At 73.0% G+C, this 230,686-nt stretch carries 190 protein-coding genes and 1 riboswitch (2 of these 191 running past the window's edge); of the genes, 100 read left to right on the forward strand and 90 right to left on the reverse strand.

Features of this window, described 5'->3' with window-relative positions; all coding sequences use genetic code 11:
- Positions 1-249, forward strand: the 3' portion of a protein-coding gene (locus ACN265_RS09505; protein WP_421406875.1) for a hypothetical protein. It extends 96 nt beyond the left edge of the window; only the last 249 of its 345 coding nucleotides appear in the window; the start codon falls outside the window, past its left edge; its stop codon occupies positions 247-249.
- Between the two features lie 124 nt (positions 250-373).
- Here ACN265_RS09505 and ACN265_RS09510 read toward each other — a convergent pair whose 3' ends face one another.
- Complete coding sequence (locus ACN265_RS09510) at positions 374-673, reverse strand: GNAT family N-acetyltransferase (protein WP_421406877.1); 300 nt, start codon at positions 671-673, stop codon at positions 374-376.
- 355 nt (positions 674-1,028) lie between these two features.
- Here ACN265_RS09510 and ACN265_RS09515 point away from each other — a divergent pair, with 355 nt between their 5' ends.
- Positions 1,029-2,888, forward strand: coding sequence for a hypothetical protein (locus tag ACN265_RS09515; RefSeq protein ID WP_421406879.1), 1,860 nt, complete (start codon positions 1,029-1,031; stop codon positions 2,886-2,888).
- A gap of 144 nt (positions 2,889-3,032) precedes the next feature.
- On the opposite strand, the gene ACN265_RS09520 is transcribed toward ACN265_RS09515, so the two are convergent.
- Positions 3,033-5,462, reverse strand: a complete 2,430-nt coding sequence (locus tag ACN265_RS09520; RefSeq protein WP_421406880.1) for a tetratricopeptide repeat protein — start codon at positions 5,460-5,462, stop codon at positions 3,033-3,035.
- A gap of 150 nt (positions 5,463-5,612) precedes the next feature.
- Here ACN265_RS09520 and ACN265_RS09525 point away from each other — a divergent pair, with 150 nt between their 5' ends.
- Positions 5,613-6,053 carry a hypothetical protein gene (locus ACN265_RS09525; protein ID WP_421406881.1) on the forward strand — a complete coding sequence of 147 codons (441 nt, stop codon included), beginning with the start codon at positions 5,613-5,615 and terminating at the stop codon, positions 6,051-6,053.
- 140 nt (positions 6,054-6,193) lie between these two features.
- Here ACN265_RS09525 and ACN265_RS09530 read toward each other — a convergent pair whose 3' ends face one another.
- Positions 6,194-6,787, reverse strand: a complete 594-nt coding sequence (locus ACN265_RS09530; protein ID WP_421406883.1) for a TetR/AcrR family transcriptional regulator — start codon at positions 6,785-6,787, stop codon at positions 6,194-6,196.
- A 102-nt stretch (positions 6,788-6,889) separates the two neighbouring features.
- Here ACN265_RS09530 and ACN265_RS09535 point away from each other — a divergent pair, with 102 nt between their 5' ends.
- Positions 6,890-7,969: a hypothetical protein gene (locus ACN265_RS09535; RefSeq protein WP_421406885.1), complete on the forward strand. Its 1,080-nt coding sequence runs from the start codon at positions 6,890-6,892 to the stop codon at positions 7,967-7,969.
- 174 nt (positions 7,970-8,143) lie between these two features.
- Here the strand turns inward: ACN265_RS09535 and ACN265_RS09540 are convergent, their stop codons facing one another.
- Together ACN265_RS09540 and ACN265_RS09545 are read right to left on the reverse strand one after the other, a co-directional pair.
- Entirely contained in the window at positions 8,144-10,015 is a 1,872-nt protein-coding gene (locus ACN265_RS09540) for a sensor histidine kinase (protein ID WP_421406887.1), read from the reverse strand.
- Complete coding sequence (locus ACN265_RS09545; RefSeq protein WP_421406889.1) at positions 10,008-10,697, reverse strand: response regulator transcription factor; 690 nt, start codon at positions 10,695-10,697, stop codon at positions 10,008-10,010. The genes ACN265_RS09540 and ACN265_RS09545 overlap by 8 nt, the downstream gene beginning before the upstream one ends.
- Positions 10,698-10,832: 135 nt before the next feature.
- Between ACN265_RS09545 and ACN265_RS09550 the strand changes: the two genes are divergently transcribed.
- Entirely contained in the window at positions 10,833-12,134 is a 1,302-nt protein-coding gene (locus ACN265_RS09550; RefSeq protein ID WP_421406891.1) for a hypothetical protein, read from the forward strand.
- Positions 12,135-12,286: 152 nt separating this feature from the next.
- Here ACN265_RS09550 and ACN265_RS09555 read toward each other — a convergent pair whose 3' ends face one another.
- From ACN265_RS09555 to ACN265_RS09565, 3 genes are read right to left on the reverse strand one after another with little or no spacing between them, the layout of a single operon-like run.
- Positions 12,287-13,111 (reverse strand): ABC transporter ATP-binding protein, encoded by an 825-nt coding sequence (locus ACN265_RS09555; RefSeq protein WP_377683066.1) that lies wholly within the window; start codon positions 13,109-13,111, stop codon positions 12,287-12,289.
- 44 nt (positions 13,112-13,155) lie between these two features.
- The gene (locus ACN265_RS09560; RefSeq protein ID WP_421406893.1) at positions 13,156-14,178 is read right to left on the reverse strand and encodes a FecCD family ABC transporter permease; all 1,023 of its coding nucleotides are present in this window, start codon (positions 14,176-14,178) and stop codon (positions 13,156-13,158) included.
- Complete coding sequence (locus ACN265_RS09565; RefSeq protein ID WP_421406895.1) at positions 14,175-15,200, reverse strand: FecCD family ABC transporter permease; 1,026 nt, start codon at positions 15,198-15,200, stop codon at positions 14,175-14,177. Before ACN265_RS09565 ends, ACN265_RS09560 begins: the two co-directional genes overlap by 4 nt.
- A gap of 103 nt (positions 15,201-15,303) precedes the next feature.
- On the opposite strand from ACN265_RS09565, the gene ACN265_RS09570 reads away from it, so the two are divergent.
- Together ACN265_RS09570 and ACN265_RS09575 are read left to right on the forward strand one after the other, a co-directional pair.
- Positions 15,304-16,353 (forward strand): iron-siderophore ABC transporter substrate-binding protein, encoded by a 1,050-nt coding sequence (locus ACN265_RS09570; RefSeq protein ID WP_421406897.1) that lies wholly within the window; start codon positions 15,304-15,306, stop codon positions 16,351-16,353.
- Entirely contained in the window at positions 16,350-17,261 is a 912-nt protein-coding gene (locus tag ACN265_RS09575) for a siderophore-interacting protein (protein ID WP_421406900.1), read from the forward strand. The genes ACN265_RS09570 and ACN265_RS09575 overlap by 4 nt, the downstream gene beginning before the upstream one ends.
- Here the strand turns inward: ACN265_RS09575 and ACN265_RS09580 are convergent.
- Positions 17,203-18,234 (reverse strand): LacI family DNA-binding transcriptional regulator, encoded by a 1,032-nt coding sequence (locus tag ACN265_RS09580; protein ID WP_420116286.1) that lies wholly within the window; start codon positions 18,232-18,234, stop codon positions 17,203-17,205. The genes ACN265_RS09575 and ACN265_RS09580 overlap by 59 nt on opposite strands.
- A gap of 74 nt (positions 18,235-18,308) precedes the next feature.
- On the opposite strand from ACN265_RS09580, the gene ACN265_RS09585 reads away from it, so the two are divergent.
- On the forward strand, positions 18,309-19,301 hold the full coding sequence (locus ACN265_RS09585) for a P1 family peptidase (protein ID WP_421406902.1): 993 nt from the start codon (positions 18,309-18,311) through the stop codon (positions 19,299-19,301).
- Between the two features lie 40 nt (positions 19,302-19,341).
- Here the strand turns inward: ACN265_RS09585 and ACN265_RS09590 are convergent, their stop codons facing one another.
- A complete protein-coding gene (locus ACN265_RS09590) occupies positions 19,342-19,980 on the reverse strand; it encodes a trypsin-like serine protease (protein ID WP_421406904.1) in 639 nt (212 codons plus the stop codon).
- A gap of 377 nt (positions 19,981-20,357) precedes the next feature.
- Between ACN265_RS09590 and ACN265_RS09595 the strand changes: the two genes are divergently transcribed.
- Complete coding sequence (locus tag ACN265_RS09595; protein ID WP_421406906.1) at positions 20,358-21,314, forward strand: aminoglycoside phosphotransferase family protein; 957 nt, start codon at positions 20,358-20,360, stop codon at positions 21,312-21,314.
- Here the strand turns inward: ACN265_RS09595 and ACN265_RS09600 are convergent.
- Positions 21,290-22,159, reverse strand: coding sequence for an NAD(P)-dependent oxidoreductase (locus ACN265_RS09600; protein ID WP_421406908.1), 870 nt, complete (start codon positions 22,157-22,159; stop codon positions 21,290-21,292). The genes ACN265_RS09595 and ACN265_RS09600 overlap by 25 nt on opposite strands.
- A 67-nt stretch (positions 22,160-22,226) precedes the next feature.
- A complete protein-coding gene (locus tag ACN265_RS09605; protein ID WP_420116282.1) occupies positions 22,227-23,432 on the reverse strand; it encodes a pyridoxal phosphate-dependent aminotransferase in 1,206 nt (401 codons plus the stop codon).
- Positions 23,433-24,255: 823 nt separating this feature from the next.
- Between ACN265_RS09605 and ACN265_RS09610 the strand changes: the two genes are divergently transcribed.
- Both ACN265_RS09610 and ACN265_RS09615 read left to right on the forward strand, forming a co-directional pair.
- Positions 24,256-24,561: a MerR family transcriptional regulator gene (locus ACN265_RS09610; RefSeq protein ID WP_420116890.1), complete on the forward strand. Its 306-nt coding sequence runs from the start codon at positions 24,256-24,258 to the stop codon at positions 24,559-24,561.
- 577 nt (positions 24,562-25,138) lie between these two features.
- Entirely contained in the window at positions 25,139-26,545 is a 1,407-nt protein-coding gene (locus ACN265_RS09615; protein WP_421406911.1) for an NAD(P)/FAD-dependent oxidoreductase, read from the forward strand.
- Between the two features lie 103 nt (positions 26,546-26,648).
- Here ACN265_RS09615 and ACN265_RS09620 read toward each other — a convergent pair whose 3' ends face one another.
- The 6 genes from ACN265_RS09620 to ACN265_RS09645 form a co-directional block, all read right to left on the reverse strand.
- Positions 26,649-28,049, reverse strand: a complete 1,401-nt coding sequence (locus tag ACN265_RS09620; RefSeq protein ID WP_420116892.1) for a GH1 family beta-glucosidase — start codon at positions 28,047-28,049, stop codon at positions 26,649-26,651.
- Positions 28,046-30,286: an alpha-xylosidase gene (gene yicI / locus ACN265_RS09625; protein WP_421406914.1), complete on the reverse strand. Its 2,241-nt coding sequence runs from the start codon at positions 30,284-30,286 to the stop codon at positions 28,046-28,048. Before yicI ends, ACN265_RS09620 begins: the two co-directional genes overlap by 4 nt.
- Positions 30,283-31,161, reverse strand: a complete 879-nt coding sequence (locus ACN265_RS09630) for a carbohydrate ABC transporter permease (RefSeq protein ID WP_357933230.1) — start codon at positions 31,159-31,161, stop codon at positions 30,283-30,285. Before ACN265_RS09630 ends, yicI begins: the two co-directional genes overlap by 4 nt.
- Position 31,162: 1 nt before the next feature.
- The gene (locus ACN265_RS09635; protein WP_421406916.1) at positions 31,163-32,140 is read right to left on the reverse strand and encodes a carbohydrate ABC transporter permease; all 978 of its coding nucleotides are present in this window, start codon (positions 32,138-32,140) and stop codon (positions 31,163-31,165) included.
- A 67-nt stretch (positions 32,141-32,207) separates the two neighbouring features.
- Entirely contained in the window at positions 32,208-33,512 is a 1,305-nt protein-coding gene (locus ACN265_RS09640) for an ABC transporter substrate-binding protein (RefSeq protein ID WP_421406918.1), read from the reverse strand.
- 86 nt (positions 33,513-33,598) lie between these two features.
- Complete coding sequence (locus ACN265_RS09645) at positions 33,599-34,636, reverse strand: LacI family DNA-binding transcriptional regulator (protein ID WP_421406920.1); 1,038 nt, start codon at positions 34,634-34,636, stop codon at positions 33,599-33,601.
- A 369-nt stretch (positions 34,637-35,005) separates the two neighbouring features.
- Here ACN265_RS09645 and ACN265_RS09650 point away from each other — a divergent pair, with 369 nt between their 5' ends.
- On the forward strand, positions 35,006-35,467 hold the full coding sequence (locus ACN265_RS09650) for a VOC family protein (protein WP_421406923.1): 462 nt from the start codon (positions 35,006-35,008) through the stop codon (positions 35,465-35,467).
- A gap of 90 nt (positions 35,468-35,557) precedes the next feature.
- On the opposite strand, the gene ACN265_RS09655 is transcribed toward ACN265_RS09650, so the two are convergent.
- Complete coding sequence (locus ACN265_RS09655; protein WP_421406925.1) at positions 35,558-36,226, reverse strand: response regulator transcription factor; 669 nt, start codon at positions 36,224-36,226, stop codon at positions 35,558-35,560.
- 249 nt (positions 36,227-36,475) lie between these two features.
- Between ACN265_RS09655 and ACN265_RS09660 the strand changes: the two genes are divergently transcribed.
- From ACN265_RS09660 to ACN265_RS09725, 14 genes are all read left to right on the forward strand, one after another.
- Entirely contained in the window at positions 36,476-38,239 is a 1,764-nt protein-coding gene (locus ACN265_RS09660; RefSeq protein ID WP_421411437.1) for an acetyl/propionyl/methylcrotonyl-CoA carboxylase subunit alpha, read from the forward strand.
- A 156-nt stretch (positions 38,240-38,395) separates the two neighbouring features.
- Positions 38,396-39,859 (forward strand): FAD-dependent monooxygenase, encoded by a 1,464-nt coding sequence (locus tag ACN265_RS09665; protein ID WP_421406927.1) that lies wholly within the window; start codon positions 38,396-38,398, stop codon positions 39,857-39,859.
- A 47-nt stretch (positions 39,860-39,906) separates the two neighbouring features.
- Positions 39,907-40,236, forward strand: a complete 330-nt coding sequence (locus ACN265_RS09670) for a TcmI family type II polyketide cyclase (protein ID WP_421406929.1) — start codon at positions 39,907-39,909, stop codon at positions 40,234-40,236.
- Complete coding sequence (locus tag ACN265_RS09675; RefSeq protein WP_421406931.1) at positions 40,233-41,504, forward strand: beta-ketoacyl-[acyl-carrier-protein] synthase family protein; 1,272 nt, start codon at positions 40,233-40,235, stop codon at positions 41,502-41,504. Before ACN265_RS09670 ends, ACN265_RS09675 begins: the two co-directional genes overlap by 4 nt.
- Complete coding sequence (locus tag ACN265_RS09680) at positions 41,501-42,718, forward strand: ketosynthase chain-length factor (RefSeq protein ID WP_421406933.1); 1,218 nt, start codon at positions 41,501-41,503, stop codon at positions 42,716-42,718. The genes ACN265_RS09675 and ACN265_RS09680 overlap by 4 nt, the downstream gene beginning before the upstream one ends.
- A 59-nt stretch (positions 42,719-42,777) precedes the next feature.
- On the forward strand, positions 42,778-43,023 hold the full coding sequence (locus tag ACN265_RS09685; RefSeq protein ID WP_421406935.1) for an acyl carrier protein: 246 nt from the start codon (positions 42,778-42,780) through the stop codon (positions 43,021-43,023).
- A 36-nt stretch (positions 43,024-43,059) separates the two neighbouring features.
- On the forward strand, positions 43,060-43,842 hold the full coding sequence (gene fabG, locus ACN265_RS09690) for a 3-oxoacyl-ACP reductase FabG (RefSeq protein ID WP_421406938.1): 783 nt from the start codon (positions 43,060-43,062) through the stop codon (positions 43,840-43,842).
- A gap of 21 nt (positions 43,843-43,863) precedes the next feature.
- Complete coding sequence (locus ACN265_RS09695) at positions 43,864-44,799, forward strand: aromatase/cyclase (protein WP_421406940.1); 936 nt, start codon at positions 43,864-43,866, stop codon at positions 44,797-44,799.
- A 2-nt stretch (positions 44,800-44,801) separates the two neighbouring features.
- On the forward strand, positions 44,802-47,057 hold the full coding sequence (locus ACN265_RS09700) for an SDR family oxidoreductase (protein WP_421406942.1): 2,256 nt from the start codon (positions 44,802-44,804) through the stop codon (positions 47,055-47,057).
- A gap of 50 nt (positions 47,058-47,107) precedes the next feature.
- On the forward strand, positions 47,108-48,313 hold the full coding sequence (locus tag ACN265_RS09705; protein WP_421406944.1) for an MFS transporter: 1,206 nt from the start codon (positions 47,108-47,110) through the stop codon (positions 48,311-48,313).
- Between the two features lie 2 nt (positions 48,314-48,315).
- Positions 48,316-49,881, forward strand: coding sequence for an acyl-CoA carboxylase subunit beta (locus tag ACN265_RS09710; RefSeq protein ID WP_421406946.1), 1,566 nt, complete (start codon positions 48,316-48,318; stop codon positions 49,879-49,881).
- On the forward strand, positions 49,878-50,099 hold the full coding sequence (locus ACN265_RS09715; protein WP_421406948.1) for an acyl-CoA carboxylase subunit epsilon: 222 nt from the start codon (positions 49,878-49,880) through the stop codon (positions 50,097-50,099). Before ACN265_RS09710 ends, ACN265_RS09715 begins: the two co-directional genes overlap by 4 nt.
- Entirely contained in the window at positions 50,096-50,962 is an 867-nt protein-coding gene (locus ACN265_RS09720; protein ID WP_421406950.1) for an NAD(P)H-binding protein, read from the forward strand. Before ACN265_RS09715 ends, ACN265_RS09720 begins: the two co-directional genes overlap by 4 nt.
- A gap of 10 nt (positions 50,963-50,972) precedes the next feature.
- Positions 50,973-51,611, forward strand: a complete 639-nt coding sequence (locus tag ACN265_RS09725) for an antibiotic biosynthesis monooxygenase (RefSeq protein ID WP_421406952.1) — start codon at positions 50,973-50,975, stop codon at positions 51,609-51,611.
- Between the two features lie 74 nt (positions 51,612-51,685).
- Here ACN265_RS09725 and soxR read toward each other — a convergent pair whose 3' ends face one another.
- Positions 51,686-52,132 carry a redox-sensitive transcriptional activator SoxR gene (soxR, locus tag ACN265_RS09730; protein WP_421411439.1) on the reverse strand — a complete coding sequence of 149 codons (447 nt, stop codon included), beginning with the start codon at positions 52,130-52,132 and terminating at the stop codon, positions 51,686-51,688.
- A 141-nt stretch (positions 52,133-52,273) separates the two neighbouring features.
- On the opposite strand from soxR, the gene ACN265_RS09735 reads away from it, so the two are divergent.
- From ACN265_RS09735 to ACN265_RS09760, 6 genes are read left to right on the forward strand one after another with little or no spacing between them, the layout of a single operon-like run.
- Positions 52,274-53,485: a cytochrome P450 family protein gene (locus tag ACN265_RS09735; protein WP_421406954.1), complete on the forward strand. Its 1,212-nt coding sequence runs from the start codon at positions 52,274-52,276 to the stop codon at positions 53,483-53,485.
- On the forward strand, positions 53,482-53,739 hold the full coding sequence (locus ACN265_RS09740) for a ferredoxin (RefSeq protein WP_421406956.1): 258 nt from the start codon (positions 53,482-53,484) through the stop codon (positions 53,737-53,739). The genes ACN265_RS09735 and ACN265_RS09740 overlap by 4 nt, the downstream gene beginning before the upstream one ends.
- Before the next feature lie 3 nt (positions 53,740-53,742).
- The gene (locus tag ACN265_RS09745; protein ID WP_421406959.1) at positions 53,743-54,513 is read left to right on the forward strand and encodes a class I SAM-dependent methyltransferase; all 771 of its coding nucleotides are present in this window, start codon (positions 53,743-53,745) and stop codon (positions 54,511-54,513) included.
- A 41-nt stretch (positions 54,514-54,554) separates the two neighbouring features.
- Positions 54,555-55,874 (forward strand): MFS transporter, encoded by a 1,320-nt coding sequence (locus tag ACN265_RS09750; RefSeq protein ID WP_421406961.1) that lies wholly within the window; start codon positions 54,555-54,557, stop codon positions 55,872-55,874.
- Entirely contained in the window at positions 55,864-56,496 is a 633-nt protein-coding gene (locus ACN265_RS09755; RefSeq protein WP_421406963.1) for a DsbA family oxidoreductase, read from the forward strand. The genes ACN265_RS09750 and ACN265_RS09755 overlap by 11 nt, the downstream gene beginning before the upstream one ends.
- A 50-nt stretch (positions 56,497-56,546) precedes the next feature.
- Complete coding sequence (locus tag ACN265_RS09760) at positions 56,547-57,125, forward strand: NADPH-dependent FMN reductase (RefSeq protein WP_421406965.1); 579 nt, start codon at positions 56,547-56,549, stop codon at positions 57,123-57,125.
- A gap of 3 nt (positions 57,126-57,128) precedes the next feature.
- On the opposite strand, the gene ACN265_RS09765 is transcribed toward ACN265_RS09760, so the two are convergent.
- Positions 57,129-57,800, reverse strand: coding sequence for a response regulator transcription factor (locus ACN265_RS09765; protein ID WP_421406967.1), 672 nt, complete (start codon positions 57,798-57,800; stop codon positions 57,129-57,131).
- A 281-nt stretch (positions 57,801-58,081) separates the two neighbouring features.
- Between ACN265_RS09765 and ACN265_RS09770 the strand changes: the two genes are divergently transcribed.
- The 4 genes from ACN265_RS09770 to ACN265_RS09785 are packed head-to-tail and all read left to right on the forward strand — an operon-like array spanning position 58,082 to position 62,796.
- Positions 58,082-59,419, forward strand: coding sequence for a polysaccharide biosynthesis protein (locus tag ACN265_RS09770; protein WP_421406969.1), 1,338 nt, complete (start codon positions 58,082-58,084; stop codon positions 59,417-59,419).
- Positions 59,416-60,612: an MFS transporter gene (locus ACN265_RS09775; RefSeq protein WP_421406970.1), complete on the forward strand. Its 1,197-nt coding sequence runs from the start codon at positions 59,416-59,418 to the stop codon at positions 60,610-60,612. The genes ACN265_RS09770 and ACN265_RS09775 overlap by 4 nt, the downstream gene beginning before the upstream one ends.
- Positions 60,609-61,292 (forward strand): HAD family hydrolase, encoded by a 684-nt coding sequence (locus ACN265_RS09780; RefSeq protein ID WP_421406972.1) that lies wholly within the window; start codon positions 60,609-60,611, stop codon positions 61,290-61,292. Before ACN265_RS09775 ends, ACN265_RS09780 begins: the two co-directional genes overlap by 4 nt.
- A 7-nt stretch (positions 61,293-61,299) precedes the next feature.
- Positions 61,300-62,796, forward strand: coding sequence for an alpha,alpha-trehalose-phosphate synthase (UDP-forming) (locus ACN265_RS09785; protein ID WP_421406974.1), 1,497 nt, complete (start codon positions 61,300-61,302; stop codon positions 62,794-62,796).
- Between the two features lie 99 nt (positions 62,797-62,895).
- Here the strand turns inward: ACN265_RS09785 and ACN265_RS09790 are convergent, their stop codons facing one another.
- Positions 62,896-63,528 (reverse strand): NAD(P)-dependent oxidoreductase, encoded by a 633-nt coding sequence (locus ACN265_RS09790; RefSeq protein ID WP_421406976.1) that lies wholly within the window; start codon positions 63,526-63,528, stop codon positions 62,896-62,898.
- A gap of 22 nt (positions 63,529-63,550) precedes the next feature.
- A complete protein-coding gene (locus ACN265_RS09795) occupies positions 63,551-64,501 on the reverse strand; it encodes an NAD-dependent epimerase/dehydratase family protein (RefSeq protein ID WP_421406978.1) in 951 nt (316 codons plus the stop codon).
- Positions 64,502-64,589: 88 nt separating this feature from the next.
- Between ACN265_RS09795 and ACN265_RS09800 the strand changes: the two genes are divergently transcribed.
- Complete coding sequence (locus tag ACN265_RS09800; RefSeq protein ID WP_421406979.1) at positions 64,590-65,234, forward strand: ScbR family autoregulator-binding transcription factor; 645 nt, start codon at positions 64,590-64,592, stop codon at positions 65,232-65,234.
- Here the strand turns inward: ACN265_RS09800 and ACN265_RS09805 are convergent.
- Positions 65,221-66,126: a ScbA/BarX family gamma-butyrolactone biosynthesis protein gene (locus tag ACN265_RS09805; protein WP_421406981.1), complete on the reverse strand. Its 906-nt coding sequence runs from the start codon at positions 66,124-66,126 to the stop codon at positions 65,221-65,223. The genes ACN265_RS09800 and ACN265_RS09805 overlap by 14 nt on opposite strands.
- Before the next feature lie 405 nt (positions 66,127-66,531).
- On the opposite strand from ACN265_RS09805, the gene ACN265_RS09810 reads away from it, so the two are divergent.
- Positions 66,532-67,227: a response regulator transcription factor gene (locus tag ACN265_RS09810; protein ID WP_421406983.1), complete on the forward strand. Its 696-nt coding sequence runs from the start codon at positions 66,532-66,534 to the stop codon at positions 67,225-67,227.
- A 124-nt stretch (positions 67,228-67,351) separates the two neighbouring features.
- Here the strand turns inward: ACN265_RS09810 and ACN265_RS09815 are convergent, their stop codons facing one another.
- Positions 67,352-68,212, reverse strand: a complete 861-nt coding sequence (locus tag ACN265_RS09815) for an NADP-dependent oxidoreductase (protein WP_421411441.1) — start codon at positions 68,210-68,212, stop codon at positions 67,352-67,354.
- A gap of 162 nt (positions 68,213-68,374) precedes the next feature.
- Positions 68,375-69,652, reverse strand: a complete 1,278-nt coding sequence (locus tag ACN265_RS09820; protein ID WP_421406985.1) for a LacI family DNA-binding transcriptional regulator — start codon at positions 69,650-69,652, stop codon at positions 68,375-68,377.
- 224 nt (positions 69,653-69,876) lie between these two features.
- Here ACN265_RS09820 and ACN265_RS09825 point away from each other — a divergent pair, with 224 nt between their 5' ends.
- The 6 genes from ACN265_RS09825 (at position 69,877) to ACN265_RS09850 (ending at position 77,352) form a co-directional block, all read left to right on the forward strand.
- A complete protein-coding gene (locus tag ACN265_RS09825) occupies positions 69,877-71,919 on the forward strand; it encodes a cellulose binding domain-containing protein (protein WP_421406987.1) in 2,043 nt (680 codons plus the stop codon).
- A 320-nt stretch (positions 71,920-72,239) separates the two neighbouring features.
- Positions 72,240-73,094 (forward strand): ABC transporter permease, encoded by an 855-nt coding sequence (locus ACN265_RS09830; RefSeq protein ID WP_420116450.1) that lies wholly within the window; start codon positions 72,240-72,242, stop codon positions 73,092-73,094.
- The gene (locus ACN265_RS09835; protein ID WP_421406989.1) at positions 73,091-73,813 is read left to right on the forward strand and encodes an ABC transporter ATP-binding protein; all 723 of its coding nucleotides are present in this window, start codon (positions 73,091-73,093) and stop codon (positions 73,811-73,813) included. The genes ACN265_RS09830 and ACN265_RS09835 overlap by 4 nt, the downstream gene beginning before the upstream one ends.
- A gap of 87 nt (positions 73,814-73,900) precedes the next feature.
- Positions 73,901-74,917: an ABC transporter substrate-binding protein gene (locus tag ACN265_RS09840; RefSeq protein ID WP_421406991.1), complete on the forward strand. Its 1,017-nt coding sequence runs from the start codon at positions 73,901-73,903 to the stop codon at positions 74,915-74,917.
- A gap of 7 nt (positions 74,918-74,924) precedes the next feature.
- Positions 74,925-76,412: an MFS transporter gene (locus ACN265_RS09845; protein ID WP_421406993.1), complete on the forward strand. Its 1,488-nt coding sequence runs from the start codon at positions 74,925-74,927 to the stop codon at positions 76,410-76,412.
- A 37-nt stretch (positions 76,413-76,449) separates the two neighbouring features.
- Positions 76,450-77,352, forward strand: a complete 903-nt coding sequence (locus tag ACN265_RS09850; protein ID WP_421406996.1) for an ABC transporter substrate-binding protein — start codon at positions 76,450-76,452, stop codon at positions 77,350-77,352.
- A gap of 87 nt (positions 77,353-77,439) precedes the next feature.
- On the opposite strand, the gene ACN265_RS09855 is transcribed toward ACN265_RS09850, so the two are convergent.
- Positions 77,440-77,898 (reverse strand): MarR family winged helix-turn-helix transcriptional regulator, encoded by a 459-nt coding sequence (locus ACN265_RS09855; protein ID WP_421406998.1) that lies wholly within the window; start codon positions 77,896-77,898, stop codon positions 77,440-77,442.
- Positions 77,899-77,976: 78 nt separating this feature from the next.
- On the opposite strand from ACN265_RS09855, the gene ACN265_RS09860 reads away from it, so the two are divergent.
- Together ACN265_RS09860 and ACN265_RS09865 are read left to right on the forward strand one after the other, a co-directional pair.
- On the forward strand, positions 77,977-79,431 hold the full coding sequence (locus tag ACN265_RS09860) for a DHA2 family efflux MFS transporter permease subunit (protein WP_421407001.1): 1,455 nt from the start codon (positions 77,977-77,979) through the stop codon (positions 79,429-79,431).
- Positions 79,432-79,475: 44 nt separating this feature from the next.
- Positions 79,476-80,039: an NADPH-dependent FMN reductase gene (locus ACN265_RS09865; RefSeq protein ID WP_421407003.1), complete on the forward strand. Its 564-nt coding sequence runs from the start codon at positions 79,476-79,478 to the stop codon at positions 80,037-80,039.
- A 40-nt stretch (positions 80,040-80,079) separates the two neighbouring features.
- On the opposite strand, the gene ACN265_RS09870 is transcribed toward ACN265_RS09865, so the two are convergent.
- Positions 80,080-82,458: a HelD family protein gene (locus ACN265_RS09870; RefSeq protein ID WP_421407005.1), complete on the reverse strand. Its 2,379-nt coding sequence runs from the start codon at positions 82,456-82,458 to the stop codon at positions 80,080-80,082.
- 218 nt (positions 82,459-82,676) lie between these two features.
- Between ACN265_RS09870 and ACN265_RS09875 the strand changes: the two genes are divergently transcribed.
- Positions 82,677-83,720 carry an arabinan endo-1,5-alpha-L-arabinosidase gene (locus ACN265_RS09875; RefSeq protein ID WP_421407007.1) on the forward strand — a complete coding sequence of 348 codons (1,044 nt, stop codon included), beginning with the start codon at positions 82,677-82,679 and terminating at the stop codon, positions 83,718-83,720.
- On the opposite strand, the gene ACN265_RS09880 is transcribed toward ACN265_RS09875, so the two are convergent.
- Positions 83,714-84,718 carry a helix-turn-helix transcriptional regulator gene (locus ACN265_RS09880; RefSeq protein WP_421407009.1) on the reverse strand — a complete coding sequence of 335 codons (1,005 nt, stop codon included), beginning with the start codon at positions 84,716-84,718 and terminating at the stop codon, positions 83,714-83,716. The genes ACN265_RS09875 and ACN265_RS09880 overlap by 7 nt on opposite strands.
- A 54-nt stretch (positions 84,719-84,772) precedes the next feature.
- Here ACN265_RS09880 and ACN265_RS09885 point away from each other — a divergent pair, with 54 nt between their 5' ends.
- A complete protein-coding gene (locus tag ACN265_RS09885; RefSeq protein WP_421407011.1) occupies positions 84,773-85,456 on the forward strand; it encodes an alpha/beta fold hydrolase in 684 nt (227 codons plus the stop codon).
- Positions 85,457-85,672: 216 nt separating this feature from the next.
- On the opposite strand, the gene ACN265_RS09890 is transcribed toward ACN265_RS09885, so the two are convergent.
- The gene (locus tag ACN265_RS09890; protein ID WP_421407013.1) at positions 85,673-86,407 is read right to left on the reverse strand and encodes an alpha/beta fold hydrolase; all 735 of its coding nucleotides are present in this window, start codon (positions 86,405-86,407) and stop codon (positions 85,673-85,675) included.
- A gap of 164 nt (positions 86,408-86,571) precedes the next feature.
- Here ACN265_RS09890 and ACN265_RS09895 point away from each other — a divergent pair, with 164 nt between their 5' ends.
- On the forward strand, positions 86,572-86,946 hold the full coding sequence (locus tag ACN265_RS09895; RefSeq protein ID WP_377684442.1) for a UBP-type zinc finger domain-containing protein: 375 nt from the start codon (positions 86,572-86,574) through the stop codon (positions 86,944-86,946).
- A 58-nt stretch (positions 86,947-87,004) separates the two neighbouring features.
- Positions 87,005-87,541 (forward strand): hypothetical protein, encoded by a 537-nt coding sequence (locus ACN265_RS09900; RefSeq protein ID WP_421407015.1) that lies wholly within the window; start codon positions 87,005-87,007, stop codon positions 87,539-87,541.
- Positions 87,542-87,657: 116 nt separating this feature from the next.
- Here ACN265_RS09900 and ACN265_RS09905 read toward each other — a convergent pair whose 3' ends face one another.
- The 6 genes from ACN265_RS09905 to ACN265_RS09930 form a co-directional block, all read right to left on the reverse strand.
- Complete coding sequence (locus tag ACN265_RS09905) at positions 87,658-89,187, reverse strand: RICIN domain-containing protein (protein WP_421407016.1); 1,530 nt, start codon at positions 89,185-89,187, stop codon at positions 87,658-87,660.
- 187 nt (positions 89,188-89,374) lie between these two features.
- Positions 89,375-89,857 (reverse strand): hypothetical protein, encoded by a 483-nt coding sequence (locus ACN265_RS09910; protein ID WP_420118339.1) that lies wholly within the window; start codon positions 89,855-89,857, stop codon positions 89,375-89,377.
- Positions 89,854-91,023, reverse strand: a complete 1,170-nt coding sequence (locus ACN265_RS09915) for a molybdopterin-dependent oxidoreductase (protein ID WP_421407018.1) — start codon at positions 91,021-91,023, stop codon at positions 89,854-89,856. Before ACN265_RS09915 ends, ACN265_RS09910 begins: the two co-directional genes overlap by 4 nt.
- Positions 91,020-91,661 (reverse strand): methyltransferase domain-containing protein, encoded by a 642-nt coding sequence (locus tag ACN265_RS09920; RefSeq protein WP_421407020.1) that lies wholly within the window; start codon positions 91,659-91,661, stop codon positions 91,020-91,022. Before ACN265_RS09920 ends, ACN265_RS09915 begins: the two co-directional genes overlap by 4 nt.
- Positions 91,658-92,335: a TIGR04282 family arsenosugar biosynthesis glycosyltransferase gene (locus ACN265_RS09925; protein ID WP_421407022.1), complete on the reverse strand. Its 678-nt coding sequence runs from the start codon at positions 92,333-92,335 to the stop codon at positions 91,658-91,660. The genes ACN265_RS09920 and ACN265_RS09925 overlap by 4 nt, the downstream gene beginning before the upstream one ends.
- A complete protein-coding gene (locus tag ACN265_RS09930; protein WP_204923415.1) occupies positions 92,332-92,991 on the reverse strand; it encodes a glycosyltransferase family 2 protein in 660 nt (219 codons plus the stop codon). The genes ACN265_RS09925 and ACN265_RS09930 overlap by 4 nt, the downstream gene beginning before the upstream one ends.
- A 143-nt stretch (positions 92,992-93,134) precedes the next feature.
- On the opposite strand from ACN265_RS09930, the gene ACN265_RS09935 reads away from it, so the two are divergent.
- The 3 genes from ACN265_RS09935 to ACN265_RS09945 all read left to right on the forward strand — a co-directional run bounded on the left by ACN265_RS09935 (position 93,135) and on the right by ACN265_RS09945 (position 97,615).
- The gene (locus tag ACN265_RS09935; protein WP_421407023.1) at positions 93,135-94,187 is read left to right on the forward strand and encodes an NAD-dependent epimerase/dehydratase family protein; all 1,053 of its coding nucleotides are present in this window, start codon (positions 93,135-93,137) and stop codon (positions 94,185-94,187) included.
- Positions 94,188-94,309: 122 nt separating this feature from the next.
- Positions 94,310-95,617, forward strand: a complete 1,308-nt coding sequence (locus ACN265_RS09940) for a hypothetical protein (RefSeq protein ID WP_421411443.1) — start codon at positions 94,310-94,312, stop codon at positions 95,615-95,617.
- A 216-nt stretch (positions 95,618-95,833) separates the two neighbouring features.
- Positions 95,834-97,615: a DUF1996 domain-containing protein gene (locus ACN265_RS09945; protein WP_421407025.1), complete on the forward strand. Its 1,782-nt coding sequence runs from the start codon at positions 95,834-95,836 to the stop codon at positions 97,613-97,615.
- A 106-nt stretch (positions 97,616-97,721) separates the two neighbouring features.
- Here the strand turns inward: ACN265_RS09945 and ACN265_RS09950 are convergent, their stop codons facing one another.
- From ACN265_RS09950 to ACN265_RS09975, 6 genes are all read right to left on the reverse strand, one after another.
- Positions 97,722-99,278 carry a cellulase family glycosylhydrolase gene (locus ACN265_RS09950; RefSeq protein WP_421407026.1) on the reverse strand — a complete coding sequence of 519 codons (1,557 nt, stop codon included), beginning with the start codon at positions 99,276-99,278 and terminating at the stop codon, positions 97,722-97,724.
- 126 nt (positions 99,279-99,404) lie between these two features.
- Positions 99,405-100,247 carry a LacI family DNA-binding transcriptional regulator gene (locus ACN265_RS09955; protein ID WP_420119572.1) on the reverse strand — a complete coding sequence of 281 codons (843 nt, stop codon included), beginning with the start codon at positions 100,245-100,247 and terminating at the stop codon, positions 99,405-99,407.
- 18 nt (positions 100,248-100,265) lie between these two features.
- Positions 100,266-101,522, reverse strand: a complete 1,257-nt coding sequence (locus ACN265_RS09960) for an ROK family transcriptional regulator (protein WP_307826038.1) — start codon at positions 101,520-101,522, stop codon at positions 100,266-100,268.
- Between the two features lie 151 nt (positions 101,523-101,673).
- Positions 101,674-102,474, reverse strand: a complete 801-nt coding sequence (locus ACN265_RS09965) for a hypothetical protein (RefSeq protein WP_421407027.1) — start codon at positions 102,472-102,474, stop codon at positions 101,674-101,676.
- Between the two features lie 25 nt (positions 102,475-102,499).
- Entirely contained in the window at positions 102,500-103,525 is a 1,026-nt protein-coding gene (locus ACN265_RS09970) for a zinc-dependent alcohol dehydrogenase (RefSeq protein WP_421407028.1), read from the reverse strand.
- Positions 103,522-103,935 (reverse strand): L-rhamnose mutarotase, encoded by a 414-nt coding sequence (locus ACN265_RS09975; protein WP_420117079.1) that lies wholly within the window; start codon positions 103,933-103,935, stop codon positions 103,522-103,524. Before ACN265_RS09975 ends, ACN265_RS09970 begins: the two co-directional genes overlap by 4 nt.
- Before the next feature lie 91 nt (positions 103,936-104,026).
- Between ACN265_RS09975 and ACN265_RS09980 the strand changes: the two genes are divergently transcribed.
- Entirely contained in the window at positions 104,027-104,722 is a 696-nt protein-coding gene (locus tag ACN265_RS09980) for a FadR/GntR family transcriptional regulator (protein ID WP_204923403.1), read from the forward strand.
- An 11-nt stretch (positions 104,723-104,733) separates the two neighbouring features.
- Here the strand turns inward: ACN265_RS09980 and ACN265_RS09985 are convergent, their stop codons facing one another.
- The 5 genes from ACN265_RS09985 to ACN265_RS10005 all read right to left on the reverse strand — a co-directional run bounded on the left by ACN265_RS09985 (position 104,734) and on the right by ACN265_RS10005 (position 110,644).
- A complete protein-coding gene (locus ACN265_RS09985; RefSeq protein ID WP_421407029.1) occupies positions 104,734-105,615 on the reverse strand; it encodes an amidohydrolase family protein in 882 nt (293 codons plus the stop codon).
- A complete protein-coding gene (locus ACN265_RS09990) occupies positions 105,612-106,937 on the reverse strand; it encodes an enolase C-terminal domain-like protein (protein WP_420117077.1) in 1,326 nt (441 codons plus the stop codon). The genes ACN265_RS09985 and ACN265_RS09990 overlap by 4 nt, the downstream gene beginning before the upstream one ends.
- 83 nt (positions 106,938-107,020) lie before the next feature.
- Positions 107,021-108,058: an ABC transporter permease gene (locus ACN265_RS09995; protein WP_204923400.1), complete on the reverse strand. Its 1,038-nt coding sequence runs from the start codon at positions 108,056-108,058 to the stop codon at positions 107,021-107,023.
- Positions 108,051-109,580 (reverse strand): sugar ABC transporter ATP-binding protein, encoded by a 1,530-nt coding sequence (locus ACN265_RS10000; protein ID WP_421407030.1) that lies wholly within the window; start codon positions 109,578-109,580, stop codon positions 108,051-108,053. Before ACN265_RS10000 ends, ACN265_RS09995 begins: the two co-directional genes overlap by 8 nt.
- Complete coding sequence (locus ACN265_RS10005; protein ID WP_421407032.1) at positions 109,577-110,644, reverse strand: sugar ABC transporter substrate-binding protein; 1,068 nt, start codon at positions 110,642-110,644, stop codon at positions 109,577-109,579. Before ACN265_RS10005 ends, ACN265_RS10000 begins: the two co-directional genes overlap by 4 nt.
- Positions 110,645-111,300: 656 nt before the next feature.
- Between ACN265_RS10005 and ACN265_RS10010 the strand changes: the two genes are divergently transcribed.
- The 3 genes from ACN265_RS10010 to ACN265_RS10020 are packed head-to-tail and all read left to right on the forward strand — an operon-like array spanning position 111,301 to position 115,062.
- Positions 111,301-112,947, forward strand: a complete 1,647-nt coding sequence (locus ACN265_RS10010; RefSeq protein WP_421407033.1) for an amino acid adenylation domain-containing protein — start codon at positions 111,301-111,303, stop codon at positions 112,945-112,947.
- Complete coding sequence (locus ACN265_RS10015; RefSeq protein ID WP_421407034.1) at positions 112,944-114,281, forward strand: hypothetical protein; 1,338 nt, start codon at positions 112,944-112,946, stop codon at positions 114,279-114,281. The genes ACN265_RS10010 and ACN265_RS10015 overlap by 4 nt, the downstream gene beginning before the upstream one ends.
- Positions 114,282-114,297: 16 nt before the next feature.
- Entirely contained in the window at positions 114,298-115,062 is a 765-nt protein-coding gene (locus tag ACN265_RS10020) for an enoyl-CoA hydratase-related protein (protein ID WP_421407035.1), read from the forward strand.
- A 43-nt stretch (positions 115,063-115,105) separates the two neighbouring features.
- On the opposite strand, the gene ACN265_RS10025 is transcribed toward ACN265_RS10020, so the two are convergent.
- Both ACN265_RS10025 and ACN265_RS10030 read right to left on the reverse strand, forming a co-directional pair.
- On the reverse strand, positions 115,106-115,786 hold the full coding sequence (locus tag ACN265_RS10025) for a response regulator transcription factor (RefSeq protein ID WP_204923395.1): 681 nt from the start codon (positions 115,784-115,786) through the stop codon (positions 115,106-115,108).
- 55 nt (positions 115,787-115,841) lie between these two features.
- Positions 115,842-117,206 carry a sensor histidine kinase gene (locus ACN265_RS10030; RefSeq protein ID WP_421407037.1) on the reverse strand — a complete coding sequence of 455 codons (1,365 nt, stop codon included), beginning with the start codon at positions 117,204-117,206 and terminating at the stop codon, positions 115,842-115,844.
- A 498-nt stretch (positions 117,207-117,704) separates the two neighbouring features.
- On the opposite strand from ACN265_RS10030, the gene ACN265_RS10035 reads away from it, so the two are divergent.
- Positions 117,705-119,234: a non-reducing end alpha-L-arabinofuranosidase family hydrolase gene (locus tag ACN265_RS10035; RefSeq protein ID WP_204923393.1), complete on the forward strand. Its 1,530-nt coding sequence runs from the start codon at positions 117,705-117,707 to the stop codon at positions 119,232-119,234.
- Positions 119,235-119,619: 385 nt separating this feature from the next.
- Here the strand turns inward: ACN265_RS10035 and ACN265_RS10040 are convergent, their stop codons facing one another.
- Positions 119,620-123,174, reverse strand: a complete 3,555-nt coding sequence (locus ACN265_RS10040; RefSeq protein WP_421407039.1) for a ThuA domain-containing protein — start codon at positions 123,172-123,174, stop codon at positions 119,620-119,622.
- A 523-nt stretch (positions 123,175-123,697) separates the two neighbouring features.
- Between ACN265_RS10040 and ACN265_RS10045 the strand changes: the two genes are divergently transcribed.
- The 7 genes from ACN265_RS10045 (at position 123,698) to ACN265_RS10075 (ending at position 131,282) form a co-directional block, all read left to right on the forward strand.
- Positions 123,698-125,221 carry a sugar ABC transporter ATP-binding protein gene (locus tag ACN265_RS10045; protein ID WP_421407041.1) on the forward strand — a complete coding sequence of 508 codons (1,524 nt, stop codon included), beginning with the start codon at positions 123,698-123,700 and terminating at the stop codon, positions 125,219-125,221.
- A gap of 116 nt (positions 125,222-125,337) precedes the next feature.
- Entirely contained in the window at positions 125,338-126,312 is a 975-nt protein-coding gene (locus ACN265_RS10050; RefSeq protein ID WP_421407042.1) for an ABC transporter permease, read from the forward strand.
- Between the two features lie 2 nt (positions 126,313-126,314).
- On the forward strand, positions 126,315-127,298 hold the full coding sequence (locus ACN265_RS10055) for an ABC transporter permease (RefSeq protein WP_421407043.1): 984 nt from the start codon (positions 126,315-126,317) through the stop codon (positions 127,296-127,298).
- A gap of 11 nt (positions 127,299-127,309) precedes the next feature.
- The gene (locus ACN265_RS10060; protein ID WP_307826036.1) at positions 127,310-128,494 is read left to right on the forward strand and encodes a substrate-binding domain-containing protein; all 1,185 of its coding nucleotides are present in this window, start codon (positions 127,310-127,312) and stop codon (positions 128,492-128,494) included.
- A 20-nt stretch (positions 128,495-128,514) separates the two neighbouring features.
- Positions 128,515-129,369 (forward strand): sugar phosphate isomerase/epimerase family protein, encoded by an 855-nt coding sequence (locus ACN265_RS10065; protein ID WP_421407044.1) that lies wholly within the window; start codon positions 128,515-128,517, stop codon positions 129,367-129,369.
- 170 nt (positions 129,370-129,539) lie between these two features.
- Positions 129,540-130,619 carry a cellulose binding domain-containing protein gene (locus ACN265_RS10070; protein WP_420119293.1) on the forward strand — a complete coding sequence of 360 codons (1,080 nt, stop codon included), beginning with the start codon at positions 129,540-129,542 and terminating at the stop codon, positions 130,617-130,619.
- A 225-nt stretch (positions 130,620-130,844) separates the two neighbouring features.
- A complete protein-coding gene (locus ACN265_RS10075; protein ID WP_307826034.1) occupies positions 130,845-131,282 on the forward strand; it encodes a cold shock domain-containing protein in 438 nt (145 codons plus the stop codon).
- A gap of 45 nt (positions 131,283-131,327) precedes the next feature.
- On the opposite strand, the gene ACN265_RS10080 is transcribed toward ACN265_RS10075, so the two are convergent.
- From ACN265_RS10080 to ACN265_RS10105, 6 genes are read right to left on the reverse strand one after another with little or no spacing between them, the layout of a single operon-like run.
- Entirely contained in the window at positions 131,328-132,908 is a 1,581-nt protein-coding gene (locus ACN265_RS10080) for a hypothetical protein (protein WP_421407046.1), read from the reverse strand.
- Positions 132,908-133,231 (reverse strand): YciI family protein, encoded by a 324-nt coding sequence (locus ACN265_RS10085; protein ID WP_421407047.1) that lies wholly within the window; start codon positions 133,229-133,231, stop codon positions 132,908-132,910. Before ACN265_RS10085 ends, ACN265_RS10080 begins: the two co-directional genes overlap by 1 nt.
- Positions 133,228-134,550, reverse strand: a complete 1,323-nt coding sequence (locus ACN265_RS10090; RefSeq protein ID WP_421407048.1) for a hypothetical protein — start codon at positions 134,548-134,550, stop codon at positions 133,228-133,230. The genes ACN265_RS10085 and ACN265_RS10090 overlap by 4 nt, the downstream gene beginning before the upstream one ends.
- A gap of 43 nt (positions 134,551-134,593) precedes the next feature.
- Positions 134,594-135,418 (reverse strand): SDR family NAD(P)-dependent oxidoreductase, encoded by an 825-nt coding sequence (locus ACN265_RS10095; RefSeq protein WP_421407049.1) that lies wholly within the window; start codon positions 135,416-135,418, stop codon positions 134,594-134,596.
- Complete coding sequence (locus ACN265_RS10100; RefSeq protein ID WP_420116840.1) at positions 135,415-136,395, reverse strand: alpha-ketoacid dehydrogenase subunit beta; 981 nt, start codon at positions 136,393-136,395, stop codon at positions 135,415-135,417. Before ACN265_RS10100 ends, ACN265_RS10095 begins: the two co-directional genes overlap by 4 nt.
- The gene (locus tag ACN265_RS10105) at positions 136,388-137,323 is read right to left on the reverse strand and encodes a thiamine pyrophosphate-dependent dehydrogenase E1 component subunit alpha (protein ID WP_420116841.1); all 936 of its coding nucleotides are present in this window, start codon (positions 137,321-137,323) and stop codon (positions 136,388-136,390) included. Before ACN265_RS10105 ends, ACN265_RS10100 begins: the two co-directional genes overlap by 8 nt.
- Before the next feature lie 131 nt (positions 137,324-137,454).
- Between ACN265_RS10105 and ACN265_RS10110 the strand changes: the two genes are divergently transcribed.
- Positions 137,455-138,585, forward strand: coding sequence for a mandelate racemase/muconate lactonizing enzyme family protein (locus tag ACN265_RS10110; protein WP_421407051.1), 1,131 nt, complete (start codon positions 137,455-137,457; stop codon positions 138,583-138,585).
- Between the two features lie 65 nt (positions 138,586-138,650).
- Here the strand turns inward: ACN265_RS10110 and ACN265_RS10115 are convergent, their stop codons facing one another.
- From ACN265_RS10115 to ACN265_RS10140, 6 genes are all read right to left on the reverse strand, one after another.
- Complete coding sequence (locus tag ACN265_RS10115) at positions 138,651-139,001, reverse strand: L-rhamnose mutarotase (RefSeq protein WP_421407052.1); 351 nt, start codon at positions 138,999-139,001, stop codon at positions 138,651-138,653.
- 151 nt (positions 139,002-139,152) lie between these two features.
- Positions 139,153-139,986 carry a carbohydrate ABC transporter permease gene (locus ACN265_RS10120; protein ID WP_088644292.1) on the reverse strand — a complete coding sequence of 278 codons (834 nt, stop codon included), beginning with the start codon at positions 139,984-139,986 and terminating at the stop codon, positions 139,153-139,155.
- Positions 139,983-140,942 carry a carbohydrate ABC transporter permease gene (locus ACN265_RS10125; RefSeq protein WP_204923378.1) on the reverse strand — a complete coding sequence of 320 codons (960 nt, stop codon included), beginning with the start codon at positions 140,940-140,942 and terminating at the stop codon, positions 139,983-139,985. The genes ACN265_RS10120 and ACN265_RS10125 overlap by 4 nt, the downstream gene beginning before the upstream one ends.
- Positions 140,943-141,004: 62 nt before the next feature.
- The gene (locus tag ACN265_RS10130; protein WP_363658522.1) at positions 141,005-142,300 is read right to left on the reverse strand and encodes an ABC transporter substrate-binding protein; all 1,296 of its coding nucleotides are present in this window, start codon (positions 142,298-142,300) and stop codon (positions 141,005-141,007) included.
- Positions 142,301-142,328: 28 nt separating this feature from the next.
- On the reverse strand, positions 142,329-143,315 hold the full coding sequence (locus ACN265_RS10135) for a Gfo/Idh/MocA family protein (protein WP_357929490.1): 987 nt from the start codon (positions 143,313-143,315) through the stop codon (positions 142,329-142,331).
- Positions 143,312-144,559: a M20 metallopeptidase family protein gene (locus ACN265_RS10140; protein WP_421407054.1), complete on the reverse strand. Its 1,248-nt coding sequence runs from the start codon at positions 144,557-144,559 to the stop codon at positions 143,312-143,314. Before ACN265_RS10140 ends, ACN265_RS10135 begins: the two co-directional genes overlap by 4 nt.
- Before the next feature lie 111 nt (positions 144,560-144,670).
- Between ACN265_RS10140 and ACN265_RS10145 the strand changes: the two genes are divergently transcribed.
- The 3 genes from ACN265_RS10145 to ACN265_RS10155 all read left to right on the forward strand — a co-directional run bounded on the left by ACN265_RS10145 (position 144,671) and on the right by ACN265_RS10155 (position 148,042).
- On the forward strand, positions 144,671-145,495 hold the full coding sequence (locus ACN265_RS10145; RefSeq protein ID WP_421407055.1) for an amidohydrolase family protein: 825 nt from the start codon (positions 144,671-144,673) through the stop codon (positions 145,493-145,495).
- Positions 145,496-145,640: 145 nt separating this feature from the next.
- Positions 145,641-147,014 carry a glycoside hydrolase family 43 protein gene (locus tag ACN265_RS10150; protein ID WP_421407056.1) on the forward strand — a complete coding sequence of 458 codons (1,374 nt, stop codon included), beginning with the start codon at positions 145,641-145,643 and terminating at the stop codon, positions 147,012-147,014.
- An 83-nt stretch (positions 147,015-147,097) separates the two neighbouring features.
- Positions 147,098-148,042 carry a hypothetical protein gene (locus tag ACN265_RS10155; protein ID WP_421407057.1) on the forward strand — a complete coding sequence of 315 codons (945 nt, stop codon included), beginning with the start codon at positions 147,098-147,100 and terminating at the stop codon, positions 148,040-148,042.
- Between the two features lie 35 nt (positions 148,043-148,077).
- On the opposite strand, the gene ACN265_RS10160 is transcribed toward ACN265_RS10155, so the two are convergent.
- Positions 148,078-148,467, reverse strand: coding sequence for a winged helix-turn-helix transcriptional regulator (locus ACN265_RS10160; RefSeq protein WP_421407058.1), 390 nt, complete (start codon positions 148,465-148,467; stop codon positions 148,078-148,080).
- A 125-nt stretch (positions 148,468-148,592) separates the two neighbouring features.
- Here ACN265_RS10160 and ACN265_RS10165 point away from each other — a divergent pair, with 125 nt between their 5' ends.
- Positions 148,593-149,246, forward strand: a complete 654-nt coding sequence (locus tag ACN265_RS10165; RefSeq protein WP_421407059.1) for an NAD(P)-dependent oxidoreductase — start codon at positions 148,593-148,595, stop codon at positions 149,244-149,246.
- 70 nt (positions 149,247-149,316) lie between these two features.
- On the opposite strand, the gene ACN265_RS10170 is transcribed toward ACN265_RS10165, so the two are convergent.
- The gene (locus ACN265_RS10170; RefSeq protein WP_421407060.1) at positions 149,317-150,702 is read right to left on the reverse strand and encodes a short-chain fatty acyl-CoA regulator family protein; all 1,386 of its coding nucleotides are present in this window, start codon (positions 150,700-150,702) and stop codon (positions 149,317-149,319) included.
- Between the two features lie 239 nt (positions 150,703-150,941).
- Here ACN265_RS10170 and aceA point away from each other — a divergent pair, with 239 nt between their 5' ends.
- The 5 genes from aceA to ACN265_RS10195 all read left to right on the forward strand — a co-directional run bounded on the left by aceA (position 150,942) and on the right by ACN265_RS10195 (position 158,845).
- On the forward strand, positions 150,942-152,213 hold the full coding sequence (aceA, locus tag ACN265_RS10175; protein WP_421407061.1) for an isocitrate lyase: 1,272 nt from the start codon (positions 150,942-150,944) through the stop codon (positions 152,211-152,213).
- Positions 152,210-153,817 carry a malate synthase A gene (aceB, locus tag ACN265_RS10180; RefSeq protein WP_421407062.1) on the forward strand — a complete coding sequence of 536 codons (1,608 nt, stop codon included), beginning with the start codon at positions 152,210-152,212 and terminating at the stop codon, positions 153,815-153,817. The genes aceA and aceB overlap by 4 nt, the downstream gene beginning before the upstream one ends.
- Positions 153,818-153,968: 151 nt before the next feature.
- Positions 153,969-155,510, forward strand: a complete 1,542-nt coding sequence (locus ACN265_RS10185; RefSeq protein WP_421407063.1) for a glycoside hydrolase family 43 protein — start codon at positions 153,969-153,971, stop codon at positions 155,508-155,510.
- Between the two features lie 274 nt (positions 155,511-155,784).
- Positions 155,785-157,416, forward strand: coding sequence for an ABC-F family ATP-binding cassette domain-containing protein (locus ACN265_RS10190; protein WP_421407065.1), 1,632 nt, complete (start codon positions 155,785-155,787; stop codon positions 157,414-157,416).
- A gap of 94 nt (positions 157,417-157,510) precedes the next feature.
- A complete protein-coding gene (locus tag ACN265_RS10195; RefSeq protein ID WP_421407066.1) occupies positions 157,511-158,845 on the forward strand; it encodes a PIG-L family deacetylase in 1,335 nt (444 codons plus the stop codon).
- Positions 158,846-158,909: 64 nt separating this feature from the next.
- On the opposite strand, the gene ACN265_RS10200 is transcribed toward ACN265_RS10195, so the two are convergent.
- From ACN265_RS10200 to ACN265_RS10210, 3 genes are all read right to left on the reverse strand, one after another.
- On the reverse strand, positions 158,910-159,887 hold the full coding sequence (locus tag ACN265_RS10200) for a ribonucleotide-diphosphate reductase subunit beta (protein WP_421411445.1): 978 nt from the start codon (positions 159,885-159,887) through the stop codon (positions 158,910-158,912).
- A gap of 53 nt (positions 159,888-159,940) precedes the next feature.
- Entirely contained in the window at positions 159,941-162,316 is a 2,376-nt protein-coding gene (locus tag ACN265_RS10205; protein WP_421407067.1) for a ribonucleoside-diphosphate reductase subunit alpha, read from the reverse strand.
- Positions 162,317-162,437: 121 nt separating this feature from the next.
- Positions 162,438-162,651: riboswitch (cobalamin riboswitch) on the reverse strand.
- Between the two features lie 27 nt (positions 162,652-162,678).
- On the reverse strand, positions 162,679-163,566 hold the full coding sequence (locus ACN265_RS10210) for a helix-turn-helix transcriptional regulator (RefSeq protein ID WP_377684912.1): 888 nt from the start codon (positions 163,564-163,566) through the stop codon (positions 162,679-162,681).
- 127 nt (positions 163,567-163,693) lie between these two features.
- Between ACN265_RS10210 and ACN265_RS10215 the strand changes: the two genes are divergently transcribed.
- The gene (locus ACN265_RS10215; protein ID WP_421407069.1) at positions 163,694-164,596 is read left to right on the forward strand and encodes an oxidoreductase; all 903 of its coding nucleotides are present in this window, start codon (positions 163,694-163,696) and stop codon (positions 164,594-164,596) included.
- Positions 164,597-164,651: 55 nt separating this feature from the next.
- Positions 164,652-165,371, forward strand: coding sequence for a hypothetical protein (locus ACN265_RS10220; protein WP_421407071.1), 720 nt, complete (start codon positions 164,652-164,654; stop codon positions 165,369-165,371).
- A 142-nt stretch (positions 165,372-165,513) separates the two neighbouring features.
- On the opposite strand, the gene ACN265_RS10225 is transcribed toward ACN265_RS10220, so the two are convergent.
- The 6 genes from ACN265_RS10225 to ACN265_RS10250 all read right to left on the reverse strand — a co-directional run bounded on the left by ACN265_RS10225 (position 165,514) and on the right by ACN265_RS10250 (position 172,328).
- Positions 165,514-165,900 (reverse strand): hypothetical protein, encoded by a 387-nt coding sequence (locus ACN265_RS10225; protein WP_420117378.1) that lies wholly within the window; start codon positions 165,898-165,900, stop codon positions 165,514-165,516.
- A 118-nt stretch (positions 165,901-166,018) separates the two neighbouring features.
- On the reverse strand, positions 166,019-166,585 hold the full coding sequence (locus tag ACN265_RS10230; protein WP_420117377.1) for a TetR/AcrR family transcriptional regulator: 567 nt from the start codon (positions 166,583-166,585) through the stop codon (positions 166,019-166,021).
- 6 nt (positions 166,586-166,591) lie between these two features.
- Entirely contained in the window at positions 166,592-168,940 is a 2,349-nt protein-coding gene (locus ACN265_RS10235; RefSeq protein ID WP_421411447.1) for a PEP/pyruvate-binding domain-containing protein, read from the reverse strand.
- Between the two features lie 135 nt (positions 168,941-169,075).
- Entirely contained in the window at positions 169,076-170,866 is a 1,791-nt protein-coding gene (locus ACN265_RS10240; protein WP_421407073.1) for a sensor histidine kinase, read from the reverse strand.
- On the reverse strand, positions 170,863-171,552 hold the full coding sequence (locus ACN265_RS10245) for a response regulator transcription factor (protein ID WP_421407074.1): 690 nt from the start codon (positions 171,550-171,552) through the stop codon (positions 170,863-170,865). The genes ACN265_RS10240 and ACN265_RS10245 overlap by 4 nt, the downstream gene beginning before the upstream one ends.
- A gap of 218 nt (positions 171,553-171,770) precedes the next feature.
- Positions 171,771-172,328, reverse strand: a complete 558-nt coding sequence (locus ACN265_RS10250) for a hypothetical protein (RefSeq protein WP_421407075.1) — start codon at positions 172,326-172,328, stop codon at positions 171,771-171,773.
- Between the two features lie 127 nt (positions 172,329-172,455).
- On the opposite strand from ACN265_RS10250, the gene ACN265_RS10255 reads away from it, so the two are divergent.
- Entirely contained in the window at positions 172,456-173,046 is a 591-nt protein-coding gene (locus tag ACN265_RS10255; protein WP_421407076.1) for a DinB family protein, read from the forward strand.
- Here the strand turns inward: ACN265_RS10255 and ACN265_RS10260 are convergent.
- The 3 genes from ACN265_RS10260 to ACN265_RS10270 all read right to left on the reverse strand — a co-directional run bounded on the left by ACN265_RS10260 (position 173,043) and on the right by ACN265_RS10270 (position 175,684).
- Positions 173,043-173,738 (reverse strand): DedA family protein, encoded by a 696-nt coding sequence (locus ACN265_RS10260; protein WP_421407077.1) that lies wholly within the window; start codon positions 173,736-173,738, stop codon positions 173,043-173,045. The genes ACN265_RS10255 and ACN265_RS10260 overlap by 4 nt on opposite strands.
- A gap of 153 nt (positions 173,739-173,891) precedes the next feature.
- Positions 173,892-174,542: a response regulator gene (locus ACN265_RS10265; protein WP_421407078.1), complete on the reverse strand. Its 651-nt coding sequence runs from the start codon at positions 174,540-174,542 to the stop codon at positions 173,892-173,894.
- Positions 174,539-175,684 carry a sensor histidine kinase gene (locus ACN265_RS10270; RefSeq protein WP_421407079.1) on the reverse strand — a complete coding sequence of 382 codons (1,146 nt, stop codon included), beginning with the start codon at positions 175,682-175,684 and terminating at the stop codon, positions 174,539-174,541. Before ACN265_RS10270 ends, ACN265_RS10265 begins: the two co-directional genes overlap by 4 nt.
- 134 nt (positions 175,685-175,818) lie before the next feature.
- Between ACN265_RS10270 and ACN265_RS10275 the strand changes: the two genes are divergently transcribed.
- Complete coding sequence (locus ACN265_RS10275; protein WP_421407080.1) at positions 175,819-176,472, forward strand: class I SAM-dependent methyltransferase; 654 nt, start codon at positions 175,819-175,821, stop codon at positions 176,470-176,472.
- Positions 176,473-176,502: 30 nt separating this feature from the next.
- Here the strand turns inward: ACN265_RS10275 and ACN265_RS10280 are convergent, their stop codons facing one another.
- From ACN265_RS10280 to ACN265_RS10295, 4 genes are all read right to left on the reverse strand, one after another.
- Entirely contained in the window at positions 176,503-177,171 is a 669-nt protein-coding gene (locus ACN265_RS10280; RefSeq protein ID WP_421407081.1) for a DUF2306 domain-containing protein, read from the reverse strand.
- Positions 177,172-177,313: 142 nt separating this feature from the next.
- Positions 177,314-177,916, reverse strand: coding sequence for a response regulator (locus ACN265_RS10285; protein ID WP_204923596.1), 603 nt, complete (start codon positions 177,914-177,916; stop codon positions 177,314-177,316).
- A gap of 65 nt (positions 177,917-177,981) precedes the next feature.
- Positions 177,982-179,112, reverse strand: coding sequence for a sensor histidine kinase (locus ACN265_RS10290; protein ID WP_421407084.1), 1,131 nt, complete (start codon positions 179,110-179,112; stop codon positions 177,982-177,984).
- A gap of 82 nt (positions 179,113-179,194) precedes the next feature.
- Positions 179,195-180,304 (reverse strand): FAD-dependent monooxygenase, encoded by a 1,110-nt coding sequence (locus tag ACN265_RS10295; RefSeq protein WP_421407086.1) that lies wholly within the window; start codon positions 180,302-180,304, stop codon positions 179,195-179,197.
- A gap of 74 nt (positions 180,305-180,378) precedes the next feature.
- Between ACN265_RS10295 and ACN265_RS10300 the strand changes: the two genes are divergently transcribed.
- The 4 genes from ACN265_RS10300 (at position 180,379) to ACN265_RS10315 (ending at position 183,691) form a co-directional block, all read left to right on the forward strand.
- Positions 180,379-180,981, forward strand: a complete 603-nt coding sequence (locus tag ACN265_RS10300; protein ID WP_420117366.1) for a TetR/AcrR family transcriptional regulator — start codon at positions 180,379-180,381, stop codon at positions 180,979-180,981.
- A 159-nt stretch (positions 180,982-181,140) separates the two neighbouring features.
- The gene (locus tag ACN265_RS10305) at positions 181,141-181,851 is read left to right on the forward strand and encodes a ThuA domain-containing protein (RefSeq protein WP_421407087.1); all 711 of its coding nucleotides are present in this window, start codon (positions 181,141-181,143) and stop codon (positions 181,849-181,851) included.
- Positions 181,821-182,924, forward strand: coding sequence for a Gfo/Idh/MocA family protein (locus ACN265_RS10310; RefSeq protein ID WP_421407088.1), 1,104 nt, complete (start codon positions 181,821-181,823; stop codon positions 182,922-182,924). The genes ACN265_RS10305 and ACN265_RS10310 overlap by 31 nt, the downstream gene beginning before the upstream one ends.
- 101 nt (positions 182,925-183,025) lie before the next feature.
- Positions 183,026-183,691, forward strand: a complete 666-nt coding sequence (locus tag ACN265_RS10315; RefSeq protein ID WP_204923341.1) for a GntR family transcriptional regulator — start codon at positions 183,026-183,028, stop codon at positions 183,689-183,691.
- A gap of 86 nt (positions 183,692-183,777) precedes the next feature.
- Here the strand turns inward: ACN265_RS10315 and ACN265_RS10320 are convergent, their stop codons facing one another.
- From ACN265_RS10320 to ACN265_RS10330, 3 genes are all read right to left on the reverse strand, one after another.
- Positions 183,778-184,866 (reverse strand): alpha/beta hydrolase family protein, encoded by a 1,089-nt coding sequence (locus ACN265_RS10320; RefSeq protein WP_421407090.1) that lies wholly within the window; start codon positions 184,864-184,866, stop codon positions 183,778-183,780.
- Complete coding sequence (locus tag ACN265_RS10325; RefSeq protein WP_204923338.1) at positions 184,863-185,216, reverse strand: hypothetical protein; 354 nt, start codon at positions 185,214-185,216, stop codon at positions 184,863-184,865. The genes ACN265_RS10320 and ACN265_RS10325 overlap by 4 nt, the downstream gene beginning before the upstream one ends.
- A gap of 89 nt (positions 185,217-185,305) precedes the next feature.
- A complete protein-coding gene (locus tag ACN265_RS10330) occupies positions 185,306-185,770 on the reverse strand; it encodes a TetR/AcrR family transcriptional regulator (protein ID WP_421407092.1) in 465 nt (154 codons plus the stop codon).
- Between the two features lie 209 nt (positions 185,771-185,979).
- Here ACN265_RS10330 and atzF point away from each other — a divergent pair, with 209 nt between their 5' ends.
- The 5 genes from atzF to ACN265_RS10355 all read left to right on the forward strand — a co-directional run bounded on the left by atzF (position 185,980) and on the right by ACN265_RS10355 (position 191,419).
- Complete coding sequence (gene atzF / locus ACN265_RS10335; RefSeq protein ID WP_421407093.1) at positions 185,980-187,824, forward strand: allophanate hydrolase; 1,845 nt, start codon at positions 185,980-185,982, stop codon at positions 187,822-187,824.
- 31 nt (positions 187,825-187,855) lie between these two features.
- Positions 187,856-188,545: a cysteine hydrolase family protein gene (locus ACN265_RS10340; RefSeq protein ID WP_363655795.1), complete on the forward strand. Its 690-nt coding sequence runs from the start codon at positions 187,856-187,858 to the stop codon at positions 188,543-188,545.
- Positions 188,546-188,548: 3 nt separating this feature from the next.
- Positions 188,549-189,247: a cysteine hydrolase family protein gene (locus ACN265_RS10345; protein ID WP_363655797.1), complete on the forward strand. Its 699-nt coding sequence runs from the start codon at positions 188,549-188,551 to the stop codon at positions 189,245-189,247.
- Between the two features lie 12 nt (positions 189,248-189,259).
- Positions 189,260-190,921 (forward strand): regulator, encoded by a 1,662-nt coding sequence (locus tag ACN265_RS10350; protein WP_421407096.1) that lies wholly within the window; start codon positions 189,260-189,262, stop codon positions 190,919-190,921.
- Between the two features lie 93 nt (positions 190,922-191,014).
- Complete coding sequence (locus ACN265_RS10355) at positions 191,015-191,419, forward strand: AtzH-like domain-containing protein (protein WP_204923329.1); 405 nt, start codon at positions 191,015-191,017, stop codon at positions 191,417-191,419.
- 54 nt (positions 191,420-191,473) lie between these two features.
- Here the strand turns inward: ACN265_RS10355 and ACN265_RS10360 are convergent, their stop codons facing one another.
- Positions 191,474-192,544: a GNAT family N-acetyltransferase gene (locus tag ACN265_RS10360; protein WP_420117359.1), complete on the reverse strand. Its 1,071-nt coding sequence runs from the start codon at positions 192,542-192,544 to the stop codon at positions 191,474-191,476.
- 31 nt (positions 192,545-192,575) lie between these two features.
- On the opposite strand from ACN265_RS10360, the gene ACN265_RS10365 reads away from it, so the two are divergent.
- A complete protein-coding gene (locus tag ACN265_RS10365) occupies positions 192,576-193,082 on the forward strand; it encodes a MarR family winged helix-turn-helix transcriptional regulator (protein ID WP_420117358.1) in 507 nt (168 codons plus the stop codon).
- Here the strand turns inward: ACN265_RS10365 and ACN265_RS10370 are convergent.
- The 5 genes from ACN265_RS10370 to ACN265_RS10390 all read right to left on the reverse strand — a co-directional run bounded on the left by ACN265_RS10370 (position 193,079) and on the right by ACN265_RS10390 (position 198,929).
- Positions 193,079-194,023, reverse strand: a complete 945-nt coding sequence (locus ACN265_RS10370; RefSeq protein WP_420117357.1) for an acyltransferase domain-containing protein — start codon at positions 194,021-194,023, stop codon at positions 193,079-193,081. The two genes, ACN265_RS10365 and ACN265_RS10370, sit on opposite strands and share 4 nt — an antisense overlap.
- Before the next feature lie 47 nt (positions 194,024-194,070).
- A complete protein-coding gene (locus ACN265_RS10375; RefSeq protein ID WP_421407099.1) occupies positions 194,071-194,283 on the reverse strand; it encodes a type II CAAX prenyl endopeptidase Rce1 family protein in 213 nt (70 codons plus the stop codon).
- Positions 194,284-194,351: 68 nt separating this feature from the next.
- Positions 194,352-195,569, reverse strand: a complete 1,218-nt coding sequence (locus ACN265_RS10380) for a S8 family serine peptidase (protein WP_421407101.1) — start codon at positions 195,567-195,569, stop codon at positions 194,352-194,354.
- The gene (locus tag ACN265_RS10385; protein WP_421407102.1) at positions 195,566-197,257 is read right to left on the reverse strand and encodes a S8 family serine peptidase; all 1,692 of its coding nucleotides are present in this window, start codon (positions 197,255-197,257) and stop codon (positions 195,566-195,568) included. Before ACN265_RS10385 ends, ACN265_RS10380 begins: the two co-directional genes overlap by 4 nt.
- A gap of 139 nt (positions 197,258-197,396) precedes the next feature.
- Complete coding sequence (locus tag ACN265_RS10390; protein WP_421407103.1) at positions 197,397-198,929, reverse strand: hypothetical protein; 1,533 nt, start codon at positions 198,927-198,929, stop codon at positions 197,397-197,399.
- A 215-nt stretch (positions 198,930-199,144) separates the two neighbouring features.
- Between ACN265_RS10390 and ACN265_RS10395 the strand changes: the two genes are divergently transcribed.
- The gene (locus tag ACN265_RS10395) at positions 199,145-200,596 is read left to right on the forward strand and encodes a S8 family serine peptidase (RefSeq protein WP_421407104.1); all 1,452 of its coding nucleotides are present in this window, start codon (positions 199,145-199,147) and stop codon (positions 200,594-200,596) included.
- 116 nt (positions 200,597-200,712) lie between these two features.
- Here the strand turns inward: ACN265_RS10395 and eccCa are convergent, their stop codons facing one another.
- Positions 200,713-204,759, reverse strand: a complete 4,047-nt coding sequence (eccCa, locus tag ACN265_RS10400) for a type VII secretion protein EccCa (RefSeq protein ID WP_421407105.1) — start codon at positions 204,757-204,759, stop codon at positions 200,713-200,715.
- 160 nt (positions 204,760-204,919) lie between these two features.
- On the opposite strand from eccCa, the gene eccD reads away from it, so the two are divergent.
- From eccD to ACN265_RS10450, 10 genes are all read left to right on the forward strand, one after another.
- Positions 204,920-206,311 carry a type VII secretion integral membrane protein EccD gene (eccD, locus tag ACN265_RS10405; RefSeq protein ID WP_204923314.1) on the forward strand — a complete coding sequence of 464 codons (1,392 nt, stop codon included), beginning with the start codon at positions 204,920-204,922 and terminating at the stop codon, positions 206,309-206,311.
- Between the two features lie 4 nt (positions 206,312-206,315).
- The gene (eccB, locus tag ACN265_RS10410) at positions 206,316-207,710 is read left to right on the forward strand and encodes a type VII secretion protein EccB (protein ID WP_421407107.1); all 1,395 of its coding nucleotides are present in this window, start codon (positions 206,316-206,318) and stop codon (positions 207,708-207,710) included.
- 66 nt (positions 207,711-207,776) lie between these two features.
- Positions 207,777-208,073 carry a WXG100 family type VII secretion target gene (locus ACN265_RS10415; protein WP_204923310.1) on the forward strand — a complete coding sequence of 99 codons (297 nt, stop codon included), beginning with the start codon at positions 207,777-207,779 and terminating at the stop codon, positions 208,071-208,073.
- Positions 208,074-208,104: 31 nt separating this feature from the next.
- The gene (locus ACN265_RS10420; protein WP_204923302.1) at positions 208,105-208,401 is read left to right on the forward strand and encodes a WXG100 family type VII secretion target; all 297 of its coding nucleotides are present in this window, start codon (positions 208,105-208,107) and stop codon (positions 208,399-208,401) included.
- A 61-nt stretch (positions 208,402-208,462) separates the two neighbouring features.
- Complete coding sequence (locus ACN265_RS10425) at positions 208,463-208,861, forward strand: hypothetical protein (protein WP_204923300.1); 399 nt, start codon at positions 208,463-208,465, stop codon at positions 208,859-208,861.
- A gap of 4 nt (positions 208,862-208,865) precedes the next feature.
- Positions 208,866-211,019 carry a hypothetical protein gene (locus tag ACN265_RS10430; RefSeq protein ID WP_421407109.1) on the forward strand — a complete coding sequence of 718 codons (2,154 nt, stop codon included), beginning with the start codon at positions 208,866-208,868 and terminating at the stop codon, positions 211,017-211,019.
- Positions 211,020-211,043: 24 nt separating this feature from the next.
- Positions 211,044-213,107: a hypothetical protein gene (locus ACN265_RS10435; RefSeq protein WP_421407110.1), complete on the forward strand. Its 2,064-nt coding sequence runs from the start codon at positions 211,044-211,046 to the stop codon at positions 213,105-213,107.
- Between the two features lie 83 nt (positions 213,108-213,190).
- Complete coding sequence (locus ACN265_RS10440) at positions 213,191-213,637, forward strand: YbaB/EbfC family nucleoid-associated protein (RefSeq protein WP_204923295.1); 447 nt, start codon at positions 213,191-213,193, stop codon at positions 213,635-213,637.
- Positions 213,637-213,969, forward strand: a complete 333-nt coding sequence (locus ACN265_RS10445; protein ID WP_208567479.1) for a hypothetical protein — start codon at positions 213,637-213,639, stop codon at positions 213,967-213,969. The genes ACN265_RS10440 and ACN265_RS10445 overlap by 1 nt, the downstream gene beginning before the upstream one ends.
- 105 nt (positions 213,970-214,074) lie before the next feature.
- Positions 214,075-230,686: the 5' portion of a hypothetical protein gene (locus ACN265_RS10450; RefSeq protein ID WP_421407111.1), read on the forward strand. The gene runs 8,771 nt beyond the window's last position; only the first 16,612 of its 25,383 coding nucleotides appear in the window; its start codon is at positions 214,075-214,077; its stop codon lies off the right edge, out of view.

A 230,686-nucleotide genomic window follows, 5' to 3' on the forward strand; every position in this document is an offset into this window, starting at 1 on the left:
CCCTTCTGCGAGTCCGGCGCGTCGCAGTTCTACTGCGACGCCAGCAGCACCGGCACGACGACCTGGAGCATCACCTGGTACTCCGGCAGTGTCGGCACCTTCACGACCGCCGGGCCGACTCTCTTCGCCACCTGCCCGGCCAGCAACCTCGGCCACCCCGTGCGGGCCAGCTACAGCTACGTCGACGGCGGCACCACCCAGTACAGCGGCACCACCCAGTTCATCTGCCGCAGCGGCTCCTGGCAGTAGGGCCGTCCGGCGTCCGGCGTACGCGCGGGTGACGCGCGTACGCCGGACGGGCTCTGGTGTGACCACCACCCGGGCGTCGACGCCGGACTTTCCGGGACCACCGGCACCGACGACCGGACGCCGGTCACGTCGTGGTGATGGCCGCAGCTCGTGAGTAGCTGTACAGGATGTATCCCCGGTAGACGGCGGCGTGGAACAGGTAATGCGCGATGCCCACCATCTCACCGTCGCGCCGTGCGCAGATGCCCCGGATCTGTTCGCCGTCCACCAGGCGCTGCCACGTGCGTTCGTAGCCCTCGTCGTCGACCTCGGTCGCGGGTCGATCCGGCCGGCCCGCCCAGTGCGCGGGGAAACGCCGGGTCAAACCCTCCCACTCTTCGCGGTCACGTCCAGTCAACGAGTCGATGCTCACCACGGCCGTCATCCTCGCATCACCTCCCGCACTGCGGAGGGCGTCGGACGCGGTGTCCGGCGGACCGGACGCCACCTCGGTGCACCAACACTGCCGGGTGGGCAGGTATGGGTTTGTATGGGGATCCCCCGCACGGCCCGACGTCACGCGACGCTCGTCGGCGAGGCCCGCCCCGAGGGCGGGCGCCGAGCTATTCCACCTGCGGTGGGAGGGAACGATGATGAGATTGCTACCGCGAGGACACCGGTCACCATCCGGGCTGGTGGGCATCACGATCGCGGCGGTACTGCTGGGGATGGGGGTACATGCCAGCGGGGAGGGGAGACCCCCGGCTGCCCAGGGGGATCTTCAGGACTGGCATTCGACGATGGTGAAGGTGCCGCGGCCGTCGGCGCAGGGGTGCTTCACCGCAGCCTATCCCGAACTGGTGTGGCAGAAGACCGGGTGCGTGGCCCCGCCGTCGGCTCCGATGGCCCCGAACCTCGAACAGGCTCCCCGGCGGGACGTCGGGGGCGGGATCGGGATCGTGACGGGAAGGCCGACGGGTGCCGGTCCGATCACCCGCGCGTCCGGCAGTTTCGAGAAGGTCAACCAGCAGAACCTGAGCGTGACCAGCGTCCCGACCGACGGGCCGACCATGCCGGGCAGCTACTCGTTCCAGCTCAACACCAACCACCTCCGGGTCCAGGAGTGCAACGGTTCACCGACCGCCGGCCTGTGCCGGGGCTGGAAGCAGTTCGTGTTCGCCAACGACGGCACCAGGGGCGGCAATCCCAACCCGGATCCCAGCCCCAGCCGCCTCTACGTCGAGTACTGGCTGCTGCACTACAACCCGGACCCGGGCCAGCCGTGCCCACCGGGGTGGACCGAGGCACCGGACGACTCAGAGACCCACTGCTCGCGCAAGACCGACGCGATCCAGCTGCCCTACCTGCCGATCCAGAGCATGGCGAAGCCGGCCCTGCGACTGGACGGCTCGGTCGCGAAGACGGCCGATGGGCAGGAGACCGACACCGTCACCTTCAACGACGGGTCGGGGCGGATCTACTCGTCCACGGGAGCGGGCATCCTCCACGCTCTGCCACCGGATCCCCAGGAACCCGCCTCGGAGTGGACGCAGGTCGAGTTCAACGTGTTCGGCTACGGCCACGGCTCAACGGCGAAGTTCAATCCCGAGGCGAGCTTCAACGTCCGCACGACCGTCGAGGACGGCAGCCCGGTCAGGCCCGACTGTCAGAACTTCGGCTTCAGCAGTGAGCGGAACAACCTCAACTTCGGCCCCCCGGGTCCGGTCCCGTCGAGCCCGGCGCCGGCCGTCGTCATCAACGAGTCGGTCCAGGGTCCGGCGGCGGCGTCGGCCTGTCGCATCGCCGCGGTCATCGGCGACACCCACCAGTACACGTTCGGCGGTCTGTTCTACGACTTCCAGGCCACGGGCGACTTCGTCGAGGCCCAGGCCGGTTCGACGTTCGAGGTGCAGACCCGCAAGGCGCCCGGTGGCTCGACCTGGCCCAACACCTCGGTCAACCGGTCGGTCGCGCTGAGGATGGGCAACGCGAGGCTGGCACTGTGCGACGGGACACGGCTGGTGGTGAACGGCACCACCACCAGCCTGCCGACCGGCGGGTCACTGCTGCTGCCCAACGGGGTGGCGATCGACCGCGTCAACAACGTGTACACGTTCAAGGACCCGTCGGGTAACAGCGTCCGCGCCACCGCCAACACGGGGTACCTCGACCTGGGCATCGGCGTCGGACCCGGGACGCCGACGGTGCGCGGCCTCCTGGGCAACCCCGATGACGATCCGCACTACCTCGAGGTCAAGGGCGGCGGCGCCCTGCGCGTGCCGCTCTCCCATGCCGACCTCTACGACAGGTTCGGCAACAGTTGGCGGGTCAGCCCTTCCGCCACCCTGCTGCAACCCTGCACCGCCGTCGCCGTGGGTAACCCGACGGCACCGTTCTACGCCGGCAACCTCAACCAGAACACCAGGCTGTGGGCGCAGGAGCTCTGCCGCACCCGGCAGGTCGCCACGCTGTGGCTGGACACGTGCGCCCTGGACGTCGGCGTGCTCGGCGCGTCCGCCGCCACCGTCTACGTCGGACTGCAACGACCGGACGTCGACGCCAATCCCGTGCAGCCACCGGTCTGCGTACCCGGCACCACCCATCCGACCTGCCCCACCCCGACGTGTTCCCCGGCGGGATGTCGACGGGCCGGCGGGTGACCCCAGCCGCCACGCGTGCGGTCTCCGGAGATCAGGGCAGCTCCGGGGACCGCACGGTCAGCTCCGGGGGACCTGCGTCGTCGAGGGCGGCGAGGCAGGCGCGGATCTGGTCGGCTTCGGGGGTGCCGAGGTCCGTGTAGATGGTCAGGGCCTGCCGGTAGTGGTCGCGGGCCCGATCGTGCCGGTCGAGGGCGCGGTGGGCGCCGGCGAGCCCGGCCTGGGCACGGGCCCGCTGGTCCCGGGCGCCGATCTCGGCGGCGATGGTGTGGGCGGCACCCCGGTCGTCTGCAGGATCGTCAGGGCCTGCCGATGATGTCGGGCGGCCTCGGTGGCCTGTCCGAGGTGGCGGTGGAGGGTGCCGAGCCCGTCCAGGGCCCAGGCCTCGCCGTTGCGGTGACCGGCCTGACGGAACAGGACGAGCGCCCGGTCCAGGTTCTCCGCAGCCGCCCCGTACCGCCCCGACCGGGTGTCGACCTCCGCGAGGTTGGCCAGCGACACCGCCTCACCGGCGTGGTCTCCGCTCCGTCGGTACAGGGCGAGTGCCTGTCGGAGGTGCCGGGCGGCTCTGCGGTAGTGGCCCAGGCGCTGTTCGACGTCACCGAGGTTGCTCAACGCGCGGGCCTGGCCGGTCTGGTCGCCGGCCCGCAGGTGCGCGGTCCGGGCCTGCGCGAAGTGGGCGGCGGCCCTGCGGTAGTGGCCGAGCCGCTGTTCGGCGACGCCCAGGTTGGTGTGGGTCCGGGCCTGCCCGAACCCGTGTCCGGTCTGGCCGAACAGGTGCAGGGCCGTGGTGAGGTGCTCGACGGCGGACTCGTACCGGGCGACCCAGAGATAGGCGACGCCGAGATCGGTCAGGGCGTGGGCCTGTTCGGTGACGTCGCCGGTGTGCCGGGCCGCGTGGTGCGCGTGCTGGTGGACGGTGACGGCGTCGCTGCCGTGACCGCCGGCGAAGTAGCGGTACAGGATGCGCGAGAGGCGCGTCGTGTGGCTGGGCCAGCCGTGGCCGGCGGTGTGGGCCGCGACGGTGACCAGGGTGGGCCGTTCGATGTCGAGCCAGGCCAGAGCGCTGTCCGGGTTGGCCAGGTCGGGGGCGGGTGTGCCGGTCGGCGGAACGTGGGGACGAAGGTGCGCCTGGGCGGGGTGCAGGGCGTTCATCGCGGTGGCCGCCGTGGCGAGATAGTGGTCGAAAAGGCGGGTGAGGGCTTCCCGACGGTCGGCGGGACGTACCTCGTCGTGTGCGCGGGTGACGGCGAAGGCCCGGACGAGGTCGTGCAACGTGTAGCGGCCCGAGGCGGACTGCTGGAGGAGATGGTCGCGGCACAGGTGGTCCAGGTGCTTACGGGTGGTGTCCAGGCCGGTGCCGGTCAGGGCGGCGGCAGCGTAGGCGTCACTGTCCTGCCCGGGGTGCAGCGCCAGCAGCCGCAGCAGCCGTCGCTGGTCGGTGGGCAGATGGTGGTAGGAGAGGTCGAGGGCGAGTTCGACGCCGGTTTCCAGGCGTCGCTGGAGGTGGCGTTCGTCGAGCCGGTCGGCGTGGTCGGTGAGGGTCCAGCCGGGGGTGGCCCGCATGTGTCCGGCGGTCAGGTCGAGAGCCAGGGGGAGATGGCCGCATCGTCGGGTGATACGCGCCGCCGCGTCCGGGTCGTCACCCCTGGGGATCCGGCCGACGACCCGGGCGAGATAGTCGACGGCCTCGTCCTCGGTGAACACGTCGACCACCAGGCGCGTGGCCGGCCGCAGGTCGGACAGGATCCGCCGGCTGGTGATCAGGGCGAGACAGTCGGGAACCTCGGGGAGGAGCGGCCGGACCTGGTCGACGTCGGCAGCATTGTCCAGCACGATCAGGGTACGGGTGCCGGTGAGCCGGTCGCGGTAGGCCGCCGTGCGGGCGGACAGGTCGTGGGGGATCTGGTGGGCCGGTACGCCGAGCAGCCGCAGGAACCCGTCCAGGACGGCGGCCGGGTCCGCGGGAGGCCGGGCGGGGTCGGGGAAGAACCCGCGCAGATTGACGAAGAGCGTCCGGTCGAAGCGGGACTCCCGGATCAGGAGGTGTCCGGCGTGGACGGCGAGCTGGGTTTTGCCGACCCCGGCCATGCCCTCGATCGCCGCGACCGCCATCGCCCCGGTGGTGTCTCGGTGGTGGCCGAGGGTGTGCCGGAGCTGGTCGAGTTCGCTGGCGCGACCGGTGAACCCGGCGAGGTCGGGCGGCAGCCGGTCCTGGACCCGTACCACGGTGGCGGCCTGGGCCTCCCCGCCGAGCACCCGGAGCGCCTGACGCCACTGGTGTACGTATCCCTCGTCCGGGTGCAGGGCCCGCACGATCGCGGTGACGAGGTCGGCGTTCAGTCGTCGCCGGCCGGGCTTGAAACAGTCCACGACCGTGGGACGTTTGGTCCACTCGCCGGCCGGGCGGCCGGCGGCCCGCCAGGCGTGGTTGACCTGGTTGGTGATCCGTTCGTAGGACGGGCTTCCGGCCCAGAGCTTCAGGGACCTCAGCGCCGCGGTGAGCTCGTCGAGTGTGCGGGCCCGACCCGGGTCCGGCAGCAGGGCGGACGCGCCGTCCGCTCGGGTAGCGGTCATCGGTCGATCTCAAGCATTCATAGATGTGCGCGGATGTAGCTCATCGTATCGGAAAGGGCGCTTCCCGTGTCTCTGGCCGGTGGTGCCGGTCGTGTGCGGCGGGTGGTAGTTTTCGCTCCCGCGTGAGCAGTGTCGAGAAAGGACGTCCGGGTGACTGACGACCACTCCCGGGTCGGGCCCACCGCCGAGGTGCCGCGACGACGGCATCGATGGGTCATCCCGTCGGTGGCGGCCCTCGCGGTGCTCGCCCTGGGTGGCGGCGCGGTGGCGTACTGGCAGCTCGCTGACCGGGGGGACGAGGATCCGGGGGTGACGGCCTGCCGGTCGGCCGGGTTCGTGGTGCGGGCCGGGGAGGGCGAGGTCGCCCCTGACGACGAGGTGCAGCGGGTGGGGGAGTTGTTCCAACGCTCCGCGCACGAGGATCTGCGGTCTGCCGGGGTCTTCGCGGTGGGCATGGTGCAGCGGGTGCAACGGGCGCAGGATCCGCGCGATGCGCCGGAGACGGTGAAGCTACGGCAGGGCAACCTGGCCGCCGCAGTCCCCAGGTTGATCGCTGCCTGTGCGAAACACCAGGTCACCGTCAAGGGGTAGCCGTGGATGTGGGCGTGATAGCGGCCAGCAGCCCGGTCGCAGCGATGCCCGACCGATGAGCGGCACCCGGGCGGAGTCGGGTCGGTGACCGGCGTGCGGCCGTGCGGTGGGGCCGCCCGCCGGTGCCGCTCGCGCCGGTCTCACCCCTGCGAAGCACCCTGACCGTTCGGCAGCCCTTCCAGTTCGGCCCGCAGCGTCGCGAGTGCGGCGTCGATGATGTCGCCGAGCCGGCGACCGTCGTCGGTTTCGAGCCATGCGGCGACGGACACGTACATCAGGGTTCCCGCTGTCTCGGCGAGCAGGTCGGCCCGGAGCGGGTCGAGGCCGCGGGCGCGGAAGCCGTCCCGCATCACCTGGGCCAGCATCGCGCGCTTGTGCTGGTCGCGTTCGCCCAGCCCCGGGTCGGACGCCACGATGGCGCGCCGTTGCCGCAGGTCGTCCTTGCGGCCTTCGAAGTAGGTCTCGGCGACCGTGCGCAGGCCCGCGACGATGAACGTCAGCGGTTCGTCGGTGGGCGCCGTGGCCATGAGTTCCGTGGCGAAGGCGCTGATCTCGGCCTCGTCCGCGAAGAGCACCTCGCGCTTGTCGGCGAAGTGTCGGAAGAACGTGCGCGTCGTCAGGCCGGCCCGCGCGGTGATCGCCGGCACCGTGGTAGCGGCGAAGCCCTGCTCGGCGAAGAGTTCGAGCGCCGCCTGCCGCAGCCGCTCGCGGGCATCCGGTCGCCATCGGGCCATGATCCCAGTGTAGCCGTGATGACATGACGTGTCGTCGACGGTATGGTGATGACACGGCGTGTCGTCACTGGGGCGGCTGCCGCACCAGGGCGGAGCTGTGCCATGACCGACGTATGGATCCTCGGCGGCACCGGACGCAGCGGGCGCGCCATCGCGGCCGAACTGCGCCGACGGGGCATCGAGCCGGTGCTGGTCGGCCGGGACGCCGGACGGCTGAAGGCCGCCGCCGACGGGCTGCCGACGATCGTGGCCGGTTCGGTCCGCGAAACCGCGGCCGCGATCCGCCGGGAGCGGCCGGCCGTGGTGGTCAACACCGTCGGACCGTTCGTCGAGACGGCCCTGCCGCTGCTGGACGCGTGCCTCCCGGCCGGCCACTACCTCGACCTCGCCAACGATCTGGCCTCGGTGACGGCGATCCTCGGCCGGCACGGGGAGCTGACGGCCGCGGGGTGCACGGCCGTCACGGGAGCCGGGTTCGGCGTGACCGCCACCGAGAGCGTCGTGGTGAAGCTCTGCGAGGGACGGCCGACACCTCGGCGGGTCCGGGTCGACATGGTGCCCTCGTTGGCCGCCGAGGACGGTGTCGTCGGCGACGCCCTGGCCGCCACGATCGTGGAGGGCATCCCCGGGGTCGAGGGCGGCGGCCGGTTCCAGGGCCGCCGGTACCGCGACGGACGACTCACCCCGACCCCGCTCGCCGGCGACCCGATGAAACTGGTCCTGCCCGACGGTTCCACGGTGACCACCGCCAGCATGCCGCTGGGCGAACTGGTGGCCGCCCAACGGGCCAGCGGCGCCGCGGACGTGCTCGCCGCATCGAGCGAGGCCCCGTCCTCCCCGGTCGTGCGCGCGGTGCTGCCCGTCGCGACTGCCCTGCTCGCGATCGGCCCGGTGCGCGCCCTGCTGCGGCGACGGCTCGCCGCGGTACCGACCAGGGCCCGCCCGAAGCCCCGCGAGCACTCCTGGGGCCACGCGGTCGTCCAGTGGCCGGACGGCAGCATCCGGGAGGGCTGGCTACGGGTCGGCGAGGCCCAGTCCTGGACGGCGACGGTGCCTGCCGAGCTGGTTCGGCGGCTGCTGGCCGGGCAGGGGAAACCCGGCGCGTACACGCCTGCGGCGCTGTTCGGGTCGACCCTCGCCGAGGCGTGCGGCGGCGTGTACCAGGTGGCAGTGCACCGCTGACGGTCCCCGTGACCGGCCAGCCGCCGGCCGCGACGAGCCGCCGACCGGGCACGTGTTCGGCCGGAACGCTGCCGGGGCGAGGCCACGCCTGAGCGTGGCCGGCGGAAGGGGCGCGGCCCTGATGGGAAAACCGACACCGCCCCGACCACCCGCCGGTCCCACGGCGGTGCGGGGTCAGGGTCGGTCGGGAGGCGGGGCAGACCGGTGCGGCGGGTCGGCCTGACCGCCTGCGGCCGGCAGGCGAAGGGTGAACACCGCTCCCGTTCCGGCAGCGCCGGCGACCGCCGAGGTGCCACCGTGTGACTCGGCGATCTTGCGGACGATGGCGAGCCCGAGACCGCTGCCGCCCGTTCGCCGGCTGCGGGACTTCTCGGCCCGCCAGAACCGTTCGAAGACGAGCTCACGCTGCTCCTGCGGAATCCCCGGCCCGGTATCGGCCACGGCGATCTCGACGTACGCTGCCCGGTGCCGGGCGGAGAGCGTGACCTGGCCGTCGGCGGGGGTGTGCCGGATCGCGTTGGTGATCAGGTTGCCGATGGCCTGCCGGAGCCGGATCGGATCGGCATCGAGGGTGCCGGGTGCGGCATCGACGACCAGCGCGACCCCGGCGGACTCGGCGGCGGGAGCGAAGGCGTCCGCGATCTCGCGGAGCAGTTTGGGCAGCTCGACCTGTTGCCGGTGCAGTGTCAGCTCGCCCGCGTCGGCTGCGGCGAGATCCTGAAGGTCGTCGATGACGTGCTGGAGTAGCAGCGCCTCGTCCAGCAACGAGCTGACCAGGTCCACATCGAGTTCGACCACCCCGTCCTCGGCTGCCTCCAACCAGCCGCGGATGTTCGTCACCGGCGTACGCATCTCGTGGGCGATGTCGCCGACCATGTCGCGGCGCAGTTGCTCGACCCGGCACCGCTGTTCGGCCATCTCGTTGAACGCGGTGCCGAGCCGGGCGATCTCATCGCGTCCGGCGACCCGGACCCGTGCCGTGGTGTCGCCGTTGCGCATCCGCCCGGCCGCAGCGGTCAACGCGTGCAGTGGTCGGACCAGGCGTACCCCCACCAGCACCGTGACGCCGACCGCGACGAGCAGCACCACCCCGGCCACCCCGAAGATCCGCAACCGGTTGGCCGGGGTGAGGTCGAAGGCACCGACCGGCACCGGGGTACCCGGGTCGGTGACGAACAGCAGCACGGGCGGCGCGACGTGGTCGGCGATCTGGGTGCGTCGTGCCGTGGCGACACAACCGTCGACGTCGTCGCGTCGTTCGGTGGTGATCGGGCCGGACCCGGCCGGGGTCCACTGTCCGTCGAGGTCGGTTCGCACCGCCGGAATCCGCTGGCGGCCCAGGCAGGTGTTGACGAGGTCGTCGAGCTGGTCCAGCGCCTGTCGCTCGGTGGCGGTCGGCTCGGCCAACGCGTCGAACTCCCCGACGCACCGGGTGTCGGTGGTGACGATGGTGCCTCGGGACGCGATGCGGGGCCGTCCGCTGGGGGTGACGACGATCTCCGCATCGGTACGGACCGGAAGCAACCCTTCCGCCGCCGTCATCGGGGCCGGGTCGACCGGACCGTGCAGACAGTCCAGCGCCCTCACCGCCATTCTGCGTAGCGCGGTCCGTTCGGCGTCCGGTAGCTGGTACGGGCCGGTGGCCCGCGCGTCGATCCCGCCGGCTCCCGCCGTGCCCGCCAGATCGGTGTTGACGTCGAGCGGATCGACGGTGGCGGAGGCCCGTTGCGGCAGGGCCCCCGCACCGGACGCGGCGAGGGGGGTGCGGTTGCGGTCGGTCAGGACGATCCGTCGCTCGGTGTCCGCCGCGAGGGACCGCACCAGTGGCGAAACGCCCGTCCAGTCGTGGTGCGTCGCGGCGTGCCCGAGCAGGGCGTTGTAGATCCGCGCGTCGTCGGCGAGCGCCCGGCCGCGCTCCTGTTGCAGTGCCCGGGTCGTGTCGCGTACGGCGAGCCAGGCGGTCGCCGAGATCGAGAGTACGGAGATGACCACGCTGAGGGCGAGCAGCCGGACCAGGAGGCTGCCGCGTCCGCACCGCTCAGCCATCGGCGAGTTTGTATCCGATGCCGTACACGGTGAGCAGCCGTGCCGGGCGTCGCGGGTTCGTCTCGATCTTTCGGCGCAGGTTCATCACGTGCACGTCGACCGTGCGGGCGGTGACGTACGAGTCGAGCCCGTGCAGCCGGCGGAGCAGTTGGTCGCGGCTGAACGCTCTACCCGGCTCCGTCGCGAACGCACTCAACAGGGCGAACTCGCCCGGGGTGCACACCACCGGGGTGCCGGCGACGGTGACCTCGTGGCGTACCGGATCAAGGAGAAGGTCGCCCACCCGCAGGGGCGGCGCGACGGGCCGCGCAGCCGTGGACCGGGTCCGACGGAGCAGCGTGCGCACCCGCGCCGCCAGTTCCCGCGGGCTGTACGGCTTCGTCAGGTAGTCGTCGGCGCCCAGGTCCAGGCCCAACAGAAGGTCATCCTCGGTGCTGCGTGCGGTGACCATCAGCACCGGCACCTCGGAGTCCCGACGCAGGATGCGGCACACGTCGAGGCCGTCGACGCGCGGCATCATGACGTCCAGCACCAGCAGGTCCGGCGGGCGGTGGCGGATCTCGTCCAGCGCTGCCCGGCCATCGTGGACCACCGACACCCGGTGGCCCTCGTGCTCCAGATACCGCCGGAGCAGTTCGGCCTGCTTGGGGTCGTCCTCGGCGACGAGCACGTTCGCGTTCACGGCGGCGAGTCTAGGAGGCGTCAGAACATCGAAACAGGTAGAGAACGGGACCACTACCGGATCACCACAGGTTCCTGACAAGGGTTCGCCAGGATGTGGCACGTACCAGCCCCGGTCCCCGTGAAGGAGAAAAGGTTGTCATTGCTGAAGGGCCTGGCCGCAGTGGCGCTGGTCGCCGCCGGCCTCGTGCCTGCGTCACCCGCCCAGGCCAGGGACCGCACCTATCCGGTCAGGTCGCTCGACTACACCCTCGGCGACCGTGCGTTCACCGTCGCCGGCTTCCACACCGACGGCCCGGACTCGTCGACCCTGGCACCGATCGAGCTGACCGGCAACGTGCACTACCCGGCCGCCGGCAACGGGCCGTTTCCCCTGGTGGTGCTCTCGCACGGCTACTGGTCCACCTGCGCCGACCGGGCTGCCGACGCCGAGGCGGCCCGGATCGAGAAGGAGTCGCCGGACGACTACTACGACGACCCGCGCTGGTTGGACGCCATCCACCGGCTCTGGCAGTGGCCGTGCGCGCCCGGTGTCGCCGCACTACCCAGCTACCGGGGCTACGACTATCTTGCCCGACAGCTCGCCGCCCAGGGAATGGTCGTCGTCTCGATCAGCGCCAACGGAATCAACGCCGGTCAGATCGGCACCGAGGCCGACAACGCCCGCGCGAAGCTCATCAACAAGCATCTCTCGCTCTGGACCGAACTGGGCCGCACGGGCGGTGGCGCGCTGGCCGGCCACTTCAGCGGCCCGACCCCGAACCTCAAAGGCAGGATCGACTTCTCTCGTACGGGGACACTCGGCCACTCACGCGGCGGCCGTGCGGTGGCCTGGCACGCCGCGGACGTCCACCGCGTCGACCTTCCGGCAGGCGTACGCGTGGCCGGCGTCCTCGCCCTCGCCGCCGCCGGCTCGGGCACCGCCACCAATCCCGGTTCCCCGGATGCCAAGCTCTACCGGGTGACCTCGGCACCGCTCGCGGTGTGGGTCGGCGGCTGCGACAGCGAGCAGGGTCTCGACTATGCGAAGTTGGCAACCGGTCACACGCGTGAGCCGGTCTACACCTGGCATGTTCGTGGCGCGAACCACAACTTCCTCAACACCCAGTGGTCTCCCGGGAGCGGGCAGGTCGGCGCCATCGACGACCAGGGCTTCGGTCCGGCACCGGGCTGGTGCGGCACCCCGACGTTCCCGGACTGGGACCCGGACAGCGGCACCCCCGAACCGCCGATCGAGTGGTCGCACGTGACCCGCAAACTGACCGAGACCGAACAGCGCCAGGTCAGCGCCGGATATGTCACCGCATTCTTCCGTTCGGTGCTCCTGGGCGACCGGCAGGCCGAGGCGGTCGTCAGCGGTGGCGTCCACCCGTACGCCTCGTTCACCGTGGTCGACGCCGAGAAGATCGTTCCCCGACCCCGACGGGGCCTGCGGTAGCACCGTACGGCGGTGAAGCCCTCGTCGTCCACGGTCGGGCCGTGGCTGGCCGGTAGCGATGTCCGGGGCCTCCGTAGCCGATCGGCGCGGCTGTCAGGGTCGGACAGGTTCCGTCCGCCCCTGACAGGCCGGCCGTCGGCAGGACGGTCCGCTCATCCACCGGGCGCCACCGCTGGGCTGGTCGGGTGGGGGCGGGCGGACTCGGGGAACACCGCGGGAGTGCCCGTCACCGGATCGGGCACGATCCGGCAGCGCAACCCGAACACGTCGGCGACGAGGTCCGGGGTGAGCGCCGTCGACGGGTGACCGGTCGTGGCGACCTGGCCGTCGCGCAGCACCACCAGGTCGGTGGCGTAGCGGGCCGCCTGGTTGAGGTCGTGCAGGACGGCGACCACGGTCCGGCCGCCGGCGTGCAGGTCGGCGAGCAGGTCGAGGACCTCGTACTGGTGGGCGATGTCGAGGTAGGTGGTCGGTTCGTCGAGCAGCAGGATCGGGGTGTCCTGCGCCAGCAGCATGGCCAACCAGGCGCGTTGCCGTTGGCCTCCGGAGAGTTCCGCCAGTACCCGGTCGCCGAGGTCGGTGGTGCCGGTGGCGGCCAGCGCCGCGGTGACCGCCCGTTCGTCGTGCGACGTCCAGCGGCTCAGCGCCGAGCGGTGCGGGTGCCGCCCCCGCAGCACCAGATCGGTGACGGTCATCCCCGCCGGTGCCTCGATGCCCTGGGGGAGCAGCCCCACGGTGCGGGCGTACTGCCGCCGGCGGTAGCCGTGCACGTCGCGGCCGAGGACGGCCACCCGGCCCGCGCTGGGCCGCAACACCCGGGCGATGGTGCGCAGCAGGGTCGACTTGCCGCACCCGTTCGGCCCGATGAAGACGGTGAAGCTCCCCTCGGCGATCCGCAGGGAGACGTCCCGGCAGACGGTCCGACGGTCGTAGCCGACGGTGACCGAGTCCAGTTCGATCGCGGGCGGGGCGGTCATGGTTGCCTCCGGGGTGGGCGGTGCGGTGCGGGACGGGCGGCGGCTCACCCGGGCCTCCCTCGCCAGATCCAGGCCAGGACGAGAGCGAGGTAGCCGCCGCCGACGACGCCGGTGACCGCGCCGACGGGCAGTTGCTGCCCGGGGACGAGCCGTTGGGCGAGCTGGTCGGCGGCGAGCAGCAGCACGGCGCCGAACACCGCGCTCGTGGTCACCAGGGGAGCGGCGACGCGGGTGAGCCGGCGGGCCAGGTGGGGGGCGGCCAGGGCGACGAAGCCGACAGGTCCGGCGCCGGCGACCCCGACGGCGGTGAGCGCGACCGCCAGGGCCGTCGCGGTGAGGCGTTGCCGGCGTACGGGTACGCCGAGGCTCAGTGCCTTGTCCTCGCCGTTCTCGATGAGTCGCAGCCCCCGGGCCGCCAGCACGGCGGGTGGCAGCAGCGCGGCGAGCGCGCCGAGCAGCAGCGGCAGGTGCGGGCCGCTGCCGTTGAGGCTGCCGACGAGCCAGACGGCGGCGTTCTGCGCGTCGGTCACCTCGGCGCGGGTCAGCAGGTACGCGTTGACGGAGGTGAGCAGGGCGGACAGGCCGATCCCGACGAGGATGAGGCGTTGCCCGGTTCCGCCGAGCAGCAGGGCCGCCCCGGCGACGGCGGCACCGCCGAGCACCGCACCCACGGCGGGGGTGAGTCGGGTGTCGTGGAGAACCAGCAGGACGACGAGTGCGCCGGTGGCGGCACCGACGGTGAAGCCGACGATGTCGGGGCTGCCGAGGGGATTACGGCTGGCGCTCTGGAAGAGTGCGCCGGCCGCGCCGAGGGCGGCCCCGACGGCGAGTGCGGTGCCGATCCGGGGCAGCCGCAGCTCGAACAGGACGAACCGCAGGCCGGGGTCGCCGCCCCCGGTCAGCGCCGGCCACAGGTCGTGCGGCGGGGTGGCGTACCGGCCGCTGGCCAGGGCGACGACGGCCAGCCCGACGCCGAGGGCCAGGGCGAGGAGGCAGGCCAGGGTGGCGCGGCGGGTGTGCCGGCGGCGGGTGCGGCGGCCCGGACCGCTGGTCGCGGTGGTGGTCATGGGCGGGGAATCCTCCGGGCGCGGACCAGGGCGATGAACACGGGCGCGCCGATCGCGCCCATGATGATCGCGACCTCGATCTCTCCGGGTCGGGCCAGCAGCCGGCCGATCACGTCGGCGGTGATCAGCAGGATCGGGCCGAGCAGGCAGGCGTAGGCGACGATCCACCCGAGCCGGGGGCCGCAGATCGCCCGGGCGGCGTGGGGGACGGCGAGCCCGAGGAAGCCGATGGGGCCGGCCACGGCGGTCGCGCCGCCGCAGAGCAGGGTGGTGGCGACCAGCGCGAGCAGCCGGGTGCGGCCGGGGCTGACCCCCAGCGCGGTGCCGCCCTCGTCGCCGAAGCGCAGCACGTCCAGCGGTCGGATCACGCCGACGGTGACGACCAGGCCGGCGAGCAGCGCCGGTGCCGCCGTGAGCAGGGCGGACGGCGGCTGGTCGGCGAGGCTGCCGACGGCCCAGAAGCGGTATCTGTCGAATGCGGTCTGGTCGATCAGGGTGACACCGGCGACGGCCCCGGTCAGGCAGGCGCCGACGGCCGCGCCGGCCAGGACCAGCCGGCCGTCCTCGGCCCTGCCCGGCCCCCGGGTGCCGCCGATGATGGTGACCAGGCCGGCGGCGAGGCCCGCGCCGAGCAGGGCGAGCAGCAGGTGTCCGCGTTGGCTGCCCACCCCGGCGAGGATGCCGGCGACCACCGCGGCGGCGGCTCCGGCGTTGACGCCCAGCAGCCCGGGGTCGGCGAGGGGGTTGCGGGTGAGGGCCTGCATCAGGGTGCCGGCCAGCGCCAGGGCCGCGCCGACGCAGATCGCGATCACGGTACGGGGCAGCCGGACCTCCCAGACGATCAGGCCCGCCTCGCTGTCGCCGTGGGCGAGGAGTTCCCGCAGCACGACGCCGGTCGTCAGTGGCAGCGCGCCGACGGCGAGGCTGGCGGTGATGGCGGCCAGCAGAGCGAGCGCGCAGGCGAGCAGCCCGGCGGCGAGCAGGCGGGGGCGGCGTAAGCCGGTGGGGGTGGCGACCGACACTGTGACTCACTTCATGGTGGAACGTTCCATCACTGGCTAAGGTAAACCTACCCTAAGCCACTGGGAACGTCGTTCTCGCTGCCCCTCCTGAGGATCGAATGCCATGTCACACACCCGCCCACGCCGGCTGAGCACCATCCTGACCGCCGCCACACTGGCGCTCGTCGTGCTGGTGGCCGGCGGTTGCGCCACCGGTGAGGCGAAGCCCGCCGCCCCCGCGTCCGGATCGTCCGACGCCGCGTTCCCCACCACCCTCACCCACGCCTTCGGCGCGACCACCCTCACCGCCAAGCCCGAACGGATCGTGGTGGTGGGCCTCAAGGAACAGGACTACTTCCTCGCCCTCGGCGAGGTGCCGGTGGCGATCCGCGACTGGTACGGCAACCAGCCGAACGCGACCTGGCCGTGGGCCCGGGAACGACTCGGCACGGCCAAGCCGGAGGTGCTGGCCCGCGCCGAACTCGACTACGAACAGATCGCCGCACTGCGCCCCGACGTCATCGTCGGCCTCTCCTCCGGCATGTCCCGGCAGGAGTACGACCTGCTCACCAAGATCGCCCCCACCGTCGCCCAGCCGGCCGGCGACGGCAGCTGGGCGGTGACCTGGCAGCAGATGAGCAGGGCCGCCGGACAGATCACCGGCCACCGCGCCGAGGCCGAGAAACTCGTCGCCGACCTGGAACAGCGGATCGCCTCGGTCGCCGCCGCCCATCCCCGCCTCAAGGGCGCCCGCACCGTGTTCGCCTCCACCTACGAAGGCCAGTACTACCTGTTCAGCCCCGAGACCACCGCCTCGAAGGTGCTGCTCGACCTCGGACTGACCATGGCACCCGAGGTCACCACCCTCACCGCGAACGCCAACCAGTCCGCCACCATCAGCCGCGAACGGTTCGACCTGGTGGACGTGGACGTCGCCGTCTGGTCCGAGGCGGCCACCGACCCGGGCGTGACCATTCTGCTCGGCGACCCGCTCTACACCCGGCTGGACGTCCGCACCCAACGCCGCGACGTCTTCCTCGGCACCGAGGCCAACGGCGCGCTGGCGTTCGCCTCCGTGCTGAGCCTGCCCTACGTCCTGGACAGGATCGTCCCCGCGCTCACCGTCGCGGTCGACGGCGACCCGGCCACCAGTTCGGAGTACAGCGCGACATGACCGACACGCTCACCCGACCCGGCTTCTGGACCGCCACCGTGCACGAGGTCCGGCGGCTGACCCCGCACCTGCAACGGATCGTCCTCGGCGGTCCCGACCTCGCCCACTTTCCGTCCCTCGGCGCACCGGACGAGTCGGTGACGATCTACCTCCCCCGCCCCGGTGAGGCTGCCCCACCGCCGATGACCCTGCGCGGCGAGGTGTGGGGCTACCACGACGAGCAGCACCCGCCCATCGGCCGCAACTACTCCGTCCGCGCCGTCGACCCCGTCGGGGCGCGGCTGACCATCGACTTCGCCCTGCACGACCACGGCCCCGCCACGTCCTGGGCGCGGCAGGCCGGGACCGGCGCCGGTCTGCTGCTGTGGCGGTGCCGCGCCTGGTTCCGTCCCCCCGCCGACACCCGCTGGCTGGTGCTCGCCGCCGACCTGTCCGGGCTGCCCGCCGCGACCCGTGCCGTCGCGGAACGCACCCCCGGCCTCCCGGTGCGGGTGCTGGTGGACCTGCCGGACCTGGCCGACGCCCGGGACCTGCTCGCCGCCGCCGGCGACGACCCCACCGTGCACATCGACGTACGGGTCGGGGTCGGCAACGGCGACGGTCCGGGCAGCCTCGCCGACCGGCTGCGGGACACGACCCTGCCCGACGGCCCCGGCTACGTCTGGGTCGCCGGCGAGGCGGGGGAGTGCCGAACGGCCCGGTCCGTGCTGCGCACCGTGCACCGGCTGCCCCGCGACCGCGCCGTCTGCGTGGGCTACTGGCGCACCGACTCCGCCGACTGGGAACGCCGCTACACCCGCTTCCGCCCCCTGCTCGACCAGGTCTACCAGGACGGCCTCGCGGCCGGGCTCAACCCGGTGGAAGCGGGCGACCGGATGGAGGAGGCACTGGAACGGATGACCCGGTGACCGGCCCCCGGGTCGACTCCCGCCACCACAGGTGGACCGGATGCTCGTAGTCCCCACCCGGGCCGCCACCGATCAGGTCGTCGAGCAGGTCGGCGCAGCGGCGTCCGGCGTCCAACGGCGACAGGTCGAGCGCGGTGATCGGCGGTTGACCCAGGCGCAGGGCGCTCGACTCGGTGGCGCTGGCCAGCAGGACGTCCCGCCCGACCCGGCGGCCGAGCCCGTGCAGCACCTGCACGGCCGTCGGCGCGGTGTCCACCGAGGCGCACACCAGGGCGTCCACCCCCGGCGCGGCGAGCACCTGCTCGACCGCCCGGGACACCTCCGCCGGCGACGGCACCCACGGATGGTGCGCCACCACGGGGGCGACGCCGTGCCGGGCGCACCAGTCCCGGTGCGCCGCCGCCAACTGGGCCGCCCAGTCGCCCGTCTCCGGTGGCACCACCAGGGCGGGACGCCGGGCCCCGGCCCCGGCCATCCGGTCCAGCAGCCCGGTGAGCGCGCGGTGGTGGTCCGCCCAGAGCACGACGTCCGCGCGCATCCCGGCCGGGGGCCGTTCGAAACACACGACCGGCACGCCACCCTGCATCAGGACCGGCACGAACGCGTCGTCCCGGTGCGGATCGGCCACGATCACCCCGTCGAGCGCGCGGGGCGACCGGCGTTCCGAGGCGGTCAGGATCGAGACGTCCCGGTCGCGGGCGGCGGCACGTTCCATGACGCCGAAGACGAACCGCATGTAGAACTCCGACGTGGACGGCACGCCCGGAACGTAGACCCCGATGACGCCGGTCCGCCCGCCCCGCAACTGCCGGGCCGCCCGGTTGGGGACGTAACCCAGTTCCTCCATCGCCGCACGGACCCGTTCCCGGGTCGCCTCGGAGACCCGGCCGGAACACGACAGCACATTGGAAACGGTGGACTTGCCGACACCCGCCCGGCGCGCGACATCGTGCAGCGTGACGGGACGGGCCATCAGCCCAGTCTAGGTAACCGGGCGTCGGTCGGGACACGCCGCCACCACACCCCCCACGGAAGACGGTGATCCTCATGTCCGAGCACCATCCCGCCCCGCCGCGTACGACGGCACCCGTCGGCAACGACCACCGGCGACGACCCGCGGTGCTCGGTGCGGCGGGCGACGGGTGGGTCGACTTCGACCTGCCCGGCGTGGCGATCGGCACCGCCGAGTATCCCGACGGCCCGACCGGCGTCACCGTGCTCAGCGTCCCCGGCGGCGCGCGTACCGCCGTCGACAAGCGGGGCGGGGCCGTCGGGGTCAGCGGCGGCTTCCCGTACCACCACGCGTTGTGCTTCGCCGGCGGGTCGAGCTTCGGGCTCGCCGCGGCGTCAGGCGTCTACGACGAACTGCTCCGCCGCACCGGCTACGCGACCGACTTCGGCAGCCTGCCGGTGGTGTCCGGGGCCGTCGTCTACGACTTCACGCCCCGGGACAACGCCATCTACCCCGACGCCGGGCTCGGCGCCGACGGGCTGCGCGCGGTACGCGCCGACCGGGTGGCCGTCGGGAGGGTCGGTGCGGGTGTCGGCGCGACCGTCGGCAAGGTCGACAACGCCCGCGCCGAGTGGGGCGGGCAGGGTGCCGCCTTCGCCCGCGTCGGCGCGGCCCGGCTGCTGGTACTGACCGTGGTCAACGCGATGGGTGTGATCGTCGACCGCGACGGCGGGATCGTGCGCGGCAACCTCGACCCGGCTACCGGGCGGCGTCGCCACCCGGCCGAGGACTACGCCGAGCTGGTCGCGGCGGCCACCCCGGACCCCGCGCCCACCGGCGGGAACACCACCCTGACCGCCGTGGTCACCAACGTCCGGATGACCGACGCCGAACTCGCCCAGTTCGCCACCCAGGTGCACAGCTCCATGCACCGGGCGATCCAGCCCTTCCACACCATCGCCGACGGTGACACCCTGTTCGCCCTGACCACCGACGAGGTGACGATGCCCGCCCCGTCGCTGCGGCTGGGCACGGTCGCCGCCGAACTGGCCTGGGACGCCGTCCTCACCAGCGTCGACGCCGCCTGACGACGACCCCGCCCACGTCGCCCGGCCGATCAGACCGGGTTCAGTCGATTCCGTCGACCCCGCTGACGCTCTTGATCCAGCCGGCCAGGAAACCGGTGGGAACGGACAGCCCACCCAGTTCGTCGTCGGAGTGGGTGAACACGGCCTGGACGCGGTTGTTCTGCCAGACCGCCGCCCCGGAGTCACCGTCCAGGGGAACCCCGTCGAGTCCCTCCAACTCCAGCTCCGAGGCGATGGATCGCTCGACCCGCAGGCTGCACACCCGCAGGGTCGATGCCGGTGGCCCGTTCGTCTCGGTCTGCCCCCAGCCGCGGATGGCTACGGTGACCCCGGTCTTGAGTAGATCAGTGTCCCTGCTGTAAGGAACGACGAGATTGCTCTGGGTGACGTTCGACGCCAGATGCAGGACTGCCATGTCGTAGCCCTTCGGTGCCGCCGCCGTGCCGTCGACGATGATGCGCTGACCGCTGCCGAGACGCTTGTCGCCCGCCTTGACCACGAGGCGGCTGCTGTGGAGGCAGTGTGCCGCGGTGAGCACGTAGTGCACATGGATGAGCGAGCCGGTACAGCGGAAGTCGGCCCCTCCGTTGTTCCAGATCTGCACCTGCCCGTGCAGCGACGACGTGGTGGTGCCGCCGGCGATCGCCGATGCGGGGGTCTGCGGGCCGACCACCAGCACGGCTCCGCACAGTACGGCGAGAAAAGCTCTACAGAACGGTTTCACCGGCACTCCTCCGTGCATGTGGAAACAGCAGATTCGCGGCGGAAATCGGGAGAAGCGGATGGTGTGACGTGCGGTTACCTCACTCCATCAGGCACATCCTCGCCCGCCCGGCGCGGTCCGGGCGCTCGCTCTGCACCCCGATGAGCCGAACGGCCCGACCGCGGTGTCAGCATGCCCGGTCCAGGCACCATCCACAATCACCACTGCGAACCGACGAGCAACACGTCTACTCCCGTCGCCGGAACCAGGTCGCGAGTTCCCGGCCGTCATCGTCGCGACCGGCCGGTGACGAGGGCCTGCGAGACGCCTCTGCGGGACTACCGTTGTTCCGCATGACCCACCGGGAAGAGGAGATCACCGCGGAGCTGGTCCAGGAGTTGGTTCGGGACCAACACCCCGACCTCGCCGGTCTTCCCGTTCGGCTGGGCGCACGCGGGTGGGACAACCAGATGTGGCGGCTCGGTGACGAGCTGGCTGTCCGGCTCCCCTGGGCGACCGACCGCGCGGACGCGCTGCTGCGCAAGGAGGTCACCTGGCTGCCCACCCTGGCTCCGCACCTCCCACTGCCGGTCCCGGTACCGCAGCGCGTCGGCACACCGTCCGACCGGTTCCCCCGGTGCTGGCTCGTCACCACGTGGGTGCCGGGTGTCCCCGCCGACCGGCACCCCGTCACCCGGGCCACCGACGCGGCGCACTCCCTGGCCGCCTTCCTGACCGCACTGCACCAGCCTGCCCCCACCGGCGCTCCGACCGGCGGCAGTCGGGGCGGCCCGCTGACCGACCACACCGAGGGATTCACCGCAGCGCTCACCGACGCCACCGAACGGGGCCTGATCCCCGACCCGGACGCGGTGCGCGCCATCTGGCACGACGCCGTCACCGCCCCCGGCTGGACGGGCCTGTCGCTCTGGCTGCATGCCGACCTGCACCCGGCCAACGTCCTCACCACCGACGGCACCCTCTGCGGCGTGATCGACTTCGGCGACCTAGGCACGGGCGACCCCGCCTACGACCTCGCCGCCGGGTGGCTCCTGCTACCCGACGACGGCATCGACCACTTCCTCGCCGCCTACCGGCCGACACCCGACACCGCCACCATCCGCCGTGCCCGGGGGTGGGCCCTGGCACGCGCCCTCGGTGGCATCCTGATCGGCGACGCCGGCGTCCACGGCCGCCCTGGCGGCAAACCGTCCTGGGGTCCTCCCGCTCACGCCGCCATGCGACGCCTCACCGCCACCACCGGTACTCCGCCGTCGGACCAGCGTCACGGGACGAAGCTGGCGTGGTAGGACGCCGCCATGTCCTCGTCGCCGTGACCCTGCGCGGTCGCCCGCCGGAACCGTTGCGCACCGGCGGCCAGGACGTCGAGGCGTACCCCGTGGTCCTCGCCGGCCGCGACGATCAGCCGGGCGTCCTTCTCGGCGGTCTCCACCGCGAAGCTCGCCGGCGACAACCGGCCCTGCCGCACCAGGTCGGTCTTGGCGCGCAGGTAGCCCATGTCCAGCGGGCCGCCCTCGATCACCTCGAAGAAGCGGTCCGGGTCGACGCCGAGCGCCCCGGCCAACGCCAGCATCTCGACCGCGCCGTGGGTCACCGTCAGGACCCAACTGTTCGCCACCAGCTTCAACCGGGTGGCGTCGCCCCGCGCGCCGTCCTCAGCCAGCCACACCACCCGGGCCGCGATCGCGTCGAACACCGCGGTGAGCTTCTCCCGGCCGGTCTGCGGCCCGGCGGCGAGCACGGTCAACCGGCCGGCCTCGGCGGGCTGCCGGGTGCCGAGCACGGGCGAGTCGTAGAACGCCACCCGGTGCTCGGCGGCGATCTCGGCGAACCCGGCCGTGTCGGCCAGGCCCACGGTGGTGGTCTGCAGCCAGGCCGCGCTCGCCTTCAGCCCGGGTGCGGCCCGCCCGATCACCTCGCGGACGGTCGCCCCGTCGTACAGCATTGTGATGATCACGTCGGCGTCACGTACGGCGTCGGCCGGGGTCTGCGCCATGGTCGCGCCGGTCCCCGCCGCCTTCTCCGGGGACCGGTTCCACACGCGGACGACGTGCCCCGCCCGGACGAGGTTGCGGGCCATGGCGGCACCCATGATGCCCGCGCCCAGCACCGCCACGGTCGACTTCTCGGTCATCGGTCCATCCTCTCGCCCACCACCGTCGGCCTGAGCAGGCTGGTGGTGAGCTGGTAGCGGGCCCCTCCTACTGCCGGTAGGTGGACAGGAAGGTGCGGATGCGCCCGATCGCGTCGTCGAGGACGTCGGTCGGGGCCAGGAACACCATGCGCAGGTGGTCCGGGGTGTCGATGTTGAAGCCGCTGCCATGCGAGATCAGCAGATGCTGCTGCTCCAGCAGGTCGATCACGAGCTTCTCGTCGTCGTGGATCTTGTGGACGGCCGGATCGAGGCGGGCGAAGAGGTACAGCGCGCCCTCCGGCTTGACGCAGTCGACGCCGGGGATCGAGACGACCTCGCGCCAGGCGTGGTCGCGCTGTTCGAGCAGACGCCCGCCGGGCCGGATCAGCTCGTCGATGCTCTGGTAGCCGCCGAGCGCGGTCTGGATGGCGTGCTGGGCCGGCACGTTCGGGCATACCCGGAGGTTGGCCAGCAGTTGCAGCCCGTTCAGGTAGTCCGTGTCGGTGCCGGTGAAGCCGCTGGTGGCGAGCCAGCCGGAGCGGAAGCCGGCGGCCCGGTAGACCTTCGACAGGCCGCCCATGCTGACCACCGGCACGTCCGGGGCGAGCGCCGCGAGCGTGTGGTGGGTGGCGCCGTCGTACACGATCCGGTCGTAGATCTCGTCGGCGAAGATCATCAGGCCGTGCCGGCGGGCCAGTTCGATCATGCCGAGCAGGGTCTGCTCCGAGTACACCGCGCCGGTCGGGTTGTTCGGGTTGATCACCACGAGGGCGCGGGTACGTTCGGTGATCCGCGAGGCCAGGTGCTCCAGGTCGGGTTGCCAGCCGGCGCTCTCGTCGCAGCGGTAGTGCACGGCCTGCCCGCCGCACAGGTTGACCGCGGCGGTCCAGAGCGGGTAGTCCGGGCTGGGCACCAGCACCTCGTCGCCGGAGTCGAGCAGCGCCTGCAACACCATCATGATCAGCTCGGAGACCCCGTTGCCGAGCAGCACGTCGTCCGGCTGGACGTCGGTCACGCCCAGGTTCTGGTACCGCTGGGCGACGGCGACCCGCGCCGAGTAGATGCCCCGGGCGTCGCTGTAGCCCTGCGCCTCGACGAGGTTCTGCACCACGTCGGCGACGATCGGCCCGGGGGTGGCCAGCCCCCAGGGTGCCGGGTTGCCCAGGTTCAGCTTGAGGATCCGGTGGCCGGCGGCCTCCATCTCCTGTGCCCGCCGCAGCACCGGCCCGCGGATGTCGTACCGGACGCTCTTCAGCCGTTTGGCCTGCCGCATCGGACCTCCTTGCCCCACCCGGACACTTTGCCCCGGAAAGCACCCTAGTACGGCGGCGGACCAGCGGCGGCTCCGGTCCACCGCCGCAGCGTGCGGTCGACGAGCACGTCGACCGCTCCCGTACCCGTCCTGCGGCGTCACGGGCCGGCCGTGGTGCGGCCACGGTGGTGCCCGTGCGTCACGTGTCGACCGCCCGGTCGGCGAGGGCTGCGGGGAGCGGTCCAGAAAATCTGGTCTCTGGAGACTAGACATTCCCGGTGGCCCTGGTTAGTCTTTGTCCCGTTGACGACGAAGATCGGTTGAAGACGCCGACGTGACAGGCCGAGCGTCGGAGCAGAGCCGGAGGTTCTCGTGGCCCGCTCGGCAGCCGTGGTGGAACCACACTGTGGGAAACACCGCACGTGCACGACAAGACCTTGACGTAATTCCAGGTCAGGGCAATGCAGGCGGGGCCGGTGCACGGTTCGGGGCGCTGCCTGATGCAACAGGATCCGCCGCACATGTGCGGGGCCATGAAGTCGCGTGGGGCTCCGACATCGACGGATAGCACCGTAGCTGGTGAGAAGGAGAGGAAAGGGAGGGTTTGACGCCGTTGGATCGCCCGCCGTCAGGACGTAGTTCCCGTTCTGCGGTGGACACCGTAATCACTTTGAACGCGAGGTGGTCTCCGGTCACGCTTATGCGATCCTCGCACCACCTGCTGACAGCGGCAGGGTGCGGAGAAGAGAACCCGACGAACCTGTCGGTGAATGGTGTGTTCAACCCGTAACCCCGGGCCCCGGCGCGACGCGCGCCGGGGCCCTCGTTCTCGAAGAAGGAATGTATGGCCCAACCTGACGAACTGCTCGACGACGACCACTACCCCGCCTACACCATGGGCCGCGCCGCCGACATCGTCGGCGCCTCGCAGGACTTCCTGCGCCGCCTCGACGAGGCGAAGCTGATCATCCCGGTCCGTTCCGCCGGCGGGCACCGCCGCTACTCCCGCTACCAGCTGCGCCTGGCCGCCCGGGCCCGGGAGATGGTCGACCAGGGCACCGCCCTGGAGGCGGCCTGCCGGATCATCGTCCTCGAAGACCAGCTCGAGGAAGCCCTCCAGCACCAACGCGACCGCGAGCGCCGCCAGTAGGCCGACGCCGCCGCTCACGCGCTTTCCGTGGTGTCGTGTCAGTTCGGCGCGGGTGATCAACGCGGCGGCGTCGCGGGTGAATCGTGCGGCGCGACCCCCGTACTCCTTGGTCGCGCTGGTCGGCGCGTTCCGCTGCCGCCCGGATGGGCGCGGCCTTGCGACGGCCATCGCGGCGGCGTGTCCGCCCTGTGGTCGCACCTCGTGCGCGCGGCGGCGCTGTTCCGTGGAGCCGGCGGTGCCCGGTCAGAAATTCATGTACGATTGTCTATATCTTGCCGCGCGAGAAGGGCAATCGCCTGTGCTGCTTCGTTCGTCGTCGAGTCCGACCCGCCCGGCGCACGGTCGCCGATACGGGACTGACGGCCCACGCCTGCCTGGTCCGGCCCTGATCGGCGTCACTCCCTGATTCCGGCTGCGGCCCCGGTCGGCAGCCGTGGAAGACGCACTGCCGACACCCGGGACAGCCAGCGGTGACGGCTGGCCGAGCCGCAGCTCGACGTCGGGACAGACGTCGTCGTCACATCGTCGGTGCACCCATTCCCCATGGCTACGGCCGGAACGGCAAGGTGGCAGAGACATGAAGGTCCTCGTGATCGGTGGTGGCCCGGCCGGGAGCACCGCGGCAACGGCGATGGCCCAGGCCGGACTCGACGTGCGACTCGTCGAGAGCGCCCACTTCCCGCGGTACCACGTGGGCGAGTCGCTCACCCCGTCGTGCCGGGTGGTGCTGGACGTCATCGGCATGTCGAAGACTCTCGACGACCACGGCTTCGTCAAGAAGAACGGAGGCGTCATCCACTGGGACGACGACCAGTGGGCGTTCGACTGGCAGGCGCAGTCCGGGGTGCAGTCGTGGCAGGTCGACCGCAGCGAGTTCGACGCGCTGCTGCTGGAGCACGCCCGCCGCAACGGGGTCGCCGTCACCACCGGCGTCACCGGTCGGTCGGTGCGCTTCGCCGACGGCCGGCCGGTGGCCGTGGAATGCTCCCCGGACGACGGCGAACCGTTCACCATCGACGACTTCGACTTCCTGGTCGACGCCACCGGACGCAACGGGCTGCTCAGCACCCGGCACTTCGGCAACCGTGAGCCGCTGAACAACCTGCGCAACGTCGGCATCTGGGGCTACTGGACCGGGGCCACGCTGCTGCCCGACACGCCGTCCGGAGGGATCAACATCATCTCTTCGCCGGAGGGCTGGTACTGGGTGATCCCGATGGCCGGCGGGCGGATGAGCATCGGCTACGTCACCACCAAGGACGCCTTCGCGCGTGACCGTCACGAACACCCGTCGTCGGACGACCTGTACCGTCACCTCATCGCGGCCTCGCCGACCATCACGAAGCTGACGGCAGAGGCCGAGTTCCTCGGCGTGACGAGGGTCGAGACCGACTACTCGTACATCGCGGACCAGTTCTGCGGGCCCGGTTACGCGATCGTGGGCGACGCGGCGTGCTTCCTGGACCCGCTGCTGTCCACCGGCGTGCACCTCGCGCTCTACAGCGCGTTGACCGCCGCCGCATGCGTCGCCTCGGTCGACCGTGGCGAGGTCGACGAGGCGGAGGCGCTGAGGTTCTTCGAATTCGCCTACCGGCGCGCGTACATGCGGCTGTTCGCGCTGGTGACCATCATGTACGAGCGCTACCTGGGCAAGGACGGCTTCTTCCGCACCTCCGACCGGTTGATCGGCGACGAGCAGTCCGCACAGCCGGACGCCGACGTCTCCTCCCGGTCCTTCGCCGAGATCATCGGTGGTCTGTCCGACCTGCGGGAGGCGGCCGACTCGTCCACCCGCGTCATCACCGACCGCCTGCGGGAGGAAGCGGTGCGGGCGCAACTGCAGGTGGTGCACGCACCCGGCTCCGACGGACCCGACTTCACCCCGGTCCGGGGCGACCCCCTGTCCGACGCGGAGTCGGCCGACTACCGCCTCGTCACCAGTCCGCGACTCGGCCTCGAACGGGTCCGTGTGACACACCCCTGAACCCGGTCCGCCGCGACCCCGGCCGCACGGCACCGGCCGGGGTCGCGGCGACGGGGGTTGCCCTGGCCGTCCGGCCGGAGCAACCCTGCGGGAACCCGCTGACCTACCCGTCGAGCTGGCCGGTGGCGACCAGCCGGCGGTACCAGTGGGCGCTGTCCTTCCAGCGACGTTCCTGCGTGTCGTAGTCGACGTGGATGATGCCGAACCGACGGTCGTAGCCGTAACCCCACTCGAAGTTGTCCAGCAGCGACCAGACGAAGTAGCCCCGCACGTCCACGCCCTGCGCGCGGGCGTCGGCCACCGCACCGATGTGCCGGCGCAGGTAGTCGATCCGCCGGTCGTCGTGGATCCGCCCGTCGGCCGACACCACGTCGTCGAACGCCGCGCCGTTCTCGGTGATCATCAACGGCTGGCCCGGGTGGTCGCGCCCCAGCCGCACCAGCAGCTCGGTGAAGGCCGGCGGGTCGATGTTCCACCCCATCGCCGTGTACGGGCCGGGCTGCGGCAGGAAGTCGACGTCCTCGGCACCCACCCACGGCGAGTGCACCGACGCCCCGTGCCCGTCGGCGGCCGAGCGGGCCGAGTGCCCGTCCCAGGCGCGGACCAGGGTGCTGGAGTAGTAGTTGACCCCGAGCACGTCCAGCGGCACCGCGATCAGCTTCTCGTCACCGGGGCGCACGAACGACCAGTCGGTGACGGCGGCGGTGTCGGCCAGCAGGTCCGCCGGGTACGCCCCGTCCAGCATCGGGCCGAGGAACGCCCGGTTCGCCAGCGCGTCGATCCGCCGGACCGCGTCGGCGTCCGCGTCCGACCCGGACGCGCCCCGCACGACGTGCAGGTTCAACGTCACCGACAGCTCGGCGCTCGGCGTCAGCTCCCGCACCACCCGCCCGGCCAGGCCGTGCGCCAGGTTCAGGTGGTGCACCGCCGCCAACGCCGCCGCCGGTTCGGTGCGGCCGGGCGCGTGCACGCCGGAGCCGTACCCCAGGTACGCCGAGCACCACGGTTCGTTGAGCGTCGTCCAGGTGTGCACCCGGTCCCCGAGCGCGCCGACGATCCCCGCCGCGTACTCCTCGAAACGCAGCGCCGTTTCCCGCACCGGCCACCCGCCGGCGTCCTCCAACTGCTGCGGCAGGTCCCAGTGGTACATGGTCGCCACCGGCCGGATGCCGCGCTCCAGCAGTCCGTCGACCAGCCGGGCGTAGAAGTCCAGGCCGGCGGGGTTGAACCGGCCGGAACCGCCCGGCTGCACCCGGGGCCAGGAGATCGAGAAACGGTACGCGCCCAGCCCCAGCTCGGCGAGGTGGTCCAGATCCTGCGGCCACCGGTGGTAGTGGTCGGCGGCCACGTCACCGGTGTCGCCGTTCAACGTCCGCCCGGGGGTGTGGCTGTAGGTGTCCCAGATGGACGGACCCCGACCGTCCTCGGTGGCCGCGCCCTCGATCTGGTACGCCGCCGTCGCCGACCCCCAGAGGAAGCTCTCCGGGAAGTTGCGTGCCGTCATCGTCCCGCCCTCTCCGCGCCGACCACCACGCAGTGGTACGCCGACGACTCACCCGACACCAGCTCGGCGGTCGCCACCCCGCCCCGGAACCCCACCTCGAACTGCGCGCCCGGCCCCCCGTCGGGCGACGGGATGCGCACCCGCTGCCGTTGCCCCTCCGCCGGAGCGTAGAGCCGCAGCTCCACCCCGTCGGCCCAGGCGTAGTCGGGCCGGTCGCAGCGCGCCCCGAACCCGATGACCGCGCCGGGCCGGGCGAGCACCGGCAGGCTGTCGTACCCGTGCTTCTCGGTCACCCAGGCCGGGCCGGTGAGCTGCGCCCCGGTGACCAGGTGGGTCCAGGTGCCGGCGGGCACGTAGAAGGTGACCTGCCCGTCGGCGCTGAGCACCGGCGCGACGAGCACGTCCGGGCCGAGCATGTACTGCCGGTCGAGGTGCGCCACGGCCGGATCGTCCGGGAACTCCACGATCATCGGACGCATCATCGGGATGCCGTCGCGGTGCGCCTGTTCGGCGGTCGCCGCCAGGTACGGCATCAGACCGAGCTTGAGCCGGGTGAAGTGGCGCAGCACCTCCACGGCCTGCTCGTCGTACGCCCACGGCACCCGGTACGAGCCGGAGCCGTGCAACCGCGAGTGCGACGACAGCAGGCCGAAAGCGATCCACCGCTTGAACACCGCCGGGTCGGGGGTGCCCTCGAAACCGCCGATGTCGTGGCTCCAGTAGCCGAAGCCCGACGACGCCAGGGACAGCCCGCCGCGCAGCGACTCGGCCATCGCGACGAACGTCGACTCGCAGTCGCCGCCCCAGTGCACCGGGAACTGCTGGCCGCCGGTGGTGGCGGAGCGGGCGAACACCACCGCCTCACCCTCGCCGCGTTCGGTCTCCAGCAGCTCGAAGACCGCCTTGTTGTAGAGGTAGGAGTAGTAGTTGTGCATGCGCTGCGGGTCCGACCCGTCGTGCCACACCACGTCGGTCGGGATGCGCTCGCCGAAGTCGGTCTTGAAGCAGTCGACGCCCATGTCCAGCAGCGACTTGAGCTTGCCGGTGAACCAGGCCACCGCGTCGGGGTTGGTGAAGTCGACGAGCGCCATGCCGGCCTGCCACTTGTCCCACTGCCACACCGACCCGTCCGGGTTGCGTACCAGGTAGCCGGCCTCGCGGCCCTCCTCGAACAGGTACGACCGCTGGGCGATGTACGGGTTGATCCACACGCACACCTTCAGGCCCCGCTCGTGCAGCCGGTGCAGCATGCCCTCCGGGTCGGGGAAGGTCGCCGGGTCCCAGACGAAGTCGACCCAGTGGAACTGGCGCATCCAGAAGCAGTCGAAGTGGAACACCGACAGCGGCAGGTCCCGCTCGGCCATCCCGTCGACGAACTCGGTCACCGTCTTCTCGTCGTACGACGTGGTGAACGACGTGGACAGCCACAGCCCGTACGACCAGGCGGGCACCCGGGCCGGGCGGCCGGTCAGCGCGGTGTAGCGGCGCAGCACGTCCTTCGGGGTGGGCCCGTCGATGACGTGGTAGGTCAGCGACTGGCCCTCCACACTGAACTGGGTCTGCGCCACGACCTCCGAGCCCACCTCGAACGACACGTGCTCCGGGTGGTCCACGAACAACCCGTAGCCGGCGCTGCTCAGATAGAACGGCACGTTCTTGTACGCCTGCTCGCTGGCGGTGCCGCCGTCGGCGTTCCAGATGTCGACCGTCTGCCCGTTCTTCACGAACGGGCCGAACCGCTCGCCCAACCCGTACACCGTCTCGCCGACGCCGAGCGCGAGCCGTTCGTGCACGTACCGGCGTCCCTCGCCGTCGGTGACGATGCCGATGCTGCGGCCGGTGGACGCGGTGACCAGCCGGTCGCCGTGCTTGAACTCGACCCGCCAGCCGTCGACCAGCGCGACCCGCACGGTCAGCTCGCCGGTGGTCAGCGACGCGCTGATCCCGGTGATGTCGACGGTGACCGGGTGCGTGCCGTCGGTGTCCAGCCCGAAGCGGGGTTCGCGGGGCAGCCCGCCGCTGTGGTGGCCGATGGTCACCCCGACCACGCCGGGTGCGGGGGAGAAGAACCGGACGGTGACGACCGGCCGGTTGAGCGTGTCGCCCCGGCCGTTGATCTGACCGGCCGGTGCGAAGACGGTGAAACCGCGGTCGTCCGGCTCGACCGATTCGACAGTGCCGGGGCGCAGCACGCTGACCCCCGGGCGCAGTTGCCAGTACCCGTCGGTGAACTTCACTTCTCGGCTCCTGCCGTGATGCCGCGCGCCAGGGTGCGCTGGAAGATGAGGAAGAACAGGATGGCCGGCACCAGGCTGATCAGGGCGCCGGCGTTGGTGGTCGGGGCGTCCATCAGCCGGTCACCCTGCAACGACGCGAGGGCGACCGGGATGGTCTGGGTCTGGTTGTCGATCAGCATGACCAGCGGGATGAGGAACTCGTTCCAGGTCCAGATGAAGAAGAAGATGAGCAGCACGGCGAGGGTGGGCCGCAGGTTGGGAAAGACCACCCGCCACAGCACCGTCCACTTCCCGGCACCGTCGAGCGCGGCGGCCTCCAGCAGCGCCCGGGGGAACGTGCCCAGCACCGAGGCCAGCAGGTACGTGCCGAACGCGCTCTGGATGACGGTGAAGATGATGATCACCGACAGCCGGGTGTTGTAGAGACCGATCTCCTTGGCGACGTAGTACAGCGGATAGATCAACGCCTCCTGCGGCAGCATGTTGGCCAGCAGGAACACCCCGACGATCCACAGCCGCCCGCGGACCCGGCCGATACCCAGCGCGTACGCGTTGAGCAGCGACACGACGACACCGAGCACCGCCACCGACCCGGCGATGAGCGCCGAGTTCCACAGCTTGAGCGGGAAGTTCACCTCCGACCAGTACGTCCGCAGACCCGTGGTGTAGAACTCCGACGGCCAGCTCAGCGGGCCGCCCGACGAGTAGTCCCCGGGCGACTTGAACGCGTTGAGCAGCATGAACGCGAACGGCACCAGCATGACCAGCGCGCCCACGGTGACCAGTGCGAGCACCACCCAGCGGCTGACGCCCCGGTGGTGGCGGTCGCGCACCTTCTTGCGGTGGACCGGGACCTTGGCGATCGTCACGGTCATCTCAGATCCCCCGGTCCCGGCGTTCGCTGCGGGCCTGCACGGCGATGAAGACCACGGCCACCACCACGATTATCACGGTGAGTACGGTGGAGATCGCCGAGCCGTAGCCGACCTGGAGCTTCTTGAAGAACGTGTAGTACGCGAAGTACGACGGGACGTTGGTGGCGTTCTCCGGGCCGCCCCGGGTCAGCGCGAAGATCGGCCCGAACACCTTCAGAGCGGCGATCGTGCAGGTCAGGGCCACCACGAAGGTCTCCGGCCGGATCTGCGGCAGGGTGATCGCCCGGAACCGGCGCAGCCAGTTCGCCCCGTCGACCTCGGCCGCCTCGTACAGCTCCGGGTCGACCCGCTGCAACGCCGCCATGAACACGACCACCGGGTAGCCGATCTGCACCCAGATCATCACCGCCATCACCGCCGGCAGCGCGGTGTCCGGGTCGCCCAGCCAGTCGTGGCGCAGCGCGCCGAGACCGACCGCGTCGAGCACGCTGTTGAACGCGCCGTCGGGACGCAGGATCCAGCCCCACACGATGCCGGCCACCACCACGGGCAGCACCTGCGGCAGGTAGAACGCGGCCCGCAGGGCCGCCGCCGTCCGGGGCCGGAACCGCCGCCCGATGACGTCGAAGAGCACCGAGGCGAGCAGCAGCCCGAGCAGCGTCGGCACCACCACCATCGCGACGATCATCGCCACGGTGTTGCGGAACGACGCCCAGAACACGTCGTCGTCCAACAGCCGCCGGTAGTTGTCCAACCCGACGAAGGTGGGGTCGCCGACGCCCGACCACCGGGTCAGCGACAGGTAGCCGGTGCCGACCAGCGGCACGCCGATGACCAGGACGAACAGCACCGCCCCGGGGAGCAGGTAGAGCCAGTACGCCGCGTCGCGGCCGTCGCGTCGGCGGCGGCGCGGGGACGCGGGGGAGGGGGGCGGGGTCGTCGCCTGCGGTGTGCCGGCGACGGTGTCGGGGACTGTCATGGAGGATCCTTCCCGGCGGGGTGGGCGGGCGCGCCGGTCGTGCCGGTCGCGCCCGCCGCTCGCCGTGTCACTTGCCGGTGATCTCCTTGACGCCGTCGGCGTACGGCTTGGCGATCGTGTCGAGCACCTGGTCGGGGGACTTGGATCCGTTGATCAGCGCCTGGAACCCGCCGACCAGCACGTCGTAGTAGCCGGGCACCGGCCAGTCCGGGTAGAAGGCCAGACCGTCCTGCTTGCTGACCGTGTTGAAGTCCTCGATCAGCTTGCGGTCCTTCGGGTCGGTGATCTTCGCGGGGTCGCCGGCCACCGGGATGCCACCGTTGTTGCCGATCAGGTCCTGGATCTCCGGACGCAGGGTGATGTCGATGAAGTCGTACGCCAGGCTCTTGGCCTTGCTGTTGGTCGGGACGACCCAGAGGTTGCCGGACGAGCCGGCGTTGAGGGTGTTGCCCGGGAACAGGAAAGTGTCCCAGTTGGCCTTCATCTCGGCCTTGAACCGGCCGTACCACCAGCTCCCGGAGACGATCATCGGGGTCTTGCCCGCGATGAACGCCGTGCCCATGTCCTCGGCCTTGAGGCTCGCCGAGTCCTTGGCCACGTAGCCCTTGCGCACCCAGTCGGCGAAGGTGTCCGCGCCGTACTTCAGCGGGTCGGCGCGGAAGTCGACCGGGTTCTTGTAGAGCTGGTAGTTGTCGACGAACTGCCGGTCGGCCTTCGACAGGGCCAACTGGTAGAACAGCTGCCCGGCCGGGTACTCGGCGCCGGCCATGCCCAGCGGGGTGATGCCCTTGTCGACGAAGGTGTCCATCGCGGCGGTCAGCTCCGCCATGCTGGTGGGCACCGTGGCGCCGTTGCGGTCGAACAGGTCCTTGTTGTAGTAGACCGTGACGTACTCGCCGTAGTTCGGCACCCCGAACCAGTTGCCCGACCCCATCACGCCCTTGTCGCTGTACCGGGCGGTGGTCTGCAGGCTGGGGCTGAGCTTGCCGGCCCAGCCGCGCTTGTCCGCCTCGCCGCTGAGGTCGGTGAGCAGGCCCTGGGACGACAGCAGGCCGGCCGTCGCGTTGCCCTTGTTGTACTCCATGATGTCCGGGCCCTCGGACGAGTTGATGATCATGCCGGCGTTCTGCTGGATCTGCTCGAACGCCTTGCGCTCGAAGCGCACCTCGACGCCCGGGTGTTCGGTCTTGAAGATCTCGATGGCCCTGTCCCAGCCGACCCCCATCGCGCTGTTCTCGCCCTCGTAGTGCCAGAGCTTGAGGGTCTTGGCCCCGCTGTCGTCACCGCTGTCGTCGCCGCCGCACGCGGCCACGGTGGTCGTCGCGGTGGCCGCCAGGGCGATCGCGGCGACGATCCGGCGGAATCGCTGCATTGCTATCCTCCTCGTTGAGTATCGAGCCCGGTACTTCACTGGGTCCGTCGTCGCGTTGCCGCGCGGCGACGGGCCGTTTTACCTGGTCAGCCCCTATCGGGGTGACGGCTTCGTGGTGCTGCGGTCGATCCCCGGATCTCCAGCGCGCACGGCAGCAACTGCTGGTGGCGCTCGTTGCCGGCCCCGTCCAGGTGGCGCACCAGCGCCTCGATCGCGATCCGGCCCATCGCCGAGCCGGGCGACGTCATCGCGGTCAGCGCCGGGGTGGCCAGCTCGGCGACCTGCGGCGAGGTGACCATCGAGACCACCGACACGTCGTCGGGCACGCTCAGCCCCCGCGCGGTCAACTCGCCGAGGATGCCGAAGATCGCCGTCTCGTTCATGGCCAGCACGGCCGTCAGGCCCGGCGTCCGTGCGACGGCGGCGGCCAGCGCGGCCCGCCCACCGGCGGCGCTGTCCTGCGCCGGGATCATGACCGGCTCCAGGCCGTGGCCGGTCATCGCCGTGACGAACGCGTCCCGGGTCCGCAACGCCGGCCCGTAACCGCTGGCCAGGGTCTCGGCCGAGTGGTTGACGTAGACGATCTGCCGGTGCCCCAGGCCGACCAGGTGCGCCACCGCCTCCCGCACCGTCTGCTCGAAGTCGATGTCGACGTAGGAGAGGCCGTCGGTGTCCCCGGTGCGTCCGATCAGCACCAGCGGCACCCCGGCCTGCTGGAGCGCGTCGACCCGCTCGTCGGCGAGCTGCACCTCCATCAGCACCACACCGTCGAACATCCGCTGGCTGGCCAGCCGGCGCAGCTCGTCGAGGTCGCCGCCCCCACCGACGGGCGACAGCACCAGGTGGTAGCCGACGGCGCTGGCCGCCGCGGCGGCCCCGGTGACGAACGCCGCCTCGGTCGCGCCGAGCCCGCGCTCGTCCATCGGCAGCAGCAGGCCCAGGATCCGGCTGCGCCGGCTGGCCAGGCCCCGGGCCATCGCGTTGGGCTGGTAGTCGAGCTGCGTCATGGCGGCGAGCACCTTGGCCCGGGTCGCCTGGGAGATCGGCCGGGCCCCGGTGAGGACGTAGGACACGGTGCTGACCGAGACCTGCGCCAGGCGCGCGACGTCGTGCATGGTGGCCATCGCGCACCTCCTCCGGTCAGGCGGGGAACCGCACGTGAGTGATCGTCGAAGCGGTTCGACGAAGCGGTTCGACAGACGCTAAGCCCCCTGTTACGGCGACGTCAATAGCCGATGTCGAACGGGGGTCGCCGCCCGGGTGGGGTGGACCGTCGCCGGGGCCGGGGACTGGCGGAGGTTTCCGGCGTGATCCTGATCCGCTCCGCAGTAGGTGTCACTTCCTGTCACCTACTGCGGCGAGTCTTGTTCTCGAGCCGGTCGGGCACGCCGCCCCGGCGGGTGTGCGGCCTGGTCGCCCTACCCCCGTCCGGTGGCCCCTGCCGGCCGTCTGGCACCCGCCGACCCCATCGGGAACAACCACAAGGAGTCCTCATGGCCATCACCACGACCACGCACCTGAACTTCCGCGGCGAGGCCCGCGCGGCGCTGGAGTTCTACCGGTCCGTCTTCGGCGGTCACCTCACCGTCGTCGCCTACCGCGACTTCGGCATGCCCGGTGACCTGCCCGACGCCGACAGGGTCGTCTTCGGTCAGGTCACCGCCGACAACGGCTTCACGATCATGGCCTACGACGTCCCCGGCCCGGGGCCCGCCGCGGTGCCGGCCGTGGCCACCTCCCGCGAGCACGGCATGACCCTGACCGGTGAGCGGTTCTTCGTCTGCGTCCGCGGCGAAACCGCCGACGAGGTCAGCGCGCTGTGGGACGGGCTCGCCGACGGCGCCGAGATCATCGAGAGGTTCGGTCCCTCCCCGTGGACCCCGGGCTTCGGGATGCTGACCGACCGGTTCGGCGTCACCTGGATCCTCGACGTCGCCGTGGCCCACTCCCACTGACCCGACGCACCTCCCGCGGTCCGGGGCCGCCGAAGCAGGCAGCCCCGGACCGCAGGTCGTGACGCCAGTCGTTGCGGTGGACCCGGGACCCTACTCGGAACCCAACGCGGCGAAGCGGAAACCGACACCCCGTAACGTGACGATCCAGTCGTCGTGGCCGAGTTTGCGCCGGAGGCTGCCGACGTGCGTGTCGACCGTGCGGCTGCGCCGGTTCCACGGGTCGGCCCAGACCCGGGCCATGATCTCGTCGCGGCCGACGACCGTGCCGGCTCGGGCGACCAGAAGCTGCAGCAGGTCGAATTCCTTGCCGGTCAGGCCGAGGTCGCGGTCACCGACGCGTGCCTGCCGGGTCACCGGGTCGAGACGCAGCCGCTGATCGATCACGGTGATCGGGGCCGGTTCGGCCCCGCCGGCGGTGGCCCGGCGGACGATGGCCTCCACCCGGGCGACCAGCTCACGGAACCCGTACGGCTTGTCGATGCAGTCGTCGGCACCCGCGCGCAGCGCTCCGACGCGGGTGGCCTCGGTGCGGTCGCCGCTGAGCGCCAGCACGGGCACATCGCTGGTGGCCCGGATGTCCGCGCACAGCCGTAGGCCGTCCCGGTCCGGCAGGTCGAGGTCGAGCACGACGACGTCGGCCCGGCGTGAATCCCGTACGGTGTCGGTGCCGGTCGTGACGCGGTGTACGTCATAACCCTGCCGACGCAGGCCCTGGACCGTGCCGGCGACCTCGGCCCGCTCAGCGAGAAGCACCCGCATGCTCGCCCCCTTGTCTCATCGTGCGGTTTCGTCTCGGCGCAATATTGACATCGGAGCATCGGGGCAAAACCTACTTTGCAAAGGCCTGACACAAATTTGGACGAGGTGGCGTCTTCTTGACGGCATGCCCGAAGGTGAGCACCATAGGTGGCACCGCGAACCTTTTCTGATGCAATCATGCGCGCTTGTGCTGCGCCATCAACCGGTCGAACAAAGGCGCGGATCCCCCGAGAAAGGATGCTGCCGATGTTGCGGAAGATTCTTGTCGCGAATCGCGGTGAGATCGCCGTCCGGGTGCTGCGGGCCTGCCGGGACACCGGCCGTACGGGCGTCGCCGTCTACGCCGATCCCGACCGCGACGCGGTCCACGTGCGCTGTGCCGACGAGGCGTACGCACTGCGCGGTACCGTCCCCGCCACCACCTACCTGGACGCCGACAAGATCCTCGCGGTGGCTCGGGAGTGTGACGCCGACGCCGTCCATCCGGGATACGGGTTCCTGTCCGAGAACGCCGACTTCGCCCAGGCCGTGGTGGACGCCGGGCTGACCTGGATCGGTCCGCCGCCGGCGGCGATCCGCCGGCTGGGCGACAAGGTGACCGCCCGGCAGGTCGCGCAGCAGGTCGGGGCGCCGCTGGTGGTGGGCACCCCCGGTCCGGTGACCGGCGTCGCCGACGTGCTGCGGTTCGCCACCGAGCACGGACTGCCGATCGCGGTGAAGGCGGCCTTCGGCGGTGGCGGTCGGGGCCTCAAGGTGGCGCACACGCTGGACGAGATTCCCGAGTTGTACGAATCGGCGGTGCGCGAGGCCGTCGCGGCGTTCGGACGCGGGGAGTGCTTCGTCGAGCGTTATCTGCCCCGGCCCCGGCACGTCGAGACCCAGTGCCTGGCCGACCGGTACGGCAGCGTGGTCGTGGTGTCCACTCGCGACTGCTCGCTGCAGCGCCGCCACCAGAAGTTGGTCGAGGAGGCGCCGGCGCCGTTCCTCTCCGACGACCAGGTCACGCGACTGCGCGATTCGTCGAAGGCGATCCTGCGTGAGGCGGGCTACGTCGGCGCGGGCACTGTGGAGTTCCTCGTCGGTGCTGACGGTGCCGTGTCGTTCCTCGAAGTCAACACACGGCTGCAGGTGGAGCACCCGGTCACGGAGGAGGTGACGGGTATCGACCTGGTCTGCGAGCAGTTGCGGATCGCCGAGGGGGAACCGCTCGGCTACGACGACCCGGTGCCGCACGGACACGCCGTGGAGTTCCGGATCAACGGCGAGGACCCGGGCCGCAACTTCCTGCCCGCGCCGGGCACGATCACCCGCTTCGCCCCGCCTTCCGGTCCCGGCGTGCGCCTGGACAGCGGGGTGGAGAGCGGCACCGTGATCGGGCCGGCCTGGGACTCGCTGCTGGCCAAACTGGTCGTCACCGGGCGCACCCGGGCCGAGGCGCTGCAGCGGGCGGCGCGGGCGCTCGCCGAGTTCGAGGTGACGGGTCTACCCACGGTCATCCCGTTCCACCGTCGGGTCGTCACCGACCCGGCGTTCGCCCCCGAACTGACCGGCTCCGACCAGCCGTTCACCGTGCACACCCGGTGGATCGAGACCGACTTCGCGAACGACATCCCACCGTACTCGGGCGGTGTCGAGGCGGCCGAGCCGCCGGCCTTCGAGACGATGGTGGTCGAGGTGGCGGGTAAGCGGCTGGAGGTCACACTGCCGGCGGCGTCCGCCAGCGCCGCGGCCCCGGTCGTCGCACCGGCGGCCCGGGCCCGGCGGGGACCGGGGCGTCCCGCCGGCCCGGCGGCACTTGGTGACACGGTGACCGCTCCCATGCAGGGCACGGTCGTCAAGGTCGCGGTGGCCGACGGCGAGGCCGTCGCGGCGGGGGAGGTGCTGGTCGTCCTTGAGGCGATGAAGATGGAACAGCCGGTGACCGCGCACCGGGCCGGGGTCGTACGCGATCTGCGGGCCACCGTCGGGGACACACTTGCCACCGGCGCCGCGATCTGCCGCGTCGCGGACTGAGTTGTCCTGCGCAGTTTGCATTCGCCGACGCGGCCTTGCACTTATCTGCACATGTTCCTGTTGACCGACGAGGTCGTCCTGGTGACGATGGAATAGCGCCGAAATGATCGCGCCGACCATTGTTTCCGATATTCCCCAAGCGATGAGGGGGCATGTATGGATCCCGAAGTGATTGTCGTGGGCGCCGGTCCCGCAGGTCTGATGCTGGCCGGGGAACTGCGGCTGGCGGGGGTCTCGGTGACCGTCCTGGAACGGCTCGCGGCACGTACCGGGGAGTCGCGAGGGCTCGGATTCACCGCCCGTACGATGGAGGTGTTCGACCAGCGCGGCCTGCTGAGCCGCTTCGGCGAGGTCGAAATCAGCAACCAGGGCCACTTCGGCGGCCTCCCGGTCGACTTCGGGCTGCTCGACGGTGCGCACCAGGCCGCCAAGACCGTGCCGCAGTCGCACACCGAGACCGTGCTCGAGGAGTGGGCGGCCGGGCTCGGGGCGGACATCCGCCGGGGTCGGGAGGTCACCGCGATCACCGACGAGGGCGACACGGTCACGGTCGAGGTCCGCGGATCCGGATCGGAGCAGCGGCTGACGGCACGCTACCTGGTCGGTTGCGACGGTGGCCGCAGCATGGTCCGCAAGGCGGCCGGATTCGACTTCCCCGGCACGCCGGCGACGATGGAGATGTTCCTGGCCGACGTCAAGGGCCTCGACCTGGCCCCGCGCATGATCGGCGAGACGCTCCCGGGCGGGATGGTGATGGTCGGCCCACTGCCCGGTGGCATCACCCGGCTGATCGTCTGCGAGCGGGGCACGCCTGCACAGCGACGTACCACCCCGCCGGAGTACGACGAGGTCGCCTCGGCCTGGAAGCGGCTGACCGGCGACGACATCTCGCACGGCGAACCGGTGTGGGTCAGCGCGTTCGGCGACGCCACCCGGCAGGTCACGCAGTACCGCAAGGGGCGGGTCCTGCTGGCAGGCGACGCCGCGCACATCCACCTGCCGGCCGGCGGCCAGGGGATGAACGTCAGTATCCAGGACGCGGTGAACCTGGGCTGGAAGCTGGCTGCCGTGGTGCGTGGCCGCGCGCCCGAACGCCTGCTGGACACCTACCACGACGAGCGGCACCCGGTGGGCCAGCGGCTGCTGATGAACACCCGGGCGCAGGGACTGCTGTTCCTCACCGGTCCCGAGCTCCAGCCGCTGCGCGACGTCATCACCGAACTCATCCGCTACCCGCAGGTCAGCCGGCACCTGGCCGGAATGGTCAGTGGCCTCGAGATCCGCTACGACGTCGGTGGCGGCACCAACGCGTTGCTCGGTAGCCGGATGCCGCACGTGGCTCTCACCGGTGACGTGCCCAGCAGCACCACGGCACTGCACGCCGGCCGGGGCGTGTTGCTGGACACCGAGGACAACGCCGCGCTGCGTCGTCGCGCCGCGGGCTGGCGGGACCGGGTCGACATCGTCACCGCGGTGCCGGCCGGAGCGGCCGACCTGCGGCGGCTCGCCGGCAGCACGGCGGTGCTGGTCCGGCCGGACGGCTACGTCGCCTGGGCCGCACCCGGCAGCCACAGTGACCTGCCGACGGCCTTGGAGCGTTGGTTCGGCCCGTCGCGCTGACGCGCCGCGGCACCGCCAGCAGTGATCAGGAACAGCCAGGAGGAGACATGCACAGCACGCTCATCGTCGCCCGGATGGACCCGGGCAGCGCCGACGCCGTCGCCAAGGCGTTCGACGCGTTCGACCGGACCGAGATGCCACACCTGATGGGCACCCGGCGACGGCAGCTGTTCACCTACCGCGGGCTCTACTTCCATCTCCAGGACTTCGCGTCCGACGAAGGCGACCGGCGGATCGAGGATGCCAAGACTGACCCCCGGTTCGTCGCGATCAGCGACGACCTCAAGCCCTACATCCAGGCCTACGACCCGGCCACCTGGCGATCGCCGGCCGACGCGATGGCCACGCGTTTCTACCGATGGGAGGCCGCGTCATGAGCCAGCGGCGCGTAGTGATCACCGGCATCGGCGTGCTCGCGCCCGGTGGTCTCGGCAGGAAGAACTTCTGGAGCCTGCTCAGCGAGGGCCGCACGGCCACCCGCAGCATCACGTTCTTCGACCCGTCGCAGTTCCGCTCCCGGGTCGCGGCCGAGATCGACTTCGACCCGGAGGCACACGGCCTGAGCCCGCAGCAGATCCGCCGCACGGACCGGGCTGCCCAACTGGCCGTGGTGGCCGCACGGGAGGCCGTCGAGGACAGCGGATTGGAGTTCTCCGAACTCGACCCGCACCGGGTCGGCGTCACCGTGGGCAGCGCGGTCGGGGCCACCATGGGACTCGACAACGAGTACCGGGTGGTCAGCGACGGCGGGCGGCTGGACCTCGTCGAGCACGAGTACGCCGTGCCGCACCTCTACAACTACTTCGTGCCGAGCTCGTTCGCCGCCGAGGTGGCCTGGTCGGTGGGTGCCGAGGGACCCGGCACGGTGGTGTCCACGGGCTGCACGTCCGGACTGGACGCGGTCGCCTACGCCGCCGAGCTGATCCGGGAGGGCTCCGCCGACGTCATGATCGCGGGGGCGACCGACGCGCCGATCTCACCGATCACGCTGGCGTGCTTCGACGCGATCAAGGCCACCACGCCGCGCAACGACGATCCGGAGCACGCCTCCCGACCGTTCGACGGCACCCGCAACGGTTTCGTGCTGGGCGAGGGTTCGGCGATCTTCGTACTGGAGGAGCTGGACAGTGCCCGGCGGCGACGGGCGCACCTCTACGCCGAGATCGCCGGCTACGCCTCGCGGTGCAACGCGTTCCATATGACCGGTCTGCGGCCCGACGGCACCGAGATGGCCGAGGCGATCCGGGTGGCGCTCGACGAGGCACGGCTGGACCCCACCGCCGTCGACTACGTCAACGCCCACGGCTCCGGCACCAAACAGAACGACCGGCACGAGACCGCCGCCTTCAAGCGCAGCCTGGGCGAGCACGCCTACCGGACCCCGGTCAGCTCCATCAAGTCGATGGTCGGTCACTCCCTGGGCGCCATCGGCTCGATCGAGATCGCCGCGTCGGCTCTGGCAATGGAACACGACGTCGTCCCGCCGACGGCCAACCTGCGCACCCCCGACCCGGAGTGTGACCTCGACTACGTGCCCCTGAACGCCCGTGACCAGCGGATCGACACCGTCCTGACCGTCGGCAGCGGCTTCGGCGGCTTCCAGACCGCGATGGTGCTCGCCAGGCCGGACCGGAGGCGGGCATGAGTGCGACTGCGGTCATCACCGGGCTCGGCGTCGCCGCGCCCACCGGCCTCGGCGTCGAGCGGCACTGGGCCGCCACGCTGCGGGGCGAGAACGCCATCGGCACCATGACCCGGTTCGACGTACGCCGCTACCCGGCCCGGCTCGCCGGTCAGATCACCAGCTACACCGCCGAGGAGCACCTGCCCGGCCGACTGCTGCCGCAGACCGACCGGATGACCCGGATCGCCCTGACGGCCACGGACTGGGCGCTCGCGGACGCCGGCGTACGGCCGGAGGAACTCGACGACTACGACATGGGCGTGGTGACGGCGAGCTCGGCCGGCGGCTTCGAGTTCGGTCAGAACGAGCTCCAGAAGCTGTGGAGCAAGGGCAGCCAGCACGTCAGCGCGTACCAGTCCTTCGCCTGGTTCTATGCCGTCAACAGCGGTCAGATCTCGATCCGCAACGGCATGAAGGGTCCCAGCGGCGTGGTCGTCAGCGACCAGGCCGGCGGGCTGGACGCGGTGGCTCACGCCCGCCGGCAGATCCGCCGCGGTACCGCGCTCCTGGTCACCGGCAGCATCGACGCCTCACTGTGTCCGTGGGGGTGGGTGGCCCAGATCGCCGGTGGCCGGCTGAGCGCCGAGGCCGATCCCGCCCGTGCCTACCGGCCGTTCGACGCGGCCGCCTGCGGGCAGGTGCCCGGCGAGGGTGGGGCCGTGCTGATTCTCGAGGACCTTGACGCCGCCCGGCGGCGCGGCGCCCGGATCTACGGCGAGATCGCCGGGTACGGCGCCGCGCTCGACCCCCCGCCGGGCAGCGGTCGCGAGCCGAACCTGCGCCACGCGATCCACCTGGCGCTGGCCGACGCCGGGGCCGCTCCCGGGGACATCGACGTCGTCTTCGCCGACGCCTCCGGGCTACCGGCCGAGGACCGCGCCGAGGCGGACGCGATCACCGCCGTCTTCGGCCCCCGGGGGATCCCGGTCACCGCCCCCAAGACCATGACCGGGCGGCTCAACTCCGGCGCGGCGCCGCTCGACCTCGCGACCGCCGTCCTGGCCATCGCCGAGGGCCGCATCCCACCCACGATCAACGTCGTGCCGGCCGCGGAGTACCAGCTCGACCTGGTCACCGGGGAACCGCGCCCCGCGCCGGTGCGTGCCGCGTTGGTACTCGCCCGCGGCCACGGCGGCTTCAACGCCGCCATGGTCGTCCGGGCCGTCGCTTCCTGATTCTCTTCCCGCTCAGAGCCGGCCCGCCGGGCCAGCTCCCGCACGACGGAGGACACATCATGCAGATCAATCTCGACGACCTGCGGCGCATCCTGCGCGAGGCGGCCGGTGCCGACGCGAGCACCGACCTGGACACGGAGATCCTCGACCGCACCTTCGACGAACTCGGCTACGACTCGCTCGCGTTGCTCGAGACGGCCGGGCGCATCGAGCGCGAGTACCACGTTGCCCTCAGCGACGCCGTGGTGACCGAGGCCGAGACCCCCCGGGCGCTGCTCGACGTCGTCAACTCCCAGCTCGCCTGACCCGCTGACCTTCCCGCCCGCGCGAAAGGAACCACCATGTCGCAGCAGCAACGCGTCGTGCTCGTCTCGGGCGCGACAAGTGGTATCGGCCTCGCGATCGTGCGCACCCTGGCCGCGCAGGGGCACCGGGTCTACCTCGGCGCCCGCAACACGGAGAACGTCGCCACGACGGTCAAGCAGCTCACCGAGCAGGGCCACACCGTCGGTGGCAGCACGCTGGACGTGCGTTCCGGGGAATCGGTTTCGGCGTTCGTGCGAGCCGCGGTCGCCTCCTTCGGCCCGGTCGACGTGCTCGTCAACAACGCCGGCCGCAGCGGTGGCGGCGTGACCGCCGACATCACCGACGAGCTGTGGGAGGACGTCATGGAGACGAACCTCACCAGCGTCTTCCGGATGACCCGGGAGGTGCTCACCACCGGGGGACTGCGCGACCGGTCGTGGGGCCGCATCATCAACATCGCCTCGACCGCCGGCAAGCAGGGCGTGGTGCTCGGTGCGCCGTACTCGGCGTCCAAGCACGGTGTGGTCGGCTTCACCAAGGCGCTGGGCAACGAGCTGGCACCGACCGGCATCACGGTCAACGCGGTCTGCCCCGGCTACGTGGAGACGCCGATGGCCCAACGGGTGCGCCAAGGCTACGCGGCCGCGTACGACACCACCGAGGACGCGATTCTCAGCAGGTTCGAGGCGAAGATCCCGCTCGGGCGCTACTCCACCCCCGAGGAGGTCGCCGGACTGGTCGCCTACCTGGTCTCGGACACCGCTTCCTCGATCACCTCCCAGGCGCTCAACGTCTGCGGCGGCCTGGGCAACTTCTGAGCTACGGAGGACGAGGACATCATGACCACCCGTCAGGTAGAGCACGAGATCGTCGCCGAGGCGCCGGCCTCCACGGTCTACGAGCTGATCGCCCGGGTCGAGAACTGGCCGCAGATCTTTCCGCCGACGATCTACGCCGAGCAGGTGGAAGCCGGGGACGGTGCGGAGCGGATCCGGATCTGGGCGACCGCCAACGGCACGGCCAAGAGCTGGACCTCGCGTCGCACGCTGGACCCGCAACGGTGGACGATCGCGTTCCGCCAGGAGGTCTCGGCACCGCCGGTGGCCGCCATGGGCGGCACCTGGAAGATCGAGCCACTGTCGGCCAGCCGCTGCCGTATCCGGCTGCTGCACGACTACCGCGCGATCGACGACGACCCGGACGCGGTGCGCTGGATCGACGAGGCCGTCGACCGCAACTCGCGCTCCGAACTGGCCGCCCTGCGGGCCAACGTCGAGGCGGCGGTCGCCGACGACGGGCTCTCGTTCTCGTTCGAGGACACGGTCCGGGTCGACGGTTCGGCCAAGGACGTCTACGACTTCATCAACGAGGCCGGCGCGTGGGAGCAGCGGTTGCCGCACGTCGCCCGGGTCGCGCTCACCGAGTCCACGCCCGGACTGCAGGAGCTGGAGATGGAGACCCGGGCGCGGGACGGTTCCACCCACACCACCAGGTCGTACCGGGTGACGCTGCCTTACCACCGCATCGCGTACAAGCAGGTGACGCTGCCCGCACTGATGACGCTGCACACCGGGATGTGGACCTTCACCGACGACGACCACGGCGTGACCGCCACGTCGCAGCACACGGTCGTCCTCAATCCGGACGCCATCGCCCGGGTGCTCGGCGACGACGCGACGATCGACGACGCCCGCACGTACGTCCGTGGGGCGCTGAGCGCGAACAGTCGGGCGACCCTGGGGCACGCCAAGGATTACGCCGAGAAGAAGCGCTGAGCATGGTCACCCCCGGACGGGAGTGCGAGGTGCTCGTCGTCGGCGCCGGCCCGGTCGGGCTCATGCTGGCCGGCGAACTGCGGCTCGCCGGTGTGGAGGTGATGGTCGTCGACCGGCTGTCCGAGCCGACCAGCGAGTCGCGGGCCTCGACGCTGCACGCCCGCACGATGGAGCTGCTGGACAACCGGGGCCTGCTGGACCGCTTCGGCGCGTTGCCCAACGATGTCATGGGCCATCTCAGTGGCATACCGCTGAGCCTGGACCTGGACACGCCCTACCCGGGGCAGTGGAAGGTGCCGCAGAGCCGTACCGAGGCGATCCTCGGGGAGTGGGCCGGTGATCTCGGTGCGTACGTCGAACGGGGTTGTGAGCTCGTCGGGTTGACCGAGCGGGCCGGTGCGGTGGAAGCCGCCGTCACCGGCCCAGCCGGCACCGCGACCGTCCGCGCCGGGTACGTCGTCGGCTGCGACGGTGAGGACAGCACCGTACGCCGGCTGGCCGGGATCGACTTCCCCGGTCACGGCACCACGCGGCGAATGATCCGGGCCGACGTGACAGGCATCGACGTTCCGAACCGCCGGTTTCAACGGCTCCCGGCCGGACTGGCGATCGCGGCCCGCTCCGCCGCCGGGGTGACCCGGGTGATGGTGCACGTCTTCGGCCGCAGTGACACCGGCCGGGGAGAGCCGCCCGGCTTCGCCGACGTCTGCGCCGACTGGCAGGCGGTGACCGGCGAGGACATCAGCGGCGGCACACCGGTGTGGGTGAACGCCTTCGGCGACGCGTGCCGGTTGGCCGCCCGGTACCGCAAGGGCCGGGTGCTGCTCGCCGGGGACGCCGCCCACCAGCAGATGCCGATCGGCGGGCAGGCCTTGAACCTGGGTCTGCACGACGCTGTCAACCTCGGCTGGAAGCTGGGCGCGGTGGTGCGGGGCCGGGTCCCGGAGCACCTGCTGCAGACGTATCACGACGAGCGGCACGCGGTCGGCGTCCGGGTGCTCACCGGCATCGAGGCGCAGGCGACGCTGCTGCTCGGCGGTCCCGAGGTGGAGCCCCTGCGGGAGGTGCTCGCCGAGCTGTCCGCCTACGAGCCGGTCCGTCGGCACCTGGCGGCGACCATCTCCGGGCTGGACGTGCGCTACGGCGCAGGGGAGGACGACCAGGCGTTGCTCGGCACCCGCCTGCCCCCTGTCACCCTGCGGACCGCAGCCGGCGCCACCACCTCGGCCAAGCTGCTGCGCGACGGTCGGGCACTGCTGCTGGTTCCCGGAGCCGGACCCGACCGGCTGGCCCGGTTGCGCCGGGCCGCCCGCGGATGGCGGACCCGCGTGCGGGTGGTCGTCGCCGAGGCCGCCCCCGGACTGCCGGACCCGGTGCTCGTCCGGCCGGACGGCCATGTCGCCTGGACCGCACCGCAGGGCACCGCGGGCCTGACCGATGCCCTTGAACGCTGGTTCGGCCCACCCTCATCCGATCACCTCACGAAAGGAACCACCATGAACGGACTGGCCGGCAAGACGGCTCTGGTCACCGGCGCGAGCCGGGGAATCGGCCGCGCGATCGCGGTGCGCCTCGCCGCCGAGGGGGCGTTGGTCGCGGTGCACTACAGCACCCGGGCCGACGCCGCCGAGGAGGTTGTCGCGACCATCGAGAAGGACGGCGGTCGGGCGTTCGCCGTCCGCGCCGAACTCGGGGTCCCCGGCGACGTCCACGAACTGTTCCTCGCCCTCGAGGAGGGTCTCAAGGAGCGTACCGGCGAGACCCGGCTCGACATCCTGGTCAACAACGCAGGCCAGATGGGCGGGGTGGCACCGGAGGAGACGACGTCCGAGCAGTTCGACCGGCTGGTCGCGGTCAATGCCAAGGCGCCGTTCTTCCTCATCCAGCGCGCTCTGCGCAACCTCGTCGCCGGGGGCCGCATCATCAACATCTCCTCCGGGCTGACCCGGTTCGCCAATCCCTCGGAGATCGCGTACGCGATGACCAAGGGCGCCGTCGAGCAGCTCAGCCTGCACTTCGCGAAGCACCTGGCACCCCGTGGCATCACCGTGAACAGTGTTGCGCCGGGCATCACCCGTAACGGCAACCCGGTCTTCGACATTCCGGAGGCGGTGGAGCAGATGGCGCAGCTGTCGGCGTTCCAGCGGGTCGGGGAACCGGAGGACGTGGCGGACGTGGTGGCCTTCCTGGCATCGCCGGACAGCCGCTGGGTGACCGGTGCCTTCCTCGACGCGACCGGGGGCACGCTGCTCGGCTGAACCGCCCCCCGCCCCCGCTCCGCCCCCGCCCTCCGTTCCGGGAGCCTCCGATGCGAACCTCTGCCCGCTGGGCCCTGCTGCTGGTGCTGGCCGGCACCATGCTCCTCGACTCGATCGAGGTGTCGATGATGGTCGTGGCGGTGCCCTCGGCCGGCCGCTCCCTGGACCTGACGGTGACCCAGGCACAGGCGCTGGTCACCGGCTTCGCGCTCGGTTTCGGTGCGTTGGTGCCGTTCGGCGGCCGGGTCGTGGCCCGGTTCGGCCGACGTCGGGTGTACCTCGGCGCGCTGCTGCTGTTCGCCGTCGCCTCGGTGCTCGGCGCGATGTCCGCCAACTTCCCGCTCATCGTGGCCACCCGCGTGGTGAAAGGGTGCTGCGCGGCACTGACCGCACCGGCCGGGCTCACCATCATCGCCACGGCCTTCCCGGCCGGTCGGGAGCGCGACCGGGCCATCTCGGTCTACACGACGGTGGCCGCCGCCGGTTTCACCGGCGGGCTGGTGCTGGCCGGGGCGCTGACCACGACGGACTGGCGCTGGACGCTTATCGCACCGGCCCCGGCGGCGCTCCTGCTGGTTCTGCTCGGGCTGGCCGTCCTGCCCGACCTCGCCGAGCCCCCACCGGCACGCCTCGGCCCGGGTACCCCGCCGGGACTGCTGCGCGCGATGGCCGGTGCGGCCACGCTCAACGGCTCGTACCTGGGCCTACTGCTCCTGGCCACGGTGTGGCTGCAGACCAGGGCGGGCTGGTCCCCGCTGCGGACGGCACTGGCCTTCCTGCCCGTCAGCGTGCCGCTCGCCCTGGGCGCACCGTTCTCCGGCCGGGTGGTCAGCCGGTTCGGCACCAGGCGGCCGATCATGGCCGGGGCGGTCACCGTCTGCCTGGGCTACCTGCTGTTCGGACAGGTCCTACGGCCCGGACACGTCGAGCTCTCCGACGTGCTGCCCCCGCTGCTGCTCGTGGGCGTCGGTTTCGCCCTGAGCTTCACCGCCCTCAACGTCCAGGCGGCCACGGCGGTGCCGGTCGGACAGCGCGCTGCGGCCACGGGCCGGTACCAGACCGCCGTGCAGGCTGCGGCGGTGGCGGTGCCGCTGGCGGTGGCCGTCCTGCTGAGCCGGTCGGCCGAGTGGGCGCTGTGGCTGGTGACCGCCCTCGGTGCGCTCGGTGTGGCGGTGGCCGTCAGGGGCCAGCCGCAACCGGGCGGGGCCGCCGAACCCGTCGTGCCTACCCCCAGCCGTACCGACCACAGGAGTTAGTCATGACCTCCACCATCGATCCGGTCCGTCCGGGCATTGACGAGCTCACCCGGATGAAGGACCAGATCCGCCGTGGCCCGGACCCGGCGGCCACCCGACGTCAGCACGCCAAGGGGAAGCTGACGGTGTACGAACGGATCGACCTGCTGCTCGACCCCGGATCGTTCCACGAGGTGGAGGCGTTGCGCCGGCACCGGGCCACCGGTTTCGGTCTGGAGGACAAGCGCCCGCACACCGACGGTGTGGTGACCGGCTGGGGCACTGTGCACGGGCGTACGGTCTTCGTCTACGCGCACGACTTCCGCATCTTCGGCGGGGCGCTGGGTGAGGCACACGCCGCGAAGATCCACAAGATCATGGACATGGCGCTGGCTGCCGGCGCCCCGCTGGTGTCGCTCAACGACGGCGCGGGCGCCCGTATCCAGGAAGGGGTCACGGCGCTGGCCGGGTACGGCGGCATCTTCGAGCGCAACACCCGTGCCTCAGGCGTCATCCCGCAGCTCAGCGTCATACTGGGACCGTGCGCGGGGGGAGCGGCGTACTCGCCGGCGCTCACCGACTTCGTGCTCATGGTGCGCGGCACCGCGCAGATGTTCATCACCGGGCCCGACGTCGTGCAGGCGGTCACCGGAGAGGTCATCACCTACGACGGCCTCGGCGGTGCCGACGTGCACGCCGGGTCGTCGGGGGTGGCCCACCTGGCCTACGACGACGAGCGCGCCTGCCTGGCCGACGCCCGCTACCTGTTGTCGCTGCTGCCGTCCAACAACCGCATGCTGCCACCGTCGGTGTCGTGCACCGATCCCGAGGACCGTCCCGGCGAGGTCCTCCTGGACCTGGTGCCCGACGATCCCAGCCGCGGTTACGACATCCGCTCCGTCATCGAGGAGATCGCGGACGACGGCGAGTACTTCGAGGTGCATCCCGACTTCGCCGGCAACGTTGTCTGCGCCCTGACGCGGTTCGGTGGTGAGGTCGCCGGTGTCGTCGCCAACCAGCCGGCCGTGCTCGCCGGGGTGCTCGACATCCATGCCAGCGAGAAGGCGGCCCGGTTCGTGCAGTTCTGCGACGCGTTCAACATTCCGCTGGTCACGCTGGTCGACGTACCCGGCTTCCTGCCCGGCGTGGACCAGGAGCACGGTGGCATCATCCGGCACGGGGCGAAGTTGTTGTACGCCTACTGCAACGCCACCGTGCCACGCATCTCGATCGTGCTGCGCAAGGCCTACGGCGGCGCGTACATCGTCATGGACTCGCGCTCGCTCGGCGCGGACCTGGCCTTCGCCTGGCCCGGCAACGAGATCGCGGTGATGGGCGCCGAGGGGGCGGCCAGCGTCATCTTCCGACGGGAGATCCAGGCCGCCGACGACCCGGACGCGGTACGTCAGCAGAAGGTCAAGGAGTACCGGGCCCAACTCGTACACCCCTACTACGCCGCCGAACGCGGGCTGGTCGACGACGTGATCGACCCGCGTCAGACCCGGCAGACCATCGTGCGCGCGTTGACCATGCTGCGCGAGAAGCACCGCGACCGGCCGTCGCGCAAGCACGGCAACCCGCCGCAATGAGCAGCGAGCCGCCCCGTCTCCGCGTGCAGCGGGGGCGGCCGAGTGCCGAGGAACTCGCCGTCGTGGTCGCGGTCCTGCTGACGCGCCGCGTCCCGGCCCCGGCACCCCGAAGCCGGACCGCGGGCTGGCACCGGCGCGGGCCGATCACGGACCAGTACTGCCCGCGTAGCTGGCGCACCGCCACGCGGGCCTCGGACCGACAAGGAGAAGTGCGATGAACGATCAACGTACCGTGCTGGTGACGGGGGCGACCGGCAACGTCGGCCCGCACGCCGCCGCCGAACTGCTGGCAGCCGGCGCCCAGGTGCGGGCGCTGGTGCTCGCCGATGACCCGAATCTGGACCGCCTGCCCGCCGGCGTGCAACTGTGCACGGGCGATCTGGCCGATCCGGACAGCCTCGACGCGGCGCTCGACGGCGTGGACGGCGTCTTCTGGATGTGGCCGTTCTTCTCCCTCAGCACCGCCACCGCCCCGGCGGTGCTGAAGAAGCTGGAGCAGCGGGTGCACCGGGTCGCGCTGGTGTCCTCGGTCGGCGTCCACATCGGACTGGAGCCGGTCGACAACAACTGCCACGCCTACCTGGAGCACCTGCTCGAGCGGAGCACGCTGGCCTGGACGTTCCTGCGTACGACCGGATTCATGGCCAACGCGCTGGGCTTCGCGGCACAGACCCGCGACGGCGGACGGGTGGTCCGCTTCCCGTACGGGGACGCCGCCCGCACCTCGGTGCACGAGGCCGACCTGGCCGCGGTCGGAGTGCGGGCACTGCTCGCCGACGGGCACGAGTACCAGAGTTATCTGGTGTCCGGGCCGGAGCTACTCACCCAGCGTGAGCAGGTCCACATCATCGGCGAGGTCATCGGCCGGCCGCTCGAGTGGCAGGATGTGCACGCCGAGGAGGCCCGGCGGCAGATGGTGGCGACAGGCTGGCCCCCGTCGTACGCCGACGGCGCCCTCGACTACTTCGCCACCCTGACCAAGGAGCCGGAGGTCGGATCGACAGTGGTGGCCGAGGTGACCGGGCGGCCCGCCCGTACATTCCGCCAGTGGGCGCAAGAGCACGCAGCGGCATTCGACTGAGCCGCTGGTCATGGAATACTTCGCCGCCTTCGACATCTGCCGCCTCACCGAGCCGGTAGCCGCCGGGCGAGTCGCCGCCGCACTGGCCGGCGCGGTTGACGCCCGAGCCCCCGGGTTCCTGCTCTCCCGGGTGCATCTGACCCTCGACGGCGCGACACTGGTGCACCACACCAGGTGGAGCGACGAGCGCGACTACCGCCGCTGGCGTTCCGACGGCGACGCAGCCGGACGACCGGAGGACCCGCACCGGGATCCGGCGGTGGGTGCCGTCGTCACCGTGACCGGCGCTGCGGCCGGCGGGATCCGGGGTCCGGCTGTCGGGCAGCGGCCGGGGATGGTGGCGGTAGCGATCCGGCACTTCGCCGGCCCCGAACCGGCCGCCGCGGTGCTCCGCCTGCTGCACCGCTCGGGGAGGTGGAAAAGCGATCACCCCGGCTTCATCGCGGCCGACGTCTGCCTCAGCGCCGACGGCCGGACGTTCGTCAACTATCCCGCGTGGACAGGGCGTCGGGCGTACGAGGCGTGGATGGCGGATCCCCGCATCGGCGCCGGACAGGCCGAGGTCGCCCGGTTCGAGTCGGCGCCCCCGCAGTACCTCGTGTGCACGGTGGAGCACGACGTGGTGGGGGAGCACAGGTGGGAACGCTGATGTGGGCGACCGCCGGCCGGTGCGGACCTGTCCACCCGCACCTGCGGGCGACGCTCGAGGACTCCGAGGGCGCCTTACTCGATCTGCAGCCGGCGCGGTCCGGCACCCTGCCGGCCCAGCACGTCGTACGGGTTGACCAGGACACACCTCTCCAGGGTCAGGCAGCCGCAGCCGATGCAGTCGATCAACTCGTCGCGCAGCTTGAGCAGCTGGGTGATACGCCTGTCGAGGTCCGCCCGCCAGTTCTGCGACAACTGCACCCACTGCTCCTGGCTCGGTGCCCGGTCCGTCGGCAGGATGCTCAGCGCCTCGGCGATCTCGGTGAGCGGGATGCCGACCCGTTGGGACACCCGGATGAACGCCACCCGGCGCAGCGTGTCGCGCGAGTAGCGACGCTGATTACCGGTGGTGCGCCTGCTGCGGATCAACCCTTCGCGTTCGTAGAAGCGCAGCGCCGAGGTGGAGACGCCACTGCGTCGGGCCAGCTCGCCGACGGTCAGTTCCTTGGCGATGGGGGACATGTGCGTCATGCCGCCAGCGTATGCCCTGTCGTTTCTTTGCATTTCTTGACGTAGCCCTGGCGTCGGTGCCGTTGCTGGGACGGGTACCGGCTACCAGACTCGGTCCGAATGGTCTCGGAGGGACGGAAGAAAATGGATACCTTGCCTACGCCGCTGTTCAGCGCGACGTATTTCCAGGACCCGTATCCGACGTTCGCCTGGCTGCGCGACCGGTCACCGGTGCACGAATTCGCGTTCCCGGTCGGCGGCGTCCGAACGTGGATCGTGACCCGCTTCGACGACGTGCGGGCCCTGCTGGCCGACCAGCGGTTCAGCTCCGAGGGCGGCACCTGGGGCAGCCGGGAGTTCCAGGAGGCGGGCCTGGTCAGCGGGGCCGGCAGCGTACTGGAGAAGGCGGTCACGGTCGTGGATCCGCCGGCCCACACCCGCCTGCGGCGGCTGGTGATGAGCGCGTTCACGCCGAGTCGGATCGCCCAGTGGCAGACCGCGGTCGAGAAGGCCGTGGTAGCGACGCTCGACCGCTGCGAGGAGCGCGGCTCGTTCGACGTGATGGAGCACTACGCCGGACCCGTCTCGTCCACGGTGATGGGTGAGATCCTGGGTCTGCGCATCGACCGCCACGAGCAGCTCGTGCAGGCGCTCGCTCAGGCGTTCCCGTCCGACGACGCACAGATGCCCCAGGTGGCCGAGGGCTTCGCCCGGATCTGCGACTACGCCGCCGAGTTGGTCGCCGAGAAGCGTCGGCGGCCCGCCGACGATCTGACCACGGCGCTGCTGCAGGCCCGCGACGACGGCGACCGGCTGTCCGAGGAGGAACTCGTCGCCAACGTCGCGGCCATGATCCTGGCCGGCAGCGACACCATCCGGGCCTTCGTCGGCAACGCGGTACTCGCGCTGTTCGACCATCCGGACCAACGCGACCTGCTGATCGGACGGCCCGACATCGAGGAGTCGGCGGTCGAGGAACTGCTCCGGTACGAGGGCGCGCTCAGCACCGCCCTGTTCCGGGTCACGACCGAGGAGCTCACGTTCGGCGGCACGGTGCTGCCGGCCGGCGCCCCGGTGATCGCCGCCCTGCTCTCGGCCAACCGCGACCCGCGCCAGTTCGACGGGCCGGACCGCCTCGATCTGACCCGGACCCGGCTGCGCCACGTCGGGTTGGGTCACGGCCTGCACAACTGCCTCGGCGCGGCACTGGCCCGGCTCGAGGGGCGGATCGCGATCCCGGCGCTGTTCCGCCGGTTCCCCCGGCTGGAGCTCGCGGTGGCCCGGCAGGACCTGCGCTACATCGAGAACTGGGCGATGCGCCGCCTGGTCGCGCTGCCCACCCGGACGACGGGGACGCCGCGGTGATCTCCGGCGACCGGGAGACCGAGGTGACCGTGCGCGTGGACCCGCGGCTGTGCCGCGGTACCGGACTGTGCCAGGCGATGTCGCCTGCGCTGTTCCGGCTGACGATGATCGGGCATGCCGAGGCCGTCGAGGCCCGGCTGACCAGCCCGGAAGCACTCGAAACCGCCCGCTCCGTCGCGGACTGCTGCCCCATGGGAGCCATCGAGCTCACCGTCGGGCCGTCCACCGGCGGGTCGGACCGACCGGAGAGGTGAGCCATGACGTTGACCCAGCCGACGGCGCAGCAGGCCGAGGCCATCCTCGCGGCGTTGTGGGAGCGCAACTACGACCCCCTGACGACCGAGCTGATCAGCCAGTTGCCGCTCGGGGCCGGCAGCCGCTGTCTCGACATCGGTGCCGGTGCCGGCTCGATGTCGCGGTGGCTCGCGGAGCGGGTGCCGCAAGGGTCGGTGCTCGCCGTCGATGTCAGCACCGATCTCCTCGACGGTGGGCACGCCCCGGGGCTGACCGTACGGCAGGGCGACATCGAGGCCGAACGGTTCGCGCCCGGATCGTTCGACTTCATCCTGGCCCGCGGCGTGTTCTCGGTGCTCAAGAACCCCGACGACCTGCTCACCCGGGCCGTGCAGTGGCTAGCGCCGGGTGGCTGGATCCTGGTCGAGGACTTCTACTTCATGCCGGCCGACGATGCGGCCACCCCGGTCGGGCGGCGGGTCGTCGAGGCCTATCTTCGCGTGTTCCGGGCTCAGGGCGCCGACATGCGCTTCGCGCGCCGGGTGCCGGCCCGGTTGGCCGCCGAAGGGCTCACCGGGGTCGACTTCCACCTACGGCCGCTCGGCCCCGGTCAGGGGGAGTACGAGAACGAGCTGATGCGACGCCGGCTGGAGCTGCAGGGCCAGCCGCTGGTCGACAACGGCTGGGTCAGTGCGCAGGACCTCGCGGAATTCGTCGCCACTATTGAGGAACCGGCATCCCGGGACGTCACGACCCTGCTGTTCTCGGTGTGGGGGCAGCGGTCGTCGGCGTGACGGCGCTTGACTTCATCCTTGGTTCAACTTTTACGGTGTGAATGTCCGCGATTGCACTACGAAACCGAGGAAAGGAGCGTGACGTGCACCCTTCCGACAGCGCCAGCCGGACGACGGGACCGCCCCTGGGCGGTCAGGCCACAGTCTTGGTCCTCGCGGGCATGCTGACCATCATGGCGGGAGCGGTCGTATCACCGGCCATTCCCGGCATCCGGGCCGCGTTCGCCGACACCGCTGACGCCGACCTGCTGTCCCGCATGATCACCAGCACCCACGCGTTGGCGATCGTGGTGTTCGCCCCGTTCGCCGGCGCGTTGTCCGAGCGCATCGGGCGAAAGCGTGCCCTGGTCATCGGGATGTTCGCGTTCGCCGTAGGCGGCAGTTCCGGCTTCTACCTGCCCGGCCTCTACAGCATTCTGGCCGGCCGGATCGTGCTCGGCCTCGGGGTCGCCCTGGTGATGACCACCAGCATGGCCATGGTGGCCGACCTCTACGAGGGATCCGATCGGCAGCGGCTGCTTGGCCGGCAGACCTCCGCCGGAGCATTCGGTGGCGTGCTCCTGCTGGTCGGCGGTGGCGCACTGGCCGGGCTGGGCTGGCGCTCCGTCTTTCTGGTCTACCTGCTCGGCGCGGTGCTCGCCGTCGCCGCGCTGCGCTACCTGCCCGGCGGTGACCGCCAGCGCGGCTCAACTGACGGGGACACCGGCTCCAGCGTGTCCCCCCGGCGCTGGTGGCCGGTGGGCATCACCGCGGCGCTCGCGGCGATGTTGCTCGGTCAGGTCGCGTTCTACTCGGTGCCGATCCAGGTGCCCTTCCTGGTCGAGAACGACTTCCACGCCACCTCGATCGCCTCCGGGGCGGTCATCGCGGTGCAGACCCTGACCACCGGCCTGGTGTCACTGCGCTTCGCCGCGATCCGGCGACTGGCGGGTGAATACGTGCTCGTCGCCGTGGCCTTCGCCGCAGTCGGGGCGGGCTATCTGGTGCTGTTCGCCGCCCCGCACGTCGTCGTGCTGGGCGTGGGCACCCTGATCATGGGGGTCGGCCTGGGTATCCTGATGCCGACGTTGAACAACTGGGTGGTCAACGCGGCCCCGGAGGACTCCCGCGGCCGATACGCTGGCTTCCTGACCACGGCCCTGTTCCTGGGCCAGTTCCTGGCGCCCATCGTGACTCAGCCGGCCGTGAGTCGCCTCGGCATCCAGCCGCTGTTCCTGATCATCGCGGCAGGAGCGCTGGTCGTCGCCGTCAGCTATCTCGCCGCGTCCCGTCGCCGTGCCCGCGTGGACACCGAACCCGACGCCGACCGGCCCGGCACGCTCGCGTCCCGACTCGACCAAGGATCTCCCCATGTCCGCTGACACCGACCGACCCGTGCGGGTCGAGTTCGTCCTCGACCTCATCTGCGTGCACTCGTACCTGGCCTTCACCCGCTTCGAGAAGGCGGCGGCGCGCTGGCGCGCGGACGGCGGAACGATCGAGGTGACGTTCCAGCCGTTCCAGATCGATGCCCAGGCCCCCGAGGAGGGCGAACCGCTGACCGAGCGCCACCGCCGGGACTTCGGTGCCGATGCCGAGGAGATGTCGCACCGGATGACGGGCATCGCCGCCCGCGACGGCCTCAGCCTCGACTTCGGGCGGGCCATCTTCGTCAACACCTTCCGGGCCCACCAGCTACTGGGGGCGGGGCAGCGGCAGGGGCGGGGCGAGGCGATCACGGAACGGCTCTTCCGGGCCTACTTCAGCGAGGGCCGCAACATCGGGGACCCGAGCACGCTGAACGAAATCGCCGCCGACGCCGGGGTCACCCCCGTCGCGGTCGGCGGGGACGGCCCCGAACAGGACGAGCTTGCCGCCGCGCTGGCCGCGGTACGGCAGCGGGGCATCACCTCCGTGCCGTTGGTTCGGGTGGACAGCGGCCCGGAGTTGTCAGGCGCCCGCTCGGAAGAGGACTACCTGGACGCCCTGGCCGCGACCAGTTGACGCGCGTACCGCCACCAGTCACGACATCACCTGAGAGGAACACCCGCATCATGGCTTCCCTGCGGCTCGCAGTGATCTGCGGCAGCGTCCGCGACGGCCGGTTCGGTCCCACGGTCGCCCGGTGGATCGCCGACCAAGCCGGCCAGCGCGACGATCTCGAGGTCGACTACATCGACCTGGCCGATCATCCCTTGCCGGTGGCGCTGACCCAGTCGCCGGACCCGGATGTCGCCGAGACGCTCTCCCGGATCGGGTCCCGGCTGGCCGAGGCGGACGCGTTCGCGGTGGTGACGCCGGAGTACAACCACAGCTATCCGGCGTCGCTCAAGTCGGTCATCGACTGGCACTACACCCAGTGGCAGGCCAAGCCGGTCGCCCTGGTTTCCTACGGTGGAATGGCCGGTGGCCTCCGCGCCGCCGAGCACCTGCGGCTCGTCTTCGCGGAACTGCACGCGATGACGATCCGCGAGCAGGTGAGCTTTCACATGGCGTGGGAGAGGTTCGGCCCGGACGGCACCCCGGTCGATCCGGACGCGGTCGGTGCGGCCGTCAAGACCATGTTCGACCAGTTGGTGTGGTGGGGCGATGCGCTGCGCTCGGCGCGCGAGCGGCATCCGTACGGGAAGTAGCGCTCAGGTCTCAGCGCTGAAACCGCGACCGAGCTGGAAACCTACGCCCCGCACGGTGACGATCCACCTGGTGTCGCCCAGCTTGGCTCGCAGGCTGTTGACGTGCGTGTCGATGGTCCGACCGGTGGTCGTGGTGCTGTCGCACCACACCCGGGCGCGCAGTTCCCGACGGCTGAACACGACCCCGGGGCGGGCGGCCAACAGACTGAGCAGGTCGAATTCCTTACGGGTCAGGGCGAGCGCCCGGTTGTCGAGCCGGGCCTCGCGCCTGGCCACGTCGATGTGCAGGGGGCCGTGCGTGATGGTGTCGGCGTCCGGGGCCGGACGCAGTCGTCGTAGCACGGCATCGACCCGGGCCAGCAGTTCTTCGGCGCCGAACGGCTTGTCGAGGCAGTCGTCGCAGCCGGCCCAGAATGCCAGCACGCGGTCGACCTCGGTGCCGTGCCCGGTGAGCGCGATGATCGGCGTGTCCGACTCCTGGCGGATCGCGGCGCAGACCCGCAGGCCGTCGATGTCGGGTACGTCCATGTCGAGCACCACCAGATCCACCCGGTGGTGCTGTTGCAGGGCCGACCTGCCGGTGCCGGTACCCCATGCCTGATATCCGTGCTGTTCCAGCCGGTATACGAGGTGACGGCGGCCGGCGAGATCGTCCTGTACGACGAGGACGCGCATGGTGAAAACTCCCCCGATAGCAATAAGAGTCGATGCGTTGACTCTGAGTATGCCCGATTCGAAGAGGCCGGCATAGCAATGTGATCTGGTGACGGCGGGCATATTCGTTGATGTGCTCAAAGCAAAATGAGCGTCAACTGACTGCAAAGTTCACCAATTTGACTTGATTGATGAAGATGGCGCTCGTAGCGTTTCCCGTGGGCCGCTCGGTCGCGTTTTTTGGCGTGAACCGCTGTGACGGGGAGATGATGATGTTGAGTGTGCGGGACACACTGGGCCGGATGACGCAGGTCGTACCGCCTGGGCGGACGCCCGTCGGGGAGGAACTGGACAGACTTCGTCGGCTGACCGGGCAGTTGATGGCGGCGCAGGTGGACAGTCCCGCCGAACTGGCCCGCTACCTGTCGGTCCAGGATCGCGGCATTCCGGTGCCCGAGCAGCAGGTACGGGCCGCGATCCGCGGCCGGCGGGTGCTGGTGACCGGTGGTAGCGGGTGCATCGGCACCGAGCTTCTGCGCACTCTGGCGTTCCTGCAGCCGGCGGTGCTCATGAGCGCTGCCAACACACCGCCGTCCCACAGTGTCACCGGCGTCCGCTACCTGCACCTCGACGTCGGCGACCGTCGCAGGACCGAGGACTGCCTGCGGGAGGTGCGGCCGGACGTGGTTTTCCACCTGGCCGCCCAGCGTGACCCCGGCCGGGCCGAGACGGAGGCCGCTCTGACCGTTCGTACGAACGTGCTGGGCACGCGCAACGTCGCCGAGGCCGCCGAGCGCGCCGGTGTCCGCGACCTGGTCTACGCCTCCACCGGCAAGGCCCTGCGGCCGTGGACCGACGACGTCTACGCCGAGTCGAAGCGGATGGGCGAATACCTCCTGTGCCGGACGGCCGCGCGCGGTCGGGTGCGCTGCACGGGGGTCCGTTTCACGCACGTGGTGGACAACTCGATCGTGCTGAACCGCTTCCGCAGCGCCTGTCATCTCGGGCTGCCGCTGCGGCTGCATTCAGCCGAGACCGTGTTCTACGTCCAGTCAGCCAAGGAGTCGGCCCAGTTGATGCTGGTCGCCCTTGCCGAGTCGACGCACCGTCCGGCCAGCGAGCTGCGGATGTTCATGATCCGCGACCTCGGCTGGCCGGTGAGCCTGCTCGACCTGGCCCTCGGCATCATCCAGGAGTCCGGCAGCGACTCACCGCTGTACGTCGCCGGTTACGACCCCGGCTACGAGCAGGCGCCCTACCCGGGACTCTACGATCCGGCAGTCGCCGGCGACGTCAGTCCGCTGATCAACGCGATCGAGGCCCACGAGGCCGGGGAGAGCCTGTCGCCGGCGGTCGACATGATCCCGGTGCGCGCCGCCGACAGCCCAGCCTTCGACTCCTTCCTCGCCGAGGCGGAACGCCGGTGTGCCCCGCCCGACGACCACGCGGTGCGCGAGGTCTTCCAGTCGGCGGCGTGGGCGTTGCTGGAGGCGACCGCGCAGACGACCTCCCCGGCGGTCCTGCACCGCATCACCGGGCTGACCGCCGCACACCGACCGACGATGAACCCCAATCACCGCAGGATGGACGACATGCTCCGGCGCTTCGCGGGCTTGACCCAGCGGGTGCACTCCTCGTGACCGTCGACACCCGACAGCCTTCCCGAACCACGACACCGGTTCTGCTCTACGCGGCGCAGGCGGTGGCCGCGGTCGGCATGGCCGCAGGCGGCTCGGCCGGCGGGATACTCGCCACCGACCTCACCGGCTCGACCGCAGCGGCCACCCTGCCGCTGGGAGCCATCGCGCTGGGTGCCACGGTGGCGGTGCTGCCGGTCGGCGCGGCCATGCGCTGGCGCAGCCGGAAGGCCGGACTCCTGCTCGGGCTGCTGACGGCGGTCGTCGGTGCGGTCACCGTGGTGGGGGGCGCCCGGTTGGCCGACCTGCCCCTCATCCTGGCCGGCAACGCGCTGCTCGGCGGTGGCAACACGGCCGTCATGTTCGGTCGCTACGCCGCCGCCGACCTGGTCCCGCCCGAGGCACGAACCCGCGCGGTGGCCGCGGCGCTCACCGCGGCCTCGGTCGGCGCGGTGCTCGGCCCCAACCTGCTCGGACCTGCCGGCGGCCTCGCCTCGGCGGCCGGGCTACCCGCCTCGGCGGGTCTCTACCTGCTGGCCGTGCCCGCCTTCGGTGTCGCCGCCCTGCTCGTCGCCCGCCTCCCGGTGCCCACGACGCCGCCGGAGGAAGCCGAACCCCGGTCGACCCCCGCCGCCCGCATCGGGCTGCCACCCGTGCCGGTACTGGTGCTCGGCGGCGCGAACGCGACGATGGTGACGATGATGGCGGTCGCCCCACCGGCCATGCACCACCACGGCTGGGGCCTGGGCACCGTGGGCGCAGTGGTAAGTCTGCACGTGGCGGCGATGTTCGGCTTCTCTCCGGTCACCGCCCGGCTCTGCGAGGTCTTCCGGGCCGTCCCGGTGGCCGTGGCCGGAGCGGTCCTGTCCGCCGGTAGCGCGCTCGGTGCTGGTCTGACCGCCGGTCGGCCGCAGCTCGGCGTACCGGCGGCCGGGTTCCTGCTCATACTCGGGCTGGCATGGAACATGCAGCTGGTCAGCGGTACGGTGCTGCTGCTGGCCCGCACCCGGGAAGGGTCGCGGCGGTGGGCCGAGGACCTCGGTGAGATCATCATGGGGACCGCTGCCGTTCTCGGCACCTTTCTCGCCGCGCCCCTGCTCGACGTCGCCGGCTTGACCGGCGTGGCAGTCGCGGCATTCGCCCTCAACGCCGGCACCGCCCTGGCGGTCTCCCGCTCCCGGGACAACCGGCCGTGACCACCGACACCGTGCTGTTCGACTTCTCGGGCACACTGTTCGACCCGCTACGGGTCGTCGACGGTCCGGCCTTCGCCGCCAGCGCCGGGCGGCGGGGGCGCCGGCTCGCGGTGTCCCGGGCAGAGGTGCTGGGGCGCCGGATCCTCGCGTACGCCGAGAGTCCGGCCGGCCTGCGGACGCGGGTGCGGTGCGATCTGTCCACGACCGAGCACCGCGCCGGCTGGGTGGCGACCGCCGTCGAGGTGCCCGGTGTCGACCCGGTCCTGGCCGACGCGTTCCACGACTGCATCACCGACCCGGCGCGCTGGCTGCCGTATCACGACACCGGACCGGTCCTGCGGACGCTGCGCGACCACGGCGTACGGGTCGGTGTGGTCAGCAACTGCGGCTGGGACCTGCGCCGGGCGTTCCGTCGGGCCGGCCTCGCCGATCTCGTCGACGCCTACGCACTGTCCTGCGAACACGGGTGCGCCAAGCCTGGCCCCGAGCTGTTCCGCATCGCGCTCGACGCACTGGCCGCCGACCCCGCCCGCACGGTGATGGTCGGCGACGATCCACACGCCGACGCGGGGGCACTGTCGGTGGGCATCGCCGTACGCCTGCTGCCCGCAGCCTCGCCGCATCCGTCCCCCCGTGGCCTGAGCCAAGTCCTGTCGGCCGTGCCTCTTCCAAGGAAATGACCTACCCATGCCACACGCACTCGTCATCGCCTCCAACCGGGGCCCGGTCGACTTCCGCGCCGACCCGAACGGGATTATCAGCTACCACCGTGGCGAGGGCGGCCTGATCGCCGTGCTCACACCGGTGCTCGCCGGCGGTGAGGGCGTCTGGATCGCCGGTGCGCGTACCGACGGCGACCGGATCGTGGCCCGCCGCGCGGCGTCGACCGCCGAACCCACCGCGGTCGACCTGCCGGACGGGGTGGTGGCCGTCCGATATCTCGACCTCGACCCCCGGGCCTATGCCGCCTACTACGGCACGATCGGCACCGAGACGCTCTGGTTCCTGCACCATCACCTGCCCGTTGCGGGACCCGACCCCGCCTGGGAGGCCGCCTGGCGGGACTACGAGCGGGTCAACGACGAATTCGCCGCCGCCTGTGCCCGCGCCGCCGCGCCGGGTGCCGCCGTGCTTCTGCAGGACTACCACCTGGCGCTGGCACCGTCGCAGCTTCGGCAGCGGCGTCCGGACGTGCGGACCGCCCACTTCACCATGTGTCCGTGGGCCGACCTCGCCCACTTCCAGCGACTGCCGGAGCAGGCCGCCCGGTCGCTGATCCATGGCATGCTCGGCGCCGACCTGCTCGCCTTCCTGACGCCGCGCTGGGCCCGGGCGTTCCTCGACTCCTGCGCCGACCTCGGGTACGCCATCGACCCGGCCCGCAGCGAGGTGCACCTGCCCGGGCGTACGGTGTCGGTGCGTGTCTATCCGGTCGGGGTCGACGTCTCCCGGCTGCGGGAACGCACCGCGGGAAGCCCCGCCCGTGCCGAGGCGGCACGGCTCGACGAGATCGTCGCTGGCCGTACGCTGGTGGCCCGGGTCGAGCGGATGGAACCGGCCAAGAACGCGGTGCGCGGCATCGAAGCGTTCGGCGAGTTGCTACGGGCCCGCCCCGAGCTGGTCGACCGGGTGGTCCACTATGTCCTCGCCTACGAGTCGCGCAGCTCGCTTCCGGCCTACCGCGAGTACGCCGCCGACGTCGCCGCGGCGGTGACTGCGGTCAACGGGCGCTATCTGACTGCGGCCCGGCCACCGGTGGTCCTCGACGCGCGCAACAACCTCGACCGGGGGTTGGCGGTGCTGGCCCGCGCCGACGTCCTGGTGGTCAACTCCTGGCGGGACGGGATGAACCTCGTGGCGAAGGAGGGCGCCGCGGTCAACACCCGCGACGGAGTGCTGATCCTCTCCCGGGATGCCGGTGCCGCCGACGAGTTGTCGCCGTACGCGCTGACCGTCGACCCCGGCGACGTCGGGCAACTGACCCGGGCCCTCGCTACCGCGCTGAACCTGCCGTCGTCGCGTCGTCGGGAGTGGCTGCACGGCCTGCGCGAGGCGTCGGGCGCCATGCCGCCCCGGGGATGGCTCGACGCCGTACTCGCCGATCTGGCCGCGCTGCCCGGTCGGTCGGGCACGGGCGGCGCGGACTACGCCGGCGCGTCGGCGGGTTCGCCGTACGGGCCGTGACACGGCACCACCTGCCGGCGATGCTCCACAGCCCGCTGCGCCGGACCCGGGGGCATCCCGACCGGTGCCGTCGGAGACCGGGTCCGGCGCGACGTCCGCTCAGGCTGCCAGGTTCACCGACCGGCGGACGAGCCGGTCGTCACCTGCCGCCGCCAGCATGGCGGCGGCCAGGTCCGCGCGGCGCAGCGTCCAGGCACGGGGCAGTGGGGCATCGACGGCGAAGCGCCAGGTGCCGGTGGCCGGGCCGTCGCGCAGGTAGGGCGGACGGAACACCGTCCAGTCACTGTCGCTGGCATGCAGGACGGCCTCCATCCGGCGCATGTCCTCGTAGGCGCCGCCGAAGAACCGGTGCAGGAGCGGGTGAACCAGCCGGCGGTGCAGCAGGTCCTGCCCGGCGACGGGGGCGATCGGCAGGGCCGTGACGGCCACCAGCCGTCGGATGTGGAGGTCCCGCATCGCCGTCAGGATCGCGGTGGCCCCTGCCGAGTACACCCGCGTGGGGCGGCGGGCCTGCGCGGAGCCGAGTGCGGAGAGCACCACGTCCGCCCCGGCGAGGGCAGGCGGTAGTGATGCCGGGTCGAGCGCGTCCGCGACAGCCACCCGCAGCCGCCGGTGACGCGGACCGGGCCAGTCCCGTCGGACGACCGCGGTCACCGTGTGACCGCCGGCAAGCGCCTGCTCGACCACCAGCGTCCCGGTTCCTCCGGTCGCACCGAACACGGCCAGATGCATGCTTCACTCCCTGCGTTGAGGGTCAGGTACGGTGACGCGCGGCGAGGTCTGGATACCACTGCAACGCGTGGGCGAGGTCGTTCGGGAAGGCAGCGCCGGGTCTGCAGCCGGTCGCGGCCCACACCCGGTCCGAGGCGTACCAGTGGTCCATGGAGATCAGGTCGAGTTGCCGCCGTCGCAGGCCCGGCGGAAGCGCCAGGTTCGCGAGTTCGGCCGCCGACACGTCACCGGTGGGCAGTCGGGTCCCGAGGTGTCGGGCGAGCGCTTCACCAGCGGCGTGGACGGTGACCGGGTCGGGATGGTTGGCGTGGTAGACCCGCCCGCGCGGGGCGGGTGTGGTGGAGACCAACGCGACGACCAACCGTGCCAGGTCGTGCACGCCGATCATCGACAGCCGGGGCCGGCCCCCGTCTATCCAACCGGGCAGCCAGCGCAGCAGGGTCGCGAGCGTGGGCACGACCCATCGGTCGCCGGGACCGTAGACGAGGTGGGGGCGTAGCACGCTTCCCCCGTGGGCGAGAACCTCCCCCTCGGCGGCCGCCCGGCTGGCGCTGGTGGGGGAGCCCGGGGCCGGGGCAAGGACGCCCTCGGCCGGCCCCTGGTGCGGGCCGGTGCCGTAGACGGCCGCAGTGCTGATGTAGAGGACGTGCCGGACGTCGGCCCGTGCGGCCTCGGCGAGCAGGTGGCAGGTGCCCAGGTGGTTGACCTCCCGGTTGCGTCGTGGATCCGCACCGATGTAGGAGGCGGCGTGGACGACCACCTCGACGCCGTCGCAGATCCCGTGCAGTGAAGCGGGGTCGGTCAGATCGCCACGGACGGCCCGCGCCGGGTCGACCGGCGTGGCCGGGTCGTCCCTGCGCAGTAGCCGGCGGATGTCCGGTAGGCCGGCCAGGGTGAGGCCGCGGTGGATCGCCGAGCCGATGAACCCGGTGGCTCCGGTGAGGAGTACACGGCGTTTCGTGCCTTTCACCATGATGTTTCCTGTCGATTAAGGCTTGCGGTGCGAGGTGTGTGTCCGAGAAAATACCGAACGACCGGTTTCTTTCAGAGGGGGGTGTACCATGGCGAGGCAGGCACGTGCCGAGATGACGAGGTCCACCATCATCAAGGCTGCTGCGGACCTCTTCGACCGTTACGGGTACGGTGCCACCAGCCTTGGCGACATCATCGCCCACGCCGGGGTGACCAAGGGGTCACTCTACTTCCACTTCTCTTCCAAAGAGGAGTTGGCGCACGCGGTGGTGCAGGAGCAGCATGCCATCTGGACTGAACACGCCCGGTCCTTCGTCGATGACGACCCTGCCCTGGAGGCGCTGATCCGGATGTCGTTCAGCCTCTCCATCCAGCTCGTCGAACACCCACTGGTGCGCGGAGGCATCCGACTCACCCTGGAACAGGGCACCTTCCAGCGTCCACTGCCCGACCCGTACCTCGACTGGATCACGATCGTCGCCAGCCTGCTCGAGCGCGCGACGGCAGAGCGCGACGTCCGTACCAGCGTCGAGCTGGACCGGTTCGCGAAGTTCATCGTCAGCTCCTTCACGGGTCTCCAGCTGGTTGCCCAGGTCCTCAACGAGCGGCGCAACCTTCCCGACCGCATGGTAGATCTCTGGCAGATCGTCCTGCCCGGCCTGGTGTTGTCCAAGCGGCTGCACTACTACCTGAACTACCTGGTCGTGGTCCACAAGGAACTCATCGACGGCTGAACCGTTCAGTGGGAAGAGCCACCTCACCATGGACGGCGACGGCTCCATCCTGGATGAAGTGGAGGTTGACCAGCTGTCGGTCGGGTGCGGCGGTCACCGACCGCACCACCAGGGTGCATTCGCGGTCCAGCTCCAGGAAGGCGGGGAAGGTCGCGTCCGCGCCGACCACCAGGGCGCCCGGCCGACCGGTCGCCGCCAGCGCGGCCTGCCGCATCGCCTCGAACGCCAACATCCCGGGCACGTGGTCCAGGGGGTGGTCGAACAGGACCGGATGGTGCAGGGGAACCCGGAGTTGGCGGGTGCCCTGCGGGTCCGCCGGTCCGACCACCACATCGGCGGGGTGTTGACGCCCGACCGACGCGGGGTCCGCCGGGGTCACCACCGGCGGCGGGCCCACCGCTCTGGCCTGGCCACCCCAGCGCAGCCGCTCGTACGTCGCCGGCGAGACGCAGCGCAGCCATCCGCTGCCCTCGCCGACCAGGTCTCCGCCGTGTCGCAGCGTGACGTCGATACGCATGCCGCCGATCGTGCACGCCCGGCGGAGCACCGCGCCGACCTCGACGGTGAGGACCAGATCAAACGGTTCGTCCGCCGCGTGCAGCTGCTCGGGTACGCAGCCGAAGGCCAGTCGTTGCATGAGGAAGAAGCAGCTCTGCGGCACCTCGAAGCCGACGTGCGCCAGCAGGATCCCGGCTTGCCGGATCGTCTCGGCGGCCAGCAGCGGGTCGAACTGGCCGTCCCGTACGCCGTAGAAGGAGTGCCCTCGCGGCCACTGCGCGGCGAGGACGAACGTGGTTGCCCCCGTCTGCTGCCAGTCGGTGAGCAGGACCTCGGCGACGGCTGACCGGTGCACCAACTGACGGGGGACCGTGGAGTCGTAAGACAGCTTCATCGGATCGCCGCCGTGTCCCTGCGAAGCTCTGCAGCAGACGCATCGGTCATGACCGGACCCCCGTAGTCGGCCGACTGGCAGGAGAAAAAGATACCAGGCGGGCTGTTATGGTCGGTGTGACGTTTATCACCATCGATGTCTTTGGTTCGGTCTGCCGGTCGAGATTGACCCAATCTTTGCCTATTTATCCAGGCAAATTTGTCGACCGCTCGCTGACGCACCCCTTGTCGGCGGTGACGAGGAGTTATCAGCGATCCACAATTCCGGTTTGACGAAACGGGTCGGTCGGTTTCTTATGGAGAACCGGGGCGTCGTCCCCCGAGGTTCCATCAGTACGCCGTCCGGCGCGCCGACGTGCCGGTCGAGACCGCCGAGTTGTCGTTTCGCATGAACCGGGGGAGCCACATGCACGTACTTGCGGTTGAGCACGACGGTTTCGCGGCGGACCGGCTCGTCGGCTGTGCGCGCCGCCTGGGCTGTCGCGCCACACCGGTGCACAGCGGGCGGGAGGCGCTCTCCTCCTTCGAGGACAGCGACCTGATCCTGCTCGGCCTGGACCTGCCTGACATCGACGGACTCGACGTGTGCCGGCACATCCGTGCGGCGGGCGACATCCCGATAATCGCCTTCTCCACCGGCAACAGCGAGGCCGACCGGGTGCTGGGCCTACAGGCCGGGGCGGACGACTGCATGGGTAAGCCGTACGGGCTGCGCGAGCTGGCCGCCCGCATGGAGGCACTGCTCCGCCGCACCTATCCGGCCCGCGACGGCGGGATACTGCAGTACGGGGCGCTGCGGATCGACCCGGCCCTGCGCCAGGTCGCCGTGGGTCTGCACCCGCTCGCACTGACCCGCAAAGAGTTCGACCTGCTGTATCTGCTCGCCTCCAACCCTGACCGGGTGTTCACCCGGGAGGAGTTGATGGCCCGGGTCTGGCAGGACGGCGCCGCCGTGGCCCGGCGGTCGTCGCGGGCCAGTCGGACGCTGGACACCCATGTGGGCACCCTGCGCCAGAAGATCGGGACGGCTGGTTCGATCATCACCGTGCGGGGTGTCGGGTTCCGCTTCGGCTTCGGTGCGGCGCACGCCCTCGCCTCCTGAACGAACCGTCGCGCCGGGTGGCCGGGCCAGCCGGGGGAATGCCGTGCTCCCGCGTTCCCCCGCCGGCCACTGCCCACCCCGTCCGGGGCGGCCCGGAGACCGGTGGCGTCCCGCCGGGAGGTCCTCAGGGCATGATGACGAGCTTGCCGCGCACATGGCCCTGCTCGCTCACCCGCTGCGCCTCGACGGCCTCCCCGAGTCGGTAGGTGCCGGCGATCGCCAGACGTAGCAGGCCCTGCGCCGCGAGCGTCGCCGCGACGGCGATCCGCTCCGCGGCACCGGCGGAGCCGGTGGACATGAACCGGACGCCGTGTTGCTGTGCATCGGGATCGGCGATGGTGAGCACCCGCTGTGGGCCGCCGGCGGCCGCGACGAGGGTCGGCAGGCCGCCGCGTCCGGACGCGTCCAGCGCCGCGTCGACTCCTGCGGGTGCGATCGACCGGAGCCGTTCGGCCAGTCCTTCGCCGTAGGTGACCGGCTGGATCCCGAGCAGGCGCAGATACTCGTGGTTGGCCTCACTTGCCGTACCGATGACGTTGGCCCCGGCGCGGAGCGCGAGTTGGCCGGCCACGGTGCCCACACCGCCGGCCGCTGCGTCGATCAGGAGCGTCTCACCTGCGGTGAGGCCGAGTTCGCCGAGCGCGTACGCGGCGGTGTTGGACGCGATCGGCAGTCCGCCGGCGACGTCCCACGGGAGTCCGGCCGGCTTGGCGGCCATCGTGTCGGCGGGGGCGAGGACCTGCTCCGCGTACCCACCGACACCTGTGGTTCCGAGGACCTCGTCGCCGACGGCGAAGCGGGTCACGCCCGGCCCCACCGCGTCGACGACGCCGGCGACCTCCCCGCCGGGCACGACGGGGAAGTCGACCCGGATGAACGGAGCCTTCCCGCTGCGTAGTTTCCAGTCGAGCGGGTTCACCCCGGCCGCGCGGACAATGATGCGAACCTGGCCGTACGCAGGCGCTTCGACCGGCCGTTCGATCATCCGCAGCACCTCGGGCTCGCCGAACTCGAAGAACGCGACGGCCCGGTAGTGCTTCGTCACCGCGCTTCCTTCCCTGATCCCGCGACTGTCGACGCCACCACCATATGTCGCAGGGGGCGATCATGCGGGACCGGCGACCGTGGAGGTGCGGCCGGTGCGCTGTCAGGCGGTGGGCGGAGCGGTGCTGTGCCGTACCGCAAGCGTCGTGGCCAGCTCGATCCCGGTCTGCGCGGGCCGCTCGCCCCGGCTTAGCGCGAGCACCATCCCGGTGGCGGTGACCGCCATCTGGCCCAGCGGCCGGTGGACCGTGGTCAGCGGCGGGTCCAACTGGGCGGCGACGGGCAGGTCGTCGAAGCCGATGACGCTGAGATCCTCCGGGATGCGCAGGCCGGCTGCCCGCGCAGCCTGGTAGACGCCCACCGCCTGCAGGTCGTTGCCGGTGACGACCGCGGTCGGCCGGTCCGGACGGGCCAGCAGGTCGCGGGCGGCCGACCGGCCGCCCTCCCGGGTCAGGTCCTGCCGGGTCACGAGCGCCGGCTGCCCGGTGTGGCCGGCTTCCTCCAGCGCGGACCGGTGGCCGTCGAAGCGCGCCCGGCGGGACAGCACGTGGTCGGGTCCGGTGACCGCCGCGATGCGGCGGTGCCCCAGGCGGAGCAGGTGCCGAGTGGCCGCCCGACCACCCGACCAGTTCGTCGCCCCGACGAACGGCACGTCCTCGGACAGCTCGCCGCTGGGGTCGACGACCACGAAGGGGATCGCGTGCCGGCGGAGCCGGTCCCACGCGTCGGCGTCGAGCTGCCCGACGGCCACCACACCGAGGGAACGGCGCGACATCGCGTGGTCGAGCCAGTACCGCCCCGGGTCGTCGTCGGGGCCGGATCCGGACAGCACCACACCGAGCTGGCGCTCGCGGGCGACCTGCTGGACGCCCTGGATGATCTCGATGCCCGGCAGGTCCCCGCTCTGCTCGAAGACCAGCTCGATGGTGGTGCCGCCGGCCGGTGGACCGGACTTGCGGTAGCCGTACTCGCTGATCAACGACTCGACCCGGGCCCGGGTGCCCGGCGCCACCCCGGTCCGGCCGTTGATCACCTTCGACACGGTCGGCACGGACACGCCGGCCGTCCTGGCGATGTGGGAGATGGTCACCGGCCGCGGTGGGTCGGCTGCCGAGCGCCTCGACGACATGCCCGGTCCCCCTTCCTGCCGGTGCGCGGGTCCGGCCGGCGCAAGCCGCCCCGGGCGGACGCCGGCCGTCGGGGCGAGCGTATCGGGTCCGCCGCCCAGGCCGGCGGTCGGCGCGAGGGGGACAGGTGGCGGCGGTCGACAGTGGTTCACCTCGCGGGTCGGACCGGCGTCGCATCGGCGCGGTCGATGGAAAGTTTCAGAGTTTCGATCCGATAGTTTCCCATCAGAAACCTGCCTGTCATTGACGAACATCCATGTCAGGCGTAGCGTCCGCTGTGGAAATGTTTCTTGTCGGGGCCCGTTTCCTGCTCCGTGTCCCCGCTGCGAAGAAACCGGGCGCGCGGCGAACGACACGGAAGGGCCCGTCGGGACCGGAGCGGGTCCCGCCCCACGCCGGAGGTCGCGCGCCGACGCCGGTCCGCCTGTGGCAGGCGGTCGTCCGGGCGCACCCGGTCCATCCCCCGAGAAGGGTCCCCATGAAGAACAGACGCCTCGCGATCTGGGCAACGATCGCTCTCCTCGCCGTCGGTGGTGTCGCGACCGGCGCGGTGGTTGCACCGGTCCACGGTGCGACCGCGGCAGCCGCGAACGACTCGTCCGGTGCGGCCGCCGGCGGCTGCGTCGCCGATCCCGCCCTGCGCGGCGCGACGACGAGCACGCTCTACACCGTCACGGCGGACGCCACCCCGCTGTTCGTCGAGAAGATGACCAAGTACGCCCCGGAGATGCAGGTGCACTACGCGCACTGCTCGATGGCGGCGGCGGGGACCGCCCAGTTCTCGGTCACCGTCGCCGAGGGCTTCAGTTCGTACACCGTCAGCCCCAAGAGCCGGAAACTCGCCGTCGCCCGCAGCGGCAACACGATCAGCTTCACCAGCGGCCCCAACTACCTGATCGTCCAGTTCGACGCCAAGGAGCTGCTGTTCGTCCTGATCGACGCGCCCGAGGCGGACGCGCCGCAGGTGGGCGACGCCGACGTCAAGAACCTGGCCGACTACGGCGTCGACAACACCGGGGGGACGCTGGTCACCTCCAAGATCCAGAGTGCCATCAACGCCGCATCCGGGGCCACCCGCAACGTCCTGTACGTGCCGCCGGGCCGGTACCAGGTAGGTGAGCTGTGGATGAGGAGCAACATGACCCTCTACCTGGCCGCCGGTGCGGTCCTCTACGGCTCGAACCAGAAGGCGGACTTCAACACCGGCAGCGGCGGGGTGAACATCGAGGGCATGCAGCACGCCTCGCTGCGGATGTACCAGGTGCGCAACGCGAAACTGCTGGGCCGTGGGGTCATCGACGGCAACGGCAAGTACCTGCGGGCCCAGGGCATCAACCTGGCCGTGCTGAAGATCGAGGAGAGCTCCGACATCCTGGTCGACGGCGTCACCGTCCGCGACTCCAGCTACTGGAACACGCTCGTCTACCGCAGCGACAGGGTCACCATCCGGAACTACAAGCTGATCAACTGCCGGCCCACGTCGGGTTACAACAACACCGACGGCGTGGACTTCGACGAGTCGACCAACAGCCTGCTGTCGAACGCGTTCCTCTACACGGGCGACGACAACATGGCGACCAAGAACGAGTTCGCCAACAGCGGCACGGTCAACACCAGGAACGTCGTGCACGAGCACGTCGTCTGCTACAGCAACTCCGCCTGCGCGAAGATCGGCACCAAGACCGAGGGAACGTCGATGGACGGGATCGTCTTCCGCGACATCGACGTGGTGAAGGCGGGACGCTCGATGGTGATCGACGCGGTCGACACCGCCGTCGTGTCCAACACCCGGTGGGAGGACGTCCGGGTCGAACAGACCGACAGCCTGATCGACCTGCAGGAGGACCGTCCGCCGTCCTGGCGGACGGTGAAGAACACCTCGACGATCCGCAACGCCTACTTCACCAACATCTCATCGGACGTGAAGAAGGTCGTCAACCTGCACGGACGGTCCTCGACCGTCAACATCAGCGGCGTGCACTTCACCAACTTCACCGTCCAGGGTCGACCGGTCACCAGCCAGACCGACGCGGACGCGAGTTGGAACATCAACTCCTACGTCGCGAACATCACCTTCGCCACGGCGCCGCCGACCACCCCGCCCCCGACCACCCCGCCGCCCACCACCCCGCCGCCCACCACCCCGCCCCCGACGACGCCGCCCCCCACCACGCCGCCGCCGACCACGCCGCCGGGCCAGTCCGGCGACTGCGCGGTGGGCTACACGATGAACTCCTGGAACGACGGGTTCACCGCCAGCATCCGCATCACCAACCGTGGCACGTCGGCGATCAACGGGTGGACCCTGGCGTTCACCCTGCCCACCGGGCAGACGCTCACCAACGGCTGGAACGCCACCTACACCGGCGCCGGCGGCCAGGTCTCCGCCCGCAACGTCTCGTACAACGCGACGCTGGCGGCCGGCGAGTCCACCGACATCGGCTTCCAGGCCACCCACACCGGCAACACCGGTCGGCCCGACTCCTTCACCCTCAACGGGGTCAGCTGCGCCGTCTCCTGACGCGACCGTCGCACCGGCCGGTGTGACCGCCTCCCCTCGGAGCTGCGGTCACACCGGCCGTTCGTGCGTGCACGCCGGGCCCGGTCACCCCGACGGGCGGCCCGACCGGCGGCCGGACCCTGGACGCCCCGGTCGGTGACGGTTACCCGTTGCGCTCGGCCAACTACTCCACAAGATGCATCCCGTCAGATGGGACGATATTGCAAGCCTACTAATCCTATCGGCAGCATAGGAAATGTAGAGGCTGGCGTTGTCGTGCTGGTCACTGGCTTGCCAGCGTCGGGAGCGACGCGGCCCACGTACCGAAGGATGGGATGTCGATGACCGTCACGCACCCCGTCGGCGTCGAGGAGGTCGTGCTCGGCGGCGGGCGGTCGCCCGCACCGCCGGACCGCCCACCCGTCACCGGCGTCGCCGCGCGCCTCACCCGGCCCCTGCCCGCGCTGCTGCTCGTCGGCCTGCTCGCGGCCGGCTGGCAGCTCATGGCACGCGCCTCCGGCAGCGCCCTGATCCCCGGCCTCGGCGACATCGCCCGCAACCTGGTCGACATCGCCGCCAGCGGCGCGCTGTGGGAGAACGTCCGGGTCACCCTCACCCGCGTCGCGCTCGGCTTCGCGGCGGCGTTCGTCGTCTCCGTCGCCGCCGGTATCGCGATGGGCCGCAGCGAGTGGCTACGCCGCTTCCTGGAGCCTGCCGTCCTCATCGGACTGGCCACCCCCGGCCTGGTCAAGGCCCTGCTGTGCGTGATCTGGTTCGGGGTGAGCCTGCTCAACCCGATCCTCACCGTGGCCCTCGCGGCAGCCCCCGCGCTGACCATCAACGTCGCCCAGGGCGTCCGCTCGGTCGACCCGGCGCTGGGCGAGATGGCCCACGTCTACCGGTTCGACGCGCTGACCCGACTGCGCTACGTGTGGCTGCCCGCCATCGTCCCCGACCTGTTCACCGGGGCGCGGCTGGGCATCGCGATGGCCTGGAAGGTCATCGTGCTGGTGGAGATCTTCGGCCTCGCCGACGGCGTCGGCTACCAGCTCAACCTGGAGTTCTCCCAGCACAACGTGGCCGGGGTGCTCGCCTGGACCGTCGCCTTCGCCCTGGTCATGGCCGCCATCGAGTACGGGCTGCTGCAGACCCTGGAACGCCGGGCGGTGCGCTGGCGGCGGGTGGCGCTGCGATGAGCGTCCGGATCAGCCTCGACGGGGTCGACAAGGCGTTCACCAGCCGGCGCACCGGCGAACGGCAGCAGATCTTCCGCGACTTCTCCCTCACCCTCGCGCCCGACGAACTCGTCGCCGTGGTCGGCGGCTCCGGCACCGGCAAGACCACCCTGATGCACCTGATCGCCGGCCTGGAACGTGCCGACGCGGGCACCGTCTCCACCAGCGGCGGGCGACCCCGCCTCGGCATGGTGTTCCAGCAGCCCCGGCTGCTGGACTGGACGTCCGTCGAGACCAACGTGCGGCTCGCCGCGACGGCGGCCGGCGTCGACACCGCCGAGGTCGCCCCGATCCTCGACGCCGTCGGCCTGACCGACTACGCCAGGTCGTACCCGTCGGTGCTCTCCGGCGGGCAGCGCCAGCGCGTCGCCGTGGCCCGCGCGTTCGTCGTCCGCCCCGAGGTGCTGCTGCTCGACGAGCCGTTCAGCGCGCTGGACGAGCTGACCGCCCGCCGCCTGCGGCTGCTGCTGCAACAACTCTGGCTGCGGACCCCGCGCACCGGCCTGCTGGTCACCCACAACGCGCTGGAGGCCGCGTTCCTCGCCGACCGGGTGGTGGTGCTCGGCGGACGTCCCGCCGAGGTGGTCGGGGAGTACCGCATCGACCGCCCGCGCCCCCGGAGCCCCGAGGACCCGGACCTGTTCGACGTGCACCGCCGCATCGTCGCCGCCCTCACCTGAACCCGCCCCACCCGACGGCGCTGCCACCGGTCCGCCGCCCACACCCCGCGAGCCGGGGCACCCCTGAACCATCTGGAAGGAACCCCCGTGTCCACGACACCCCTCACCCGACGATCCCTGCTGCGTGCCGCCGGGCTCCTCGCCGGCGGCGCCGGCGCGGCCACCCTGCTGAGCGCCTGCGGCGCCGACGAACCGGCCGCCGCCGGCGGCACCCGCAGCGCCAAGGTGCAGCCCCGCAGCCCCGGCACGGCGGGGGCGATCCGCGACTCCGTGGCCGAGCAGTTCGGCCTGGAGGCCAAGCACGGCCTCCGCCTCGACCGCAGGGCCGGCGGCGGCCCCGGCGCGGGGCAGGAGCAGCTGCTCACCGGCGTGCTCGACATCTACGCCTTCGGCCCGCTGGGCGCGACCGAAGTGAACACCAGCGGCCACGACGTGGTCATCGTCGGGCCGTCGCTGTGGAACCACGGCCGCTGGATCGTCCCGGCCGACAGCCCCTACCAGAGCATCGCCGACCTCAAGGGCAGGAAGGTGGGCGTACAGCCACCCAGCAGCGACACCTACCGGGCGGCGGCGCTCGCCTCGGCCGTCAACGGCATCCGCTTCGACAGGGAGTTCAAGCTGTTCACCGGGCAGCCCATCGCCAACCTCGCCCTGTACGAGCGCGGCGACCTCGACGCGATCATCGCCATCGAACCCAACGCCACCCGCCTGGTCGGCTCCGGCAACCGGCAGCTCGCCTCCGTCGACGAGCTGTGGCGCACCGGCACCGGCGACAGCAGCCCGCTGTTCCTCAACGGCACCGCCGTACGCCGCGACTGGCTGGCCGCCAACCGGGAGACCGCGAAGGCGTACGTCGACTTCACCCTGGAGGCCTGGCGGCTGATCAAGAAGGACCCGACCCTGATCGGGAAGTACCACGCCGACTACGGCGTCCCCGCCGAGGAGAAGAAGGCGATCGAACTGCTGCCGGAGCGGCTGGCCCCGGTCTACGCCGACGTGTGGGACGACACCGTCTTCGCCAACCTGGAGAAGCAGATCGACCTGGCGGTCGAGGTCGGCGTGCTGAAGAAGCGGGCCGCCAAGCCGGTGTACGAGAAGCTCTGACCCGGCGATGTCCCTGCCCTGGCGCAGCCGCGCCGCCCTGCTGGTGTGCTGCGGGACGCTGTTCCTCGGCGTCCTCGACGGCGCGGCGCTGAACCTGGCCCTGCCGTCGGTGCACCGCGAACTGCGGCTGAGCACGACCGGGTTGCAGTGGGTGGCGACGGGCAACGCGCTGGTCCGGGCCAGCCTCACCCTGCTCTGCGGTGCGGTCGCCGACCGGTACGGGCGGCGGCGGGTGTTCCGGGTCGGGCTGCTGGTGTTCGCGGCGGGATCGGTGCTGTGCGGGGTGGCCCCGCACGCGCCCGCCCTGATCGCCGCCCGGGGCGTGCAGGGGGTCGGGGGAGCGTTGATGGCCCCGCCCGCCCTCGCCCTCATCGCCAACCTGTTCCCCGACGCGGTACGGCGCGGCCGGGCGCTGGGCACCTGGAGCGCGACGGCCGGGGTGTCGGCCGCCTGCGGGCCCCTGGTCGGCGGGGTACTGGTGCAGGCCGCCGGCTGGCGCAGCCTGTTCGCCGTGAGCGTCGGCGGCGCGGCGCTGCTCTACCTGGGCACCCGGCTGCTGCCGCCGGGCGTGGTGGACGGCCCGCCCCGCCGCCTCGACGCGCTGGGCAACACCCTGGCCGCCCTGGTCCTGGTCGGCTTCACGTTCGCCCTGATCGACGGCCCCACCCGGGGCTGGTCGACCGGCCCGGTCCTGGTCGCCGTGGCCGTGGCGGTCGCCGCCGCCGTCGGCTACCTGCCGGCGGCCCGCCGCCGCCCCGACCCGGTGCTCGACCCGCGCCACCTGGCGATCCCCGCGCTGCGCGGCGCGGTGCTCACGGCGGTCGTGGCGTACCTGGTGCTGGGCGGGTTCACCTTCGTCAACACGTTCTACCTGCAACAGGTCCGCGGGTTCAGCCCGCTGGCCACCGGCCTGCTCACCCTGCCGACCACCCTCGGCACACTCGTGCTCGCCAACGTCTCCGGCCGGATCGTCGGCCGGCACGGCGGCCGGCTGCCCGCCACCGTCGGGCACCTGTCGTTCGTGGCGTCGATGACCCTGCTCGCCCTGACCGTCACCACCGACGCGGGCCTGGCCCCGCTGCTCGTCGGCTACCTCCTGCTCGGCGCCGGCATGGGCCTGGTCAACCCGCCGGCCACCAACACCGCCGTGAACAGCCTGCCCCGCGACCGGGCCGGGGTGGCCAGCGCCATCACCAGCGCCTCCCGGCAGATCGGCACCAACCTCGGCGTCGCCGTCCTCGGCGCGGTGGTGGTGTCCGTGCTGGCCCTGACCGGCCAGTCGACCGACGACGTCGCCCGGGTCGCCGCCGAGGCGGGCGACGACTTCACCATCGCCCTGCGCGTCGCGTACGGGCTCGTCGCGGCCACCGCCGCGTCCTGCGCGTACGCGACGTGGCGGCTGTTGCGACCGCCGTCCGACCCGACCCCGGGAGAGGAGGTGGTGGGGATCGAGGACGCCCCGACGGCAGCACCGACCGCCACACCCGCCCGATAACGCACAGCACGACACCAGTACGGAAAGGACCACCACGGTGGCACTCACCAAGGTCAGGAGCGTCCGCAGCGGCGCCATCTTCACCCTGCCGTACCTCGTCGGCCTGGAGCACGGCTACTTCGCCGAGGAGGGCATCGACCTGGAACTGGTCGCCCCCGGCTCGTACGACGCGGTGCTCAAGCCGATCGAGGAGCACGAACTCGTCAGCTCGTTCGGCGGCATCTCCACACCGTTCGAGAGCGGCGACGTCTCCCTCTACCGGGCCTGCGAGTGGGGGCAGATCCGCCGCTCCCACGACAGCGGGCGCGGCGGCCAGATCATCGCCAAGCGGGCCTCGGTGGCCAGCCAGGCGATCTTCGTACGGCCCGACTCCGGCATCAAGCACCCGCAGGGGCTGGCCGGCCGGACCGTCGGGGTCAACTTCCACCACGGCTCGCACTACCTGGCCATCCAGTCCCTGGAGGGCTTCCTGGACCCCGACGAGATCAAGGTGGTGCACGCCGGCGGACCGACCGAACGGTTCCGCAAACTGCGCGACGGCGAGATCGACGCGGTGGCGCTGATGGAGCCGTGGACCACCGCGGCCGAGAAGCTCGGCTACGTGCTGATCACCGAGGCGTTCTACGTCGGCTCGGAGATCGCCAGCGCCGACGTCGACCCGGCGACCTTCGCCGCCGTCGACCGGGCCGTCCGCCGGGCCGTTGCGAAGATCAACGAGGACATCCGGCCGTACCTGCACCACTTCGTCGCCGAGGTGCCCGAGGACCTGGTGAAGCTGGAGCCGGCGGACTTCCGGCTGGGCCGGTTGCGCTACGTCGACCCGCAGCCGTACCCGGAGGCCGAGTTCGAGCGCACCTACCGGTGGATGGTGAAGTGGGGTCTGATCACCCCCGAGTCGACGTTCACCTCCATCGTGGACAACCGGGTCGTCACGGTCTGACCGGGGTGTCGGGGGCCGGCCCGGCCGACGACGTCCGGGTCGGCCCGGCACCCGCTGGACGCGGCCGAGCCGTCGGTGGCCTGCCGGTCAGCCCGGCGGCAGGTCGACCAGGCGGTGCAGGAGGCGGCTGAGCCGGGCGCGTTCGGCCGGGGTGAATCCGCTGAGCAGTTCGTCCTGGGCCGCGTCGACCAGGTCGTCCAGCTCGCGCATCCGGGCGGTCCCGGCGGCGGTGATGTGGACGACGTTGCGACGTCGGTCCGCCGGGTCCGGCTCTCGGCGCAGCAGCCCCTCGGCCGCCATCGCGTTGAGCGTGTCGACGGCGTCGCCCCGGTCGATGCCGAGCCGGCGGCACAGGTCCGCCTGGCTGATGCCGCCGAACTCGTCGAGCGCGGCGAGGATGGCGTGCCGCATCCGGTCGGCGGGTCGGTCCAGGTGCCGGGTGACGACCCGATTGGCGCGGGCCGCCGCGTGGTGGAGCAGCCAGCTGGTCAGCCGCGGCAGCCGGGCCGGTGGCGCTCCCGGTGTCGGTTCGCTGCGCTCTGTCATCCGCCCAGTGTACCTAAACGTTGGACCTCCAACGATATCACTGATATCGTTGGAGGTCCAACAATTCTCGGGTCGGAGGTGGCGGCAGCCGGCGGGAACGCCGACCCGGCCTCCGCGACGGGACGTGTCCCCACCACGGCGGTGCCGGCCCCGGTGTGGTGGCTCGTGGTCGTCCTCGCCTCGGGCTCGGTGCTGACCGGCATCGACACCTCGCTGGTCAACGTCGGCATCGAGGTCATCGGGCGCGACCTGGGCGCATCGTTGACCGAGGCGCAATGGATCAACAGCGGCTACCTGCTGGCACTCGCCGCGACGCTGCCGGTCTGCGGCTGGCTCAGCCGGCGGATCGGGCCCGGCCGGCTCTGGCTATGGTCGCTGGCCGGGTTCACGCTCACCTCCGCACTGTGCGCACTCGCCCGCAGCGCCGACATGCTCGTCGTCGCCCGGGTGCTCCAGGGGCTCACCGGCGGACTGCTCATCCCCGCCGGAATGGCCATCCTCGGCCAAGCCGCCGGCCGGGAGCGGATGGGTCGGGTCATCGCCGTCGCCAGCGTCCCGTCGATCCTGGCCCCGGCCTTCGGGCCGATCATCGGCGCCCTGCTCATCGACAACCTCTCCTGGCACTGGATGTTCCTGGTCAACGTGCCGATCGGGATCGTCGGACTGCTGCTGGCCCTGCGGGTGGTCCCACGCGGCGAGGCCGGCCGGGCCGGCCGGCTCGACCTGCCGGCCCTGCTGCTGGTCGCACTCGGGCTGCCGTTGCTCACCTACGCCGTCACCCGGGCGATGGACCACGGCGAACTGCTCGCGCCGCCGGTGCTGGTGCCCCTGGTGGCCGCGCTCGTCGCGATGGCGCTCTTCGTCCACCGGTCGCTGCGCGCCGACGAGCCGTTGATGGACCTACGCCTGGCCCGGGACCCCGTCTACGCCGCCGCGGCGGGCACCATCGTCTTCTCCGGTGCCGCCCTGTTCGGTGGGCTGATCGTGATGCCGCTCTACTTCCAACTCGGGACGGGCCGGGACATCGTCGACACCGGGCTGCTGCTGATGGCGTTCAGCCTCGGTGCCGCGGTGACCTTTCCCCTCGCCGGCCGGTTGGCCGACGAGCACGGTGGCGGCGTCGTGGCCCTGGTCGGCCTGATGGTCGTCGTGGTCGGCACGATTCCGATGACGCTGCTGCCGGCCGACCCCGACCTGGTGCTCGTCGAGGCACTCCAGGTTGTCCGGGGTGTCGGTCTGGCGCTGGCCGGGTCACCCGTCGTCTCCGCCGCGCTGGCCCGGGTGCGGCCCGACCAGATGTCGGACGCCAGTTCGCAGGTGAACACCCTGTCCCGGGTCGGCGGTGCGCTCGGCAGCGCGCTGTGCGCGGTGGCGCTTGCCGGCGCGCTGGCCGACGCCGGCTCCGACGCCGAGGTCGCCGCGGCCTTCCGGGTCACCTTCCGGTGGCTGACCGGCATGGCGCTGGTCGCCCTCGTCCTCGCCGCCCGGCTGCACCGGGCGCAACGACGCGCCCGACGTGCACAGGCCCGGTGACCGGAACCCCACCGGGCACATCCCACCGATCAGGAGGTCATCTCATGCGTACCGCCATCATCATCGGCAGCACCCGACCGGGACGACGGGGCGCGGCGGTGGCCCGCTGGGTCCACCGGCTGGCCGCCGAGCGGGGCGACGCGGTCTACGAGGTCGTCGACCTGGCCGACCACGACCTGCCGCACCTCGACGAGCCGGTCCCGGCCGCCATGGGCCCCGAGCACTACACCGCCGCGCACACCCGCCGCTGGGCCGAGACCGTCGCGTCCTACGACGGGTACGTCTTCGTCACGCCGGAGTACAACCACTCCTATCCCGGCGTGCTGAAGAACGCGATCGACTACCTCTACACCGAGTGGCACCACAAGTCGGCGGGTTTCGTCGGGTACGGCCTCAACGGCGGTACCCGGGCCGTCGAGCACCTGCGGCTGGTGCTGGCCGAAGTGCACGTCGCCGACGTCCGCGACCAGGTCGGCCTGCACTGCTTCGCCGAGTTCGACGCCGACGGCGAGGTGCGGCCCACCGGCAACCAGGTGGACGTCCTGCACCGGATGCTCGACGAGGTGACGGCCTGGGGTGGTGCCCTGGCCACGGTGCGCCAGCGGTGACCGGCCGCCGGGGGGACGGCGGCACACCCGCAGATTCCCGCTACGCGAGAACCAGCTGTCCGAGTTCCTGGGTGCATCGGGTGAGCGCGACGTAGAGGCCGTTCCATCCGCGCGGCCCGGCGGCGATGCCCTGGGGGTCGACGAGGAGCGCCGCATCCCATTCCAGTCCCTTGGCCTGGACCGCGGTGAGCACCGGTACGTCACCCAGTACGGCGTGGAGTTCGGCGATGCGGTCGGCGGGGGCGATGACGCCCACCGTGCCGCCGTGCCACCGTTGCTGCAACTGCCGCACCGCCCGGGCAGCGGCGGCGGCAAGCTCCGCCGGGGCGACCGTGCGCACCCAGGGGTCGATGCCGCAGGAACGCACCGCCCGGGGCGGGGAGTTGTGGCTACCGGCCTGCTTCAGGACGGGCCCGGTGAGGTCCATGACCTCGCGCGGGGTGCGGTAACAGATGGTGAGTTCCGCCGCGGTCCACCGCTCGCCGAAAGCTGCCCGTACCGCCTGTGCCCAGGTGGTGTGCCGGTGCGCCGCCTCCGTCTGATCGATGTCGCCGGCCGCCGTGACGGATCGACTGGGACAACGCCGTAGCACCATCTGCCACTGCATCTCGGACAGCTCCTGCGCCTCGTCGATGACGACGTGGCCATACACCCAGCCGCGCTGCCGGCGGGCGTGGTCGGCGACGAAATCGCCCTGCGGTGGCGGGGCCTCGGTTTCGCCCAGCAGGTCGGCGACGGCGTCGAGCAGGGGGATGTCGCTCGAAGCCCACGGTGCGGCGGGCTCGGTCGATACGGCGGTGATCTCCGCTGCGGACAACTGGGGAACGAAGCGGGCGAGCAGGGCGGGGTCGGTCAGGAGATTCCTCACCAGCTCTTCGGCGTCGAGGGTGTGCCACCAGGCCTCGACGAACCGGGCAATGGTCGCGTTCTCCCCGATCCGACCCCGGAGAATGTCGATCTCCTCCTCGGAGAGCAGCCCGTCGACGTCACTGCCGGTGGGCCCACCTCCGGGCCGGTGGTCATGCTCCATGCTCCGGTCGACGCGGGCGAGGATGTCCTCGAAGCCCTCCTCCATCGCGTGCATCAGCGCCTCGCGTTGATCGACGACGGCTTCGGTCAGGAGGTGGTGCAGCTGTTCGGCGCACGCCTCGCGGGCCCGGTGATAGGGACGTCCCCGCACCGAGGCGAGTATCTGGGCGACCGTCCCGGCGGGGATGACGTAGAACTCGCCCTCCCAGCGTAGCTTCAGCTCACGGGGCCGGGGGAACAGCGAGCCGACGTAGTTCTCGAGCGCGGCCTGCCACAGGGCGCGGCCCTTGATCTCGGCGAGAGTGCGGCTCTCGTCGCGGCCCACGCGGATGTCGGGCAGCAGGGTGTCGCAGGTCGCCGAGACGACGGCGGTCTCACCGAGCGCGGGCAGCACCTGGGCGATGTACCGGAGGAACCGCGGGGAGGGACCGAGGACCAGGACCGCCTGCTCGGCCATTGTCGAGTGGGCGAACAGCAGATAGGCGACGCGGTGCAGGGCCACCACCGTCTTGCCGGTGCCGGGACCGCCCTGCACGATCAGCGGGCCGGTCGCCTCCGCCCGGATGATGTCGTCCTGTTCGCGTTGCAGCGTGGAGATCGCTGCCGACATGTGACCGGTGCGCCGCTGGTCCAGGGCGGCCAGCAGTGCGCCCTCACCGACGAGTTCCGCTGTCATGGTCCCGTCCAGCGGCTCGTCGTCCACCCCGACGACCACCGGTCCCGTCGTGCGGATGTGCCGACGCCGCGCCTGCCCCTGCGGGTCGACAGCCGTCGCGGTGTAGAACGGCCGGGCCGCTGGAGCGCGCCAGTCCAGCAGCAGCGGCTCACCGTCCTCGTCGTCGTTGCGCAGGCCGACCCGGCCCACGTGCCGCACGGTGCCGTCAAGACCGTCGAGGCGGCCGAAGACCAACCGTTCCTGCGCCTGCCGCAGCTGCTCGAACTGCTGGCGGAGCATGCGCAGCCGCGCCCGTTCCAACACGTCCAGGGCGGCTGAGGAAAGCTCGGCCTGCAGGTGGTCGACGAGGCTGTCGCGCCGGGCCATGGCCGAGTCGAGAAACTGCTGTTCCTCGGCGACCGCGGATCGGCGCGCGGTGTCCGCTGCGGGGAAGGTTGACGTTCCACTGCGGGTAATTGCCGTGGTGACGTCGGCGATGCCATTGTCCAGAGCAGATTTCCGACGCATTCGCAGATCCTCGGACTGGTGCTTTTCCTGCCACCCGACCGGCCGCAGGCATTCCGGCGACAAGCATAGGGTCGCTGTCTCCTCGTCGCGCCCCGATGCTGTCGGCGGAGATGAGCATCTCAATACCTGGCAGTTCCTTGCCGATTGTGGCCCTGTTCCATCCTGGCGGATCGTGCCGCCCTGTCCGGGGGCGGACGCCGGTGGCAAGATCCCTGCTTGGGCGGTTGTCGACACCGTGGTGCGGGGCCTGCCGGGCCGGTTCGTCCGGGAGCGTCGGCAGGCGGGGAGCGGCAGCGCTAGGCGTTGACATGCTTCGATGTCTGCGTTAACTTCGGGGAAAACACGAATGCAATGATCTCGACATTTTTGTCGACGTCTCGTCGCGTCGGCATCACGCTGCCCGACGCCCGACCCAGGGAACTGTCGTGACCACTTCGTTCGCCTCCGTACAGAATCCGTCCACCCTCCGCCGGCTGGCGTCGGTCTGCCTGTCGGTCGTGCTGGTGGCCGCCGGCATCGCCGGAGGATCACCGTCGGCGTCGACGGCCGCGCCCCGGGTGGCGGCGACCCCCACCACGCCGCCCGCGTCCTACCCCGGCCCGGGTCGGGTCACCGGCGACGTCGGGGTGCACGACCCGACGGTCGTGATCCGCCCCGGTGGCGGCTACCTGCTGGCGCACACCGGCGACAACATCGCGCTCAAGACCTCCACCGACCGGGTCGCGTTCCGCAACGCGGGAACGGTGTTCCCCGGCGGCGCGCCGTGGACGACGACGTACACCGGGGGCAGTCGCAACCTGTGGGCGCCGGACCTGACCTACCGCGACGGCCGGTACTGGCTGTACTACTCGGCCTCGACATTCGGCTCCAACCGGTCGGCGATCTTCCTGGCCACGAGCACCACCGGGGCGTCGGGCAGCTGGACCAACCAGGGTCTGGTGATCGAGTCGCGGACCTCGGACAACTTCAACGCGATCGACCCCAACCTGGTGGTCGACGCCACCGGCAGGTGGTGGCTCAGCTTCGGGTCGTTCTGGTCCGGCATCAAGATGGTGGCGCTGAACCCGGCCACCGGGAAACGCTCCGACACGACCGTGCTCAGCATCGCGGGCCGCAACGGGGGCGCCATCGAGGCCCCCGTGATCGTGCGGCACGGCAACTACTACTACCTGTGGGTGTCGTTCGACAGGTGCTGCCAGGGCGCGGCGAGCACCTACCGGATCATGGTGGGCAGGTCCACCTCGGTCACCGGCCCGTACGTCGACCGCAACGGGGTGGCGATGACCGCCGGCGGTGGCACCCAGGTGCTCGCCGGGCACGGCAGCATCCACGGGCCCGGGCACCAGGCGGTGTTCACCGACACCGACGCCGAGGTCCTCGTCTACCACTACTACGCCGACAACGGCACGTCGCTGCTCGGCATCAACCTGCTCGGCTACGACACCGCCGGCTGGCCTTTCGTCTACTGACCGGGGCGGGGTTCGTCCTCCGACCGCGCCGCCGCCGGTCCAGGGTCGTCGGCCACGGCGGCGGTGAGGCGGGCGGCGAGCGCGGCCACCGCGGCCCGCAGTTCGGGCCCCTCCTCCACGGTGAACCCGAACGGGACGGCGGCCAGCCACTCCCCGGCGTACATCCGGGTGTTGGTGGTGCTGCCGGTGAGCACGCAGCGCTCGCCGGCGGGCTCCAGCCGACCCATCGTCGGCCCGACCCAGGGGGCCACCCGCTCGTAGGGCTCGTGGAACACCACCCGGGTCGGGTACCTCCACCCGGAGCCCAGGTGCGCCTCCAGGGTGGCGACGGGGTCGAGGTCGGCGGGCGGAGTGAACGGCTGCGGCAGGTGCCGCACCGCCCCGATCCGGTCGATCCGGTACGTGCGGACGGCGTCCGCCCGGTGCGAGTGGCACAGCAGGTACCAGCGGCCGTGGCGCACCACCACCGCCCACGGGTCGACCTCGACCTCCCACGACGTGCCGCTCTCGGCGGTGTAGCCGACGGCCACCCGGCGACGGTCGGCCACGGCCGTGACCAGCGCGCTGGTCGTGATCGGGTCGGCGTGCACCGCCCGCCGGTCGGCGGCGGCCGCCGCGTACGTGCGCAGCGCCGCCGCCTGCCGTCCGACGTTGTCGGGCAGTGCCCGGATGAGTTTGCTCAACGCGGCGCCGACCAGCCCGTCGGCGTCGATCGCGGCCGGCTGTCCGTCGAGCACGGCCATCACCAGGCCGAGGACCTGCTCCTGGGTGAACACGACGGCCGGCAGCCGCGCACCCCGGCCGAGCCGGTAACCCCCGTACGGCCCCCGGACGGACTCGACCGGGATACCGGCCTCCCGGAGGACCTCGACGTAGCGGCGCGCGGCGCGCTCGGTCACGCCGAGGCCCGCGGCGAGCTGGGCGGCCGTCGTGCCGGGCCGGTCGCGCAGGATGTCGAGCGTCCGCAGGGCGCGGGCGGTGGGGCTGACGTTCTCCACGCCACGGACGGTACCGGAAGGAAAACGTCCGGAACCGGCTCTAGGTTGACCCGTATGACGGATGAACAAATCGTCCTCGTCGGTGGTCTCTGGCTCGACGCCCCGGTGTGGGACGGCGTGGTGGCCGAACTGGCGACGCGCGGCCGCCACGCGGTGGCGGTACGCCTGCCCGGCCAGGGGGACGGGAACACCACGGCGACGCTCGACGACCAGCTCGACGCGGTACTGGCCGCCGTCGACGCGGCACCGGGCGGGTCGGTGGTGGTGGGGCACTCGGCCGCCTGCTCCCTGGCCTGGCTGGCCGCCGACGCCCGGCCCTCCACGGTGAGCAGGGTCGTGCTGATCGGCGGGTTCCCACCGGCGGACGGGGACTCCTATGCCGACTTCTTCCCGATCGAGGAAGGCGTGATGCCCTTCCCCGGCTGGGCGCCCTTCGAGGGCCCGGACGCGGCCGACCTCGACGACCGGGCCCGGCGGGAGTTCGCCGCCGCCGCCGTCCCGGTGCCCGAGCAGGTCGCCCGGGGGACCGTCCGGCTGACCGACACCCGGCGGTACGAGGTGCCGGTCGCGCTGGTCTGCCCCGAGTTCTCCCCGGCCCAGGCGCAGGCCCTGATCGACGCCGGTGACCTGCCGGAACTCGCCAAGGCCCGGCGCGTCGACCTGGTCGACATCGACTCCGGGCACTGGCCGATGCTCAGCCGGCCGGTCGAACTGGCCGGCATCCTGGCCGACCTCTGACGGGTCCGGCGCGCACCCGGCGGACCCTGCCGGCGCGACGGTGACCCGGCGGCACCGGGCGACGGTGAACGGGGGCGCACCGGTGCGGTCGGGTGACCGGTGCCCGGTGGGGCGCGCGGGATCACCGCCGGGGCCGGCCCGCCCGGGGTCGCCGGCGTCGGTCGGCGGCCCCGCAGCGGCACCCCGTGGCGTCCACCGGGCCGGCCGGTCGGGCGGTCAGGGCGTGGTGGTCGCCGCGGCGGCCTCGCGGATGAGGTCGACCAGCATGCCCGCCTCCGGGATGGCCACGGTGTGCGAACCGCCGGGCACCTCCACCGTCCGCCGGGAGCCGGCCCGCTCGGCCATGAACCGGTGGGCCGCCACCGGGATGTTGAGATCCTCGCTGCCGAACAGGAACCAGGACGGCAGCGCCTGCCAGGCCGGCTCCCCGGACGGCTCGCCCAGCGCCGCCTCGGTGATCGGCCGCTGGGTCACCGCCATCACCGCGGCCTGCGCCGCCGTCGAGTCGGCGGCGAACTGCTGGTGGTAGCGGTCCTGCCGGATGTAGAGGTCGGTCGCCCCGTCGGGCAGCGTCACCGCGGCCAGCGTGTCGCCCAGGGTGCTGCCGGGGAACCGGCCGGCCAGGTCGGCGGCGCTCTCCCCGGCCAGGGGCGCGAACGCCCCGACGTAGACCAGCGCGGTGACGCCCGTGCCCGCCACCGGCACGTTGGAGATCACCATGCCGCCGTAGGAGTGGCCCACGAGCAGCACAGGCCCGTCGATCCCGGTGAGCACGGCGCGCAGGTAGTCGGCGTCGTGCCGGACACCACGCAGCGGGTTGGCCACCGCCACCGCGGGATAGCCCTGGTCGACCAGGGCGGCGATCACCCCGGCCCAGCTCGCCGACTCGGCGAACGCGCCGTGGACGAGGACGACCGTCGGGGTGCCGGGCCGTGCGGTGGTGATGGACATTGCCGGGTACCTCCGGACAGTGGCGCGGATGTCCGTTCCATTCTGCGGTCGTCGCCGCGCCACGTCGTGCCCCGGGCGGCCGGCTCACCCGGCCGGGGTAACGGGGGTGGGACGCCGGGCCGGCGGTCCGGGTACCGTGGCCGGCGAGTCGAGAGGAGCACCGCGTGCAGGATCAACCCGAGCCGCTCACCGCGACCACGGTCGGGATCAATCCGGCCACCCCGCCCAGCGGCCCCGGCTGCGTCGAGTGCGAGTCGTCCGGCGGATGGTGGTTCCACCTGCGCCGCTGCGCGGCCTGCGGCCACGTCGGCTGCTGCGACTCGTCGCCGGGCCAGCACGCCACGGCGCACGCCACCGGCGAGGGGCATCCGGTGGTGCAGAGCTTCGAACCCGGCGAGGACTGGTTCTGGGACTACCCGGCCGACCAGTTCCACCCGCACGGCCCGGAGCTGGCCCCGCCGCAGTCGCGTCCGTCCGACCAGCCGGCCCCCGGCCCCGAGGGCCGGGTACCGGAGGACTGGAAGCGTCGGCTGCACTGACGGGCACGCCGGCGGGACGGCCCGTTTAGCCCGGTTACCTGCCGGGCAGGTCACTGCGGTGACCGCCGCCGACGGACCGCCCGCCATCGAGTTCCGGCGCTCCCGCAGGCGTCAGGTCGCCCTCCTGGCGGCGGGCCTGCCGACGGCGGTGCTGGTGGTGGCGGTGGTCAACCTGGCCACCGGTGACCCGTGGTGGGACGGGCTGTGGATTCCGGGGTGGATTCTGGCCCTCGGGCTCCTGCGCGGGGCGGCTCGTCCGTCGTCCACCGGTCACCAGCCCCGGCTGCCGCTGCGGCTCACCCCGGACCATCTCGAGGTGACCGGCCCGGGGGAGCGCACCCTGGTCGTCGGGTGGCCGAACGTCGCCCGCGCCGAGATCACGGGGTGGCTGTACCCGGTCCTGGTGATCGAGCCGGCCGACCCGGACCGGACCGTACCCCCGCTGGCCCGGTGGGAGTGGGCGGTCGCCGGGCAGAGCCGGCCGTACGAGATCCGGGTTCCCCTGGTCTACCTGAGCCCCGGCCGTGACCTGCTGCGGCGCGAGTTGTCCCGCCGCCTGCCCGACCCCGCCGCCGGCAGCCGGCCCGCCCCGTAGGGCCTGCCCCCGCGATCGCGGATCACCCGTCCAGGGGAGACCCGACACCCGGCCACCGCACCGACCGCTCGGGTGCGCGGGTCGGTGCGGTGGCCGGGTCGGGGCGGGGCGGGGCGTCAGACGGCCGTGCGGGACCACTGCTGGTTGGCGCCGGTGTTGCAGGTGTACTGCTTGAGCACCTGGCCGTCGGCGGTCGACGAGGCCGGCACGTCCACGCACTTGTTGCTGTGCCGGGCCCGCAGCTGGAAGTAGCTGCCGTTGGTGACCATCTGGAACTGCTGGTTGGTGCCGCTGCCGCAGGTGTACTGGATGAGTTCGGCGCCGTCGGCGGTGGAGGCGCTGGTCACGTCGAGGCACTTTCCGCTGTGCCGGCTGACCAGCCGCCACCAGCCGCTGCCCGCGTCGACGAACTGCCACTGCTGCCAGGCGTTGCCGGCGTAGGTGTACTGGCCGACCCGCGCGCCGTTGTCGGTGTTCGGCTGCTGGACGTCCATCGCCTTGCCGCTGTGCCGCACGGTGAGCCGGTAGTACGTTCCGGTGCTCGGAGGCGGCGTGGTGGGGCCGTCGCCGACGGTGTCGCCCCACCCGTAGCGGACCCGGTCGGACCCGGAGGGGTTGCGGATGCTCAGGTTGAGGTCGGTGCCGCTGCCGCTGAGCGCGTACATCGAGTACCAGTCGTAGCCGATGGTGCCGGGCTTGCCGCCGAGGGCGGGCCAGTAGGTGCCGCCCATCTGGTTGTCCCGCATCACCTGGGCCATGGCCCGGATGTGCCGGACGAAGTTGTCGGTGCTGTTGGCGTCGGCGTAGTTGCGGCCGTCGTTCATCGGCGCGCCCCACTCGGTGGCGACGGCGCGGGAGGCGCAGTTGCCCAGGCGGGTCTGGATGTGGCTGCGGAAGGCGTCGTAGCTCATCTCGCCGTAGAAGAACGCGTAGTGGTGGAAGGAGAGCAGCGTCGCGTTGAACCGGCTGTCGTTGCAGATGTCCCGCAGGTCCTGGCTGAAGCCGGTGCCGCCGATGAGCACCCGGCCGGGCGGCGCCGAGGGGTGGGAGCTGAGCCAGTTCGCCGCGACGTTGCGCCAGTCCGCCGAGCTGTAGCCGTGCGGCTCGTTCATCGGTTCGAAGTAGACGTTGGGGTTGGTGCCGTACGTGTTGGTCACCGTGGACCACATCGCGTTCCAGGCAGCGAGGTTGGTGATCCGGCCACCGGAGGCCGCGCCGTCCTCCCAGTACGCCAGGATGACCTTGAACCCGCGTGCGGTGGCGGCGTCGATGGCCCCCCGGTACGCCTCCCACCACGCCGTCCCGACCGTGTGCGTGTTGATCGGCAGCCGGACGGTGTTGATCCCCATGGTGGCGGCCATGTCGTCGTAGAGGGCGTTGGCCTTGGCCCGTACCGTCGCGTTGCTGTCGGAGGCGCTGAGGCCCTGCACGACGAGCGGGCCGGTGCTGAAGTTGTCGCCCAGCACGGCCCAGTTCATGCCACGGAACTGGCTGGTGGCGGCGGTGGCCGGGGACGACACGACGACCGCGCCGCCGACCATCGCGGTCGCCACGGCGGCCAGCGTGACCAGCAGCCGGCGGAGCGGACGGTGTCGCCGCGACGCCGCTGAGGGCGACGTGATCCGGGTCGGGGAGTGGTCGGTCACGTGATCGGGCCTCTCTGGTCGGGACATCGCGCCGAGATCGCTGTTAGCGCTAACATTGGTGCGTCGCGACCGGTGCCCTGATTGTTGCCTGCGTGTTGCAGACAAGTCTCAGCGATCGTTTCCGGGGTGTCAATAATCGACCAGCATCGTTTGATGTGGGGTGGTGTCGTCGTCGGGCGGCACCCGGTCACGGTGGATCGACACGCCCTGGCGTGCTCGCGTCGTCGGCCCGCGACCTCGCCCCCGCCCCGTCCCGACCGGCCGTGCGCCGACGGTGCCGCAGCTCCACCGGCAGGCAGCCCACCGCCGTCGCGGCGGCGACGAGCAGCAGCACCACGGCGAGGTTGCGGCCGTACGGCAGCGGCAGCACCGAAGGGTCGTCCGGCGGCCGACCGAAGCCCAGCACCAGCGGCAGCGCCACGACGGTGAGCGCGGCGGCACCGACGACCCCGGCCCGCACCACCGGCCGGTGCCGGCGCGGGACGAACCGGGCGAGCAGCGCCCCGACGGCCAGCACCCCGGCCATCCAGACGAGGTCGTGCCCGACCAGCACCCCGGCCAGGAACACCAGCACCCCCGCCGGGGCCAGCTCCGGGTCGGTCAGCGCGCCCGCCACGGCGTACCCGATGAGCAGGGTGCCGGCCGCGACGAGCACCACCCGGGTCCTCACCCCGCCTCCCGCACGACGAGCCGGCCGACCCACTTGGTCTGGAGCACGCCCGGCCGGTTCGGCGCGATCAACCGGGCCGGGTAGCCGTGGTCGGGATGCAGGGGTTCCCCGCCCAGTCGCAACGCGATCAGCGTCGCCGGGTCACCCACGTGCGCCGGGCCGACCGTCGACGCCCGGTAGCGGCCGGCCGCCTCCAACGACTCGACGCGGACGCTCGCCCGGTCCGGGTCCGCCCCGACCAGCGCGACCAGGTCCCGCAGCCGCACCCCCGTCCACCGCCCGGTCGCACTCCACCCCTCCACACAGGCGATCGGCAGGTCGGCGGTGTGCTGCGGCAGGGCGTGCAGGGCGGCGAGATCCAACGCGACCCGCCCGCCCGGACCGTCGACCACCAGCCGGTACGCCGGATCCCCGACGTCCACCCCGGCCCGGCGGGCGGTCCGGTTCACCGGCAGCCCCTGCGGGCCGACGTCCGGCCGGCGCGGGGCGAGCACCGCCAGGCCGGACAGCGGCCGGACGGTCTGCCCGACCGTGGTCAGGGTGATCAGGCCGGCCGCGGCGGCCACCCCGGCGAGCAGCCCGCGCCGGCTGAGCCGCTCCTGCGGCGACTCGACGCCCGGGCGGGCCAGCGCGGCCCGGACCGCCGGCAACTGCACGCCGACGTGCACCAGCAGCGCACCCACCACCAGCCACGCCACCCGGTAGTGCCCGGCGGTGAAGAAGAACGGCATCGGCGCGTACCAGCGGGCGACGTTCAACACCCCGCCGACGACCTCGAACAGGGCCGCGGCGACCAGCACACCGACGCTCGCGCGTTCGAGCGCGTGCGCGACCGACCGCACCGGCGGCCAGCGGAACAGGTGGTGGTAGACCGACCACAGCTTGGCCCCGAGCAGCGGCACCGTGGCCAGCCCGGTCGCCACGTGCAGCCCCTGGGTGAACCGGTAGAGCCCCACCGGCCGCGCCGGCCACCGCAACCAGCCCGGCGGATGCTGGATCAGGTGGCTGAGCAGCCCGGTGAGGAAACACACGGCGAACGTCACCCCGAGCGCGACGCCGAGCTGGCTGGTCAGCCGGGTCGACCGCAGCGGCGACGGGAACCGGTCGGGGGCTGGTACCGACCACCGTCGGGCGGGCCGCCGCAGCACCGGCGTACGGCCGCTCACCGGGGGCCGAGGGTGGCGAACCACCGGCCCGCCTCGGTCCAGGTGTCGCGCACCCGCAGCGCCGCCTGTCCGGCCAGCGTCGACAGACCGTCCAGGGGTACGCAGGCCCAGGGCAACGGGCCGTCCGCACCGTCCGGCGTCCGCACCGTGGCCGTACCGGACCAGGCCGGCGTTCCCGGCGGCGCGCACTCGACGTGCAGCCGACCGTCGGCGGCCAGCAGCCGGCGGCACCGGCGCAGCAGCCGGTCCGGGTCGCCGCCGATGCCCACGTTGCCGTCGGCCAGCAGCAGGTGCCGCCACCGCCCGGCCCCCGGCACCGGCCCGAACACGTCCCGGCGCAGGGCCACCGCGCCGCGCCGCCGGGCCAACCGGACGGCGGTGGCGCTGACGTCGATGCCGAGCGCGGGCCGCCCGGCGTCGATCAGCGCGCTGGCGAGCCGGCCCGGTCCACACCCGACGTCGAGGGTCGGCCCGGTGCAACGGGCCAGCAGCGACGCGTCCCCGGCGACGGCGTCCCGGCACCAGAGCGCCGGGTCGAACCGCAGCACCCCGCCGCTGGGATGCCGGGCGGTGAACGCGGCGGGGACACCCGACGCGGCCCGGTCGAACGCGGCGTCGAACAGCGCCACCGCGTTCATCCGGCCACCGCCGTGGACGACGGGACGTCGACGGCGACCGCGCGGGCGAACCGGCTGCCCGGTGGGCACAGCGCCGCCACCGCGTGGGCGTCGACGGCGGTGTCCACGTCCCGCAGCCGGGGCAGCAGGTGCACCCGCAGGCCCCGGCGGCGCAACGCGGCCAGGGTGCGCGCGCCGGTACTCGCCACCGAGGTGGGCACCGTCCGCAGCACGGTGGCGTGGCCGGGATCGCGCAGCCCCAGCGTCCACCAACCGCCGTCCTCGGCCGGCCCGAGCACCGCGTCCGGCCCGTCCGCCCGGCCGAGCAGGTCCCGCGCGGTGTCCAGGTGCGCGGCGGTGAGCTGCGGGGTGTCCATGCCGACCAGCAGGGTCGCCGCGCCCGCCGTACGGGTGTCGACGAACGCGTGGGCGAGCCGGTCGGCGAGCGGGCCACCCCGCTGGGCGAGCCGCGTCCAGCCCATCGGGGCCGGCAGGTCACCGTCGACGACCAGCACCCGGGCGTCGACGGTGGCCGTGGCGACGGCGTCGAGGGTGTCGGCCAGGGCCGCCGCGGCGACCCGGGCGGCCTGCACGGGCGTACAGGGCGGGCAGAGCCGCGTCTTGACCCGGCCGGGCACCGGCGTCTTGGCCAGCACCAGCACCCGCAGGGCGGTCGGTGGACGGTGGACGTTCACCGGGCCAGCACCGTGCCCATGTCCCGCACGGCGCGGGCGGTGCCGAGCACGGTGCCGGTCACCTTCGACCGGGTGCCGGCCGCCCGGGGGTGGTAGTCGACGTCGACCTCCACCACCCGCCAGCCCGCCCGGCCGGCCGCGATCAGCAGCTCCAGCGGGTAACCGAAGCGGCGGTCCCGCAACCCCAACGCCAGCAGGTCGTCGCGGCGGACGGCCCGGATCGGCCCGATGTCGTGCACGTCGAGGCCGGTGGTGCGGCGCAGCCGGTGGGCCAGCACGGCGTTGCCGACCCGGGCGTGCCACGGCCACACCCCACGTCCCGTCGGCCGACGCCGGCCGGTGCCCAGGTGCGCCGCGCCGGACCGGACCGGATCGGCCAGCAGGGGAAGCTGCGCCGGGTCGAACGACCCGTCGGCGTCCAGCACGCACACCACCCCGTCGACCGGGTCGGCCGCCAGCACCCCGGCGTGCACGGCCGCGCCGTACCCGGGCTCGGCCACGCTGATCACCTCGGCCCCGCAGGCCCGGGCCACCGCCGCCGACCCGTCGGTCGAGCCGTTGTCCACCACGATCGGCCGGTAGCCGGCCGGCATCCGGGCCAGCAGGTCGGGCAGGGCCGGGGCCTCGTCGCGGCAGGGAAGAACCACATCGGTCATGCTGCGCGACGCTAGGGCACCAGCCGCCCGGAAGTTCTTACCTGACGATGACGGAATCCCCGGCCGCCGCGCAGTTCTTACGAACCACTGACGGCTGGTCGCGGCCGGCGTACGACGGCGGTCACCGGCCCTACCGTCGGCGGGTGACCCACGTACTCGTCACCGGCGGCGCCGGTTTCATCGGCACCCATGTGGTGACCGCCCTGCACGATGCCGGCCACCGGGTGACCGTGGTGGACTCCGGCCACCCCGGCGCGCACCGCGGACCGTTGCCGGACACCGTGGCGGGCGCGCCGCTCGTCCGGCTCGACGTCCGGGACCGCCCGGCCCTCGCCGCCGTCCTGGCCGACGGGGTCGACGCGGTGGTGCACCAGGCCGCCATGGTGGGCCTCGGCGTCGACCTCGACGACCTGCCCGAGTACGTCGGCTGCAACGACCTCGGCACCGCCGTGCTGCTCGCCGCGATGGCCCGGGCGGGCGTGCACCGACTGGTGCTGGCCAGCTCCATGGTGGTCTACGGCGAGGGCGCGTACGCGTGCGCCGGGCACGGTCCGGTGCGCCCCGCGCCGCGTACCGTCGCCGACCTGGCCGCCGGGCGGTACGAGCCGACCTGCCCGCGCTGCGCCGCCACGCTCACCCCGGGGCTGGTCGACGAGGACGATCCGCTGGACCCGCGCAGCGTGTACGCCGCCAGCAAGGCCGCCCAGGAACACCTCACCGCCGCGTGGGCGCGACAGACCGGTGGCGCGGTGGTGGCGCTGCGGTACCACAACGTCTACGGGCCGGGGATGCCCCGCGACACCCCGTACAGCGGGGTCGCGGCGATCTTCCGGTCCGCGTTGGAGGCCGGCCGGGCACCCCGGGTCTTCGAGGACGGCGGGCAGCGCCGCGACTTCGTCCACGTCCGTGACGTGGCGGCGGCCAACCTCGCCGCGCTGGACGCGACCGGCACCGCCACCGGCTGGCGGGCGTACAACGTGGCCTCCGGCCGGCCGGTGACCATCGTGGACGTCGCCACGGAGCTGGCCCGCGCCGCCGATGGGCCGCCGCCAGTGGTCACCGGCGAGTTCCGGCTCGGCGACGTGCGGCACGTGGTCGCCTCGCCCACCCGGGCGGAGACCGAACTCGGGTTCCGGGCCGCCGTGGGACTCGCCGAGGGGATCGCCGAGTTCGCGCACGCCCCGCTGCGCGGGTGAGCGGCACCCCCGGCGACCGTCCGGCCCGGACGCCCGGCACCCGTCCGGCTCCGCCCGGGCGCGCGGGCGGCCGTCGGGGCGAGCCGGACGGCGGCCCGCGCCCTGGCCCGCCGCGTGCCGACGTGCTCGCCGCCGCTGCCGCCGTCGGCCTGTTCGCGGTGGCCGCCGTCACCGGCGGGGTGCTCTACCTGCTCGGCCACCCGGTGCACGCCAGCGCCGCGCCGCTGTTCGCACAGTGGCTGCCGCACCTCGGCATCGGCACCCCGGCGGCCCTGCTGGTGGCCGCGCTGGTCTGCTGGCACGGGCCGGCGGTGGCCACCCGGCTGCCCTGGCGGCCGCTGCTGGCGCTCGGCTACCTCACCGCCGTGGCCTGGACGCTGTCGCTGGCCCTGGTCGACGGCTGGCACCGTGGCGTCGCCGGGCGGCTGACCACCCGCCACGAATACCTGCACGAGGTCCCCGGCGTCACCGACGTCCCCGCCATGCTGGCCGGCTTCGCCGGCCGGATCCTCGACGGGCAACCGGACTCCTGGACCACCCACGTCTCCGGCCACCCGCCGGGGGCGCTGCTCGTCTTCGTCGGGCTCGACCGGGTCGGGCTGTCCGGCGGGGGGTGGGCGGGGACGCTGTGCATCCTGGTGGCGGGCCTCGTCGCCGTCGCCGTGCCGCACACCGTACGGCTGCTCGGCACCGAGGCGGCGGCCCGTGCGGTGCTGCCGTTCGTGGTGCTGTTCCCCGGGGCGGTCTGGGCCGGGGTGTCGGCCGACGGGCTGTTCGCCGGGGTGACCGCCACCGGGATCGCCCTGCTGGCCCACGGCCTCACCCGGGGGCGTGCGGTGGCGGCGCTCGCCGGTGGGGCCCTGTTGGCGTCCGGTTGCTACCTGTCGTACGGGCTGGTGCTGATGGCTCCGCTCGCGCTGGCGGTCGTCGTGCTGGCCGGCCGGCACCGGCGCACCGTGGGGTGGGCGTTCGTCGGGGCACTGCCGGTCGTCGCCGTGTTCACCGCCGCCGGGTTCTGGTGGCCCACCGGCTACCACCTGGTCGTCGAACGCTACTACCAGGGGGTCGCCGCCGACCGGGCGTACGGCTACTGGGTCTGGGCCGACCTGGCGCTGGTCGTGGTGGCCGCCGGCCCGGTGGCGGCGGTGATCCTGCGGCGGGCGGTGCCGGCCGGCCGGCGGGCCCTCGCGGCGTGGCGACCGGCCGCGGAGCACGCCGCCTGGCTGCTGCCGCTCGCCGCCACGGCGGCGATCGTCGCGGCGGACCTGTCCGGTTACAGCAAGGCCGAGGTGGAACGCATCTGGCTGCCCTTCACCGTCTGGCTGACGGCCGGCGCCTCCCTGATCCCCGCGGCCGACCGGCGCGGCTGGCTCGTGGTGCAGGCGGCGGTCGCGCTCACGGTCAACCACCTGCTGCTGACCACCTGGTAGTCCACCGCCCTCCCACCTTTCGACGACGCCGGGTAGACGCGGCGGCCGGTGACCCCGTCACCCGGTCGCCGCGTCCGGCTGCGCCCGGTCGGGGCCGGTACTTCTTACCGAACCATGACGTACCCGGCCGACGGTGACCGTTGCCCACCCGCCCGGCCGTACCCCCGGCAGACAGCACATCACCGGAGCCGGTTTCCGGCTTGGAGGAGAATTCCGATGAACCGCAGACCCGACGGGACCCCGCTGGTCCACACCCGGCCGGCCCGGATCGCCCTGGCCGCGCTGGTGCTGGCGGCCACCGGTGCGCTCACCGCCACCTTCGTCTCCGGTGGCGGCCGGGGCGCCGCGGACGCCGCCACCAGCCTGGACCAGTTCGTGCCGATCGAGAAGGTGCCGCCGAACGTGCGCGCCCCGCAGCCGGCGGCGGGCGCGTCGACCGGGCGGTTCACCGTGGACTGCGGCACGAACGGCAACGGCAAGTTCAGCCCGGACAACCCGGTGGCCCAACCCGGCATCCGCAACGGCGCGGAACACGTCCACGACTTCGTCGGCAACCTGGCGATCACCGCGAACTCCTCCAACGCCGACCTGGACGCCTCCGGCACCACCTGCCGCAACGGCGACAAGTCGTCCTACTTCTGGCCGGTGGTGCGCATCGACCGGAGCGTCCGCGACGACGACCAGGTGCGGCAGGCCCTCGCCCAGACCCAGCCGATGGTCGTCTGCCCCTCGGTCGGCAAGCGGCTGCGCGCCGTCCCCACCGGGGCCCGGGGCACCGTCGACCGGCTGCTCGCCGACCTGGACCGCCAGCAGGCCGCCGCGAACCAGCGGATGACCGCCAGCCGGGGCCGCATCGACGCCGCGTTCAACCGGGAGGTCACCGACGCGTTGCGGGCCCGCCGCGCCGCGACGATCAGGCAGATCAGCACCACGGTCACCGCCGCCGGCGGCAACCAGCCCGGCCTGGTCTCGCTGGTCGAGTGCGACGTCAGCTACGACGACATGCACGCCCGGATGCCCGGCGCCGCCCACCGCGCCAGCGTCACGGCGGCCCAGGCGGCCAACCCGCGCATCCAGTGCCCGACGGTGCGGGACAAGCTGCCGGGTGTCCCGGCCGGGGCGCTCGCCGAGGTGAACCGCAACCTCGACGAACTCGACAGGCAGCTCTCCGAGGCCAACGAACGCCTCGTCACCAGCCGGGGTCAGGGCGGCCCGGCCTTCGTCGACAACGCCATCCTCGGCCCGCTGCGCGCCAAGCGGATCGCGGTGCTCGACCGGATCGCCATCGCGATCGGCCGGCAGGCCGCCCGCCCGCAGGGCCTCGACGCGTTCGCCACCTGCACCCTGGACCAGGCCCCCGCCCCGACCGGCACGCCCACCGCAGCCCCGCCCACCACAGCAGCCGCGCCCACCACCGCAGCCGTGCTGCCCGACCCCCAGGGTCCCGACCTGGAACTGCCCGGCAACACCGGCGGCATCGTCCGCCCGGCGCAGGTGCTGATCGAGTACCGCGGCAACCCCGCCAGCAAGGTGGTCCCGATGCCGAAGTTCCTCCGGGCGCTCACCGGTGACGCCAAGCCCACCAGCCGTGGCCCGGCCAACGCCCGCGCCACCTGGACCTGCTCGGGCTTCGCCGACCGGCTCTCCGACAAGTACCCGATCTGCCCCGCCGGCAGCCAGGTGCAGCGGGTGCACGACTTCCCCGGCTGCTGGGACGGCCGCAACGTCGACAGCGACAACCACCGCAACCACGTCGCGTTCGCCGACCGGGCCACCGGTGCCTGCCCGCAGGGCTTCCGGGCGATCCCGCAGCTGAGGATCACCGTCGGCTACGACATCCCCCGGGACGTGCAGCTCAAGGGCCAGTACGCGCTCGACTCGTTCCCGGAGGAGAACCACAACCCGTTCTCCGACCACAACGACTTCGTCAACGTCAACTCCGCCCAGACCATGCAGCGCATCGCCACCTGCATCAACAAGGGCAAGAACTGCTCCTGACCGCCGGGCCGCCCGGCACGGGGCCGCGCGACACCACCGCCACGCCGAGGGCGGTGGTGTCGCGCCGACCCCGGCCGGCCGGACCGGCGTGGGTCGGTCGGGTCGGTTACGGGGTGACGGAGAGCAGGTGGGCCCGGTAGCCCTCGCCGTAGCTCTTGGTCGGGGTGCCGTTGTAGTCCTCGATGAGCACGTTGCCGCCGCTGCAACCCCACGGGTTCCAGGTCCACGCGGTGTAGCCCAGCCGCTTGCTGTCCAGCCAGGTCATCAACCTGTCGATGTAGTCGTGGGCGCAGGTGTCCTGGCCGATCTCCCCGGCGTGCACCGGCACCTGCGCGGCCACCGGCGCGATCTGGGTGTCCCAGCAGGTCTCGGTGACGCAGGCGTTGAAGTTGTACGAGTGCCAGGAGGCGACGATGTTGTTGCGCGGGTCGGTCGGCTTGTAGGCCAGCCACTGGGTCAGGTCGTTGGTCCAGGTCAGACCGGGGACCAGCAGCACGTTGGTGGCCCCGGTGGCGCGGACGGCGTCGACCAGGCTCTGCATGCCCGCCACCGGGTACTCGATGCCGGTGCAGGTGCCGCCGTCACGCAGGCAGCGCCACGCGGCCGTCATGTCCGACCAGTTGTTGGCGGCGTCCGGGTACGGCTCGTTGAACAGGTCGAACAGCACCGCGTCGTTGCCCTTGAACGCGGTGGCGACCCCGGTCCAGAACTGGGGCGTGTACTGCCGGCTCGGCATCGGCTTCTGGCAGGTGGCGTTCACGTCGGTGCAGGCCGAGATGTTGCCGGTGTACTGGCCGTGGGTCCAGTGCAGGTCGAGGATCGGGTTGATCCCGTTGGCGACGAGCAGGTTCACGTACGCCTTGACCGCCTGCTGGTAGGCGGGGCCGCTGGGCGACCCGGACAGACCGAGCCAGCAGTCCTCGTTGAGCGGGATGCGCACCGCGCGGATGTTCCAGGCCTTCATCGCGTCGACGGAGGCCTGGTCGACCGGGCCGCTGTCCCACATGCCCTTGCCCTGGACGCAGGCGAACTCGCCGCTGGCCCGGTTGACGCCGAGCAGGCGGTAGGTCGCCCCGGCGGCGGTCACCAGCCGGTTGCCCGACACCCGCAGGCTCGGCGCGGCCCCGCTCGGCGGCGGGGTGGTGGTCGGCGGCGGGGTGGTCGGCGGGGGAGTGGTGGGTGGCGGCGTGGTGGGCGGTGGGGTGGTCGGCGGTGGCGTCGTCGTGGGCGGGGGTGTCGTCGGGCTGACCACGCCGGTGCAGGTCGTCCCGTTGAGCGCGAACGACGTGGGTACGGGGTTGGTCCCGCTCCACGCGCCGTTGAAGCCGATCGTGGTGGACGCGCCGGTGTTCAGCGCGCCGTTCCAGCTCAGGCTGGCCGCCGACACCCGGGCACCGGACTGCGACCAGGTGGCGCTCCAGCCCTGGGTGACCCGCTGGTCGGTGTCCGGGAAGTCGAACGTCAGCGTCCAGCCGGCCACCGCCGAGCCGAGGTTGGTGATGGCGACGTTGCCGCTGAACCCGCCGTTCCACTGGCTCTGCACGGTGTAGGTGACCGCACAGCCCGAGGCCGCGGCCGAGGCGGGCAGGGTGGCCGCGGTCAGGCTGGCGGCCACCAGCGTGCCGGCGGCTGTCGCCGCCAGCAGGGCATGACGACGTGTCATGAAGCTCTCCTAGGCATAGAGGGGAGCGTCGATGGGAGCGCGCCTGCGAGCTTTCTTTATTCGCCTTACTAAGTCAAGCGTATCGATGCCGTTTCGACGGATAGCCAGGTGGAACCGTTTCCCGCGCTACCCGGGCGGGCCCGTCGTGCCCCGGGCGACCACCGTCTCGGTGGCACACCAGCGCTGCGGCACCGTCTCGCCGGCGACCAGCCGCAGCACCGCCTCACCGACCGACTCGCCGAACGAGTGCACGTCGAGGCTCATCGTGGTCAGCGCGGGCGACGCCAGCCGGCACAGGCTGGAGTCGTCCCAGGCGATCAGGCTGACGTCCCGGGGGACCCGGTCACCCCGCTCGGTGACCGCGTGCAGGCCCGCCACCGCCATCAGGTCGTTGTCGTAGATGATCGCGGTGGGCGGTTCGGGCCCGTCCAGCAGTCCGGTGGTCAACCGCGCCCCCGACTCCGCCGAGTAGTCACCCGCCACCACCACGGCGTCCACGGCCGACTCCGCCGCCGCCGTCAGCATCGCGGCCGTACGGGTCCGGGTGTGCAGCAGCGCGTCCGGCCCGCTGATCCGGGCCACCCGCCGGTGCCCCAGGGCCACCAGGTGCGCCAGGGCCGCCCGCATCGAACCGGCGTCGTCGCGGCGTACCGCCGGGTTGTCGTCGGTGGGCTCACCCGCGACCACCACGGGCAGCCGCAGGTCCCGCAGCACCGCCGGCCGGCGGTCGTCGACCGACGGGTTCACCAGCACGACCGCGTCGACCAGCCGCTGCCGCGCCCACCGGCGGTACGCGGCGATCTCGGCGTCGTGGTGCGCGACGACGTGCAGCAGCACCGACCGGCCGTGCGCGGCGAGCCGCTCCTCGATGCCCGCGATGAACTCCATGAAGAACGGCTCGGTGCCGAGCAGGCGGGGCGGCCGGGCCAGCACCAGCCCCACCGCGCTCGTGCGCCACGTGTCGTCCATCGCGTACCCCCGGGTCCCTCAGCCTGCCGATTCGGTGAGCCGGACCCGCTGACCGGCCACCTGCTCGGGCGGGCGTGGTCCGTGCCCCGGCGGGACCAGCTCGGATTCGAGGACCAGGGCGGCCGCGCCGACGGCCGAGGCCGTCGCGGCGGAACGGGAGAGCCGGACGTCGACGGTGTGCGTGCCCCGGGCGAAGCAGGCGCGCAGTTCGTGCCGGACGATCGGCAGGTACACCGACCCGGCGGTGGCCAGGCTCGGCCCGGTCAGCACGAGCACCTCCAGGTCCATCAGGTTCGCCAGCGTCCGGGCGGCCACCCCGACGTGCCGGGCCGACCGCTCCAGCAACGCCAGCGCGTGCGGCTCACCCCGGCGCGCGGCCCGGCTGATCGCGGCGAAGTCGGCGACCACCGAGGGCCGGCGGACGCCGGGCGTGAACCCCACCGCCCGTGCCGTCGCCGGCTCCGACCGGGCGGCGGCGACCACCGCGGCCGGCCCGGCCAGCGCCTCCACGCAGCCCCGCGCCCCGCACCAGCACCGGGGCCCGTCGGCCGACACGCACACGTGCCCCAGCTCGCCGACGTTGCCGCTCGGCCCCCGGTAGGTGCTGCCGTTGATGACCAGCCCGGCACCGATGCCGGTGCCCATGTAGAGGGCGGCGGCCGAGGCCGCCGTGCCGAACCCGCCCGTCCAGTGCTCGCCCAGCGCCGCCGCGGTCGCGTCGTTGTCCAGCGCCACCGGCAGGGTCGTCACCTGTTCCAGCGCCGCGCCCAGCGGGAAACCGTTCCACTGCCGCATGGCGGGGGCGAGCCCCACGTCCGGCGGGCCACCCATGCCCCGGGTCGCGTTGACCGGCCCGGGGAACACCAGGCCGACGCCGAGGATGCGGTCCCGCTCCACCCCGACCCCGTCGATCAGCGCGGCGATCTCGGTGGCGATCCGGGCGACCACCACCGCCGGCTCCTGCGCGCCGGCACCCGGGCGGGAGATCCGGGCCACCACCGTGCCACCCAGGTTGGTCAGGGCGTACGTGATGACACCGTGGTCCAGGTGGACGCCGACGGCGTACCGGGAGGCGTGGTTGAGCTGGAGCAGGACCCGCCGCTTGCCGCCTGTCGACTTCGCGTGGCCGGTCTCGACCACCAGGTCCTCGTTGATCAGCTTGCGGACCAGGGTGGAGATGGTCGGCGCGGTGAAACCGGTGGCCCGGATCAGGCCGACCCGGCTGATCGTGCCGGCCGCGCGGATCGCGTCGAGAACGACCGACCTGCTGCTCACCTGGGGTTTGCTCGCTGCTGGTCCGCTCACTGCTTCTCTGCCAGGGGCTGTTAGGTCGGCGGACCAGAGTATACAAGTATCCCGATGGCTAAGGATCGTGGTCGAACCGGCCATGTCCGGGTGGCCCGCCCCGGACGGCGGGCCGGGTGGCTCAGCCGTCGGCGGCCGGTTCCGTCCCGAGGCACGCGACGACTGTCGCGTCGTCGGTGGCGACCCCGTGCCGGGCCTCGGCCGCCCGGACCCGGCGGATGATCCCGCCCGGCCCGGCGGTGTCCAGCAGGCGCAGCAGACCCGCCCAGTCGGTGAGCCCGAAGGTGTCCACGAGCCGGCTCGCCCCGTTGCTCAGCAGCGCCGCCGCCGTCACCCCGGCCGCCGGGCAGTCGCCGGTGACCGCCTCGTCGACCACCCGTGGGTCGTCCTTGGCCACCCAGAAACCGCCCGGGGCGTTGCGGTGCCCCCGCAGTTCGGCCAGCAACCGCCGGTGCTCACCGCTGCCCTCGGCGACGCCCACCAGCCGCTGCTCGAACGACCGGGCGATCACCACCTCGCGAGGGTCGTGGGCGACGAGCGGCCCGCCGGCCACCCGGCCGATGACCGCGACCGCGTCCCCGAGGACCAGGTGCTCGACCAGCCCGCCGGCGCACCGCAGCACCGCCACGGCCGCGTGCGGGCTGCTCGGGTGGGTGACGTCGCAGGTGTCCCGGTGCGCGTCGGTGACCTGCCCGATGCCCTCGGCCAGCACCGACCGCAGGCTGCCGCCCGTCGACAGCCCGCCCAGCAGCGCGCCGCCGAGCCGTCGGGCGTACCAGGCCACGCCGTGCCCGCAGACCTCGCCGGCCCCGGGGACACCGCCCGCGCCGTCGACCAGCACCAGGCCGGCCGGCACCGCCCCGGCGAAATCCTCGTTGGCCCGCCCGGGGTGCCCCGCATCGGTCGCCAGCACCACCCGCATCGGCCGATCATCACACGGCCGGGTTTCACCCCGTGACCCCACAGTCGACGAGGATCTTCACCTCGCCACCGGTGGCGAGCGCCCGGAACGCCTCGGCCACCTCGGGCAGCGGCACGACCCGGGTGATCAGCCGCCCGGCGGGCACCAGGCCGGCGTGCACCAGCCGGACGGCCTCGGTGTAGTCCTCCCGCTCGTACACCCGCACCCCGATCAACTCCAGTTCGCGCCAGAAGACGCGGTGCAGGTCCACCTCCCGGGGGGTGGGATGGATCGCCACGACGACCAGCCGGCCGCGTGCGGCGAGCAGGTCGGTCGCGGTGCGGACCCCGGCGGCGGACCCGGACACCTCGAAGGCCACGGCCGCCCCGGCGCCACCGGTCGTCTCGTGCACGTGCCGGGCGACGTCGACCGTCTCCGGGTCGACGGTACGCAGCCCGAGTTCGGTGGCGAGGGCCCGCCGGCGCGGGTCGGGTTCGAGCACCGTCACCTCGGCGCCGGTGGCCCGGGCGACCGTCCCGATGAGCAGGCCGACCGGCCCGGCGCCGACGACCACCGCGTGTTCCCCGGCGGTCAGCCGGGACCGGCGAACGTCGTGCACGGCGACGGCGGTCGGCTCGATCAGCGCGGCGTGGGTCAGCGGCAGGTCCGCCGGCAGCGGCACCACGATGCGTGCGGGCACCGTCCACGAACGCTGCATCGCACCGGGGGAGTCGATGCCGACGAAGACGAGCCGGTGACAGATGTGGCTGTTGCCGGCCCGGCAGGCGGGGCAGTCGCCGCACCAGTCCAGCGGCATCACGGTCACCGGGTCGCCCACCCGGTGCCCCCGCACCCCGGGACCCACCTCGGCGATGCGTCCGGACATCTCGTGGCCGATCACCGCCGGCACCCGGACCCGCTGGTCCATCGCGCCGTGCGCCACGTGCAGGTCGGTGCCGCAGATCCCGGTGTACGCGACGTCGATGCGCACCTGGCCGGGGCCGGGCGGCACGACGGCGGTCCGCTCGACGACGAAGGTACGGTCGCCGACGTAGTACGCGCTGTGGTTCACGACTCCTCCTCGGACAGGTGCCAGACCTCCCGCATCGGCGCCCACCAGTGCCCCGAGCCGGGTTCGGCGACCGACTCCTGGCACGGGTCGGTCAGCGTCCACCACTCCTGCGTGCGCGGGTCGGCGGCGATGCGCCGCTGGTCGGCGTCGTGGTCCTCGCCGACGTACTCGTAGTAGCCGAAGAGCAGGTCGCCGTGCAGGAAGATGCTGTAGTTGCGGATGTTCGCCGCGCGCAGCGTCCGTTCGACGTCGGGCCAGACGGCGGCGTGCAGGCGCAGATAGGTCTCGCGGTGCTCCGGTCGGAGCCGGATCAACCAGCCGTAGCGCTGCACGTCACGCCCCTCCGGTACGGGTGGCAACCGCCGGTCCACGGCGGCGGGCCGTGGGACGGCCGCCGTCGGGGAAAACATCGGATGTCTCTATATTGGTGGGGGTCGCCGTCGGTCGGCTCAGCCGCAGCGGCCGGGACGACGCGCGACCGGCCTGCCGGAGGGGGACGTGATGGCACTGACCGACGACGCGATCGCCAAGATCCGGAGCATGGTCCAGAGCGGTGAGCTGCCGCCGGGTGCCCGGCTGCCCCCCGAGCCGCAGCTCGCCGAGCAGATGGGCCTGTCGCGCAGCGGGGTCCGGGAGGCGGTGAAGGTCCTCGAGTCGGCCCGGGTGCTCGACGTGCGCCGGGGCGACGGGACGTACGTCACCAGCCTCGCCCCCCGGCTGCTGCTGGAGGGGCTGGGGGTCGCGGTGGAGCTGCTGCGCGACGACACGCTGCTGGAGGTCATGGAGGTCCGCCGGCTGCTGGAACCGATGGCCACCGGACTGGCGGCGCTGCGGATGACCGAGGCCCAGCTCGACGACCTCGGCGGCATCCTGGAGGAGATGCGGGCGGCGGCCGACGACGCCGAGAAGCTGATCCGGTTCGACACGGCGTTCCACCACACCGTCGTCGCCACCACCGGCAACGAGACCCTCACCTCGCTGCTGGACGGGCTGTCCAGCCGTACCCTGCGGGCCCGGGTGTGGCGCGGGCTGATCGAGGGCAACGCGGCGCACACCACCATCGACGAGCACCACGCGATCTACCGTGCGCTGCGCTCGCGTGACCAACTGCTCGCCCAGGCGAGCGCGTTGATGCACGTCAACACCTCCGAGGCGTGGCTGCGCACGGTGCTGGCCGCCAAGGCGGGGGCCGCCTGACCCGGCCGGCCTCACGCGGGCCCCGCCGGAGGGGCCGCGCCGACCCGGTCGGCCAGGCCGTAGGTGCGTACGGCGGTGCCGGCGAGGATCTCCCGGTGTTCCCGGTCCGACAGCGGTGGCAGCGCCGCCGTCAACGCCCGCAGCACCCCGGGGTAGTCCGACCGCAGCAGGCAGACCGGCCAGTCCGAGCCGAACATCAGCCGCTGCGCGCCGAACTCGGCGACGGCCACCGCGACGAACGGCCGCAGGTCGTCCGGTGTCCACGTCGGGGCGGCCTCGGTGACCAGGCCGGACAGCTTCGCGGTGACGTTGGGGTTGGCGGCGAGGGCGGCCAGCGGACCGCGCCAGCTCCGCAGCCCCGCGTCACCCTCGGCGATGCGGGGCTTGCCCAGGTGGTCCAGGACGAACCGCAACCCCGGCACCGCGCGGGCCGCCCGCGCCGCCGCCGGTAGCTGGTCGGCGCGGATCACCAGGTCGAACGCGAGCCCGGCGTCGGCGAGCGCGGCGAGCCCGCGCCGCACGTCGGGCCGGTCCAGGTAGTCCGGGTCCGGCTCGCCCTGCACCTGCGAGCGGACCCCGGCCAGGTACCCGCCGCCGCGCAGCCGGCGGTAGCGGGCCACGGTGGCGGGCACGTCGTCGGCGGCGACGTCGAGCCAGGCCACCACCGCCAGGATCGGCGCGGTGTCGGCGGCGTAGCCGAGGAACTCGGCGGCCTCGTCGCGATGGCAGCGCCCGCCCTCGACCAGCACGGTGCCGGTGACCCCGGCGGCGGCGAGTTCGGCGGTCAGGTCCGCCGGGGTGAACGGCCGCCGGATGGCCGCCAGCCCGGGCGCGTCCAGCCAGGTGTACCCGCGTTCGGGTCGCCACAGGTGGTGGTGCGCGTCGATGATCACGGCGTCACCGGGTCCGGGGTCGCGGCGGCGTCGGCCCACTGCGGGCCGTCGGGGAACCGGTACGCGGCCAGGGACTCCGGCCGGATCTGCCCGCTCATGCCCGGTGCGGTGGGGGCCAGGTAGCGCCCGCCGGTGACCCGCACCGGGTCGACGAAGTGGTCGTGCAGGTGGTCGACGTACTCGATGGCCCGGTCCTCGGTGCTGCCGCTGACCGCGACGAAGTCGAACATCGCCAGGTGCTGCACCAGTTCGCACAGCCCCACCCCGCCGGCGTGCGGGCAGACCGGCACCCCGAACCGCGCGGCGAGCAGCAGGATCGCCAGGTTCTCGTTGACCCCGGCGACCCGGCAGGCGTCGATCTGCACCACGTCGACGGCATCGGCCTGGAGTAGCTGCTTGAACACCACCGCGTTGTGCACGTGCTCGCCGGTGGCGACCCGGATCGGGCTGAGCGCCTTGCGGACGGCGGCGTGCCCGAGGACGTCGTCCGGCGACGTCGGCTCCTCGATCCAGTACGGGTCGAACGCGGCCAGCTCCCGCATCCACCCGATCGCCTCGGGCACGCCCCAGATCTGGTTGGCGTCGACCGCGAGGCGGACCTGCGGCCCGACGGCCTGCCGGGCGATGCCCATCCGGCGTACGTCGTCGGCCAGGTCACCGCCGACCTTGAGTTTGATCAGCCGGTAGCCGTCGCGGACGGCCTCCGCGCAGAGCCGGGCCAGCTTCTCGTCGTCGTAGCCCAGCCACCCGGGCGTGGTGGTGTACGCGGGGTAGCCCTCGGCCAGCAGCCGCTGTTCCCGCTCGGCCCGTCCGTCGGCGGCCCGCCGCAACAGGGCCAGCGCCTCGTCCTCGGTGAGGGCGTCGCGCAGGTAGCGGAAGTCGACCTGGGCGACGAGCTGTTCCGGGGTGAGGTCGGCCAGCAGTTTCCACAGTGGCTTGCCGGCCCGTCGGGCGGCGAGGTCCCACACCGCGTTGACCAGGCCACCGGCGGCCATGTGCACGACCCCCTTGGCCGGGCCGAGCCAGCGGATCTGGCTGTCGCCGACGAGCCGTCGCGCCAGCGCCCCGGGGTCGGCGGTCAGCTCGTCGACGGGTTGGCCGACGACCATCGCGGCCAGCGACCGTACGGCGGCGACCTGGATCTCGGTGCCGCGTCCCACGGTGAAGACCAGCCCGTGTCCCTCGTCGCCCGCCGACGTCCGCAGGACGACGTAGGCGGCCGAGTAGTCGGGGAACGGATTCATCGCGTCCGACCCGTCGCGGTGCACGGAGGTGGGGAAGCGGACGTCGATCGTGTCCACCGCGGTGATGCGCTCAGTCAACGGAACTCCTGGTTGAGGGGATCGGGGGCGTCGGCGGCCCGCCTCGTGGGCGGGTCGCGTGGGGTCGGGCCGGCGGGGGCGGTTCAGGTCTGTGCCTTGCCGCCGGTGATGCGGGAGACCACCAGGGCGATCAGGATGACCGCGCCGTTGAGGAAGTTCGTCCACTGTGCGGGCACCCCGGCCAGGGTCAACACGTTGATGATCATGAAGAGCAGCAGGACGCCGGTGAACGCGCCGAAGACGCTGCCCCGCCCGCCGTTGAGGCTGACCCCGCCGATCACCGCCGCCGCGAACACCTGGAAGATCGCGCCGTCGCCCTGGGCCGCCGGCACCGCCGCCAGCCGGCCGCTGATCAGCAGGCCGGCCAGGGCGGCGAGCACGCTGGCCACGACCAGCGCGACCCACAGCACCCGGTCGGTGCGGATGCCGGCGGCGCGGGCCGCGTCGGCGTTGCCGCCGATGGCGTACAGCGCGCGGCCGGCGCGGGTGTGGCCGAGCACCACGATCCCGGCGGCGAACAGCAGCAGCGACACCCAGATCGAGGCCGGCACCCCGAGCCAGCTCGTCGAGCCGAGGTACGTCATCGACCCGGGCAGGGCGAAGAAGGTCTGCCCGCCGGAGATGCCGGTGAGCAGGCCGCGCAGGATGATCAGCATGCCCAGCGTCACGATGAACCCGTTGAGGCCGAACCGGACGATGAGCAGCCCGTTGAACGCCCCGACCAGCGCCCCGACCAGCAGCACCACCGGCACCGCCCAGGCGTCCGGGAGCAGGCCGAGCCCCAACCCCCGGGTCAGCTCCGGGTCGACGACCAGCCAGGCGGCGATGCCCGGGGCGAGCCCGAAGGTGCTCTCCAGCGACAGGTCCATCTTGCCGGTGATCAGCACGATGGTCTGGGCCAGCACCAGGATCGCGATCTCCGACATGCTCTGCAGCACGTTGAGGACGTTGTCGGTGCTGAGGAAGACCGGGCTGATGATCCAGCCGACGATCGCCACCGCGACGATCGCCGGCACCAGCGCCAGGTCCCGCAGCCGGGCGACGGCCAGGTGCCGCGACGACGGGCGGGTCGGCGGGGGCGCCGACGCCGGCACCGTGCCGGTGGACAGCGTGTCAGACATGGTGGAGGTCCACCCCTTCCATGGCGGCTACCAGATCGTTGTCGCTCCAGCCGTGGGCCATCTCGGCGACCACCCGGCCCTGGAACATCACCAGCACCCGGTCGCAGATGCGCAGGTCGTCCAGCTCGTCGGAGACCACCAGCACGGCGGTGCCCCGGCGGCGGACGTCCTCGACGACGCCGAGCAGGGTCTGCTTGGACCGCACGTCGACCCCGGCGGTGGGCGTGATCAGCACCAGCAGCCGCGGATCGTTGGCCAACGCCCGGCCCATCACGACCTTCTGCTGGTTGCCGCCGGACAGGTCGGCCACCGGCGTCTGCGGCCCGGACGCCTTGATCGTCAGCGCGGCGATGGTGTCCCGGGCCAGCGCGTCCCGGCGGGCCCGGGAGATGAACCCGTAGCGCCCGACCCGCTGCGGCACGGTCATCGTGACGTTCTCCGCGATCGACAGCCCCGGCACCAGGCCCTCCCGGTGCCGGTCCTGCGGCACCAGCCCCACCCCGGCGGCGAGGGCGTCGGGCACGCTGCCCGGCCGCAGCACCCGGCCGGCGAGGGTGACCGACCCGGCCACCGGGCGGGTCAGACCGACGACCGCCTCGGCGACCTCGACCTTGCCGCTGCCGCCACCACCGGCGATGCCGACCACCTCGCCCGCCCGGGCCCGCATCGACAGTCGGGCCCCGGACCCGGTGACCAGGTCCCGCACCGACAGCAGCACCGGCGCGTCGGACGCCGGTGGCCGGTGGTCGGCCTCCGGCATGCTCACGTCCTCCCCGGTCATCGCGGCGACCAGCGCCTGCCGGCTCAACCCGGCGACCGGGGCGGTGAGGATGTGCCGGGCGTCGCGGAAGACCGTCACCCGGTCGCACAGGTCGTAGATCTCCTGCAGGTGGTGGCTGATGAACAGGAACGTCACCCCCTGCGCCCGCAGGTCGCGGATGCGGGTGAACAGGCGGTCGATGCCGGCGGCGTCGAGCTGGGCGGTCGGCTCGTCGAGGACGATGAACCGGGCGCCGAAGGACAACGCGCGGGCGATCTCCACGAACTGCCGCTGCTCGACCGAGAGCGTCGCGGCCGGCTGCCGGACGTCGACGTCGACCGACCACTGCGCCAGCAGGTGTTGCGCCTCCCGCCGCAGGCTCGACCAGCGGATCAGGCCGGCGCGGGAGCGGGCGTGCCGGTTGAGGAACAGGTTCTCCGCCACGGTGAGGGTGGGGATGATCGTCGACTTCTGGTAGACGCAGGCCACCCGCCGCCGCCAGGCGTCCCGGTCGGCCAGCGGCGGTGCCGGCCGACCGTCGAAGGCGACCGCCCCGCCGTCGGCGGCCTGCAACCCGGTCAGGATGCCGACCAGCGTCGACTTGCCGGCGCCGTTGCGGCCGACCAGGGCGTGCGTCTCGCCGCGCCGGACCATGATCCCCGCCCCGGACAGGGCGAGCGTGGAGCCGAAGCGTTTGGTGATGTCGACCGCCTCGACGACCGGTGGGTCGTCGTCGCCGGGGTGGTGCGGGGCGGTGGTCATCCCTGCCGGCCCCACAGCGAGGGGTCGTCGTACTTCACCGTGGGCTGCCCGGCGACCGGTGCGCCGTCCAGGGTCACCAGGGGTGCCGGGAGCTGGTCCTCCAGCAGGCCGTCGCGCACCTGGATGATGGTGCTGCCGTGGTCGGTGGGGCCGGGCTGGAACGTCTTGCCCTCGATCGCCGCCTTGGCGTACTCCAGCCCGTAGCGGGCGTACAGGTCGGCGGGTTGGCTGACGGTGGCGTCGATCAGGCCGTCGCCGATGTTCTTCAGCTCCTCGGGGATGCCGTCGTTGGACACCACGAAGACGTGCTTCGGGTCGGTCGGCGGCACCTGCAGGCCACGCTGCTTGAGGATCTGCAGGGTGCCCGACAGCGCGAACGACGACTGCATGTAGACGCCCCGGATGTCCGGGTCGGACGCGAAGCGGGTCTGCAACTTCGACGCCGCGACGTCGGCCTTCCAGTCGGTCGCCTCCCCGAAGACCTTGATGCCGGGGAACTCCTTGGCCATGCACTCGCTGAACGCCTCGGTGCGGTCCCGGCCGTTGATGGAGTCCAGGCCGCCCTGGAGCATGACGACCTTGCCCCGGCCGCCGAGCTTGGTGCCCAGGAACTGGCAGGCCTTGGTCCCGTACGCCCGGTTGTCGGCGCGGACCACCATGAACACCGTGCCGGTGTCGGGCCGGGTGTCGATGGTGACCACCGGGATCTTGCGGCTCTCCAGCTGGGCCAGGGTCGGGGCGATCGCGGCGGTGTCCTGCGGGGCCATCACCACCCCCTTGACGCCCTGGCTCATGAAGGTCTGGGCGTTCGAGATGAGGTTCGCGATGTCGTTCTGCGAGTTGGTGGTCTTGAGGTCGACCCCCAACTGCCCGGCGGACTGCGGCACGTACTTGATGTAGGAGTTCCAGAAGTCGGTGTCCGAGCGGGGGTAGTCGACCCCGATGAGCGGCTTGCCGCCGCCCGTGCCGGTCCCGGCCCCCCGGTCACCGCAGCCGGCGGTGAGGGCGACCGTCGCGCCGAGCAGCACCGTCAGCCCCGCGCTCACCAGACGTCCGTGGTTCATCGTGTTCGCTCCGTTTCTGCGGGAGTGCTCCGGCGGGCACGGCCGTCGCGTGGGGCGGCGGCCGTACGCCCGGATGGCGCACTGCGGGTCGGGCGTGCTGGAACCTTGCGCCGGCTGCCGGGTCGGGGGACGGCACGCGGAGGTCCCCTCCCTGGGTGGGAGGTGGGTGGTGCCGACACGCACGGTCGAGACATCAGACGTTAGAGTTTCCATTGTGTAACGTCAATGCCCCGCAGGTTACTGCGGGGAGCGGCTGCTGGCGGCCGGTCGCCGGGGTGGAGCTTCGGTCGCGACACCCCAGACGTCCTACCAATGCCCTGCCGGTCGGGCGGCCCCTGCCTGGCGTGGTGCCGCAGGTGGCGGCGGCCGGTCGGCCCGTCGATGAACGTCAACGTCGATGCCTGTAGTTCTTTGCCGCGTCGGGTCGCCTGCGTCGGCCGGACCGTTGCGCGCCCGATCGACCCGTGCGCCGGGCGGCAGCCGCCCCGCACCCCGCCCTCCGTGGCCCCCTCCCGATCCGATCGGGCGTGCGTCGACGCACGCCGGTGCCGCCCTGGACGGCCGCTGCGCCCCGGATCTAAGAGATTTCCCATTTGTATTGGCCAGCATCGATTCCGATCGCCGCGCAGGGCGGCCGGTCAGAACAGGAGCGGCCCATGTCCGTACGACAGACCACCGACGACACCGCCAGCCATCCGGTCGGCACCCTCCCGGCCGGGCCGGACGGCTGGCGGTCGGTCCTGCTGGACCACCTCCCACCGCGTGACCGGCGGCTGTTCCACCGGTTCGGTCAGGGCCCCCGGGTGCCCGCCCCCGACCTGCGCATCCACCAGGCGTTCGCCAGGTGGGCCGCCGCCACCCCGGACGCCGTCGCCGCCGAGCACCTCGGGGTACGGATCGGCTACCGCGAACTGGACCGCCAGGCCAACCGGCTCGCCGCCCACCTCGTCGCCCTCGGCGTGCGCACCGGCGACACCGTGGGCGTGTTCACCAGCCGGTCCCTGCCGATGCTGGTGGGCATCCTGGCCACCCTCAAGGCCGGGGCGGCCTACGTCCCGCAGGACGTCCGGATCGCCCCCGCCGGGCAGTTGCGCCAGGTCGCCTCGACCGCCCGCTGCCGGGTGCTGCTGACCACGTCGGCGACCCTGGACGCGGTGCCGGCGTCGCCCGGCGTGCCCCGGCTCGCGGTCGACGAGATGATGGCCGAGCCGCTGCCCCCCGGCGGGCACCTCACCGCCCCCGTCCCGGACCGCCCGGTACGCGCCGACGACGGCTGCTACGTGCTGTTCACCTCCGGCACCACGGGCACCCCCAACGGCGTCACCGTCACCCACGGCAACGTCGCCAACATCCTGCTCACCACCCCGGGTGACCTGGGGATACGGCCCGGCCGGACGGTCGCCCAACTGCTCAACGTCGCCTTCGACATGGCCGCCTGGGAGATCCTCGGCTGCCTCGCCAACGGCGGCACCCTGCTCGTGCGCGACCGGGACCTCACCGCCACCGCCGCCCGCGCCGACGTGGTGGTCGCCACCCCCTCCGTGCTCGCCCGGATCGACCCGGACCGGTGCGCCGGGGTGCGGGTGGTCGCGGTGGCGGGGGAGCCCTGTCCGCGTCCGCTGGCCGACCGGTGGGCCGCCGGCCGGATCTTCTACAACTGCTGCGGGCCGACCGAGACCACCATCGTCAACACCATGCACCGGCACCGGCCGGGTGCGCCGCTGACCATCGGCCGGCCGACCCCGAACAACACCGTCTACGTCCTCGACGACGACGGACGCCCCTGCCGCATCGGCGAGGTCGGCGAGATGTGGGCCGGTGGCGACTGCGTCTCCGCCGGCTACCTGGACAACGACGCGCTCAACACCGAGCGGTACGCCCCGGACCCGTTCCTCGGCGGCGGCCGGCTGATGTTCCGTACCCGCGACCGGGGCCGCTGGCGCGCGGACGGGGAACTGGAACATCTCGGCCGCACCGACGACCAGGTGAAGGTCCGGGGTTTCCGGGTGGAGCTGGACGCGGTCTCGACCGTGCTGGAGACGGTGCCGGGCTGCCGGAGCGCGGTCACCCTCCGGGTCACCGACCGGGACCTGGTCTCCTTCGTCGTCCCTGCGGAACTGGACCCGCAGCGGTGCCGGGAGACGGTGGCCGCCGCGCTGCCCTACTACTGCGTGCCGGCGGCCGTGCACCCGCTGCCGGAGCTGCCGATGACCGGCCGGGGCAAGGTCGACCGGGACGCGCTGCGCCGGCTCGCCCTCGACCTGCGGTGGCAGTTCGCCCACGTCGAGGAGGCGGCGGCGTGACCACCACCGGTCTGCGACCCGTGTCGACGCCGCCGCGTACCGGCCCGGCGGGCCACCCCGACGAGGTGCTTCCCCCGCCGGTGTCGACGCTGCGCCGGGTCCTGGCCCATCCCCGGTTCATGCACCACCACCGGCTCGTCGCGGCGGTGCTCGCCGGCAACGCCGCGCTGCTGGCGTACGGGCTGGCCGTCGGCTGGTGGCACGGCCCGGGGGCCGCCGACGCGTTGGGCGTCGCCGCGCTGGCGAACGTCGCGCTGGCCGTGCTGATCCGTCAGCAGTACGTGATCAACCTGCTGTTCCGGCTGGCCACCCGGGCACCCACCAGGTGGCCGCTGCGGGTGCGGGCCACGTTGGGCAAGGTCTACCACTTCGGTGGGCTGCACGTCGGCGCGGCGCTGGCCGGCACCGCCTGGTTCCTCGCCCAGCTCGGCGCGTTGACCGCGCGTGGCGGCCCGGCGGGGGCGCTGGTCACCGGGTACGCGGTGGCCGTCCTGCTGTTGGCCGTCGTCGGCACCGCGCTGCCGCCGGTGCGCTCGCGCCGGCACGACCTGTTCGAGCGTACCCACCGCCTCGGCGGCTGGGCGGCCCTGCTGCTGCTCTGGGCGCAGGCCGCTTTCCTGGCCGGCGGGCCGGTCGCGCTGGCCGCCTCCCCGCAGGGGTGGGTGCTCGCGGTGCTGACCGCCAGCATCGCCCTGCCCTGGCTGCGGCTGCGCCGGGTGCCGGTGGTGGTGCAGCGTCCGTCGTCACATGTGGCGCTGGTCCACTTCGACCACGGGGTGACGCCGTTCCCCGGCTCGTCCACGGCGGTCAGCCGCAGCCCGCTGTGGGAGTGGCACTCGTTCGCCAACGTGCCGACGCCGGGCCGCAGCGGGTTCCGGCTGACCGTCAGCCGGGCCGGTGACTGGACCGGCCGGTTCGTCGACGACCCGCCGCGCCGGGTCTGGGTGAAGGGGATCAGCACCGCCGGGGTGGCCAACATCGAGACCCTGTTCCGCCGGGTGCTGTACGTGGCGACCGGCAGCGGGATCGGCCCGGTGCTGCCGCACCTGCTGGCCGGGCAGGTGCCGGCCCACCTGGTCTGGGTGGCCCGCCGGCACCGGGAGACCTTCGGCGACGACCTGGTCGACGAGATCCTCGCCCACCAGCCCGACGCGCTGCTGTGGGACACCGCCCGCGACGGCAAGCCCGACATGCTGCGGCTGGCCTGGCAGGCGTGCCGCCGCTACGACGCGGAGGCGGTCATCTGCATCTCGAACCGTCCGCTGACCTGGCAGGTGGTGCGGGGCATGGAGGAACGCGGGGTGCCCGCGTACGGCGCGATCTGGGATTCCTGAGGACATGGAGGCGACGATGAGGATCACCGTGGAGAAGGACGACCGGGTGGTCACGGTGCGGTTGTGCCGGCCCGAGGTGCGCAACGCGTTGGACACGGCGCTGCTGACCGAGCTGGTCGAGACGCTGCGCCCGCTGGACCGCGACCCGGGGGTGGGCTGTTTCGTGCTCACCGGCTCCGACGAGGTCTTCGCGGCCGGGGCGGACATCCGGGAGATGGCCGGGAAGTCCTTCCTGGACGTGGCGTTGGACGACCACTTCGCCGGTTGGGACGCGTTCGCCGCGCTGCGTACCCCGAAGATCGCGGCGGTGGCCGGCTACGCCCTCGGCGGCGGCTGCGAGCTGGCGATGATGTGCGACCTGATCTTCGCGGCGGACAACGCCCGGTTCGGGCAGCCGGAGCTGCGGCTGGGGGTGATGCCCGGCATCGGCGGCACCCAGCGGCTGACCCGGCTGGTCGGCCCGGCGCGGGCGATGGACCTGGTGCTCACCGGCCGGCAGCTCGACGCGGCGCAGGCGTACCGGTGGGGCCTGGTGTCCCGGGTGGTGCCGACGGACCGGCTGCTGGCCGAGGCGAAGGCCGCGGCGGCGGTGGTGGCCGGGTATCCGAAGCTCGCGACGATGCTGGCCCGGGAGGCGGTCCGGCAGGCCGAGGAGGTCGGCGTGCAGGCCGGGGTGCTGTTCGAACGGCGGGCCTTCCACGCCCTGTTCGCCACCGAGGACCAGCGCGAGGGGATGGCCGCCTTCCTGGAGAAGCGTCCGGCCCGGTTCGTGGGCCGCTGAGCCACCGCGCCGCCCGGGGCCCGTCGGGCCCCGGGCGGCCGGCTCACAGCGCGCCGATCTGGTAGCCCAGGCCGTGCACGGTGCGCACCACCCCGTCGCCGAGCTTGCGGCGCAGGTAGTGCACGTACGTGTCGACCACCGCCTCGGTGCGGTCCGCGCCGAACACCCGCCCCCGGAGCTGGCTGCGGCTGTGCACCATCCGGGGTTGGCTGGCGAGCAGCCGGATCAGCTCGAACTCCCGGCCGCTGAGCGTCACCTCCCGCCCGTCGGGCAGCCGCACCCCGCGTTGGGCCAGGTCGAGCTGCCCGGCCCCGATGGGGATCAGTTCGGCCCCGTCGAAGCGGCGGCGGGTCAGCGCCCGGACCCGGGCCATCAGCTCGGTCACCTCGAACGGTTTGGGCAGGTAGTCGTCGGCGCCGGCGTCGAGGCCCCGGATGCGTTCGTCGAGGTCGCCGAGCGCGCTGAGCATCAGCACCCGGGCGGCGACGGAGCGCCGCCGCAGCCGGATGAGCAGGTCGACCCCGTCGATGGCCGGTAGCCGCCGGTCCAACATGATCACCTGGTAGGGGCCGCGCAGCGCCAGGTGCAGTCCGCGCTGACCGTCGCGGGCCAGGTCGATCCGGTACCCCGCCCGGTGGAACAGCTCGACCAGCATGTCGGCCAGTTCCGCGTCGTCCTCGACGAGGAGCAACGGGCCGTGCGCCGGGGGTGACGGGTCGGTCATCCGTTCATGGTCGCACCGAAACGGCAGAAGGTTGACCGGTGGAATTTCTCGCCGGTCAGAATCTGCTCGCCGCGCGTTCCCCGCCCGCCCGGTCCCGGCCCGCCCACCAGCGCAGGGGCCACCGGCCGCCGCCCGGGTCGCCGTCCGTCGGCGGGCCACCGGCACGCCCCCCGCCGGACACCGGCAGCCGTACGGTGAAGGTGGCGCCCGCCCCGGGCCGGCCGGTGGCGCTGATCGTGCCGCCGTGCGCGGTGACCACCTCGCGGACCAGCGCCAACCCGAGCCCGGCCCGGCGGTCCCCGGCGTCGGGGCCCCGGTGGAACCGGTCGAAGATCCGGCCGGCGTGCCGGGGGTCGAACCCCCGGCCGGAGTCGCTGACCACCAGCTCGACCCGGTCCGCGCCCGCCGGACGCAACCGCACCTGCACCCGCCCGCCGGCCGGGGTGTGGTGCAGGGCGTTCGCCAGCAGTTCCGCCACCACCCGGTGCAGCGCGGGCCCGACGCCGCGCACCGGCACCGGGTGGTCCGCGCCGGTCACCCCGAGCGTCACCCCGAGGGCGGCGGCGCGCGGCGCGTCGGCCCCGATCGCCTCGACGACGAGCGCGGCGAGGTCGACAGTGGCCGGCGGCCCGGTCATCGCCGCCGGATCGGCCAACCGGGCCGACAGGAGCAACTCGTCGACGATCTCCCCGAGCCGTCGGGTGGTGTGCAGCAGCCGGTCCAGGTCCTGCCGGTCCGCGTCGTGCGCCGCGCCGGTCGTCCGCTGGGCCAGCAGCTGGGCCGCCGTGTGCACCCGGGTGATCGGGGCCCGCAGCTCGTGGCTCGCGTCGGCGACGAAGCGGCGTTGCCGGTCGAGCGCCTCGGTCAGCGGCAGCACCGACCGGCGACGCAGCCGCAGGTCCGTCGCGGTCGCCGCGACCAGGACGGCCAGCGCGGCGGTCGACACCGCCCACAGCAGGTAACGCCGTTCGGCGAGCTGGAAGCGGGCGTCGAAGACCACCTGGACGACCTCGCCGTCGCGCCACTGGGTCCGCACGTGGTAGACGGTGCCGTTGCGGGCGACCTGGCCGACCTGGGGGCGGCCGGTACGGGCCACGGTGTGGACCGCCCCGTGCTCCGGGAACCCGGCCGGCGGCGCGCCACCGTGACCGGTGTCGCTCGCGCCGCCGAAGATCCAGGTGCAGCCGGACGGGTCGGCCGGGCGGCCGTGCACCATCGCCCAGTCCAGCTCGTGGCGGATCCTGGCCTGCTGGACGTGCACCAGGGCGGCGTAGCCGACCCCGCCGGCCAGCGCCAGCAGGGCGACGACCAGCAGCCCGACGGCCAGCCCGGTACGCGGCCGGGCGTGGGTCGCCCGCAGCCGGCGCATCCGGCCGGGGTCACCGCCGGCGCGTCGGCCAGCGGCGCTGGTCAGCGGCATCGTGCCGCCGCCCCGTCCCTGCGGATCCGACCTCGTCCGCCTGCCCGGCAACCGACCCGCATCCATCGAAGATGACACATCGCGCACCGGATCGGAAGGGATCACCGTCGCCTCCCGGATGCCGGGCCGGCCCGCCGTTCCCCGGGGCCGGGGACGCCGAGGGTGAACGTTAACACCCAGCCGGGAAGGTTGACCCGGCAACGGGTCGTGCCCGGTGGTGGCGAGGCGGCCGGATGCCCGGGGCGCAACTCTTGAACCGCCCGAAACCCTCTGGTAACATCGCCGGATCTGAATGGATCCCCTGCCGGTTCGTTCGCCCCCACCAAACCGATCATGCACCCGTTCGACCCGTGCCGATCGATGTGAGCGTTAACACTCGCCGGTCGGCTCCGTTTCGACCACGGAGTGTCGGTCGGTCAGACCACCTGAGGCCCTCGGCGACCACGTCACCGGGGGCCGCCGCGCAGGGGCCACCCGTCCTTGAGAAGGAGCACCCCCATGCACCTCCCGGCTGAGCATCCCGGCCCGGCTCTGCGCCGTCCCGGCCGTCGGCGCTGGCTGCTGTCGGCGGCCACCGCGCTCGTGACCGCCCTGAGCGGCGGTGCCGTCGTCGCGGCCACCGCGACGGAAGCCGCCGCGGCCACGATCGACACCGGCGCGTCGTACGTGCTGGTCAACCGCAACAGCGGCAAGGCCCTCGACGTCTACAACCTGGCCACCACCGACGGGGCCCGGATCACCCAGTGGACCCGCAACGACGGCAGCCAGCAGCAGTGGCAGTTCGTCGACTCCGGCGGCGGCTACTACCGGCTGAAGTCGAAGCTGTCCGGCAAGGTGCTCGACGTCTCCGGCAAGTCGACCGCCGACGGCGGACCGATCGTGCAGTGGACCGACAACAACGGCACCAACCAGCAGTTCAGCATCCAGGACATCGACGGCTACATCCAGCTGATCAACCGCAACAGCGGTAAGGCCGTCGAGGTGCAGGGCGCGTCCACCGCCGACGGCGGCAACATCGTGCAGTACGCCGACTGGAACGGCACCAACCAGCAGTGGCAGCTCGTCAAGCTCGGTGGCACCACCCCGCCGCCCACGACCCCGCCGCCGAGCGGCAACTGCACGCTGCCGTCGTCGTACCGGTGGTCGTCGACGGGTCCGCTGGCCACCCCGAAGTCGGGTTGGGTGTCGCTGAAGGACTTCACGGTCGCGCCGTACAACGGCAGGCAGCTCGTCTACGCCACCACGCACGACTTCGGCAACTCGTGGGGGTCGATGAACTTCGGCCTGTTCACCAACTGGTCGGAGATGGCCTCGGCGTCGCAGAACACCATGAGCCAGGGCACCGTGGCGCCGTCGCTGTTCTACTTCGCGCCGAAGAACATCTGGGTGCTCGCCTACCAGTGGGGTGGCGCGGCGTTCTCCTACCGCACGTCGACCGACCCGACCAACCCGAACGGTTGGGGTCCGGCCCAGACGATGTTCACCGGCAGCATCTCCGGCTCCGGCACCGGCCCGATCGACCAGACGCTGATCGCCGACAGCCAGAACATGTACCTGTTCTTCGCCGGTGACAACGGCAAGATCTACCGGGCCAGCATGCCGATCGGGAACTTCCCCGGCAACTTCGGTTCCAGCTACACGACCATCATGAGCGACACCTCGGAGAACCTGTTCGAGGCGCCGCAGGTCTACAAGGTCGCCGGCCAGAACCAGTACCTGATGATCGTCGAGGCCCGGACCAGCTCCTGGGAGCGCTACTTCCGCTCGTTCACGGCGACCAGCCTGAACGGCACCTGGACGCCGAACGCGGCGACCTACAACAACCCGTTCGCGGGCAAGGTCAACAGCGGTGCCACCTGGACCAACGACATCAGCCATGGTGAGCTGCTGCGCACCAGCGCCGACCAGACCATGACCATCGACCCGTGCAACCTGCAACTGCTCTACCAGGGCCGGTCGCCCAGCTCCGACGGCGTCGACTACGGCCTGCTGCCCTACCGGCCGGGTCTGCTCACCCGGCAGCGCTGAGAACGCGCACCGGCGGACCTCGGGGGTTCCTGAGGTCCGCCGGTGGCCCGGGATGGACCGGGCCGTCGGATCACCTGAACGGCATCCGCACCACCGATCGGCAGGGCCCGCACCTCGGGTCCTGCCGATCACCGTTTCCCCGCCGGCAGCGGGCAGTACCGACTGCCGGCCGGGACCGTCCGGCGGCGTCCACGACCGGCCGTTGCGTACGGCGGCCGCCCGGCGGTGATCCGGCATCCCGCTGGCCATCACGCCGGCCCGGACCGGGACGGTCCGCCCACCGCCCAGGGTGGGCGGGGCCCCGACGCGACCGCAGAGGGCCGGCTCCGACATCCGGAGCCGGCCCTCCCGGCCTACCGCCGCCGCGACGGCGGCGGACCGTGCGTCACACCTGGGTGAACCGCCACTGCTGGTTGCTGGCGCTGTGACAGGTCCACTGCAACAGCCGCGCGCCGTCGGTGGTGGAAGCACCGTTGACGTCCAGGCAGAGCCCGCTCTGCACGTTGCGCACCGTGTAGACCCCGGCGGTCGTGGTCGCCGTCGCGGTGAACTTCTGCGAGTTGCCGTTGTTGCAGGTGGCCTGCTGGAGGAACGCACCCGCCGTGGTGGAACCGCCGATCACCTCGGCGCACTTGTTGCTGTGCACCGCCTTCAGGTAGACCGCGCCGTTACCGGCGTCCACGGCCTGCCACTTCTGGTTGTTGCCGCCGGTGGCCGCCCACTGGGTGAGCTGCGCGCCGTCGGCGGTGGAGACGCCGCTGACGTCCATCAGCTTGCCGCTGTGCAGCGCGGTGAGAGTCCAGGTCTTCCCCGCCACGCCGGTTCCGGTTCCGGTGCCGGGCTGGCCGACACCCGCCCCGCCGAAGGTGTGCGAGTCGAGGTCGAACCAGTTGTTCGTGCTGCCCTTGAACACCAGGTAGAGCGGGTGCGTCCCGGACAACGCGGCCACGTTCACCGGCGCGGTCGACTGGTAGTTGTTCCAGCCGCCGGTGCTGGGCACCGGGGTGGTGGCCAGCAGCGTGCCGGTCGGTGAGTCGGCCCGCAGCTCGATCGTGCCGCCACCGGACGGCGACGACAACCGGTAGCTGACCGTCGAGATGCCCGACAGGCTCATCGGGTTGAACGCGATCCAGTCGTTGTTGGAGATGTCACCGACCCGCTTGGTGCTCTCCGCACCGGCCTCGTCGACGACCCGGATGCCGGAGCTGCTGCTGAAGTACTCGGCCTGCTTGTGCTTGGGTTGCAGGATCGCCTGCGCGGTGCCGGTGAGCGGGGACGAGCCGCCCGGGCCACCGCTGTCGGTGTAGCGGGCGTTGAGCACGTAGAACAGGTTCGCGCCGTCGGGGTGCCCGCCGAGCAGGTCGGTGGAGATGGTGCCCGAGCAGCCCGGGTACTCGGTGGTCTCGTGCGCGTGGTCGTCGTGGCCCAGCGCCGGGTTGACGACCACCTTGGTGCAGTCGACCGTGCCGCCGTCCGGATCGGTGACGCTGATCTGGTACGACACCTTGTCCCCGAAGGTGAGCATGCCACCGTTGGCCGGGGTGGTGATGGTGACCACCGGCGCGGAGTTGCCGACGGTGATCTGGACGTTGGCGAAGCCCGTCTTGCCGGTGTTGTCGGTGACCTTCAACTGCGCCGTGTAGTTGCCGTTGGTGGTGTAGACGTGCGACGGGTTGGCCGCCGTCGAGGTGGTGCCGTCACCGAACGTCCACTGGTAGCTCAGCGTGTTGCCCGGGTCCGGGTCGGTGGTGCCGGCGCTGCTGAACTGGACGTTGAGCGGGGCCAGACCGCTGGTGGGCGTACCGACGGCCTTGGCGATCGGCGACCGGCCGCCCTGGATGTAGTCGATCCGGTAGAGCCCGGAGTCGCTGTTGCCGCCACCGAAGTTGGTGCCCCACTCCAGCACGTAGAGCGAGCCGTCCTTGCCGAACTCCAGGTCCATCGGCTTGTTGAACCGTCCCCCGGGCAGGAACGTGTTGGTGCGGGTCACCGCCGTCGCGGAGTCGAAGTGCACCTCCTTGATGTAGCTGCGGGACCACTCGTAGAAGAAGTGCACGCCGTCGTAGTAGGGCGGGAACTTGGTGGCCGACGGGTTCGCCGGGTCGTACCGGTAGACCGGGCCGCCCATCGGGCCGGAGCCGCCGGAGCCCAGCTCCGGGAAGGTCGACGAGGTGCCGTAGCCGTACCACATGTTGGGGGCGACGATCGGCTTCAGGCTGGTCAGGCCGGTGTTGTTGGGGGAGTTGTTGACCGGGGCGTTGCAGTTGAACTTGGCGCCGACCACGCCGGTGTCCGGGTTGTACGGCGCGTAGGGCTGGTTGTCGCCGTGGCAGAACGGCCACCCGTAGTTGCCGGGCGACTTGATCACGTTGAGTTCGACCAGGCCCTCCGGGCCCCGGTTGGTGGTGGGCGGGTTACGGTCCGGCCCGTAGTCGGCCAGGTAGACCCAGCCGTTGGCCGGGTCGATCGAGAACCGGAACGGGTTACGGAAACCCATCGCGTAGATCTCCGGCCGGGTCTGCGCCGTGCCCTGGGGGTAGAGGTTGCCGGTCGGGACGGTGTAGCCGCCGTTGTCCGACGGGCGGATGCGCAGCAGCTTGCCCCGCAGGTCGTTGGTGTTGCCGGCGCTGCGGGCGGCGTCGAGGTTGGACTTGCCGGCGCGCCAGTCCAGCGGCGCGTAGCCCTGCCAGTTGGGGTCGAGGTTCGGCGGGGTGTCGTCACCGGTGCCGATGTAGAGGTTGCCGTCCGGGCCGAAGTCGATGTAGCCGCCGGTGTGGCCGGGCTCGGGGAACGTGCGGTCCCGGTACGCCGGGATGTCGATGATCCGCGCCTCGGTGGACAGGTTGAGGGTGTCACCGGACAGCGTGTAGCGGGAGACGCGGTTGACGTCGGTGCTGCTGCTCGCCGGCGAGTGGTACAGGTACACGTAGCCGTTGGTGGCGAAGTTCGGGTCGATCGCCATGCCAGTGAGACCGTCCTCGCCGCCGGTGTAGACGCTCAGCGTGGCGGCGGTCACGGTGCTGTTGGTGCTCGGCTTGAAGATCTTGACCTGGCCGCCGCGCTGGACGTACATCACCCGGCCGTCGGGCAGCACGTTCAGCGCCATCGGGTCGACCGTGTTGTCGTCCAGGGTGCGCTTCTCGAAGTTGCCCCACACGGTGCCGCCGCAGTCGCCGGGCAGGTTGCCGGCGGCCCACTTCACGCCGCCGAGGACGTGGTTGCGGAAGTTCGTCTCGCTGTAGGAGTCGATCGCGTGGCCCATCGCGGTGGCCCACACCCGCCCGCCGGCGGCGGTGCGGCACCAGGAGATCGGGTGGTCCGGGCCCATCGCCCGGGAGCCGGGGTTGTACGTCCGCTCGTCGGCGGTCACCAGCACGTGCACGTTGCCGCGCGGGTTGCTGTCGAAGTTGTACCACTCCTCGCTGCGGTTCCACCGGTCCGGCAGGCCCGTCGTCGACGGGTGCTGCTTGTCGGCGACGATGGCGGTGCCGGGCAGTACGCCGGGGGAGTGCTCGGGCATGTGGGCGCCGCCGTTGAGGGTCTGGTCCCACCAGGGGTACTCGCCCTCGATACCCATGTCCAGGGCGTTGTGGATGCCGACGATGCCCTTGCCGCTGGCGAGGTAACCCTCCACGGCCTGCCGTTGGGCGGCCGAGGTCCAGACCATGCCGGAGGTCTGGAACATGATGATCACGTCGAAGGTGGCGAGGTTGGCCGCGGTGAAGACGCTGGAGTCCTCCGTCTGCACCAGCTCGAAGTTGTTCGCCGCCGCCTGCTGCTGGAACATGCTGATCCCGGCGGGGATCGAGTCGTGCCGGTAGCCCACCGTCTTGGTGAACAGCAGGGCGCGGAAGGCCGGAGCCGCCGACGCGGGTGGTGCGAGGCCGAGCGACAGTAACAGCCCGGCGATCATGCCGATGAGCAACGTGGTGCGACGCATGCCGTCTCCTAGGTGTCGGCGGGAACTTCCGGTGGCGACCACGGCCCGCCCGCGCGTCCGGTGGACGCCGGGACGCACGGCGGGCACGGGCGTGCTGCCCGGGGTCGGCGTGCCGTCCGCCGCAACGGCCGTCGCCCCGCATTGCGTCACTGAGAGTGACGTCGGTGATGTGCTCGCCCGGTGGGCCGCGAGGCCAGGATGGGCCAGTCATCGATGAGTGTCAATGGAATGGGCAAGGTTCGATGTTTCGACGGTCTGACCGTGGGCGCGCGTCGACCCCCCGACCCGGCATCGACGCCGTTCGGGTGCTCGAACCGGCGACCCGTGAAGATCGAGGATTGTGGACAGGCATCGAAACATCTATCTTCATACGTGTGATGTTTCGTCGATGTCAAGGAAAGTTTGCTCCTTGACGACGTAAGCGCTCACGAGCGACAGCGAAAGTTCACCGGCCGGCAGCTCCACCGTGCCGGGCACGGAACATCAACCACGCCGATGACTACTTACTGTGAGGGTTTCCGGGATGCCCGATCCGCCGCCGGCACCGCTGCTGACCCTCCGGGGCATCGGCAAGTCCTTCCTCGGGGTGCGCGTACTCGACGGGGTCGACCTCGACGTCGCGCCGGGCGAGGTACACGCCGTCGTCGGTGAGAACGGGGCCGGCAAGTCCACCCTCATGAAGATCGTCTCCGGCGGGTACGCCCCGGACGCGGGCACCGTCGAGGTCGCCGGTGCGCGCCGCGCCTTCCGGGGTCCCCGCGACGCCCAGCGGGCCGGGATCGGCATCATCCACCAGGAGTTCAACCTGCTGCCGGAGCGCACCGTCGCCGAGAACGTCCACCTCGGACACGAACCGGTCCGGCGCGGGCTGGTCGACCGACGGGCGATGCGGGAACGCACCCGGGACCTGCTCGCCTCGATCGGTGAGTCCGACCTGGCCGCCGACACCCGAGTGGGGCGGCTCGGTGTCGCGCAGCAGCAGGTCGTCGAGATCGCCAAGGCGCTCGCCCTGGACGCCCGGCTGCTCATCATGGACGAACCCACCGCCGCCCTGGCCGACCACGAGGTCGAGCTGCTCTACGGGCTGGTCCGCCGGCTCCAGCAGCGGGACATCGGCGTGCTCTACGTCTCGCACCGGCTCACCGAGGTCTTCGACCTGGCCGACCGGATCACGGTGCTCAAGGACGGCCGCCGGGTCACCACCGTGGCCACCGCCGACACCTGCACCGACGACCTCGTCCGGCACATGGTCGGCCGGGAACTGTCCAGCTACTACCCCGACCGGGCCGGCCCCGACGACCTCGGCCCGGTACGCCTGACCGTCCGGGGCGCGGGCAACCGGAAACTGCGCGCCGTCGACCTGGACCTGCGGGCCGGCGAGGTGCTCGGTGTCGGCGGGTTGCAGGGCTCCGGGCGCTCGGCGCTGGCCCGTGCGCTGTTCGGCGTCTCCCCGTTCACCACCGGCGACGTGCGGCTGGACGGCCGGCCGGTGCGGCTGCGCTCGCCCCGTACCGCGATGCGGGCCGGCATCGCCTACGTCACCGAGGACCGCAAGGGGGAGGGGATCGTGCCCCGGCAGTCGGTGCTCGACAACGCGCTGCTCGCCGGGCGGGCCGTCTTCCCGGCCCGCTCCGGGCACGCCGCCCGTGCCCGCCGGGTGCGTGACCTGCTCGCCACCGTCGAGGTCCGCGCCGCCGGCGACGACCAGGAGATCCGTTTCCTGTCCGGCGGCAACCAGCAGAAGGTCGTGCTGGCCCGCTGGCTGGCGCTCGACCCACGGGTGCTGTTGTTCGACGAGCCGACCCGGGGCATCGACGTGGGGGCGAAGTCGGCCATCCACGACCTCGTCCGCCGGCTGGCCCGCGACGGCGCGGCGGTGCTGATGATCTCGTCGGACCTGCCCGAGCTGCTGGGGATGAGCGACCGGATCGTCGTCATGCGCGACGGCCGGATCGCCGGCGAACTGCCCGCCGACGCCACCGAGGAGGACGTCGTCACCCTCGCCGTCGGCCACACCCCGCAGCCGCGAACGGAGACCGACCGGTGAGTGCGAGGAGTGAGCCGGGTTTGCGAGCCCCGCAGTCGCGAACGAAAGACGGACCGGTGAGTGCGAGGAGTGAGCCGGGTTTGCGAGCCCCGCAGTCGCGAACGAAAGACGGACCGGTGAGCGCCCTGTCGTTGCTGCCGGCCCGACGCCCCGTGCCGGGGGTGTTCGTGGCGCTGGCCCTGACCCTGGCGGTCGGCTGGCTGGTCGTCCTGGTCGACGGCGGGCAGCTGTTCAACCAGGCCACGACGGTGAGCCTGCTGCACGTCGCCGCCGGCCTCGGGCTCGTCGCCGTCGGTCAGACGCTTGTCATCCTCGGCGGGTCGTTGGACCTCTCGGTGGCGTACGTGATCAGTCTGAGCACCCTGGTCGCGGCCGAGACGATGAACGGCAGCGACGGTGCGCTGCTGCCGGCGGTCGGCCTGGCGCTCGCGGTCAGCGCCGGGGTCGGGCTGCTCAACGGGCTGCTCGTGACCCGGTTGCGGGTCAACGCGTTCATCGCCACCCTCGGCGTGGGGTTGCTGCTCAAGGGGTACCTCGACAGCAACTACGACGGACCGGCGGGGGCCACCTCGCCCGCGCTGGTGCAGTCGTTGGGCTACCAGCGGGTCGGTCCGGTGCCGTTGTCGTTCCTGCTGCTGCTGGCGTTGACCGGGGCGGTCTGGTTCGCGCTGTCGCGGACCCGCTTCGGGCACCACCTGGTCGCCGTCGGCGGTGATCCGGAGGTGGCCCGGCTCTCCGGGGTCCGCAACGACCGGGTCCTCGTCACCGCCCACGTGCTGTGCTCGCTGTGTGCCGGGCTCGCCGGGATCTACCTGGCCAGCCGGCTCGGTTCGGGTGCGCCCCGGGTGGGCACCGAGGGCCTCTACGACCTGGAGTCGATCGCGGCGGTGGTGATCGGCGGGACCGCGCTCGCCGGTGGGCGGGGCGGGGTCGTCGGCACGGTCGGTGGGGTGCTGCTGCTCGCCAGCATCGACGCGATCTTCAACCAGCTCGAGGTGGACGCCTTCTTCAAGCAGGTGATCCGGGGCGTCATCATCATCGCCGCGGTCGCCGTCTACGCCCGTCGGGCCCTGCGGAAGGCGGCGTCCTGACCATGCCGACCGTCGCGCGTCGTGCGCTGTCCCCGATCCGCCCGCGGGTACGCCCCGGCGGGGTTCTGCCGATCCTGGCCCTCCTCGCGGTGCTGCTGGTGCTCGTCGGCATCCGGCAGCCCGACTTCCTCGACCCGCCGTCGCTGATGTCCTTCCTGGGCCGCTCGGCGCCGGTCATCCTGCTCGCTGCCGGCCAGTACTTCGTGATCGTCTCCGGCGAGTTCGACCTGTCGGTGGGTTCGCTGGTCACCGCGCAGGTGGTGGTGGCGGCCCGGCTGATCGACAGCGACCCGGCCCGCACCTGGCCGGTGGTGCTGCTCCTGTTGGCCTTCGGCGCGCTGGTCGGGCTGGTCAACGGGCTGGTCACGACGCGGCTGCGGGTGCCGTCGTTCATCACCACCCTGGGCATGTTCCTGATCCTGGTCGGCGCGGTCTACCTGTGGTCCGACGGCGCGCCGAAGGGCGGGCTCTCCGAGGAGTTCCGCCGGTTCGGCCGGCGGGCGATCGAGGACGTGCCGCTGCTCGGCCGGGTGCCGTACGCGCTGCTGGTGCTGGTGGTCGTCGCGGCGCTCGCCGTGCTGCTGATGCGGTCGGACTTCGGCCGGACCCTGGTTGCCGTCGGCGACAACGCGCGCACCGCGCAACTGAGCGGGGTACGCGTCTGGCGTACCCGGACGGTCGCCTTCGTCCTCAGCGGGCTCGCGGCGGCCGTGGCGGCGATCCTGCTCGGCGGCTACAGCGGGGTGTCGTTCCAGGCCGGGGCGGGCCTGGAGTTCGGGGCGATCACCGCGGTGGTGCTCGGTGGCGTGGCGCTGGGCGGGGGCCGCGGCTCGGTCGTCGGCGCGATGCTCGGTGCGCTCTCCCTGGAACTGCTCTTCGCGTTGATGAACTTCTACGGCGTCTCCGGCGCCCTCAGGTCCACCGTCCAGGGCGCGATCATCCTGCTCGCCGTGGCGGTCTCGGCTACCCGTTCGTCGTCTCGATAAGGGGAAACATAGTGCGACGTTGCCTGGCGGCGCTGGCCGCCGTCACCCTGCTGTCCCTGACCGCCTGCGCCACCGACGAACCGGGCGGGGGGCCGGCGGGCGGTTCCACCTCGGCCGCCGGCTCCGGCACCGGGGAGCAGTCGAAGTTCTTCGTGCAGGCCGACTACGACGCCGAGTTGGCCCTGCTCGGCGCGACCCCGACCGGCCCGGCGGACAAGCCGTGGGAGCAGATGCTCAATCCGACCATGGTGGACACCTCGAAGTTCAAGAAGGCCGGGCCGCACAAGCTGTGCTTCTCCAACGCGGCGTTGAACAACCCGTGGCGGCAGGTCGGGTTCAAGACCATGCAGGCCGAGGTGGCCGCGCAGGGCAGCCGGATCAGCGAGTTCGTGCACGTCGACGCCGAGGGCAAGGACCAGAAGCAGATCGCCGACATCAACGACCTGCTCGGCAAGGGCTGCGACGCGCTGATCGTCTCGCCGAACACCACCGCCACGCTCACCCCGGCGGTCGAGGCGGCCTGCAAGGCGGGGCTGCCGGTGGTGGTCTTCGACCGTGGGGTCAGCACGAAGTGCCCGGTGACGTTCGTCAACCCGATCGGCGGCTACGGCTTCGGCCACGTCGGGGCCGAGTTCGTCAGCCAGCGGATGAAGCCGGGCGGCAAGGTCCTCGCCCTGCGCATCCTGCCCGGCGTCGACGTGCTGGAGACCCGCTGGTCGGCCGCGAAGGTGGCGTTCGACAAGGCGAAGGTCGACGTGGTGGGGGTCGAGTTCACCGACGGCGACCCGGCCAAGACCAAGAAGATCGTCGACGACTACCTCCAGCGGTACGGCACCATCGACGGCGTGTGGATGGACGCGGGTGCGGTAGCCGTCGCGGCGGTCGAGGCGTTCCAGGACGCGGGCAAGCCGGTGCCGCCGATCAACGGCGAGGACCAGCTCGACTTCCTGAAGGTCTGGAAGGACAAGGGCCTCACCGCGATCGCGCCGACGTACCCGACGTACCAGTGGCGTACGCCGGTCATCGCCGCGCTGCGCATCCTCGACGGGCAGCAGGTGGCCAACCCGTGGAAGCTGCCCCAGCCGACCATCACCCAGGAGAACCTGGACCGGTACCTCGACCCGGGCATGCCGCCGCTGCACTACGCGATGTGCGGCTGCACCGACCTGCCCGGTTACCCGCAGCGCTGGAAGTAGGCCCGGTGTACGCCTTCGGCGTGAACCCCTGGGTGTGGGCGTCGCCCGTCGACGACGAGGCCCTCGCCACGTTGGTGCCGCGGATCGCGGCGTTCGGCTTCGACGCGGTGGAGCTGCCGATCGAGCAGCCGGGCGACTGGGATCCGGCCCGGACCCGGGACCTGTTGGCCGCGCACGGTCTGGTCGCGGCGGCGGTCTGCGCGGTCACCCCGCCGGGGCGGGAGCTGGTCGACGCCGCCCCGGCGGTGGTGGAGTCGACTGTCGACTACCTCCGGGGGTGCGTGGCGAGCGCGGCGGCGGTCGGCGCACCCTGTGTGGGCGGCCCGGTGTACGCCTCGGTGGGGCGTACCTGGCGGATGTCGCCGGCGGCGCGGGCGGCCTGCCACGCGGACTTCCGGCGGGCCCTGGCGCCGGTGGCCGAGCAGGCCGGCGAGTGTGGCGTGAGCATCGGGGTGGAGGCGCTGAACCGGTACGAGACGAGCGTGGTCAACACCGTCGCGCAGACGATCGAGCTGATCGACGGGTTGCCGTCGAGCGTCGGCATCATGATCGACACGTATCACATGAACATCGAGGAGTCCGATCCGTACGCGGCGCTCGCCACCGCCGGCCCGTACGTCAAGCACGTCCAGGTCAGTGGCACCCATCGGGGCGCCCCGGGCGCGGACCACTTCGACTGGCCGCGGTTCTTCGCGGTGCTGGGGGCCACCGGGTACCGGGGTGCGGTCTGCATCGAGTCGTTCACGGGGGAGAACGACACGATCGCCACGGCGGCGGCGATCTGGCGTCCGCTGGCCCCCTCGCAGGACCGGCTCGCCACCGACGGTCTGCGGCACCTGCGGGCGGTCGCGGCGGGCGTCCCCGCCGGGGGATAGGGCGTTCGGGGCGGCCCGTCGGGACGTCCCGTCGGGGTGGCGGGACCATCGTCCGGCCACCCCGACGTCCTGCCGGCGGCAGGACTCTCTGCCTTGTCTTGACAAGGCAAGCGGAACCGCAGGACAGTCGTCATACCTATTGATACTCAACGATTTGTGGCGGGTGTGACATGCGAAAGTCGCTGACGGCTGTGATCGCCGTCGTTGTCGCCATGGTCGGCGTGCTGGCAGCGGGCCTGTGCGCCAGCGCGGCGAGCGCCGCGGCCGGTTGCCGGGTGAACTACGTCGTCAGCAGCCAGTGGACCGGCGGCTTCAGCGCCGACGTCACGGTCACCAACCTCGGTGACCCGATCAGCGGCTGGACGCTACGGTTCGGCTTCCCCGCGGTCGACCAGCGGATCGCGCAGACCTGGAGCGCCACCTGGGCCCAGTCGGGCCAGCAGGTCAGCGCGACCAACCTCAGTTGGAACGCCAACCTGGGCACCAACGCCTCGACCACCATCGGCTTCGTCGGCACCTGGTACGGCAGCAACCCCCCGCCGCCGTCGTTCACCCTCAACGGGGTCGCCTGCACCGGCGGGGTCCTGCCCACCAGGACGCCGACCGGGCCGACCACCTCGCCGCCGGTCGCCGACTACCCGGCGATCGTCACCTGGATCAGCCCGGCCGCCGGGGCGGTCTACACCGCGCCGGGCCCCGTCCCGCTGGCGGCGACCGCGACGGTGGGAGGCGGCCACTACATCACCTCGGTGTCGTTCCGGGTGGACGGCGTCACGGTGGCCCAGGGGGCGAGGTCCGCCGGCGACCGGTTCGACGCGTCGTGGACCCCGCCGGTCGGGGCCCCCGGGACCAGCACCACCTACGTGCTGAACGTCTCCGCCGGCACCGACCAGTCGCTGTCCGGCGGTGCCCCGCCCCGGCTGATCACGGTGGTCACGCCCCCGACCAGCGGCGTCAACCAGCCGCCGGCGGTGGCGCTGAGTACCCCCGGCGGGCAGACGTACTTCCTCGAACCGACCACCGTCACGCTGGTCGCCGACGTCACCGACGCCGACGCCGGGGACGTGGTCGACCGGGTGGAGCTGTACCTCGGCGGGACCCGGGTGGCCGCGACGCCGACCCGCAGTGGACAGCGTTTCCAGTTCCAGCTCGACCTGGCGGCGGCCACGTCGTCCACCTTCACCGTCCGGGCGTACGACACCCACGGTGGCGTCGGCATCTCCAATCCGCTGACCTTCACCATCCGCTAGTCCGGCGGCGGCGTCCGCGACCGGGACCCACCCGGTCACCGATGTCCTAGGATGCTTTAGGGGTCGTGCCCCGCGTCACCGGCGCGGGGCACGACCATGACCACGCGACCACGCGTGAGTAGGGGTTCCGGATCGGGCCCCGCGCACTACCATGGGTGCTGCGCCGGAAACGGCGCGGCGACGTTTCTGTTCTGGTGGCTCTTGTTTCGTTGGGTGGTGGTCGCGGTGGCGGTCGGTACGATTCTCAGCTTCGACGACGTGAAGGGGTACGGCTTCATCAGCCCGGAGGGCGGTGGTGAGGACGTCTTCGTGCACGCGAACGACTTCGGCGACCAGCGTCCGTCGGTCGCGCCCGGGATGCGGGTGGAGTTCGAGTCGGTGGAGGGCAACCGTGGGGTCAAGGCGCTCTACGCGCGCCTGCTCAACCCCGGTGCCCCGGTCGCGTCCCGCCCGGCGGCGTCCGGCGCGCCGACCGTGACCCGGCTGCCGGTGACCGACCGGGGCGACGACGAGGAGTGCGACGTCCTGACCGCGTTCACCTTCCGGTCCAACATCACCGACCTGCTGGTCGAGCAGGTGCCGACGCTCACCGGCGCCCAGATCAGCCAGATCCGGCAGCACCTCACGCAGTTCGCCCGTTCCCACGGGTGGATCGAGGACTGACCCCCGTCCGGTGCGGGCCCACCCTGTGGTGGGCCCGCACCGGCGTCAGCCGGCGGCGTAGGCGTACCGCGAGGTCCGCTCGGCGAGCCAGAGCCACCGCCGCCGCACCTCGCCGCTGGTGGCCGCGACCATGCCGAGCGCGTCGGCGGACACGGCGGCCAGCGCCGCACCGGTCGCCGCCGGATCGTCGAGCAGCGCCGCACCGTCGCGGAACGCCTCCGCCTCGGCCCCGCCGCCGAACCGGGGCGCGACCTCGTCGCGCCAGAAGTCGGCCCAGGCCAGCTCCGGGTTCCAGGAGAACCGGGCGTACGCCAGGTAACTGATCTCGTTGGTCGGGTGGTACGCGGACGGCTCGGCGAAGATGGTCAACCCGCGCATCCCGGCCGCCCCGGACCGCCCGGCCATGTCGGCGTACATCTCGGGGACCCAGGAGTGGCGCTGCCGGTTCCACTGTGAACCGGCGTGGGTGCGCAGCACGTTCGTGGTGTGCGGGAGCCGCTCGACGTGCGCGGCGGTCAACCGGTCCCGCTGGTCGTACCAGAAGGCCCGGTTCACGCAGTACTGGTAGGCGACGTCGTCGGGCAGGTCGGCCAGGGGCTTCTGGGCGTCGAGGTCGAAGATGTTGTCCCAGTACACCTCGACGAGGTGGCGCAGCGGCACCCCGGCCGGGCCGGGCCGCCGGGCGGTCGCAAGCAGCGTCGGGTACACCGACCGCATCGCCTCGTACGACCAGGAGGTGCGCTCGCCTCCGGTGCGGGCGGCGCACCGGGCGCAGGCGCAACTGCCGTAGTCGCCGGTCTCGAAGTTGATCCCGCCCACCGGCAGGGTGTCTAGCAGCCAGTCGATGGCGTCGCGGTGCCAGGCCAGGTTGTCCGGCTGGGACGGGCAGGCCGCCATCATGTACTCGCTGGCAGGGAAGTGCAGGTCACCGAACTCGTCGATGTCGAAGCCGACCTTCTTCGGCAACTCGGCGGCGAGGTCGGGGCGTTGCCGTAGCCAGGTGGCCAGGTTGTAGCGGTGCCGGCCGTCGAAGTAGATCCCGCCGTAGGCGTTGATCCCCACCCCGGCGATGATCCGCACACCCCGGGCGTTGGCGTACTCGCACAGGTCACGGGCCGCGGCGACCCCGCCGTGGGCGTCGCGCAGCAGCCCGTACACGACGATGCCGCCGATGCGTTCCCGCGAGCAGAAGTCGACCAGGCGGCGGTAGTCGGCGCCGAACGCGTCGGCGGACTTCGCGTACGGGTTGAGCGCGCCGATCTCCTGCTGACCGAGCTGACGGGTGTCCCAGTTGGTGGAGTGGTCCCAGGTCCACAGGGTGCGCAGCGGCAGCCCGGGGGCGCTCACCGTGCTGCCCACCGGCAGCCCGGCGGGGGTGGCGGCGGCGACCAGGGCGCGGGCGGCGTACACCAGGCCGGCGAACGGATCGCCGACGAGCCGGATCTCACCCTGTTGCGGCACCTCGACGCGGTGACCGCCCTCGGGCAGCGCCGGGTCGGCGACGAACCGGACCGGCACCGCGTCGGCACCGCCCTCACCCCACGCCGCGCGGAGCAGGTCGGCGGCGAACGGGGCGTGCTCGGCGCCGAGCACCCGTACCCCGGAAAGCTGGCGGAACGACGTCATCATGACCTCCCGATGGTCGGTGCGGTGGCGGCCAGGTAGTCGACCACGTCGATCGCGGTCCACACCCCGTGCCGCCAGTAGGGGTCCTGTTCGAGGTGGGCGCGGGCGGCGGGCGCGTCGGCGGCCCGCAGCACCAGCACCGAGGCGCGCAGGTCGGCGCGGGCCCCGACGACGAGGGCGGTGCCGTCGGCGAGCAGGTCGCGCATGTGCGCCAGGTGCGCGGCCCGGTACGGCTCCCGCCGGAGCGCGGCGTCGGCGGCGAAGGTGGCGGTGGCCAGGTAGGTCGGTGTGAAGCGCAGCTCCCCGGTGGCGGTGTGGCTCACGTGTCGGCTCCGATGGCGCCGAGCAGCCGCTGCATGGCGACCCGGTAGACGGTCTGCGGGCGGCCCGCGCCGGTGCTGACGTGCACCCCGACCTCCTCGGCGAAGCCGGCCGCGCGTAGCGCGTTGAGCAGCCGGCGGGCCGAGCGGGCCTCCACCCCGTACGCGTCGGCGAGGCCCCGGGCGGTGATCTGGTCGGGGTCCATCTGGTGCAGCGCCTCCAGCAGCCGCCGGGTGGACAGCGGGCCGATCCGGAGCTGCTCGGAGACGCGCAGCATGCCTGGGCCGGTTTCGCGCAGCCGGGGACGCACGGTGGTCTGCCGGCTGGAGTGGACCTCCCCGTCGGGGAAGACCACGTGGGTGTCGCCGCTGTGCCGGCCCAGTGCGAGGGCCTTGCGGGCGTTGTCCTCGGCGGCGGCGATGGTGGTGCCGGCGCCGAAACCGACGGCGTGTTCGACGTCGACGCCGCGCAGGGTGAGCAGGGAGGCGTGCCCGTCGCGGTGCCGGGCCAGGGCGCTCTCCACGGTGCCCCGGGTGGTGGTGATCAGCATCGTCCGGTCGTCGACGGTGGCTAGCCGGCCGCGCATCCGTTCGGCGTGTTCCAGCAGCGCCTCGCGGACCCGTAGCCGCTGCCGTTCGGCCTGGTACGGGTCCTGTGCCCGCTGGGTGGGGGCACCGAGGTCGACCATCATGACCGCGATCTGGGTGGCCCGGGACTGGCGTACCTCGGCGGCGAGCCAGGCCCGGCGCAGCGCGTCGCGGACCGATGCCCGGGTGTGCTCGACACGCCACACCGGCACCCCGCTGTCGGCGAGGTCCCGGTGCACCGCGCCGAGGCAGGTCAGGCACGCCTCGACCGCGCCTGAGGCGTACCGTTCCCGGTGGTAGGCGGTGATCTCGTCGAGGCCGGAGAAGAGCAGCCCGGACGAGTCGGCGATGGGCAGGATCTCGGTGGGCGGCTCTACCTCGATGTCGTGGTACGTCTCCCGGACGGTCTCCGCCTCGATGGTGTCGACGCTGACCCGGGGCAGTCGTCCGCCGGTGGCCAGCAGGATCCGTGACAGCGTGCGGTAGAGGTCGATGCCGGCGTGCCGGACGTAGTCGATCTCGGCGCGCAGTTCCCCGGTGGCCGTGGCGAAGGCGTACGGGATGCGTCCGGTGAACAGCAGCACCTGGCACATCTCGTCGAGTTCGCGGGCCAGGTCGGGGGCCTGCTCCGGCCGGGTGTACGCGCGGGTGGTGATCGCCTCCGCACGGCCCTCCCCGGCCGCGACCTCCCGGACGAGCCGGATCGAGTCCTCCGGACCGATGATGCCGATCACAATGCCTCCACGTGGTGTGCCGCTGCCCTGGTGGGTGGGGTGCTCAGCCGGTGCAGACCGTGCCGGTGAGGCCGGCGCTCGCCGACGATGCCAGCAGGACCAGCGCCGAGGCGACGTCCTCGGGGCGGCCCAGCGCGGCTTCGACGGCGGCGATCCGTCCGCCGTCGGCGCCGTTGGCCCGTGCCTCGGTGAGCGACCGCCGCATCAGTGGCGTGTCGATGTCGCCGGGGCAGAGCGTGTGCACCCTGATCCCCTGTGGACCGAGTTGGCGGGCCAGTGTGAGCGCCAGACCGTGCAACCCTCCCTTGCTCGCGCCGTAGGGTACCGAGCCGGAGCCGGTCTGCACGCCCGCCTTCGAGCCGACCAGCACGAGCACCCCGCCATGGGGGAGCAGGTGCCGGGTGGCGTGCTTGGCGACCAGGAACGGCCCGGTGAGGTTGACGGCGATGACCTGGGCCCAGAGCGCGACCGGCACGTCCCGTACGTCGAGGCCCTGCCCGCGCATCACCCCGGCGACGTGCAGCACGGCGTCGATCCCGCCGAGGTCGGCGGCGGCGGCGTCGAGCGCCGCGGCGACCTCGGTCTCGATGGTGACGTCCACTCGGTGCGCGCAGGCCCGGCCGCCGGTGGCGCGGGCCTGCTCGGCGGCGGTGTCCGCGCCGGTGGCGTCGGCGTCGAGCACGGCGACCGCCGCGCCGGCCGCGGCGGCGGCGGCGACGGTGGCCCGGCCGATGCCGGACGCACCGCCGACGACGACCACCCGCCGGCCGGCGAGCAGGCCGGCGGGTGCGGTGCCGGTGCCTTCCGCGCCGGTCGGCGGGTGCTCGCCGGGGGTGCCCGTGGCGGCGGGTGGGACCGTGTCGTTCACGCCCGGACCGTCCGGCGGACGGCGTCGGCGACGGTCGCCGCCTCGGGCACCACGACCGCCTGGAGGGCGGGCGCGGCGGGCATCGGCACGTCCGGGGCGGCGACCCGGGCGATCGGGGCGCGCAGGTCGGTGAAGCACTCGGTGGCGGCGCGGGCGGCGATCTCCGCGCCGAAGCCGCCGGTCAGGTTCGCCTCGTGGGCGACGACCAGCCGTCCGGTGCGGGCCACCGACGCGGCGACGGTGTCGAAGTCCAGCGGGTTGAGCCAGCGCAGGTCGACCACTTCGACGTCGATGCCCTCCTCGGCGAGGGTGCCGGCGGCGTCGAGGGCGGCGGAGACCATCCGGGACCAGGCCACGACGGTGACGTCGGTGCCGGGGCGGACCACCCGGGCTCCGCCGACGGGCTCGACCGGGGCGTCGGTGCGCACCTGACCCCGGGTCGGGTAGAGCATCCGGGCCTCGGCGACCACCACCGGGTCGTCGCTGACCACGGCGGTGCGCAGCATCTGGTACGCGTCGTCGGGGGTGGCCGGCAGGGCGACCCGCAGGCCGGGGGTGTGCGCGAAGTACGCCTCCGGGGAGTGGGAGTGCTGGGCGCACGCTCCGGGGGAGTAGCCCTGCTGCATCCGGATCACCAGCGGGGCCTTCCACCGGCCGGCGCTGGAGTAGTGGATGGTGGCGATCTGGTTGACGATCTGGTCCATCGCGACGAACGAGAAGTCGGCGTACATGATCTCGGCGATGGGGCGCAGCCCGGTCATGGCCGCGCCGAGGGCCATGCCGAGGAAACCGGTCTCGGAGATCGGGGTGTCGAAGATCCGTTCGGAGCCGAACCGCTTGTGCAGCCCCTTGGTCGCGCCGAACGGCCCGCCGGGCAGCGCGACGTCCTCGCCGAAGTAGATGGTGTCGGTCCGGCTGTCCAGGGCCCAGGTGAGGGCGGCGTTGACGGCCTGGATGTAGCGCAGCGACTCAGACATAGACGTGCTCCTCGGCGGTCGCCGGGTCCGGGTGGGGGACGGCGCGGGCGGCGGTGACGGCGGCTTCGATCTCGGCGGCCACCTCGGCGTCGATGGCGTCGAGCCGGGCGGTCAGGTCGGCGTCGGCGGCCTGGCGGATGCGGGCCAGCGGTTCGCGTTGCCGGGCGGCGGCGATCTCGCCGGCGGGACGGTAGTGCTGGGCGTCGCCGCTGTAGTGGCCGACGAGGCGTTCGGTCATCGCCTCCACGATGGACGGGCCGGAGCCCTCCCGGGCCCGGTCGACGGCCTCGGTGACCGCCTCGGCGACGGCGTCGGGGTCGTTGCCGTCGACCACCCGGGCGGGCAGGCCGTAGCCGGGGGCCCGTTCGGCGAGCTGCCGGACGCGCACCATGTCGGAGATCCGGGACATCTCGGAGTAGACGTTGTTCTCCACCACCAGCACCAGCGGCAGGTCGAGCACGGCGGCGAGGTTGAGCGCCTCGTGCACGTTGCCCTGGTTCATCGCGCCGTCGCCGATGCTGACCACGCTGACCGCTCCGCTGCCGGTGCGCTGGGCGGTGAGCGCCGCGCCGGTGGCGATCGGCACCCCGGCGCCGACGATGGAGTTCTCGCCGACGAACCAGCGTCCCGGGTCGGACAGGTACGGCGAGGCCGCCCGTCCGCCGCACAGCGCGGAGTCGCGTCCCATCATCTCGGCGAACAGGCCGGCGAGGTCGACGCCGCGGGCGATCGCCCAGCCGTGGCCGCGGTAGGTGGCGGTGACGTGGTCGCCGTCGCGCAGCGCCCGGCACGCGCCGACCGGGATGGCCTCCTGGCCGTTGCACAGGTGGATCGAGCCCGGGATCTCGCCGGCGTCCTTGAGGGCGGTCAGCCGCTCCTCGAACCGGCGGATCCGGGCCATCAGCCGATAGTCGTCGAGCTGCCCCATCACACCCCCAGAGATAATTGAGCCCTATTCCGGCTCGTTGGTTGAGGAGCCTAGACCAGCAGTCCAGGGCTATGGAAGAGTGCACAAGCAAGTTTGTGGCCGTTATTGGTCTCTAATTGGGGGGAGTTGGCATGGAGATCGTCGAGGTGGAGTCGGCGGTACGCGGGGACGCGCACTTCGTCCAGGTACGCACGTCCGACGGGCGGACCGGGGTGGGCCAGTCCGCGTGCTGGGGATACCCCGACGCGGTGCACGCCGTGGTGCAGACGTTCCGGCCGTACCTGCTCGGGGCCGACCCGGACCGGATCGAGCACCACTGGCACCACCTCTACCGGATGGGCCCGTTCCGGGGCTCGGTGCTCACCGCCGCCGTCTCCGCCGTCGACCTGGCGCTGTGGGACCTGCTGGGCAAGCGGCTCGGGGTGCCGGTGTGGCAGCTGCTCGGCGGCCGGGTGCGCGACCGCATCCGGCTGCACCTGCTGCTGCCCGGCACCGGCGCGCAGGCGCTCGCCGAACAGGCCGCCGCCGCGGTCGCCGACGGCTTCACCGCCGTGAAGTTCGACCCGCTGCCGGCCGCCTACGGCGACCTGTCCCAGGCCCGGCTGGTGGCCGAGACCGAGGCCACCACCGCCGCCGTCCGCGACACCGTCGGCCCGGACGTCGACCTGCTCATCGAGCTGCACCGCAAGCTCACCCCATTGCAGGCGCAGGCGGTGGTGCCGGCGCTGGCCCGGCACCTGCCGCTGCTGGTCGAGGACCCGATCCAGATCGACAGCGTGAGCAGCCAGGCCGAGGTGGGCCGGCGGGCACCGCAGGTGCCGATGGCCAACGGGGAACGGCTGCACACCATCTGGGAGTTCAAGGAGCTGCTGGCCCAGGCCGGCGCGCAGTACGTCCGGCCCGACGTCGGGCTGGCCGGCGGGCTCAGCCACGCCCGCAAGATCGCCGCGCTGGCCGAGGCGCACCACGCGGCCGTGGTCACCCACAACTGCCTGGGCCCGCTGCTCACCATGGCCTCGGTGCAGCTCGACACGGTCATCCCGAACTTCGTCACCCAGGAGTACTCGCCGTTGGACGACCAGCTCGCCGACGGTCCGGCACGGGCCTGCGTCCGCCGCGAGGGCGGGTTCCTGCCGGTGCCGCAGGAGCCCGGCCTGGGCGTCACCCTCGACCTGACCGACACCGGGCCGCTGGACCTGACCGGCCGGCCGCTGACCCGCATCCCGCTGCGCGCCGACGGTTCGGTGGCGTACGCGGTCTGACGGCGGGCACCGCGACGGCCCGGCGGGGACCTCCCCACCGGGCCGTCGCGGCACGGTCGCGCCGCTCACGGCGGCGGCTGCCCCTGATGGTGGAACACCGGGTACGCCCACAGCGGCTCGCCGTCGGCGTCGGCGATCTCGGCGAACAGCTCCGACAGCGACGCCGTCCAGCGGGCCTGCACCGGCGAGGCGGCGGTCACCGCGCGGGCCTCGGCGAACCCCCGGCGGGTACGCAGCACGCAGATCAGCAGCAGGTCGTGCCGGTAGATGTGGTAGTCGTAGACGCCTGCCTCGTCGAGCAGCGCGGACAGCTCCGGCCACACCCGGGCGTGCCGCCGCTCGTACTCGGCCTGCGCGCCGGGGCGCAGCCGGTAGAGGTGGCACACCTGCTCACCCGGCCCGGCCGCCCCGCTCACCGTCGCCCCCGCCGCAGCGGACCGGCCGGCGTCACCCGGCTGCGGCCGGCCGGCGTCACCCGGCTGCGGCCGGCCGGCGTCACCCGGCTGCGGCCGGCCGGCGTCCGCCGGCAGCGGCCGGCCGGCGTCACCCGGTTGCGCCCGGTGGGCGTCACTTGCCGGAGCCGGCGAGCGCGCCGGAGACGAGTTGCCGTTGGAAGACCAGGTAGACGATCAGCACCGGCAGCAGCGCCACGATCAGCCCGGCGCTGACCAGCGGCACCGACACGTCGTACTGGCCGCTGAGCAGGGAGACGCCGACCATCAGCGTCTTGCTGTCCGAGCCGCCCATGATGACCAGCGGCAGCAGCAGGTCGTTCCACATCCAGACGAAGTTGAAGATGGCCAGCGCCGCGATGGCCGGGGTGGCGATCGGGGCGAGCAACCGGAACAGGATGGTCAGGTGTCCCGCGCCGTCGACCCGGGCCGCCTCGATCAGCTCGTCGGGCACCTGCTGGAAGTAGCCGGCGAGCTGGTAGGTGCCCAGCGGTAGCCCGAACGCCGCGTACGCCAGGATCAGGCCCTGGTACTGGCCGGACATGCCCAGGTCGAGCACCGTCTGGTACAGCGGGTAGATGATCGCCTGGCTGGGGATGGTGAGCGTCACGATGATCAGCAGGAAGACCACCTTCCCGCCCCGGAACCGCAGCTTGGTCACCGCGTAAGCGACCAGCAGGGCGGCGAGCACCGACAGCACCAACCCGCCGAGCGTGGTGACCAGCGAGTTGAGCAGCAGCCGGGGCATGTCCATCCGGCGGAACGCCTCCAGGTAGTTCTCGAAGGTGATCCCGGCCGGCAGGCCCAGCGGGTCGTCGGCGAAACCGGACTGGGTCTTCACCGAGCTGACCACGGTGAACAGCAGCGGGTAGATCGCCGCGACGGCGACGACGACCAGCGCGAACGTCAACAGGTAGCGCCCGATCCGGGCGAAGTGGCGCGGGTTCATCGCGGCTTCCGGGTCCCCTCGGTGAACATGTGCCGGACGCTGAAGATGGACAGCACGGCGACGAAGACGAACAGGGCGATGCCGATGGCCGAGCCGTAGCCACGGTCCAGGAACTGGAAGGTGGTGAGGAAGACCAGGTACTCGGGGAGCATGGTGGCGTCCCCCGGGCCGCCCTGGGTCAGCGCGTAGATCAGCGGGAACAGCCAGATCAGCACGCCGGAGGCGCACAGCACGCTCCAGTACGCCACGGTCGGGCGCAGCATCGGCACGACCACCGACCACAACCGCCGGAAGAACCCCGCCCCGTCCAGGTAGGCCGCCTCCAGGGTCTCCTCCGGGATGGTCGCCAGGCCGGCGAGGTAGGTCATCACGCCGAGCCCGAAGAAGCTCCACAGGGCGACCGCCACCAGCGAGAACAGTGCGCTGTAGCGGCCGTTGAGCCACTCGATCGCCAACGGTTCCAGGCCGACGAAGCGCAGCAGGGCGTTCAGCGGCCCGTCGGGGGCGAGGATCTGCCGGAACATGATGCCGACCACGATCGGCGCGATGGTGTACGGCACGAAGTACACCGCCCGGAAGAACTTCCACCCGGGCGAGCGCTGGTGGATCAGCAGCGCCAGGATCAGCGGGAGCACGATCCACACCGGCAGGGTGGCCACCACCAGCAGCGCGTTGCGGAAGCTGGTGAGCACCATCGGGTCGTCGAACATCCGGGTGTAGTTGTCCGCCCCGGCGAACTCGCTGCCACCGAAGCCGCTCGACGACTCGAAGCTGGTGACCACCCCGCGGACCAGCGGCACCAGCTTGAACAGCACGGCCAGGACGAGGGCGGGGAGCACCAGCGCGGCACCGAGCCACCACTCCCGGGCCCGCCCGGGGCGGGGCGGCCGGCGGGTCGGCGCGGGCGGGGCGTCGGCGCCCACCGGGTCCGACACCGGCGCGGTGGAGATCGTCATCAGGGTTCCTCTCCCCGGGTCGGGCGGGCGGGGCGACACGGTGCCGCCCCGCCCGCCGGTGGTTACTTGCCCTGCTTCTTGGTGGGGCTGCGCTCCAGCGCCTGCTGCATCTGGTCGGCCCACTTGTCCACGGTGAGCTGGCCGAGGGTGACCTGCTGCCAGCCCCGGGCCAGGGCGTCGGCCTCCGGGCCGGAGAGCATCACGCCGGCGTGCAGGGTCGGCTGGGCGACCAGTTCCTGGATCTTGAGGAAGGCCGGCGACGACGGCAGCAGCGCCTTGTCGACGGTCTTGTTCAGCGGCTGGCCCTTGCCGTACTTCACCCAGAGCTCGCCGTTCTCCTTACCGGCGAGCCAGCTGATGAACTCCAGCCCGGCCTGCTTCTTCTCGCTCCACTGGGTGACCCCGTAGACCGCGCCCTCGATGCCGGAGAACTTGCCGGCCAGCGGCGCGGCCGGGTCGATCGCCGGCCACCGGGTGACGCCGAGCTTGTCGTCGCCCAGGGCCTTGCCGAACGCCTCCCAGTTCACCGCGTCGGAGATGATGGTGCCGGCGAACGCGGCGTCGCCGCGCTGGAAGATGTCCGCGCCGTCGGGCAGCATCGTGATCGACGGGGCGTTCTTGTTGGCCCAGCCCTTGGTGGTGATCTCGGCCAGCTTGCCGAGCACCGACACCAGCTTCGGGTCCTTCCAGGACAGCTTCCCGGCGAGCAGCGCCCGGATGTCGTCCTCGGTGAGGTAGTTGCGGGCGATCTCCGGGAAGTCCCAGTACGCGGGGAAGGTGCCGGACAGGCCCAGCGCCAGGCAGGTCTTGCCGGCCTTCTTCACCGCCTCGCAGGCGGCCCCGAACTCGTCCCAGGTGGCCGGGGGCTGCTCCGGGTTCAACCCGGCGGCGGTCAGGACGGCCTTGTTGTAGTACAGGACGTTGCCCTGGTAGGAGAACGGCACCCCGTAGCAGGTCTTGCTCGTGTCGAAGCCCTCGCAGGCCCCGCTGTAGGTGACCAGGTCCTTGGTGATCTCGGCGGCCTTGTCACCCAACGGCACGTACGCGCCGCGCCTGTCGAACAGCTCCAGCCCGGCGTTGTTGGCCATCACGTCCGGCCCCGACTGCGAGGTGATGTACGGGCCCTGCACCTCGGGGTACTTGTCGAACGGGACGGACTGCATCTCCAGCTTGATGTCCGGGTGGCTGCCCTCGAAGCTGGTCTTGACCTGCTTCCAGTACTCGGCCCCACCCGGCTCCCAGGTCAGCACCTTGAGGGTGACCGGGCCGTCGGCGGCGTCGTCGCCACCGCATCCGGTCAGCAGGGCGGCGGCGGCCATGCCGGCGGCGAGGGCACCGGCCAATCTCCGTCGAAACATCGGTTAGCTCCTGTCACAGGTGGGGGGCTCAGGGGAGTCGGCGGACCGCGCCGCCGCTGTCGGCGCTGCCGGCCACGGCCTCGGCGACCTGCACCACGTGCAGTCCGTCGGCGAGTGGGACGACCGCCGTCGGTGCGGTGCCGTCGATCCGGCTCAGGAAGTGCCGTAGCTCGGCGGCGAGCGCGCCGCCGCCGTCGACCGGGGACAACAGCCAGTCCGGCGCCTCGGTCGGCTCGCCCTGGACGAGCAGCGTGGGGTGGCCGAGGTCGACGTGGGCGACCCCGTCGGTGCCGTACACCTCGACCAGGTCCGAGGTGTGGTGGGGAGTGTTCTCGGGAAGCAGGTAGCTGTTGCGGATCGACGACACGACGTCGTTGGCGTGTCGCAGCTCCGCCCACACCAGGACCGGGGTGGCCGATCCGGGTCGGGTCCGGGCCGCCGCGCGGACCTCGACCACCGGCGCTCCGGCGTACCAGAGGGCCAGGTCGATGTCGTGGACGGCGGTGAGTAGCGCGGGGTGTTCGCGCGGGAAGAGCCGGCTCAGGGTGCGGGGCCGGTCACGGCGGGACGACACGGCGAGCACGTCGCCGAGCCGGCCGGCGCGGATCGCGTCGTGCAGGGCCCGGTGCGGCGGGCTGTGCCGCAGAATGTGCCCCGGCTGGCAGAGCACCCCGGTGCGGTCGGCGGTGTCGACGATGGCGGCGGCGTCGGCGACGGTGGTGGCGAGCGGCTTCTCCACCAGCACCGGCACCCCGGCGTCGAGCAAAGCCACGGCCACCGCCCGGTGTGCCGGGCCGGGCACGCAGACCGAGGCGGCGTCCGGTGTCGTGTCGGCGAGCAGGCTTGCGACGTCGGCGTACGCCTGCGGCACCTGGTACTGCGCGGCCACCCGGGCGCGGGTCGCGGCGTCCGGCTCGACCAGGGCTGCCACCGGCACGCCGAGCGACCGGTACGCGGCCAGGTGCCGGACCCCGAACGCCCCGGCCCCGATCACGGCCACCGACGGGCGGCTCATGCCCCGACCGCCTCGACGGCGTCGGTCCGGTCACCCGTGCCGGGCCGACCGGGCCCGACGTCCCCGTGACCGTCGGGAGCGGCCAGCCGGCCGTCGAGCACCGCCCGGGTGAGCCGTTCCAGGGCGGCCACCCCCACGCCGAGGCAGCGTTCGTCGACGTCGAAGGCGCCGGAGTGCAGCGGTGCGCCGCCCTGTTCGCCGGTGACGCCGAGCTTGACGTACAGGCTGGGGCCGAGCGCGGCGAGCAGCGCGAAGTCGTCGGTGGTCAGTGGGGGCTCGGTCAGGTCGGCGACCTCGACCACCCCGGGCAACTCGGCGCGGGCGAGCGCCACCAGGGCCGCCGCGTTGCGGACCGGGGGCATCTCGTTGGCCCAGGTGAACCGCAGCCCGAGGTCGAGCGCGGCGGCCTGCTGCCGGGCGATCCGCTCGATGACTTCCTTGAGCCGGGCGCGGGTGGCCTCGTCGTGGGTGCGCAGCGTGCCGGTGCCCTCGGCCCGCTCGGCGACCTGGCTCTGGCTGGCCCCACCGGCGATCGTGCCGATGTTGAAGGCCACCAGCTCGTGCGGGTTGCGGGAGCGGGCCACCCCGGCGTGCAGCAGGTTGACGATGCCGGCGAGGCCGAGGATCGCGTCGCGGCCCAGGGCCGGGGTGGCGGCGTGCGCGGCCCGACCGGTCACCTCGAACCGGAAGGCGTCCTTGGCCGCCATCGCGGTCACCCGGTCCACCCCGATCGTCCCCACCGGCAGGTCCGGCCAGCAGTGCAGGCCGAGGACGGCGTCGAAGCGCCTGTCGCGCAGGGCCTCGTCGGCGAGCACCGCGGCGGCGCCGGAGGTCGCGCCGAACGGGATCTCCTCGGCCGGCTGGAACAGCACGGTCACCGAGCCCCGGGCGGGCGGGTCGGCGGCGAGCCGGGCGGCGACGCCGGCCATCACGGTCATGTGCACGTCGTGCCCGCAGGCGTGACAGACCCCCGGGTTGGTCGACGCCCAGGGCACCTGCTTGGCGTCCTGAACCGGATAGGCGTCCATATCGGCCCGAAGCAACACCGAGGGTCCCTCGCTGCGTCCTTCGATCTCCGCGAGCAGGCCGGTGCCGGCGAGGCCGGTGTGGACCCGGGCGATCGGCGCGAGCCGCCCGGCGAGTACCGCGGCGGTCTGCTGTTCAGTGAACCGCAGCTCGGGGTGCTGGTGGAGCTGCCGACGCAGCCGTACCAGATCGTCAACGTCCTCGTGCGCCTGCACCACGCGGTTCACTCCTCGCCTACGTCCGATAATCCGGACCTAATTGAGACAAGAACCTAAGCGAGGGGTCCTCCCGCGTCAATGGGCAGCTCAGAATCGGTTAGGGTCCGCCCCATGGAACGCGCCGACGCCCACCTGCACCTGTTCGCCGACGGTTATCCCGGCCGGTACGGAAGGTCACCGGCGGGGGGTGACGAACTCGCCGTCTACCGGACGTTGCGCCACGAACACGGCATCGCGCGGGCCCTCGTGGTCGGCTACGAGGGCGGCCCGGAGTTCACCGGCAACAACCGGCACCTCGCCCGGCTCGCCGCGACACACGACTGGATCGCCCCCCTGGCGTACGTTCCGGTCACCGGCGTCGACCCCGCCGGGCTGGACCGCATCCGGTCGGCGGGATTCGTCGGTCTCGCCGCGTACCTGCCGGACCCGGCCGGCGCCGACACCTTCGCCGAGTGGCTGACCGGGACCGCCGCGACGCTCGCCGACACCGCGACGCTGCTCAGCCTCAACGCCCCACCCGAGGCCGCCGGACGCCTCGGCCGGGCGCTGGCCGCCCTCGACGGGTGCCCCGTGCTGTTCAGCCACCTCGGCCTGCCCGGCCGGCAGTCGACCGTCCCCGCTCCGCAGGCCGCCGCCGACCGGCTCGCCCCGCTGACCGACCTGGCCCGGCTGCCCCACGTCGGGGTCAAGGTCTCCGGCCTGTACGCCGTCAGCGACCCCGCCGAGGGCTACCCGCACACCGCCGCCCGACCCTTCGTCGAGACGCTGCTGCACCACTTCGGCGCGCGCCGGCTCTACTGGGGTTCCGACTTCGCCCCCAGCCTCGACCACGTGTCGTTCGCCCAGACCCTGCACCCGGTCGGCCTCGACGGACTCTCCGCCGCCGAGGCGGCCGACGTGTACGGCGGCAACCTGCTGCGCGCCCTGGATGGCTGAGCAGGAGTCGACCGGCCCGGGGCGCGATGCGTCCGACCTGCGGGGCAGGGGGGAGCGGGCCCGCCGAGACACTTGACGTCATCGATGTTAGCGATAACGTACGGGGACCACCGCCACCCCGCCTCCACCACCCCGAGGTGACCTGTTGAAGCGTCGTACCCTGCTGTCCGCCACCGGCGCCGCCCTCGCCGGCGCGACCCTGCTGCGTCCTGCCACCGCGTCCGCCGCCCCCGGCGACGGCTACGTCATGGCCTACTTCACCGAGTCGCCCAGCATGACCGCCGCCAACTACGGACTGCACCTCGCCGTCAGCACCGACGGCCTGAACTGGACCCCACTGAACCAGAACCGCCCCGTCGCCACCCCGACGCTGGGCAGCCGGGGCCTGCGCGACCCGTTCGTCCTGCGTAAGCAGAACGGCGGATTCGTGGTGCTCGCCACCGACCTCAACGGCACCGACTGGAACTACCAGAGCCAGTACCTGCACGTCTGGGATTCCGCAGACCTGCGCACCTTCACCGGCTACCGGCTGCTCAAGGTGCACTCCCTGGCCACCCACGCCTGGGCGCCCGAGGCGTACTGGGACCCCGGACGCGGGCAGTACGCGGTCGTCTACTCCGCCGTCACCGGCGGTCGCAACGTGCTGATGGTCAACTACACCGGCGACTTCGTGACCGCGTCCGCCCCACAGACGTTCTTCGACCCCGGCTACGACGCCATCGACGGCAGCTTCGTCAGCGTCAACGGGGTCAACTACATGTACTTCAAGAACAACACCAACAGCACCCTGCTCGGCACCCGCTCCACCACCCTCAACCCGGGCAGCTTCAGCGTCCACACCGCCGCCATCGGCCCCGGCCGGGGAGTCGAGGCCCCGCAGATCGTCAAGTCCCACACCGCGAACACCTGGTACCTGTGGGGCGACACGTGGAGCCCCAACGGACGGTTCTTCTGCTGGCAGACCAGCAACGTGGCAGGCGGCGCGTGGAGCCTGCTCAACGACCGGGCGTACACGCAGCCGTTGAACTCCAAGCACCCCGGGATCGCCCCGGTCACCGCGGCCGAACTCACCGCGCTCACCGCCGCCTGGGGGCTGCCCACCTGGAACCGGATCAAGTCGTACAACTTCCCCGACCGCTACGTGCGGCACGGCAACAACGTCGGACGCATCGACACGTACCCGTTCGAGCCGTACCAGGACCAGCTGTGGACCCTGGTGCCGGGCCTGGCCGACCCGGCCGGGGTGTCGTTCCGCTCGGTGAACTACCCCGACCGGTACCTGCGCCACTACGACTACACGATCCGGCTGGCGGCCAACGACGGCACCAGCGCGTTCCGGGGCGACGCCACGTTCTACCGCACGGCCGGCCTCGCGGACTCCTCGTGGACGTCGTTCCGCTCGTACAACTTCCCCGACCGCTACCTGCGCCACTACGACTACCTGCTGCGCATCGACCCGCTCAGCGGCAGCTCACCGGCCACCGACCGGCAGGACGCCACCTTCCGGATCGGCTACTGACCCGTCCGGAGCAGCGCCACGGCACACCGGCGGACGCCAAACCCGCCCGCCGGTGCCGGTGCGGCCGGTCCTATCCTGACGCGATGTCGTACGCCGAACTCCGTGTCGATGCCTGGAACGACCGGTCCGAGGAGGCCGCCGGCCGAATCGCCCGGGAGATCGCGGCGCGGCACGACCTGACCGTGGTGGGCCTGCGGGACACCGGCTACGCGGGACGCCGGCACCGCACCGCCCTGTTCGACCGGGGTGGGCTGCGGTTCGCGCTGGTGCCCGGCGGCCGGCCGACGCTCGGCTACGACGGGACGCGGTTCCGCCCCGGCGCCGCCCAGGCGGCCAGCTATGCCGACAGCGCCGAGGAGTACGGCCTGCCGCCGCTGACCGAGTACGTCGACGCGATGACCTCGCCCTTACGCGACGTCGACCTGCCGGCGATGCTGGTCGCGGTGGAGGCGTTCGAACCCGGCGAGATGCCGGTGCCGCCGGACGATCCGCGGGTCGGTGAACTCGTCGCGTCCCTCGACCACCGGGGCGACGGGGTGAGCACCGTGAGCTCCGCCGACGGGCTGACCGTCGAGCTGGACGCGGCAGGCCGGGTGACCCGGGCCGTGCTGGTCGAGGAGTTCGACCACGACGAGGCGATGGCCGCCCTGGCCGACCTGGGCCTGCGGACCACCAGCCCGGACGAGTGGGAGTGGGCCTGCGGCGCGGGCGCGACCACCCTGTTCCGCTGGGGCGACGACAGCCCCGACGACGGCTACCCGGTGGAGCACGGCACCGGGGCGCACCGGACGCCGAACCTGTGGGGGCTGGCGATCGGTCAGGACTCCTACCGGTACGAGGTGACGACCGAGCCGACGGTGGTGTGCGGCGGTGACGGCGGGGTCGTCACCTGCGGCGGCAGCGGCTTCTTCCTCGGCTGGCTGACCCTCGCGACCGCCTACCGGGACGGGGACTTCGGCCGGTGGCTCGCCTCCGACGACGGGTACGCCGACGAGACCCTGACCCGACCGGTGATCAGCCTGACCTGATCTGCCGACCGGCAACTTGGCACGGAGGTGCCCGGTCAGTGCCGGCCCGCCGGGCCCCGGCGGGCGTGTTCGCGGTCGTACGCCTCCTGCGCGTCGAGCATCGCGCCGAGGTGGTCGTGCGCCCACCGGACGGCCAACGCGATGGCGGGCAACAGGGTCCGGCCCAGCTCGGTCAGCCCATAGTGGACGGTTCGGGGTGGGCCGGGCTGCTCCGTGCGGTCGACGAACCCGTCCCGCTGAAGGTCGCGTAGCGCCGTCGTCAGCACCTTCGCCGTGACCGGACCGATCTGCGCCCGGATGGTGGAGTACCGCATCGGCTCCTGCGCCAGCAGGGAGATCACCATCGCCGTCCACTTGTCGCCGATGCGGATCGGCGCGATGCCGGACGGGCAGACCGGATCGAAGCGCGCGGCGGGGTCCGTCACCGGCACAGCCTAACGAGGTTTCCCGGAGGAAACCCCGGTGCCCGTTACGGTGGCGCACCGGCGCTGTTCGCCGCCGTACGCGCGGGCGGCACCGGCACATCGGCATCGTGGGAAGGGGACAACCAGTGGTCAGGATCGTGGTGTTCGGCGCGGGCGGAAAGGCGGGCCGGGCGGTCGTGGCCGAGGCCGCCGGCCGTGGGCACGAGGTCGTCGCGGTCGTCCGGGACCCCGCCCGGTACACCGACCTCGCCGGTTCCGGCGTCGCGGTGGTCGCGGGCGACGTCACCGAGCGGTCGCAGGTCGCCGCCCTGGTCAAGGGCGCGGGCGCGGTGGTGAACGCGGTCGCCCCCGGCCCCGGGGACGCCCCGGGGACGTTCTTCACCGCCGCCGCGAACGCGCTCGTCGACGCCATCGCCGGGGCCGGCGGGGGCCGCCTCGTCGCCATCGGCCTGTCGGCCTGTCTCGACGCCGCGCCCGGCGTCCGGGTCCTGGACACCCCCGGCTTCCCGGCGCAGTTCCAGGACTTCGCGAGGGCTCACGCGGCGGCGTTGGACGTGCTGCGGGCGGCCCCGCCGACGGTCGAGTGGTCGGTGGTGGTGCCGGCGATGGAGTTCGACCCGCAGGGCGAGCGGACCGGGACGTACCGCGCGGGCGACACCGGTGTGCTGACCGACGCCGACGGCGTCAGCCGCATCTCCTACCGCGACTTCGCCATCGCCGTGCTGGACGAGGCCGAGCAGGGCACACACCCGCGCACGCACTTCGCCGTCGCCTACTGACCGTCGGCGGTGTCGCACGGGCGATGCGGCCGCGACCGGTCGCCGCGCCAGGGTGACGCCGCCGACGGTCTCAGCCCTTCAACGGGTACGGGATGAAGGTGCTGCGGTTCTCGTCGAGGTCGAGCCGACCGCTGATCGGCGCGGCGGCCCGCTGCGGGCAGGTCATCCGTTCGCAGGTCTTGCACCCCGGGCCGATCGAGGTGACGGCGTCGGCGTCGTACAGGTCGATGCCCCGGGAGTAGACCAGCCGGTCGGCGTGCCGGATCTCGCAGCCGAGCCCGATCGCGTAGACCTTGCCGGGCTGGTTGTAGCCGCCGTGGTGCCGGGTGATGGTGCGGGCGATCCACAGGTAGCGCTGCCCGTCGGGCATCGCGGCCACCTGCACCACCACCCGGCCGGGCGCGCCGAACGCCTCGTAGACGTTCCACAGCGGACAGGTGCCGCCGGTGAGCGAGAACGGGAACCCGGTGGCGGACTGGCGTTTGGACAGGTTGCCGGCCCGGTCGACCCGGACGAACGAGAACGGCACCCCGCGCGCCCGGGGCCGTTGCAGGGTGCTGAGCCGGTGGCAGACGGTCTCCCAGCCCATCGTGAAGTGCTGGGTGAGCAGGTCGATGTCGTACCGGTGCTGTTCGGCCGCCGCGAGGAACGGCCCGTACGGCAGGATCAGCGCGGCGGCGAAGTAGTTGGCCAGGCCGACGCGGGTGAGGATCTGGGTCTGCGGGTCGTCGAACCGTTCCTCCTCCACGATCTCGTCGATCACGTCGGCGTACTCCAGCAGGGCGATCTGCGCGGCCATCCGCATCGCCTCCTGCCCGGCGCGCAGCGACGTCGACAGGTGCAGGGTGCGGGTCTGCGGCCGGTAGCGGTGCAGCTCGTCGCCGAGCAGGGTGGCGTCGTCGCGGCGTACCTGCACGCCGTGCCGCTGGGCGAGCCGGTCCTGGAGGGTGGACCGGACCTCGCCGCGACGCATCCCGATCGTCGCGGCGAGCCGCTCGGCCGCCTCGTCCAGATCCGGCACGTAGTTCTGCCGCCGGTAGAAGAACTCGGTCACCCGGTCGTGCGGGCTGCGCCCGACCGTCTCCCGGTCGCCCAGCAGCTCGGCGAGCTGCTCGTCGGCCTGCCGGTAGCGGCGGTGCAGGTCGAGGACGGCCTCGGCGACCTCGGGCAGCCGGGTGGCGAGTTCGGTGAGGTCGGCGACGCCGGGCCGGCCGGGCAGCGCCTCGCGCAGCCCGGCGACCAGCCGGGGGGTGTCCCGGGGCGCGAAGACCGTCGGGTCGACGCCGAACACCTCGGTGATGCGCATCAGCACCGGCACGGTCAGCGGCCGGGTGTCGTGCTCGATCTGGTTGAGGTAGCTGGGCGAGATGTTGAGCAGCCGGGCCAGCCGGGACTGGCTCAACGCGCGGTCCTCGCGCATCCGGCGCAGCCGGGCACCCGCGAAGGTCTTGCTCACCACGATCACCTCCCCGCTGCTCTTTCAGCAGCCCAGCACCCCTTGGCAGAGTGCGAATATACCTGTTCGCAACTTCGCAGAACCGGGTGTGAACTTCTCAGAACTTGGCTTCTTCCGTCCCTCGACCACGCCTGCGACACCGTGTGACCGTGGGTGACACGCCGGCCGGGCGACGCGTTCGCACCGCCGGACGGCACGACGGCCGGTGCCGGCGTCACGACATCCGAGGAGACGAGATCATGCAGAACGACGTGGAGCGGTTGCGTACCGAGTGGGAGACCGACCCCCGCTGGCAGGGGGTGCGCCGCAGCTACCGCGCCGAGGACGTGGTCCGCCTGCGGGGGACCGTGCAGGAGGAGCACACCCTGGCCCGCCGTGGGGCGGAGCGGCTGTGGGAGCTGCTGCACACCGAGGACTACATCCACGCACTGGGCGCGCTCACCGGCAACCAGGCCGTGCAGATGGTCCGGGCCGGACTCAAGGCCATCTACCTCTCCGGCTGGCAGGTGGCCGCCGACGCCAACCTCGCCGGGCACACCTACCCCGACCAGAGCCTGTACCCCGCCAACTCGGTGCCCGCCGTGGTGCGCCGGATCAACAACGCGCTGCTGCGCGCCGGCCAGATCACCACCGCAGAGGGCGACGACGGCGACGTCGACTGGCTCGCGCCGATCGTCGCCGACGCCGAGGCCGGCTTCGGTGGCCCGCTCAACGCCTACGAGCTGATGACCGCCATGATCGGGGCCGGCGCCGCCGGGGTGCACTGGGAGGACCAGCTCGCCGCCGAGAAGAAGTGCGGCCACCTGGGCGGCAAGGTGCTCGTCCCGACCGGCCAGCACGTCCGCACCCTGGAGGCGGCGCGGCTCGCCGCCGACGTGGCCGGGGTGCCGTCGGTGGTGATCGCCCGCACCGACGCGCAGGCCGCCACGCTGCTCACCACCGACGTCGACGAGCGGGACCGGCCGTTCGTCACCGGCGAACGCACCGCCGAGGGGTTCTACCGGGTGCACAACGGCATCGAGCCGTGCATCGCCCGGGGCCTGGCCTACGCCCCGCACGCCGACCTGCTGTGGATGGAGACCTCCACCCCCGACCTGGACGTCGCCCGCCGCTTCGCCGAGGCGATCAAGGCCGAGTACCCGGACCAGCTCCTCGCCTACAACTGCTCGCCGTCGTTCAACTGGCGCAAGCACCTCGACGACTCGACCATCGCGAAGTTCCAGCGCGAACTCGGCCACCTCGGCTACCGGTTCCAGTTCATCACCCTGGCCGGCTTCCACGCCCTCAACTACTCGATGTTCGACCTGGCCCGGGGTTACGCCGCCGACGGCATGTCCGCCTACGTGGCGTTGCAGGAACGGGAGTTCGCCGCCGAGCCGGCCGGCTACACCGCCGTCAAGCACCAGCGCGAGGTCGGCACCGGCTACTTCGACCTGATCAGCACCGTGCTCAACCCGGCCGCCGAGACCACCGCCCTGCGCGGCTCCACCGAAGAGGAGCAGTTCGCATGAGGTACGAGATCATCGGAGCGCTGGCCGACCGGTTCGACGAGGTCCTCACCCCCGGGGCGCTGGAGTTCCTGGTGGCGCTGGACAGCGAGTTCGCCGCCCGCCGGGTGGCCCTGCTGGACACCCGCCGGGCCCGCCGGGACCGCTACGCCACCGGCCAGTTCCCCGACTTCCTGCCGGAGACCGCCGCGATCCGGGCCGACCCCGACTGGCGGGTGGCCCCGCCCGCACCGGGCCTCACCGACCGGCGGGTCGAGATCACCGGGCCTACCGACCGGAAGATGACAGTCAACGCGCTCAACTCCGGGGCCCGGGTGTGGCTCGCCGACTTCGAGGACGCCACCGCGCCGACCTGGCACAACGTCATCTCCGGTCAGCTCAACCTGATCGACGCCCTGGACCGGCGCATCGACTTCACCGACCCGCGCGGCAAGCGGTACGCCCTCGGCGCGCAGCTCGCCACGATCGTCGTCCGGCCGCGCGGCTGGCACCTGGTGGAGAAGGGGATCGTGGTGGACGGCCGGCCCATCTCGGCCAGCCTGGTCGACTTCGGGCTCTACCTGTTCCACTGCGCCCAGCGGCAGCTCGACGCGGGCGCCGGGCCGTACTTCTACCTGCCGAAGCTGGAGGGCCACCGGGAGGCGCGGCTGTGGAACGACATCTTCCTCTTCGCCCAGCAGCGCCTCGGCCTGCCCCGGGGCACCATCCGGGCGACCACGCTGATCGAGACGATCACCGCCGCCTTCGAGATGGAGGAGATCCTCTACGAGCTGCGGGAACACTCGGCGGGACTGAACGCCGGCCGGTGGGACTACATCTTCAGCGTGATCAAGAACTTCGGGCAGTGGAACGACTTCGTCCTGCCCGACCGGTCCGAGGTCACCATGACGGTGCCGTTCATGCGGGCGTACACCGAGCTGCTGGTGGCGACCTGCCACCGGCGTGGGGCGCACGCGATCGGCGGGATGGCCGCGTTCATCCCGAGCCGGGACCCGCAGGTCAACGAGGTGGCCCTCGACCGGGTCCGGGCGGACAAGCGGCGTGAGGCCGGCGACGGGTTCGACGGCTCCTGGGTGGCCCACCCGGGCCTGGTCGACACCTGCCGCCGGGAGTTCGACGCGGTGCTCGGCGACCGCCCGCACCAGCTCGACCGGCTGCGCGACGACGTCGCCGTCACCGCCGCCGACCTACTCGCCGTCGACAAGACCCCCGGCCGGGTCACCGCCGCCGGGGTGCGGGCCAACCTCGCCGTCGCGGTGCGCTACGTCGACGCGTGGCTCGGCGGCACCGGCGCGGTGGCGCTGGGCAACCTGATGGAGGACGCGGCCACCGCCGAGATCGCCCGCTGCCAGGTCTGGCAGTGGCTGCACCACGGCACCCCGCTGGCCGACGGCGGCTGCGTGACCGAGGACCTGGTCCGGTCGATCCTCGCGGAGGAGTTGGCCGCCCTGGTCGCCGGGCGCGCCGGCGTCGACCGGGAACGCGCCGGCTGGGCGGCGCGGATCGTCGAGGAGACCGCCCTCGGCGAGGACCTGCCCGCGTTCTTCACCACCGGCGCGTACGCCCGGCACCTCGGCCCGGCCCGGCGTCCCGTGCCGGTGGGCTGACCCGGCACCGCGTGGCCGGGAGGTGGCCCGACGGCCCCTCCCGGCCCGGCACCCGGCGGCGGGCCGGGCGCCGGTGGGGCAGCAGGCGGTGCCGCCCCCGTGGGATCGTGGGCGGGTATCCATCCCGGTCACGATCCCAGGGGGTTGGTGGATGAATCCGGTCGGGGCCGACGCGGTGACCGGGGGTGCGGCCGGCTGGCCCGACGGCACCTTCGCCAACCCGGTGCTGGCCGGCTTCCATCCCGACCCGAGCGTCTGCCGGGTCGGCGACGACTACTACCTGGCCTGTTCCAGCTTCGAGTACTTCCCCGGGGTGCCGCTGTTCCACAGCCGGGACCTGGTGCACTGGGAGCAGATCGGCAACGCGCTCGACCGGCCCGGTCAGCTCACCCTGCCGGTCGACATGCCGTCGTCGGCCGGGGTGTACGCGCCGACGCTGCGCCACCACGACGGCCGGTTCTGGCTGATCGTCACCAACTGCGCGGACGGCGGCGGCACCCTGATCTGCACCGCCACCGACCCGGCCGGCCCCTGGTCGGATCCGGTCCGGGTGCCCGGGGTGGACGGCATCGACCCCGACCTCGCCTGGGACGCCGACGGCACCTGCTGGTGCACGTACGCGGGGATCGCGCAGGTACGCCTCGACCCGGGAACCGGACGCACCCTCGGCCCGGTCCGGCGGCTGTGGTCCGGGGCCCCGGGCGCGCAGGCCCCGGAGGCGCCGCACCTGTACCGGATCGGCGACCACTGGTACCTGCTGATCGCCGAGGGCGGCACCGAACGCGGGCACGCCGTCTCGATCGCCCGCGCGACGAGGCCCGACGGCCCGTACGAGCCGGGTCCGGCCAACCCGATCCTCACCCACCGGGGCACGCACCGGCCGATCCAGAACACCGGCCACGCCGACCTGGTGCAGGGGCCCGACGGGTCGTGGTGGCTGGTGCTGCTCGGGGTCCGCCCCGGCGGCGGCACCCCCGGCTGGCACGTGCTCGGGCGGGAGACCTTCCTGGCCCCGGTGACCTGGGTCGACGGTTGGCCGGTGGTCGGGGACCTCGCGCCGGTGATGCCCGCCCCGCCGTGGGCGGCGCACCCCGTGCCGGCACCGCCCGTCCGCGACGACTTCGACGCCGACCGGCTGCACCCGCGCTGGGTCTCGGTGCGGTCCCGGCCGGCGGAGGTCTGGTCGCTTGCCGAACGGCTGGGCTGGCTCACGCTGCGGGCCCGGGGCGCGTCCCCGGACGCCCCGGACGTCACCGTCGTCGGCCGCCGCCAGCAGCACCCGTCGTGCCGGGTCCGGACCGTGGTCGACCCGGGTGACGGGCACGGTGGTCTGGTGGTGCGCCTCGACGAGCGCCACCACTACGACATCGAGGTGGGCGGCGGCGAGGTACGGGTCGTCGCCCGGATCGGGTCGGTGCGCTCGACGCCGGCCACCCGGCCGGTCGGGGCCGGCCCGGTCCACCTGCGGATCGAGGTGCTCGCCCCGGCTCCCGGCGACTGGCACCCCGCCAAGGAACCCGACCTGCTCCGGCTCGGCGTCGAGCACCCGGACGGGACCTTCGACGTGCTGGCCGAACTCGACGGCAGGTACCTGTCCACCGAGGTCGCCGGCGGTTTCACCGGCCGGGTCATCGGCATGTACGCCGCCCGGGGCGACGTCGCCTTCGACTGGTTCGACTACGAGCCGTGCTAGCCGCCCACGCCGGGCGTGCGCCGGGCCGCCGGTGCCGGGCGGACCGGGTTATCCTGGTCTGGTCGACCAGGCAGGGCACGGTTCGACCGGGCAGCTAAACAGTTCGACCAGGGCAGGGAGCAGATCGTGGCAGGTGACGACGACATCTCCGGGTGAACACCCGGCTGCGGTGACCGACGGCGGATGACCGCCCCGTCGCGTCGCCCCTGTCGTCCTGCCCTGTTCACCCCGGGCAGCGCCCGCGCGCCCGGATCATCTGTTTCCGAGGTTCACCATGTCCGACAGTCACGTCGTCTGCTCCCACCTTTCCTTCTCCTGGCCGGATGACACCCCGGTCGTCGAGGACCTGTCGTTCTCCGTTCCCGGCGGCCGTACCGGTCTGGTCGCGGCGAACGGCGCCGGTAAGTCCACCCTGCTGCGGCTCATCGTCGGCGAGCTGCGTCCCACCGCGGGCAGCGTCACCGTCGAGGGGGTGCTGGGCTACCTGCCGCAGCACCTGCCGTTCGCGACGCGGCAGACCGTCGCCGAGGTGCTCGGGGTCGACCGTGTCGTCGCCGCGCTGCACGCCATCGAGGCCGGTGACGCCGCCGAGGAGCACTTCGCCACCGTCGGCGACGACTGGGACGTCGAGGACCGCACCCGGGTCGCCCTCGACCGGCTCGGCCTGACCGGGGTGACGCTGGACCGCCGGCTCGGCACCCTCAGCGGCGGCGAGGTGGTCTCCCTCGGCCTCGCCGCCGAACTGCTCAAACGGCCCGACGTGCTGCTGCTCGACGAGCCCACCAACAACCTCGACCGGCCGGCGCGGGAACGACTGCTCGCCGTGCTGCGGTCCTGGCCGGGCACGCTGCTCGTGGTCAGCCACGACCGTGCGCTGCTGGACGAGATGGACCGCATCGCCGCCCTCGACCACGGCGGGATCCGCTTCTACGGCGGCAACTTCACCCACTACGAGCAGGTGGTACGGGCCGAGCGGGAGGTCGCCGAGCGGCAGGTGCGTCAGGCCGAGCAGGACGTGAAGCGGCAGAGGCGGGAACTCCAGCAGGCCCGCGAGCGGGCGGCCCGCCGGGCCTCGACCGCCGCCCGGAACCTGTCCGACGCGGGGCTGCCCCGGATCGTCGCCGGCAACCTCAAGCGGGACGCGCAGGTGTCGGCGGGCCGGGCCGACGACGTGCACACCGCCCGGGTCGCCGACGCCCAGGCCCGGCTGGACCAGGCCGGCGAGGCGGCCCGCCGCGACGACCAGCTCGTCCTGGACCTGCCCGACACCACGGTGCCCGCCGGTCGCACCGTCTTCGCCGGCCACGGGATGCGGGCCGGCTACGCGGGCCGGCCGGTCTTCGCCGGTGACGGGGTCGACCTGACCATCCGGGGTCCCGAACGGATCGCCCTGACGGGGCCCAACGGTGCGGGCAAGTCGACGCTGCTGCGGCTGGTCGGCGGCCGGCAGGAGCCGGAGGCGGGCACCGTCGCGCGGGCGTCGGGGCGGGTGGCGTACCTGTCGCAGCGCCTCGACCTGCTCGATCCGACCCGGACGGTCGCGGAGAACCTCGCCGGGTTCGCCCCGGCGCGGACCGGGGCGGAGCGGCTGAACCTGCTGGCCCGGTTCCTGTTCCGGGGTGCCCGCGTCCACCTGCCGGCGGGGGTGCTCTCCGGCGGTGAGCTGCTGCGCGCCACCCTGGCCTGCCTGCTCAACGCCTCACCGGCACCGCACCTGCTGCTGCTCGACGAGCCCACCAACAACCTGGACCTGGTCAGCGTGGCCCAGTTGGAGAGCGCGCTGCTGGCGTACCGGGGGGCGTTCGTGGTGGTCAGTCACGACGACCGGTTCCTGGCCGGGATCGCCGTGGACCGGTGGCTCCGGCTGGCCGACGGGCGGCTCACCGAGACCGGGGCCCCGCAGTGATCCGGCCCGCCGTGATGCCCACCGCGACGGGGCAGAGATAGACGCTCGTGCATGGTAGAAAGGGGGCGCACGCTACTGCTACGGGGAGGTAACTGTGCGTCACTTCATGCTGCGAACATTTCGCCGTCGTCCGGCCCGGTGGTCGCTTGCCGTCGGGATGGTGGCCGCCTGTGCGGCGGCGACCCTGGCCGGCCCGCCGGCAGCCCAGGCCGGGCCGGGCTGTCCGGCGGGAGCGATCATGAACGTGGTCGCCCACCAGGACGACGACCTGCTCTTCCTCAGTCCGGACCTGCTGCACGACGTGCAGGCCAACCGCTGCGTCCGCACGGTGTTCGTCACGGCGGGCGACGCCGGCCGGGACAGCACCTACTGGACCGGTCGGGAGACCGGGGCGCGGGCGGCGTACGCCCAGATGGCCGGGGTGGCCGACAGTTGGACCCAGGCGGACGCCGGGATCAGCGGGCATCCGATCCCGGTCTTCACGCTGACCGCCCGGCCCACCGTGTCGCTGGTCTTCCTCCGGCTGCCGGACGGCTATCCCGGCGGCACGGGGCACCCGAACACCGGCTCGCAGAGCCTGCAGAAGCTCTGGCTCAACGGCATCTCCACGATCACGTCGCTGGGCACCGGCGCGTCGAGCTACAGCCGGGCCGGCCTGATCACCACCCTGGCCGGGCTGATGGCGGCCTACCAGCCGACCGCCGTCAACACCCAGGACCACGCGGGTGGGTTCGGCGACGGTGACCACAGCGACCACCACGGCGCGGCCTACTTCGCCCAGGCCGCCGAGCAGGCGTACGTCGGTTCGCCCACGTTCACCGGCTACCACGACTACAAGATCAAGAACTATCCGGCGAACCTGGGGTCGACCGACGTCGCCGGCAAGTCCGCCGCCTTCTTCGCCTACGGCCAGTACGACGACGGGGCCTGCACCAGCCTGCCCACCTGCGCCGGCTACGACTACCCGGCCTTCCTCCAGCGGCAGTACAAGGTCCTCGGCCCCAACCTGGCCCGGACGGCCACCGTCACCGCGACCAGCCAGGACACCGGCAGCGGGCAGACGGCGGCCAAGGCCGTCGACGGGGTGATCGCCGGCTGGCCCGACGACCAGACCCGGGAGTGGGCGACCGTCTACGGCGGCGTCGGCACCCAGCTCACCCTGAGCTGGCCGGGCCCGCGCACCGTCCGCCGGGTGGTCCTCTACGACCGACCCAACCCCAACGACCAGATCACCGGCGGCACCCTGCTGTTCAGCGACGGCACCTCCACGGCCGTCGGCGCCCTGGACAACGGCGGCGGCCCGACGGAGGTCATCCTCCCGGCGGCGAAGACGGTGACCAGCGTCAAGCTCACCGTCACCGGGGTCGGCGGCGGCACCGTCAACGTCGGCCTCGCCGAAATCGAGGTGTTCGGCAACGCCGGCCCCTGAGCGGACGGCCAGGCCCGGTCCGGTGGGGGTGTGTGACCACCGGACCGGGCCCCGGCCGCGCCGGTCAGAAGTCGTCGTCGAAGGTGACGCTGCCGCTGACCCCCACCTGGTAGGCCGACACCCGACGCTCGAAGAAGTTCGACAGCTCCTGCACGTCCTGTAGATCCATGAACGCGAACGGGTTCTGCGCGCCGTAGCGCGGCGCGATGCCGAGCTGGGCGAGCCGCCGGTCGGCGACGTGTTCCAGGTAGGCCCGCATGTCCACAAGCGACAGCCCCGACACGCCCTGGTCGAGCAGGTCCTCGGCGAACTGCACCTCGCACTCGACGGCCTCGGCGAGCATCTCGGTCACCTGACGTTCCAGGTCGGCGTCGAACAGGTCCGGCTCCTCCCGCCGGGCGGTCTCCACCACGTCGAAGGCGAACGCCATGTGCATCGACTCGTCGCGGAACACCCAGTTGGTGCCCGACGCCAACCCGTTGAGCAGGCCCCGGGACCGCAGGAAGTAGACGTAGGCGAACGCGCCGTAGAAGAACAGCCCCTCGATGCAGGCGGCGAAGCAGATCAGGTTCAGCAGGAACGCCCGCCGGTCCGCGCGGGTACGCAGCTCCCGCAGCTCGAAGACCGAGTCGATCCAGCGGAAGCAGAACTCGGCCTTGCGCCGGATCGACGGGATGTTCTCGATGGCGGCGAACGCGGCGAACCGTTCCTGCTCGTCGGGGACGTACGTGTCGAGCAGGTTCAGGTAGAACTGCACGTGCACGGCTTCCTCGAAGAGCTGCCGGGACAGGTAGAGCCGGCCTTCGGGAGAGTTGACGTGCTGATAGAGGTTGAGCACCAGGTTGTTGGCGACGATCGTGTCACCGGTGGCGAAGAACGCCACCAGCCGGGACACCAGGTGCCGCTCGGCCGGCGACAGCCGCTCCAGGTCGGCCAGGTCGGAGTGCAGGTCGACCTCCTCCACCGTCCAGGTGTTGCGGATGGCGTCCTTGAACCGGTCGAAGAAGTGCGGGTAGCGCATCGGCCGCAGGGTGAGGTCCATGCCGGGGTCGAGCAGCAGCTGCCGCCCGGCGGTGCGGGTTTCGTCGACGGTGGTCACTGGCACGCCTCGCAGCTCTCGGGGTTCTCCAGGGAACAGGCCAGCGCCTCGGCGTCGGCCGCCACGACCGGGGCGACGGTGACGGTGGCCTGCTGGATCCGGGTCGCCGGACGCGACCGCAGGTAGTAGGTGGTCTTCAGCCCGGACTTCCAGGCGTACAGGTACATCGAGGACAGCTTGCCGATGGTCGGCGCGCTGAGGAACAGGTTCAGCGACTGCGACTGGTCGACGTACGGCGCCCGCGCGGCGGCCAGGTCGATCAGCGCCCGCTGCGGCAGCTCCCACGCGGTCCGGAACAACTCCCGCACCTCGGCGGGCAGGTCGACGATGCCCTGCACCGAACCCTCGGCCCGCTTGATCTGGTCGCGGATCTCCGCCGTCCACAGGCCGCGCGCCTTCAGCTCGCGTACCAGATAGGTGTTGATCTGCAGGAACTCCCCGGACATGGTCTCGCGCTTGAACAGGTTGGACACCTGCGGCTCGATGCACTCGTAACAGCCGGCGATCGACGCGATCGTGGCGGTCGGGGCGATCGCCACCAGCAGCGAGTTGCGCAGGCCGTGCGCGGCGATCCGGCTGCGCAGCGCCGCCCACCGCGCGGTCTGGGTGGGCTCGACCCCCCACAGGTCCGGGTGCAGGTCACCCCGGGCCGCCCGGGTCTGCGGGTACGCCGGGTGCGCGCCGAACCGTTCGGCCAGGCCGGTCGAGGTCTCCAGGGCGGTCAGGAAGATCTCCTCCTGGACCCGGGTGGACAACTCCCGGGCCCCGGGCGAGTCGAACGGCAGCCGCAGCGCGAACAATGCGTCCTGCAGCCCCATCAGCCCCAGCCCGACCGGCCGCCAGCGCGGGTTGGACGCCGCCGCCTGCTCGGCCGGGTAGTAGTTGATGTCGATCACCCGGTCCAGGAACACCACCGCCGTCCGGACCGTTTCGCGCAGCCTGTCCCAGTCGACGCCGTCGTCGGTGAGGTGCGCGCCGAGGTTGACCGAGCCGAGGTTGCACACCGCCGTCTCGGTGTCGCTGTTGACCTCCAGGATCTCGGTGCACAGGTTGGACAGGTGGATCGTGTTGCCCGGCACGCCGGTCTGGTTGGACAGCCGGTTCGCCGGGTCCTTGAACGTCATCCACCCGTTGCCGGTCTGCGCCAGGGTGCGCATCATCCGCCCGTACAGGTCCCGGGCCTTCACCGTGCGGACCGCCTTCTTCTCGGCGACCCGGTACGCGGCGTCGAACTCCTCGCCGTACAGGTCGGGCAGCTCCGGGGCGTCCGACGGGTCGATCAGCGACCAGTCGCCGTCGGCCTCGACCCGGCGCATGAACTCGTCGGGGATCCAGTTGGCCAGGTTGAGGTTGTGGGTGCGCCGGGCCTCCTCACCGGTGTTGTCCCGCAGCTCCAGGAACTCCTCGACGTCCGGGTGCCAGGGTTCCAGGTAGACGCAGGCCGCCCCCTTGCGCCGGCCGCCCTGGTTGACCGCCGCCACTCCGGCGTCGAGGGTCTTCAGGAACGGCACGATCCCGTTCGACCGGCCGTTGGTGCCCCGGATCAGCGCCCCCCGGCCGCGCACCCGAGACCAGGAGATGCCGATGCCGCCGGAGAACTTCGACAGCTTCGCCACCTGGTGGTAGCGCTCGTAGATGGAGTCCAGTTCGTCGCGCGGCGAGTCGACCAGGAAACACGACGACATCTGGGTGTGCCGGGTGCCCGAGTTGAACAACGTCGGGGAACTCGGCAGATAGGCCAGCGACGACATCAGCCGGTAGAACCCGACCGCCTCGTCGGGCGTGGTGGACAGCCCGCAGGCCACCCGCAGCAGCCAGTACTGCGGGGTCTCCACCACCAGCCGCGACTGCGGGTGCCGCAGCAGGTAACGGTCGGCCACCGTACGCAGCCCGAAGTACTCGAACCGCAGGTCACCGGCCGGGTCGACGGCGTCGTCGAGCTGGCGTGCGTGCCGGGCCACGAACGCGGCGGTGTCGTCGGCGATCAGGCCGAGGCCGTGGGCGTACCGGATGGACTCGCTGAACGAGGTCACCGCCTGCCCACGGACCTCCTCGTCCACGTAGGCGGCCAGTAGCCGGGCCGCCAGGCGGGAGTACTGCGGTTCCGTGCCGATCAGCTCCGCCGCCGTCTGGATCGACAGCTTGTCCAGCTCGGCCGTGGTCGCCCCGTCGTAGAGGCCGCTGATCGTCCTGGTGGCCACCCGCAGCGGGTCGACCTCGTCCAGGTCGGTGGTCCACCGGGCGACGGCCGTGACGATCCGGTTGACGTCCACCGGCTCGGTGTCGCCGTCGCGCTTGCGGACCCGCATCGCGGGCCGGCGTGGCTCCGCGCCGTCGACGTCGGACGGTGGGCTCTGCGCTGTGCTCGTCATGACCTCTCCTCGCTGTCACCGATGGCCATCGGGACGCGGGAGGACGCCGACGGGCGCGGCACGGCGGCCGGCCCGGGTGCTGGCGTCGGTCGTCCCGCGCGACCTCCGACCGCCGCGCGCAGCAGCGCACGGCGCACTGGCAGGTCTTCGGACTCGTGGGCGTGACCGGGGTCGGTCGCCTACTGGCCGTCGCTTCCCGGACCTCGCGGTCCAGTGCTCGATGACGGCGGTCGTTCCCACTTACCGCTGCGGGGCAGTCCCGGATTTCCACCGGGTTCCCTGTTGCCTCGACCGGACCACCGGGCCCGGCCGAACCAGCTGCGTGGCACACCATATATGGCGTAGATGGGGGAGAGGCAACACTAGATGTCGCGTCGGCGTGTCGGATAACTCTCATCCGACCGCCCGGTGGCCCGCAGTGACGCCAGCAGCCGCAGCGCGTCGGCGTCGGCGCTGCCGGGCTCGGCGGTGAAGACCAGCATGACCGGGCCGGGGTTTCCGGGCAGCGGGTAGGTGTCCCAGTCCAGGACGATGTCACCGACCTCGGGGACCTGGAAGGTCTTGGTGCCGCTGACCGACCCGCGTACGTCGTGCCGGGCCCACAGCCGCCGGAACTCGGCGCTGCGGATGCTCAGCTCACCGACGACGGCGGTGGCCCGGGGGTGGGTGGGGTCCGTGGCCACGGCGGCGCGCATCATGCCGATGTAGTCCATGGCCTGCTGCTCCCAGGACGCGCAGCGCCGCACCGGGGTCGCCGCCTCGTCGAACATCAGCAGCAGCATGTTGAGCCGGTCCGGCGGGTGGTCCGCCGGATCGCCGAGCAGCGCCACCGCCCACGCGTTCCAGGCGAGCAGGTCCAGGTGCCGGCCGAGCACCACCGCCGGGGTGTCCAGCACCCGCAGCAGCCGCCTGGTGCTCTCCGGCACCCGCTCCGGACCGTGGTCGACCCGGGCGGGCGTCGGCCGGCGGGCGGCGCGGGCCAGGGTGAACAGGTGCCGGCGTTCCGCGTCGTCGAGGCCGAGCGCGGCGGCGAGCCCGTCCAGCACGTCGTCGGACGGGCGCACCTCCCGGCCCTGCTCCATCCGCTGGTAGTAGTCGGTGCTCAACCCGGCCAGCAGCGCCAGCTCCTCGCGGCGCAGCCCGGTGACCCGGCGTCGCCCGCCCGGCTCCAGGCCGACGTCACGGGGGTGCAACCGGGCGCGCCGGGCACGCAGGAAGTCACCGAGTTCACGGGCGTACGGACGGGTCATGTCGCCAGTGTGGCGCGGCCCGGACCGGCGTGGGTAGGTCTGCGGGACCTAGGCAACCGGGTGCGACCGGCCCCGCCCGGTCGGGCCCTAGCGTCGGTGGTCCGATCCGACCGTCAGGGAGCAGCAGATGACCTGGACCGCCGACCACATCCCCGACCAGCACGGCCGCACCGCCGTCGTGACCGGCGCGAACTCCGGCCTCGGCCTGGTCACCGCCACCGCACTGGCCCGGCGGGGCGCCCGGGTCGTGCTCGCCGTGCGCGACACCGCCGCCGGCCGGCGGGCCGCCCACAGCATGGGCGGCGACGTCGAGGTACGCGAGCTGGACCTCGCCTCCCTGGCCTCGGTACGGGAGTTCGCGGCGGCCCTGGCCGCCGACCGTCCGGTGCTCGACCTGCTGGTCAACAACGCCGGCGCGGTGCTGCTCGGCCCGCGCCGCACCAGCGTGGACGGCCACGAGCTGCACCTCGCCACCAACCTGCTGGGCCACTTCGCGCTGACCGGTCTGCTGCTGGGCAACCTGGCCGCGGCGCGGGCGGCCCGGGTGGTCAGCCTCAGCTCGATCACCCACCGCAACGCACACCTGGACTTCGCCGACCTGATGGGCGAGCGCGTCTACCGGGGCTCCACCGCGTACGGCAGGTCCAAGCTCGCCACCACCGTCTTCGGCATCGAACTGGACCGCCGGCTGCGTGCCACCGGATCGCCGGTGCTCAGCGTGCTGGCCCATCCCGGTGTCACCCGCACCAACCTGACTCCCCGGGCCTGGTCCCACCAGGGTCGGCGCGGCCGGATGATCGCCCGGCTCGGCCTGCTGGCCACCCAACCGGTCGAGCAGGGCGCGCTGCCCCAACTGCGGGCCGCCACCGACCCGCAGGTCCACGGCGGCCAGTTCTTCGGCCCGGCCCGGTTCTTCCAGACCCGGGGGCCGGTCACCGAGGTGCGGGCCAGCCGGGAGGCCACCGATCCCGCCGTCGGCCGGCGGCTGTGGACGGCCGCCGAGGAACTGACCGGCGTGCGCTGTCTCTGACGGCGGGCCGCACTAGCATGGCTGCGGTCGGTGAGGGCGGCGGAGACGAGGCGACATGGGATGGCTCGGGCGGGTGCTGGGCGGCGGGGGCCGGCAGGTCCAGGAGGATCCGGTCCGGCAGGCGGCGCTGTCGGCCGAGGTACGGCAGCGCTTCGGCGCCCACCTGGCCGTCCGACCTGCCGAGCAGGTGGCGGCGATGGTCGGGCTGCTCGACGACGGCGACGGCCTGGCGGTGGCGGCCGGCATCGTCGGTGAGTTCGCCGACGCGGCCCACGCGGACCTGCTGGCCCAGACGATGGAGCTGTACCGGCGTACCGGGCACCGGTTCCCGGTGGACCGGCGCAACTACCGACCGTTGTGGCGTGAGGCCGGTGGACGGCTGCACTGGCCGCTGTTCGCGCTGCCGGGCGGCCTGCACCCCTACGTGCACGTCGCCGCCGCCACCGCGGTCGTCGGCACCCGGGCGGCGCAGTTCGTCCGGGCGACCGACCCCCATCCGCTGCTCGCCCGCCTGTTCGAGGTGCTCGACCTGACCACCTGCGGCTGGGAGTACGGCCGGGTGCGGGTGGACCACGACGGGGCGTCGCTGGTCGGTCGGCTGATCTCCACCACCCGCGACGTCCGGGCGGCGATGAAGGAGCCCCCGTCGCTGCCGCCGTCGGTGCGGGAACTCATGCGTACCAACCGGGCGGTCGACGTCTTCGACCTCACCGGCGACCGGGTCGTCGGCACGATCAACGTGGGTGGTGAGCTGCGCCCGGCACTGTTGACCTGACGCCGTCGGGTCCACCTGCGGGGCCGGCCCGCCCGAGGTGGACGCGATTGCCGTCCACCCCGGGCTGCCGGATCCCGTCACACCTGCGCACCGCTCGAAACGTCGAGGGGCACGCCGTGCCGGGCCGGGCCGGCAGCCCCGGTCAGGCGACGCGGTGCGGGGCGAGCCCGTTGGAGCAGTCGGCGATGGTGACGGTCTGCGAGAAGCGCAGCGCGTCCCGGCGGGCCCACCCGTTGATCCCGGTGGAGGTGTTGCGGACGAAGAACCACAGGTCGCCGGTCAGCGTGGCGCAGTGGACGTCGATGTTCTGGCTGGGGTAGCCCTGGCCCCTGGACTGGCAGTCCCGGTGCGGGTAGGCGTGGATGTAGGTCCCGTCGCCCCAGGAGATTCCGCCCCCGCTGTAGAGGTCCGGGTGCTGCCCGTGACCGTCGCAGTGCGCGCTGGCCGGGCTGGCGGGCATCAGGGCCAGCACCGAGCCGCTCACCGCGAGCGTCAGCGCTGAGGCGATGGAAAGTAGCCGAGATCGCATGGAATGCTCCTGCCGATAGGCGACAATCACTGTCCACAGAGGATTCCACGGGTCGGTCGCGTCCGCACGGCGAACGGTCCGCGCCGGGGCACCGCCGACCCGGCGAGGCGGCCTCCGGTCAGGCGAAGAGCAGGTCCAACTGGTGGTCGAGGGCGGCGGTCGCCTGCGCCGGGGTGTACTGCCCGCCGAGCAGGTACACCCCCAGCCCCTCCACCAGCGCCAGCAGCCCCGCCGCGGCGTCCGACGCCGGTGGACGCGGCAGCAGCCCGGCGATGAACTCCACCAGTTGCGCGGTGTCCGGCCGCAGGCCGGGGGCCGCCGCCGGGTGCAGGGCGGTCCAGGACAGGAACGCCAACGCCACCCGTCCGTCGTCGCGCGCTGCCTCGTCCAACGGCAGCAACGCCGCAAGCAGGGTGCGCAGCAGCAGCCGGGGCTGCGGGTCCGGCCCGAGCGCCGCGACCGCCGCCTCGACCCGAGCCCGACCCCGGTCACGGACGACGGACAGCGCGAAGGCCATCATCTCGTCCTTGGTGGTGAAGTAGTGCTGCACCATGCCGGCGGACACCCCCGCCTCGGCAGCCACGTGCCGCAGGCTCACCGCCTCCAGACCCCGGTCGGCGGCGACCCGCATGAGCGCGTCCGCGATCAGCGTGCGGCGTTGACGGGGATCGACCTTCCTGGGCATCGGGGCCTACCGTGCCGTCGTCACGGTGCCGGCCGCGCCGTCCACGGTGATCACCTGACCGGTCACGATCCGTGAGGTGGCGCCCGGCACGCTGATCACGGCCGGGATGCCGTACTCACGGGCCACCGTGGGACCGTGCGCCATGATCGCGCCGGTCTCGGTGACCAGCGCCCCGGCGGTCAGGAACAGTGGCGTCCAGCCCGGGTCGGTGGTGGCGGTCACTAGGATCTCCCCGGGTTCGAGGTGCGCGGTGGCCGGGTCGGTGACCACCCGGGCCGGGCCGGTCACCCTACCCGTCGCCGCTCCCACTCCCCGCAGCAGTCCCGCCCCGCCGGCGGGGGCCGGCATGGTGCTCTCCACGTCGGTCCCGTCGGACAGCAGCGCCACCGGCACCACCCGGCGGCGCAGCTCGCGCCGGTGGGTCGCCCGGCGTCGCGCGACCAGCCCGGTCAGGTCGGCGCCGTCGAGGGCCGTCCCGACCTCGTCGAGGGTGAGGAACATGACGTCGTCCGCCGCCGGGAACAGCGTCGCCCCGATGAGCAGCAACTGCTCGCGTACGGTCTGGAGCCGGTACAGCCCGGCGAACTTCCCGGCCTCCCGCAGTCCCGCCAGCCGTCGTGCCCGCCGTAGCAGGAAGACCGCGATGCGGCCCCGGACCGGGCGACGTCGGTGGACCCGGGCGGCCAGCTCGTCGAGCGCGGCCCCGGCGGCTGCGGCGGCCCCGGCGAACCGCCGGTCGGGTGCCTGCGTGGGGTCGGTCAGCCGCAGGTAGTTGGCGATGGCAGCGAAGACCGGGGTGGGGTCCTCGGCCCAGCGCGGCACACCGACGTCGGCCTCGGCGGCCGCCCGGTGGCCGTAGCGGGACAGGAACCCGGACAGGCCGATCTCGGGCAGCGCGCCCTGCAGGTACCGGGTCGCCAGTTCGGCCGGTGGCGTGTCGAGGAGCAGCTCGCGGTGCTCGCGGGCGTCCCGGGCCAGTGCCCACAGCGCGAGGTCCATCTCGATGGTCACGTTGTGCGGGACTCCGCGCAGCACGGCGTGTATCTCGTCCTCGGTGGCGACGCCCTTGAGCAGGTGGGCGGGCAGTGCCGAGGCGAGTATCCCCGCGACGATCGGCCAGGTGATGTCGTCGGCGGCACCGCCGTCGCCGTGGTCGCGGACGAACAGCAGCCGCTCGTGGGCCGTCCGCAGGTGCGTGGGCGCCGCCGCCTCGTCCCGTAGCCGGTCGACGGCCGCGACCAGCCGATGCCGTGCCGCGTCCGGTCGCGCCAGCGCCCGCAGGATGCCCCGCAGGGCTCGCAGTGCCGTTGACAGCGACGCGTCCGCCGGTCGGGGGGACCTGCCGCCGGACGGTGCGAACCGGGGGTCCCGCAGGACGTGCTCCATCACCGCCTGGGCGCGTGGCCCGAAGTCGACGGCCATCAACCGGACTAGCCGTCGGCGGCTGGCGGGCCGGCGGACCAGGCCGGTTAGGTCGCCGTAGAGCCGCCCGCCGATGTCGATTATCTCCACCCGCATCCCGAGCGAGGCGACCATGGTGGCGATCACCGCGCGGAGCGTGGCCATGCCCATCGGGGTGACCGGTCGCAGCATCCCCTGCACGTTGCCGAACTCGACGTACACCCGCAGGTCGTCGGTCTGCGGCGGCGCCGGGAACAGCGTGCTGACCGGCCGCGACTGGAGCAACCACAGGGTCCCGTCGTGGTCGGTCGCCCACTCGACGTCCTGCGGCGTGCCGAAGTGTGCCTGCACCCGCCGGCCAGCGGCCCACAGTTCGCCCTGCCACCCGGGGTCGGCGCTGCCGGCCGGATCGGCCAGCACGAAGCGCGTCACCTCGGTGCGGCCGTCGACGACCGTCGTGCCCGGCCCGACCTCGACGAGCATCTCGGTGCGGTTGCCGGTGACCGGGTTGGCCGTGTAGAGCACGCCGGCCCGGACCGGGGCGACCATCCGCTGCACCACCACCGCCATGTGCACGTCGGCGGGGTCGGTCCCGCGCGCCTGGCGGTAGGCCGCCGCCCGGCTGCCGTGCAGCGATTCCCAGCACGTGCCGATCGCCGCCAGCAGGTCTGCCTCGCCCTCGACGTCCAGCACCGTGTCGTGCTGACCCGCGAAGCTGGCGTCCGGCAGATCCTCGTCGGTCGCGCTCGACCGCACCGCCACCGGCCCGCCGCCCAGGCGCGCGTACGCCACCCGGACCTCGTCGTGCGGGACCACCCCGGTCCGGTGCGCCTCGGTGGTCACACAGAAACCCTCGGGCACCCGCTCGCCCGCGCGGATCAGCTCGCCGAGCCCGGCCGCCTTGCCGCCGACCAGCGCAACCAACCCGGCATGTGCCTCCGCCAAGGGGATCACCGACACCCGCGTCCCGCTTTCGCAATACGACTGCATTGCAAGGAAGGTACGCGAGTTGCAGTGCAACTGCAATGTAAAAAGTCGGCAGCACCAGGACGACGGCGGTAGCCGGAAGGGACGGACCGGCGGCGGGGTTCAGCCCCGCGCCGGGACGACGATCGGCAGCCGGACGGTGAAGGTGCTGCCCTGACCGGGGACGCTCTCGACGCCGATCGTGCCGCCGTGCGCCTCGGCGAGCTTACGGGCGATCGACAGCCCGAGCCCGCTGCCGCCGGTGCTGCGGGTGCGGGAGTCGTCGGCCCGCCAGAACCGGTCGAAGATCTTCGCCTGGTCGGCGGGGGCGATGCCGGTGCCGGTGTCGGACACGGCGATGGCGAGCTGGTCGTCGCGTACCTCCAGGCGCACGACGACCGACCCGCCCGCCGGGGTGTGCCGCACCGCGTTGGCGACGATGTTGCCGACGATCTGGCGCAGCCGGGCGCCGTCAACGGCCATCTCCAGGTCGGCGCCCACCGAGGTGCCCAGCCGGACCCCGGCCGCCTCGGCCGCGCCCCGGTGCGCCTCGACGACCTGCTCCAGCAGATCGGCCACGAAGTACGGTTCGCGGTGGATTCGCAGGTCACCGGCGTCGGCGGCGGCCAGGTCACGCAGGTCGTCGATGATGTGCTGCAGCAGCAGCGCCTCGTCGAGCAGCAGGGTGAGCAGCTGCGTGTCGAGCTGCGCCAGACCGTCCTGCGCGGCCTCCAACCAACTGCGCATGTTGGTCAACGGCGTCCGCAACTCGTGCGCCACGTCGCTGACCATGCTCCGGCGCAGCGCCTCGGTCTGCTCGCGCCGGGCGGCGAGATCGTTGAGCGCGGTGGCGAGCATGCCGATCTCGTCACGGGTGGTCACCGGCACCCGGGCCGGTTCGTCCATCGGCTGCCGGGTCGCTTCGGTGAGCGCCCGCAACGGCCGGACCAGCCGCCGCCCGACCAGCACGGTGATCAGCACGGTGGCCACCAGCACCGCCCCGGTCACCTGGGCGATGCGGACCACGTTCGCCCGGGACAGGTTGAACACCGGCTCGGAGCCGCCCTGCGCCTCGTCGGTGACGAACAGCAATGCCGGTGGCGCCACGTACGCCCGGAGCTGGGTCGTCCGGGCCTGCTGCAGGCAGCCGGCGACCTGCTGGTCGAAGCGGGTGTCGCGGCTCGGTGCCGCGGTCCGGTCGGCGCGGATGTCGACCCGGGTCGGTGCCCCCAGCTCCCTGAGGCAGGTCTTGGTCAGGGTCTCCAACTGGGCGATCCCGGCGGCCTCGCTCGGCATCGGGCGGGTCAGCTCGTCGGGCAGGCAGAACCCGACGATGCCCCGGTCCTTCGGGTCGCTCACCTGCACCGAGGCGCGGCCGGCCGGATCCACCACGACCCGCGCGTCCGCCCTGGACTCGGCGCGTACGCAGCCGAGCTGCCGCTCGGCCAGCTCCCGGATGTTGTTGCTCTCCCGCTTGGTCAGCCGGTACGGCCCGACCGCGCGCGGATCGACCCGTTCGGTCCCGCCGGTCAGCCCCAGGTCGACCTGCAACGGGTCGACGGTCGCCGACGGCCGGGCGGTCTGCAACGACGGGCCGTCCGGCGCGGAGTCGGCGATCACCTGCCGGTCCGGCGTCATCAGGGTGATCCGCCGTTCGAGCCGGTCGGCCCGCTCGGCGAGGACCACGTCGACCCCGGTCCAGTCCCGGTGGGTCGCCGCGTGGTCCAGCAGCGTGTCGTAGATGCTCTTGTCGTCGGCGAGCGAACGCCCCTGCTCCTGTTGGATCGCCCGGGTGGTCGACTGCACGGCCAGCCAGGTCGTCGCCAGGATCGCGCAGACCGCGACCAGCAGCGAGGTGGCCAGCAGCCGCACCACCAGGCTGCGGTGCAGGGGGACCCGCGGCTGCCGGGTCACGGCGCGCCGGCGCTGAGCTTGTAGCCGACGCCGTAGACGGTCAGCAGCTGCTGTGGCCGCCGCGGGTTCGCCTCGATCTTGCGGCGCAGGTTCATCACGTGGACGTCGATGGTGCGTCCGGTCGACTCCCGGTCGACGCCCCGGGTGTGTTCGAGCAGTTGCACCCGGCTGAACACCCGGCCGGGCTGCCGGATCATCGCGGCGAGGATGGCGAACTCGCCGGCGGTGCAGTCGACGGTGGTGTCCCCGGCGGTGACCAGGCGTCGGGACTCGTCGACGGTGAGCCGTCCGAGCCGGTGCACCGGTGACTCCTGGGGCGTCGTACGCACCCGCCGCAGCAGGGTGCGCACCCGGGCCACCAGCTCACGCGGGCTGTACGGCTTGGTCATGTAGTCGTCGGCGCCCAGGTCCAGCCCGCGCAGCAGGTCGTCCTCGGCGGACCGCGCGGTCAGCATCAGCACCGGCACGTCCGACTCCTGCCGCAGTATCCGGCAGACCTGCATGCCGTCCAGTTTCGGCAGCATCACGTCGAGCAGGAGAAGGTCGAACGTCTGCTCCCGGGCCTGACGCAGCGCCGTCTCGCCGTCGGCCACGACCGTCGCCCGGTGGCCCGCCGCGGTGAGGTAGCGGCGCAACGCCTCGGCCTGCCGCGGATCGTCCTCCGCGAGCATCACGTGTGCGCACATGCTGGGGAATATAGAGCAGGTCAGAGGGGTCGTGGATCGGGCGGAAGGCGGTGACACCGGGCACCTCCCGGTCGGTGCGCAGCTCGGCGGGCGGGTGACGGGGAGGTCCGACGTTCGTGAGAAAAAGGTCATGTCCGGTCCTGACCGGTTCCTGACAAACCGGTGCCACGACCGTCGGCGGCGTCGCCCGGGATGGGCGACGCCGCCGGCCGGCGCGGCTACTTGCGCTTCGCGGCGACCTCGCGTTCACACGCCGGGGAGTACTTCAACCCCTTGGAGATCGACTCGGCGTCGTTGTTCTTGCCGCCGAAGGCCCAGCCCGTGCCGTCGGCGCCCACCTCGACGTACCGGACGCCCTTGTTCTTGAGGCACTTCACGACGTCCCGGGCGAAGTCCTTGGCCTCCGGGTTGGCCGGGTCGAACTCCCACGGCGGTAGCGGCATCAGGTGCTCACACGCCTTGCCCGCCTTGCTGGTCGCGTCCGCGCCGGTGCCGTCGCTGCGCCGCTTGGTGACGTCGACGCCGTGCTCGGTCAGGCACTTCATGTACGGCTTGAGGCGTTCCTTCTGGTCCTCCGGGGTGTCGTCGAGGCGTTCCCGTGGCCGCTCGTCCTTCGGCGTCGTCGCCGACGCGGCGGGGGTGGGCGCGCCGGTCTGGAGGGTGGCCACCTCCGCCCCGCCGGTGCTGCTTGCGGCGGGTGGGGCCTCCTCGGCGGTCGAGCACCCGCCGACCAGCAGTACGCCGCTGCACAGCGCAGCCATCAGTTGCTTCCTCATCCTCACGCCTCCGGTCAGCTCTGCGGCGATCCCGCCGGGGCCCAGCATCACCGTCGACTGTCAGGAAGCTGTTTGCCGCGACGGGCCCGCCCCACGGATGTCGTACCGGTGGGGGAGACTGCCGGGCATGACGGAACGGGACGATCCGAAGGCGGCACTGCGGCACTACCTCCAGGCCACCCGCGACGACCTGGTGTGGAAGCTGGAAGGGCTCGACGAACGCGAGGCCCGGCTGCCCCGCACCGCCACCGGCAACAACCTGCTGGGCCTGCTCAAGCACTGCCTGAACGTGGAGGCCGGCTACTTCGGCCCCACCTTCGGCCGGCAGTTCCCGTCGCCCGACGAACTGCTCCCCCTGGCGGCGTACGACGAGGACCCGCAGGCGGACTGGTACGCGCGGGCGGACGAGACGAAGGACGGCCTGATCGACCTGTACCGCCGGGTGGCCGAGTTCGCCGACCAGACGATCGCCGAGTTGCCGCTCGACGCGCCGGGGCGGGTGCCGTGGTGGCGGCCGGGGCACCAGGACGTGACCCTGCACCAGATCATCATCCACGTGACCTGCGATCTCGCCCGGCACGCCGGCCACGCCGACATCCTCCGCGAGCAGCACGACGCGACTGTCGGCTGGCGGCGGGAGAACCCGCAGGTCATCGACGACCGGGAGTGGCCGGCGTACGTCGCCAAGCTGACCGCGCTCGCCGACCGGTTCGCCTAGACCTGCGGCGGCGACCCCGCCGGGGTGACCGACGCCTGGGTGCCCTGGTCGGGCGGGTGAACGTCCCGCCGCCTGCGGGGGGCCACGGCCGGGTCGCCGACGCCTCGCCGCCGACGGGCGGCCACGACCAGCGCGCCGACGCCGACGACGGCCAGGGCGGTCACCGTGACCGGTGTGGACATCCGGTGGATCGAGTGGGCGGCCAGGTAGCCGCCGCCGGCCTCCACGCAGGCCCAGGTGACGGCGGCGCCGACGCTGTACGGGGCGATCCGCCGGTACGGCACCCCGGTCGCTCCGGCCAGGTGCGGCACCAGGGTCCGCAGCAGGGGGACGAACCGTGCCACCGCGACCGCCCGGCCACCGTGCCGGTGCATGACCGACTCCGAGCGGGTCCAGGCGGCCGGGGAGATCGTCCGGCCGATCCGGCTGGTGCGGAGCCGACCCCCCAACCGGCGGCCAACGCCGTAGCCGATCAGGTCGGCCGTCACCACGGAGCCGGCGGCGACGGCGACGACCACCGGCAGGTCGAGGTGCCCGGCCCCGGCCAGCGCGCCGGCGGTGACCATCACCGTGAGGGTGGGGACGAAGACCCCGAACAGGAGATTCGACTCGATCAGCAGGGCGGCGGCCAGGAGCGCGTAGGCGGCCGGTGCGGGTACCCCGCCGAGCACGTCGGCAAGCGTGTCCGTCATCGCGGGCCGGTCCGGACGGTGTGCGGGGCCGCTGTCGCGGCGTCGTCCCGGGTGGCGGTTGCGGTCATGGTTCGACGCTAGCCATCGGCGTCGCCGGGGGAACCTGCCGTTCTGCGTCGGTGATCCCCGACGAAAGTAGGGGTCGGCCGATTCTCACCTGCCCAGACCGGCGTCGCGGGCCAGCAGCGCGGCCTGCACCCGGTTGGTGACGTCGAGGGCGGCCAGGATGCGGCTGACGTGCGCCTTGACCGTGCTCTCCCGCATGGCGAGGCGTTCGGCGATGTCGGCGTTGGTGTCACCCCTGGCGAGCAGGACGAGGACGTCGCGTTCCCGCGGGGTGAGCCGCTTGATGCGCGACTGCGCGGCGGCGGACTGCGGCGTGGTCGTGGCGTGGTAGCGGTCGATCAGGCGGCGGGCGGCAGCGGGATGCAGCATGGCCGAGCCGGCCGCCACCAGGTGCACGGCGCGCAGGATCTCGGCCGGATCAGTGTCCTTGAGCAGGAATCCGTCCGCGCCTGCGGCGAGCGCCCGGTACACGTAGTCGTCGAGGTCGAACGTGGTCAGCGTGATGATCCGGGGCGGGCGCGGCAGTCTGCGCAGTTCGGCGACCGCGGCTATGCCGTCCAGGCGGGGCATCCGGACGTCCATCAGTGCGATGTCGACCTGCCCGGTCGCCGCCTTCTCGACGGCCTCGACGCCGTCGGCGGCCTGGGCCACCACGGTGATCTCCGGGTCGCCCTCCAGCAGGTCCGACAGGCCGAGCCGGACCAGGGCGTCGTCGTCGACGATCATGACGCGGATCACGCCGTCCCCCCGTCCGACGGGGTGTGCGGCACGACCGGGTGCGGGACGGTGGCGTGGACCCGCCAGGCGCCGACGCCGGTGGGCCCGGACTGCAACCGGCCGCCGAGGGCGGTGATCCGTTCGCGGAGACCGACGAGCCCGTAGCCGGAGCGGACCCGGTCCGGGGCCGCCGTGCCACCGGTGCTGGTGACCTCGACCGTGGTGACCGGCGGCCGGTAGTCGATGCGCACCGTGGTGGCCGCGCCCGCCGCGTGCTTCCGCACGTTGGTCAGCGCTTCCTGCACCACCCGGTACACGCCGAGCCGGTGCGTGGTGGGCACCTCGTCCGCGCTGCCCTCGATCACCAGGTCGACGGACTGTCCCACCGACCGCGCCTCGTCGACGAGGTGCCGTACCCGGCCCGGCACGGGTGCCGTCACCCCGGCGGTGGCCGGCACCTGCAGCGCCCCGAGCACGTCGCGGAGGTCGGCCATCGCGGCGGTGGAGGTGGCCCGCAGGAGCCGCAACCGGTCGGTTACCCGTTCGGGAAGCTCGTCGCCCCGGGCCACGAGCACCCCCGTGTGCAGGGCGATCAGGCTCAGCCGGTGGGCCAGCACGTCGTGCATCTCCGCGGCGATCCGGGAACGCTCCTGGCTGCGGGCGGCCTCCTCCCGTAGCGTCGCCTCGATCCGCAGGTGCTCGACCTGGTCGGCGAGCAGTTGCAGGGTACGCCGCCGGCTGCCCCGCCACAGCCCGATGACCAGCGCCAACAGGGCGAGGATCACCGCCGGGACGTAGTCGTACGCCAGCCAGCGCGAGGTGGCGACCAGCTCGACGGCGGCGTTGACGGTCAGCACACCGGCGAAACCGGCGACCGCCACCCGGGCGCGGCGGTCCACGGCCAGGTCGTAGACCGTCACGCAGACCAGCAGGAGCGGGGTCGTCACGCCCAGCAGCGCCGCCGTCGTGAACAGCAGGGCCGGGGCGACGAACCAGGGCAGCCGGCGCACCAGGAGGGCGACGGCGCAGACCGGGAGGAACACGCACGCGGCGACCCGTTCCCGTCCCGTGGTGGTGAGGACCGCGTTGTTCACCGTCAGGGCCGTGAACCACGCCACCAGGACGAAACGTCCGATCCGTGCTCCTGCCGGAAATGCGACCACGCCCATGATCCTAGGGAGCCGGACAGGCCGGGACTCCCGACTTCCGGCCACGTTCCACCCCCCACGAAAGTAGGGGGAGTCGAGCGGAATTCGACGGATCACGGCAGGGTGGCACGCTCATAACGTCGTCATCCATGAACCGCGACAATGCAGCGGCCACCGGAACACGGAGCCCCTTTTCCTTCTGTGCCGAGGCCTTTCGCCATCCCCGGGCCGTCGGCGCCGTGGCACCCAGCAGCAGAGCTCTGGCCAGGGAACTGGTTCACCCGATACGTGTCCGGTCCGGCGGCCCGCTGACAGTTCTCGAGGTCGGTGCCGGCAGCGGAGCGGTCACCCGGACCATCCTCGACGTGCTTCCCCCGACCAGTCGTCTCGACATCGTCGAAGTCAGTCCGACATTCGTCGCCCGGTTGCGTGACACCACCCGCACCGCCACGGTTGCCGTCGAGATCCACCGTACGGAAATCGAGGAGTACCGAACCTCCCGGGCGTACGACGTCATCGTTTCCGGCCTGCCGATGACCAATTTCGATCCCGTGCAGGTGGCGGGAATCATGGCGCGGTTCGTCGGGCTGCTGCGGCCGGGCGGCGCACTGGCGTACTTCGCCTATCGGGGCACCCGCCCGGCGCGGCGGGCCTTCGCCGGCTCCGCCGAGGCCCGCCGGCACGCCGCCGTCGACAGCGTCATGCGCTCCTACCAGCGCGCCTATGCCACCGGGCAGCGCACCGTCTGGCTCAACCTGCCCCCGGCACGCGTCTGGCACCTGCGCCGACCCGGGGCGGCCTGACCCGGCACCTTCACCCCGCCCGCCGGCAGCTCAGCCGGTGGCGGCGAGCGTCGCCGGGCGGGTCGCCGCGACCGGGTTGGGCCGCCGCCTGCGGATCAGCCACTCGGCGACGAGCAGGTTGAGCGTCCAGGCCGCCCCCATCAGCAACGCCCGGGACAGCTCGGTCGTCGGTCCCACCGCCAGCGCCCAGGTCGACAGCAGCACGCCCTGGGTGCCCGCGCCCTGGGCGATCGCATAGCCCCGCATCATCCAGGCCCGGTGCTGGGACAGCCGTCGCCGTCGGACGGCCACGAACCCGGCGGCGACGGCGACGAACATGCCGGCGGCGAACAGGTAGCGCAGCACCATGAGCAGCGGGCCGTCGCCCGGTGGCAGCGGATAGGTGGCGTTCATCCACCATCCGGACGCGGCCACCACCAGCCCACAGCCGACCAGTACCCGGCCCGCCCGGCGGTGCCAGGCCCGGTGACGCCGCCGGAACCCCGGCGCGAACTGGAACGCCCCCAGCAGGCTGAACGTGACGGCGGCGGCGATGTGCAGCAGCACCGGGACCGGCGCGGCGAAGAAGCGTTCGTTGGCGGGGGTCACCTCGGCCCCACCGGCGAGGGCGGCCACCCGCAGCGCGCTGCCGAGGGTGGGCAGCGCGCTGAGCGCGATGAGCCCGGTGAGGAGGGGCCAGTCCCGTCGTCGCGTCGTCATGACCCGAGCATGGCGACCGGGACCCGGGCGGCTCATCGGTCCACGGGCCGCCGTCGGACCGGCCGATGGTCGGGGTCGCCGACCGTACTTTCGGCGGCCCGTCCACGAGCGACGGAGCCGGCCGCGACCGGCTCCGCGCGGCTCAGCCGCCGCGCAGCCGGTCGGTCTCGTACGCCCACATCGCGACCTCGACCCGGTTACGGGCCCCCAGCTTCGCCATCAGGCTGGCGACGTGCGTCTTGACCGTGCTCAGCGTGATGTGCAGCTCGGCGGAGATCTCGGTGTTGGTGCGTCCCCGGGCCACCGCCCCCAGCACCTGCTCCTCCCGGTCGGTGAGCCGGTCGACCGGCTGGCGGGGCGGGGTGGCCGGGCCGGCGTCGGCGAACGCCCGGAGCAGCCGGGTGGTGACCTGCGGCGCGATCAGCGCGTCCCCGGCGGCCGCCGCGTGGACGGCCTGGGTGAGCAGGGCCGGGCCGCAGTCCTTGAGCAGGAAGCCCCGGGCCCCGGCGCGCAGCGCGGCGTAGACGTACTCGTCCAGGTCGAACGTCGTGATGACCACCACCGCCATCGGGTCCGCGACCCCCGGACCGGCCAGCAGCCGGGTCGCCTCGATTCCGTCCACGCCGGGCATCCGGATGTCGAACAGGCACACGTCGGGGCGCAGCCGCCGGGCCAGCTCGACCGCCCGCTGCCCGGTGGCCGCCTCGCCGACCACCTCGACGTCGGGCTGCGCGGCGAGGATCATCGCCAGCCCGGTCCGGACGATCTCCTGGTCGTCGGCCACGAGCACCCGTACCCGGGTCCCGCCGTTCACGCCACGGCCCGGGGCAGCGCGGCGGTGACCGTCCACCCGTGGTCCCGGTCGGGGCCGGCGTCGAGCGAGCCGCCGAGCAGGTGGGCCCGTTCCCGCATCCCGACCAGCCCGTAGCCGTCACGTCGGGGTGCCGGCGGGCCGACGCCGTCGTCGTTGACCCGCAGCCGCACCGTGTCCTCGTCGGCCACCACCCGGACGGTGATCCGGGTCGCGTCCCGGGCGTGCCGGCGGGCGTTGGTGACCGACTCCCGGGCCAGCCGGCAGATCGTGGCCGCCACCGGGGCCGGCAGGCCGTCCAGGTCGCCGACCAGGTCCACCTCGACGGCCGGACCGTCACCGGTCCGGTCCGCCAGCTGCCGCAGGTCGGCGATGCGGGGGCTCGGCTCCCGGTCGGCCGGCTCGTCGCGGCGCAGGGCCCGCACCAGGGTGCGCATCTCGGTCAGGGCCTGGCTCGCCTCCGTCTCGATCAGCCGTAACGCGTCGGCGGCGGCCGAGGGTCGGGTCTCCAGCAGGGCGAGCCCGGCCTGGGCCCGGACGGCTATCGCGGACACGTGGTGGGCGACCGTGTCGTGCAGGTCGCGGGCCAGCCGTTCCCGCTCGCGCAGCGTCACCTGCTCGACCTCCCGCCGTCGGGCCCGGTCCCGCCAGCGCAGCGCCGCCCCGACCGCGAGCGCCGCCGCGACCACCCCGGCCCCGCCCAGGGCGTCGTCCGGGCCGAGGTGGCCGACCACGGTCGACCAGGTGATCTTCGCGGCGACGAGGATCGCACCGAATCCGGCCTCCCGCCCCGACCCCCAGCGGGTCAGCGCGAACACCGCCAGCAGCAGGTAGGCAAGCGTGTGCAGGCCGAGGTCGCCACCGACGATGACCTCGCCCACGGCGCAGACCGGGAAGGCGACGAGGGCCACGAGCAGCGGGCGGCTCCGCCGCCACAGCAGGACCGGGGCGAGACCGACACCGATCAGGACCGGCACGGCCGCCGGCTGCGGCAGGCTGCCCCACCGGGCGAGCCCCTCCACCAGCGCCGCCGCCGCGAGCAGGGCGACCAGCGCCCCGTCGCGCCACCCGTGCGGCGCAGGGCGCGCCGGGCGGGGCTCACGCCACCAGGATCGCAGCAGCTCGCGCACGGGGAAATCGTACGGGCGGCGGGCGTCCGTCCGGTGCCCCGGCGGCGCGGGTGGGCAGCGTCGTCGCGGTGCCCTCCCGGGGTCAGCCGGCCGGCAGCACCCGGGCGAGCGCGTTGCGGACGGCGATGCCCGGGCGACTCCTCGGGACCAGCACCGACGCCACGAGGCCGGTGGACCGCCCGCGACGATCGGTGCGTCGACGGTGCTCGGCCTCGTAGCGGCGCAGGGCGGCGGCGGGTTCGTGCCCGGCGAGGGCGGCGGCCAGGGTCCGGGCCCCGGCGATGGCCAGGCTCGACCCGTCGCCGAACAACGACACCGAGGCCGCCGCGTCGCCGAGCAACGTGACCCGCCCCCTGGACCAGCACGGCAGCACCACCCGGGTGACCGCGTCGAAGTAGAGGTCGTCCGCCTGCCGGGCCCGGGCCAGCAACTCGGGGATCCGCCAGCCACGTTCCCGGGCGTACGCGTCGGTGAGGATCTGCCGGTGCCGGGCCGCGTCGGTGTGGTCGAAGTCGACGACGGCGGGGTGCCGGAAGATGAAGGCGACCCCCGCCTCGCCCCGGACCGGGTGGATCGCGACGAGCCGGCCCGGTGTGTTGTGCAGCAGGACGTCGTGGGGGTGCTCCGGTGCCTCGCCGAGCAGTGTGGTGGCCACGTAGAGGCCGAGGTGGCGGACGACGTCACGCTCCGGGCCGAAGGCGAGCCGGCGGACCGTCGAGTGCAGCCCGTCCGCGCCGACGACCAGGTCGAACCGGCGGGGCGGGCCGGTGGCGAAGGTGACGTCCACCCCGTCGGGGTCCTGGTCGAGTCGGGTGACGGTGTCGTCGTACCGGAACTCGGCGTCGTCGCGGGCCGCGTCGTGCAGGATGCGGGCGAGGTCGGCGCGGGGCACCTCGATCTCCGCCGTGCCGGCCGGGCTGCGGGTGGCGGGCATCGCGATGCGGCGACCCGGCCGGCCCGCCCGGTCGACGATCCGCAGCCCGGTGGCGTGGGTGGCCGCCGCCCGCAGGGCACCCACCAGACCCATCTGTTCGACCACGGGCAGGGCCGGTCCGCGGACGTCGACCGGGTTGCCGCTGGAGCGCTGCCCGGCCGCGCGCTCGACCACCGTGGGCCGCCACCCCGCGCGGGCCAGCCAGTAGGCGAGGGTCGGGCCGGCCACGCCGGCCCCGGAGATGAGTACGGTACGCATGATCCGAACTTTTCCGCACTCAGTGCAGAAATGCAATGAGTGCGGATTTGCGCTCGGTGCGCTAAGGTGTGCCGATGTCCCTCCGCGACCGCAAACGGGCCCGCACCCGGCAGGCGCTCGTCGACGCCGCCGTCGACCTGTTCGGACGCCAGGGCTACGAGGCGACCACCATCGCCGAGATCGCCGCCGCCGCCGACATCGGCACCCGCACCTTCTTCAGTTACTTCCCGAGCAAGGAGGATCTGCTCTTCCCGGAGGCCGACCGTCGGGTGCGCGTCGCGGTCGACGCCATCGCCGGCCGGTCGCCGGACGAGGAACCGGCCGAGGTGCTGTTGCGCGCGCTGCGGCAGGCGAACGACGAGAGCGGGGACATGACCGGTCCCCTCGCCGCGCTGCGGATCCGGCTGACCATGGAGGTGCCCGCCGTCCGGGGTCGCGCCCTGCAACTGCAGTGGGAGAGTCAACGCGAGATCGCCCGGCACCTCGCCGCCGCCTATCCCGACCGCCTCGACGAGGTCAGCGCCGCCGCCCTGGTCGGCGCGTTCGTCGGCGCGGCCACCGCCGCCCTGACCACGCTCCTGGAGGACCCGCGACGGCGCGCCGACCCGGCCGCGATCCGGGCGTCCCTCCAGCAGGCCACCGAGGTCGCCCTGCGCCCGTGGACGCCCCGGTCCTGAGCCGCATCCCACCCACCGGGGGCCGGTCCGTCGGCGGTGCCGCGATCCGCGTGGGCCGATCGTGTCGGCGGATCCGGGTACGGTTTCCAGTGCCCGGCCGGCACGCCCGCCGGCGGCACGGCGCCGGCCGACCGACGGTCGACCGTGGAGGGAGCGAGCGTGACGCAGCGCAGAGCACTGGTGGTTCGCGGCGGCTGGGAGGGGCACCAGCCGATCCGGGCGACGGAGTTGTTCCTGCCGTTCCTCGAGGACAACGGCTACTCCGTACGCATCGAGGAGTCCACCGAGGTCTACGCCGACGCCGACGCGATGGCCGGCACCGACCTCGTCGTGCAGTGCATGACGATGGCCGAGATCACCGCCGAACAGGTGGCGGGGCTGCGCGCGGCGGTCGTCGCCGGTACGGGCCTGACCGGCTGGCACGGCGGCATCGTGGACGCGTTCCGCGCCTCGTCGGACTACCTGCACCTGGTGGGCGGCCAGTTCGCGACCCACCCGGGGCGGGAGCCCTGCGAGCGGCGCGGCGGCGAGGAGGACAACTTCCTGCCGCACACGGTGACGGTCACCGACCTCGGCCGCCAGCATCCGATCACCGCCGGGATCGCCGACTTCGAGCTGGTCACCGAGCAGTACTGGGTGCTGCACGACGACCTGGTCGACGTCCTGGCCACCACCGTCCACCCCACCCGGGACTGGCACCCCTGGCACCGGCCGGTCACCTCGCCGGCGATCTGGACCCGGCGCTGGGGCGCCGGCCGGGTCGTCGTGACGACCCCCGGGCACAGCCTCGACGTGCTGGAGCACCCGTCCGTGCGGACCGTCATCGAGAGGGGCATGCTGTGGGCGACCCGCACCGCGTCGGCGTCGTAGGGCTCGGGGTCATCTCCCGCGCCTATCTGGACACCCTGGCCCACCATCCCGAGCTGCGCATCGTCGCGGTGGCCGACCTCGACGCCGACCGGTCGGCCGCGGCCGCCGCGACCCTCCCCGACGCCGAGGCGACGAGCGTCGCGGGCCTGCTCGACCATCCCGACGTGCAGACGGTGCTCAACCTCACCATCCCCGCCGCCCACGTGGAGGTCTCGCTCGCCGCGATCGACGCCGGCAAGCACGTGTACGTCGAGAAGCCGCTCGCCGTGGAGCTGCCGCAGGGCCGTACGGTCCTCGACCGGGCCGCCGCAGCCGGGGTACGGGTGGGCTGCGCGCCCGACACCGTCCTGGGCACCGGCACCCAGACGGCCCGCGCGGCGATCGACGGCGGACTGATCGGGCGTCCGCTGGCCGCCTCGGCCGTCATGGTCACCCCCGGACACGAGCGCTGGCACCCCCACCCCGACTTCTACTACGCCCCGGGCGGCGGCCCGTTGCTGGACATGGGCCCCTACTACCTCTCGGCGCTGATCCACCTGCTCGGTCCGGTGCGCGCGGTGACCGGTACGGCCAGCCGGCTGCGCCCGGAACGGGTCATCGGCAACGGCCCGCGCCTCGGCCAGCGCGTCCGCGTCCTGGTGGACACCCACGTGTCGGGCGTGCTCGAACACGACAGCGGCGTGCTGTCCACCATCACCACCAGCTTCGACGGGGTGACCACGACGGCCGCGCCGATCGAGGTGCACGGGGAGACCGGCACCCTCGCCGTACCCGACCCGAACTACTTCGACGGCGAGGTCCGGCTGTGCCCGCTCGGCGGCGACGGCTGGCAGGTGCTCGCCCCGTCGGCGGGTTACCGGGCCGGTGCCCGGGGCCTCGGGCTGATCGACGCGGTCCGGGCCGACGCCACCCGGGCCCCCCGGGCGGGCGGTGACCTGGCGTTGCACGTCCTCGACACGATGACCGGGCTGCTGCGGTCGGCGGCCGAGGGCCGGCGGATCACGCTGGACACGACGGTGCGGCGACCCCACCCCGTGCCGCTCACCGAGGCCGAGGACTGGCAGGGACGCTGAGCGGGGCGGCAGCCGGCGGTTCCGGGCCGGCCGGCGCGGCATCCCCCGGGCGGGGGACGCGCCGCGCCGACCGTCAGGTGACAGATGGCAGACTCAGCGGAGTGAACGACGTGGCCGCATCGCCGATGGATGGTGAGCTGGAGAGTGTCAGCCTGGTGGAGTTGGCCGTCACCCGGCTGACCCAGGAGATCCTCAGCGGCCGGAGCGACCCGGGCGAACGCCTGGTGGAGGAGCAACTGACCCGGCGGTTGGGGATCAGCCGGGCACCGCTGCGGGAGGCGCTGCGGTTGCTCGCCCAACAGGGGCTGGTGGAGCACGTGCCCCGGCGGGGCGTCCGGGTGGCCACCCTCTCCGACCGCGACGTGCGGGAACTCTACGAGCTGCGCGACGTGCTGGAGCGGTTCGCGGTGCGGGCCGGCATCCCGGTGGGCCGCGACGGCGACCTGGCCGGCCTGCGGGCGGCGTTGGAGCAGATGCGCGAGGCGGTACGGCACGGCGACCGGATGCTGGTCGCGCAGGCGCACCGGGCGTTCCACGTCGCACTGGTGGCGCTCGCCGGTAACCGGAAGCTGTCCGATGTGTACGACTCGATCCTGGTGAAGTTGCAGCTCTACATGGCGATCAACCTGCGCCGTGAGGCGGAGCTGGCCCAGCCGCTCGACGGCGTGCACCGGCACGAGCGGTTGTTCGAGGCGGTCGCCGGGGGAGACCCGGAGGAGGTGCTCGCCGTGCTCTCCGCGCACGGCGCGCGCTCGTACCTCGGCTAGGTTCCGTCGTGCTGGTGGTCGGGCACGTGGTCGGTCGAGGGTGACCGGCAGGTCCGTCACACCGGGCAGCGTGAGCGTGGCCGCGTCTATCTGGTGCCATGCCGCATGAACCGGTGCAGTGCGTCGAGTGTCGCCGGGGCGAGTACCTCCGGGTTCGCGGGGTCGGTCAGATCGTGCGCCACGTCGAACAGCACGATCCGGCCGGGCCCGCGGGTGTGCGCCCGCTCCAGCGCCGTTGCCAGCCGTGTGGTCGTGTGGCACGGGATCTGCTGGTCGACCGTTCCGCAGGTGAGCAGGGCAGGGGTCCGAGGCGGCAGCCGGAGTGCGACCGACGCGGGGTCGAGGGCGTCGATGGTCTCCACGTAGCGCCGGTTGGGGCCGCCGAGGGCCTGGAAGAGCGCGGCGAGGGCGGGCGGCATGCCCGTGGTGTCCGGTGGGCGGTGCGCCCGGAGATCGGCGACGGCCCGGTCGACGGCGCGTCCGACGGTGCGTTGCTCCTGCCGGCTCATCTGACCTGCGGCGACGGCGGCGGCGAGTTGGTCGTGCAGTTGCCTGGCGAGCACGTCGAGGAACCGCTGGGCCAGGGGTTGCAACAGCCCGACTCCGGCTGCACGGGATTCGGCGGTGACTGCGACCTGCAGTGCCGTCAGTGCACCTTCGCTGTGCCCGATCAGCCGTACCGCTCGCGGGTCGACCTCGGGCTGGTCGGCGAGTAGCCGGTACGCGGCATCGGCTTGGCGGACGAAGGCAGGGTAGTCGATCGTCTCGGGATTCCCGGCGTAGGCGCCCAGCCCGGTCCGGCCCGTGCCGTACTTGTCGAAGCGCAGGCTGACGGCTCCGTCGCGCCCCAGCGCCTCGGCGAGTTTGGCCAGGGTGTGTGGGGTGAGCGCGGGCGGCTGGTCGCCGTTGCGGTCGGTGGGGCCGCTGCCCGGCAGCAACAACACGGCCGGCATCTGCTGCCGCCGGCGGTGAACGGGGATGTGCAGGGTGCCGTACGTGACGGTGCCGTCCACAGTGAAGGTGATCTCGCGGTCCGTGGCGAGCACGCCCACCGCGGAGCGCACGGCGGCGGCGGGAAGGGCCCCCACGGCGATGCTCCCGACCACGACGGCGCCGACCGCGGCTCTCCATGCGATCCGCCGGGCGGTGTGCGGCATCCGGTCGAACGGGATCATCGCAGGACCACCTGCTCGATCAGGGCGACCGTGGCGGCCGGGTCGACGACCTCCACGACCAGGCGGGCATAGTGCTCGTCGGCGAGTTCGATGACGACGGCGCGGGCACCGTCACGGATGTTCCAGAAGACGCGCTCACCGTCCTGATGGAAGGTGCCGGCCGTGATCACGCCGGGCAGGCTCGTTCCCGGTGCCCGAAGGCCCTTGGGTTCGGCGGCGATACCCGGATCGGCGGTGGCACCGCGGACGTTCGCCAACGGGATCACCAGACGGCTCTTGAGCGACCACAACCTGTCCATTCCCTCGATCTCCACGACGAGATCGTCGCCGTCGATGCGGACGCTGGCCATGTCAACGGTCCTTTCGTGGGCCCGGCGGCACCGGCCGCAGGGCATGGTGGGGCACCGGCGTGGGCAGCGCCGGGCGGGGGAGGGCGGGGCTACGAAGGGTCGGTCGTCGCCGCAGCGGCCCGAGCCCGCAGCCGCTCACCCAGCAGGGCGTTCAACGCGGTCGAGCGGATGCTGTCGGTGTCGTTCGTCGGTGTCCGCTGCAGGGCCTGATCCAGCGCCTGCCACGCCTTGGTCACGAGGGCGGCCACCTCGACGTCGCGGGGAGCGCGCTCGACCGCCGCCAACAACAGCAGATCGAGTGCGGGGTCGTCGGCGACCTCCGCGCCGGCGGCGAGCTGCTCGGTCAGCGGCGGGAGCCGGTGATCGAGGTGCCACCGCAGCGCGGCGAGATACAGCCCCCGCTTACTGCCGAAGGTCTTGTACAAACTGTTGCGGTGCACTCCCAACTGTTGGACGAGGTCGTCGACGGACACCCCGTCGTAGGCCCGGCCAGCGAACAGCTCCGCCGCCGCGGCCGTCACGACTTCTTCGTCGAAACCCCTCGGGCGGCCCATGCCGAGAACGCTAACGATTGAGGAACGAGCGGTCAAGAACAATCGTTCCTTATCTCGGTGGGCCGAGCGCGCCATGGGCATCGCGAGGTGGACGGCTGCCGGAAGGAGCCGGTGGGCCGGTCACCGGTCGGTGGTCCGGCCTGCGGGCCGTCATGGCGTCGTTACGACGCGGACCGTCGCTCGTAACAAGACAGTCGACAATCGACAGTATGTCAGAGCGCATCGGCACCGTCCCGGAACTACGGTCGGCCTACCGCAGCGGTGCGACCACCCCCGTCGACCAGGTCGAACACGTCCTGGCCGGACTCGCCGGGCGGGACGGGGGACCGGTCTGGATCAGCACCGTCCCGGCCGCCGAGCTGCGGGCCTGCGCGGAGGAACTGACCCGCCGCCACGATCCCGCCGCGCTCCCGCTGTACGGCATCCCCTTCGCGGTCAAGGACAACATCGACGTCGCCGGAATGGTCACCACGGCCGGCTGCCCCGACTTCGGGTACCGGGCCGCCGAGGATGCGCCCGTGGTGCGCCGACTGCGCGACGCCGGTGCCCTGCTCGTCGGCAAGACCAACCTCGACCAGTTCGCCACCGGCCTGACCGGCTCCCGCTCGCCGTACGGCAGCGGTGAGAGCGTCTTCGGCGGCGGTCTCGTCTCCGGCGGCTCCAGCTCCGGGTCGGCCGTCGCGGTCGCCGCCGGCCAGGTCAGCTTCGCCCTGGGTACGGACACCGCCGGCTCCGGCCGGGTCCCGGCGGCGCTGAACGGCATCGTCGGGCTCAAGCCCACCCGGGGTCTGCTCAGCACCGCCGGGGTGGTGCCGGCCTGCCGTTCGCTGGACTGCGTGTCGGTGTTCACCACCGACGTCGCGGGCGCGGTCGACGTGCTGCACGCCGCCCGGGGCGTCTCGCCCGCCGACCCGTGGGGCCGTGCCCTGCCGGCGCGACGGGCGAGCGCCGACGTGCCGGCGACGCTGCGCCTCGGGGTGCCCCGGCCGGAGGACCTCGACTTCTTCGGCGACGACGGGCAGGCCGACCGGTTCGCCGTCGGCGTACGGCGGTTGAGCGCGCTGGTCGCCGACGCGCTGCCGGTGCCGCTGGACGACTACTTCGCGGCGGGGGACCTGCTCTACCAGGGGCCCTGGGTGGCCGAGCGGCTCGTCGCGCTTGGCGACTTCGTGCGGGCGCATCCCGGGTCGGTCCTCCCGGTCACCCGGGCCGTGCTGGAGACCGGTCGACGCTACGACGCGGTCGACGCCTTCCGGGGCCAGCACCGGCTCCGCGAGCTGCGGGCCCGGGTGGACCGGCGGTGGCAGGAGATCGACGTGCTGGTGGTACCCACCGTCGGCACCACGTTCACCCTCGACGAGATCGCCGAGGACCCCATCGGCCGCAACGCCGTGCTCGGCCGCTACACCCAGTTCGCCAACCTGCTCGACCTGGCCGCGGTGACCGTGCCCAACGGGTTCACCGAAGGCGGGCGGCCGGCCAGCCTGACCCTGATCGGCCCGGCGTTCAGCGACCTCACCCTGGCCCGGCTCGCCGCCGCCCTCACCACGGCCACCGAACCCACCCCGGTGGACGCCCACCCGGCCGGGACGGGCACCGTTGCGGCTGCGGTGCCGGGCGGTGGCCCGGTGCCGGGTCCCGCCCCGGCGGAGCTGCTGATCGCCGTGGTGGGGCGGCACCTGGCCGGCGAGTCCCGCAACGGTGAACTGACCGGGCACGGGGCCACCCTGGTCGGCGCGGCCCGGACCGCGCCGCTCTACCGGCTCTACCGGATGGACACCCCCGACGACGAGGGACTGCCCGGCCTGGTCCGGGCCGCCCCGACCGACCCACCGGGCCTACCGATCGACATCGAGCTGTGGCGGCTGCCCACGTCCGCCGTCGGCGCGTTGCTGGCCGGGGTGCCGGCCCCGCTCTCCCTCGGCTGGGTCCGGCTGCACGACGGGCGGGACGTGCTCGGCTTCCTCTGCGAGGCGTACGCGGTGGGGCCGCAGGTCGAGGACATCAGCGCCACCGGTGGCTGGCGGGCCTGGCGGCGTGCCGCCCGACGGTGATCCGAAACTTCGACGACGACAGGGAGCGAGGATGGGCAGCATCGGGCCGGTACCGGCCAACCCCTACCCGTGGCCGTACGACGGCACGGTGGACACCACACGGACGGCATTGCTCTGCATCGACTGGCAGACCGACTTCTGCGGGCCGGGCGGCTACGTCGACGCGATGGGCTACGACATCGGACTGACCCGGGCCGGACTGCCGGCCACCGCCCGGCTGCTGACGCACGCCCGGTCGCTGGGGATGCTGGTCGTACACACCCGGGAGGGCCACCAACCGGATCTGTCCGACCTGCCGGCGAACAAGCGTTGGCGCTCGGCCCGCATCGGTGCCGAGATCGGCGCCGCCGGACCGGCCGGGCGAATCCTGGTCCGGGGCGAACCCGGCTGGGAGATCGTGCCGGAGGTCGCCCCGGCGGCCGGCGAGGTGATCGTCGACAAGCCGGGCAAGGGCGCGTTCTACGCCACCAACCTCGACCTGGTGCTGCGGACCCGGGGCATCACCCACCTGATCCTCACCGGCATCACCACCGACGTCTGCGTGCACACCACCATGCGGGAGGCCAACGACCGGGGCTTCGAGTGCCTGATCCTGTCCGACTGCACGGGCGCGACCGACAAGGGCAACCACGACGCGGCCCTGCACATGGTGACCATGCAGGGCGGTGTCTTCGGCTGCGTCGCCACCGCCGACGACGTCATCGCCGCCACGGTGAAGTGAGCAATGCCCGTGTCGACAGTCGCCGCCGCGCGGCCCACCCCGTACTCCTTCGAGCCGGCCAGCACGGCGCTGCTGGTCATCGACATGCAGCGCGACTTCCTGGAGCCAGGCGGCTTCGGGGAGAGCCTGGGCAACGACGTCGGTCAGCTCCGCCGGACCATCGCGCCGCTGGCGGCGCTGCTGGCCGACGTCCGCGCCGCCGGCCTCACCGTCGTGCACACCCGTGAGGGGCACCTGCCCGACCTGTCCGACTGCCCGCCGGCCAAGCTGCACCGGGGCGCGCCGAGCCGGCGCATCGGCGACCCGGGCCCCAACGGTCGCATCCTCGTCCGGGGCGAGCACGGCCACGACATCATCGACGAGCTGACGCCGCTGCCCGGCGAGCCGGTCGTCGACAAGCCCGGCAAGGGCGCCTTCCACGCCACCGACCTGGACGCCCTGCTGCGCGCGCGGGGGGTGCGCAGCCTCCTGGTCACCGGGGTCACCACCGAGGTGTGCGTGCACACCACCGTCCGGGAGGCCAACGACCGGGGGTACGAGTGCCTCGTGCTCGCCGACTGCGTCGGGTCGTACTTCCCCGAGTTCCACCGGGTCGGACTCGACATGATCGCCGCCCAGGGCGGGATCTTCGGGTGGGTCGCCGACTCCCCACAGGTACGCGCCGCGCTCGCCACCCCCTCCGTGTCGCACCCCTCCTCCTGACCGGGAGCAGCCATGGTCCCCACCAAGCCCACCGTCGTCGCCCTCCCGTTCTGGGTACGCGGCGACACCAACGCGTTCTTCGGTTTCGGCGTCAACGTCCTGGTCAACGTGCTCACCCTGACCGGGCTCTGCGTCGCCGTGGTGAACCTCCCCGAGGGGGAGGTGTTCGGCACGATCCTGCCGGCGCTGGGCATCGCCCTGGTGGCCGGGAACGTCTACTACACCCTGCTGGCGCGGCGGCTGGCCCGCCGGGAACAGCGCACCGACGTGACCGCCCTGCCGTACGGGCCGAGCGTGCCGCACATGTTCATCGTCATCTTCGTCATCATGCTGCCGATCTACCTGCGCACCAGGGACCCGGTACGGGCCTGGGAGGCCGGCCTGGCGTGGGCCTTCATCATCGGCGTGATCGTGCTGGTCGGCGCGTTCGTCGGCCCGTACATCCGTCGGTACGCGCCCCGGGCCGCCCTGCTCGGCACCCTGGCCGGGATCTCCGTCACCTTCATCTCGATGAACCCGGCCGGGCAGATGTGGCGTACGGCGTGGGTGGCGTTGCCGGTGTTCGCGCTGCTGCTGATCGGTCTGCTCACCGACGTGAAGCTGCCCTTCCAGTTCCCGATCGGGCTCGCCGCGCTGCTGGTCGGCACGGCGATCGGCTGGGCCGGTGGGGCGATGTCGGTACCGGACGTCACCGCCGCCGCCCGGGACGTCGCGGTCGCCGTACCCTCGTTCAAGCTGGACCTGCTGCTCACCGGTCTCGGCGACATGGCGCCGCTGCTGGCCACGGCGATCCCGCTCGGGGTCTACAACTTCACCGAGGGCATGTCCAACGTGGAGAGCGCGGCGACCGCCGGTGACCACTACAACCTGCGCAGCGTCCTGCTCGCCGACGGGGCGGGCGCGGTGATCGGCGCGGCCCTCGGTTCGCCGTTCCCGCCCGCCGTCTACGTCGGACACCCGGGCTGGAAGGCGGCCGGTGGTCGCACCGGCTACTCGATGGCGACCGGCGTGGTGATCGCGGTGCTGTGTTTCCTGGGCATGTTCGGCCTGCTCGCGACGATCTTCCCGACGGCGGCCATCGTGCCGATCCTGCTGTACATCGGGCTGCTGATCGGTGCCCAGGCATTCCAGGCGACGCCGAGGGCGCACGCCGCCGCCGTGGTCGCCGCGCTCATCCCGAACATCGCGGCCTGGGCCACCAGCCAGATCGACAACACCCTGGCGGCGGCCGGCACCACCGCCGCCACGGTGGGCGACGAGGCGCTCAACGGCGCCGGGGTGGTCTACGACGGGCTGCTCGTGCTCGGCCAGGGGGCGATCCTCGCCGGCCTGGTGCTCGGCGCGGTGGTGGTCTTCATCATCGACAAGCGGTTCGTCCGGGCGGCGGTCTTCGCCGGGGTCGGTGCGGTGCTGTCGTTCGTCGGGCTGATCCACGGTGAGAAGATCGAGTGGAACGCCAACGGTCCGGTGGCGCTCGGCTACCTCTTCGTCGCGGCGATCTGCGCGGTCTTCGCGCTGGGCCGGCCCGCGCCCCGCGTCCCCGACCCGGACGAGGCCGAACTGGACCGCCGGCACGAACCGTCCGCACCGGCCGTCGCCACCGCCCCGGCCACCGTCGCCGCCCCGGATGGTCCGCCCGACGGCACCCGGCCGGCGTCGGCGGTCAACGGCTGAGCCGACCGGCCCGGTCGGTGGCCGGTGACCCCCACCCCGACCACCGACCGGGTCCACCGGCCGGCCATCCGACGGCGGAAAGGGACGCACCACATGGAGATCGACCGGGCGGAGGTGGTCGCCGAGGTGACGGCGGCCTTCGCCGGCTACGAACAGGCGCTGGTCGACGGCGACGCGGACCGGATCTGCGGCTACTTCTGGCAGTCCGACCGGACCGTGCGGTTCGGCCTCGCCGACCACCAGTACGGCTGGGACGAACAGCGCACGTGGCGGGCCGCCCAACCGGCGCTGCCGCCCGGCCGCCGGCTGGTCGATCCGGTGGTCACCACGTTCGGCCCGGACCTCGCGGTGGTGACCACCCGGTTCGGCTACCCCGGCGCTGCCGCCACCGGTCGGCAGACCCAGACCTGGGTACGCCTGCCCGTCGGCTGGCGGATCGTCACCGCGCACGTCTCCGAGCCGGCCGGCGCACCGACCGGCAGCGACCCACCGACCTGAGCCCGGCGTGGCCTGATGCGACCTGTGGCAGGCCGAGTCGACCGTGCCGGCCGGTCAGCGTCCGGTGCCGGGCAGGTGCTTCGCCAGGCGGACGGTGCCGTCCGGGCCGGCCGGTGACACCGGCCGGTAGCCGACGCTCTGGTAGAGGGCGATGTTGCGCAGACTCCTGGCCCCGGTGAACAGCTCGATGCGGCGACACCCCGGTCCGGCGGCGACCTCGGCGGCCCGCAACAGCCACCGCCCCACCCCCCGACCGCGCAGGTCGGGTACGACGGCGAGTCGTCCCAGGTGGCAGTCGGTGCCGTCGGTGCGGGTACGCACCATGCCCAGCAGCCGTCCGTCGCGCCAGAGGCCGGTGGTGTGCCAGTCCGCCAGCCACTGGCGCACCTCCGGCACCGACTCGTGCAGCGGCGGGATGGCCAGGGTCTCGTTGACCAGCGCCTCCTCCGTCCAGCAGCACCGTTGCAGCACGGTCACCTCGGGCGCGTCGTCGCCGGTGAGTCGTCGGGCGTAGGAGCCGGGTAGCGGGCCGGGGGTGGCCCGGTCGCGTTCGCGCATCGGTCGCAGGGCGTGGGCGAGCCGGACCACCTCGTCCAGCAGGGCGGCACCGGCCGCGTCGCGGTCGGCTTCGGACCGCAGCCGGCCGTCGCGGACGGCGTCGCCGATGCGGACGGCGACCGTGGTGCCCGTCGGGACCATGCGCAGGGCGGTCACCACCTGCTTGGCGTGTTCGACGGCGCGGGTGCCGGCCGAGGTGTGGCCGTAGCTGACGAAACCGATCGGCTTCCACGCCCACTCGACGGCGAGGTAGTCCAGCGCGTTCTTCAGCGTCGCCGGCATCCCGTGGTTGTACTCCGGGGTGACGGCGATGAAACCGTCCGCCGCGTCGACTGTCGCGCTCCAGCGGCGGGTGTGGTCGTGCCGGTGGACGCCCGACGACGGGGATTCCTCCTCGTCGAGGAACGGCAGGTCCAGGTCGCCGAGCGCCACCGGGACCACCTCGACGTCGAGTGCCGCAGCCCGGGGGGTGACCGCGTCGAGCAGCCACCGGCTCACGGCGGGACCGAGCGCGCCGGGACGGGTGGCGCAGGTCAGCGCGAGGACACGGAGCGGTTTCGTTGACATGGAAACGAAGGCTAGATGCTAGATTGATTACATGTCAACAAAGTCGGGGTCGGTGCGGTGGCTGACGCCCGCCGAGGAACGGGCCTGGCGGGCCCTGCGACGCGTGATGGTCGCCGTCCAGGCCGGCACCGCGCACGACCTGGCGGCGATCGGCCTGTCCGAGGCCGACTACGAGGTGCTGAGCACCCTGTCGGAACAGCCCGCGCAGACCAGCACCCTCGGCGTGCAGGCCGACAAGATGGGCTGGTCACGCAGCCGGCTGTCCCGGCACGCCAGCCGGATGGAAGCGCGCGGACTGCTGCGCCGCGCACCCGACCCGGCCGACGGGCGCGGTTGCCTGCTCGTGCTGACCGGGCCGGGGATGGCCGCCCTGCGCGACGCCGCACCGGTCCACGTCGAGTCGGTGCGGCGGCACCTCGTCGACCGGCTCGCCCCGCAGGACCTCGTCGCTCTGGAACGGATCGCCGGCCGGCTGGCGCAGCCCCCAGCCGACGACGACCCCGCCGGGCCACCGCCGGCAGGAGCGGGCCGACCCTAGAGCGGGAACCGCCCGTGTCGCCAGTGCCAGTGGCCGCCGGCCGCCAGGTGGTCGATGATCGCGCGTTGCAGCACGGTCCGCCGGGGCAGTTGGTCGAGCGGCGTGCTGAGCGTACGGAAGGCGAACCGCCGCACCTCGACGTCGGCGTCCGGCCCGTCGGCCGGGACGTAGGGGAGCAACTCGAACCGGCGCTGGAACCGGATGATGTTGGAATCCTCGGGCAGGTAGTCGCGCAACTGCGGGTCGAGCAGCCAGGAGCCGCAGGAGAACGTGGTGCGGTGCTCGTCGGGGAAGTGCCGGGGAAAGAACTCGCGGGCCTCGTCGAGCGACGCGTCGACCGCCTCCGGGCTCATCGGCCCCGCGTCGGGCACGTGCAGGCCGATGGCGGTGCCGGCCCGCTCGTGCTGGAGCCGGCCCAGCTCGTAGAGGCTGCCCCGGGTGTGCAGGGTCAGCCAGCTCTGCATGACCGGCCAGCCCTCGCCGTGCATCCGCCTGTCGATCGCCAGGTTACGACCCAGGTCGGCGAGGGTCGCCCAGGTGACGGACCCGGCGACGCCGTGCTCGCGGTGGAATCCGCGGACCACGTCGACCAGGGCGAGGTAGGCGTACACGTAGAGGTGCCGCCAGGCGGGACCCCGGTCGCGGGGCAGCTCCGGGCCGGGCGACAGCCACTCGTGCCCGCCGAGGTCGGCGCGGACCAGGGCGGTCGAGCGGTCGAGCAGCCAGCGCAGCTCCGGCGTCCACAGGGGAGAGTCGTGGTCCGGCCAGCCGGCCATGATCTCGGCGGCGTCGTCCGGTCGTACCGCCAGCCGGTCGAGGAGCGCGGGCGCGTCGGCGCGGGCGGGCAGCGGGGCCGACGGCCGGTCACCGGCGAGCCGGTGCACCCGCTCGACCTCCTCGACGGGCACCCCGAGCCGGGCGGCCACGACATCCAGGTCCACCGGCCGATCCTACCGGCCGCCGCCCCGCTGCACGGCCCGCCGGGAGGTCAGCGGTGCACCGCCTCCACCGCGCGTACCACGAAGGCCACCAGGTTGACCAGCACGGCACCGGCGACCGCCGGCCGGGTGGTGGGCAGGCGGTGCAGGAGTACGCCCCGCAAGCACAGCTCCTCGACGACCGGACCGACCACGACGAAGCAGACCAGCCAGCCGGTGACCGTGACGGTTGTCTGCCGACCCGGGCGACCGGCACCGGCCACCACCGGGTTCCAGTCGCCACCAGGACGGCCGGGGGAGCCGGTCGGGCACCCCCGAGCGTCGGCAGGCGTCAGCGGTGCTGCCCCGGCAGATCGGCCACAGTGCCCCTTCCTCCCCGACGTCGCGTCCGGCCTGCCCGGGTGAGCGTGGCGGCGGCGACGAGCAGGGCCACCACGAGCGCGCCGAGGACGGTCAGGCCGGCCACCCGGGCGGCCCGCGACGGGCCCGCAGCGGTCGGCACGACGAGCGGCCCGGCCGCGACCGGCACCGGCGGGTCGCCCTGCCGGGGCGCGAGCGCGGCGACCGCCGCGTACGCGTCGAGGGTTCCACCGCCGACCCCCGGGGTCGGCCCACCACCCGGTGCCGGGATCGCGGTCCGCTCCAACCGGGCGCGCACCTCGGCCTGGGACAACTCCGGATGGTACGCCCGGACCAACGCGGCGACCCCCGCGACGTACGCGGCGGCGACCGGCGCACCGCCGACCCGGTAGTGGCCGGACCCGCGCGGGGCGATGCCGAGCCCGGCCCCCGGGGCGGCCAGGTCGGTACCCGCATCGGCCGCCACCGGACCGGCCGCCCCGTCGACACCGACCGCGTTCACCGCCAGCACCGTGGGGAACCCGGCCGGATAGCCGACCGGAGGGTCCCCACCGTTCTCCCCACCCCGGTCGGTGACGGCGGCGACCACCAGGATGTCCCGGGCGACCGCGGCCCGTACGGCGTCGGCCAGCTCCGGCGTCGCCGAGGTGACCCCGGCGGCCACCAGGATCACGTCCGCTCCGGCGGTGGTGGCGAGCCGGATGCCGGCGGCGAGCCGGGCCGGGCTGATCCGTCGGTTCGCGTCGGTGATCCGCACCGGCAGGATCTCGGCGTCCGGGGCGATCCCGGTCGGCCCCCCGTCGCCGGCCGGACGGGCCGCGACGATGCCGGCCAGGGCGGTGCCCCGCCCCGCGCAGTCGCTGTCGGCCCGCCCGCCGGTGACATCGGCACCCGGGCGTACCGCCCCGGCCAGGGCGGGCGCGGCGGCGCTCACCCCGGTGTCCACGACGGCGACCACCACCCCGGCCCCCCGGGTCAACGGCCAGCTGGTCTGCGGGGCGAGCAGGCGCAGCGCCCACGGTGCCTCCCGGACCGTCACCGGCGACGGCCCGACACAGCGTCCCGCCGTCGCCGGCAGCGCAGGGGGCTCCCCGGCTGCGGCGGAACCGGCCGGCGGGGCGACGAGAACCCCGAGGCTGACCAGCATTCCGACGACCCCGGCGCGACCCCGGCCGACCCGACCGGTCACGGCAGCGCACCCCGCGTCGCCGTCGCCGGTCCACCCGGTGCCGCCGGCCCGTCCGGCTCCGACGGCCACGCCGGCCCGGGGGGTACCGCCGGTGCGGCCGACCCGGGTGCGGCGGCGACCGGGTGCGGTGCCGCCGTGTCCTGCGGTGCCGCCGTGTCCTGCGGTTCCGCCGGCTCGGAGCGTCCTACGGGATCGGGGCGTGCCGCCGTGACCTGCGGTGCCGCCGGGTCGTCCGGCGTGGACGCGGGCGGGAGGGACGTCGGTGTCGCGGGCCCGGTGGTGACCGTTGCGCGGTGGGTGAGCCGTCGGGCCCGCCGGGCGAACACCCCCACCACGGCGAGCAGGAGGAAACCGAGCCCGGCGGCCACCAGCGCGGGCCAGACGGCGGAGTCGGTACGCGACGGCGCCGCCGCGTCCGGGCCGGTGCTGACCGCCGCCAGCGGGTCGACCATGCCCCAGCCGTTCTCGGGGCTCGGGCTCGACCGGCTGCCCGGGGCGGCGGTGGCGGTGATCCGGCGGGCCACCTGGACGGCGTCCGCCCCGGGCAGCGCCGTGCGGACCAGCGCGGCGACACCGGCGACGTAGGCGACGGCGTACTCGGTGCCGGTGCGGTTCTGCGGCGTGGTGCCTCCGACGCCGAGCGTCGGAACGTCCCGGCCGGGCGCGGTCACGTCGACCCCACCGGCCGGGTACGCCAGGACGGGCCGGTGGTCGGGGCCGACCCCGGCGACCCGGAGCAGCCCCTCCTGGGCCGGTGCCGGGGTACCGTCGGCCGTGGCGGCAGGGGCGACCACCACCACGTCGTGCGCCACAGCCACCCGGACGGCCTCGGTCACGGCGGGATCGGTGAGTTTCGCGTACCCGCCCAGGGCCACCACCGTCGCCCCGGCCGAGACGGCGACCTCGATGCCGAGGGCCGTCCGCTGCGGATCGGCGTCGGTGGCACCGGCGACGATCCGTACCGGCAGGACCGCGGCCTCCGGAGCGACGCCGACCACCGGTGGCGCGGGTGACCCGGTGCCGGAGGCCGCCGCGATCACACTCGCCATCGCGGTGCCGGTGCCCAGGCAGTCGGTGTCGGCGCGGGCCTTGCCGGTGATGACGTCCGATCCGGGGGCGACCCGCCCGGCCAGGGCGGCCAGTTCCCCGTCGATGCCGGAGTCGACCACCGCCACCAGCGCCCCGGCACCCGTGCTGTGCGGCCAGGCGCGCGCCGGGGACAGCTCCGGGTCCGTCCACGGGGAGCCGCCGTCGCCGGAGGTGCCGGCGACACAGCCCGCACCGCCCGCGCCGGCGGCGGGCCGGGCCGGCTTCGCCGTCGGGATGGTCGCCGGCAGCAGGCCGTAGCGGACCTCGTCACCGGAGGCGTCCCACGGCAGCACCAGCAGCCACCCGGGGGACAGCCGCTGCCCGACGGCGGTCAGGGCCCCGCCGTCGGGTTGCCGGCGTCCCTCGTTGAGCCGGTAGACCTCGTCGGCCCGGTCGGGATCGGCCAGGAACCGGGCGGCCACCCCGGTCAGGTCCGTCACCGGGTCCCCGGATCCGTCGGACACCGGGTAGTACTTCACGTACGTCGGGGGCGGTGGCGGTGGGGCCGCCCGGACCGGGGTGGGCAGGGCGAGCACCAGCGCGCAGGTCGCCACGAGGCAACCCACCGACCGGGTCCAGGACACCAGCAACCGGCTCATCCACCGTCTCCTCGTCACCAGCGGGCATCGGCCGGTGGAGTGCCCCGGCCCGGCGGGGTCGGCCGACGTGGCACCCCGGGACCACAACGGCGCACCGCCGGTCACGGTTCACCCCGGCCGTCGGGAAACCCGCCGCCGGTCACGGTGCGCCGTCCCCGGCGGGGAGCCTGCCGCCGTGCGCCGCGCCGGCCGGGGCGGCGGCGACGAGTTCGGGCCCGGCGGGGGCGTCCGGCCGGACGGTCACCGACCAGCGGGCCCGCAACGCCCGGCCGACGACGATCGGCACCAGCCGGTGCCCGGTCAGGGCGGCGATCCGGCGGGCGAAGGCCAGCTCGGGGCCGGACAGGGCGGCGCTGCACAGCACCCCGGTGCCGGCGGGCAGGTCCGCCTCCCCGGTGGGGAAGGCCGCCCGGCGGACCCAACCGTCGGGCAGGTCGGAGCCGAACAGGTCACCGATCACGGTGACCGTGTGCCCGGCGGTGTGCACCTGCTCGGCGATCGTCCGGGCCCGCTGCCGGGCGGCCTCGACCGGGCCGGTGACCGTGAAGACGTCCGAGGTGCCGGCCAGGTCGACCCAGAGCGCCCAGCCCCGCCGGTGGCCGAGCCGGACCGGGAGCCGCATCGACGGTCGGGGTTGCGCCGGGATCTGCCAGGCGTGGTGCGGCCGCCCGCCGCCCGCCGCCACCCCGGGCACCCGGACCACCAGGGTGCCGGCGGGCGAGGCCACCTCGGTGTCGAGGTCGCCGTCGACGTCCGGCACCGGGCTCACGTCGGTGACATCGACGCCGTGCCCCGGGGCGGGCCGGTCCACGGGGGACGGTCGTGCCGGTTCCGGCGTTCCGGCCGGGACCGCAGTGGGGGCACCGTCGACGGTCGGGTCGGCTCCGGCGCTCGGGTCGGCTCCGGCCGGCGGGGCGGCTCCGACGGTCGGGTCAGCCTCGGCCGGCGGGGCGACGCCGACGCAGGGGGCGGCTCCGGCCGGCGGATGCCGGGGAGACGGTGCCGGGCCGCCTGCGGCCAGGGCGAGCCGGACGGGACGGCCGGGCAGGGCACGCCGGCGTCGGGGCGGCCGGCGCAGCAGGGTGGCGACGAGCAGGGCGACGGCGGCGAGTCCGGCCAGCACGACCAGTTGACCGGTGTGCCCCGGGTCGGCCGTGGCCGGTGGGGTGGCGTCCGCGCCGGGCGGGGGCAGCGGGCCGATGCGCACACCCGGCCCCCGCGCGTCCGGGGGCAGCGCCAGCACCCAGCCGGGGCGCAGTTCGGCCGGATCGGTCAACCGTCCGCCGTCGGGCTGGCGGCGGCCCCGGTTCAGCTCGAAGACCTCCCGGTACCGGTTGCCGTCGCCGAGGGTGGTGGCCGCGATCTGGTAGAGGTACTCCCGCTGACCGCCCACCGGCGGCCCCACCACGTAGTACCGTCCGGCCGGCGTCGCGTCGGCGGAGTGCGTGGCAGGCGGCGTCGCGGCGGCGGACGCCGTCGCGACCGACCCCGCGTGCGACGGTGCCGGGTGGACGGACTCCCGGTCGGGCACCGTTCCCGCGGCGTGGGCGGCGGCGAGCAGGAGGGCGGCCAGGACCGCCGCCGTCGTGACGACGATGCCGCGCCGCCTCGACCGGAGGGTGACCCGTCGGGTCACCGGTCGCCCGGTGCCGGTGGTGGTCGGGAATCGCACGGTCAGCCTCCTTGATCCTCCACCGGGGTACAGCCCTTCCCCGGCCGCTGCCTACAACGGCGGCGACCGGCGATCTGTTCAGTACGGCTTCGCCGTCCGTCCCCCGTCCGGTTGGCCGAATCGCAATCGACCGGATCCGGGGCCGGTACGGGCAAGGCCGTAGCCTGGGCGGGCCACGACGACGCTGGGAGGTAGCGCTGTCCCGCCCGATTCCGGTGACCGGACGCCACCGGGCCCGCTGGTCCCGCCCGCTGGTCGCCCTGCTGCTCGGTGGGCTCGCCGTCCCGGCGTCGACGGTGGCCGTGGCGGCACCGGCTACGGCCGCCCCCGTGCCCTCGCCCCCGGCCGGCGCGCCGGCCCGGCCGGGCACCGCGCCGAACGGCTTCGTGAAGTACCTGGTGGTCGGCGCGGAGCAGGGCCGGGTCGAGCACCTCTGGGAGGTCGCGTTGCGGGTCCTCGGCGACGCGCAGCGGTACCCGGAGATCTTCGCCCTGAACAAGGGACGGGTCCAACCGGACGGCATCGCGGTCACCGACCCCGCCGTGCTGCGTCCGGGCTGGGTCCTGGTGCTGCCCTGGGACGCCGTCGGCGCGGGCGTCAGCTACGGCCCGCTGCCGGCCTTCACCCCGGCCCGCCCGGCGGCGACGCCCCGCCCCCGGCCGAGCGCCGCGCCGACCAGCGCCCTGGTCTGCACGGTGGCGCCGAAGCGGCGGATCGGCGGGGTGCCCTGGGCGCAGCTGCGGCTGACCCCGGAGGTGGCCTGGACCCGGGGCCGGGGCGCGGGGGTCACGGTCGCGGTCATCGACTCCGGAGTGGACGCCACCCCGCCGGCCCTCGCCGGTCGGGTCCGTCCCGGTGCGGACGCCGGGGCCGGCGGCGACGCCCGGGGGGACCGGGACTGCACCGGGCACGGCACCGCGCTGGCCGGGATCGTCGCCGCCGCGCGGCAGCGGGGCACCGGTTTCGTCGGTCTCGCCCCCGAGGCCACCGTCCTGCCGGTCCGGGTCGGCATGGCCGCCGGGACGGCGGAGCCGACCGAACTGGTGGCCGCGCTGCGGGTGGCGACCACGGCCGGGGCCGGGGTGGCGGTGGTCGGCGGATCGGTGGACACCACCGACAAACGGGTGGTCACGGCGCTGCGCGCGGCGGTCACCCGGGGCACCACCGTGGTGGTGGCGGCCCGCCCGGCGACGGCGGCGAAGGGTGCCGCCCTGCCGCCGGGGGTGCTGCGGGTCGGCGCGGTGGGCCCGGACGACCGGCTGGCGGAGGTGCACCGGCCGGGGGAGGTCGACGTGGTGGCGCCGGGCGTGGACGTGGTGGGTCTCGGGATCGGCTCGGGCGAGGTGCAGGGCACCGGTACGGACTACGCCGTGGGGTTCGTCGCCGGGCTGGTCGCCCTGGTCCGCTCCAGCGCACCCCGGTTGGACGCGGTCGAGGCGGCGGCCCGGGTCACGGCCACGGCCGACGGGGCGGCGTCACCGGCGGCCGGGCCCGACCCGTGGCACGGCTGGGGCATGATCAATCCAGCGGCGGCGGTGAACGCCACCCCGGCCGGAGTCGCCACCACCGTGCAGCGGCGGAGCCCGGCCGGCGCGATCACCGTGCTGGCGGCGATCCTCACGCTGGTCGCCCTCACCGTCGGCCTGCGCCGCCGCCGACGACGCTGACCCGCCCCCGCCGCCCCACCGGCCCTGCCCTCCACCGGCCCGACCAGCCCCCGCCGCGTGACCGCCCGACAGGGGGCCCGCCGCACGGCCGGTGGCCCGTGCCGCCCGGACGGCGGTCAGCCGACCGGCACCGGGTCGGGTTCGACGTACGCGGTCTGGATCATCCGGTGTCCGCGTCGGGTCAGCACCATCGCCCGGCCGGGCGGCAGGTGCCGTCCCTTCACCCCGCCCAGCAGCGGCCCCTCCGTCGGTGGGCAGGACAGAGCGAGGTCCGGGCTGCTGGCCTCCTGGAGGCGACGCAGCAGCGGGTCCATCGACATCCGCATCAGGTTCGCGGTGCCCCGCACGACCACCAGGTGCAGCCCGATGTCGACGCCGTGCGGGACGTACGGGATGAGGGGTTGCAGGGGGTTGTCCTGCCCGGCGAGCATCTCGAAGTCGTCGACCAGCACGAACAGCCGGGGTCCGGTCCACCAGTCGCGGCGGCGCAACTGCTCGGGGCTGATCTCCTTACCCGGTAGCCGTCCCTTGAGGCCGACCACGGCGTCGGCGACGGTCTCCCGGGTGGAGTCGGTGGAGACCGAGTAGCCGAGGCGGTACTCGGCGGGCACCGAGTCGAAGAGCTGCCGTCGGTAGTCGACGATCAGGATGCGCGCCTCGGCCGGGGTGAACCGGCCGACGATCATGCGGGCCAGGTGGCGCAGCAGGTTGGTCTTGCCGCTCTGGCTGTCGCCGAGCCCGGTCAGGTGCGGCAGCTCCGCGAAGTCGTGCCAGTACGGCTTCAGGTCGGTCTCGTCCAGGCCGAGCGGCACCCACAGGTCGCCCTCGGCCGGCGGCAGGTCGGCGGCGGGCAGCACCGCCGGCAGGGTACGCACCGGAGACGCCACCGGCCCGGCCCAGAACTCGGCCACCGTGTCGGCCAGCTCACGCGCCCCCTCGGCGGTGCTCGCCGGGTCGGCCACCCCGTCGATGCGCGGCAGCGCCCCCAGAAAGTGCAGCTTCTCGGGGGTGAGGCCGTGCCCCGGCGCACGCGGCACGGTGGCCGCCAACCGCAGGTCGATGGCCGAGTCGACGGCGTCACCGAGACGCAGTTCCAGTTTGATGCCGAGCTGGTCGCGCATGCTGTGGTGCACCTCCGACCAGCGGGCCGCGCTGACGATCAGGTGGACACCGAAGTTGAGCCCCCGGGCGGCGATCTGCCGCAGCGCCACCTCCAGCGGCTCGAACTCCTGCCGTAGCGTGAACCAGCCGTCGACCACCAGGAACACGTCGCCGTACGGGTCGTCGGTGACCTGACCCTCGGCGCGCAGCCGGCGGTAGGTCTGGATGCTGTCGATGCCCTGCTCGGTGAAGCGCCGCTCCCGCTGGTTGATCAGGCCGGTCACCTCGGCGACGGTCCGGCCGACCCGGTCGGTGTCGAGCCGGCCGGCGACGCTGCCCACGTGCGGCAGGCCGGCGACGGTGCCCAGGGTGCCGCCGCCGAAGTCCAGGCAGTAGAACTGCACGTCGGTGGGGCGGTGGGTGAGCGCCAGCGCGCAGATCAGGCTCCGGATCAGGGTGCTCTTGCCGCTGCGGGTGCCGCCGGCCACGCCGATGTGCCCGCCCACCCCGGACAGGTCCACGGTGAGCAGGTCGCGCAGCTGCTCGTAGGGCTTGTCGATGAATCCGAGCGGGACGACCAGCCGGCCGTTGCCGGGCCAGTCCGCGGCGACCAGCCCGAGGTCGGGGTCGGGGGTCAGCGCCGGCAGCAGGCTGTCCAGGGTGGGGGATTCGCCCAGCGGCGGCAGCCAGACCTGGTGGGCCGGTGGCCCGGAGTCGACGAGCTGGTCGGTGACGATCGCGAACACGCTGCGCGCGGCCGGCTCCGCCCCGTCCACCGGCGGCGGTCCGGACCCGGCCGGACCGGCGGTCGGCGTGCCGGCTGCGGCGGTCGGCGTGCCCGGATCGGTCGCGGGTGCGGTGTCGACGGGTGGCACCGGCGGGGTCGGCTGCTCCGCCGTCACCGGGTCCAGCCGGTAGGGCACCACCTGCCGCTGGACCACCTCCTGCCGGACCCGGGCCCGGCGGGGGCGGTACTCGCCGGAGACGTACGCGGCCTTGAACCGCAGCAGTGTCGACACGTCCATCCGCAGGTAGCCGTTGCCCGGGGCGGCCGGCAACTCGTAGGCGTCGGGCACCCCGATCACCGAGCGGGACTCCATCGCCGAGAAGGTCCGCAACCCGATCCGGTACGACAGGTGCGACTCCAACTGCCCGATCCGGCCGTCGTCGACGCGCTGACTGGCCAGCAGCAGGTGCACGGCGAGCGACCGGCCGAGCCGCCCGATCATGACGAACAGGTCGATGAAGTCCCGGTGCGCGGCGAGCAGCTCGGAGAACTCGTCGACGACCACGAAGAGGGTGGGCAGCGGGTCCAGCGGGGTGCCGCCGGCGCGGGCCTTCTCGTACTCCAGCACCGAGCTGTAGCCGCCGGCGGCCCGCAGCAGTTCCTGCCGGCGGACCAGCTCGCCGTGCAGGGCGTCACGCATCCGGCCGACCAGCGACGCCTCGTCGGCCAGGTTGGTGATCACCGCCGAGGTGTGCGGCAGCCGGTCCAGGCCGAGGAACGTCGCCCCGCCCTTGAAGTCGACCAGGACCAGGTTGAGCGTCTCCGAGGAGTGCGTGACGGCCAACGCCAGCACCAGCGTCCGCAGCAACTCGCTCTTGCCGGAGCCGGTCGCGCCGATCAGCATCCCGTGCGGTCCCATGCCGCCCAGCGCGGACTCCTTGAGGTCCAGCTCGACCGGGGCGCCGGTGGCGTCCACCCCGATCGGCACCCGCAGCCGCTCGTCGGGCCCGCGCCGGTCGCGCAACGCGGCCAGCTCCAACCGTTCCAGGTCGGGGATGCGCAGCAGCGTGCCCAGATCGAAGTCGGCCTTCATCGGTTCGGGGGCCAGTTCGGTGCTGACCGCCAGCCGGTAGGGCGACAGCAGCCGGGCGACCGTGCGGGCCGCCGCCGGGCCGAGCAGGTCGGGGGCGGCGAGCACCTGCCGGGTCTCCTGGCCCACCCGGTCCCGCCCGAGCATGGTCAGCGTGCCGTCGGCGACCTCCAGGTTGAGGATGCCCTTGCCGGTGGCGACCGGCGGGTCGTCCAGGTCGACGAAGACCGCGTTGCGGTAGCCGCCGGTGGTGAGCCGGTGACCGGCCGGCACCCGGCCGCCGTCGCGGACCACCACCACGTACGGCTCGTCCCGGTCGGGGGTGACGCCCGGCTCGTAGCGGGGACGGCCGGTGAACTCCGCGCCGAGCAGCCGTTCGAGGCGTTCGATCCCGTCGGCGGCCAGCCGCGCCGTCCCGGCGGCGTCCTGTTCGGTGGGGTGCTGGGCGTGCGGCAGCCACTTGACCCACTCCCAGGCCGCCAGCCCGTCCGGGTCGACGCAGAGCGCCACCCGGACCTCCTCCGGCGCGTGCAACGCGCCGAGCTGGGTGAGCAGGGCCCGCAGCAGCGCCCGCGCCGCCGCCCGGTCCCCGGTCACCCGGATCTCGGCGAAGCCCGGCAGGAACAGCGCCACCGGCTGGTCCGGCAGGGTGCTGTACGCCCGGATGAACCGGCGCAGCGCCTTCGCGGCGACCGGTTCGAGATCCTCGACCGGCTTGGTCTGCATCGGCGCGATCCGGACCGCCAGCCGCTGTTCGCCGGTGCCGACCCGGATCTCCAGGAAGTCCGGGTGGGTGGGACGGCGTTCCCAGCGGCGGGTGGTCATCGCCAGCGACCACAGCGACGCCGGGTCGGGGTGCCGCCACAGGCTGGAGTCCCGCTGGTCCTGGGCGAACCGGCGGACCCGGCGGCGGTGCTGGGCGAGATAGCGCAGGTAGTCGCGGCGGTCACCGCCGTGGCGCTGCTTGCGTTCCCCGCTGCTGGCGATGACCGAACCGATCATCACCCCGCCCATGGCCACCGCCATCATGCCGGCCATCACCCAGGTCAGCGGGCCCCGCGAGGGGCCCATGAACATCAGCATCATCACGCCGGTCATCAGCGCCATCGGCAGCACCATCATCGCCTGCCGGGCGCCGTTGTGCTGCGGCTCGCTCAGCTCGGGCGGCTCCTGGAGGGTCAACTCCCCGGTGGGCATCTCCGGCCCGCCGCGCCGTGCCGGCCGCCGGAACAGCACCGTCCCCATGCTCGTCTCCCTCCACCCGGGCCGTCGGCCCCCCTCCACAACGGAGCACGGGCCGATCCGGGTCGATCCCGGTTTCCGGCCGGGATACCGGCGGGTCCCGGCGGGGAGAAAATTCCGATCAGCCGTTGAACGTTCTCCGGGCGGGGCCGTTGAAGGGGCCGTGACAGGCACCGAGACCGAGCAGATGTGCCGGCTGGTCGTACGCGGACCGAGCCGGCAGATCGAGGTCGCCGTGCCGGTCGGGGTGGTCGTGGCCGACCTGTTGCCGGCGCTGCTGCACCACCTCGGCGACGGGCTGGCCGACACGGGGTTGAGCCACGGCGGTTGGGTGCTGCAACGGGCCGGCTCGGCCCCGCTGGACGAGGAGAGCAGCGTCGCCGCGCTCGACCTGCACGACGGCGACCTGGTGTACCTGCGTCCGCGCGCCGACCAGCTGCCCGAGGTCGACTTCGACGATCTGGTCGACGGGATGGCGACCGGGGTGCGGGACCGCCCCGGCCGGTGGCGTCCCGAGCTGGTCCGCCCGGTGGTGCTGGGGCTGGCCGGGCTGCTGTTCGCCGTCGGGCTGGTGGCCCTGGCGCTGCCCGGCCCGGTGCCGCTGCGGGCGGTGGCGGCGCTGGCGGTGGCGGCGGTGGCGCTGGGCGGCGGGGCCGCCGTGGTCCGGGCCGCCGCCGAGCGGGGGTTCGGCGTGCTGCTGGCCGTCGCCGCGACCGGCTACGCCGGCCTGGCCGGGCTGGTGCTGCCCGGCGACGGCGGGGCGGTCGGCGCGGGGGTGACCGGGCCGCAGGTGCTCGGCGGGACCGCCACCGGGGCGGCGGTGGCCGTGCTCGCCGCCGGTCTGCTCGGCGCGGCCACCCCGCTGTTCGTCGCCGGCTCCGTCGCGCTGCTGCTGGGGGTGCTCGGCGGGGCCGCCGCCACGGCCGGCGGGCTGACCGGGCCGCAGGCCGGGGCGGTGGTGGCGCTGGCCGCGACCGCCCTGGTGCTGACGGTGCCCCTGTTCGCGTTCCGGCTGGCCGGGATGCGCCTCGCCCCGCTGCCGACCCGACCCGAGCACCTTCAGGAGGACATCGACCCGGAACCGGCCGGCCCGCTGATGGACCGGGCGCGGGCCGTCGACCGGCTGATGACCGCCCTGTACGCCGGCCTGGCGGCGGCCACCGCCGTGGCGCTGCTGCCGGTGGCCCACCGGGCGGGGTGGGCAGAGGTGACCCTGGTGCTGCTGGTCGCGCTGGTCTGGTCGCTCAACGCCCGGCCGATGACCAGCGCCTGGCACCGGCTGACCCAGGCGGTACCGGCGTTGGTCGGGCTCGTCGCGGTCGCCGTGGACGCCCTGGCCGGTGCGGGACCGCTGGCGCGGGTGCTGGCGTTGGTGGTGCTGCCGGTCGCCGTACCGGCGTTGCTGCTGGCCGGGCGCAGCCTCACCGGGCGGCGGGTGACGCCGTACTGGGGGCGGGTCGGTGACCTGACCCTGACCGCGGCGGCGGTGGCGCTGCTGCCGATCGGGCTCGCCGTCCTGCACGTGTACGACTACTTCCGGGCGATCGGGGGCTGAGGCCGTGCAGTCCCGACGTGACCAGGTGCAGGCGCAGTCGCACCTGCTGGGCCGGTTGACCGCCGCGCTGGTCGCCGGCGAGCCGGACGGCCTGGAGACGCCGCACCGGCGGACCACCGTGGGGTTGCTCGCCGGGGTCTTGGTCGCCGCGCTGGTGGTCGGCGGCTTCACCCTGTACGGCTTCTTCGCCCCCGGCGGGGCCACCGCCTGGCGGAAGGCCGGGTCGCTGGTGGTGGAGAAGGAGACCGGCTCGCGCTACCTCTACCTGGACGGGCGGCTGCGCCCGGTGCTCAACTACGCCTCGGCCCGGCTGCTGCTCGGCGAGGAACTGGCCGTGGTCACCGTGTCGGCGAAGTCGCTGCGCGGGGTGGCGCACGGGCAGCCGCTGGGCATCGTCGGCGCCCCCGACGTGCTGCCGGCCGGTGGCCTGGCCGGGGTCGGGTGGACCGCGTGCGCGCCCAGCGCCACGGATCTGGCCGGCACCGAGACGACGGCGTTGACCCTGTCCGTCGCCCCGGCGGCCGACGGGACCCCGTTGGCCGCCGACCGGGCGGTGCTGGTCCGGCCCACCGGCGACCCGACCGCCGGCTATCTGATCTGGAACGGTCACCGGTTCCGGCTCACCGCGCCGTGGCTGCCGGCGGTGCTGGGACACGACGGGCCACCGGTCACCGTACCGGCGGCCTGGTTGGACCTGGTCCCCGCCGGGGTTGACCTGGGGCCGGTGGCGGTGCCGGGGCGCGGCGAGGCCGGGCCAGAGGTAGACGGGCAACCGACCCGGATCGGTCAGCTGTTCACCGCCCGACCGGCCGACGGGGCGGAACGGCACTACCTGCTGCGCCGCGACGGGCTGGCCCGGCTGACCCCGTTGGCGTACGCGCTGCTGGCCGCCGACCCGGCGACCGTCGCCGGCTACGGCGGCCGGGTGGTGGTCCCGACCGTGCTGAGCCCGGCGGCGCTGGCCCGGCTGCCCCTCGTGGCCCGACCATCCGTGGCCGAGGAACTGCCGGCGGTGGCGCCGGCGGCGGCCTCCCGCGCCGCCGGGCTGGCCTGGTGCCTGCGGTTCGGTGCCGACGGCCGCCCCCGGGTCGTGGCGGCCCGACCGGTCCCGGCGACCGGCATCGTCCGGGGCGGCGTCGGGGTGACCCGGACGGCGCACACCGCGGACGCGGTGGCGGTCACCCCGGGACGCGGCGGGCTGGTGGTCACCGGTCGCGCCGGACAGCCCGGCACCGGCTACCACCTGGTGACCGACGCCGGGGTGAAGTACCCCCTCGCCGGTGCGGCGGTGGCGGAGCGGCTGGGTTACGCCCCCGCGACCGCGACCGTGGTGTCACCGGACCTGATCGATCTGCTGCCGACCGGTCCCGCCCTCGACCCCGCCCGGGTCGTCGGATGAGACCGGCCGACCAGCGGAACCGGCGACGCGGAACCGCCGCGGCCGCCCCAACCGGAAGGAGCGCCGATGCCACTCGGCAATGAGGTAGACGAGCAGACCATCCGCAGCACCATCTCGGCGATGAACCAGACCGACGCCCAGTGCGACGCGGCGCAGCGCGCCGTCGACAACACGTCCAGCTTCCTGGACACCCAGTGGCGTGGGGAGGCCAAGACCGCCTTCACCACCTCCATCCAGCAGTGGCTGGAAGGGCTGAGCAAGGTCAAGCAGGGGCTGCTCGACCTGAACACCGCGATGACCTCGCACTACCAGACCAGCGCGCAGGTGGAGCAGGACAACGCCCTCTCCGCGAGCTGGACCTGACCACCGACCGACCCCTCACGAAGGACGACCCATGCCGTCGTACGGACTCAACCCCAACGGTCTGCTGGACAGCTCGGCCGAGTTGCAGGGCGTGACCAACAGCATCCAGAACGCGATCGACGAACTCAACACCGTCGTCCAGACGTACGTGAGCGCCAACTCCGGTGACACCCGGGAGGCGTTCACCGCGGCGCAGGCGAAGTGGAACACCGGGATCGACGAGATGCGCCGGGCGCTCGCCGACGCCTCGTCCCGGCTGGACCAGATCCACGACAACTACCGGCTGGGTGACGCGCGGGGTGCCGCGCTGTTCCAGGGCAACGTCTGACCTTCGGTGTGGCGGGCGGTACCGGGCCGCCCGCCTCCCACCTCACGGAACGGAGCACCAGATGCCGATCGTCATCGACGAGCCGTACATCAACCAGCTCGTCGCGAAGCTGAACAGCCTGCGGGACGCGGTCGACACCGCCACCTCCGGGCAGGGCCAGTACGTCTCGCAGACGCTGCGTGACCTGGTCGTCTCGGCCGGCACGAACAACTTCGAGCCGGGCAAGACCATCCGTGACCAGCTCAACAAGACCGGTGACACGCTGCTGGCCCGGATGACCACGCACCGGACCACGATGAACAGCCTCGCCGTGGGGCTGACCGAACTGCTGGCGAACTCGGACTACATCGAGTCGCTCAACTCGGTCACCGCCGAGCGGTTCCTGGAGTTCCTGCCCGGCACCGGCACCCCGCCGAACACCGGCACCCCGCCCAACCCCACCCCGAACCCGACGGCGTGATCCGGTGACCGCGCCGTACCAGGACATGTCCCAGTGGACCTGGGAATCGATGCTCCAGAACGTGCTGGGGGAGGGCCGGGACGGCCCCGACGGCACCAGCGGCACCATGCTGGACCGTCGGTTGGTGGCCGGCCCGGACGTGCGGTGGCTGCGTCTCGTCGACCACCTGGACGACGTGACCGAGTCCTCGCAGCCGCCCAGCGACGGCGACGTGACCAACCGGATCGACTCGCTCGACGGCAACGAGTTCTTCCTCTACCGGATCAGCACGGTCGGCTCGGTGCGCGACGGGAAACCCCACTACACCACCCGTACCCAGTTCATCCAGGTGAAGATCGTCTTCAGTGACTCGCAGACCGAGGGGGCGCCCTCCCCGCGCGGCGCCTTCGAGACCTTCTACAAGTCCAGCGAGGGCGCGTTGCAACGGCTGACCAGCGGCACCAACCCGGTGTTCAGCTGGAAGAGCTTCACCGACGCCGCCAAGATGCTGCACGACGTGGAGACCAGTCTGGTCAGCACCGAACGGGAGCTGAAGACCATCCTGGACCGGGTCGGCGACGACGCCTCCGGGTTCCAGGGCAACGCCTCCGGGGTGTTCATCGGTGCGGTGGCGAACATGCGGCGCGACGTCCACCGGCTCGCCGTCGACATGAACGCCAACAGCACCGACCGGGCCTGGTCCGATCAGGTCGACGACGTGGTCGACGACATGACGACCTTCCGCAACAAGATCGCCAGCTCGTTCCGGGAGTTCAGCGACCACACCTTCCAGTGGTTCAACGGCTACAACCCGACCACGTTGATCGACTCGTTGAAGAAGATCGTCACCGAGGTCAGGACGGGCAACTTCAGCCAGGTCACGATCACCCTGCCGGACGCGTACGGCAACGGCTCGGTGAACAGCGGCACGTTCAACCTGATGACCGAGGCGGGCTGGCAGAGCGTCGACAACATGATCAAGGGTGCCTGGCTCGGCCAGTTGCATGAGCTGGACGCCACGATGCGTACCGAGCTGGCACTGCTGACCACCCGGTTGCGCTCCGTCACCCACCTGGTGAGCGTCATCTCGCCCCCACCGACCACCACCGGCACCACCCCGCCGCCGGGCGGCACCCCCGACCTCAACGGGCCGGACCTCAACGGCGGCGGTGGCCCCGGTCTGGGTGGCGGTGGTGACCTGGGCCTGGGCGGTGGTGGGGACCTCGGCCTGGGCGGCGGTGGTGACCTGGGCCTGGACGGTGGCGGCGGTGACCTCGGTCTGGGTGGCGGTGGTGACCTGGGCCTGGGCGGTGGCGGCGACCTCGGCCTGGGTGGCGGTGGGGGGCTCGGTGCGGGCGGGGACCTCGGCCTGGGAGGTGGTTCCGCGCTGGGCGGCGGTGGCGATCTCGGTCTGGGTGGCGGGTCCGGCCTCGGGTCGGGCGGAGGGAGCGGGGCCGGTGGCCTGGGCCTCGACGGTGGCGGCGAGCTCGGCACCGGTGGGTCGGGCGGCGGGTTGGGTGGTCTCGGTGGCGGCGGCATCGACTGGGGCGACCTGGGCGGTGGCACCGGCTCCGGCTCGGCGGGCGGCGGTGGACTCGGCGGTGGTGTCGTCGTCCCCGGCCTGACCCCCGGCCTGGGTGGGCTGGGCAACCTGGGGTCCTCCGGCGGCTCCGGTGGCCTGGGCGGTGTCAAGGGCGGCGGGGCGGGTGGCCTCGGCGACGACACGACCAACCCGTCGGCGCAGTTCCCGACCGACGTGGACGGTGTCGACGTCGGCAACCTGGGCGGCGGCTCGCCGGGCGAGTCCTCGACCAGCGGGGTGGCCCTCGGCAGCGAACTGGCCGCGCTGCTCGGCGAACCGGCCGGGCTCGGGCCCGGTGGCAGCGGGGCGCGGGGCGTCGACTCCGCCGGCTCGGCGGCCGGCGGGTTCCCGATGATGCCGCCGATGGGCGGCATGGGAGGCATGGGTGGGGGCGGCCAGCAGGGGGAGAAGGACCGTGAACGCAAGACCTGGCTGGAAGAGGAAGAGGACGTGTGGGGCACCGACCCCGAGTGCGGGATGGCCGTCATCGGCCGCTCCGAGCACGCCGAGGAACCGGCCACCACGATGCCGGCCGCGCCACGCCGACCCGGCCAGTCGCCCGGCCCCACCCGCACGACGGGACGTCGCCGTGGCTGACCGTCGACCCGGGCAGGCCGCGCGGTGACCGCCCCGAACCCGGAGTACACCGGCTGGACCTGGGAACGGATGCTCCAGGACGTCCTCAACGAGGGCCGCGACGGCACCGACCAGGGCAGCGGCACGCTGATCGACCGCAACCTGGTGGCCGGCCACGGGGTCACCTGGGTCCGGTTCGTCGAACGGCGTACCCAGGAACTGGACCGGGGCACCCGCCCCACGATCGACCCGGGGGACCGGGAACTGATGGGCTACCGCCGGGTCGGTCCCGGGGTGGACGACCCGCAACGGGACCTCTGGGAGATCGTGCGGGGCCACGTCACCTTCTGGGAGGGGACCGGCGGCCCCCCACCGGCCACCGCGTTCGACAGCTTCTACCGGGCGAGCGTCAACGCCCTCACCCGCCTGTACGCCGGCACCAACGGCTGGTTCAGCGAACGCAGCTTCACCGACGCCGGCAACCTGCTGTGGCGGGTCGAGCAGACGTTGCTCACCACCGCCGCCGAGCTGCGGGTGCTGCGCGACGGGATCAGCGGGGCCGGTTCCGGCTTCGAGGGGTCGGCGTCGGCGGTGTTCGTGGCGGCCCTGAACACCCTGCACGCCGACATCGACCGGCTGACCCGGGACATGAACGCCACCAACGAGACCAACGCCTGGTCGGACCGGGTCTTCCGGCAGTCCAACGACCTGCTGATGTTCCGCGAGCGGATCAACGACGCGTGGCGGGAGTTCAGCGACCACACCCACCAGTGGTTCAACACGTACCACCCGACCGCGCTGTTCAACGCGGTCCGCAGCATCCTCGCGCAGGTCGACCAGGGCAGCCTGAACGCGGTCGGGGTCACCATCCCGGACACCTACGGCACCGGGCCGGTCGGTGGCACCTTCGACCTGACCACCGCGGCCGGCTGGACCGGTCTCGACGTGCTGCTGCGCACCGCCTGGCTGCGCCAGCTCGTCCGGCTCGACCTGGCGATGCGCGACGCGTTGGCGCAGCTCGTCACCGCGTTGCGGGAGACCAGCGGGATCGTCAACCGGTTCGCGGGACCGCCCGGCGGCGGTGACCAACCGCCGCCACCGCCGGGCACCTCGGACGGCCCCACCGGCGCTCCACCCCCCGACGAGGTGCGGTCCACCATCCAGTCCGGCGGCGGCGGGTTCGACGGGTCCGGCGGTGGTGGTTCCGGCTTCGACGGGGCCGGCGGCGGGCCGGACCTGTCGTTCTCGTCCTCCTCCTCGGGAGCCGGCGGGATGGGTGCCGCTCTCGGCGGCGGCCCGGCGGCCATCGGCGCGTTCGGCGCGGCGGGCGTCGGCGGGTTCGGCGGGGCGGGTCTGTCGGCGCTCGGCGCGACGAGCCTGGCCGGCGACTCCGCGGACCTCGGCGTCCTTGGCACCTCCGGGGCGGCCGGCGACGGCGTCGGCGCGATCGGTGCCCTGGGGCGTGGCGGCGTGGGCGGCTGGGCCGGCGGTGCGCTGGCCGGGGTGGGTGGTCTGGCCGGTGGCGTCGGTCCGGTGATCGGCGGACGGGCCGGCGGTGGCGTCCCGGACGGCGACCGCCGCTCCGGCGGCGCGCTGGGCGACTGGGCCGGCGGCGGCGTCGACATCGGTGACCTGGCGGACGGGCCGGTCGCCCCGCCGTCGCGGGCGGCCGTCGGCGGCTCCGCCGTCGGCCGGGAACTCGCCGCCCTGCTCGCCGGCCCGCTCGGCGGTGCCGGCGGCGCGGGGTTGCCCGCAGGCGCGGGGCTGCCCGGCGGTGCCGGGTCGTCCGGTGTGACCGGTGGCCCGGGGTTGTCGGGCGCGGCGGGCAGCGGCCCCCCGGCACCCGGCCAGCTCGGCGGCCGGCCGTTCGGGCCGCCGGTCCTGCCGCCGATCGGCGCACCGGGCCGGGAGGGCGACGACACCCGCCGCACCACCCGGCTGACCGAGGACGAGCAGGCATGGGGAGCCGACCCGACGTGTACGGCGGCCGTGGTCGGCCGGACCGACCCGCCGAGGCGGCGGCCGGTGGCGACACCGGTGCAGGTGGAGCAGACCCCCACCGCCGGCCCGGTGGTGCACGGCCGGGACCAGGCGCGCGGCCGGGGTTGACCGCCGTCGGCGCCGCACGACGGGTCGACCGTCGTGGTGCCCCGCAGCAGACGAACCGCAGAGACAACCGGAGGTGAGGACAGATGTCGAGTCCGTTGTCCAACCAGGTCGAGCAGGCGCTCGCCGAACTCGAACGGCAGAAGGCCGCGATCGACGAGATCCAGGGTGGCCTGCACACCGTCTACAGCACGGTCACCGCGAAGAACCGGGCGGTGGCGGTGACCGTCGACAGTCGGGGAGCGGTCACGGGGATCAAGTTTCCGACCTCGGCGTACCGGACGATGGCCGGTCCGGAGCTGGGGGAGCTGCTGGTCGACACGATCGAGGCGGCCCGGGGTGAGGCGATGGCCCGTACCGTGGCCGCGTTCGAGTCGCTGCTCCCCGCCGGCCTGCCCATGATGGACCTGCTGACCGGCGGGGCCGACCCGGAACACGGCCCGCTGCCGATGGACCAGCTGCTCAACGAGATGTTCCGGACGGTCGGGCCGGACGACGACCCGACGCCGACGCCCCCGGCCGGAGCCCACTGATGCCCCCGGCCGTGGGGCCGATCGGTGCGGACACCGGCCGGCTGACCAACCCGAACTTCGACCCGTTCACCGAGGAACTGGACCGGGTCCAGCGGGCGCTGCGGCGCAGCGACACCGACCATCCCGGACTCGTCGGGGAACCGTACGCGGACATCGACGAGATCGTGGCGAACCTGCCGAAGGCGTCGGTCGGCGCGGACCTCATCAAGCTGCTCGGCGCGGTGCCCCAGGGCTACCAGGAGGACCTGCGGGAACTGGGCCGACTCCTGGCGGACATGGAGTCGACCAACGCCGACATCTCCGGCGGGGTCAACAGCGGGCGGCACACCTAACGGCCGACGGCGCTGCCCGCCCCGGGCGGCAGTGCTCCGGCGCACGGGCCTTCAGTGCTCTGGCGCAACACCTGACAACAGCGTGACGACGAGGGGTGGTCTCCGGTGGCGATCGAGGTTTCGGCCGAACTGGCCAACTTCCTGCGGTTCCTGGTCGGCGAGAAGTTTCCGAAGGCCGACGAGACCAACCTCTTCGCCACCGCCGAGGCGCTGCGGCAGGCCGCCGAGCAGGTGGCCACGTCGAGCGAGACGTTCGGCGACGGGGTACGGGCGTACCGGGCCGGGGTGAACGGGCAGGCCGAGGACTCGTTCGTCGACACGATGGAGCGCTACGTCCTGCACAGCCCGGGCTACCTCGGTCTGGTGTCGAAGTACACCAACCGGATGGGGGACAGCTACCGGGGCACCGCCACCGAGGTGCAGTACGCCAAGCTGATGATCATCGCGGCGCTGCTCGCCCTGATGGTGGAACTGCTGACGGCGCTGGCGATCGCCTGGATCAACCCGGGCGCCGCGCTGGCCCGACTCGCGGTCGGCCGGGTGATCATGCGGGTCATCTTCCAGAACGTCACCACCCGGGTCCTGTTCCAGGTCGCCATGGCGCAGGCCGTCGGGATCGGTCTCCAGACGGTGATGGACCGGCTGGTGCAGCTCTACCAGATCCGCAACCACACCCGCGACGGCTGGAACAACGAGCTGACCCGTGCCGCCGCCGAGGTCGGCTCGCTCGGTGGCGCGGTCGGCCTCGGCCTCGGCGGGCTCATGCAGGGGCTGGAGCGGCTGGTCCGGTCGACCAACATCGGTCGGCGGGTCGGGCTGACGGCTTCGTCGGACACCCCGGACCCGCACGGCTTCCGGCCGGGTGAGGCGGCCCAGGAGGTCGCCAACGAGGGCATCAGCGAGTGGCTGACCGAGTTCGTCTACAACGGCATGACGACCGGCGAGTGGGACGCCGACGGGGCGGCCGTCGTCGCGGGCGCGCTCTCCGGGGTGGCGAGCGTCGCCGGCACCGCCATCGGCCAGCAGCTGAACAAGGCCACGAGCGGTGGCCGGGACCGTAAGGCGGACCCGTCGGCGCCTGCGGACCCGGTGACGGACGAGCAGTTGCCCGCGTACGACCCGGTCCGCCTGCCGGCGTACGACGAACCACCGTCGTACGCCGAGGCGGTGACCGCCGTGCCCGGGGCGGGTGCCGGCGGCACCGGCACCGGCGGTGCGATCCCCGGTGGAATGACGCCCGGCGGTGCGATCCCCGGTGGTGCGATCCCCGGCGGGACGACCCCCGGTGGCGCGACCCCGGGCGGTGCGGGCCGGGGCGGTGCGGCGGGGGGTGCGGGCTCCGGGGCCGGCGGGACCGGGCCGACGGCCCGTCCGGGTGCCGGCGGTGGCTCCGGCGACGCCGACCCGGCCGGGCCCCGGCCGGCCGACGGTGTGTCGACACCGTCGGGGGAGCCGGCCGGGCCCGTGCCGGTGGACCCGCTCGCCGTGGGTGGCAGCCCGGGTTCGGCGGGCCCGTCGACCGCACCCGACGTGTCCGCCGCCCCGGACCTGTCCACCGCGCCCGGTGCGTCCGCGCCGGTGGACCCGTCCTCGTCGGCCGGTACCCGGGCGGGCGGACCGCAGCCGGTGGGCGGACAGGGGCCGGGCGGATCGGCACCCGCCACCCCGCAGTCGGGGGCCGGGTCGGGGACGCAGGCGGCGGGCGGATCGCAGCCGGGGGTCGGGTCGGGCTCCCGGGCGCAGCCGGTGAACGCCTCCGGACCCGGTGCGTCGTCGGGCGTACCGGCGGCGGGTCCACAGCCGGTGCCGGTGGGTGCGGTGACCGTCGCCCCCGGGGCCCCGGGGGAGGCCCGTGGGGTCGTCCTGGAGCAGCGGCTGACCGGGGTGCTGCCGCCGTACGACGGTACGGCGGCGGACTGCGTGATCCGGCTGGCGGCGGTGGTCGGTGAGTTCTCGGCCCTGCCCCGGGTGACCCGGGACGACACGGCGGTCGACCCCGCCCGTCCGGAGCGGGACCTCGCCAGGCAGCTCGGCACCGAGTGGCAGCCGGTCTCCGACTGGGCGCAGGTGCTCGGCCCGGTCAGTGCCGCCGGCCCGAACGCGGTGGCGGCGGTGCTGGTGGAGCCACCGAACGCCCCGCGGCACGCCTTCGCCCTGCTCAACGACGGCGGCGAGCTGTTCTGGGTGGAGACCCAGGCGACCGAGGGTCGACGGGTGCGGCCGGTCGGCGAACCGCCGGAACTGCCGGTGGGCGCCCGGGTCATCGTGCGGGACGGGCAGGGAAAGCCGGTGCCGGTGACGCCGGGCGGCACGGCGACCGTGAGTGCCCTGGTGGACCCCGCCAGCACCAGCCGGTACGGCATGTCCCGGCCGGAACCGACGCCCCCGGACCCCACCACCAGCCAGCCCGTCGAGCCGGTGACCGTGCCGACGGCCGAGCCGGCCACCCGGACCGTCCAGGAGCTGCCGGCGGACCTGGTGCGGGTGCCGGCCAACGGGCGGTGTCTGCCCTACGCGGTCCTGACGTCCGCGCCGGGGCTGGTGTCGCATCGGTTGGCGGCTGCCGAGCTGCTGTCGCCGCAGGTGGGTGAGTGGCTGGCAGAGCCCGACGACGTGCGTGCGGCGGTGGGCTGGCATGCCGAACAGCTCTCCATCGGCGCGGTGCCCGTCCCCGCCGACGCGCCACTGGGCCGTACCGCCGACGCCCTGATCGATCTCGTCGCCGGATATCTGACCATGCACCGCGACGCCCTGCCGACGGTGATCCCCGAGGTCCGTCAGGCACTGGCCGACCGGGAACGGGTGGAACCCGACCTGGTCTCCCGCGCCGACCGGATCGCCCTGCTGGAGCGCAACGGGTTCACCGACCTGACCGGGTTGACCGACGACGACCTGCGCACCACCTACCTCGACTGGTACGCCTTCCAGGCCGGGCCGCTGACCGACCAGGAGTTCGACGTGCTCCTGGCCGCCGTACGCGACTGGTCCCGATCCTGGTCGGAACCGGTCGGTGTGGCCCTGCTGCCCCTGCTGGCCTACGCGCTCGACGTGTCGTTGAGCGTGCGCAGTCGTGCCGACGGCCGGGTCCGCGCGGTGTACGGGCCGGCCGACGCCCCAGCGGTGTCGGTCTACCACAACGACCGTGACCACTTCGACGCCTCGTCCGCCGGGTCGGACACCCCCGCCGCCACCGACCTCCCCGCCACCGACACTCCCGACCGCCAGGCTGCTCGGGACGTTCCGGCCCCTCCCGACTCCCCGGTCGTCGCCGACCCGCCGACTGTTGCGGACGATCCGACCGCTCCGGTCGTCGTCGCCCCGCCGGCCACCGCCGCCGATCCGACCACTCCGGTCGTCGTCGACCCGTCTGCCACCGTCGCCGCTCCGGTCGTCGTCGACCTCTTCGGCGTGCCGGGCACCCCGGGAAGGCCGGTCACCCCCGACAGTCCCGACTCCCTGAGCGTCGCCGAAGTCCCGAACGAGTCGCCGGTCGGCGCGGATCTCGACGGGACCTACGGGCCGGCGGTACGGGCCGCCCGCATCACGCCTGAGGAACGCGACGACGCCGGGGACGTACGCCTCAATCCGCTCTGGTACCGGCTGGCGGACTTCCCCGCCCACCTGCTCGACCCCGCGCGGGCGCGGTCCTGGCGCTACGTGGTGGCCGAGGACGGCGAGATCTACCTCGGTGCGGCCGACGCCGCCGCGGCGATGCGGCCACGGGACTTCCGCGCACTGCTGGCGGGGATGCGGCAGCACGATCCGGAGCTGACCGCCGAGCGGTTGCGGGAACAGCTCGGCGGGCAGGGCCACGCGGGCCTCGCGGTCGGCTTCGACGCGCGGGGCCGGGCCATCGAGCGGCACGCGCGGGTGGGTGGCGAACTGACCTGGAACGAGTCGGCCCGGCGCTGGCAGGTCGACGACCGCTCGGCCCAGTACATGGGGGTGACCCGCCCGACGATGAACCCCGCCGAGGTGCAGAGCTGGTTGGGCACCGTCGCGGCGGTGGTCGGCGACCGGCTCGACCGGGACGTCACCGCGGTCCGGCACACCCCCGACGACGCCGACCCGGTGGCCACCGTCACCGTCGACTTCGCCCCCGGCCAGCGGGCGGCCGAGGACGGGCAGTTGCCCGAGCTCGACCTGTTCGTCGACCAGGTCGTCGCCCAGGCCCGCCGGGCGTGGGAATCCGACCGGCCCCGGGTGGTGCGGGTCCGGATCGAGGGCGGCGGCAACGGCGGCCGGCTGCTGCGGCGGGGGGCCGACCGCACCGGACGGCGGCGGGCGGCCTCGCTGGCGGAGCTGGTCGGCACGATGGTGGCGGCGCGACTGCGGGCCGAGGGGATTCCGTCACGGATGGCGCGGGTCGACCAGAGCAGCCGGGGTGCCGGCCGGTCGAAGGCACCCGGCGGCACGCAGCGCCCGGCGACACCGCGGCAGCGCCGCCGGGCGGTGCTCTGGACCGAGCCGGGGCCCGCCTACGTCAACCGGATCCGTCGCCGGGAAACCGCGTCTACCGGGCGCGCCGGTCAGGACCGTACCGGCCGGGACCGGCGACGGGGGCGTGGGTCCACCCCGGCCGGTCGGGCGGACCGGCCCGCTGCGGGCCGACTGCGGCAGGACCCGGACGGGACCTGGTGGTACGGCGGCAGCCGGGTGGTGACGCACGACGTACCCGGCCGACCGGGGAGCATCGCCCTGCTGTCGGACCGGGAATGGCGTCGGATGGCCCGCAACCCTCGGCTACCCGCCGCGACCGACGGGGTGACGGTGCTGGTGCACGGGGCCGGCGACCGGTTCCGGGTGCCGCTGCGGCACACCGACGGCCGTACCGGCGAGGTGACACTGAGCGTCGACGAGCTGCACACGATGCTGGAGTCCCCCGAGCGGGACGGCCGGCGACTGGCCCTGCTGTCGTGCGCGGCGGGTCGGATCGGCGCGCGGTCCGTGCAGCGCCTGGCCGACCTGCGTGACACCGACGTGTTCGCGCCCGAGGGCGACCTGGTGGTGGGCGGGGCGACGGCGCATCTGCCGGTGTCGGTCGACGGTCGGCCGTGGGCACTGTTCGTGCCCGACGGCACCGGGGCGTGGGACGTGGTCAACGACGAGATCGTCGACCCCGACCTTTCGGACACGCCGTTCGCCGTGCCGTTCGCCGGGTACGCCAGCCGGGCCGGTGACGCCGACCCGGACGGCGTACGGCTGACCAACACCCCGCTGCCGCCGACCGGGTGGGACCGGATCCGCATCATCGGAGACGGGCTCTGCCTGCTCAGCGCGGTCGCCGTCGCGACGCCCGAGGCGATGGCCGACATCGCGGGCATGCCGCCGGACGCGGTCGACCGGCTGCTGCGGGTACGCCGCGCGGGCGTCCACGACACCGACCTGACCGATATCGACACGGCGCTGCGGGAGGAGATCCTGCGGCGGGTGGCCGACCCCTCCCCGGCGATGGTCGAGCTGTTCGACCAGGTGGCCACAACCTGGCTGTTCCCGGTCGGATACGACGTGCAGACCACCCTGCTCGACGCGGTCGACACCTGGGACTGGCAGCGGCTGCTGCCCGGCCAGGACGATCCGGACGACGGTGGCCGGGTCGGTGACGTGCTGCCCCTGGTGATCGGTGCGGCGCTCGGCCGGCCGGTGTGGCAGGGGCGGCTCGACCCGCCGTCGGTGACGGTGCTCTGGCCGGACGGCGACGGGACGCCGGTGCGGTTGCTCTACAACGGGCGCGACCACTACGACGCCTGGGTCCCCGACGCCCTCGTCACCCCGGCCACCCCGGTCGGCGTCCCCGACGACGGCGGCCGGACCGACGACGGCGGCCGGACCGTCGACAGCGGCAAGGAGCCCAACTGGCGAGGGGTGGCCAGCAGCCCGAAGCGGCGGGGGGTGCTGTGGCCCTGGGACGGCGATGAACTGGCCACGACGATGACCACGCTCATCCGGCAGGTCGACGCGGTGGACCTGCCCGGCCAGCACCTGCTCGTCCTGCTCGCCGACGCCGAACGTGCGCTGCTGCTCGGTGGGCGGGTGCTGCCCGAGGCGATGCTGGACGCCTTCTTCGCCGGCGGGCACAACGGCGGGCCGTTTGCGCCGACCGTCGACGTCGATCCGCGGGCGCCGCTGGTGCTCACCGTGGTCAGCGACGACGACGCGGACGCGGTGGCGTTCGGTCGCTCCGTCGAGCGGGAACTACGCCGCCGCCTGGACGTGGGCCAGGCGGCACCGGCCCACCTGAGCGTGGTGGTCATGCAGGAGTCCCAGGTGCCCGCCGAGCCGGTACGGATACCCCGGCTCCGCTTCCGGCTCCCCGTACCCCCCGCCGGGCAGCTGTCCCGGGCGCAGCTCGCCGGCCTGCCCGAGCGGGTCCGGCAGGCGTACGTCGCCCCACCCGACTACACGGCCGGCGACCCGGCCCCGGCGTACGAGCCGTCGTCGCCGGACCGGCGGCACGAGGGTACGGCGGAGTCGGCGGCGGCGGCACAGCTGCGCGCGGAGTCCACCCCGCCCGGCCCGGTGCGGCGGGTGACCGTCGCGGACACCGGTCTGGCCGACGGTCTCGGCGGGCACCGGGGCTGGTTGCTGCGCGGCGGATGGCCGTCGACGGTGGCGGACACCACCGGGGCGGCCCCGGTGGAGCTGGCCGTGGCGGCCCCGGCCGACACCACCCGGTTGGTCCGGCTGTCGTTGCCCGCGGTCGAGGACCAGCCGGCGCTGGAGGTGGACGCGCTGGTGGAACCGCCGTCAGGGGCGTCGCTCGACGTCGACCCACGCCTGATCACCGTGGTCCCGCTGTGGCGCAACGACTTCGTCGACGGCCCGGTGGCGCAGCCGATCACGGACCCGCCCGAGATGGTCCGCCGGGCCTGGCAGTACGTGATCGAGGACACGGAGCAGACCGAGACCGCCGGGATCCTGGCCGAGCGGTCCGACCAGCACGACGACAGCCCGCTCGACGGGATCGAGCGGGCGATGCTGCAGGCCCGCGTCCTCGCCGCGATCCGGGAGACCTTCTGGGAGACGTTCGGGGATACCCCGGCGTACGCCGCCGGGCTGGCCGCGTTCCTCAAGATGCCCGAGGACACACCCCTGGCCGACTACTGGCAGCACGAACCGGTCCGCGAGCTGATCCTGCGGCGTTCCTGGCAGCTGCTCTCCGGGGTGCTGGTGACCTACGTGGACCGGTACGGCTGGCGGGGCGCACACCGGATCGTCGTGCAGCCCGGCCGGCTGGACGCCGGGTCGTCCGACGTGCTGGTCACCCCGGACGGCACCCGCTACACCGCGGCCGACTACCTGGCCCGGCTGCCGACCACCGGGGGCACCCGGGTGCTGTTCTTCCCGGACCTCGACCACGCCGCCGTGGTGGAATCCGGCTTCATCCAGGGGGTACGGGCCTCCGCCATCGTCGTCCTGCCGACGCTGCTGCCCGCCGACGTGCACTGGATCGTGCTCGGCGCCAGTGCCGTCACCGGCGCCGAGGTGAGCCAGCTCGTCACCCAACTCGACGGCGCGCTCGCCCGGGCCACCCTGCACGCCGCGGACCCGGTCGAGGGTCGTGAGCTGGCCCAGGCGCTGCTCGCCGACCCCGCCCTGCGGATCTACGAGGACGACGACTGGCTCGCCGAGATCTTCGACAGCGGGCTGCTGACCACGCCGACCGAACCCGTGCGGCTGCTGCTCGCCCGGACGGAAGGGGGAGACGTCGCGAGCATCCGAACGGAGTTGCGGGAGGCCGGGGTCCTGTTGATCGATCCAGCCGTGCTACCGAGGCACCGCGTGCTGATCGAGATCACCGATCCCAGTCCGGAGCTGGTGCAGTCCTTCGAGACCACCCGTGGTGGGACACGCTGGGCGCAGTTCCTCTTCGACGGCAGGTACGCCGCCGACCATCCCGACACGTGGCGGGTGATCAGCGAGCCCTGGTCGCGCATCCAGTCCTGGCTGGCGGTCCTCGACCCGGGCCGGACCTATCCCTGGGACCAGTTCCTGCTTGCCAGGGCACATCGGGACCAGGTTGTGCGGCGCATCGGTGAAACCTCGGGTGCCTGGCCGGGGGCCGGTCACCGCTTCGCCCCGGTGTCGCCCGCCGCACTGGCGCAGGTGCAGGAACTGTTCGCCGGCCGGTCCACCCGGGAGGGGGTGATCTGGACCGAGTCCGCCGAGTCGCCGAGTCAGACGTTGTTGCTGGTCGATTCGGCCGCCCGGAAGATCATCGATTATCCGATCGTCTATTTCGTCCCGAAGCCGTCCGAGACCCGGGTGGCGGTCACCGTCCCGCAGCGCGAGGACCTGCGCGGCCGGGGGCTGGTCGTCGCCGCCGGGCAGCTCGACGGCGACCGGCTGACCGGCGACGGCTGGGAGGTGACCGCCGACGAGGTGATCGAGAGCGAGGCGTTACGGGCGCATCCCCGGGTCGTCCTGCTCGACCGGTCGCCGCCGGAGGGGAGCCCGTTCGTCGAGCGGCTGCTGGAGCGGGGCGTCGGCGTGCTCGCGCCCGACGCCGACCTGGCCGGCTGGACCGCCGTCTACCAGCTCCCCGGCTGGCAGTTGGAGTTGACCGGCCCGGACAGCGCGGACCTGCTGCGCGAACTCCGGCACGAGTTCGACACGGTGGTGCTCAGCGCGGCCGGGGCCCGCCGCCGGACCCCGACACAGACCGCGCTGGTGCGCGCGGTCTTCGACATGCTCGGTCGGCCGTTCGGGCAGGAGGTCGTCGACGGTCAGCTCCACCTTCCCCTGGACCGGTGGGCCTCGGCCGAGGCGTTCGCGGCCGAGGCCGGCCACGACGGGCTGGTCCTCGTCGGCGGCTCCGGCCAGCACCGGCACGAGCTGACCCTGCGGGTCCCCGTCGACCAGGTCCGGGTGTTCCAGCGCTGGTCCGGCGAGGAGCTTCACCTGGTCACGGTGGACCAGGCCACGATCGCGCCCGTCAGCGACTTCCTCCGCGACCGGATCGCGACCGGCCCCGTCGTCCGCTGGACGCCGGACCTGGGTCGGGCGGCGCGGGCGGCGGACGTGGGCCTGCCCTATTCGGACCACCTCACGCTGGGCGGGCTGCCGATCCCGGCCGACCACGTCGACGACCTGATCCGGACGATCCGCGACAACCCGTCATGGCGCGGCCTGGGCTGGGCGGTGGACCCGGACGCGGACGACGACGTCCAGGCCCTGGTGTGGCTGGGCGCCGAGATGGCCGCCGTGGAGTTCCCGGTCGACGCCGGTGAATCCCTGCTCGCCGTGGGCATGCCGGTGTCGGCCGTGCCCGCCGCCGACCGGTACGGCGACGGTGTGGTGCTCTGGTCGCCCGGTCGCTCCGGCCTGCCGGACTCCCTGCGCGCCGCGGCCCGGGTGGCCGTGGTGCCGCTGTCCGAGCTGGACGACGTCGTCGACGGCGTCCGGGCGGGTGTCCCCGCAGCCGAGGCGGTCGCGGTCCTGAAGGAGCGACTGCCCGAGGGGACCCGGATCATCGTGGTGCCCGGCGAGGTCGAGTCGATCGCGGAGATCCCCGAGATCTTCGACGTGGTGTTCGCGGTGGTGACCCGCTCCACGATCGGCGACCCCGGAACGTGGACGGCGTACGCGTGGTCCGACGAGGAACTACGGATCGGTGTGCTGACCGGCGCGGACCTGTCGTACGTCATCGCCGGGTTGGCCGCCACGGACCCGACGCTCCGGGAGCAGACCGTGCCGGCCCCGACGATGCTGGCGCTGCCCCGGGCCGCGGTGCGGTTCCTGGCCGAGACGGTGGCAGCCCGGGACGTCGACCAGCCCGACGGCCCCGCCGTCACCGAAGTCGCCTTCGTCGCCGTCGAGGAGATCAGCGCCGACGACCACGTGTACACCCTGCCGGAGGGTTCGGTGATGCGCGTCATGGCACCCGGTCCGGACGGGGAGCACGTCCTGCACGGGTGGTTCATCGACGGGGATCAACTGGCCGAGGTCAGGCACGACATCCTGGGCGAGGAGGACGGAACGCTGGCGACGGCCCTGCCGAGCCAACTCGCCGACGACCTGTCCTACGACAGGCGGCTCGCGATGCTCGAACTGGCCCGTCTCGTCGGAGTCGGACAGCCCGTGACCGACAATCCGCTGCGCCAGCACGGGATCCGCCCGGCCGACCGCACCTTCGTGCCCGACTGGACGGTGCCGGTCGGCCCGCCGGTCGGACCGGCCTGGTGGGTCGGCGCGGACGTGTCGGTCATCGAGATCACGTCGACCCCCGCCGGCCGGCTCCCCGCCCGGCGGGTGCTGGCGTGGGAGGTGACACCCCCCGCCACCGGCACCGGGCAACCGTCCGACGACGTGCCGCCGCCGCAGCTGATCGCGGTCCCCTACCGGGACGGACCGCTGCTGGGAGTCATGCCCGACCAGGTCTGGGCGTGGGGGCTGGGCCCGCTGCTGGGCGAACGGGGCGTCCTCGTCGAGCCCGGCGTGGTGAGCGGCGACGGGGTGACCACCGGGCGTCCCGACGGGCGCGGCGCGCTGCCCGCCGACGATTACCGGGCGATCCTGCCGGACACCGCCGCCGGCCTCCCCGTCGTCGTGCTGCTCGACACCGGTACGGCGGCCCAGGAGTTCGCCGGGGCGCTCGCCGCGCGGTCGGCCGTGGTGCTGGTCCGCACCGGGGACGGGCAGTGGCAGGCCCACCATCCCCGGCCGGGCACCGGCGTTCCCGACGTCATGACGGGACCTCAGGTGTACCAGCTGTTCCACCAGGCCGTCGCGGCGGTCACCGCCGACCTGGCCGAGCTGGCGGGTGCGGTCAACGACCTGGGCCAGGAGTGGGGCGGGACCATCCCGCGCGACGGCGTCACCCTGTGGGGCCGGCTGTCCGGGCTGCCCGCCGGCACCCTGGCGGACCGGGCCGCCCGGCTCGCCTCGGCCCTGTTCGGGATGGACCGGCTGCGGGCCGCTGTCGACGGCCCCTCCGGCGAACAGTCGGTGGGCCGCGTGCTCACCCACCTCGGTCTGCCCGGAGCGGCGGGGCAGCACCCGGCGTTGCTGGCCCGACGGCTGCACGCGCTGCAGTTCGCCCCGGTGCCGGTCACGGCCCTGGGGCTGCTGCCGGACAACGCGGTCGCCCTGGTCTGGCTGGGTGACGCCGTGGTCCTCGTCCATCGTGCCCCCGACGGCACGCTGACGCTCGTGCGGCCGCAGGCCGAGTCGGCCGACCGGCTGACCGCGCTCGACCCCGACGGGCTGACCGAGCCGCCGTGGATGCTGCTGGCGCAGGGACGGCTGGTGGCGGTGCGCGTCGCGGGTGGCCACCGGGTGCTCGGCGGCCAGGTCGTATCCGACCCGCCCCGGTATCCCGCCCAGGAGTGGCTGGCGGACCAGGACCCGGACCTGCCCTCGGACCCCGACCGGGACCCGTCGTCGGACCCCGACCGGGACCCGCCGTCGGACCCCGACCGGGACCCGCCGTCGGATGCCGACCAGGACCGGTCGTCGGACCCCGACCGGGACCCGCCGTCGGATGCCGACCAGGACGCGCCGTCGGACCGGGAGCCGGATCAGGACTCCTCATCGGACCGGGACCCGGATTCCGCGTCGACCGGCGCGGCGGGGACCGAGTCCGGTTCGGGCGACACCGCGTCGGTGTCGACCGGCTCGACGCAAGGGACCACAGCCGCCGCGGCCGGCCCGTCCCCGGCGGCGCTGCACGCCGCCGGGGAGGCGCTGCGCCGGCTGTCGGCGGCCCGCCTCGCGGTCGGTCGGCAGGTCCGCCGGGGCAGACCGTCCCTGCCCCGCCTCGCCGGGTGGGTCGACGCGGTGCAGACCGACGAGGCCGCTGCCACCGAGGACAGCTCCCGGGTCCGGGCGGTCAGCGCCCACCTCGTCCTGCACGGGCGGATCGGCGACCTCCCGGTGACCGAAACGGCGGTGACCACGCTCAGCCTGGCCGGGTTCCACCAGGCACTGGGCGGGCGGCCGGTGGCAATCGACGTCGGCCGTCCCGGTTCGCTCATCCAGGCGTTGACCCGCCGACCGGGGGCGATGGTCCTGGTCCACGAGCAGCCGCCGGACGCGCCCGGCCGGGTGTTCTGGCTGGTCGCCGACGACCGGGACGGTGCCGTGGTGCCCCGGGTGGTCGACCCCGCCCGGCCGGGGGTGTTCGCCCGGTCCGCCGCCGACGACCCGGTCACCGCCGCGGCGCTGACCCGCGCCGGCACCACCGCACTGGCCGTGGACGCCCACGGCGACGCGATGGACCTGGCCGACTTCCTCACCCCGTCGCCGGCCGGCCTCACCCGGGCCACCGGTGACCCGGCGCTGGTCGTGGCCGACGCCACCGACCTGGTCCAGGCCATGGTGCGGCTGGTCGACGGATACTTCGGGCGGACACCCCGCACTCTCGGCGGGCAACTCACGGTGACCCCGGAGACCATCCCCGGCACCCTGGCCGCCGCGCTGGGCGGACAGTTCGAACCACTGCACGACGTCGAGGCCACCGTCACCGCGCTGCGCGCCGCCCCGGGCTCGGTGGCGCTGGCGTACCTGCCGCGGGCGCAGGAGCCCGGACACCTGCTCATGTTCGTCGTCGAGCCCGGGTTGGCGACGGTGCCGGCCCAGCTCATGGTCGTCGGGGTCGATGCCGTCGGGCTCAGCGACGCCGACCTCACCGAGGCGCTGTCCACCGGCCGGGCCCAGGTGCTGCTGCTCGACGCGACCGGCGAGGCCCGCCAGGTGCCCGGTCGGGAACCCACGGCGGAGCAGGTCACCGCGGTGCGGACCGCGGTCACCGCGCAGCCGCTGCTGATCGGGGTGCCGCACACCGGCCACCCGGCCTGGAGCGACAGGCTCACCGCCCGGGTGGCCCGGCGACTGGGCACACTGGGCGTGACCATGGCCAGCGCCCGGCCCCTGCTGCACGCGCTGGCCGCCGACCCCACCGGGTTCCTGCACCACGGCTCCGGCCACCCGGTCCGGGTGGGCCGGGACAAGCGGTTCGCCTGGGTACGCCTCGTACCCCGCCCGAGCGACACCGACGAGGTGCGGCTCGCCCCCGGCCTGGGCGGCATCGAGGACCGGCGGACCGCAGGTGTGTCGGCGTCGACGTGGGCGCAGCCGCAGACCGCCGTCGCACGGGTCGTGGTGCCGATCCCCGCCGGAGGAGTCGGGGTGACCGTCCTGGGTGGTGTGCTGAGCAGCCGGGCCGTCCGCACGATCGGGCAGTCCCTCACCACCGGGGAGAACGGGATGATGATCGGGGTACCCGACTCGTTCCTCACCCGCAGCGCCGTGTTCGTCCAGGTCGAACTCACCGAGCGGCCCGCCCCGCCGGCCTGGGCCGCCGTCCCGGCCACCTGGGTGCCCGGCGACGGCGACCACTTCTGGTTCCGTACGCCCGAGGTGCTGGCCACGATGCGGCCGATCAGCGACGGGGAAGCGCTGACGGTCGATCGCGCCGGGGTGGCGTTCCTGCGGGACACGAGCTACGTCGTGGGCGTCGTCGACGACGGCGCACTGGCGACCACCGTGCAGTCCGGCATTCCCGACGTGGTGCGACGCGGCAGCAACATCAGGGTCTGGCGGCTCTGGGGCGGCCACCGCGCCCTCGACGCGGTGCAACCCGGCGCGACCGGGCTGACCGCGACCAGTTCGTCGTGGCTGCGCCGGCCCGCCTACGCCCAGGGGGTCCGGCCCGCCCTGCGGCTGACCTCGCTGACCCCGATCGGTGAGCTGTCCGAGTCGGCCCTGATCCGCGCGGCGGCCTCGGTCACCACCGGTCAGTCGGTGCAGTCCGCCTCGGACCGGGGCGGCTTCCTCGCGGTGCTGATCGGGCGGGCGTTCGGCCTGTTCCGGCTCTCCGCCGGGCCGACCGTCTCCGTCGTGGACCGTCGGGTGCAGGCCCTGGCACCGCAGGTCGAGACGACCACCGGACAGGAGACCGGCGACCACGTCCTGGGGCTCTACCTGGCCGAGTACACCGGCACGGTGCGGTGGAGCATGCACCGGTCGGTGACCCGGTCGCTGGCGTACCGGTCGCTGCGGCGCGGCCCGCAACCGGTGTCGGTACGCACGCTGCTGGTCGTGCCACAACAGCACGTGACGGCGCTGTCCCAGGTCCCCACCACGGACCACCCCGACCGCGATCTGGTCGCCCTGCTGGCCCGCACCGTCGAGGCCGGCACCGACGACCCGCGTACCCTGCCCGACTACCTGTGGCAGGGCGACCGGCTGCGGATCGGTCGCGGCCTGTTGCACGGCGGGGAACTGGTCGCCGGTCTGGTCGCCGACCGGCTGCGGCAACTGCTCACCGACGACCGCAACGCGGCGTACCGGCAGTACCTGCCCGACTGGGACGACCCGAAGGTGCAGACCAGCCGGATCAGGCGGGCCCTGGACCGGCTCGGCAACGAGGAACGCCTCTCGACGCAGAACAGCGTGGGCCGCTACTCGGCCCGACTGCTGGGTACCGCCGACGGGGAGCTGCTGATCGAGCTGCGGGTGCGCGACCTGCTGTCCGGCCGCACGTTGCAGGTGCGGATCGGGGTACGGCGTCGCCACCCGGACACCGCACCCCGGTACCTCGGCCGGCGGGGCACCCACCCGGACCCGGTCACCGCCGACCTCCCCGAGCCCAGCGACAGCGAGACGAGCGAGTCGGAGGACGACGAGCCGACGGTGAAGCTGCGTACCAGCCAGGGCCGGGCACAGGCGGCGACGAACCGGGCGGTCCGCAACGTCGCGTCGGGCGTGCAGGCGGGCGCGTCGGTGGGCAGCGACGCGCTCGGTGGCGCCGCCGGGATCGGGGTGCGGCTCCAGGGCGTCTGGCGGGACGTCATCGAGGTGACCCAGGGCAGCCAGGCCGGCGTCGTCGGCGTCGGCGGCGGCGCGGTCGCCGTGTTCGCCGACGACGTCCGGTTGGAACTGTCGGCGTCGGTCATCGTCGAGTACCGCGGGTTGCTCGCCGACGCCTGGCGGTGGCTGGCCGACCACCCCGTGCAGGCGCGGCCACTGCGCTTCGCCGGGGACGCCACCATCGACCTCGAACTCGGTTTCTCGGTGCCGTTCACCCAGACCGTCGCGGTCGGGCAGCCGCAGCCGGTCGTGCTGCCCACGCCGGTCGGCGCGCCGGGTGCGGGCATCGTGCTGCGTGAGGCGCTCGGTGAACTCCTTCCCGCGGCCGTGAGCCCGCCGCGGCAACGGTTGCGCAACCTCGGCGCGGCACTGGCCCAGCACACCGTCACCCACCATGTCCACGGCCTGCCCGAGCTGCGCGAGCAACTGCTGGACGCGTTGCGGGGCGCCACCGCGGACTACATGGACGCCGGGCACCTGCCGTCCGGCACCGGCGGTCGTCGGCGGGGCACGGCGTTCAGCGGTGACATCCCCGGCACCCCCCTGCACCAGTGGCTGAACGCCTTCGTCGACCAGGGCCACCTGGCGGCGCTGCTGGCACCGGCGACCCAGCAACCCCAGCCGGTGCACGCCCCCAGCGTCGTCGTCGGCGACGACGTGCCGGTCACGGTGTTCGTCTTCGCCGAGGTGACCGGGCACGACCAGACGCCGTCCGGCGCGCTCACCGGCGACGGGTACGAGAGCGCGGTCGCCGGGTACGCGGTCCGCCGCTCGGCCACGGACCGGGGCGGACAGTTCCGGCTGGAGGTCGGCGGGGGCGGCGCGGCGTGGCGGGCGGCCGAGCCCAGCGCCCCCGCCCAGCCCGGTGACGCGGGCGGGGAAACGCCTGGCGGTCAGGCACCCGCCCCGAACCCCACCCAGCCGGCCGCCCGCACCCCCACCCAACCGCCCGCGACCCTGGCGCTGCGGCTGTTCGGCCGGCGGCAGATCGAGTGGACCAACGGCGAGACGGTCCTCGCCGTCGCCGAGGTCGAACGGACCATCAAGCACTCCGAGTCCCGGACCGTCCTGCTGGGTGTGCACGGTCGACTGCGGGTCCACCTCGCCGTGGTGCTCACCGAACCCAAGTGGGTGCTGCCCGACCGGTCCTTCACCCGCTACCGGCAGGTGGGCGACGTGTCCCTGCTGGGTCAGATTTCGGCCGAGGAGTACCAGCGGGCCCTCGGCCCGACCCCCGGGGGTTGGCGGCTACCGCGCGAGGTCACCCCGCCGGCGGCGCAGGTGATGCACCAGACCAGCCGGCTGGTGGACGTTCCGGCCATCGGTCAGGCCATGCTGGGCTGGCTGCGTTCGCTGCGCCTCGGCGGCGACGAGGGAATGGAACTGGTCGGCCACGACCGGAACACCAGCATGAACGTCAGCACCGTCCTGCACCACACCGACCCGGTCACCGTCGCCGCGCAGCTGGGTGACCTCTTCGACGGTGGCCTGAGCTTCGTGTTGCGCTACCCGGGACTGCTCAGCCGTCCGGCGGTGCAGATCATCGTCCGGGCGGTACCGGCCACCGACCCGCCACAGGTGGGTGAGCTGCGGGCGGGGGCCAGCAACCTGGAGGTGAGCACCGTCAGCGAGGTCGGCGGCGGACGCCAGTCCGGCGAGGCCGTCACCGACGAGGTGGTCCCGGTGGCACACATCGGGGAACGGGCGGCGCTCAACGCGCTCGGGGCGCTGGGGCGTACCGCCGCCGGCCGCTCCAGCGACGTCACCCTCGGCCGGGCGGTCAGCGCCGTCGAGACCCCCGGCCCCTGGCTGCCGGTCGACTACGGGTCCCAACGGCTGGTCTTCACCGCCCACCGTCGCCGTCAGGAGATCGGCCGGCACGAGATCACCGTGCCGCTGCGCACCG

This window comes from Micromonospora sp. WMMD730, assembly GCF_049178955.1.
Classification (GTDB): Bacteria; Actinomycetota; Actinomycetes; order Mycobacteriales; family Micromonosporaceae; genus Micromonospora; species Micromonospora wenchangensis.

Coding starts and splice junctions, on each gene's coding strand:
- ACN265_RS09995 (WP_204923400.1), bottom strand. CDS start 108,058: ATGTCTGACACGCTGTCCACCGGCACGGTGCCGGCGTCGGCGCCCCCG.
- ACN265_RS10105 (WP_420116841.1), bottom strand. CDS start 137,323: ATGGGGCAGCTCGACGACTATCGGCTGATGGCCCGGATCCGCCGGTTC.
- ACN265_RS10200 (WP_421411445.1), bottom strand. CDS start 159,887: ATGGACCTCACCCTGCGGCCGATGCGCTACCCGCACTTCTTCGACCGG.
- ACN265_RS10045 (WP_421407041.1), top strand. CDS start 123,698: ATGCCCGATCCGCCGCCGGCACCGCTGCTGACCCTCCGGGGCATCGGC.
- ACN265_RS10005 (WP_421407032.1), bottom strand. CDS start 110,644: ATGAACCACGGACGTCTGGTGAGCGCGGGGCTGACGGTGCTGCTCGGC.
- ACN265_RS09530 (WP_421406883.1), bottom strand. CDS start 6,787: ATGGCCCGATGGCGACCGGATGCCCGCGAGCGGCTGCGGCAGGCGGCG.
- ACN265_RS10215 (WP_421407069.1), top strand. CDS start 163,694: ATGACCTGGACCGCCGACCACATCCCCGACCAGCACGGCCGCACCGCC.
- ACN265_RS09665 (WP_421406927.1), top strand. CDS start 38,396: ATGGATCCCGAAGTGATTGTCGTGGGCGCCGGTCCCGCAGGTCTGATG.
- ACN265_RS09890 (WP_421407013.1), bottom strand. CDS start 86,407: ATGTCCATCACCACCGCACGGCCCGGCACCCCGACGGTCGTCCTCGTC.
- ACN265_RS09820 (WP_421406985.1), bottom strand. CDS start 69,652: ATGTTCGTCAATGACAGGCAGGTTTCTGATGGGAAACTATCGGATCGA.
- ACN265_RS10080 (WP_421407046.1), bottom strand. CDS start 132,908: ATGACGTCGTTCCGCCAGCTTTCCGGGGTACGGGTGCTCGGCGCCGAG.
- ACN265_RS10295 (WP_421407086.1), bottom strand. CDS start 180,304: ATGCGTACCGTACTCATCTCCGGGGCCGGCGTGGCCGGCCCGACCCTC.
- ACN265_RS09815 (WP_421411441.1), bottom strand. CDS start 68,212: ATGATCGAACGGCCGGTCGAAGCGCCTGCGTACGGCCAGGTTCGCATC.
- ACN265_RS09685 (WP_421406935.1), top strand. CDS start 42,778: ATGCAGATCAATCTCGACGACCTGCGGCGCATCCTGCGCGAGGCGGCC.
- ACN265_RS09635 (WP_421406916.1), bottom strand. CDS start 32,140: ATGACAGTCCCCGACACCGTCGCCGGCACACCGCAGGCGACGACCCCG.
- ACN265_RS10360 (WP_420117359.1), bottom strand. CDS start 192,544: ATGTCAACGAAACCGCTCCGTGTCCTCGCGCTGACCTGCGCCACCCGT.
- ACN265_RS09710 (WP_421406946.1), top strand. CDS start 48,316: ATGACCTCCACCATCGATCCGGTCCGTCCGGGCATTGACGAGCTCACC.
- ACN265_RS09515 (WP_421406879.1), top strand. CDS start 1,029: ATGGTGAAGGTGCCGCGGCCGTCGGCGCAGGGGTGCTTCACCGCAGCC.
- ACN265_RS10245 (WP_421407074.1), bottom strand. CDS start 171,552: ATGTGCGCACACGTGATGCTCGCGGAGGACGATCCGCGGCAGGCCGAG.
- ACN265_RS10230 (WP_420117377.1), bottom strand. CDS start 166,585: ATGCCCAGGAAGGTCGATCCCCGTCAACGCCGCACGCTGATCGCGGAC.
- ACN265_RS10000 (WP_421407030.1), bottom strand. CDS start 109,580: ATGACCACCGCCCCGCACCACCCCGGCGACGACGACCCACCGGTCGTC.
- ACN265_RS09855 (WP_421406998.1), bottom strand. CDS start 77,898: ATGACAGAGCGCAGCGAACCGACACCGGGAGCGCCACCGGCCCGGCTG.
- ACN265_RS10415 (WP_204923310.1), top strand. CDS start 207,777: ATGCCACTCGGCAATGAGGTAGACGAGCAGACCATCCGCAGCACCATC.
- ACN265_RS10330 (WP_421407092.1), bottom strand. CDS start 185,770: ATGGGCCGCCCGAGGGGTTTCGACGAAGAAGTCGTGACGGCCGCGGCG.
- ACN265_RS09955 (WP_420119572.1), bottom strand. CDS start 100,247: ATGGACGACACGTGGCGCACGAGCGCGGTGGGGCTGGTGCTGGCCCGG.
- eccCa (WP_421407105.1), bottom strand. CDS start 204,759: ATGGGGACGGTGCTGTTCCGGCGGCCGGCACGGCGCGGCGGGCCGGAG.
- ACN265_RS10285 (WP_204923596.1), bottom strand. CDS start 177,916: ATGATCCTCGCCGCGCAGCCCGACGTCGAGGTGGTCGGCGAGGCGGCC.
- ACN265_RS09645 (WP_421406920.1), bottom strand. CDS start 34,636: ATGGCCACCATGCACGACGTCGCGCGCCTGGCGCAGGTCTCGGTCAGC.
- soxR (WP_421411439.1), bottom strand. CDS start 52,132: ATGTCCCCCATCGCCAAGGAACTGACCGTCGGCGAGCTGGCCCGACGC.
- ACN265_RS10220 (WP_421407071.1), top strand. CDS start 164,652: ATGGGATGGCTCGGGCGGGTGCTGGGCGGCGGGGGCCGGCAGGTCCAG.
- aceB (WP_421407062.1), top strand. CDS start 152,210: ATGAGGTACGAGATCATCGGAGCGCTGGCCGACCGGTTCGACGAGGTC.
- aceA (WP_421407061.1), top strand. CDS start 150,942: ATGCAGAACGACGTGGAGCGGTTGCGTACCGAGTGGGAGACCGACCCC.
- ACN265_RS09920 (WP_421407020.1), bottom strand. CDS start 91,661: ATGAACGCGGTGGCGCTGTTCGACGCCGCGTTCGACCGGGCCGCGTCG.
- ACN265_RS10100 (WP_420116840.1), bottom strand. CDS start 136,395: ATGTCTGAGTCGCTGCGCTACATCCAGGCCGTCAACGCCGCCCTCACC.
- ACN265_RS09700 (WP_421406942.1), top strand. CDS start 44,802: ATGGTCACCCCCGGACGGGAGTGCGAGGTGCTCGTCGTCGGCGCCGGC.
- ACN265_RS09560 (WP_421406893.1), bottom strand. CDS start 14,178: ATGACCACCACCGCGACCAGCGGTCCGGGCCGCCGCACCCGCCGCCGG.
- ACN265_RS10355 (WP_204923329.1), top strand. CDS start 191,015: ATGGAGATCGACCGGGCGGAGGTGGTCGCCGAGGTGACGGCGGCCTTC.
- ACN265_RS09805 (WP_421406981.1), bottom strand. CDS start 66,126: ATGAAGCTGTCTTACGACTCCACGGTCCCCCGTCAGTTGGTGCACCGG.
- ACN265_RS10030 (WP_421407037.1), bottom strand. CDS start 117,206: ATGCCGCTGACCAGCGCCGCTGGCCGACGCGCCGGCGGTGACCCCGGC.
- ACN265_RS09595 (WP_421406906.1), top strand. CDS start 20,358: ATGACCCACCGGGAAGAGGAGATCACCGCGGAGCTGGTCCAGGAGTTG.
- ACN265_RS10210 (WP_377684912.1), bottom strand. CDS start 163,566: ATGACCCGTCCGTACGCCCGTGAACTCGGTGACTTCCTGCGTGCCCGG.
- ACN265_RS09620 (WP_420116892.1), bottom strand. CDS start 28,049: ATGACGGCACGCAACTTCCCGGAGAGCTTCCTCTGGGGGTCGGCGACG.
- ACN265_RS10120 (WP_088644292.1), bottom strand. CDS start 139,986: ATGAACCCGCGCCACTTCGCCCGGATCGGGCGCTACCTGTTGACGTTC.
- ACN265_RS10320 (WP_421407090.1), bottom strand. CDS start 184,866: ATGATCCCGTTCGACCGGATGCCGCACACCGCCCGGCGGATCGCATGG.
- ACN265_RS09630 (WP_357933230.1), bottom strand. CDS start 31,161: ATGACCGTGACGATCGCCAAGGTCCCGGTCCACCGCAAGAAGGTGCGC.
- atzF (WP_421407093.1), top strand. CDS start 185,980: ATGTCAGAGCGCATCGGCACCGTCCCGGAACTACGGTCGGCCTACCGC.
- ACN265_RS10020 (WP_421407035.1), top strand. CDS start 114,298: ATGAGGATCACCGTGGAGAAGGACGACCGGGTGGTCACGGTGCGGTTG.
- ACN265_RS09865 (WP_421407003.1), top strand. CDS start 79,476: ATGCGTACCGCCATCATCATCGGCAGCACCCGACCGGGACGACGGGGC.
- ACN265_RS09520 (WP_421406880.1), bottom strand. CDS start 5,462: ATGACCGCTACCCGAGCGGACGGCGCGTCCGCCCTGCTGCCGGACCCG.
- ACN265_RS09605 (WP_420116282.1), bottom strand. CDS start 23,432: ATGCGGCAGGCCAAACGGCTGAAGAGCGTCCGGTACGACATCCGCGGG.
- ACN265_RS09670 (WP_421406929.1), top strand. CDS start 39,907: ATGCACAGCACGCTCATCGTCGCCCGGATGGACCCGGGCAGCGCCGAC.
- ACN265_RS09785 (WP_421406974.1), top strand. CDS start 61,300: ATGCCACACGCACTCGTCATCGCCTCCAACCGGGGCCCGGTCGACTTC.
- ACN265_RS10250 (WP_421407075.1), bottom strand. CDS start 172,328: ATGAGGAAGCAACTGATGGCTGCGCTGTGCAGCGGCGTACTGCTGGTC.
- ACN265_RS09795 (WP_421406978.1), bottom strand. CDS start 64,501: ATGGTGAAAGGCACGAAACGCCGTGTACTCCTCACCGGAGCCACCGGG.
- ACN265_RS10445 (WP_208567479.1), top strand. CDS start 213,637: ATGCCCCCGGCCGTGGGGCCGATCGGTGCGGACACCGGCCGGCTGACC.
- ACN265_RS09845 (WP_421406993.1), top strand. CDS start 74,925: ATGTCCCTGCCCTGGCGCAGCCGCGCCGCCCTGCTGGTGTGCTGCGGG.
- ACN265_RS09540 (WP_421406887.1), bottom strand. CDS start 10,015: ATGGCTGAGCGGTGCGGACGCGGCAGCCTCCTGGTCCGGCTGCTCGCC.
- ACN265_RS09810 (WP_421406983.1), top strand. CDS start 66,532: ATGCACGTACTTGCGGTTGAGCACGACGGTTTCGCGGCGGACCGGCTC.
- ACN265_RS09755 (WP_421406963.1), top strand. CDS start 55,864: ATGTCCGCTGACACCGACCGACCCGTGCGGGTCGAGTTCGTCCTCGAC.
- ACN265_RS09885 (WP_421407011.1), top strand. CDS start 84,773: ATGACGGATGAACAAATCGTCCTCGTCGGTGGTCTCTGGCTCGACGCC.
- ACN265_RS10440 (WP_204923295.1), top strand. CDS start 213,191: ATGTCGAGTCCGTTGTCCAACCAGGTCGAGCAGGCGCTCGCCGAACTC.
- ACN265_RS09720 (WP_421406950.1), top strand. CDS start 50,096: ATGAACGATCAACGTACCGTGCTGGTGACGGGGGCGACCGGCAACGTC.
- ACN265_RS09570 (WP_421406897.1), top strand. CDS start 15,304: ATGTCACACACCCGCCCACGCCGGCTGAGCACCATCCTGACCGCCGCC.
- ACN265_RS09930 (WP_204923415.1), bottom strand. CDS start 92,991: ATGACCGATGTGGTTCTTCCCTGCCGCGACGAGGCCCCGGCCCTGCCC.
- ACN265_RS09695 (WP_421406940.1), top strand. CDS start 43,864: ATGACCACCCGTCAGGTAGAGCACGAGATCGTCGCCGAGGCGCCGGCC.
- ACN265_RS09510 (WP_421406877.1), bottom strand. CDS start 673: ATGACGGCCGTGGTGAGCATCGACTCGTTGACTGGACGTGACCGCGAA.
- ACN265_RS09950 (WP_421407026.1), bottom strand. CDS start 99,278: ATGACACGTCGTCATGCCCTGCTGGCGGCGACAGCCGCCGGCACGCTG.
- ACN265_RS09715 (WP_421406948.1), top strand. CDS start 49,878: ATGAGCAGCGAGCCGCCCCGTCTCCGCGTGCAGCGGGGGCGGCCGAGT.
- ACN265_RS09680 (WP_421406933.1), top strand. CDS start 41,501: ATGAGTGCGACTGCGGTCATCACCGGGCTCGGCGTCGCCGCGCCCACC.
- ACN265_RS10255 (WP_421407076.1), top strand. CDS start 172,456: ATGACGGAACGGGACGATCCGAAGGCGGCACTGCGGCACTACCTCCAG.
- ACN265_RS09790 (WP_421406976.1), bottom strand. CDS start 63,528: ATGCATCTGGCCGTGTTCGGTGCGACCGGAGGAACCGGGACGCTGGTG.
- ACN265_RS09555 (WP_377683066.1), bottom strand. CDS start 13,111: ATGACCGCCCCGCCCGCGATCGAACTGGACTCGGTCACCGTCGGCTAC.
- ACN265_RS09975 (WP_420117079.1), bottom strand. CDS start 103,935: ATGTTTTCCCCGACGGCGGCCGTCCCACGGCCCGCCGCCGTGGACCGG.
- ACN265_RS10340 (WP_363655795.1), top strand. CDS start 187,856: ATGGGCAGCATCGGGCCGGTACCGGCCAACCCCTACCCGTGGCCGTAC.
- ACN265_RS10275 (WP_421407080.1), top strand. CDS start 175,819: ATGAACCGCGACAATGCAGCGGCCACCGGAACACGGAGCCCCTTTTCC.
- ACN265_RS09980 (WP_204923403.1), top strand. CDS start 104,027: ATGGCACTGACCGACGACGCGATCGCCAAGATCCGGAGCATGGTCCAG.
- ACN265_RS10190 (WP_421407065.1), top strand. CDS start 155,785: ATGTCCGACAGTCACGTCGTCTGCTCCCACCTTTCCTTCTCCTGGCCG.
- ACN265_RS09770 (WP_421406969.1), top strand. CDS start 58,082: ATGACGCAGGTCGTACCGCCTGGGCGGACGCCCGTCGGGGAGGAACTG.
- ACN265_RS09835 (WP_421406989.1), top strand. CDS start 73,091: ATGAGCGTCCGGATCAGCCTCGACGGGGTCGACAAGGCGTTCACCAGC.
- ACN265_RS09580 (WP_420116286.1), bottom strand. CDS start 18,234: ATGGCCCGTCCCGTCACGCTGCACGATGTCGCGCGCCGGGCGGGTGTC.
- ACN265_RS09575 (WP_421406900.1), top strand. CDS start 16,350: ATGACCGACACGCTCACCCGACCCGGCTTCTGGACCGCCACCGTGCAC.
- ACN265_RS10145 (WP_421407055.1), top strand. CDS start 144,671: ATGGAACGCGCCGACGCCCACCTGCACCTGTTCGCCGACGGTTATCCC.
- ACN265_RS09725 (WP_421406952.1), top strand. CDS start 50,973: ATGGAATACTTCGCCGCCTTCGACATCTGCCGCCTCACCGAGCCGGTA.
- ACN265_RS10155 (WP_421407057.1), top strand. CDS start 147,098: ATGTCGTACGCCGAACTCCGTGTCGATGCCTGGAACGACCGGTCCGAG.
- ACN265_RS10070 (WP_420119293.1), top strand. CDS start 129,540: ATGCGAAAGTCGCTGACGGCTGTGATCGCCGTCGTTGTCGCCATGGTC.
- ACN265_RS10300 (WP_420117366.1), top strand. CDS start 180,379: ATGTCCCTCCGCGACCGCAAACGGGCCCGCACCCGGCAGGCGCTCGTC.
- ACN265_RS09675 (WP_421406931.1), top strand. CDS start 40,233: ATGAGCCAGCGGCGCGTAGTGATCACCGGCATCGGCGTGCTCGCGCCC.
- ACN265_RS09610 (WP_420116890.1), top strand. CDS start 24,256: ATGGCCCAACCTGACGAACTGCTCGACGACGACCACTACCCCGCCTAC.
- ACN265_RS10420 (WP_204923302.1), top strand. CDS start 208,105: ATGCCGTCGTACGGACTCAACCCCAACGGTCTGCTGGACAGCTCGGCC.
- ACN265_RS09650 (WP_421406923.1), top strand. CDS start 35,006: ATGGCCATCACCACGACCACGCACCTGAACTTCCGCGGCGAGGCCCGC.
- ACN265_RS10385 (WP_421407102.1), bottom strand. CDS start 197,257: ATGAGCCGGTTGCTGGTGTCCTGGACCCGGTCGGTGGGTTGCCTCGTG.
- ACN265_RS09585 (WP_421406902.1), top strand. CDS start 18,309: ATGTCCGAGCACCATCCCGCCCCGCCGCGTACGACGGCACCCGTCGGC.
- ACN265_RS09615 (WP_421406911.1), top strand. CDS start 25,139: ATGAAGGTCCTCGTGATCGGTGGTGGCCCGGCCGGGAGCACCGCGGCA.
- ACN265_RS10350 (WP_421407096.1), top strand. CDS start 189,260: ATGGTCCCCACCAAGCCCACCGTCGTCGCCCTCCCGTTCTGGGTACGC.
- ACN265_RS09655 (WP_421406925.1), bottom strand. CDS start 36,226: ATGCGGGTGCTTCTCGCTGAGCGGGCCGAGGTCGCCGGCACGGTCCAG.
- ACN265_RS10425 (WP_204923300.1), top strand. CDS start 208,463: ATGCCGATCGTCATCGACGAGCCGTACATCAACCAGCTCGTCGCGAAG.
- ACN265_RS09745 (WP_421406959.1), top strand. CDS start 53,743: ATGACGTTGACCCAGCCGACGGCGCAGCAGGCCGAGGCCATCCTCGCG.
- ACN265_RS09945 (WP_421407025.1), top strand. CDS start 95,834: ATGAACCGCAGACCCGACGGGACCCCGCTGGTCCACACCCGGCCGGCC.
- ACN265_RS09825 (WP_421406987.1), top strand. CDS start 69,877: ATGAAGAACAGACGCCTCGCGATCTGGGCAACGATCGCTCTCCTCGCC.
- ACN265_RS09760 (WP_421406965.1), top strand. CDS start 56,547: ATGGCTTCCCTGCGGCTCGCAGTGATCTGCGGCAGCGTCCGCGACGGC.
- ACN265_RS10135 (WP_357929490.1), bottom strand. CDS start 143,315: ATGAGCCGCCCGTCGGTGGCCGTGATCGGGGCCGGGGCGTTCGGGGTC.
- ACN265_RS10035 (WP_204923393.1), top strand. CDS start 117,705: ATGCACCTCCCGGCTGAGCATCCCGGCCCGGCTCTGCGCCGTCCCGGC.
- ACN265_RS10110 (WP_421407051.1), top strand. CDS start 137,455: ATGGAGATCGTCGAGGTGGAGTCGGCGGTACGCGGGGACGCGCACTTC.
- ACN265_RS09750 (WP_421406961.1), top strand. CDS start 54,555: ATGTCCGCGATTGCACTACGAAACCGAGGAAAGGAGCGTGACGTGCAC.
- fabG (WP_421406938.1), top strand. CDS start 43,060: ATGTCGCAGCAGCAACGCGTCGTGCTCGTCTCGGGCGCGACAAGTGGT.
- ACN265_RS09765 (WP_421406967.1), bottom strand. CDS start 57,800: ATGCGCGTCCTCGTCGTACAGGACGATCTCGCCGGCCGCCGTCACCTC.
- ACN265_RS09800 (WP_421406979.1), top strand. CDS start 64,590: ATGGCGAGGCAGGCACGTGCCGAGATGACGAGGTCCACCATCATCAAG.
- ACN265_RS10025 (WP_204923395.1), bottom strand. CDS start 115,786: ATGACCGACCCGTCACCCCCGGCGCACGGCCCGTTGCTCCTCGTCGAG.
- ACN265_RS10055 (WP_421407043.1), top strand. CDS start 126,315: ATGCCGACCGTCGCGCGTCGTGCGCTGTCCCCGATCCGCCCGCGGGTA.
- ACN265_RS09535 (WP_421406885.1), top strand. CDS start 6,890: ATGACCGACGTATGGATCCTCGGCGGCACCGGACGCAGCGGGCGCGCC.
- ACN265_RS10280 (WP_421407081.1), bottom strand. CDS start 177,171: ATGACGACGCGACGACGGGACTGGCCCCTCCTCACCGGGCTCATCGCG.
- ACN265_RS10260 (WP_421407077.1), bottom strand. CDS start 173,738: ATGACGGACACGCTTGCCGACGTGCTCGGCGGGGTACCCGCACCGGCC.
- ACN265_RS10225 (WP_420117378.1), bottom strand. CDS start 165,900: ATGCGATCTCGGCTACTTTCCATCGCCTCAGCGCTGACGCTCGCGGTG.
- ACN265_RS09600 (WP_421406908.1), bottom strand. CDS start 22,159: ATGACCGAGAAGTCGACCGTGGCGGTGCTGGGCGCGGGCATCATGGGT.
- ACN265_RS09705 (WP_421406944.1), top strand. CDS start 47,108: ATGCGAACCTCTGCCCGCTGGGCCCTGCTGCTGGTGCTGGCCGGCACC.
- ACN265_RS10185 (WP_421407063.1), top strand. CDS start 153,969: ATGAATCCGGTCGGGGCCGACGCGGTGACCGGGGGTGCGGCCGGCTGG.
- ACN265_RS09965 (WP_421407027.1), bottom strand. CDS start 102,474: ATGCGGGTGGTGCTGGCGACCGATGCGGGGCACCCCGGGCGGGCCAAC.
- ACN265_RS10345 (WP_363655797.1), top strand. CDS start 188,549: ATGCCCGTGTCGACAGTCGCCGCCGCGCGGCCCACCCCGTACTCCTTC.
- ACN265_RS10125 (WP_204923378.1), bottom strand. CDS start 140,942: ATGACGATCTCCACCGCGCCGGTGTCGGACCCGGTGGGCGCCGACGCC.
- ACN265_RS10010 (WP_421407033.1), top strand. CDS start 111,301: ATGTCCGTACGACAGACCACCGACGACACCGCCAGCCATCCGGTCGGC.
- ACN265_RS10325 (WP_204923338.1), bottom strand. CDS start 185,216: ATGGCCAGCGTCCGCATCGACGGCGACGATCTCGTCGTGGAGATCGAG.
- ACN265_RS09830 (WP_420116450.1), top strand. CDS start 72,240: ATGACCGTCACGCACCCCGTCGGCGTCGAGGAGGTCGTGCTCGGCGGC.
- ACN265_RS10130 (WP_363658522.1), bottom strand. CDS start 142,300: ATGTTTCGACGGAGATTGGCCGGTGCCCTCGCCGCCGGCATGGCCGCC.
- ACN265_RS09640 (WP_421406918.1), bottom strand. CDS start 33,512: ATGCAGCGATTCCGCCGGATCGTCGCCGCGATCGCCCTGGCGGCCACC.
- ACN265_RS10040 (WP_421407039.1), bottom strand. CDS start 123,174: ATGCGTCGCACCACGTTGCTCATCGGCATGATCGCCGGGCTGTTACTG.
- ACN265_RS10205 (WP_421407067.1), bottom strand. CDS start 162,316: ATGACGAGCACAGCGCAGAGCCCACCGTCCGACGTCGACGGCGCGGAG.
- ACN265_RS10365 (WP_420117358.1), top strand. CDS start 192,576: ATGTCAACAAAGTCGGGGTCGGTGCGGTGGCTGACGCCCGCCGAGGAA.